The organism is Deinococcus metallilatus (assembly GCF_004758605.1).
Taxonomy (GTDB): Bacteria; Deinococcota; Deinococci; order Deinococcales; family Deinococcaceae; genus Deinococcus; species Deinococcus metallilatus.
The window spans coordinates 485,001-713,959 of record NZ_CP038510.1 but is presented as its reverse complement, the minus strand read 5'-3'; the positions used below and the strand labels follow the sequence as shown (position 1 = coordinate 713,959).

The 228,959-nt window shown below is 68.5% G+C and carries 203 protein-coding genes, 9 pseudogenes and 1 riboswitch (2 of these 213 cut by a window edge); of the genes and pseudogenes, 106 read left to right on the top strand and 106 right to left on the bottom strand.

The annotated features are described in order from the left end of the window. From E5F05_RS03190 to E5F05_RS03165, 6 genes are all read left to right on the top strand, one after another. Positions 1-99: the end of a hypothetical protein gene (locus E5F05_RS03190; RefSeq protein ID WP_138223752.1), read on the top strand. It extends 408 nt beyond the left edge of the window; 99 of the gene's 507 nt are visible here — the last part of the coding sequence; its start codon lies off the left edge, out of view; its stop codon occupies positions 97-99. Positions 100-123: 24 nt separating this feature from the next. Next, the gene (locus E5F05_RS03185; RefSeq protein ID WP_138223751.1) at positions 124-2,118 is read left to right on the top strand and encodes a DUF11 domain-containing protein; all 1,995 of its coding nucleotides are present in this window, start codon (positions 124-126) and stop codon (positions 2,116-2,118) included. A 135-nt stretch (positions 2,119-2,253) separates the two neighbouring features. Further along, the gene (locus tag E5F05_RS03180; protein WP_244944463.1) at positions 2,254-5,016 is read left to right on the top strand and encodes a DUF11 domain-containing protein; all 2,763 of its coding nucleotides are present in this window, start codon (positions 2,254-2,256) and stop codon (positions 5,014-5,016) included. Beyond that, entirely contained in the window at positions 5,013-8,147 is a 3,135-nt protein-coding gene (locus E5F05_RS03175) for a hypothetical protein (RefSeq protein WP_138223749.1), read from the top strand. The genes E5F05_RS03180 and E5F05_RS03175 overlap by 4 nt, the downstream gene beginning before the upstream one ends. Beyond that, the gene (locus tag E5F05_RS03170; protein WP_138223748.1) at positions 8,144-10,558 is read left to right on the top strand and encodes a FlgD immunoglobulin-like domain containing protein; all 2,415 of its coding nucleotides are present in this window, start codon (positions 8,144-8,146) and stop codon (positions 10,556-10,558) included. Before E5F05_RS03175 ends, E5F05_RS03170 begins: the two co-directional genes overlap by 4 nt. Before the next feature lie 432 nt (positions 10,559-10,990). Further along, positions 10,991-11,905 (top strand): alpha/beta fold hydrolase, encoded by a 915-nt coding sequence (locus E5F05_RS03165; RefSeq protein ID WP_138223747.1) that lies wholly within the window; start codon positions 10,991-10,993, stop codon positions 11,903-11,905. Between the two features lie 241 nt (positions 11,906-12,146). Here the strand turns inward: E5F05_RS03165 and E5F05_RS03160 are convergent, their stop codons facing one another. Next, a complete protein-coding gene (locus E5F05_RS03160; protein WP_138223746.1) occupies positions 12,147-13,820 on the bottom strand; it encodes a S8 family peptidase in 1,674 nt (557 codons plus the stop codon). Between the two features lie 308 nt (positions 13,821-14,128). Between E5F05_RS03160 and E5F05_RS21530 the strand changes: the two genes are divergently transcribed. The 3 genes from E5F05_RS21530 (at position 14,129) to E5F05_RS03150 (ending at position 15,077) form a co-directional block, all read left to right on the top strand. Beyond that, on the top strand, positions 14,129-14,518 hold the full coding sequence (locus tag E5F05_RS21530; RefSeq protein ID WP_244944462.1) for a hypothetical protein: 390 nt from the start codon (positions 14,129-14,131) through the stop codon (positions 14,516-14,518). After that, positions 14,515-14,673 carry a tyrosine-type recombinase/integrase gene (locus E5F05_RS21525; RefSeq protein ID WP_244944461.1) on the top strand — a complete coding sequence of 53 codons (159 nt, stop codon included), beginning with the start codon at positions 14,515-14,517 and terminating at the stop codon, positions 14,671-14,673. Before E5F05_RS21530 ends, E5F05_RS21525 begins: the two co-directional genes overlap by 4 nt. Before the next feature lie 131 nt (positions 14,674-14,804). Then, positions 14,805-15,077, top strand: coding sequence for a hypothetical protein (locus E5F05_RS03150; RefSeq protein WP_138223745.1), 273 nt, complete (start codon positions 14,805-14,807; stop codon positions 15,075-15,077). Positions 15,078-15,211: 134 nt separating this feature from the next. On the opposite strand, the gene E5F05_RS03145 is transcribed toward E5F05_RS03150, so the two are convergent. The 7 genes from E5F05_RS03145 to E5F05_RS03115 form a co-directional block, all read right to left on the bottom strand. Further along, positions 15,212-16,729, bottom strand: a complete 1,518-nt coding sequence (locus E5F05_RS03145; protein WP_138223744.1) for an FGGY-family carbohydrate kinase — start codon at positions 16,727-16,729, stop codon at positions 15,212-15,214. Continuing rightward, a complete protein-coding gene (locus tag E5F05_RS03140; protein WP_138223743.1) occupies positions 16,719-17,804 on the bottom strand; it encodes an NAD(P)-dependent alcohol dehydrogenase in 1,086 nt (361 codons plus the stop codon). The genes E5F05_RS03145 and E5F05_RS03140 overlap by 11 nt, the downstream gene beginning before the upstream one ends. Before the next feature lie 72 nt (positions 17,805-17,876). Continuing rightward, on the bottom strand, positions 17,877-18,647 hold the full coding sequence (locus E5F05_RS03135; protein ID WP_138223742.1) for an SDR family NAD(P)-dependent oxidoreductase: 771 nt from the start codon (positions 18,645-18,647) through the stop codon (positions 17,877-17,879). Between the two features lie 103 nt (positions 18,648-18,750). Continuing rightward, entirely contained in the window at positions 18,751-19,806 is a 1,056-nt protein-coding gene (locus tag E5F05_RS03130; protein ID WP_212744540.1) for a zinc-dependent alcohol dehydrogenase family protein, read from the bottom strand. After that, positions 19,803-20,663 (bottom strand): carbohydrate ABC transporter permease, encoded by an 861-nt coding sequence (locus tag E5F05_RS03125; RefSeq protein WP_171029492.1) that lies wholly within the window; start codon positions 20,661-20,663, stop codon positions 19,803-19,805. The genes E5F05_RS03130 and E5F05_RS03125 overlap by 4 nt, the downstream gene beginning before the upstream one ends. Before the next feature lies 1 nt (position 20,664). Continuing rightward, positions 20,665-21,591 carry a carbohydrate ABC transporter permease gene (locus E5F05_RS03120; RefSeq protein WP_138223741.1) on the bottom strand — a complete coding sequence of 309 codons (927 nt, stop codon included), beginning with the start codon at positions 21,589-21,591 and terminating at the stop codon, positions 20,665-20,667. Between the two features lie 95 nt (positions 21,592-21,686). Further along, the gene (locus E5F05_RS03115) at positions 21,687-23,030 is read right to left on the bottom strand and encodes an ABC transporter substrate-binding protein (RefSeq protein WP_138223740.1); all 1,344 of its coding nucleotides are present in this window, start codon (positions 23,028-23,030) and stop codon (positions 21,687-21,689) included. Between the two features lie 252 nt (positions 23,031-23,282). Here E5F05_RS03115 and E5F05_RS03110 point away from each other — a divergent pair, with 252 nt between their 5' ends. Next, entirely contained in the window at positions 23,283-24,332 is a 1,050-nt protein-coding gene (locus tag E5F05_RS03110; RefSeq protein ID WP_138223739.1) for a LacI family DNA-binding transcriptional regulator, read from the top strand. A gap of 486 nt (positions 24,333-24,818) precedes the next feature. Here the strand turns inward: E5F05_RS03110 and E5F05_RS21520 are convergent. The 10 genes and pseudogenes from E5F05_RS21520 to E5F05_RS03060 all read right to left on the bottom strand — a co-directional run. Further along, positions 24,819-24,941, bottom strand: a pseudogene (locus tag E5F05_RS21520) (AAA family ATPase); the annotation flags it as partial. A 128-nt stretch (positions 24,942-25,069) separates the two neighbouring features. After that, positions 25,070-26,284, bottom strand: coding sequence for an ornithine--oxo-acid transaminase (gene rocD / locus E5F05_RS03100; RefSeq protein ID WP_138223737.1), 1,215 nt, complete (start codon positions 26,282-26,284; stop codon positions 25,070-25,072). A gap of 226 nt (positions 26,285-26,510) precedes the next feature. Continuing rightward, entirely contained in the window at positions 26,511-27,254 is a 744-nt protein-coding gene (locus tag E5F05_RS03095) for an amino acid ABC transporter ATP-binding protein (RefSeq protein WP_129119047.1), read from the bottom strand. A gap of 20 nt (positions 27,255-27,274) precedes the next feature. Beyond that, positions 27,275-28,069 carry an amino acid ABC transporter permease gene (locus E5F05_RS03090; protein ID WP_425322067.1) on the bottom strand — a complete coding sequence of 265 codons (795 nt, stop codon included), beginning with the start codon at positions 28,067-28,069 and terminating at the stop codon, positions 27,275-27,277. Beyond that, on the bottom strand, positions 28,069-28,827 hold the full coding sequence (locus E5F05_RS03085) for an ABC transporter substrate-binding protein (protein WP_138223736.1): 759 nt from the start codon (positions 28,825-28,827) through the stop codon (positions 28,069-28,071). The genes E5F05_RS03090 and E5F05_RS03085 overlap by 1 nt, the downstream gene beginning before the upstream one ends. Positions 28,828-28,931: 104 nt before the next feature. Continuing rightward, positions 28,932-30,527 carry a MocR-like pyridoxine biosynthesis transcription factor PdxR gene (gene pdxR, locus E5F05_RS03080; protein ID WP_244944459.1) on the bottom strand — a complete coding sequence of 532 codons (1,596 nt, stop codon included), beginning with the start codon at positions 30,525-30,527 and terminating at the stop codon, positions 28,932-28,934. An 80-nt stretch (positions 30,528-30,607) separates the two neighbouring features. Further along, complete coding sequence (locus E5F05_RS03075) at positions 30,608-31,795, bottom strand: 4-hydroxybenzoate 3-monooxygenase (RefSeq protein ID WP_138223735.1); 1,188 nt, start codon at positions 31,793-31,795, stop codon at positions 30,608-30,610. 313 nt (positions 31,796-32,108) lie between these two features. Continuing rightward, positions 32,109-33,575, bottom strand: coding sequence for a glutamate synthase subunit beta (locus E5F05_RS03070; protein WP_138223734.1), 1,467 nt, complete (start codon positions 33,573-33,575; stop codon positions 32,109-32,111). 44 nt (positions 33,576-33,619) lie between these two features. Then, positions 33,620-38,338 carry a glutamate synthase-related protein gene (locus tag E5F05_RS03065; protein ID WP_138223733.1) on the bottom strand — a complete coding sequence of 1,573 codons (4,719 nt, stop codon included), beginning with the start codon at positions 38,336-38,338 and terminating at the stop codon, positions 33,620-33,622. Between the two features lie 415 nt (positions 38,339-38,753). Next, positions 38,754-39,302, bottom strand: a complete 549-nt coding sequence (locus E5F05_RS03060) for a DinB family protein (RefSeq protein ID WP_138223732.1) — start codon at positions 39,300-39,302, stop codon at positions 38,754-38,756. A 311-nt stretch (positions 39,303-39,613) separates the two neighbouring features. On the opposite strand from E5F05_RS03060, the gene E5F05_RS03055 reads away from it, so the two are divergent. The 12 genes from E5F05_RS03055 to iolB all read left to right on the top strand — a co-directional run bounded on the left by E5F05_RS03055 (position 39,614) and on the right by iolB (position 52,867). Then, positions 39,614-40,675, top strand: a complete 1,062-nt coding sequence (locus tag E5F05_RS03055) for a LacI family DNA-binding transcriptional regulator (protein WP_138223731.1) — start codon at positions 39,614-39,616, stop codon at positions 40,673-40,675. A 106-nt stretch (positions 40,676-40,781) separates the two neighbouring features. Continuing rightward, positions 40,782-41,696 (top strand): sugar ABC transporter substrate-binding protein, encoded by a 915-nt coding sequence (locus tag E5F05_RS03050; protein WP_138223730.1) that lies wholly within the window; start codon positions 40,782-40,784, stop codon positions 41,694-41,696. 46 nt (positions 41,697-41,742) lie between these two features. Further along, positions 41,743-42,756 (top strand): ABC transporter permease, encoded by a 1,014-nt coding sequence (locus tag E5F05_RS03045; protein WP_138223729.1) that lies wholly within the window; start codon positions 41,743-41,745, stop codon positions 42,754-42,756. Positions 42,757-42,764: 8 nt separating this feature from the next. Beyond that, the gene (locus E5F05_RS03040) at positions 42,765-43,649 is read left to right on the top strand and encodes an ATP-binding cassette domain-containing protein (protein WP_138223772.1); all 885 of its coding nucleotides are present in this window, start codon (positions 42,765-42,767) and stop codon (positions 43,647-43,649) included. Next, entirely contained in the window at positions 43,646-44,719 is a 1,074-nt protein-coding gene (locus E5F05_RS03035) for a Gfo/Idh/MocA family protein (protein WP_212744537.1), read from the top strand. The genes E5F05_RS03040 and E5F05_RS03035 overlap by 4 nt, the downstream gene beginning before the upstream one ends. Further along, on the top strand, positions 44,716-46,626 hold the full coding sequence (gene iolD, locus E5F05_RS03030) for a 3D-(3,5/4)-trihydroxycyclohexane-1,2-dione acylhydrolase (decyclizing) (RefSeq protein WP_138223728.1): 1,911 nt from the start codon (positions 44,716-44,718) through the stop codon (positions 46,624-46,626). The genes E5F05_RS03035 and iolD overlap by 4 nt, the downstream gene beginning before the upstream one ends. Beyond that, entirely contained in the window at positions 46,623-47,570 is a 948-nt protein-coding gene (locus E5F05_RS03025) for a TIM barrel protein (RefSeq protein WP_244944458.1), read from the top strand. The genes iolD and E5F05_RS03025 overlap by 4 nt, the downstream gene beginning before the upstream one ends. A 13-nt stretch (positions 47,571-47,583) precedes the next feature. Beyond that, entirely contained in the window at positions 47,584-49,065 is a 1,482-nt protein-coding gene (locus E5F05_RS03020; protein WP_138223727.1) for a CoA-acylating methylmalonate-semialdehyde dehydrogenase, read from the top strand. Positions 49,066-49,138: 73 nt separating this feature from the next. Beyond that, on the top strand, positions 49,139-50,179 hold the full coding sequence (gene iolC / locus E5F05_RS03015) for a 5-dehydro-2-deoxygluconokinase (RefSeq protein ID WP_138223726.1): 1,041 nt from the start codon (positions 49,139-49,141) through the stop codon (positions 50,177-50,179). Then, on the top strand, positions 50,149-50,997 hold the full coding sequence (locus E5F05_RS03010) for a class II fructose-bisphosphate aldolase (protein ID WP_138223725.1): 849 nt from the start codon (positions 50,149-50,151) through the stop codon (positions 50,995-50,997). The genes iolC and E5F05_RS03010 overlap by 31 nt, the downstream gene beginning before the upstream one ends. Then, entirely contained in the window at positions 50,994-52,040 is a 1,047-nt protein-coding gene (gene iolG, locus E5F05_RS03005; RefSeq protein WP_138223724.1) for an inositol 2-dehydrogenase, read from the top strand. The genes E5F05_RS03010 and iolG overlap by 4 nt, the downstream gene beginning before the upstream one ends. Then, positions 52,037-52,867: a 5-deoxy-glucuronate isomerase gene (iolB, locus tag E5F05_RS03000; protein WP_138223723.1), complete on the top strand. Its 831-nt coding sequence runs from the start codon at positions 52,037-52,039 to the stop codon at positions 52,865-52,867. The genes iolG and iolB overlap by 4 nt, the downstream gene beginning before the upstream one ends. 103 nt (positions 52,868-52,970) lie before the next feature. On the opposite strand, the gene E5F05_RS02995 is transcribed toward iolB, so the two are convergent. Further along, complete coding sequence (locus tag E5F05_RS02995) at positions 52,971-53,879, bottom strand: ABC transporter six-transmembrane domain-containing protein (protein ID WP_138223722.1); 909 nt, start codon at positions 53,877-53,879, stop codon at positions 52,971-52,973. A gap of 527 nt (positions 53,880-54,406) precedes the next feature. On the opposite strand from E5F05_RS02995, the gene E5F05_RS02985 reads away from it, so the two are divergent. From E5F05_RS02985 to E5F05_RS02930, 11 genes are all read left to right on the top strand, one after another. Further along, the gene (locus E5F05_RS02985; protein ID WP_171029491.1) at positions 54,407-57,469 is read left to right on the top strand and encodes an ATP-binding protein; all 3,063 of its coding nucleotides are present in this window, start codon (positions 54,407-54,409) and stop codon (positions 57,467-57,469) included. Then, complete coding sequence (locus E5F05_RS02980; protein WP_138223720.1) at positions 57,466-58,437, top strand: hypothetical protein; 972 nt, start codon at positions 57,466-57,468, stop codon at positions 58,435-58,437. The genes E5F05_RS02985 and E5F05_RS02980 overlap by 4 nt, the downstream gene beginning before the upstream one ends. 195 nt (positions 58,438-58,632) lie before the next feature. After that, positions 58,633-58,944: an antibiotic biosynthesis monooxygenase family protein gene (locus tag E5F05_RS02975; RefSeq protein WP_138223719.1), complete on the top strand. Its 312-nt coding sequence runs from the start codon at positions 58,633-58,635 to the stop codon at positions 58,942-58,944. Between the two features lie 175 nt (positions 58,945-59,119). Beyond that, positions 59,120-59,563, top strand: a complete 444-nt coding sequence (locus tag E5F05_RS02970) for an MliC family protein (RefSeq protein ID WP_138223718.1) — start codon at positions 59,120-59,122, stop codon at positions 59,561-59,563. A gap of 17 nt (positions 59,564-59,580) precedes the next feature. Then, positions 59,581-60,177: a hypothetical protein gene (locus tag E5F05_RS02965; RefSeq protein ID WP_138223717.1), complete on the top strand. Its 597-nt coding sequence runs from the start codon at positions 59,581-59,583 to the stop codon at positions 60,175-60,177. Between the two features lie 11 nt (positions 60,178-60,188). After that, complete coding sequence (locus E5F05_RS02960; protein ID WP_138223716.1) at positions 60,189-60,638, top strand: protease inhibitor I42 family protein; 450 nt, start codon at positions 60,189-60,191, stop codon at positions 60,636-60,638. A 147-nt stretch (positions 60,639-60,785) separates the two neighbouring features. Further along, positions 60,786-61,214, top strand: a complete 429-nt coding sequence (locus E5F05_RS02955) for a CHRD domain-containing protein (protein WP_138223715.1) — start codon at positions 60,786-60,788, stop codon at positions 61,212-61,214. A gap of 109 nt (positions 61,215-61,323) precedes the next feature. Continuing rightward, on the top strand, positions 61,324-62,616 hold the full coding sequence (locus E5F05_RS02950; RefSeq protein WP_138223714.1) for an alpha/beta fold hydrolase: 1,293 nt from the start codon (positions 61,324-61,326) through the stop codon (positions 62,614-62,616). A gap of 256 nt (positions 62,617-62,872) precedes the next feature. Beyond that, positions 62,873-63,649, top strand: coding sequence for a bestrophin-like domain (locus E5F05_RS02945; RefSeq protein ID WP_138223713.1), 777 nt, complete (start codon positions 62,873-62,875; stop codon positions 63,647-63,649). A 556-nt stretch (positions 63,650-64,205) separates the two neighbouring features. Beyond that, on the top strand, positions 64,206-64,367 hold the full coding sequence (locus tag E5F05_RS02935) for a UTRA domain-containing protein (protein ID WP_375791560.1): 162 nt from the start codon (positions 64,206-64,208) through the stop codon (positions 64,365-64,367). Between the two features lie 57 nt (positions 64,368-64,424). Next, the gene (locus E5F05_RS02930; RefSeq protein ID WP_138223712.1) at positions 64,425-64,661 is read left to right on the top strand and encodes a hypothetical protein; all 237 of its coding nucleotides are present in this window, start codon (positions 64,425-64,427) and stop codon (positions 64,659-64,661) included. Between the two features lie 11 nt (positions 64,662-64,672). Here the strand turns inward: E5F05_RS02930 and E5F05_RS02925 are convergent, their stop codons facing one another. From E5F05_RS02925 to E5F05_RS02900, 6 genes are all read right to left on the bottom strand, one after another. Beyond that, the gene (locus tag E5F05_RS02925) at positions 64,673-66,085 is read right to left on the bottom strand and encodes a DsbA family protein (protein WP_171029490.1); all 1,413 of its coding nucleotides are present in this window, start codon (positions 66,083-66,085) and stop codon (positions 64,673-64,675) included. 320 nt (positions 66,086-66,405) lie between these two features. Beyond that, positions 66,406-67,236 (bottom strand): CPBP family intramembrane glutamic endopeptidase, encoded by an 831-nt coding sequence (locus E5F05_RS02920; protein WP_138223710.1) that lies wholly within the window; start codon positions 67,234-67,236, stop codon positions 66,406-66,408. A 160-nt stretch (positions 67,237-67,396) separates the two neighbouring features. Next, positions 67,397-68,359 (bottom strand): phosphotransferase enzyme family protein, encoded by a 963-nt coding sequence (locus E5F05_RS02915; protein ID WP_138223709.1) that lies wholly within the window; start codon positions 68,357-68,359, stop codon positions 67,397-67,399. After that, positions 68,356-68,982: a response regulator gene (locus E5F05_RS02910; protein ID WP_138223708.1), complete on the bottom strand. Its 627-nt coding sequence runs from the start codon at positions 68,980-68,982 to the stop codon at positions 68,356-68,358. Before E5F05_RS02910 ends, E5F05_RS02915 begins: the two co-directional genes overlap by 4 nt. Continuing rightward, the gene (locus E5F05_RS02905) at positions 68,979-70,217 is read right to left on the bottom strand and encodes a sensor histidine kinase (protein ID WP_138223707.1); all 1,239 of its coding nucleotides are present in this window, start codon (positions 70,215-70,217) and stop codon (positions 68,979-68,981) included. Before E5F05_RS02905 ends, E5F05_RS02910 begins: the two co-directional genes overlap by 4 nt. 319 nt (positions 70,218-70,536) lie before the next feature. Beyond that, complete coding sequence (locus E5F05_RS02900; RefSeq protein ID WP_138223706.1) at positions 70,537-70,908, bottom strand: hypothetical protein; 372 nt, start codon at positions 70,906-70,908, stop codon at positions 70,537-70,539. Between the two features lie 206 nt (positions 70,909-71,114). Here E5F05_RS02900 and E5F05_RS02895 point away from each other — a divergent pair, with 206 nt between their 5' ends. From E5F05_RS02895 to E5F05_RS21835, 4 genes are all read left to right on the top strand, one after another. Continuing rightward, positions 71,115-71,633, top strand: coding sequence for a hypothetical protein (locus E5F05_RS02895; RefSeq protein ID WP_138223705.1), 519 nt, complete (start codon positions 71,115-71,117; stop codon positions 71,631-71,633). 166 nt (positions 71,634-71,799) lie between these two features. Beyond that, complete coding sequence (locus E5F05_RS02890) at positions 71,800-72,336, top strand: DinB family protein (protein WP_138223704.1); 537 nt, start codon at positions 71,800-71,802, stop codon at positions 72,334-72,336. 131 nt (positions 72,337-72,467) lie between these two features. After that, the gene (locus E5F05_RS02885) at positions 72,468-72,929 is read left to right on the top strand and encodes a phosphotransferase (RefSeq protein ID WP_138223703.1); all 462 of its coding nucleotides are present in this window, start codon (positions 72,468-72,470) and stop codon (positions 72,927-72,929) included. 87 nt (positions 72,930-73,016) lie between these two features. Then, on the top strand, positions 73,017-73,151 hold the full coding sequence (locus E5F05_RS21835; RefSeq protein ID WP_260177298.1) for a hypothetical protein: 135 nt from the start codon (positions 73,017-73,019) through the stop codon (positions 73,149-73,151). A 226-nt stretch (positions 73,152-73,377) separates the two neighbouring features. On the opposite strand, the gene queC is transcribed toward E5F05_RS21835, so the two are convergent. From queC to queF, 4 genes are read right to left on the bottom strand one after another with little or no spacing between them, the layout of a single operon-like run. Next, positions 73,378-74,079, bottom strand: coding sequence for a 7-cyano-7-deazaguanine synthase QueC (queC, locus tag E5F05_RS02875; RefSeq protein ID WP_138223701.1), 702 nt, complete (start codon positions 74,077-74,079; stop codon positions 73,378-73,380). Between the two features lie 2 nt (positions 74,080-74,081). Next, a complete protein-coding gene (locus E5F05_RS02870; RefSeq protein ID WP_244944457.1) occupies positions 74,082-74,792 on the bottom strand; it encodes a 7-carboxy-7-deazaguanine synthase QueE in 711 nt (236 codons plus the stop codon). Continuing rightward, on the bottom strand, positions 74,771-75,181 hold the full coding sequence (locus E5F05_RS02865; RefSeq protein ID WP_138223700.1) for a 6-pyruvoyl trahydropterin synthase family protein: 411 nt from the start codon (positions 75,179-75,181) through the stop codon (positions 74,771-74,773). Before E5F05_RS02865 ends, E5F05_RS02870 begins: the two co-directional genes overlap by 22 nt. A gap of 2 nt (positions 75,182-75,183) precedes the next feature. After that, positions 75,184-75,633: a preQ(1) synthase gene (gene queF / locus E5F05_RS02860; RefSeq protein ID WP_138223699.1), complete on the bottom strand. Its 450-nt coding sequence runs from the start codon at positions 75,631-75,633 to the stop codon at positions 75,184-75,186. Positions 75,634-75,979: 346 nt separating this feature from the next. Here queF and E5F05_RS21135 point away from each other — a divergent pair, with 346 nt between their 5' ends. Further along, a complete protein-coding gene (locus E5F05_RS21135) occupies positions 75,980-76,129 on the top strand; it encodes a hypothetical protein (RefSeq protein ID WP_171029489.1) in 150 nt (49 codons plus the stop codon). Between the two features lie 256 nt (positions 76,130-76,385). Here E5F05_RS21135 and E5F05_RS02855 read toward each other — a convergent pair whose 3' ends face one another. Next, positions 76,386-76,931: a helix-turn-helix transcriptional regulator gene (locus tag E5F05_RS02855; RefSeq protein WP_244944456.1), complete on the bottom strand. Its 546-nt coding sequence runs from the start codon at positions 76,929-76,931 to the stop codon at positions 76,386-76,388. A gap of 214 nt (positions 76,932-77,145) precedes the next feature. Between E5F05_RS02855 and folE the strand changes: the two genes are divergently transcribed. From folE to E5F05_RS02795, 12 genes are all read left to right on the top strand, one after another. Beyond that, on the top strand, positions 77,146-77,763 hold the full coding sequence (gene folE / locus E5F05_RS02850) for a GTP cyclohydrolase I FolE (protein WP_138223697.1): 618 nt from the start codon (positions 77,146-77,148) through the stop codon (positions 77,761-77,763). 76 nt (positions 77,764-77,839) lie between these two features. After that, positions 77,840-78,244 (top strand): DUF4383 domain-containing protein, encoded by a 405-nt coding sequence (locus E5F05_RS02845; RefSeq protein ID WP_138223696.1) that lies wholly within the window; start codon positions 77,840-77,842, stop codon positions 78,242-78,244. 102 nt (positions 78,245-78,346) lie between these two features. Further along, a complete protein-coding gene (locus tag E5F05_RS02840; RefSeq protein WP_138223695.1) occupies positions 78,347-79,096 on the top strand; it encodes a cupredoxin domain-containing protein in 750 nt (249 codons plus the stop codon). 35 nt (positions 79,097-79,131) lie between these two features. Then, complete coding sequence (locus E5F05_RS02835; protein ID WP_244944455.1) at positions 79,132-79,545, top strand: CHRD domain-containing protein; 414 nt, start codon at positions 79,132-79,134, stop codon at positions 79,543-79,545. A 311-nt stretch (positions 79,546-79,856) separates the two neighbouring features. Further along, positions 79,857-80,438: an NAD(P)/FAD-dependent oxidoreductase gene (locus E5F05_RS02830; RefSeq protein ID WP_138223693.1), complete on the top strand. Its 582-nt coding sequence runs from the start codon at positions 79,857-79,859 to the stop codon at positions 80,436-80,438. Between the two features lie 50 nt (positions 80,439-80,488). Continuing rightward, positions 80,489-81,742 (top strand): glycoside hydrolase family 1 protein, encoded by a 1,254-nt coding sequence (locus E5F05_RS02825; RefSeq protein ID WP_138223692.1) that lies wholly within the window; start codon positions 80,489-80,491, stop codon positions 81,740-81,742. A gap of 214 nt (positions 81,743-81,956) precedes the next feature. Beyond that, positions 81,957-82,949 carry a hypothetical protein gene (locus tag E5F05_RS02820; protein WP_138223691.1) on the top strand — a complete coding sequence of 331 codons (993 nt, stop codon included), beginning with the start codon at positions 81,957-81,959 and terminating at the stop codon, positions 82,947-82,949. Positions 82,950-82,951: 2 nt separating this feature from the next. Further along, the gene (locus E5F05_RS02815; protein WP_138223690.1) at positions 82,952-84,151 is read left to right on the top strand and encodes an FTR1 family iron permease; all 1,200 of its coding nucleotides are present in this window, start codon (positions 82,952-82,954) and stop codon (positions 84,149-84,151) included. Positions 84,152-84,175: 24 nt separating this feature from the next. Continuing rightward, positions 84,176-86,257, top strand: coding sequence for a hydantoinase/oxoprolinase family protein (locus E5F05_RS02810; protein WP_138223689.1), 2,082 nt, complete (start codon positions 84,176-84,178; stop codon positions 86,255-86,257). Between the two features lie 71 nt (positions 86,258-86,328). Next, complete coding sequence (locus tag E5F05_RS02805) at positions 86,329-86,766, top strand: hypothetical protein (RefSeq protein WP_138223688.1); 438 nt, start codon at positions 86,329-86,331, stop codon at positions 86,764-86,766. 213 nt (positions 86,767-86,979) lie between these two features. Then, complete coding sequence (locus tag E5F05_RS02800; protein WP_244944454.1) at positions 86,980-87,693, top strand: MFS transporter; 714 nt, start codon at positions 86,980-86,982, stop codon at positions 87,691-87,693. A gap of 394 nt (positions 87,694-88,087) precedes the next feature. Then, a complete protein-coding gene (locus tag E5F05_RS02795) occupies positions 88,088-88,399 on the top strand; it encodes an MliC family protein (protein WP_138223687.1) in 312 nt (103 codons plus the stop codon). Between the two features lie 324 nt (positions 88,400-88,723). Here the strand turns inward: E5F05_RS02795 and E5F05_RS02790 are convergent, their stop codons facing one another. Continuing rightward, positions 88,724-89,413: an ArsR/SmtB family transcription factor gene (locus E5F05_RS02790; RefSeq protein ID WP_244944453.1), complete on the bottom strand. Its 690-nt coding sequence runs from the start codon at positions 89,411-89,413 to the stop codon at positions 88,724-88,726. A 42-nt stretch (positions 89,414-89,455) separates the two neighbouring features. Between E5F05_RS02790 and E5F05_RS02785 the strand changes: the two genes are divergently transcribed. Then, a complete protein-coding gene (locus E5F05_RS02785) occupies positions 89,456-90,712 on the top strand; it encodes an MFS transporter (RefSeq protein WP_138223685.1) in 1,257 nt (418 codons plus the stop codon). Positions 90,713-90,838: 126 nt separating this feature from the next. Here the strand turns inward: E5F05_RS02785 and E5F05_RS02780 are convergent, their stop codons facing one another. The 7 genes from E5F05_RS02780 to E5F05_RS02755 form a co-directional block, all read right to left on the bottom strand. After that, positions 90,839-93,274 carry a glycoside hydrolase family 38 N-terminal domain-containing protein gene (locus tag E5F05_RS02780; RefSeq protein ID WP_171029488.1) on the bottom strand — a complete coding sequence of 812 codons (2,436 nt, stop codon included), beginning with the start codon at positions 93,272-93,274 and terminating at the stop codon, positions 90,839-90,841. Then, the gene (locus E5F05_RS21130) at positions 93,271-94,551 is read right to left on the bottom strand and encodes a CehA/McbA family metallohydrolase (protein WP_171029487.1); all 1,281 of its coding nucleotides are present in this window, start codon (positions 94,549-94,551) and stop codon (positions 93,271-93,273) included. The genes E5F05_RS02780 and E5F05_RS21130 overlap by 4 nt, the downstream gene beginning before the upstream one ends. Next, on the bottom strand, positions 94,548-95,600 hold the full coding sequence (locus tag E5F05_RS02775) for an ABC transporter ATP-binding protein (RefSeq protein WP_138223683.1): 1,053 nt from the start codon (positions 95,598-95,600) through the stop codon (positions 94,548-94,550). The genes E5F05_RS21130 and E5F05_RS02775 overlap by 4 nt, the downstream gene beginning before the upstream one ends. A gap of 4 nt (positions 95,601-95,604) precedes the next feature. Continuing rightward, positions 95,605-96,429 carry a carbohydrate ABC transporter permease gene (locus tag E5F05_RS02770; RefSeq protein ID WP_138223682.1) on the bottom strand — a complete coding sequence of 275 codons (825 nt, stop codon included), beginning with the start codon at positions 96,427-96,429 and terminating at the stop codon, positions 95,605-95,607. After that, positions 96,416-97,357 carry a carbohydrate ABC transporter permease gene (locus tag E5F05_RS02765; RefSeq protein WP_212744536.1) on the bottom strand — a complete coding sequence of 314 codons (942 nt, stop codon included), beginning with the start codon at positions 97,355-97,357 and terminating at the stop codon, positions 96,416-96,418. The genes E5F05_RS02770 and E5F05_RS02765 overlap by 14 nt, the downstream gene beginning before the upstream one ends. A 56-nt stretch (positions 97,358-97,413) precedes the next feature. Beyond that, the gene (locus E5F05_RS02760) at positions 97,414-98,748 is read right to left on the bottom strand and encodes an extracellular solute-binding protein (protein ID WP_138223681.1); all 1,335 of its coding nucleotides are present in this window, start codon (positions 98,746-98,748) and stop codon (positions 97,414-97,416) included. A 72-nt stretch (positions 98,749-98,820) separates the two neighbouring features. Then, a complete protein-coding gene (locus tag E5F05_RS02755) occupies positions 98,821-99,771 on the bottom strand; it encodes a LacI family DNA-binding transcriptional regulator (RefSeq protein WP_138223680.1) in 951 nt (316 codons plus the stop codon). Between the two features lie 59 nt (positions 99,772-99,830). Between E5F05_RS02755 and E5F05_RS02750 the strand changes: the two are divergent. Further along, positions 99,831-100,269: pseudogene (locus E5F05_RS02750) on the top strand (transposase); the annotation flags it as partial. A gap of 39 nt (positions 100,270-100,308) precedes the next feature. Here E5F05_RS02750 and E5F05_RS02745 read toward each other — a convergent pair. The 6 genes from E5F05_RS02745 to E5F05_RS02720 all read right to left on the bottom strand — a co-directional run bounded on the left by E5F05_RS02745 (position 100,309) and on the right by E5F05_RS02720 (position 106,582). Continuing rightward, complete coding sequence (locus tag E5F05_RS02745; protein ID WP_138223679.1) at positions 100,309-101,850, bottom strand: Na/Pi cotransporter family protein; 1,542 nt, start codon at positions 101,848-101,850, stop codon at positions 100,309-100,311. A 102-nt stretch (positions 101,851-101,952) separates the two neighbouring features. Continuing rightward, entirely contained in the window at positions 101,953-102,687 is a 735-nt protein-coding gene (locus tag E5F05_RS02740) for a glycerophosphodiester phosphodiesterase (RefSeq protein ID WP_146719896.1), read from the bottom strand. Then, complete coding sequence (locus E5F05_RS02735; RefSeq protein WP_171029486.1) at positions 102,684-103,733, bottom strand: ABC transporter ATP-binding protein; 1,050 nt, start codon at positions 103,731-103,733, stop codon at positions 102,684-102,686. The genes E5F05_RS02740 and E5F05_RS02735 overlap by 4 nt, the downstream gene beginning before the upstream one ends. A gap of 1 nt (position 103,734) precedes the next feature. After that, the gene (locus E5F05_RS02730; RefSeq protein ID WP_138223677.1) at positions 103,735-104,568 is read right to left on the bottom strand and encodes an ABC transporter permease; all 834 of its coding nucleotides are present in this window, start codon (positions 104,566-104,568) and stop codon (positions 103,735-103,737) included. Then, the gene (locus E5F05_RS02725) at positions 104,565-105,479 is read right to left on the bottom strand and encodes an ABC transporter permease (RefSeq protein WP_138223676.1); all 915 of its coding nucleotides are present in this window, start codon (positions 105,477-105,479) and stop codon (positions 104,565-104,567) included. The genes E5F05_RS02730 and E5F05_RS02725 overlap by 4 nt, the downstream gene beginning before the upstream one ends. After that, entirely contained in the window at positions 105,449-106,582 is a 1,134-nt protein-coding gene (locus E5F05_RS02720; protein WP_138223675.1) for an extracellular solute-binding protein, read from the bottom strand. Before E5F05_RS02720 ends, E5F05_RS02725 begins: the two co-directional genes overlap by 31 nt. 119 nt (positions 106,583-106,701) lie before the next feature. On the opposite strand from E5F05_RS02720, the gene E5F05_RS02715 reads away from it, so the two are divergent. The 4 genes from E5F05_RS02715 (at position 106,702) to E5F05_RS02705 (ending at position 110,390) form a co-directional block, all read left to right on the top strand. Further along, positions 106,702-107,943, top strand: coding sequence for a CehA/McbA family metallohydrolase (locus tag E5F05_RS02715; RefSeq protein ID WP_138223674.1), 1,242 nt, complete (start codon positions 106,702-106,704; stop codon positions 107,941-107,943). Beyond that, on the top strand, positions 107,936-108,082 hold the full coding sequence (locus tag E5F05_RS21125; protein ID WP_171029485.1) for a hypothetical protein: 147 nt from the start codon (positions 107,936-107,938) through the stop codon (positions 108,080-108,082). Before E5F05_RS02715 ends, E5F05_RS21125 begins: the two co-directional genes overlap by 8 nt. Positions 108,083-108,112: 30 nt before the next feature. After that, the gene (locus E5F05_RS02710) at positions 108,113-109,384 is read left to right on the top strand and encodes a Gfo/Idh/MocA family protein (RefSeq protein ID WP_212744535.1); all 1,272 of its coding nucleotides are present in this window, start codon (positions 108,113-108,115) and stop codon (positions 109,382-109,384) included. A gap of 397 nt (positions 109,385-109,781) precedes the next feature. After that, on the top strand, positions 109,782-110,390 hold the full coding sequence (locus tag E5F05_RS02705; protein ID WP_138223673.1) for a GNAT family N-acetyltransferase: 609 nt from the start codon (positions 109,782-109,784) through the stop codon (positions 110,388-110,390). 28 nt (positions 110,391-110,418) lie between these two features. On the opposite strand, the pseudogene E5F05_RS02700 reads toward E5F05_RS02705, so the two are convergent. The 8 genes and pseudogenes from E5F05_RS02700 to E5F05_RS02665 form a co-directional block, all read right to left on the bottom strand. Continuing rightward, positions 110,419-110,957, bottom strand: a pseudogene (locus tag E5F05_RS02700) (transposase); the annotation flags it as partial. 4 nt (positions 110,958-110,961) lie between these two features. Beyond that, positions 110,962-112,500 carry a gamma-glutamyltransferase family protein gene (locus E5F05_RS02695; RefSeq protein WP_138223764.1) on the bottom strand — a complete coding sequence of 513 codons (1,539 nt, stop codon included), beginning with the start codon at positions 112,498-112,500 and terminating at the stop codon, positions 110,962-110,964. A gap of 76 nt (positions 112,501-112,576) precedes the next feature. Further along, positions 112,577-113,455 (bottom strand): nickel transporter permease, encoded by an 879-nt coding sequence (gene nikC / locus E5F05_RS02690; protein WP_138223672.1) that lies wholly within the window; start codon positions 113,453-113,455, stop codon positions 112,577-112,579. Then, positions 113,455-114,399, bottom strand: coding sequence for an ABC transporter permease (locus tag E5F05_RS02685; protein WP_138223671.1), 945 nt, complete (start codon positions 114,397-114,399; stop codon positions 113,455-113,457). The genes nikC and E5F05_RS02685 overlap by 1 nt, the downstream gene beginning before the upstream one ends. Positions 114,400-114,445: 46 nt before the next feature. Beyond that, positions 114,446-115,918, bottom strand: a complete 1,473-nt coding sequence (locus E5F05_RS02680) for an ABC transporter substrate-binding protein (protein WP_138223670.1) — start codon at positions 115,916-115,918, stop codon at positions 114,446-114,448. Positions 115,919-115,936: 18 nt separating this feature from the next. Next, positions 115,937-116,638, bottom strand: coding sequence for a FadR/GntR family transcriptional regulator (locus E5F05_RS02675; protein ID WP_138223669.1), 702 nt, complete (start codon positions 116,636-116,638; stop codon positions 115,937-115,939). A gap of 613 nt (positions 116,639-117,251) precedes the next feature. Further along, positions 117,252-117,743, bottom strand: coding sequence for a hypothetical protein (locus tag E5F05_RS02670; protein WP_138223668.1), 492 nt, complete (start codon positions 117,741-117,743; stop codon positions 117,252-117,254). A gap of 10 nt (positions 117,744-117,753) precedes the next feature. After that, positions 117,754-118,443: an MliC family protein gene (locus tag E5F05_RS02665; protein WP_184117638.1), complete on the bottom strand. Its 690-nt coding sequence runs from the start codon at positions 118,441-118,443 to the stop codon at positions 117,754-117,756. A gap of 429 nt (positions 118,444-118,872) precedes the next feature. Here E5F05_RS02665 and E5F05_RS02660 point away from each other — a divergent pair, with 429 nt between their 5' ends. Further along, positions 118,873-119,592: a hypothetical protein gene (locus tag E5F05_RS02660; RefSeq protein ID WP_138223667.1), complete on the top strand. Its 720-nt coding sequence runs from the start codon at positions 118,873-118,875 to the stop codon at positions 119,590-119,592. Positions 119,593-119,795: 203 nt separating this feature from the next. Here the strand turns inward: E5F05_RS02660 and E5F05_RS02655 are convergent, their stop codons facing one another. Continuing rightward, positions 119,796-120,680 carry an intradiol ring-cleavage dioxygenase gene (locus tag E5F05_RS02655; RefSeq protein ID WP_244944452.1) on the bottom strand — a complete coding sequence of 295 codons (885 nt, stop codon included), beginning with the start codon at positions 120,678-120,680 and terminating at the stop codon, positions 119,796-119,798. Between the two features lie 179 nt (positions 120,681-120,859). Between E5F05_RS02655 and E5F05_RS02650 the strand changes: the two genes are divergently transcribed. Then, positions 120,860-121,546, top strand: coding sequence for an alpha/beta hydrolase (locus E5F05_RS02650; RefSeq protein ID WP_138223666.1), 687 nt, complete (start codon positions 120,860-120,862; stop codon positions 121,544-121,546). Between the two features lie 391 nt (positions 121,547-121,937). Here the strand turns inward: E5F05_RS02650 and E5F05_RS02635 are convergent, their stop codons facing one another. Then, entirely contained in the window at positions 121,938-122,801 is an 864-nt protein-coding gene (locus E5F05_RS02635; protein ID WP_138223665.1) for a DMT family transporter, read from the bottom strand. A 115-nt stretch (positions 122,802-122,916) separates the two neighbouring features. Between E5F05_RS02635 and E5F05_RS02630 the strand changes: the two genes are divergently transcribed. The 10 genes and pseudogenes from E5F05_RS02630 to E5F05_RS02580 form a co-directional block, all read left to right on the top strand. Further along, entirely contained in the window at positions 122,917-124,299 is a 1,383-nt protein-coding gene (locus E5F05_RS02630) for an aminotransferase-like domain-containing protein (protein ID WP_138223664.1), read from the top strand. Positions 124,300-124,541: 242 nt separating this feature from the next. Then, positions 124,542-124,841 (top strand): hypothetical protein, encoded by a 300-nt coding sequence (locus tag E5F05_RS02625; RefSeq protein ID WP_138223663.1) that lies wholly within the window; start codon positions 124,542-124,544, stop codon positions 124,839-124,841. Further along, positions 124,834-124,962 carry a hypothetical protein gene (locus tag E5F05_RS02620; protein WP_212744534.1) on the top strand — a complete coding sequence of 43 codons (129 nt, stop codon included), beginning with the start codon at positions 124,834-124,836 and terminating at the stop codon, positions 124,960-124,962. Before E5F05_RS02625 ends, E5F05_RS02620 begins: the two co-directional genes overlap by 8 nt. 23 nt (positions 124,963-124,985) lie before the next feature. Beyond that, a complete protein-coding gene (locus E5F05_RS02615; protein ID WP_138223661.1) occupies positions 124,986-125,459 on the top strand; it encodes a VOC family protein in 474 nt (157 codons plus the stop codon). Positions 125,460-125,540: 81 nt separating this feature from the next. Further along, positions 125,541-126,245 (top strand): AraC family transcriptional regulator, encoded by a 705-nt coding sequence (locus E5F05_RS02610; protein WP_138223660.1) that lies wholly within the window; start codon positions 125,541-125,543, stop codon positions 126,243-126,245. A gap of 87 nt (positions 126,246-126,332) precedes the next feature. Continuing rightward, positions 126,333-126,893: a dihydrofolate reductase family protein gene (locus tag E5F05_RS02605; protein WP_138223659.1), complete on the top strand. Its 561-nt coding sequence runs from the start codon at positions 126,333-126,335 to the stop codon at positions 126,891-126,893. A 33-nt stretch (positions 126,894-126,926) separates the two neighbouring features. Then, positions 126,927-127,406, top strand: a complete 480-nt coding sequence (locus E5F05_RS02600) for an isocitrate lyase/phosphoenolpyruvate mutase family protein (RefSeq protein ID WP_212744533.1) — start codon at positions 126,927-126,929, stop codon at positions 127,404-127,406. A gap of 119 nt (positions 127,407-127,525) precedes the next feature. Continuing rightward, on the top strand, positions 127,526-128,245 hold the full coding sequence (locus E5F05_RS02595) for a helix-turn-helix domain-containing protein (RefSeq protein ID WP_171029484.1): 720 nt from the start codon (positions 127,526-127,528) through the stop codon (positions 128,243-128,245). Between the two features lie 41 nt (positions 128,246-128,286). Continuing rightward, positions 128,287-128,847, top strand: coding sequence for a dihydrofolate reductase family protein (locus tag E5F05_RS02590; protein ID WP_138223656.1), 561 nt, complete (start codon positions 128,287-128,289; stop codon positions 128,845-128,847). Between the two features lie 357 nt (positions 128,848-129,204). Next, positions 129,205-129,399: pseudogene (locus E5F05_RS02580) on the top strand (IS3 family transposase); the annotation flags it as partial. A 51-nt stretch (positions 129,400-129,450) separates the two neighbouring features. On the opposite strand, the gene E5F05_RS02575 reads toward E5F05_RS02580, so the two are convergent. The 8 genes from E5F05_RS02575 to E5F05_RS02540 all read right to left on the bottom strand — a co-directional run bounded on the left by E5F05_RS02575 (position 129,451) and on the right by E5F05_RS02540 (position 138,440). Further along, positions 129,451-130,656, bottom strand: coding sequence for a M24 family metallopeptidase (locus E5F05_RS02575; protein WP_138223655.1), 1,206 nt, complete (start codon positions 130,654-130,656; stop codon positions 129,451-129,453). A 5-nt stretch (positions 130,657-130,661) separates the two neighbouring features. Then, positions 130,662-131,630 carry a succinylglutamate desuccinylase/aspartoacylase family protein gene (locus tag E5F05_RS02570; RefSeq protein ID WP_138223654.1) on the bottom strand — a complete coding sequence of 323 codons (969 nt, stop codon included), beginning with the start codon at positions 131,628-131,630 and terminating at the stop codon, positions 130,662-130,664. Further along, the gene (locus tag E5F05_RS02565) at positions 131,623-132,795 is read right to left on the bottom strand and encodes an aspartate aminotransferase family protein (RefSeq protein ID WP_244944451.1); all 1,173 of its coding nucleotides are present in this window, start codon (positions 132,793-132,795) and stop codon (positions 131,623-131,625) included. Before E5F05_RS02565 ends, E5F05_RS02570 begins: the two co-directional genes overlap by 8 nt. A 133-nt stretch (positions 132,796-132,928) precedes the next feature. Beyond that, entirely contained in the window at positions 132,929-134,128 is a 1,200-nt protein-coding gene (locus E5F05_RS02560; RefSeq protein WP_138223652.1) for a hypothetical protein, read from the bottom strand. Then, on the bottom strand, positions 134,125-134,988 hold the full coding sequence (locus E5F05_RS02555) for an ABC transporter permease (protein ID WP_138223651.1): 864 nt from the start codon (positions 134,986-134,988) through the stop codon (positions 134,125-134,127). Before E5F05_RS02555 ends, E5F05_RS02560 begins: the two co-directional genes overlap by 4 nt. Beyond that, a complete protein-coding gene (locus tag E5F05_RS02550) occupies positions 134,954-135,934 on the bottom strand; it encodes an ABC transporter permease (RefSeq protein WP_138223650.1) in 981 nt (326 codons plus the stop codon). Before E5F05_RS02550 ends, E5F05_RS02555 begins: the two co-directional genes overlap by 35 nt. A gap of 4 nt (positions 135,935-135,938) precedes the next feature. Continuing rightward, positions 135,939-137,453 (bottom strand): ABC transporter substrate-binding protein, encoded by a 1,515-nt coding sequence (locus E5F05_RS02545; RefSeq protein WP_138223649.1) that lies wholly within the window; start codon positions 137,451-137,453, stop codon positions 135,939-135,941. A gap of 231 nt (positions 137,454-137,684) precedes the next feature. Next, positions 137,685-138,440, bottom strand: a complete 756-nt coding sequence (locus tag E5F05_RS02540) for an IclR family transcriptional regulator (protein ID WP_184117639.1) — start codon at positions 138,438-138,440, stop codon at positions 137,685-137,687. Positions 138,441-138,633: 193 nt separating this feature from the next. On the opposite strand from E5F05_RS02540, the pseudogene E5F05_RS22050 reads away from it, so the two are divergent. Together E5F05_RS22050 and E5F05_RS02530 are read left to right on the top strand one after the other, a co-directional pair. Then, positions 138,634-138,738 (top strand): annotated as a pseudogene (locus tag E5F05_RS22050) (transposase); the annotation flags it as partial. A 412-nt stretch (positions 138,739-139,150) separates the two neighbouring features. Then, positions 139,151-139,567, top strand: coding sequence for a DDE-type integrase/transposase/recombinase (locus E5F05_RS02530; protein WP_244944450.1), 417 nt, complete (start codon positions 139,151-139,153; stop codon positions 139,565-139,567). 153 nt (positions 139,568-139,720) lie between these two features. On the opposite strand, the gene E5F05_RS02525 is transcribed toward E5F05_RS02530, so the two are convergent. The 3 genes from E5F05_RS02525 to E5F05_RS02515 all read right to left on the bottom strand — a co-directional run bounded on the left by E5F05_RS02525 (position 139,721) and on the right by E5F05_RS02515 (position 145,185). Continuing rightward, the gene (locus tag E5F05_RS02525; protein ID WP_146719892.1) at positions 139,721-140,125 is read right to left on the bottom strand and encodes a VOC family protein; all 405 of its coding nucleotides are present in this window, start codon (positions 140,123-140,125) and stop codon (positions 139,721-139,723) included. A gap of 58 nt (positions 140,126-140,183) precedes the next feature. Further along, positions 140,184-142,040, bottom strand: coding sequence for a hypothetical protein (locus tag E5F05_RS02520; protein ID WP_146719891.1), 1,857 nt, complete (start codon positions 142,038-142,040; stop codon positions 140,184-140,186). 175 nt (positions 142,041-142,215) lie between these two features. Beyond that, positions 142,216-145,185, bottom strand: a complete 2,970-nt coding sequence (locus E5F05_RS02515) for an AfsR/SARP family transcriptional regulator (protein ID WP_146719890.1) — start codon at positions 145,183-145,185, stop codon at positions 142,216-142,218. 148 nt (positions 145,186-145,333) lie between these two features. Between E5F05_RS02515 and E5F05_RS02510 the strand changes: the two genes are divergently transcribed. Then, positions 145,334-145,951 (top strand): hypothetical protein, encoded by a 618-nt coding sequence (locus E5F05_RS02510; protein WP_146719889.1) that lies wholly within the window; start codon positions 145,334-145,336, stop codon positions 145,949-145,951. Between the two features lie 116 nt (positions 145,952-146,067). Here the strand turns inward: E5F05_RS02510 and E5F05_RS02505 are convergent, their stop codons facing one another. Beyond that, positions 146,068-146,448, bottom strand: a complete 381-nt coding sequence (locus E5F05_RS02505) for a hypothetical protein (RefSeq protein WP_184117641.1) — start codon at positions 146,446-146,448, stop codon at positions 146,068-146,070. Between the two features lie 280 nt (positions 146,449-146,728). Here E5F05_RS02505 and E5F05_RS02500 point away from each other — a divergent pair, with 280 nt between their 5' ends. From E5F05_RS02500 to E5F05_RS02470, 7 genes are all read left to right on the top strand, one after another. After that, positions 146,729-147,001 carry a hypothetical protein gene (locus tag E5F05_RS02500; RefSeq protein ID WP_146719888.1) on the top strand — a complete coding sequence of 91 codons (273 nt, stop codon included), beginning with the start codon at positions 146,729-146,731 and terminating at the stop codon, positions 146,999-147,001. A 10-nt stretch (positions 147,002-147,011) separates the two neighbouring features. Further along, on the top strand, positions 147,012-147,284 hold the full coding sequence (locus tag E5F05_RS02495) for a hypothetical protein (protein WP_146719887.1): 273 nt from the start codon (positions 147,012-147,014) through the stop codon (positions 147,282-147,284). Between the two features lie 51 nt (positions 147,285-147,335). Next, on the top strand, positions 147,336-147,560 hold the full coding sequence (locus E5F05_RS02490) for a hypothetical protein (RefSeq protein ID WP_146719886.1): 225 nt from the start codon (positions 147,336-147,338) through the stop codon (positions 147,558-147,560). 179 nt (positions 147,561-147,739) lie between these two features. Next, a riboswitch (TPP riboswitch) is annotated at positions 147,740-147,837 on the top strand. Between the two features lie 47 nt (positions 147,838-147,884). After that, positions 147,885-148,550 (top strand): thiaminase II/PqqC family protein, encoded by a 666-nt coding sequence (locus E5F05_RS02485; protein WP_184117642.1) that lies wholly within the window; start codon positions 147,885-147,887, stop codon positions 148,548-148,550. Next, positions 148,547-149,296, top strand: a complete 750-nt coding sequence (locus tag E5F05_RS02480; RefSeq protein WP_221274306.1) for an ABC transporter ATP-binding protein — start codon at positions 148,547-148,549, stop codon at positions 149,294-149,296. Before E5F05_RS02485 ends, E5F05_RS02480 begins: the two co-directional genes overlap by 4 nt. Next, complete coding sequence (locus E5F05_RS02475; RefSeq protein WP_146719884.1) at positions 149,293-150,045, top strand: ABC transporter permease; 753 nt, start codon at positions 149,293-149,295, stop codon at positions 150,043-150,045. Before E5F05_RS02480 ends, E5F05_RS02475 begins: the two co-directional genes overlap by 4 nt. Continuing rightward, positions 150,042-151,022, top strand: a complete 981-nt coding sequence (locus E5F05_RS02470) for an ABC transporter substrate-binding protein (RefSeq protein WP_146719883.1) — start codon at positions 150,042-150,044, stop codon at positions 151,020-151,022. Before E5F05_RS02475 ends, E5F05_RS02470 begins: the two co-directional genes overlap by 4 nt. A 207-nt stretch (positions 151,023-151,229) precedes the next feature. Here E5F05_RS02470 and E5F05_RS02465 read toward each other — a convergent pair. Then, positions 151,230-151,366, bottom strand: a pseudogene (locus tag E5F05_RS02465) (IS3 family transposase); the annotation flags it as partial. Between the two features lie 152 nt (positions 151,367-151,518). On the opposite strand from E5F05_RS02465, the pseudogene E5F05_RS02460 reads away from it, so the two are divergent. After that, positions 151,519-152,516, top strand: a pseudogene (locus E5F05_RS02460) (transposase). Then, entirely contained in the window at positions 152,485-152,727 is a 243-nt protein-coding gene (locus E5F05_RS02455) for an IS1 family transposase (protein WP_244944481.1), read from the top strand. Before E5F05_RS02460 ends, E5F05_RS02455 begins: the two are co-directional and overlap by 32 nt. A 13-nt stretch (positions 152,728-152,740) precedes the next feature. Here the strand turns inward: E5F05_RS02455 and E5F05_RS02450 are convergent, their stop codons facing one another. After that, positions 152,741-153,787 carry an alpha/beta hydrolase gene (locus E5F05_RS02450; RefSeq protein ID WP_221274307.1) on the bottom strand — a complete coding sequence of 349 codons (1,047 nt, stop codon included), beginning with the start codon at positions 153,785-153,787 and terminating at the stop codon, positions 152,741-152,743. A 498-nt stretch (positions 153,788-154,285) separates the two neighbouring features. Between E5F05_RS02450 and E5F05_RS02445 the strand changes: the two genes are divergently transcribed. The 3 genes from E5F05_RS02445 (at position 154,286) to E5F05_RS02435 (ending at position 156,677) form a co-directional block, all read left to right on the top strand. Continuing rightward, a complete protein-coding gene (locus tag E5F05_RS02445; protein ID WP_244944449.1) occupies positions 154,286-155,074 on the top strand; it encodes an AraC family transcriptional regulator in 789 nt (262 codons plus the stop codon). 82 nt (positions 155,075-155,156) lie between these two features. Further along, the gene (locus E5F05_RS02440; protein WP_184117643.1) at positions 155,157-156,299 is read left to right on the top strand and encodes a low temperature requirement protein A; all 1,143 of its coding nucleotides are present in this window, start codon (positions 155,157-155,159) and stop codon (positions 156,297-156,299) included. Positions 156,300-156,416: 117 nt separating this feature from the next. Next, complete coding sequence (locus tag E5F05_RS02435; protein WP_146719880.1) at positions 156,417-156,677, top strand: transposase; 261 nt, start codon at positions 156,417-156,419, stop codon at positions 156,675-156,677. Here E5F05_RS02435 and E5F05_RS02430 read toward each other — a convergent pair. After that, a pseudogene (locus E5F05_RS02430) lies at positions 156,674-156,931 on the bottom strand (integrase core domain-containing protein); the annotation flags it as partial. The gene E5F05_RS02435 and the pseudogene E5F05_RS02430 sit on opposite strands and share 4 nt — an antisense overlap. Before the next feature lie 49 nt (positions 156,932-156,980). Between E5F05_RS02430 and E5F05_RS02425 the strand changes: the two are divergent. Then, positions 156,981-157,343, top strand: a complete 363-nt coding sequence (locus E5F05_RS02425) for an ArsR/SmtB family transcription factor (RefSeq protein WP_146719878.1) — start codon at positions 156,981-156,983, stop codon at positions 157,341-157,343. On the opposite strand, the gene E5F05_RS02420 is transcribed toward E5F05_RS02425, so the two are convergent. The 10 genes from E5F05_RS02420 to E5F05_RS02375 form a co-directional block, all read right to left on the bottom strand. Beyond that, entirely contained in the window at positions 157,344-158,075 is a 732-nt protein-coding gene (locus tag E5F05_RS02420) for an LOG family protein (RefSeq protein WP_146719877.1), read from the bottom strand. Positions 158,076-158,226: 151 nt separating this feature from the next. Next, positions 158,227-158,418 carry a hypothetical protein gene (locus tag E5F05_RS02415; RefSeq protein WP_146719876.1) on the bottom strand — a complete coding sequence of 64 codons (192 nt, stop codon included), beginning with the start codon at positions 158,416-158,418 and terminating at the stop codon, positions 158,227-158,229. Between the two features lie 319 nt (positions 158,419-158,737). Beyond that, the gene (locus E5F05_RS02410) at positions 158,738-161,095 is read right to left on the bottom strand and encodes an acylase (protein WP_146719875.1); all 2,358 of its coding nucleotides are present in this window, start codon (positions 161,093-161,095) and stop codon (positions 158,738-158,740) included. 147 nt (positions 161,096-161,242) lie between these two features. Continuing rightward, positions 161,243-161,656: a RidA family protein gene (locus E5F05_RS02405; protein ID WP_146719874.1), complete on the bottom strand. Its 414-nt coding sequence runs from the start codon at positions 161,654-161,656 to the stop codon at positions 161,243-161,245. After that, positions 161,653-163,263 (bottom strand): AMP-binding protein, encoded by a 1,611-nt coding sequence (locus tag E5F05_RS02400; protein ID WP_146719873.1) that lies wholly within the window; start codon positions 163,261-163,263, stop codon positions 161,653-161,655. The genes E5F05_RS02405 and E5F05_RS02400 overlap by 4 nt, the downstream gene beginning before the upstream one ends. Then, positions 163,260-164,489, bottom strand: a complete 1,230-nt coding sequence (locus tag E5F05_RS02395; protein WP_146719872.1) for an acyl-CoA dehydrogenase family protein — start codon at positions 164,487-164,489, stop codon at positions 163,260-163,262. Before E5F05_RS02395 ends, E5F05_RS02400 begins: the two co-directional genes overlap by 4 nt. Further along, positions 164,443-165,294, bottom strand: a complete 852-nt coding sequence (locus E5F05_RS02390) for an enoyl-CoA hydratase family protein (RefSeq protein WP_146719871.1) — start codon at positions 165,292-165,294, stop codon at positions 164,443-164,445. The genes E5F05_RS02395 and E5F05_RS02390 overlap by 47 nt, the downstream gene beginning before the upstream one ends. After that, the gene (locus E5F05_RS02385; protein ID WP_146719870.1) at positions 165,291-165,773 is read right to left on the bottom strand and encodes a MarR family winged helix-turn-helix transcriptional regulator; all 483 of its coding nucleotides are present in this window, start codon (positions 165,771-165,773) and stop codon (positions 165,291-165,293) included. Before E5F05_RS02385 ends, E5F05_RS02390 begins: the two co-directional genes overlap by 4 nt. Then, entirely contained in the window at positions 165,770-166,528 is a 759-nt protein-coding gene (locus tag E5F05_RS02380; protein ID WP_146719869.1) for an SDR family NAD(P)-dependent oxidoreductase, read from the bottom strand. Before E5F05_RS02380 ends, E5F05_RS02385 begins: the two co-directional genes overlap by 4 nt. Continuing rightward, a complete protein-coding gene (locus E5F05_RS02375; protein ID WP_146719868.1) occupies positions 166,525-168,909 on the bottom strand; it encodes a bifunctional salicylyl-CoA 5-hydroxylase/oxidoreductase in 2,385 nt (794 codons plus the stop codon). Before E5F05_RS02375 ends, E5F05_RS02380 begins: the two co-directional genes overlap by 4 nt. Before the next feature lie 320 nt (positions 168,910-169,229). Here E5F05_RS02375 and E5F05_RS02370 point away from each other — a divergent pair, with 320 nt between their 5' ends. Next, positions 169,230-171,404 carry a HelD family protein gene (locus E5F05_RS02370; RefSeq protein ID WP_146719867.1) on the top strand — a complete coding sequence of 725 codons (2,175 nt, stop codon included), beginning with the start codon at positions 169,230-169,232 and terminating at the stop codon, positions 171,402-171,404. Positions 171,405-171,409: 5 nt separating this feature from the next. Here the strand turns inward: E5F05_RS02370 and E5F05_RS02365 are convergent, their stop codons facing one another. From E5F05_RS02365 to E5F05_RS02345, 5 genes are all read right to left on the bottom strand, one after another. Beyond that, positions 171,410-171,925, bottom strand: a complete 516-nt coding sequence (locus E5F05_RS02365; protein ID WP_146719866.1) for a hypothetical protein — start codon at positions 171,923-171,925, stop codon at positions 171,410-171,412. A 76-nt stretch (positions 171,926-172,001) separates the two neighbouring features. Then, positions 172,002-175,352 (bottom strand): trifunctional glycoside hydrolase family 18/polysaccharide deacetylase/glycosyltransferase family 2 protein, encoded by a 3,351-nt coding sequence (locus E5F05_RS02360; protein ID WP_146719865.1) that lies wholly within the window; start codon positions 175,350-175,352, stop codon positions 172,002-172,004. A gap of 21 nt (positions 175,353-175,373) precedes the next feature. Continuing rightward, the gene (locus E5F05_RS02355) at positions 175,374-176,744 is read right to left on the bottom strand and encodes a sensor histidine kinase (protein WP_244944448.1); all 1,371 of its coding nucleotides are present in this window, start codon (positions 176,742-176,744) and stop codon (positions 175,374-175,376) included. Continuing rightward, the gene (locus E5F05_RS02350) at positions 176,741-177,409 is read right to left on the bottom strand and encodes a response regulator transcription factor (protein WP_146719864.1); all 669 of its coding nucleotides are present in this window, start codon (positions 177,407-177,409) and stop codon (positions 176,741-176,743) included. The genes E5F05_RS02355 and E5F05_RS02350 overlap by 4 nt, the downstream gene beginning before the upstream one ends. A gap of 72 nt (positions 177,410-177,481) precedes the next feature. Further along, positions 177,482-177,964, bottom strand: a complete 483-nt coding sequence (locus E5F05_RS02345; RefSeq protein WP_146719863.1) for a hypothetical protein — start codon at positions 177,962-177,964, stop codon at positions 177,482-177,484. A gap of 93 nt (positions 177,965-178,057) precedes the next feature. On the opposite strand from E5F05_RS02345, the gene E5F05_RS02340 reads away from it, so the two are divergent. Beyond that, entirely contained in the window at positions 178,058-179,113 is a 1,056-nt protein-coding gene (locus E5F05_RS02340; protein WP_146719862.1) for a DUF2156 domain-containing protein, read from the top strand. Between the two features lie 28 nt (positions 179,114-179,141). Here the strand turns inward: E5F05_RS02340 and E5F05_RS02335 are convergent, their stop codons facing one another. The 4 genes from E5F05_RS02335 to E5F05_RS02320 form a co-directional block, all read right to left on the bottom strand. Beyond that, on the bottom strand, positions 179,142-180,341 hold the full coding sequence (locus tag E5F05_RS02335; RefSeq protein ID WP_244944447.1) for an RNA-guided endonuclease InsQ/TnpB family protein: 1,200 nt from the start codon (positions 180,339-180,341) through the stop codon (positions 179,142-179,144). A gap of 215 nt (positions 180,342-180,556) precedes the next feature. Continuing rightward, positions 180,557-180,931, bottom strand: coding sequence for a ComEA family DNA-binding protein (locus E5F05_RS02330; RefSeq protein WP_146719861.1), 375 nt, complete (start codon positions 180,929-180,931; stop codon positions 180,557-180,559). Between the two features lie 117 nt (positions 180,932-181,048). Beyond that, positions 181,049-181,423 (bottom strand): response regulator, encoded by a 375-nt coding sequence (locus tag E5F05_RS02325; RefSeq protein ID WP_244944480.1) that lies wholly within the window; start codon positions 181,421-181,423, stop codon positions 181,049-181,051. 68 nt (positions 181,424-181,491) lie between these two features. Then, on the bottom strand, positions 181,492-184,989 hold the full coding sequence (locus tag E5F05_RS02320) for an ATP-binding protein (protein WP_244944446.1): 3,498 nt from the start codon (positions 184,987-184,989) through the stop codon (positions 181,492-181,494). Positions 184,990-185,252: 263 nt separating this feature from the next. On the opposite strand from E5F05_RS02320, the gene E5F05_RS02315 reads away from it, so the two are divergent. From E5F05_RS02315 to E5F05_RS02290, 6 genes are all read left to right on the top strand, one after another. Next, positions 185,253-185,939, top strand: a complete 687-nt coding sequence (locus E5F05_RS02315) for a response regulator transcription factor (protein WP_184117644.1) — start codon at positions 185,253-185,255, stop codon at positions 185,937-185,939. Then, entirely contained in the window at positions 185,936-187,291 is a 1,356-nt protein-coding gene (locus E5F05_RS02310) for a sensor histidine kinase (protein WP_146719859.1), read from the top strand. The genes E5F05_RS02315 and E5F05_RS02310 overlap by 4 nt, the downstream gene beginning before the upstream one ends. A 67-nt stretch (positions 187,292-187,358) precedes the next feature. Next, positions 187,359-187,967 carry a hypothetical protein gene (locus E5F05_RS02305; RefSeq protein WP_146719858.1) on the top strand — a complete coding sequence of 203 codons (609 nt, stop codon included), beginning with the start codon at positions 187,359-187,361 and terminating at the stop codon, positions 187,965-187,967. A 78-nt stretch (positions 187,968-188,045) separates the two neighbouring features. Then, positions 188,046-188,573 (top strand): hypothetical protein, encoded by a 528-nt coding sequence (locus E5F05_RS02300; RefSeq protein WP_146719857.1) that lies wholly within the window; start codon positions 188,046-188,048, stop codon positions 188,571-188,573. A 143-nt stretch (positions 188,574-188,716) separates the two neighbouring features. Next, positions 188,717-189,841: an acyltransferase gene (locus E5F05_RS02295; protein WP_146719856.1), complete on the top strand. Its 1,125-nt coding sequence runs from the start codon at positions 188,717-188,719 to the stop codon at positions 189,839-189,841. Between the two features lie 60 nt (positions 189,842-189,901). Then, a complete protein-coding gene (locus E5F05_RS02290; protein WP_146719855.1) occupies positions 189,902-190,750 on the top strand; it encodes an alpha/beta fold hydrolase in 849 nt (282 codons plus the stop codon). A gap of 113 nt (positions 190,751-190,863) precedes the next feature. Here E5F05_RS02290 and E5F05_RS02285 read toward each other — a convergent pair whose 3' ends face one another. The 4 genes and pseudogenes from E5F05_RS02285 to E5F05_RS02270 all read right to left on the bottom strand — a co-directional run bounded on the left by E5F05_RS02285 (position 190,864) and on the right by E5F05_RS02270 (position 195,361). Then, complete coding sequence (locus E5F05_RS02285) at positions 190,864-191,817, bottom strand: diacylglycerol/lipid kinase family protein (protein WP_146719854.1); 954 nt, start codon at positions 191,815-191,817, stop codon at positions 190,864-190,866. Positions 191,818-191,896: 79 nt separating this feature from the next. Then, complete coding sequence (locus E5F05_RS21120) at positions 191,897-193,267, bottom strand: HD domain-containing phosphohydrolase (RefSeq protein ID WP_342354402.1); 1,371 nt, start codon at positions 193,265-193,267, stop codon at positions 191,897-191,899. Positions 193,268-193,393: 126 nt separating this feature from the next. Then, positions 193,394-193,945: pseudogene (locus E5F05_RS22045) on the bottom strand (tetratricopeptide repeat protein); the annotation flags it as partial. A 144-nt stretch (positions 193,946-194,089) separates the two neighbouring features. Continuing rightward, positions 194,090-195,361, bottom strand: a complete 1,272-nt coding sequence (locus E5F05_RS02270; protein ID WP_244944445.1) for a S8 family serine peptidase — start codon at positions 195,359-195,361, stop codon at positions 194,090-194,092. An 850-nt stretch (positions 195,362-196,211) separates the two neighbouring features. Here E5F05_RS02270 and E5F05_RS02265 point away from each other — a divergent pair. Then, on the top strand, positions 196,212-197,162 hold the full coding sequence (locus E5F05_RS02265) for a tyrosine-type recombinase/integrase (protein WP_146719853.1): 951 nt from the start codon (positions 196,212-196,214) through the stop codon (positions 197,160-197,162). Positions 197,163-197,498: 336 nt separating this feature from the next. Continuing rightward, a complete protein-coding gene (locus tag E5F05_RS02260; RefSeq protein ID WP_146719852.1) occupies positions 197,499-198,353 on the top strand; it encodes a MurR/RpiR family transcriptional regulator in 855 nt (284 codons plus the stop codon). A gap of 153 nt (positions 198,354-198,506) precedes the next feature. Here the strand turns inward: E5F05_RS02260 and E5F05_RS02255 are convergent, their stop codons facing one another. Next, positions 198,507-199,022 (bottom strand): endonuclease V, encoded by a 516-nt coding sequence (locus E5F05_RS02255; protein ID WP_184117645.1) that lies wholly within the window; start codon positions 199,020-199,022, stop codon positions 198,507-198,509. A gap of 106 nt (positions 199,023-199,128) precedes the next feature. On the opposite strand from E5F05_RS02255, the gene E5F05_RS02250 reads away from it, so the two are divergent. Next, positions 199,129-201,882 carry a chemotaxis protein CheB gene (locus tag E5F05_RS02250; RefSeq protein WP_184117646.1) on the top strand — a complete coding sequence of 918 codons (2,754 nt, stop codon included), beginning with the start codon at positions 199,129-199,131 and terminating at the stop codon, positions 201,880-201,882. A 20-nt stretch (positions 201,883-201,902) separates the two neighbouring features. On the opposite strand, the gene E5F05_RS02245 is transcribed toward E5F05_RS02250, so the two are convergent. From E5F05_RS02245 to E5F05_RS02210, 8 genes are all read right to left on the bottom strand, one after another. Beyond that, positions 201,903-202,928 (bottom strand): sensor histidine kinase, encoded by a 1,026-nt coding sequence (locus tag E5F05_RS02245; protein ID WP_244944478.1) that lies wholly within the window; start codon positions 202,926-202,928, stop codon positions 201,903-201,905. A gap of 432 nt (positions 202,929-203,360) precedes the next feature. After that, a complete protein-coding gene (locus tag E5F05_RS02240; RefSeq protein ID WP_146719849.1) occupies positions 203,361-204,392 on the bottom strand; it encodes an SIS domain-containing protein in 1,032 nt (343 codons plus the stop codon). Beyond that, the gene (gene nagA / locus E5F05_RS02235; protein ID WP_244944477.1) at positions 204,389-205,516 is read right to left on the bottom strand and encodes an N-acetylglucosamine-6-phosphate deacetylase; all 1,128 of its coding nucleotides are present in this window, start codon (positions 205,514-205,516) and stop codon (positions 204,389-204,391) included. Before nagA ends, E5F05_RS02240 begins: the two co-directional genes overlap by 4 nt. A 659-nt stretch (positions 205,517-206,175) precedes the next feature. After that, positions 206,176-206,913, bottom strand: coding sequence for an ABC transporter permease (locus E5F05_RS02230; protein ID WP_184117661.1), 738 nt, complete (start codon positions 206,911-206,913; stop codon positions 206,176-206,178). Between the two features lie 118 nt (positions 206,914-207,031). Continuing rightward, positions 207,032-207,244 carry a TOBE domain-containing protein gene (locus E5F05_RS02225; protein WP_146719846.1) on the bottom strand — a complete coding sequence of 71 codons (213 nt, stop codon included), beginning with the start codon at positions 207,242-207,244 and terminating at the stop codon, positions 207,032-207,034. Positions 207,245-207,298: 54 nt separating this feature from the next. Then, positions 207,299-208,057 (bottom strand): molybdate ABC transporter substrate-binding protein, encoded by a 759-nt coding sequence (modA, locus tag E5F05_RS02220; protein ID WP_146719845.1) that lies wholly within the window; start codon positions 208,055-208,057, stop codon positions 207,299-207,301. 8 nt (positions 208,058-208,065) lie between these two features. Further along, a complete protein-coding gene (locus E5F05_RS02215; RefSeq protein ID WP_146719844.1) occupies positions 208,066-209,199 on the bottom strand; it encodes a substrate-binding domain-containing protein in 1,134 nt (377 codons plus the stop codon). Between the two features lie 185 nt (positions 209,200-209,384). Continuing rightward, positions 209,385-210,668, bottom strand: a complete 1,284-nt coding sequence (locus E5F05_RS02210; RefSeq protein WP_146719843.1) for an amylo-alpha-1,6-glucosidase — start codon at positions 210,666-210,668, stop codon at positions 209,385-209,387. Positions 210,669-211,078: 410 nt separating this feature from the next. Here E5F05_RS02210 and E5F05_RS02205 point away from each other — a divergent pair, with 410 nt between their 5' ends. The 11 genes from E5F05_RS02205 (at position 211,079) to E5F05_RS02155 (ending at position 225,430) form a co-directional block, all read left to right on the top strand. Beyond that, on the top strand, positions 211,079-212,305 hold the full coding sequence (locus E5F05_RS02205) for an ABC transporter substrate-binding protein (protein ID WP_146719842.1): 1,227 nt from the start codon (positions 211,079-211,081) through the stop codon (positions 212,303-212,305). Between the two features lie 406 nt (positions 212,306-212,711). Continuing rightward, positions 212,712-213,587, top strand: a complete 876-nt coding sequence (locus E5F05_RS02200; protein ID WP_146719841.1) for an amidohydrolase family protein — start codon at positions 212,712-212,714, stop codon at positions 213,585-213,587. A 1-nt stretch (position 213,588) separates the two neighbouring features. Continuing rightward, positions 213,589-214,476 (top strand): carbohydrate ABC transporter permease, encoded by an 888-nt coding sequence (locus E5F05_RS02195; protein WP_146719840.1) that lies wholly within the window; start codon positions 213,589-213,591, stop codon positions 214,474-214,476. Next, on the top strand, positions 214,469-215,341 hold the full coding sequence (locus E5F05_RS02190; protein ID WP_146719839.1) for a carbohydrate ABC transporter permease: 873 nt from the start codon (positions 214,469-214,471) through the stop codon (positions 215,339-215,341). Before E5F05_RS02195 ends, E5F05_RS02190 begins: the two co-directional genes overlap by 8 nt. A 186-nt stretch (positions 215,342-215,527) precedes the next feature. Further along, complete coding sequence (locus tag E5F05_RS02185; RefSeq protein WP_146719838.1) at positions 215,528-217,459, top strand: putative bifunctional diguanylate cyclase/phosphodiesterase; 1,932 nt, start codon at positions 215,528-215,530, stop codon at positions 217,457-217,459. A 167-nt stretch (positions 217,460-217,626) separates the two neighbouring features. Then, positions 217,627-218,508 (top strand): hypothetical protein, encoded by an 882-nt coding sequence (locus tag E5F05_RS02180; RefSeq protein WP_146719837.1) that lies wholly within the window; start codon positions 217,627-217,629, stop codon positions 218,506-218,508. Positions 218,509-218,914: 406 nt separating this feature from the next. Next, complete coding sequence (locus E5F05_RS02175; protein ID WP_146719836.1) at positions 218,915-221,077, top strand: glycoside hydrolase; 2,163 nt, start codon at positions 218,915-218,917, stop codon at positions 221,075-221,077. 39 nt (positions 221,078-221,116) lie between these two features. Further along, on the top strand, positions 221,117-221,773 hold the full coding sequence (locus E5F05_RS02170; protein ID WP_146719835.1) for a response regulator transcription factor: 657 nt from the start codon (positions 221,117-221,119) through the stop codon (positions 221,771-221,773). An 8-nt stretch (positions 221,774-221,781) separates the two neighbouring features. Then, positions 221,782-223,068, top strand: coding sequence for a sensor histidine kinase (locus tag E5F05_RS02165; RefSeq protein ID WP_146719834.1), 1,287 nt, complete (start codon positions 221,782-221,784; stop codon positions 223,066-223,068). Between the two features lie 94 nt (positions 223,069-223,162). Continuing rightward, a complete protein-coding gene (locus tag E5F05_RS22040) occupies positions 223,163-223,279 on the top strand; it encodes a Tn3 family transposase (protein WP_146719833.1) in 117 nt (38 codons plus the stop codon). A 1,296-nt stretch (positions 223,280-224,575) separates the two neighbouring features. Beyond that, positions 224,576-225,430: a site-specific integrase gene (locus tag E5F05_RS02155; RefSeq protein ID WP_146719832.1), complete on the top strand. Its 855-nt coding sequence runs from the start codon at positions 224,576-224,578 to the stop codon at positions 225,428-225,430. 328 nt (positions 225,431-225,758) lie between these two features. Here E5F05_RS02155 and E5F05_RS02150 read toward each other — a convergent pair whose 3' ends face one another. The 5 genes from E5F05_RS02150 to E5F05_RS02135 all read right to left on the bottom strand — a co-directional run. After that, on the bottom strand, positions 225,759-226,070 hold the full coding sequence (locus E5F05_RS02150; protein ID WP_146719831.1) for a hypothetical protein: 312 nt from the start codon (positions 226,068-226,070) through the stop codon (positions 225,759-225,761). Positions 226,071-226,104: 34 nt separating this feature from the next. Next, positions 226,105-227,694, bottom strand: coding sequence for an AMP-binding protein (locus E5F05_RS02145; protein ID WP_184117647.1), 1,590 nt, complete (start codon positions 227,692-227,694; stop codon positions 226,105-226,107). After that, the gene (locus E5F05_RS02140; RefSeq protein WP_146719829.1) at positions 227,691-228,551 is read right to left on the bottom strand and encodes an SDR family NAD(P)-dependent oxidoreductase; all 861 of its coding nucleotides are present in this window, start codon (positions 228,549-228,551) and stop codon (positions 227,691-227,693) included. Before E5F05_RS02140 ends, E5F05_RS02145 begins: the two co-directional genes overlap by 4 nt. Positions 228,552-228,606: 55 nt before the next feature. Beyond that, a complete protein-coding gene (locus E5F05_RS21830; protein WP_260177302.1) occupies positions 228,607-228,738 on the bottom strand; it encodes a hypothetical protein in 132 nt (43 codons plus the stop codon). A gap of 135 nt (positions 228,739-228,873) precedes the next feature. Further along, positions 228,874-228,959, bottom strand: partial view of a bacterial transcriptional activator domain-containing protein gene (locus E5F05_RS02135; RefSeq protein WP_146719828.1) — the 3' end only. The gene runs 310 nt beyond the window's last position; the window shows 86 of its 396 coding nt (coding positions 311-396); the start codon falls outside the window, past its right edge; its stop codon occupies positions 228,874-228,876.

Here is a 228,959-nt window from a genome sequence, read left to right as displayed (position 1 = left end):
GTGGTGCAGCCCAGCGAGTACACCAATGTCCGCTGGGTGGTGCCCACCCTGAACCCCTCTGACTCTGTGACGCTCACTGCCCGCTTCAAGGTCCGTTGATCTTTGCCCACCTCCGGAGGTTTCATGAAGACAGTCCGTAAAACCATTGCCCTGCTCGCTGCCCTCTCGCTGGCCTCGGCCTACGCGGCAGGCACCACCGCTGGGGCCGCCATCGGGAACCAGGCCACCGCCTCATTCTCGGACGCGAGCGGTACCAACCCCACCACCGTGTATTCCAACGCGGTGGTGACCACCGTGAGCGCCGTGCCCAGCTTCACCGTGCTGCTGAACAACCAGAACAGCAGCGGCACGCCCGGCACCAACGGCGCGGGTCTGACCCCGGCGGGCACCGCGAGCCTGGTTCCCGGACAGCAGGCCAGCTTCAAGTACACCATCACCAACACCGGCAACGTCACGCAGGACACCTATTCCTTTGTGACTCAGACCACCTACAGTGCCACCAGCGGCGCAGCCCCCACCACGCCCGTCTACTACACCACCGACAGCAGCGGCAACTGCACCGCCACTGCGGCCACGACGTCCGGTCCCCTGGACCCTGGCCAGAGCGCCACCTTCTGCGTGGTGTACACCGTCCCGACCAGCGCCAAGACCGGCGACAAGTTGGGGACCAACGCCATCGTGGCGCTGACCCCCCACACCATCACGTCGCAGTCCTACACCGCGCCAGACGGCACGGTGGTTCCCGGCGCTGCGGTCACCGAGACGGCCCCCGCCAACGACACCGACAACTGGAACCAGGCGCAGATCACCCGTACCGACACTGGGCAGGTCGGCCCCAACCTGGACGCCGACGCCGACGGCAAAGTGGACCCGGGCAACGCCGTGGCCGTCACCTCCTATCAGAGCCCGGACGGCACCCCGGTCACCATCAACTACAGCGGCGACAGCCAGAACGCCCAGGCGATCAGCACCACCACCAGCGTCACCTTCCTGAACACGGTCAAGAACAACGGCAACCGCGCCGACATCTTCAATCTGAGCACGGCGACTGCCGGGTTCCCGACCGGTACGACCGTCACCATCACCGATACCAGCGGCACCACCATCGCCAACACGGGCAGCCTCGCGGCGGGGGCCGAGTACACCTTCCGCGTCAAGGTGACCTTCCCCGCCAACTCGGCCCCCGCCTCCTCGGGCGTGGCCCCCACGGTCACCGTCACCAGCACCAGCCAGAACAGCCTGCCCGCCAACGGCGGCGCGGGTGCCCAGACCGACACCACCACTGACATCGTGAACCTGCCGGGCGTGCTCTTTACCGACAGCGTGAACGGCACACCGACGCCCAGTGCCGTCAGCAAGACCGTCACGACCACGGGTGCCACGACCGGCACCACCCCGGTGACCTTCCCGATGGTCGTCGTGAACAACGGCTCGACCCCGGACACCTTCAACCTGACCGGTACAGTGGCGGTCAGCATCCCGACGGGTAACGCGAACCCGGCGGTGACCTACTACGCCGACGCCAACTGCGACGGCGTCGCGGACAACACGACGGCTCTCACGTCCACCGGTTCGCTGGCGGCGGGGGCCAAGAGCTGCTTCGTGGCCAGCGTGGCGGTGCCGCAGAACACGCTCCCCGGCCCCTACACCGTGACCCAGACGGCGACCTCGCCCACCACCGGGACGACCTCGACCGACGCGGACGACAAGTTCACGGTGGCCACCACCCAGAACCTCTACACGCCGACCAAGACGGTGGACAAGAACACGGCTGCCCCCGGCGCCACCCTGACCTACACCATCACGGGCAGCAACACCAACAACTCGAACATCACCAAATACATCCTCTCGGACACGGTGCCCACAAACACCAGCTTCGTGAGCGTCACGGCGTCGATGCTCGATGCCAACAACTACGGCTTTCCCGCAGGCGCCAAGCTGATGTACCGCTTCAACGGCGGCACCTGGCAGCCCTCGGCCACCCCGACCACCGTCCCTACGGCGGGACAGAAGGTGGAGGTCGCCATCGACGTCAACAACGACAACACCATCGACACCAACGACATCCTGAAGCCCGGCCAGGGCATCAGCGAAACCTTCAAGGTCACGGTCAACTGATCTTTTCGGGCGCGCGTCCTTTGTGCGGCGCGCGCCCGCCTCACCTTTTGGCATCACCCCAACAGCAGAACCCACAAATTCCGCCCGCGTTCCCCCTCCGGGTCGCGCCTTACCAGATGGATGTTCGGAGGTTCCGTGCGTAAACTGTCCACCCTCATCACCGCTGTGGCACCCTGCCTGGCGCTGCTCGGCCTCACCCTTCACGGGACGGCGCTGGCCGGGGGCACCCCAGCGGGCACGGTCATCACCAACCAGGCGAGCGCCGAAGCCCTGGGTCCGAACGGCGAGAGCATCAGCGCGGTGTCGGACCGGGTCACCACCGTGGTCAGCCCGGTCTGCGCCGTCAGTATCACGCCCGACGGCACCCCCGGCGCTCCCGGCCAGACCCGGCACGTCCTGCCCGGCGAACAGGCCCTCTTTTCCTACAGCGTGCTGAACGTGGGCAACCAGACCAACACCTTCGCGCTGTCCAGCTTGCTCGACGCCTCCTCGGCCTTCGCGCCGGGGAGCGTGAACATCTATCTGGACGACGGCAGCGGGCAGATCGCCCCCGGTGCCCAGAGCGTGAACAGCGTGACGCTGGACGCCGACAAGTCCGCCCGGCTGCTGATGACGGTGCAGACCGCTGGCAGCGACCGGGGCGGCGCCTCGGTCAGCCTGAACGCCTCGTGCGGGCAGGACCTGGGCGGGGCCAGCGACACCAACAACTATGCGGCGGTGGTGGTGGACCAGCCGCCCGTGCTGGGCTTCAGCAAGAGCTTCAGCCCGGCACACGTGAAGCCCGGCGACGCCAGCAGCGTGACCCTCACGGTAGTCAACAGCGGCCAGGGTGCCTCGCGTGAGGTGATCGTCACCGATCCCCTGAACACCCTCGACCTGGCGGGCAGCAGCTTCGTGGCGGGCAGCGCGGTGGCGAGTGCGGGCACGGTCGAGTACAGCGCCGACGGCAGCACCTTCACGGCCAGCCAGACCAGCCCGGTGGCGGCCATCCGGCTGCGCCTGCCCAGCCTGGCCCCCGGCGCACGCGCCACCCTGACCTTCAAGCTGCTCACCTCGGCCGCCGCCGAGAACAGGACCCTGCGTAACCTGGCGAACGTGACCTCTGGCGGCGTGTCCGGCCAGCAGGCGGGGGCGGCCCTGGACGTGCGTTACACCCCCGCCGTGGCGCTTGGCCCGGTCGGCAACCCGGCCGCCCCCGAGGGCAGCGCCCAGGACAGCCAGACCGGGAACTTCGCGGTGGTGGGCCAGACGCTGTGCTTTACCCAGACCCTCCAGAACACCGGCGACGTGACCGACGACTTCACGGTGACGCCCGCCCTCCAGAGCGGGGCGGCCGACCTGAGCCTGCTGGGGGTGGACGGCCAGCCGCTCAGTCAGCCGGTCCGGCTCGCCCCCGGCCAGAGCCTGAACTTTCAGGTCTGCCTGAAGCTGACCGGCAGCGACCCCGTCAAGCTGGTGCTGAAGGCCAGTGGCGGGCGCGGCACCAGCAACAGCACCACTGACCTGATCACCCGCGTGGAGTCGCGGTTGCCGGAACTGAACAAGACCGTGGACCCCAGCGGTCAGGTCCAGGTCGGGGAGACGCTCACCTACACCCTCAGCGTGCATAACCCCTACGACCGGGCGCTGGCGAACGTGATGATCCGTGACCCCCTCGCCTCCGGCCTGACCTTCGTGAGCGCCTCCGACGGCGGCCAGCTCCAGGGCGGCGCGGTGGTCTGGACCCTGAGCAGCCTGGCCCCCGGTGAAACCCGCCGCCTGACCCTCCGTGCCCGGGTGGCGGACACGGTCAAGGACGGCGAGACGCTCGCCAACACCTTTGACCTGAGCGGCGACGACTTCACCACGCCGCTGCACTCGCCCACCGTCAAGAGTGCGGTGTGGTCGGCGGCTCTCGCGGTGGGCAAGACCGTGAGTGCGCCGGACGCGACCATCGGGGACCGCCTGAACTACACCGTGCGTCTCCGCAACCTGTCGCAGGTGGGCAGCCTGGGCGGCCTGACCGTGACCGATACGCTGCCCGCCGGGGTGGCCTACCTTCCCGGCAGCGGCCAGATGAACGGCAAACCGCTGGCGGACCCGCAGGTTTCGGGCCGGGTGCTGACCTGGACCCTGGGCGCCCTGGGGCCCCAGACCGAGGCGGTGCTGACCTACGCCGTGCGCGTGCTGCCCGGCGCCACCGGCGAACTGGTGAACCGGGTGAGCGCGACCGGCCAGGCCGTCAACGGCGCGGTGGTGGCCTCCAACGAGGCGCGCGCGGGCCTGAAGCTGCGCCCCGGCTTCTTCACCGCCCTCTCCGACATCGTGGGCGTGGTCTTCGTGGACCGCAACCGCGACGGGGTGTACCAGACCGATCTGGATACGCCCATCGAACGCGCCCGCGTCGTGCTGGCCGACGGCCGCATCTCGCTGACCGACGGCCAGGGCCGCTACCACTTCGCGGCGGTGCCGGAGGGCTTCACCGCCCTGCGGCTGGACCCCGCCAGCGTGCCCTACGCGCCGCTGAGTCTGCCGCAGGACGGCGGACGACCCGGCAGCCGGGGGGTGTTCGCGCGCGGCCTGACCAGCGTGGACTTCCCGCTGGCCGGGCTGATGGGGGAGGTGGGCGCCTTCCGCGAAACCACCCTGCGCGACGGTCCCCTCACGCTGCACAAGCAGGTCAGCCGGGAGGGGGACGGCAGCTACCGCGTGACGCTCACGCTCACCGCTGGCCCGGGGAGCGGCCCGCTGCACCTGGAGGACCCGCTGCCTGCCGGGGCCACCCTGACCCAGGGCCAGAACGTGCTGGACCTGCCGGGCGTGGGCCCTGAAGGCACGACGCTGACCTACCACTTCCGCTTTGACGGTGCGGCCGAACGTGCCGTGACCGATCCCACCGTGACCTGGAGGAACCCGTGAGAGGCGCCCTTGCCCTGCTGATGGCCTCGTTGCTGGTGAGCGCCGCCGCCCAGAGCGCGCCTGCCGTCGTCCCCCCGGTCCAGGGCACCAGCGTGCCCACCCGCGAGTCACGCCTGGAACTGCCGTTCGATGCCCCCCGCGAGGCCACCGGCCTGGTGCTGGCCCAGACCCTGCCGCCGGGGGCGAGCTACCTGCCCGGCTCCAGCCGCCTGAACGGTCAGCCCCTCCCCGACCCACTGGTGGGCCGCAGCGGGCGGCTGTACTGGCCGCTCATGCCCACCGGGCGCGGCGTGCTGACCTACCGGGTGAGCCACACGGCGGCGCTGGGGGAGCTGCCGAGGCCGTCCCTCTTCGTCCGCTACCCCCGCGACCGTCAGGAGACATTGCAAGGCCCCTTCGACCTTCAGGACTACGCCTCGGCCACGCCCGGCGCGTGGGATCAGGGGGCCGAAAACCCCGGCGCCCTCCGGTTGCCGCTGGACGGCAGCGTGATCCGTGACCGCGACCGCATCACCGTGGTCGTGCAGGGTCCGGCGGGCGAGACGCTGGGACCCAGCATCAACGGCGAGGCCCTGCCGGACGCGGCCATCGGGCAGCGCGACGTGGACAGTGAAAACGGCACACAACGGGTGACCTACTTCGGCATCCGGCTCAAGACCGGCGTGAACGTGCTGGGGCTGGGCGGCGAGCAGGTGCGGGTGTACTACGCCGGGCAGGCCGCCCGCGTGGACGTGCAGGCCGTGCAGGCCCTCGCGGACGGCAGCACGCCGCTGCGCTTCAGGTTGCGCGCGCTGGACGCCTCGGGGCTGACCACGGCGCAGCCCACCCTGACCGTGCATTCGTCCATCGAACCCAGCCTGCCCGATGCCGACCCCGTTGAGGGCGGCTATCAGGTGGCCCTCCAGAACGGCGAGGGGGAGCTGGTCCTGCCACCGCAGAGTGCCCCCGGCACCCTCACCCTGGACTTCCCGTTGGACGGCGGCGTGCAGCGCCGGAGCATCGCCATCCGCCCGGACGTGGGCACCCTGGGCATCGGCGCGGCCAGCGCCACGCTGGGCCTCAGCGGCGGGCAGACGGACTTCCGCTGGAGCGCGAAGGGCTACTTCGAGGGCACGCTGGGCAGCGGCAAGCTGTACGCGGCGGCCAACAAGGACGGCCTGCCGGGCACCACGAACCCCAACACCCGCTTTCCTCTCTATGGCGACGCCAGCAGCGAGACGGTGCCCCTTCAGGGCCAGGACCCGGTCGCCTTCCGCTACGACTACCCCGACTTCAGCGTGCAGTACCGCCTGTCCCCCACGCCCATCGACGTGCTGCCGCTGGGCGAGAGCTTCACGGCGCTCGGCGTCTCCACCAAGGGGAAGGTCCAGGTGGGCGGCTTCGCGGCCCTGCTCTCCAGCGACCGGATCTCCGGCGAGCGCATCACGCCGAACGGCACCCGGTTGCTGCGGCTGGCGCACGGCGACATCGTGCCGGACTCCGAGACGCTGGAACTCCTGACCCTCGACCGGGTGACCGGCCAGGAACTCTCGCGCCGCACCCTGACCCGCTACGCCGACTACGTGCTGGATACCAGCACCGGCGTGATCACGCTCTCCAGCGCCCTGCCCCGCACCGACGAGCACCTGAACACGCTGGTGCTCCAGGCCGCCTATCGCCTGAACGACGGCGGCACCCACCGCACGCTGGCCTACGGCGCGCAGGCCAGGTACGCCACCCAGAACGCCAGCGTGGGCGTGGCCGCCGTGAACCTGGACGGCAAGCTGACGGTGGGGGCGCGCGCCACCCTGAACACCCCGGCCCTGAGCGGCAGCGCCCTGGCCATGACCCAGGGCGGGGGCGTGCAGCTCAGCACCGATCTGAGCGGCAGGCTGGGGACCGCCGAGTTCGGCGTGCGGGCCGCCTACCAGGACGCCGCCTATGCCGGGCTGGCCCCCATCGCGGTCGGCCTGAACGCGAGCGGCCTGCTGCGCCAGCCACTGGCCCCGGGCCTGAGTGCCAGCCTGGGCGGCGAGTACGCCAGCAGCGCTGCGGCCCGCCAGGGGAACGTGGCCGCCCGCCTGGACTATCAACTGAACCCCTTCACGGTGGGGGGCGGCCTGCGCTACAGCTTCGGGGACCAGACGGGCCTTTCCGGTCTGCTGGGCCTGGGCTATCACGCCGCGCCCCTCGACGTGGACGTGACGCACAGCCAGCCCCTCGGCGGCGATGTGGACCCCGAGACGGTCCTGACGGTGAAGTATGCCCTCGCCCCCAACGTCAGGCTGAAGTTCACCGACGACCTGAACTGGAAGACCGGCCAGACCGCCAGCTTCGGCATCGATACCACGCTGGGCGGCACCAACCTCTCGGCGGCCTACGACCTGCCGAATGCCTCGGGAAGCGGTAACCGCGCCCGCTTCGGGGTGGACACCAGTCTGCCGCTGGACCAGCACTTCACGCTGGGGGTGCGTGGCGCCTACCTGCGCGACATGACGGCGGGCAGCAGCGACTTCAGCGTGGGCAGCGACCTGCGCTACCTCTCCGGCGGCCTGAGTGCCGCGCTCGGCGTGGACGTCGCCAACAACGCCGGGGAGTGGCGCACCGTGCTGCGGGCCGGGGCCACCGGCAGCCTGAGCGAAACCTTCTCGGTCACCGCCGACGCCACCACCGAGCTGAGCCGCACGCCGGGCAGCCGGTTCGCCGTGGGCTATGCCTGGCGGGACGGTGCCTGGAATTCCCTGGGCTTCCTGCGCTATCAGGTGGGCAGCCTGGCGGGCAACCAGCCGCAGTTGCTGGGCCAGTTCTCCGCCGAGTACCACCGCGCCCGCTATGCCCTGCGCGGCGGCCTGGATGCCCGCGTGTTGCTGGACGATCCGGGCAGCTTCACCTATCAGCCCAGCCTGGGCGGCACCTACTACGTCACCGACCGCCTCGGTCTGGGGCTCAGCGCCCGCGCCCTGATCCAGCCCGCCACCGGCAGCCACACCTTCGGGGTGGGCCTGGAAGGTTCGCTGCGTGCCCTGCCCGGCACCTGGCTCACGCTGGGCTACAACGTGCTGGGCTTCGACGGCATCGGCAACACCTTCACCAAACCCGGCCCGTATGTGCGGCTGGACCTGCTGCTCGACGAGCAGGGAGGGCAGAAGTGAACCTCTGGTATTTTCCTGGTCGCCAGCTCGGCGGCCCGCTGGCCGCCCTGTTGGTCATCACGCTGTTGGGCCTGAGCTCGGTGGCAGGCGCCGAGGGCAGCGGCATACTGTTGGACCCCAACAACAACCGCGCCTATCTGGAAACAGGGAACCCCAACAAGGGAGATTTGGGAGCGGCTGCACCCCTGCGCAAGACCTCGTTTTTCGTCTATGCCAACGCGAACGAAATCATTGAGCTGGGCTCCAGCGCCCTGGACAGCTCCCTTGCCCTTACATCGGCTGCCATCAACGTATACAGCGGTGAGGTAAACCTGACGAGCGGCACACGCCCGGCGGCAGTCAAGACTTGCAAGCCCGGGGCCCTTTCTGTAGTGGGCGTGATCCAAAACCGTGCACAGGAACTTGCCGGTCCGAACACCGTCGCTGGCTCCAGCGGCTATACCCCGTGCTCATATCCAGTCACCACGACCGGTGTGTATACCGTCGAGTTTCTGGCCCCAGTACCGACCAACGACAACGCACCAGCCAACACCATCACCAGCAATGGCTGGGGCGCGCCAACGACCAGCGACCAGACCATTGGTGCTTGGGACATCACGGTTCGCAATGGTTCCACCGCCATTCCTGGCCGGGTCTGGACCACCTATCTCGCCATGAACACGGGCGGGAACGGTCGCCCGACCGTCCTGAACCTGTATGTGCTCACCAAAGACGGCTACCTGTACAAGGTGAAACAGAATCTGGACCCCTACGGCTTCATCTTCTTCGCAAACAACAAGGGGTTGACGAACGCTGCTGGCGATCCAAGCTTTACCAGCAATACGGTTGCGAATGCTACTTACGGCAGTCCGGTCGTGGGCGCGGACAGCGGCTCGTACATAACGCACAAGCTCTTTTTGAACTCCCCGGCCAGTGATCTGCCCTCCAGTGCCAGTGGGGTCTGGATCCGGTCCCCCAGCCCCAGCGTGCCGCCCACGCCAACCGGCCTGACCTTTACAGGGCGTGACGGCACCCCGGGCTTCGCGGGCAGCACCAACGGCTATCTGTCGGGCGGCACCTTCACCTTCACCAACCCTGGCAACTCCAACTACAGCTACCGCCTGACCATTCCACTGGCGAGCAACGGCACCAACGTTGATCGCGTGCTCGTCGGCACGGCCACCCCGGGCAGCAACACGGTGAGTTGGGACGGTCTGGACGGGAACGGTAACGCGGTGCCTGCCGGAACCTCCAGCTATACGGCCAGGGTCGAGTTGTTGGCAGGCGAGGTGCATTTTCCGCTGCTCGATTCGGAGAATGCCACCGGGTTGAACATTGTCAGGCAGAACGTGAGTGGGACAGGGACCGCTGCCCCCGGCATGGTGTTCTGGGATGATCGTCCCCTCACCCGTGACAGCAGTGGACAGTCCCTGAACATTACAGGGGCCCCCAGCCCTGACTTCAGGCTGAATGGTGTGGACAGCTCCTCCACACCTCAGCACAGCTGGAGCAGCACCTTCGGCGACAAGAAGGCCATGGATATGTGGGCCTACTACCCCAGCAGTCCGGCCTCCTCCAGCAACTCGGTGACCGTCCGCACGGCGGATATCAGCATCGTCAAGACGGCGGGCAGTGGCACGGTTCCCGTCGGAGGACAGATCACCTACACGCTCACCATTCAGAACAAGACAGCCAATACGCCCGGCCAGCCGGTGGTGGCAACGGTGGACGATGCGCTTCCGGCCGGGATCACGGCCCGTACGTGGGGCTGTCCCACCGGCTGCGCCACCACCGGTGGAACGGGGGCACTGAGCACCACGGTCAGCTTGAATGGTCAGGCTCCGGTGACCATCACCGTGACTGACACTCTGAGCACCTCGGTGGCGAGCGGCACCACCATCACCAACACGGCCACGGTGACACGTGGCCAGGACTCCACCGACCCGGATATGACCAACAACACCAGCAGCGTCAGCGTGACGGTGACGCCGCCAGCCCCCACCATCACCCTCTCCAAGCAGGTGCGGAACATCGGGACGGTGCTGAATCCCAGTCCCCAGTCCACCGCCGCTTTTGGAACCAGCGGGAAGGGCAAGCCGGGCGAATACCTGGAATACTGCATCGCCTACCAGAACACGGGCGCGGGGAACGCCACCAACCTCGTTATCAACGACACCATTGCCGCCAGTGGCCCGGCTCAGATGGACGGCTACGGGACGGGCCAGGGCATCCTGTACGCCAGCGGGGCCACCCTCGCCAGCGGGGCCACGGCCACACCCACCGGGACGCTGCTGACCTCTGCCGGTGGGGATGACGCGGGCACCCTGACGGCCAGCAGCCTGAGCGTGAGCGTGGGCACGGTCTACGCCGCCCCCGGAGGAGCGGGAACCCCCAGCAAGGGCGTGGTCTGCTTCAAGGCCAGGGTGCCCTGAGCGTCGGGCGAACCCGGGGGCCGGACCGGGCGGCAAGGCGCGCAGGAGATCACGTCCGTACAGTGTTGACCGGTTGTTGAAACGGTGATGACGTGTGGGAAGCAAGGCGGCAGATGGCCCGAAGTTCAGCCATCTGCCGCATGATTTTCCCGCCCAACCTGAAACGCCCGTTGGAGACGGCAGCATCGGCAGAGGTCGGGAAAGGCGCTTCGAGACGAGCGAAGAGGCTCCGGCCTCCTGATGTGGAGGGCGCAAGGGCCCGCCTCCCCCTGCCCCATTTTCTTGAAGGGCACATGAATCAGGCTTGAGAACACGCCAGCAGGTGGCTCTCTAGACTGGACAAGAAAGTTGACCGATGAGGTCAGGCTTTTCTTTCTGCCCCCCGTTTCCCGCCCCTCGCGCTCTCCAGAAAGCCAGAAAGCAGGTCACTGCATGATTCACGCCAAACGCGCTCCGTTGCTGCTGCTCGCCCTGTCCGCCGCCCTCCTCGCTTCCCCGGCCCGGGCCGGAGGGAGCGCCGGAATGCCCGCGATGGCCGGGATGCAGGAGGGCGACCTCGACATCAACGGGGCCCGCATCCACTACGTCTCCCAGGGTAACGGGACGCCGATGCTCCTGCTCCACGGCTATCCCCTCAGCGGTGAGCTCTTCGCCCGCAACCGCGCTGCCCTGGCCGCCGCCGGGTACCGCGTCATCACCATCGATCACCGTGGGTACGGCCGCAGCACGGCCCCCGCCAGCGACCCCGGCTCCATCCCCACCTATGCCCAGGACGCCCTGGCCGTGATGGACCGCCTGAACGTCCCCAAGGCCATCATCGGTGGCATGAGCATGGGCGGCCCCATCGTGTTCGAGATGTACCGCACCGCGCCCGAACGCTTCATGGGGATGATCCTGATCGACACCATCGCCAACCCGGCCAGCGTGGTGGAACAGGCGCTCTGGGGTGGCATGGCCCAGAAGGCGCAGATGTTCGGGCCGCAGTCGCTGGCCCCCGAACTGCTCAAGGACATGCTGACCGGGCAGACGCGCCTGAACCGCCCCGGCGATACCCAGTTCCTGACCAACATCGTCAAGCAGGCTTCAGTGGCGGCGGACGTGGCCGGGGCGAAGGCGCTGGCCAACCGGCCCGATTCGCTGCCGACGCTGGGGACCATCAAGGTGCCCACGCTGATTCTGGAGGGGCTGGAGGACACGGTGTACCCGCCGCTCTTCAGCATGAAGATGCAGCAGAACATCGCCGGGAGCAAGCTGGTCATCATCCCCGGCGCCGCCCACGCCGCCATCTTCGAAAAGGCCGCCGCCGCCAATCAGGCCATCATCAACTGGGCCAGAACCGTCCGCTGACCGGCCCCTTGCCGCTTTCCTCTGTGCGCTCAGGACTCAGCTGGAATTGTACCGCCGCCACGCTTCGCAGGTTTTGGCCCCTGCGGAGCGTGGCGGTCTGGTCGACCCCGGGTTTCACCCGGCACGCGCACGGCCACGCGCGCACATCGCTGACTGAAGCCCGCGCCTGAAGGAAGGTCCAACGGGCGCGGGCTTCACTCTTCAAGGCTGGGTGGGGGAGAGAGCCTACCCCACGCCCCGGTCAGCGCTGCGTCTGGATATCCTGGGTGGCCTCGCCCCCGCTGCCCGAGGGCACCGTGACCTGCGCGCTGCCGCTGAAGGGCTGCGCCTGCCCCTCGACCTGCAAGGTCGCCCGCAACTGGTACGTCCCTGCGGGCAGTCCGCTCAACACGTAGGGGACACTTTTCTGCGACGCGGTGAGGGTGCCCTGGAAGGTCTTGGCCATGACCTGCTGGTCGCCGCTCAGCGCCCGCACGTTCAGGGTGTAGGCCTTCCCGCTGGAGGGCGGACCGACCAGGCTGGCGGCCCGGTTCACGGCCCCGGTGACGTTGAGCATGGCTCCGGCCCCGGTGGTCCGGGCGCCCTGCTTGAGCGCCTGACGGATCTGGTCGGCGGTCAGGCCGGGAAAGGCGGCGCGCAGCAGGGCCGCCGTGCCGCTGACCTGCGGGGCCGCCTCGCTCGTTCCGGCGCGCAGGGTGTAGCTCCCGTTCTGCACGGTGGTCAGCGTGAGGATGTCGTAGGGGCTGGAGATGTAACAGCTCGTCGTGTCGCTGCCCGCCTGCCCGCCCGGTGCCACCAGGTCCAGGGGTTTTTGCCCCGGCAGCGGCCGGGCGCTGTAGCAGGCCAGCGTGTTGTCGTCCTGCGAGAGCGCGCCGACGGCCAGCACGTTGGGGTCGCTGGCGGGGTAGTACAGGCCGTCCCCCCGCGTGTTGCCCGCCGCCGCCACCAGCACGATGTCGGCCGCGGCGGCGTCCCGGATCGCCTGCGACAGCGCCGGGTCGACCTGCCCGCCCGAAAACCCCAGGCTCATGTTGATCACCCGGGCGCCCTGATCGGTGGCGTAGCGCAGGCCCGCCGTCACGCTGGCGCTGGTGGCGCTGGACGTGGTGCCGTTCGTGCCGAACACCTTGACCGGCAGCACGGTGCCGCGCCAGGTCAGGCTGGCCAGGCCGACGCCGTTGTTCGTGTTGGCCGCGATCAGCCCCGCCGAACTCGTGCCGTGCCCGACATCGCCCGCCGTGACCTCGCTGGGATCGTTGTCGGTGCCCTGGCAGGCCTGGCCCACCAGTTTGGAACAGAAGTCGAAGCCGGGCCGCAGCCGTCCGGCCAGTTCGGGGTGGCTGCGGTCCACGCCGGTATCCAGCACCGCCGTCAGCGCCCCGTCCACCGTCTTGCCCAGCGCCTCCAGCCGGTTCCAGCCCCCCAGCGCGTCAATGCGCGTCAGGTAATCCTGGTCGTAGGCCACGCCCCCCACCTTGACCCCGGGGCGGTTGTCGCCCGGAAAGCCCGGATCGTTGGGCACCGCCAGCGCCTGGTACACGAAGTTGGGCTGCGCCCGCACCCCGGCCCCCGCCAGCCGCCGCGCAAAGGCCGCGTCCGTTTCACCGGCGGGCGTGGCGGCCAGTTGCAGATCGGTGCCGGGCACCGCCTGGAGGCGCACCCCCGAGAGCACCGTCAGCGCCTGGGCACCCAGCCCGCCCGTCCCCGTCTCCAGCAGCACCTCGCCGGGGACGTGCGGCAGTTGCCACAAGGCGTCCAGGTCCGCCACGTCCGCGGCTGTCCCGCCCGCAGGACTCGTCCCCAGCGCCACGCCGCTCGGGAGCAGGACGTTCCCGCGGACGGTGTACCCGGGGGCCGAAGGAGAACCGCAACCGACCAGCAACGCGCCCAGCAGCAGACCCACCTGTTTTTTCATGTCCCCAGTCTGCGGGGTGCCGCGCTCCCGAGGGTCACTGCCACGTAAAGCCTCGGTCAAGGTGTGATCAGCCAAACGTCAGAAAGGGAAGCCGCTCCCTGGAAGGCGGGCGTCTCTCCCGGCCACGATACTTGCGTTTAGAACACAAAGCACAAGTGTAATGGAGGTGTGTCCCTGATCCTCGCCTCCCGCTGGTCCAGTCCGGAGAATCGCCGCCGGGAGGCCCTGCGCGCCGCCCACACCTAGGACGCCGAAGTACTGACCGACCTGCTGAGCTATCACCTGCGGCTGAAGTCCGGGCGGGCGGCGTGAGTCCGCAGACCCTGCGCAACTACGGGGTGGCGGTCCGCGATTTTCTGGCGTTCACCGGCCCGCCGGAAGCGCCCCGCCTGAGCGTGCAGAACCTGACGCCCGAAGACCCGGAAGCCTACGTGATCCATACCCGCGAGCGGCTGCGGCATGACGGCAAACAGGCGGGCCTCACGCTGGGCAGCGTCGCCACCTACCTGTATGGGGCTCTACCGCGCGCTGACCTGGGCGGGCGCGCTTCACGAGAACCCGGCCCTGGCGGTGCCCGCGCCGCGGGACCCCACGCCCGCCCATGCCCGCAAACGCGCGCTTCCCCCCGCGCAGTACCGGGCGCTGCCGGGGGCATCTGGGCCGCAGGCTCACGACGGCGGGCCTGCGGAGCATCGTGAACGGGTATTTCCAGGCGGTGGGCCTGCCGCCCGACATGTGGGGGGCGCACACGCTGCGGCGGACGGCGGGCACGCGCCTCTACCGGGCGACCCGCGATCTGCACGTCGTCTCGGACGTGCTGGGCCACGCCAGCGTGACCACCAGCGCTATCTAGACCAAGCTCGATCTGGACGTGCGGCGCGAGGCCCTGGAGGCTGAAACCGGGCCGTGTCCCAGGGGAAGACCGTTCCTGGCGTCCACGCCTGCTGTAAGAATTCAGTGTGTCACGCTGCCTAAGCTGGAGCTATGGCCTGGCCTCTTCCTCTCATCGGTTCCGGCATCCTGCTGCTCCTGGCCTATATCCTGACGCAGGCGAGCCTGAACGCCCGGGCAGAGGCGAGGCAGGCCCTGGTCACTTCCACGCCCTGGGGAATCTCCCCCGATTCTTCCAGCGTCACACCCGACGACCCGGAGGAAGCGGGCCGGTACGAGAAGCTGGCGGCCCGGCTGCGGGTGGGCACCGCCCTGGGCCTGGGCGTCGCGGTTGGCCTGCTGCTGTACTTCGGTACGGTCGCCTGATTCCCTCAGGAATTCGGGGGCGCCGGGCCGGTCTGTTCGCGGTATAGGCCGCTGTCCTGCACCGGCCGCGCTGCCGCAAACGTTCCGGCCCGGCTCCTGCCTGCCCTGCGGTGATGGCGGGTGCGTGTGCTTCCTCAGCCTGCGGAACGGCTCAGGGCGTGAACGGTCGGGCGGGTCTGCACGTACAGGTCACGGTACAGGCCGTACAGACGGTCATAGTCCGCTTTCGGCGCGGCGTTCGGTTGGATGGTGTCCGCGATCTTCACCCAGCGGTTCAGGTCTTCAGGCCCGAGGAACCCCGCCGCCCGCCCGGCCAGGAAGGCGTCGCCGTAACTCGCCCCGACGGTCCGCCCGGGCAGGACCTGCGCCTCGCCGCTGATGTCGCTGACGATCTGGAGCCAGGTGCGGGTCCTCGCGCCGCCCCCGACCGCCACGATGCGGCGCACGTCCGCCCCCAGGTCGCGGAACGCCTCGATGTTCTGCCGGATGCCGTAGCCCACGCCCTCCAGCACCGCCCGGAACAGGTGGGCGCGGGTGTGCGCGAGCGTCAAGCCCGCGATCACCCCCCGCGCCCGGGGGTCGTTGATCGGCGTCCGCTCGCCGCTGAAGTACGGCAGCAGCAGCAGGCCGTCCGCGCCCGGCGCGATGCCCGCCGCCTCCGTGAAGAGGACGTTGTACGCCTCGCCAGTCGGGTGCTCGCGGGCCAGCTCGTCCACGAACCAGCGCGTCAGGCTGCCGGTGGTGCTCATCCCGGCGGCCAGGTTGTGTTGACCGGCAAAGGCCCCGCCGACCGTCCAGACCCGCGGGTCGGGCGTGGGCGCCTCCTGCACCAGCACGAAGAACGTCGTGCTGCCGTACATGATCATCAGGTCGCCGGGATTCACGGCCCCCACGCTGACCGCCTCGCTCAGCGCGTCCACCGTGCCCACCGCGACGGGTGTCCCCTCACGCAGTCCGGTCTGCGCGGCGGCCTCGGCGGTCACGTACCCGGCCAGTTCCTCACTCCAGGCGAGGTCGGGGAGCAACTCCAGGCCCCGGTCGCCCAGGACGGGTGGGGCGAAGCCCGCGCTCCAGGTGCGGGCGCGGGGGTCGTACAGCGGCATGGAATGGGCCGCCGTGTGGTGGTCCATCACGTGCCTGCCGGTCAGGCGGAAGGTGAGGTAGCTGCTCGCGGTCGTGAGGGTTCGGGTCCGCGCCCACACCTCCGGCTCGCGCTCGCGCAGCCAGCGCATCTTGGGCCCGATTGCCTGACTGGTCAGGGCCATGCCGCTGTGGGCGAAGATCGCCTCCTCTCCGATCTCGGCTTGAAGCGCGTCGATCTGCGCCCCCCCGCGGGTATCCACGCCGTAGAGGATGCCGGGGCGCAGGGGCCGCCCCTCCCTGTCCAGCGGCAGCAGCGTCGGGCCGATGGCGCTCAGGGCGATCCCGGCCACGTCGGCCCCCGAATACGGTCCGCTCAGCAGTTCGCGGAGCAGGGCCACCGTATCGGCCCACCACACCTCCTCCGCGTCCTGTTCGACGTGGCCGGGCGCTGGCAGGCTGATGCCGTGGGGGATGACGTGTTGCCGCAGGATCTGGCCGTCCAGGCTGACCAGCACGCCCTTGCTGCTGTACGTCCCCACGTCGATCCCGACGAGCAGTTCAGCCGACATCAATCATGACCTTCATGCTGGTGCGTTTCTCGCGGTCCGCGAACTCGAAGGCTTCCGGCGTCCGGTCGAAGGTGTAGCGGTGGGTGACGAGCGCATCGAGGTTCACCGCGCCGCTCTCCACCAGAGCGATGGCGGCGGGGTAGCAGTTCGCGTAGCGGAAGACGCCCCGGATGCTCACCTCCCGGCTGGCGGCGCTTACGATGTCGAGGCTGACCTCCGGGTCGGGCGGGAGGCCCACCAGGACAGTGGTGCCGCCGGGACGGGGCGCAGCGAGGCTCATGCGCGTGGTGGGCAGGCTCCCCGCCGTCTCGAAGGCCACGTCCACTCCAGCGTGCGAGAGCGGCAGGTCGCCGCGCGTGATCTCGCGGATGCGGGCGATGGGGTCCTCGTTCCGGGCATTGATGGTGTGCGTCGCGCCCACTTCGCGGGCCAGCTCAAGTCGGAAGTCCTCCAGATCGACGGCGATCAGGGTGGTGGCCCCGGCAGCTTTGGCGGCCTGGAGCGTCGTGCAGCCGATGGGTCCAGCGCCGAAAACGGCCACACTCTGCCCCGGCCGCACGTCGCCCTTGCGCGCTGCCCACACCCCCACCGCCAGCGGTTCGAGCAACGCGCCCGCGTCGTCGCTGATCTGATCGGGTAATGGAAACGCGAAGTCGTCGGGCCACAGCACGAATTCCCCCAGGGCTCCGTGGACGGGCGGGGTCGCCATGAAGGTCATATACGGACAGAGGTTGTACTCGCCGCGCTTGCAGTAGGCGCAGCGGCGGCAGGGGACGCCGGGTTCCAGCGCCACCCGGTCGCCGGGCCGGACGCGGGTGACGCCCTCACCCACCGCGTCCACCACGCCCATCACCTCGTGGCCGAGGACCAGCGGGGCCTCCACCACGAAGGGGCCGATCCGGCCGTGGGTGTAGTAATGCACGTCGCTGCCGCACACGCCGACGCGCCGCACCCGCACCCGCACCTCACGCGGGCCGGGTGCGGGCACCTCGCGCGTCTCCCAGCGCAGGTCACGGATGCCGTGCAGGATGCTGGTCCGCGAGGACAGGGCCGAGGGGGAATCCGAAGTCGTCATGGTTCTCTCTTTCTTCCTGAAAAACGGTTGACTTCCTGTTGTTCTGCTGACGCCTGGAAGCTGGCCGCCCCCTCACCACGCCGTATAGCCGCCGTCCACCACGATGGTCTGCCCGGTCACGAAGCTGGCCGCGTCGCTGGCGAGGTACAGCACGGCGGGCGCGATCTCGCGGGGTTCGGCCAGACGGCCCATCGGTGTTTCCTTCAGCCAGGTTTCGCGCCATTCGGGCGTCTCCAGGCCGCGCTTCGTGAGGGGCGTGGCGGTGTAGCCGGGCGCCACCGCGTTGACGCGCACGCCCCGGCTGGCCCACTCGCCCGCCAGCGAACGGGTGAGGTGGATCACGGCGGCCTTGCTGGCGTTGTAGGCGGCCTGCGGTTGCGGGTGGTTGCTGATCAGCCCGCTCATGCTGGCGGTGCTGACGATGCTGCCCCTTCCCCGCGCGAGCATCTGCCGCCCGAACTCCCGGCAGCACCAGAACACGCCGTCCAGGTTCACGCCCAGCACCGCCCGCCAGTCGTCGTCGGGGGTGTCCTCGGCGGGGGTGTTGCGGACAATGCCCGCGTTGTTCACGAGCACGTCCACGTCGGGGAGGCGCTGGGCCAGGGCCGCCACAGCGCCCGCGTCGGTCACGTTCAGCGCCTCAAAGGCGGCGTCCAGCTCGCGGGCCGCGCCCTCGCCCACGTCGGGGTTCAGGTCGGCAATGGTCACCCGCGCCCCGGCCTGGGCCAGGCCCCGCGCGATCTCGAAGCCGATGCCCTGCGCGCCGCCCGTCACCAGGGCGTGCCGTCCGTCCAGGCGGAACAGATCGAGGATGTTGGCCGCCGAGCGGTCGATGGTGGTCATGGGGACTCCTTGGGAAGGGAAAGGTCTGGGGAGGAACCGGGTAGGCACACCGGGAAGCGGCCCGAGCTGCCTCACCCCCGCCCGGCATCTCCCGCTCTTCAGGTCAAAGGGGAGGCGGGGCCGTCTCCTCGCCCGGCGTCATCAGCACCTTCTGCGCGCCCGCCAGGCCGGGATGGGCCTTCATGTTCAGCGCCTCCCCCACGCGCGCGAGCGGCAGGCGGTGGGTGATCAGCGGTTCGACCTTCACCCGCCCGGCGCGCAGCCAGTCGAGGGCCAGCGGCACGGTCTGATTCAGCGCGAAGGAGCCGAGCACGCTCAGGTCACGTTGGAACAGCAGGTAGGGGCTGAGGCTGACCTGGGCCTCCTCGGGCGCGACCCCGAACACCAGCACCTGTCCGCCAACGGCAGTAAGTTCGGGGAGGCCCTGCACGACGGCGGGCACGCCGGTTGCCTCGGCGGTCACGTCGAAGCCGTAGGGGTGGCGGTCGAGCAGTTCGGTCTTGAGGTCGGCGTGCGGCTGGAGCACCTCGGAGGCCCCCAGTTCCCGCGCCAGGTCGAGACGGTCCTGCACCGGGTCCACGACGGTCACGCGGGCGCAGCCGCTGGCGAGGAGGCCCTGCATCAGCAGTTGCCCGATAGCCCCCGCACCGAACAGCAGGGCGCTCGCGCCGGGCGGGGGGCGCAGGCGTTTCATGCCCCAGGCCACGCAGCCGAGCGGCTCGGCAAAGGAGGCCTGATCCGCCGTCAGCCCCTGCGCCGGGTAGACGTTCGTGGCTGGACAGACGGTGTAGCGGGCAAACCCTCCGGGCAATGTCACGCCGAGCGCCTCGTGGTGCTCACAGTGCTGGAAGAGGCCGCGCTGGCAGTAATGGCACTGGCCGCACCACAGGTTGGGGTCGAGGGCCACCAGGTCGCCTTCCTTCACGTTCAGGACGCCGGGGCCGACCTCGTCCACCCAGCCGCTGATCTCGTGGCCGGGGACGAGGGGGAAGCGGGCGCCGAAGTGGCCGTGCAGCAGGTGCAGGTCGGTGCCACAGACCCCGGTTCCGTGAACGCGGATGCGGACCTGACCGGGGCCGGGGTGCGGCTCGGGAAGTTCCTGCACCTCGACCTGACCGGGGGCGGTGATGACGGCAGCGGGCATGGTGGGGCGGGTCATTTCACGGCTCCGAAGCTCAGGCCGCGCACGAGCTGGCGCTGGGCGATCCAGCCGAAGATCAGCACCGGCAGCACGGTCAGGGTGGCGGCGGCGCTCATCTGGGCCCAGAAGAGGCCTTCCGAGGTCTTGAACGAACCGATGAACACGCTGAGTGGCGCAGCGTCCGAACTGGTGAGGTTGATGGCGAAGAACACCTCGTTCCAGGCGAAGATCAGCGCCAGCAGCGCGGTCGCGGAGATGCCGGGCATCGAGAGCGGCAGGGCGATGCGGAAGAACTCCTGCCCCACGCTCGCGCCGTCCACCTTGGCGGCCTCGTAGATGGCAAACGGAATCTCGGACATGTAGGAGTGCATCATCCACACGACCAGGGGCAGGTTCATGGTCGTGTACATCAGGATCAGGCCGGTCAGGGTGTCGAGCAGGTGCAGGTTGCGGAACAGCAGGAAGAGCGGCACGATCACGCCGACGGCGGGCATCATCTTGGTCGAGAGCATCCAGGTGAGCGTGCCCTGCGCCCGCCGCGTCGGGTAGACCGCCAGCGCGAAGGCGGCGGGCAGGCCCAGCACGAAGGCCAGCAGTGTGCTGCCGATGGCGGCGATCAGGCTGTTTTTCAGCGCGGGGAAGTAGGCGGGCAGCGCCTTCTGGAAGTTCTCCAGCGTCGGCGTGAACCAGAACACCGGCGGCGAGGCGAAGGCCTGCGCTTCGGTCTTGAAGGCCGCCAGGATCATCCACACCAGCGGAAACAGGAATGCCAGCGCGATCAGGTACGTGATGACCGTGAGCAGGATATTCCTGGCCCGGAGACGTGAGGCGGCGGAGCGGCGTTCGGCGACAGCCGAGGTGGGCAGTGTGGTCATCTCAGCCTCCCTGGCTGCTGCGGGAGCGGTTGATCATCCGCAGCAGATAGATCGCCAGGATGTTCGTCAGGATCACGGTGATCACGCCCGCCGCGCTCGCCAGGCCGATGTTGTACTCGGCAAAAGCCTTCTGGTAGATGAAGTACGGCAGGTTGGTGGTGGCGATGCCTGGGCCGCCCGACGTGGAGCCGTAGATCTCGCCGTAGACCTGGAGGAGGGCGATGGTTTCCATCAGCACGACTACCTGGATGGCCTGCGTCCAGTGGGGCATGACGATGTGCTGGAATTCCTGAAGGGGGCCTGCCCCGTCCAGGCGCGCCGCCTCCAGTTGATCGTCCGGCAGGCTTTGCAGGCCGGTCAGCAGGATCAGCATGGCGAAGGGCGTCCACTCCCAGGTAATCATCGCGATCACGCTCGCCATCGGGTACTGCGCGAGCCAGTCCACCGGATGCCCACCCAGCCGGGTGACCACCCAGGAGAAGAAGCCGAAGACCGGGTTGAGCAGCATGTTCTTCCAGATCACGGCGGTCACGACCGGCATCACCAGGAAGGAACTGATCAGCAGCGTCCGCAGCAGCGCCCGCCCCGCGAAGGGCCGGTTGAGCAGCAGCGCCAGCGCCCCCCCGATCAGGAGCGTGAGAAGCAGCGTGCCGCCTGCCAGCACCAGCGTGTTCAGCAGGATACGCAGGTTCTGGGGGTCGGTGAGCAGCGTGGCGTAGTTCTCCAGGCCGATAAAGGGGCGGCTGGTCGGGTCCACGAGGTTGTACCGGAAAAACGAGTAGTACACCGTCATGAAAAACGGCACCTGGGTCGTCAGGATCAGGTACAGCAGCGCGGGCCAGATCAGGGCGGCGGGCGTGAGGCGCAGGCCGCGCTTGGGCGCAGGTGGGGCGTGGGTGGCCGTGGCGAGGGACGGGGCTGTGGTCATGGGCTTCACCTTCCGGGGAGGGGGCGCCGAGGGCCGGGGCCGGAGGCGTTCTCCGGTCCCCGGCCCTCCCGTTCACGCCCGGCGCGGCGGGCGCGTTACTTTTGGTAGCCGCCTTCCTTGGCGACCTTCTGGGCGGCGGTCTGCGCCTGTGCCAGCGCCTGATCGACGGTGGACTGGCCGCTCAGCGCCCCGGCGAGGTACTGGCCGACCTGGGTGCCCAGCGCCTGGAACTGCGGGATGCCCACGAACTGGATGCCGGTGTAGGGCACCGGGTCCTTGGTGGGGTGGGTGGGATCGGCGCGCTTGATCGAGTTGAGGACCAGGCGGGCGAAGTCCCCGGCGGCCTTCGTGTAGTTCGGGTTGGCGTAGGTGCTGTTGCGCGTGCCGGGGGGCACCGCCGCCCAGCTCCCCTTCTCCCTGGCCACCAGCGCGATGTAGTCCTTGGAAGTCGCCCAGGTGATGAACTTGAAGGCGGCGTCCTCCTTCTTGGTGCTCTTGGGAATGGCGAGGCTCCACGACCACAGCCAGTTGCTGCCGCGCGGCGTGCCGGGGCCAATCGGGGCGTTGGTGAAGCCGATGGAATTGACGACCTTGCTGGAAGTGGGGTCCTTGAGGAAGCCCGCCGCGACGGTCGCGTCCACCCACATGCCGCACTTGCCCTGGCTCATCAGCGTCAGGTTCTCGGTAAAGCCGTTGCTGGTGGCGCCGGGCGGGCCGTACTTCTTGACCAGGTCCACGTAGAAGGTCATGGCGTTCTTCCAGGCCGGACTGTTGAGCTGGGCATTCCAGTTCTGGTCGTACCAGCGCCCACCGAAGGTGTTCACCATCGTGTCGAAGAGGGCCATGTTCTCGCCCCAGCCCGGCAGACCGCGCAGGCACACGCCGTACACGCCGCCCGAGGGGTTATGGATCTTGGCCGCGAACTGTTCGATCTGTGCCCAGGTGGGCTGCGCGGGCATGGTCAGCCCCGCCTTCTTGAAGAGGTCCTTGTTGTAGTAGGTCATGCTGGACTCGGCGTAGAAGGGCAGGGCGTAGAGCTGGCCGTTATACGACAGCCCCTTGCGGACGGGTTCCAGCACGTCCGTGAGGTCGTAACTCTTGGCCAGGGCCGCGTTCTGGCTGAACATCGGGTTCAGCGGGTCGAGCCAGCCGTTCTTGGCCCAGATTGGCACCTCGTACGTCCCGACGGTGGCCACGTCGAAGCCGCCCGCGTTGCTCGCCACGTCCAGCGTGACTTTCTGCCGCAGCTCGTTTTCGGGCAGCACCACCCACTTCACGTTGATGTCCGGGTACTTCTTGGTGAATTCCGGCGTGAGCTTCTGCATTGTCACCATGTCGGGGTTGTTCACGGTGGCGATGGTGATGGTCGTGGCGGCTCGGGCACCGGCCCCCAGCGAAGCGGCGCAGAGAGCGAGACTGAGCGGGGCGAGTCGTTTCATGGGCAAACCTCCTGAAACCGCAGTGGCGGCAGGACAAGGGAAGGGCGGGCGACCCGGACGCAGGAAACGCACAGCCTGAACCGAAGGTCGTATCTTCGGCTCCTCAATGAATGGCCTCGTGGCCATCATTGAAACACACCGCCTCCCTTTCGTCTAGTCCTTGCGGTTGCACCCGGTCCAGAGAATGGCCCCGTGGCCACCTCGTTCAAAAGCCACCTTCTCTTGCTCGGGGTTAGGTTCTACAATGGACCCGTGGCCAATATTCAAGACGTTGCGCGGCTCGCGGGCGTCTCCCCTACCACCGCCAAGCGTGCCCTGCGCGAACCTGACAAACTCACTCCCGAAACCCTGGCCCGCGTGCAGCAGGCCATCGCCCAGCTCCACTACGAACCCGACCAGCGCGCGGGCAGCCTGCGCGGCGGCCAGAGCCGCACCGTCGGGCTGGTCGTGGGCAGCATCGTCGAGCCGTTTTTCGCACAGTTCGCGCGGACGGCGGGCCGGACGCTGCAAGCTGCCGGGTACACGCTGATCATCAGCGAGAACGAATACAGCGCCCGGCTGGAACTTCAGGAACTCAGCCGCCTGTACGGCCAACGGGTCGCGGCCATCCTGGTACGGCCGGGGTATGGCCCGGACAGCCGCGAGTACCTCCAGCGCCTGCGCGACCGTGGCCTTTTCGTCCTCGAATACGACTACCGGCCGCCCGGTTCTCCTTTTCCCAGCGTCATGCTCGACAACGCCGCCTGTATGCGGGAGGCCGTCGCTTACCTGCACGGCCTGGGCCACACGCGCATCGCCGCGCTGGGCACCTTCGACCCGGAAATTCACCCCGAGGAGCGTTCCCGGACCTTTCCCGAAGCGATGCGCGAGCGCGGCCTGACCGTGCCCGCCGCCTACCAGCGCGTCACGTTGCTGACGGAAGACACCGCCTACACCCTCACGCACGAGCTGCTGGGTTTGCCCGACCCTCCCACGGCGCTGATCGCGCTGACCGGAACTCAGGCCATCGGCGCTTTCCGGGCGATCCGCGAACGCGGCCTGCGCCTGCCGGACGACCTCTCGCTGCTCACCTTCGACAACTACCCCTGGACGGCCCTGGTTGATCCGCCCATCACCGTCATCGAGCAGCCTGTCGAGGCGATGGCCGAGGCGGCCGCGCAGGCGGTCCTCCGCGCCCTGGAAGATGGTGATTTCAGGACTGACCATCAGGTGATGAGGGGACGGCTGATCGTGCGTGGCAGTTGTGCGCCGCTGCGCTCCTCCGAGATGGTCGCGGCGGGGCGCGCGCCGCTGGCTCCGTAGACTGCGCCTCCCCTCCTCGTTGCTCCGCCCCTGGCGCTGAGGCTTCAGGGGGCGTGGAGGAGGCTCAGAGTTGTTGGCTGCTTGTTACGGTCATCAATAACAATAGAAGTAGTCCAGCCGCTCCTCGTCACCATCCTGCTGTAAGCCCATGGCAGATGCAGCAGCAATCCTCCGTCCCGCATCGGCTCAGGCCAAAGCGCAGGAAAAGGCAGAAGCATGGCAGGACGCGGCCTGGGGAAAAGCAAGCAAGCGAGCCAAAGGGGAAGCAAGCTCAAACGTTATCGTTTTTCAGTACACTCCCCCATGCACCCAGCAGACGAACGCGCCCAGAAGCTGGTCCTCGCCCTGCGGAACCACAATCTCGATCAGGTGATCGCCATGCTCCCGGCGCTCGGCCAGCCCAGCCGCGTGATGAGGTCGAGCCTCAAGCCGGTGTTCGATCAGGCCGCGCGTGACGGGATCAACCTTCTCAACCCCGTTCCGGTCGATGCTCCGCACCCCGAGCCAGTCCGTGAGGTTCGCCTGCGGGTCGCCATCAATCAGGAGGACGCGGTGCCCGAGGCAGGCCAGCGTGAAGCCGATGTCGCGTACACTGCTGGACTTGCCCACACCACCGGCATCACCTGACGCGGCGGGGGAGGGGAGGGGAGAGGCAGGTTGGGCAGAGCAGACCGCTGCCGGAGCCTCCGGGGCCATCCCAGGTCGAAGTGAGCAGGCGCGTTCCCCTCGCCTGCGGCTCAGCTCCCCAGGACCCCGGCCAGCCGTTCCAGCGCCCAGTCGAGTTCTTCGCGGGTGATCACCAGCGGCGGCGCGAGGCGCAGGGTGTTGACATGCGTTTCCTTGCAAAGCACACCCAGGGCCTGGAGGCGCTCGCAATACGGGCGGGCCGATTCGTGCAGTTCCACGCCGATCAGGAGGCCCTTCCCACGGATTTCACGCACCAGGGGGCTGTTCAGCGCGCGCAGGCGCTCTTGCAGGTATGTGCCCAGCTCCTCGGCACGCTGCACCAGACCCTCGTCCTCCAGCACTTCCAGGCTGGCCTGTCCGACGGCGGCGGCTAGCGGGTTCCCACCGAAGGTGCTGCCGTGGTCGCCGGGCTGGAAGAGGTCCATCAGTTCGCGGCTCGACAGCACCGCGCTCACCGGGTATACCCCACCGCCCAGCGCCTTGCCCAGAATCACCATGTCGGGGCGGACATCCTCATGGTCGCAGGCCAGCCAGCGGCCGGTGCGGCCCAGGCCCGTCTGGATCTCGTCGGCCACCATCAGGAGGCCGTGGCGGTCGCAGACCTCGCGCACGCCGCGCAGGAAGCCCTCGGGCGGCACGATCACGCCCGCCTCGCCCTGGATCGGCTCGAACAGCACGGCGGCCGTATTGGGCGTGATCGCCGCCTCGATGGCCGCCACGTCGCCGTAGGGCACCCGCCTGAAGCCGGGGGTCAGCGGCGCGAACGGCTCGCGGTACTGCGCCTCGCTGCTGAAGCTGACCAGGGTGGTGGTGCGGCCGTGGAAATTGCCCTCCATCACGATGATCTCGGCCTGGCCGTGGGGAATGCCGCGCACCTCGTAGGCCCACTTGCGCGCCAGCTTGATCGCGGTTTCCACCGCTTCGGCCCCGGTGTTCATCGGGATGACCGCCTCGTACCCCAGCAGGCGGGTCAGCGTCTGGTACAGCCCGGCGAGCTGGTCATTGCGGAAGGCGCGGGAGGTGATGGTCACCCGCTGCGCCTGTTCGGTCAGCGCGCCGACGATGCGCGGATGGCAGTGGCCCTGGTTGACGGAGCTGTACGCCGAGAGGCAGTCGAGGTACTTGCGCCCGCCGGTGTCCCAGACCCAGGGGCCGCGCGCCCGCTCGATCACCACGTCCAGCGGCTTGTAGTTGTGCGCCCCCAGGGCGTCTTCGATCCGAATGAGTTCGTTGGCCTGGGGCGTGCGTTCAGTCAGTTGCGTCATGGGTTCTCCTAAGGAGGGAATAAGGGCATGGAGCCTGATGGATTCAGGATAGAGTGAGATTGGCTGACAGATAAGAGCCAGAACTGACTTAAATTAACCAGCCAGATTCGAAAGTCTCCATCTCCTGTCGGGCCTCCTCACCCGGCCCGGCGTGCAAACTGTGGCAGCCGCCTGAGCACAAGGGCGGGCGGCTGCGTCGTTGAGGGGGGAGGTGTGGAGCGTCCCGTCAGTGGCCGAGGATTTTGCTTAAAAAGGCCTGGGCGCGTTCGTGCTGGGGATGGTTGTAGAAGGCTTCGGGCGTCGTATCCTCCACGATCTGCCCCCGGTCAAAAAACAAAATCCGGTCCGCCACCTCCCGCGCAAACCCCATCTCATGCGTCACCACCAGCATCGTCATCCCCGACCGCGCCAGCTCCTTCATCACATCCAGCACCTCCTTGATCATCTCCGGATCCAGCGCCGAGGTCGGCTCATCAAACAGCATCACCTTCGGGTCCATCGCCAACGCCCGGGCAATCGCCACCCGTTGCTGTTGCCCCCCTGAGAGCTGCGCCGGATACTTGTGCGCCTGTTCCTCAATCCCCACCCGCCTCAGGAGTTCCAGGGCACGCTGTTCGGCTTCAGCGGGGCTGGTTTTGCGGACACGGGTGGGGGCGAGGGTGATGTTTTCGAGGACGGTGAGATGGGGGAAGAGGTTGAAGGACTGGAAGACCATGCCGACCTCGCGGCGGATTTCGTCGAGGTGCCGCTGCCCGTCGAGGGGGATACCGTCGACGGTGATGGAGCCGTGGTCGTGGGGATCGAGGGCATTGAGGGTGCGGATGAAGGTGCTCTTGCCGCTGCCGGAGGGGCCGATGATGACGACGACTTCGCGGGGCTGGACGGTGAGGCTCACTCCCCGCAGGGCCTGGAAGCTCCCGAAATGCTTCTCCACGTCCTTCGCCACGATGATCGGTCCCGCTTGCGTCATGGTTGGATTCCTCTCCATTTTCAGCGCGAGGCGACCTTGAGCCTTCGCTCCAGAACGTCGGTAAAGAGCGTCATCACGGTGGTGAGGGCGAGGTAGACGCAGGCCACGGTGGTCAGGACGGGGACCGGCTGGAAGGTTTCGCTGGAGACGCGCGACCCCGCCAGCGTGAGTTCGAGCAGGGCGATGGAGGAGGCCAGCGAGGAGTCCTTGAGCAGCGCGACCAGGTTGTTCACCAGCGGCGGCGTCACCACCCGCAGGGCCTGCGGCAGCACGATGCTGGTCATGGTCTGCGTGCCGCTGAGGCCCAGCGAGCGCGCGGCCTCGTTTTGCCCCCGGGGTACGGCCAGGATGCCCGCGCGGATCACCTCGGCGTTGTACGCGCCCACATTCAGGGCCAGCGCGAGGACAGCCGAGGAGAACTCGTTCAGTTCGGCCTGGATGCCGAGCTTTTTCAGGATCATCGGCAGGGCGTTGTACACGAACAGAATCTGCACCAGCAGCGGCGTGCCGCGAATCACCCAGATGTAGAACGCGGCGGGGGCGCGCACCAGCCAGAGGGGCGAGGTGCGGGCCAGCCCGACGAGCGTGCCGATCAGCAGGCCCAGCACGCCGGAGATCAGCGTGAGGGTGAGGGTGGTGCGCGCACCTTCCACGAACAGCGCGGCGCGGGAACCGATGGGGTCGGGGGCGCTGGACAGCACCAGGCTGATCCCCAGGAACAGCAGGTAGAACGCGGCCACCGCGAACACGATCCAGCCCGCGACCACCAGCGCCGGGCTGCCGCCCTTCCCCGGCGCTCCCTTTCCGGCCGGGATTACTTGCACCGCACGTCCTGTCCGAAGTAGCTCTGGGAGAGCTTGGCGTACACGCCGTTCTTCATCACGGTCGCCAGGGCGCCGTTCACCGCCTGGAGGAGCGACGTGTTGCCTTTCTTGACCGCCATGCCGATGCGTTCCTGGAACAGCAGGTCACCGGCCTGCAACTGGCCCTTGTTCGCCTTGATCGCCGCCAGGTTGTAGAACTTCTCGTTCACCACGGCGTCCACCCGGCCCGCTTGCAGCGCTTGCAGGGCGGCGGCGTTGCTGGGGTAGGTGCGCACGGCGCGGTCCCCCAGAATCTTGCGGATCTGGTCCACGTAGGTCGTGCCGATCTGGGTGGCGACCGTCTTGCCCTTGAGGTCGGCGCCGGTCTTCGGCCCGCCGATCCTGGAGACGATCAGGCCGCCGCTGCAATAGTGCGGGTGGCTGAAGTCCACCGCCTTCTGCCGCTCCGGCGTGATGCCGTGCGAGGAGATCACCAGGTCGAAGCGGTCCTGGTTCAGGCCGATCAGGAGCGAGTCGAACGGCTGGTTGACCCACTCGGCCTTCACGCCGAGCTGCTTGGCCAGCGCGTTGCCCAGGTCGTACTCGAAGCCTTTCATCGTGTTGCCCTCGTAGTACGTGAAGGGCTTGAATTCGGCGTTGGTGGCGATCTTGATCACGCCGGACGCCTTGATCTCCTGCCAGGGCCGGGCCTGGGCAGAACCGAGGGCGAGGAGGGAAAACAGCAGGGAAGCACGGGCGGTACGGTTCATCGGACACTCCAGAGGGACCGGCGGGCCGGACGGCGGGCCGGGAAGATCGTGGACGCGCAGGCGCGGTGTGAACGGGACGGCGCTGGGAAATGGATTGCGCCCAGTTATAGGGCGGGTGTGGCCGGGTCGCAAAGCCAGTTCTCCTCCAGATTCACCAGCCAGTTGCCCCACCCGTCCGCCTCAGCGGCTCTCCGGGACACCTGGGCGACGGCGCGGGCGAGCAGCCGCGCGCTCTCTTCCAGATCGGGCAACGAGAGGCCGCCGTAGCCCAGCAGCAGGCCGTTGCGGTCGGGCGTCCCCAGGTAGTAGGGGCTGAGACTCGGGACGATCAGGCGGTGCTGGCGGGCGGCGGCGACCACCCGCTCCGCCGGAATCGCGGGATCGAGTTCGAGGTGGGCGTGCAGGCCCGCTTCCAGGCCCATCAGGCGGGCGTGGGGCCGGACGCCGTGCAGAGCGCTGCTCAGGAGCGAGCGTTTGGCCGCGTACACCCGCCGCATTCGGCGGATGTGACGCTCCAGGTGGCCCTGTTCGATCAACAGCGCCAGCGCCCGCTGCACCGGCCAGGACGTGTGGAAATCCAGCCGCCCCTTGATGTGCAGCAGCCGGTCACGCAGCACTGGCGGCGCGACCACGTAGCCGACCCGCACCGCCGGAGACAGCACTTTGGAAAACGTCCCGAGGTACACCACGCGCCCGTTCGTGTCGAGGGACGCCAGGGACGGCAGGGGCGGCGCGCCGTAGCGGAACTCGCTGTCGTAGTCGTCCTCGATGATCAGCGCGTCGTGCTGCTGCGCCCATTCGAGCAGCGCGAGCCGCCGGGGAATCGAGAGCCGCACGCCCAGCGGAAACTGGTGGGACGGGGTGGTGTACACCAGCAACGGCGCGTCCGTCCCGGTGGGGAGCGCGTCCAGCCGGAGGCCGTCCGGGTCCACCGGCAGCGGCAGGATGTGGGCTCCCGCCTCCTGCAAAATCTGACGGGCCAGGCGGTAGCCGGGTTCCTCGAAGCCCACGGTGTCACCGGGTTCCAGCACCGCCTGGGCCACCAGATTCACGCCCTGCACGGCCCCGGCGGTGATGATCACGTCGTCCGCCGTGCAGACCAGCCCGCGCGCCCGTTTCAGGTACCCGGCGACGGCTTCTCGCAGCCGCAGGTCCCCGGCCGGGTCGTCGTAGTCGCTGGGCAGGTCCAGTTCCGCCACGTCGCGCCAGGCCCGCCGCCATTCGGTCTGGGGCAGGGCGCGGGTGTCCGTCTGCCCCACCCGGAACTCCAGCAGGCCGCTGGTGATCGCGTCTTCCACGTGAGGCTCGGGCACCTGCCGCCGCAGCCAGCGGGCCGCCGTGCTGGGGGTCGGCAACGGGCGGGGCTGGCCGGGCACCTCGGCCGCCAGGTCGTGGGCGACGTAGGTGCCCGAGCGGTCCCTGCCCACCAGATAGCCCTCGGCCAGCAGGTCCTCGTAGGCCTCGAAGGTGATGTTGCGGCCCACGCCCAGCGCGTCCGCCAGGGCACGGGTGGACGGCATCCGCTGCCCGGGTTCGAGTTGCCCGCAGCGAATCGCCGTGCGGAGTTGCCCGGAAAGCTGCTTGGAGAGCGCCGTCCGGCTGCTCCGGTCGAGGATCAGCGGCAGGTCCGCCGGAGGGGCCGCCACGCCGGGCCGGTCCCGCCCCACGGCTGGCTGGTCCATCTGAGCCTGATCTGGCACGTTCGTTCCTCCCAGATCATCCTGGCCTCCCGGTCAATCGCCGTCAACCTCTGCCGCTTGCGGCCCGGTCCCCGGGCGCTTCAGTCCAGCGGAAGGCCCACGTAATTCTCGGCGAGGGCGGTGGCGGCGGCCCGCGAATGCACGACGTAGTCGAGGTCCGCGAGGTGGATGCGCTGCTCGAAGGGGTCCTCGGCCGGGTTGGTGTGCAGCATGGTCGTCATGTACCAGGAGAAGCGCTCCGCCTTCCAGATGCGGCGCAGGCAGGTCGCGGTGTACTGTTCGAGCCGGTCCCGGCGCCCACGCCCGTAGAAGTCCTCCAGGCCGCGCGCCAGGTACACGGCGTCGGCCACGGCGAGATTGAGGCCCTTCGCCCCGGTGGGCGGGACGATGTGCGCGGCGTCCCCGGCGATGTAGAGCCGTCCGTGCTGCATCCGGTCACACACGAAGGAGCGCATCCCGATCACGTTCTTCTGGAAGATGCGGCCCTCCGTGAGGGTCCAGCCGTCCACCGTCTCCAGGCGTCTGTGCAGCTCGGACCAGATCAGGTCGTCCGGGAAGTCCGCCGCGTTGTCGGTCGGGCCGCACTGGAGGTACATCCGCTGAATGTCCGGGGAACGGGTGCTGAGCAGGGCGAAGCCGCGCCCGTGCCGCGCGTAGATCAGCTCGTGGTGCGAGGGCGGCGCTTCGACCAGGATACCCAGCCAGCCGAAGGGGTAGAGGTGCTGGTACTCGGTGCGGCCCTCGACGTGCTGCCGTGAGGTGCCCTGGGAACCGTCGCACCCGGCGATGAAATCGCAGTGCAGCTCTTCCGGCTCACCGTCCCCGTTCCGGTAGGTGATGCGGGGGCGGTCGGTGGTGAGGCCGTGGAGCTGCACGTCCTGCACGCCGAAACGGATTTCCCCCCCGTTCGCCAGCCGCGCGGCGATCAGGTCCCGGAGGACCTCGTGCTGGGGGTAGACGGTGACGCGCTTGCCGCCGGTGAGGTCCTCGAAGTCGAGGTGCCAGCTTTCCCCGTTGAAGCGCAGGGTGATGCCGCGGTGGAAGTGCCCCTCGCGCCGCATCCGGTCCCCCAGACCCAGGTCCTGCATCAGGTCCACCGTCCACTGCTCCAGCACCCCGGCACGGATGGTCCCCTCGACCTCCTCCCGCGAGCGGGTTTCCAGAACCACGCTCTCGATGCCCTGGCGGTGCAGCAGGTGGGCGAGAAACAGACCGGCGGGACCGGCACCGACAATGCCGACCGGGGTACGAACGGGGGTCGCGGACATGGTGTCTCCTTCCTGGGGAGGACGGGGAGTGGAGGTGGGGCGCCAGGGGCGCAGGAAGGCCGTGCGGCTGTGGTGTGGCCTCAATCTGCGGGAGGCGGCCGCGCGGCGCAAGCGGGGTTTCCCGGTATTCAGGAAAGGCCCGCCTTCCTCCGCCTGGGACCTGTGAGAAAGCGCGGCGGGTGCTTGCCCGCTCCTCCACCCAAAGGAGTAGGTTGGATGGCCAACGTTCCTGCTCGGGTCGCTGCTCGCAGCAAAGCGGCCGACCAGGAGAAGTCCCCGGTCGGCCGCGAGTACGGTGGCTTGTGCTCCCCCCTCAACGGGGCAGGTCGCTCGCCCCCATCAGGAACTCGTCCACCGCGCGCGCGGCCTGCCGTCCCTCGCGGATCGCCCAGACCACCAGCGACTGGCCCCGGCGCATGTCACCCGCCGCGAACACCTTGGGCACGTTGGTCGCGTAGCCGCCCACCTCGTCCGCCCCGGCCTGCACGTTGCCCCGCGCGTCCTTGTCCACGCCAAAAGCGTCGAGGATGCTGGCGACCGGACCGACAAAGCCCATCGCCAGCAGCACCAGATCGGCCCTCAGTTCCTCCTCGCTGCCGGGAATCTCGGTCATCTTGCCGCCTTCCCACTCCAGCCGCACGGTCCGGATGCCGGTGAGCTGCCCGTCCTCGCCCAGGAATTCCTTGGTGGCGATGGCGAACTCGCGCTCGCAGCCTTCCTCATGGCTGGAGGAGGTGCGGAGTTTGAAGGGCCAGTAGGGCCAGGTCAGGGCCTTGTTCTCGCGCTCGGGCGGCATCGGCAGCAGCTCGAACTGCGTGACGCTCGCCGCGCCGTGGCGGTTGGACGTGCCCACGCAGTCCGCGCCCGTGTCGCCACCGCCGATCACGATCACGTGCTTGCCCCCGGCGTGAAGCTGCTCGGGGAGCGTGTCGCCCGCGTTCACCCGGTTCTGCTGGGGCAGGAACTCCATCGCGAAGTGCACGCCGCGCAGGCTGCGGCCCGGCACCGGCAGGTCACGCGGCTGCTCGGCCCCGCCCGCCAGCAGCACCGCGTCGAACGTCTGGGTCAGTTCCTCCGGCGAGACGGTTTCGCGGGCGAGGTTGCCCACCTTCGACCCCTCGGGCAGGCTGCCGACCAGCACCCCCGTGCGGAAAGTGACGCCCTCGGCCTCCATCTGCACCACGCGGCGGTCGATCAGTTCCTTATCCAGCTTGAAGTCGGGGATGCCGTAACGCAGCAGGCCGCCCACCCGGTCATTCTTCTCGAACACAGTCACGTCATGGCCCGCCCGCGCAAGTTGCTGCGCCGCCGCGAGGCCCGCCGGGCCGGAGCCGATCACCGCGACCCGTTTGCCCGTCCGGAAGGGCGGCGGCTGGGGCGCCACCCAGCCCTCGCTCCAGGCCCGGTCGATGATCGCGCGCTCGATGGACTTGATGCCCACCGGCTCATCGGTGAGGTTGAGGGTGCAGGCGGCCTCACAGGGGGCCGGACAGATACGCCCGGTGAATTCCGGAAAGTTGTTGGTGGCGTGCAGCGCGTCGATGGCCGCGCGCCAGTCGTCCTGGTACACCAGGTCGTTCCAGTCGGGAATCAGGTTGTTGACCGGGCAGCCGTTGTTGCAAAACGGGATGCCGCAGTCCATGCAGCGCGCGCCCTGCACCCGTGCCTGCTCGACATTCAGTTCGAGGACGAATTCGTGGTAATGCTTCAGGCGCGCGTCAATCGGCTCGTATGTCTCCTTCACGCGCCGGTATTCCAGAAAGCCGGTGACTTTTCCCATTGATCTCTCCCCAGTCTTAACAGCGCAGTTCCCGATCAATTCGCTCAGCGGAGCACGGTGGGCGCGGCGCGCGTCTCGTCGGGTTCGGGGTGGCTGGCCCCGGCCCCCAGGTCCCCCAGGGCGCGCTCGTACTCGCGCGGGAAGACCTTGACGAATTTCGGCAGCGCGGCGTCCCAGTGGTCGAGCAGTTCGCGGGCACGCAGCGAGCCGGTCCACATGTGGTGGTCTTCGAGCAGTTGGCGGAGCTGCGCCTCGTCGGTCTGCCCCCGGTGCCAGAAGCGTTGCGGGATGCTGGCTTCCTGCTCGCCCGAGGGCACCACCCGGTCGAGCGTGACCATCGCGGGGTTGCAGCGGCTGGCGAACTGGCCGTCCTCGTCGTACACGTAGGCGATGCCGCCCGACATGCCCGCCGCGAAGTTGCGGCCCGTCTTGCCCAGCACGGCGACCGTGCCGCCGGTCATGTACTCGCAGCCGTGGTCGCCGGTACCCTCGACGACCGCCGTCGCGCCGGAGAGCCGCACCGCGAACCGCTCACCCGCCACGCCGCGCAGGAAAGCCTCGCCCGAGGTCGCCCCGTACAGCACGGTATTCCCCACGATGATGTTCCTGGTCGCGTCGCCCCGGAAGTCGATGCTGGGCCGCACGATGACCCGGCCGCCCGACAGGCCCTTGCCGGTGTAGTCGTTCGCGTCCCCGATCAGGTACAGCGTGATGCCCTTCGCCAGGAACGCGCCGAAGCTCTGGCCGCCGTTGCCCTCCATCTGGATGAAGATGGTGTTGTCGGGGAGGCCGTCCGGGTGGCGGCGGATCAGTTCGCCGGAGAGCATCGCGCCGACCGTGCGGTTCACGTTCCTGGCCGTCTCCAGCACCTTGACCTTCTCGCCGCGCTCCAGGGCCGGGCGGCACTTCTCGATCAGGGTCATGTCCAGCGCCCCGTGCAGGCCGTGGTCCTGCTGGCCGAAATGCCGCCGCGCGAGGCCAGACGGTTCGGCCCGGTAGAAGAGGCGGCTGAAGTCGAGGCCCCGCGCCTTCCAGTGTTCGATGCCCTTTCGGGTATCGAGCAGGTCGCTGCGCCCGATCAGGTCGTCGAAGCGGCGGATGCCGAGCGCCGCCATGATCTCGCGCACTTCCTCGGCCACGAAGAAGAAGAAGTTGATGACGTGTTCGGGCTTGCCCGCGAACCGCTGGCGCAGCACCGGGTCCTGGGTCGCCACACCCACCGGGCAGGTGTTCAGGTGGCACTTGCGCATCATGATGCAGCCCTCGGCCACCAGCGGTGCGGTGGCAAAGCCGAATTCGTCCGCCCCCAGCAGCGCCCCGATCACCACGTCGCGCCCGGTCTTCATCTGGCCGTCGGCCTGCACGCGGATGCGGTCGCGCAGGCGGTTCAGCACCAGCGTCTGCTGCGTCTCGGCCAGGCCCAGTTCCCAGGGCGACCCGGCGTGCTTGATGGAGGACCAGGGCGAAGCCCCTGTGCCGCCGTCATGGCCCGCGATCACCACATGGTCCGCCTTTGCTTTCGCCACGCCCGCCGCGACCGTGCCGACGCCCACTTCCGACACCAGCTTCACCGAAATGTCGGCCTGTGGATTGACGTTCTTGAGGTCGTGGATCAGTTGCGCGAGGTCCTCGATGGAGTAGATGTCGTGGTGCGGGGGAGGAGAGATCAGGCCCACGCCGGGGACCGAGTGGCGCAGATAGGCGATGTAGTCGGTGACCTTGCCGCCCGGAAGCTGCCCGCCCTCGCCGGGCTTGGCGCCCTGGGCCATCTTGATCTGAATCTGGTCGGCGGACACCAGATACTCGGTCGTGACCCCGAAGCGGCCCGACGCGACCTGCTTGATCTTCGAGCGCAGCGAGTCGCCTTCCTGAAGCTCGTAGTCTGCCGGGGCCTCGATGCGCCCCTCGCCCAGCAGGTCACTCAGCCGGGTGCCCGCCCGGGTCTGCTGGCCCTGCATCTCGCCCCGGTAACGCGCCGGGTCCTCGCCGCCCTCGCCGGTGTTCGACTTGCCGCCGATGCGGTTCATCGCGACGGCGAGCGTCGTGTGCGCCTCGGTGCTGATCGACCCCAGGGACATCGCGCCCGTCGCAAAGCGCTTGACGATCTCGGCGGCGGGTTCGACTTCCTCCAGCGGGATGGCCTTCTCGGGGTCCATCTTCAGCTCGAAGAGGCCGCGCAGCGTCATGTGGCGGCGGGACTGGTCGTTGATGAGGCGGGCGTACTCGCGGTACGTCTCGAACCGGCCCGAGCGCGCCGCGTGCTGGAGCTTGGCGACCGCGTCGGGCGTCCACATGTGCTCCTCACCCTGCGCCCGCCAGGCGTACTCGCCGCCCACGTCCAGCCTCTGCGCGAGCTGGGGATCGTCGCTGAAGGCCGCGCGGTGGAGGCGCAGCGCCTCTTCGGCCACCTCGAACACACCGATGCCGCCCACCTGGGTCGAGGTCCCCCGGAAGAACTTCTGCACCAGGTCCTCGCTCAGCCCGATGGCCTCGAAAATCTGGGCACCGCAGTACGACATATAGGTGCTGATGCCCATCTTCGACATGATCTTGGACAGGCCCTTGCCGATGCCCTTGATGTAGTTGGCGCTGGCCTTTTCGGGCTGTTCCGGGTACAGCGCCGCCAGCGTCTCCAGCGCGAGGTAGGGGTGGACCGCCTCCGCCCCGTAGCCCGCCAGCACCGCGAAGTGATGCACTTCCCGTGCCGAACCCGTTTCGACCACCAGGCCCGCCGTCGTCCGCAGCCCTTCACGGACGAGGTGCTGATGGACCGCCGACAGTGCCAGCGGGGCCGGGATGGCGACGTGGTCGCGGTCCACCGCGCGGTCGGTCAGGATCAGGATGTTGTGGCCGCTGCGGATCGCGTCCACCGCATGCGCGCACAGTGAGGCGAGCTGGGCCTCCACGCCCTCGTGGCCCCAGGCCGCCGGGTAGCAGATACCGAGTTCGTAGGGCCGGAACTTGTCCCCCGTCTGCCGCCCGATGCCGCGCAGCCGCGCCATGTCCGCGAAGTCGAGGACCGGCTGCGCCACCTCCAGCCGCATCGGCGGGTTGACCGCGTTGATGTCGAGCAGGTTGGGGCGCGGGCCGATAAAGGACACCAGCGACATCACGACTGCTTCGCGGATCGGGTCGATGGGCGGGTTGGTGACCTGCGCGAAGAGCTGGCGGAAGTAGTTGTAGAGCGGCTTGTTCTTGCCCGACAGCACCGCCAGCGGCGAGTCGTTGCCCATCGAGCCGACGCCTTCCTCGCCCGCAGCGGCGAGGGGACTCAGCAGGAACTTCAGGTCTTCCTGCGTGTAGCCGAAGGCCTGCTGGCGGTCGAGCAGCGACTCGCGGAACGCCGGGACTTCGCCGTCTGCCGCCAGTTCGTCCAGCTTGACCCGCACGTTCTCGATCCACTGCCGGTAGGGCTTGGCCGAGGCGTAGCGGCTCCGCAGTTCCTCGTCGTCGACGATGCGCCCCTCGTCGAGGTCGAGCAGGAACATCCGGCCCGGCTGGAGCCGCCACTTCTTCACGATCTTGTGCTCGGGAATCGGCAGCACGCCCGACTCCGAGGCCAGCACCACCAGATCGTCCTTCGTGACGATGTAGCGGGCGGGACGCAGGCCGTTGCGGTCCAGGGTCGCGCCGATCTGGCGCCCGTCGGTGAACACCATCGCGGCCGGGCCGTCCCAGGGCTCCATCATCGCCGCGTGGTACTCGTAAAAGGCGCGGCGGCGCTCGTCCATCTGGTCGTGCTGCTCCCAGGCTTCCGGAATCAGCATCATCATCGCGTGCGCGAGCGGATAGCCCGCCATCGTCAGCAGTTCGAGCGCGTTGTCGAAGGTGGCGGTGTCCGACTGCCCGCGCAGGCTGATGGGGTAGAGCTTCTGCAGGTCGTCGCCCAGCACCGGGGACTTCATCACGCCCTCGCGCGCCCGCATCCAGTTGAAGTTGCCCTTGACAGTGTTGATCTCGCCGTTGTGCGCCACCATGCGGTAGGGGTGCGCGAGGTACCACTCGGGGAAGGTGTTGGTCGAGAACCGCTGGTGGACCAGGGCGAGGGCCGACACCACCGAGGGGTCTTGCAGGTCGAGGTAATACTCCCCGACCTGACCCGCGAGCAGCAGACCCTTGTAGATCACCGTGCGGCAGGACATGGAGGGCACGTAGTACTCACGCCCATGTGTGAGCTTGAGGCGCAGGATCGCCAGCGACGCCCGCTTGCGGATCACGTACAGCTTGCGTTCCAGCGCGTCGGGCACCAGGATATCCGGCCCGTGGCCGATGAACACCTGACGGATCACCGGCTCCTTGGCGCGCACCGCCGGGGACATCGGCATCTCACGGCTGACCGGCACGTCGCGCCAGCCCAGCAGCACCTGCCCCTCGGCCCGGATCGCGCGCTCCAGTTCCTGCTCGCACGCCAGGCGCGAGGCGTGTTCCTTGGGCAGAAAGATCATCCCGACGCCGTAGTCGCCGGGCGGCGGCAGGGTCACGCCCTGTCTCGCCATCTCGGCGCGGTAGAACTCATCGGGAATCTGAATCAGGATGCCCGCACCGTCACCCATCAGTTCGTCGGCCCCGACCGCCCCACGGTGGTCGAGGTTCTCCAGAATCCCCAGGCCCTGCGTGACGATGTCATGGGTCTTGTGGCCCTTCAGGTGGGCGACGAAGCCGACACCGCAAGCGTCGTGTTCGTGTTCGTGCTGGTACAGGCCCTGCTGGCTGAGCGCCTCGGTTTCCTGGGGGGAAGGCAGGTGCAGTTCGTTGTGATCCATCGGGCACTCCTCTCTCGGCCTGCGCCAGGCGGTGCAGGTTTAGAGAGTACAGAGATTGCATAAATACGCGGCCCAGTTGTCCATGTGTGCCGCGTCTGACCGCAGCGCGGTCCTATCGCCGGGGGCCTTATTCGCACAGACGCATTTTCTTGCCTAGATCAGAGGATGACCGGAGGAACGAGGTGTGATTCAGACAGAGCAAGATCAGCCCGGACGGACAGAGGTCCAGGCAACCAGCCAGAACCAGCAGGGCCGACTCCGCCCGGGATGAAGCAACAGGGCAGCGCCGAGCTGGACGCTGGTTTTTAGGGCCGGTCGGGGGCCGCTCGGCCTCAAGCCAGGCGGCAACGCGGGACGCTGCCAGGCCGTACGTTCCCGCCCCCACCGCTGCCGGGAAGGGCGGCGGGCCGGGCGTTCACATCTCCGCGCGTTCCCCGGCGTTCAGGTGGTCGAGGCCCGCCTGTATGGCCTTGCGGTGGTGCCGGGTGTGCCAGGTGGCCATCCGCAGCCAGTCGAGGGCATCGATCTTCCCCATGAACGGGTGGAAAAAGGTCCGGTCCGGGTTGGGATCGGCGCGGACACCCGCCAGCAGGGCGGAGGCCGCGGCGTGGCGGGTCAGCAGCGTATCGAGCGCCTCCCCCGCGCCGGGTTCCGTCCCGGGCGGGGCGAGACGCTTCCCGTTCTCCGTTTGCCCGGGTTGCTGCGGGGCCTCCCGGAGGGGCCGGTCCGACAGCAGCAGCCGCACGAGTTTGCCGGTCCCCTCGTTGACCAGGATGGCGTGCTCCGCTTCCTGCGCGGGCGTCCAGTCCCGGCCAGGCATCCGCGTGCTCCAGTGGGGTGCCGCCGCGCGGATAGTCTCCTCCAGGGCGGCGAGTTCGCGGTCCAGTTGCAGGGCGACGACTTCCGGTGTGGGGTAGACAGCCTGGAGCGCCGCGAGCTGCTCCTCCGGGGTGCGTGGGGTCATGGGTCAAGTGTACGGGACGGTTCGGATTTTGCCCGGAGCCGATGGCTTGGGAGCCGTGACCACGGGAGTCCCCTTACCGCCTCTTCGGAGAAAGGCGGGCGACACCGTGGGCACCCACGCCGCTTCGGTGCGTCAGCCGGAGCATAGGCTGTCGAGCCTGCCCCTCAAGTCGCGGGCCCCCTTGACAAATGGTGACCAGCATGACCATACTCAGCCATCTACAGTGACAACGATTGCAACTGCGAATAGGCGGTTGAAGCTGCGAGCAATCCACCCTCACCTTTTCTTTCCGAAAGGCTGCGAACGATTGCATGACGACGCTTGAAGAAGTGGCCAGACTGGCTGCGGTTTCTCCGTCCACCGTTTCAAGGGCGCTGGCGCGTCCGGACATGGTGGCTCAGGAAACCCGCGACCGGGTGCTGGACGCCGTGCGGCAGACCGGCTACCGCCCGAACGCGCTGGCCCGCAGCCTGCGCCAGCAGGAAAGTCGCAACCTGGGCCTGGTGATCACCGATCTGAACCCGTTTCACGCCACACTCGCCAAAGGCGTGCAGGACGCCGCGGAACAGTACGACCTGAACGTCATCCTGTTCACGAGTGACGAGTCGGAACGCAAGGAGCGCCGGGCCCTGGAAACGCTCCGCAGCCACATGCCGCAGGGGTTGATCCTGATTCCGACGGCCCACACCCGGGAACATCAGGCTCTGCTCCAGGGCCTCCCGGTGGTGGAACTGGACCGGGTGAGCGGGATCAGCGAAGCCCACAGCGTGCAGGTGGACAACGTGGGCAGCGCCCGCAGCGCCGTCCAGCACCTCACCGAACTCGGTCACCGCCGCATCGGGGGAATCTTCGGCCATCAGACGGTCAGTACCGCGACGGGCCGGTTGCAGGGCTACAAGGACGCGCTGCGCGGCGCCGCGATCCCCTTCGACCCGGCGCTGGTGCAATTTGGCGATTACCGGGAAGCCAGTGGGCATGAGGCCGCGCTGCACCTCCTGAGCCTCCCGGCCAACGTCCGGCCCACGGCCCTCTTCGTGAGCAGTCACGAGATGACGGTCGGCGCGGTTCTGGCCGTGCGGGAACTGGGGGTACGCATTCCCCACGACGTTTCGGTGGTGGGCTTCGACGACTCCAGGCTGATGCAGATTCTGGAGCCGCCCATGACCGTGATTGCCCAGCCGACCTATGACCTGGGACAGGCCGCCTGCCATACCCTCGTCTCCCTGGTCAGGCGCCGGGCCGAAGCCTCCGTTGCCGGTACCGCCACGGAACCCGGGAAAAAGGTCCTGCTTCCCGCGCCCCTGATCGTGCGTCATTCCACCGGGCCTCCCTGTGACGTCACCACCCCGCCTTCCCTCGAACTTTCAACATGAACTGGAGAGATGCGCACCCGTGAAAGGAGGTCGCCTGGAGTGCAAACGATTGCAGCCCTATAAGTCGTCGTTCTTCGCTTGAAAAGCCGGGAGAGGAGATTTCAACATGAAAAAAATTGCTGCCCTGACCCTGATGGCTCTTGCCTCCGCCGCCCTCGCTCAGAATGTCCGGATCGTCGTGGTCACGCACGGGCAGGCCTCCGACCCGTTCTGGTCGGTGGTGAAAAACGGCGTGGATCAGGCGGCCAGGGACATGAACGCCAAGGTCGAGTACCGCTCGCCGCAGACTTTCGACATGGTGCAGATGAGCCAACTGATCAACGCGGCCGTGGCGAGCAAGCCGGACGGCATCGTGGTGTCGATCCCCGACGCGGCGGCCCTCAGCAAGGCCATCACGGCGGCGACCAAAGCCGGAATTCCGGTCGTGAGCATCAACTCGGGGGCGGACGTGTTCAAGAAGCTCGGCGTGCTGATGCACGTCGGCCAGGAAGAATTCGCGGCGGGGCGGGGGGCAGGCGCGCGGATGAAGGCCCTCGGCGTCAAGAACCCCATCTGCCTGAACCACGAGGTCGGGAACGCCGGGCTGGACCAGCGCTGCGCGGGCTTCTCGGAGGGCTTCGGCAAGAAGGTGCCGGTGGTGGCCGTCAAGAACGACTTCACGGAAGTGCGCAACGCCGTGGCGAACTACCTGCAACGCAATCCCACGGTGGACGGCGTGATGGCCCTCGGCCCGGTCGGGGCGGAACCGGCCCTGCAAGCGGTCAATTCCAGCAAGCGCGACGTCAAGCTGGCGACCTTCGACCTGAGTTCGGCGGTGCTGAACGCCCTGCGCGACGGCAAGATGGCCTTCGCGGTGGACCAGCAGCAGTACCTCCAGGGCTACCTGCCGGTCGTGTTCCTGGCGAACTACAAACGCTACGGCCTGCTACCCGCCAACGACGTGATCGCCACCGGCCCCGGCTTCGTGACGTCCCAGAACGCGGCGCAGGTGATCGACCTGACGAAGCGCGGCATCCGCTGATCCCCGGCCTGCCTGGCGGACCGGAGCGCGAGAAGGAAACGCAACCATGTCGATGACACTCCGAGATGAAAGGCTCCGCAAAGTCAGCCTGTGGCGCCGTCTCCTCGTCCGGCCCGAGTTCGGCTCGCTGGCGGGCCTGCTGGTGGTGTTCGGCGTCTTCAGCCTCTTCGCGGGAAGTCAGGGGTTCCTGTCGGTCGCCGGGACCGTGAACTACCTGGAGGTGGCCGCGCAACTGGGGATCATCGCCGTCGCGGCGGCCCTGCTGATGATCGGGGGGGAATTCGACCTCTCCATCGGCAGTATGATCGGGCTGACCGGCATGATCGTCGGCCTCAGCACCGCGCAGTACGGCCTCCCGCTGTGGGCGGGCATCCTGCTGGCCTTCGTGGTCGCCGGGCTGCTCGGCGCGCTGAACGGCTGGGTCGTCCTCAAGACCGGCCTGCCGTCCTTCATCATCACGCTGGCGTCCCTCTTCATCCTGCGCGGTCTGACGGTCGGCGTGACGCTGCTGCTCACCAACAACACGCGCGTGTCCGGGGTGGAAGCCAGCGGCCTCAGCGCGGCCCTCTTTCAGAGCACGCCGCTGGGCCTGCCCGTCAGCGTGTGGTGGTGGCTGGGCCTGGGGCTGGTGATGAGCTTCGTCCTGCTGCGGACGCGCTTCGGCAACTGGATTTTCGCGGCGGGCGGCGATCCCCATGCCGCGCGGAACGTGGGGGTGCCGGTGGGCCGCGTCAAGATCACGCTGTTCGTGCTGACGGCCCTTTCTGCCGCGCTGCTCGCCACCATCCAGGTGCTGAACACCGGCTCGGCGGACGTGCTGCGCGGCACCGGCAAGGAGCTGGAGGCCATCGCCTCGGCCGTGATCGGCGGCTGCCTGCTGACCGGCGGGTACGGCAGCGTGATCGGCGCGATGCTGGGCGCGCTGATGCTGGGCATGGTGCAGCAGGGCCTCTTTTTCACCGGCATCGACACCAACTGGTTCCAAGTGTTCGTGGGCGGCCTGCTGCTGGCCGCCGTGGTCCTGAACAACTTCCTGCGCAAGAAAGCGATTGGCCGCTGATGACCAAGATGTCTGCTGTAGGCCGTCAGGGCATCCCCCTGATCGAACTCGACCACGTGGACAAGACCTTCGGCCCGGTGGTGGCGCTGCGGGACATCTCCCTGGGGGTGTATCCCGGCGAGGTCCACTGCCTGCTGGGGGACAACGGGGCCGGAAAGTCCACCCTGATCAAGACGCTTTCCGGTGTGCACCAGCCGAGCAGGGGAGAGCTGCGGATCGAGGGGAGAAAGGTCGTCTTCGAGAGTCCGCGCGACGCCATCAACGCCGGGGTGGCGACGGTGTATCAGGACCTCGCCATGCTCCCTTTGATGAGCATCGCCCGCAACTTCTTCCTGGGACGCGAGATCACGCGGCAGGTCGGGCCGTTTAAGGTCTTCGACATGGACACGGCCAGCCGCATCACCCGCGAGGAACTGCACAAGATCGGCATCGACCTGCGCGACCCGGACCAGGCCATCGGGACGCTCTCGGGCGGGGAGCGGCAGTCGGTCGCCATCGCCCGCGCGATCTACTTCGGCGCGAAGGTGCTGATCCTCGACGAGCCGACCTCGGCCCTGGGCGTGAAGGAAGCGGCGGTCGTGCTGAAATATGTCCTTCAGGCGCGTGCCCGCCACCTGGGCGTGATCTTCATCACCCACAATGTCCACCACGCCTGGGCGGTCGGGGACACCTTCACGGTGCTGAACCGGGGCCAGAGTTACGGCACCTTTGCCAAGGAGGCCACGAACCGTGAGGCCCTGCTGTCGATGATGGCGGGCGGCGAGGCGCTGGAGGAACTGTCGGTGGAACTGGGCGAGATCGCCCACACCGACCGGACGGCGGCGGCCCGGAGCGAGGCGGCTGCCGCCCGCGCGCTGCATGAAGGCGCTGTCCACCCCGGAGGACACGGATGATGCCCCCACAGCAAGACCTCCCCTGCGCCATGATCGGCGCGGGCCGGATGGGTCAGGCCCATGCGGGGGTCCTCCGCACCCTGTCCGGCGTCCGCGTCACCTGGGTGATGGACGTGAGCGAGGAGAACGCCCGCCGGGTGGCCGGGCAACTGGGCGCGCAGTACAGCACGTCGCTGGACGAGGTCCTGGCCCAGCCGGACGTGTCGGCGGTCATCATCAGCACCCCGGCCCCCACCCACGCGGACGTGATCGAGCGCGCGGCGAAAGCCGGAAAAGCCATCTTCACCGAGAAACCGCTGGCGCAGAATCTCGCGGACGGGGTGCGGGCGGTGCAGGCGGTGGAGGCTGCCGGAGTCCCCGCGCAGGTCGCCTTCCAGCGCCGCTACGACCCGGCGTATGTGCAGGCCAAGCAGATGATCGACGCCGGGGAACTGGGGCGGTTGGAGGGGTTCCGCGCGGTGGGGCGTGACCCCGAACCCCCACCCATGGAGTACCTCGTGACGGCGGGCGGCCTGCTCGTGGACATGGGCGGGCACGACCTCGACCTCGCGCGCTTCCTGGTCGGGGAGGTGGAGGAGGTGCGGGCCATCGGCGGGGCGCTGGTGAACCCCGAACTCGCCCAGTACGGCGAACACGACACGGCGGTCGCCCTGCTGAAGTTCGAGAACGGCGCGCTGGGGACGCTGGAGGTCGGCCTGCGGACCAGCTACGGCTACGACATCCGCACCGAGGTGCTGGGGGAGAAGGGAAGGCTGCATATCGAGCGGGACCGGCGGCCTGACCTCACGGTGTACGACGCTCGCGGGGCGAACCATGACCGGCCCCGGCATTTCACTGAGCGGTTTCCGGAAGCGTATGCGGCGGAGATCACGGCCTTCGCGCAGGGTGTTCTGAGCGGCCTCCCCCTCACGCCCACCCCCCGCGACGCCCTGCTCTCGCTGCGCCTGGGTCTGGCCGCGCAGCACGCGCTGAACACCGGGGAAACCGTGCGGGTGGCGGACTTCGGGCGGGAGGAACTGGCGAAGCTGCCCCCCGCCCCGGCGGAAATCCCGGCAGGAGGTGGACGGTGAACAAGGAACGTGACACCCAGCGCCTGACCGTGGCCCAGGCCACCCTGAAGTTCCTCGCCGCGCAGTATTCAGAACGGGACGGGCAGCGGCAGCGGCTGATTCCCGGCGTCTGGGGCATCTTTGGGCATGGCAACGTCGCCGGGCTGGGCCAGGCGCTCGAAGAGTACGGGGACGAACTGGGCCTGCCCACCTATCGCCCCCAGAACGAGCAGGGCATGGTGCATGTGGCCGCCGCCTACGCCCGCCACAGGAACCGCCTGGCGACCTTCGCCTGCACCGCCAGCGTCGGCCCCGGCAGCACGAACATGATCACCGGGGCGGCCCTGGCGACGGTCAACCGCCTGCCGGTGCTGCTGCTGCCCAGCGACATCTTCGCCAACCGCATTCCCGACCCGGTGTTGCAACAGGTCGAACACTCCATTGAACACGACCTGTCCGCGAATGATTGCTTCCGCCCGGTGAGCCGCTTCTATACCCGGATTTCGCGCCCTGAACAGCTTCTTTCGGCGCTGCCGGAAGCGATGCGCGTGCTGACCGACCCCGCCGAAACCGGCGCGGTGGTCGTCAGCCTGCCGGAAGACGTGCAGGCCGAGGCGTACGACTGGCCCGCGAGCTTCTTCGACAAGCGCGTCTGGCATGTGCGCCGCCCCCCACCCGAACAGGTCTTGATCGAGCAGGCGGCGGAGCTGATCCGCCGGGCCGAGCGACCATTGATCGTGTGCGGCGGGGGCGTGATCTACAGCGGCGCGGAGGAGGCGCTGTCCCGGCTTGCGGACGAGTTGAACCTGCCTGTCTGCGAATCCCAGGCGGGGAAGGGGGCCCTGCCCTGGAACCATCCCCTCAATGTCGGCCCTATCGGCTCTATCGGAGGCCTCGCCGCCAACCGCCTGGCGCGGGAGGCTGACCTGGTGATCGCGGTCGGGACGCGGCTGGGGGACTTCGTGACCGCCAGCAAGACGGCCTTCCAGCAGCCGGACGTGCAGGTGATCGGGATCAACGTCGTTCCGATGGACGCGGCCAAACTCGGTGCCCTCAGCGTCGTCGCGGACGCGCGGGAAGCCCTGCGCGCCCTGCACGGGGCCCTGCGTGGCTGGCGTGCGCCGCAGGCCTACCGGGACGAGGTTTCCGAGCTGAAAACCGAATGGAACGCCGCCGTGGACGCGGCGCGTGCCGACACCGGCAGCACGCCGCCTGCCCAGGGGGCGGTGATCGGCGCGGTGAATGACGTTCTCGGGGGCCACGCCACGGTCGTCTGTGCCGCAGGCAGTATGCCCGGCGACCTCGTGCGGCTGTGGCGAGCCGAGGACCCGGGGGCGTACCACGTCGAGTACGGCTTCTCCTGCATGGGCTACGAGATTCCCGCCGGGCTGGGCATCCAGCTGGCCGAACCGGGCCGCCGCGTGGTGGTGATGATCGGGGACGGCAGCTACCTGATGATGAACAGCGAACTGGTTACGGCCGTCGCGGAGAACGTGAATCTGACGGTGGTGCTGGTGGACAACCGCGCCTTCATGAGCATTCGCGGCCTCCAGATGGAATGCGGTAGCCCCAGCTTCAACAACGAGTTGCGCCACCGCAACCCGGCGACCGGCCGCACCGATGGTCCAGTCGTTCAGCTCGACTTCGTGAAACACGCGCAAGGCCTGGGGGCGTCCGCCATGCGGGCGGAGACGCTGGACGAGCTGCGCGCGGCCCTGAATGATGCCGGGGCACAGGGGGGCGTCCACGTGATCGTCGTCCCGGTCAACCTGCGCGAGCGCGTGCCCGGCTTCGAGAGCTGGTGGGACGTGCCCATCGCGGAAGTGTCGGGGCAGGCCGGGGTCCGGCAGACCCGCGAACACTACGAGGAGAAAGTAGCGGACCAGGTGCGTTACTTCGCGCCGACCACCGTCAAGGAGAACGTGTGACTTCGACCATTCGATTTGGCAACGCGCCCTGCTCCTGGGGCACCATCGAGGGGTTTGGCGAGGGCGTCCCGCAGGCGCGGATGCTCGACGAACTGGTGGAGGCCGGGTACCAGGGCACCGAACTGGGCGACTGGGGCTACCTGCCCACCGACCGGGAAGAACTCCGCGCCGCGCTGCGTGAACGGAACCTCACGATGCTGGGGGCCTACGAGGGCGTGTTCCTGCGGGACGAGGCGGCCCACGCGGACGGCGAGGCCCGCGTCCTGCGGGTGGCCCGGCAACTCGCCGCCGTCTCCGACCTGGGCGACCCGGACTGGCAACCGCTGGTCGTGCTGGCCGATGAGCACAGCCGCGACCCCCGGCGGTTGCAGAACGCGGGCCGCATCCACCCAGAACTGGCGCTGGACGAGCGCGGATGGGAGACGTTCACGGCGGGAGCAGAACGCATCGCGCGGGCGGTGAAGGCCGAGACGGGCCTGCGGACGGTCTTCCACCACCACTGCGGCGGGTATATCGAAACCCCGGACGAGATCGCAACCTTCCTGAAGCGCACGGCCCCGGACCTGGTGGGCCTGGTGTTCGACACCGGTCATTACCTCTACGGCAGCGGCGGCAGCGACCCGCAGACCGTGCTGGAAGGCCTCGCCCGCTTCCGGGACCGCATCTGGTACGTGCACTTCAAGGACATGAGCGCCGAGGTGGCCGCCCGTGCCCGGCAGGCGGGCCTCACCTACCAGCAGGCGGTGGGGGCGGGGGTGTTTTGCGAACTCGGGCGCGGCGTGGTGCCGTTTCCTGCCGTCCTCGACGCGCTGCGCCAGAGCGGCTATCACGGCTGGATCACCGTCGAGCAGGATGTCCTGCCCGGCATGGGTGAACCGTTCGCCAGCGCCCGCGCCAACCGCGAGTACCTCCGTTCGCTGGAACTGACCACCAGCCGCCCTTGAAAGGAAATCTCCTATGACCCAGACGCAGACCCGGCTCCAGAACTTCGTGGGCGGCCACTGGGAACCCTCGCGGGCCGCAGAAGTACAGCCCGTGATCAACCCCGCCACCGCCCAGACCCTCGCGGACGTGCCGCTCACCACCGCGCAGGAGGTGGACCGCGCCGTTCAGGCCGCCGAGGCCGCCTTCCACGAGTGGCGCGAGGTGGCGGTCGGGGACCGCATCCAGCCCCTCTTCAAGCTCAAGGCGCTGATCGAGGAGCACATCGAGGACCTGGCCCGCACCATCACCGACGAGTGCGGCAAGACCCGGGCCGAGAGCATCGGCGAGATCCGGCGCGGCATCGAGAACATCGAGGTCGCCACCGGCATCCCGATGCTGATGCAGGGCTACAACAACGAGAACATCGCCAGCGGCATCGACGAACACATGTTCCGCCAGCCGCTGGGCGTGGTCGCCGCCATCACGCCCTTCAATTTCCCGGCGATGATCCCGCTGTGGTTCCTGCCGTACGCGGTCGCCACCGGGAACGCCTTTCTCCTCAAGCCTTCCGAACGGGTGCCGCTGACCACCGAGAAACTGTTCCGGCTGATCGAGCAGGCGGGCTTCCCGGCGGGCGTGTTGTCTCTGGTGAACGGCGGCAAGGACGTGGTGAACGCGCTGCTGGACCACCCGCAGGTTCGTGCCATCAGCTTTGTCGGCTCCACCCCCGTCGCCCGTTCTATCTATGAGCGCGGCGCGAAGAACGGCAAGCGGGTGCAGGCCCAGGGCGGCGCGAAGAACCCGGCGGTGATCCTCCCCGACGCCGACATGGAGATGGCCGCGACCATCCTGGCCGACAGCGCCTTCGGCTGCGCGGGGCAGCGGTGCCTGGCGACCAGTGTGGCGATCACGGTGGGGGGCGGCCGGAAGGCGTTCACCGACCTGATGGTGGACCTCGCGCAGAGCCGCCGGGTGGGCTACGGCTTCGACGAGGGCGTGCAGATGGGGCCAGTGATCAATGAGCAGAGCAAGGAGCGGGTGGAAGGGCTGATCGAAAAGGGCGTGCAGGAGGGCGCGCGGGCCATCGTGGACGGGCGGCAGGCGAAGGTGCCCGGTTACGAACAGGGGTACTTCGTGGGGCCGACGCTGCTGGAGAACGTGCCGCCGCAGGGGGAAATCGCCCGCACGGAAATCTTCGGCCCGGTGCTGAGCCTGATGCACGCCGCAAACGTGGACGAGGCCATCCGCTTGGTGAACGAGCGGGCCTTCGGCAACCAGGCCAGCCTCTTTACCGGCAGCGGCGCGGCGGCCCGCAAGTTCCGCCACGAGGTCCGCGCGGGGAATATCGGCATCAATATCGGCGTGGCCGCGCCCATCGCCTACTTCCCCTTCTCGGGCTGGGGCGATTCCTTCTTCGGGGACCTGCACGCGCAGGGGCGGCACGGCGTGGAGTTCTACACCGAGACGAAGGTGGTCGTCGAACGCTGGCCGCGCGAGTGGAGCCGCACGTTCTGAGGGATGGGCCAGGAGGGCTGAGGGTTGATTCATCGCAGGCCCCCTCGACCCTCACACATCCGAAAAGGGCATCATGACCGACACTAGACCTTCCCTCATCACCATCGGGCGCAGTTCCATCGATCTCTACTCTCAGGACATCGGCAAGCCGCTGCCGGAGGTGCGGACCATCGGGGCCTATCTGGGCGGCAGTCCCCTCAACATCGCCGTGGGCGCGGCCCGGCTGGGCGTGGACGCCGCCCTCGTGACTGCCGTGGGCGACGATCAGGTGGGCGACTTCATCCTGGCGGGCCTGGAACGCGAGGGCGTCCGCACCGCCTACATCCCCCGCAAGCCGGGCGCGCGCACCAGCGCGGTGATCCTGGCCGTCCAGCCTCCCGACCGCTTCCCCATCACCTTCTACCGCGACAACGCGGCGGACATTCAACTGAGCATCGACGACATCCAGGCCGTGCCCATCGAGGAGGCCCGCGCCCTGGTGGTGAACGGGACCGCGCTCTCCAAAGAGCCGGGGCGCAGCGCCACCCTCTCCGCCTGCGAGCGTGCCCACGCGGCGGGTGTGCCCGTGTACCTCGACCTGGACTTCCGCGCGAACCAGTGGCATGACGTGCGCGCCTTCGGGCTGAACATCCGCGCGCTGCTGCCGAACGTGGACGTGGTGATCGGCACCGAGGAGGAGATCAACGCGGCGATGCTCACCGACCCCGCCGACATCACCATCCGCCATGACCAGATGACGGCCCCCGAGATTCGTGGAGACGTGGCCGCGAACACTGCCGCGCTGCTGGCCCGCGTGTCCACCGTGGTCGTGAAGGAAGGCGAGCGCGGCTGCACTGTCCACCGGGCGGGGGAGGAGCCGCTCAGCGTCCCCGGCTTTCCGGTCGAGGTGCTCAGCGTGCTGGGGGCCGGGGACGCCTTCGCCGCCGGGTTGATCACCGGGCGTCTGCGCGGCTGGGACTGGTTCCGCAGCGCCCGCCTGGGGAACGCCTGCGGGGCCATCGTGGTGACCCGTATCGGCTGCGCCGACTTCACGCCGACCCAGGCCGAGGTGGACACCTTCGTGGAGGAGAAAGGAGGGTGGGCATGCCCTACGTCACCGACGCTCGCCCGCTGATTCAGGCCGCCTACCGGGAAGGTTCCGCCCTGCCCGCCTTCAACGTCTGCTCGCTGGAAATGGCGCGGGGCTGCGTGCTGGCCGCCCAGGAACTGAACCGCCCCATCCTGCTGCAAACCTACCCCGCCGATATCGAGCAGGCCAGCCCCCACGTCTTTGCGCAGATGACCCGCGCCCTGGCGGACGAGGTGAGCGTGCCGGTGGGCCTGCACCTCGACCACGGGCGGGACTTCGCCCAGGTCGTCGCCTGCCTGCGCGCCGGGTACTCCAGCGTGATGTTCGACGGCCAGGGCCTCCCCTTCGGGGAAGTGCTGGTCCAGACCCGCCATCTGGCCGAGATCGCCCACGCCGCCGGGGCCAGCCTGGAAGTCAGCGCCGAGAGCTTCGGCGTGCCGGGGGCCGAGGACAACGTGCTGGAAACCACCGATCCCCGCCACGCGGCCCAGGTGCGGGAGGCGGGCGCGGATATGGTGGCCTGCGCGGTCGGGAGCGAACACGGCCATGAGAGCCGTCTGGACCTGGCGTTGCTGCGCTCGGTGGCAGATGCAGTGAATGGACCGCTCGTGCTCCACGGTGGGAGCGGCATCCAGCCGGACGACCTGCGGGCGGCCCTCACCTGCGGCGTGGTGAAGGTCAACGTGGGGAGCGCCCTCTACCGCGCCGTGCTGGGCGCCTGGCGGGAAGCGGGCGCGGGCACGTCCCACCGCCAGGGCAGCACGCGGGTACGGGGGGCCGTGCGGGAGGTCGCCCGGACATACATCGAACGGCTGTCCCCCCAGCCCGGTCCCCAGACACTCATTCAGGAGCTTCAACCATGACCCAGTCCCCCGAGTTCACCGCTTCACCGATTCGTTTCGCCATCCTCGGCGCGGGCCGCATGGGCCTTGAGCATGGCCGCGCCCTCGTCGGCCTGCCGGAAGCGCAGGTCGTGGCCGTCGCGGACCCCATCGAGGAGGCCGCGCAGCGGGTGGCCCGGCTGACCCGCGCGGGGCGGACGTACAGCGATCCCCTGGACGCCATCCACGATCCCGAGGTGCAGGCGGTCATCATCGTGACGCCGACCCGCACGCACGCCGCCCTGATCGAGGCCGCCGCGAACGCCGGAAAGGCCATCTTCTGCGAGAAGCCGGTCGCCGCCGACCTCGCGGAAACCGAACGGGTGATGCGGATCGTGGAGGAACGGGGCGTCCCCTTCCAGATCGGTTTCCAGCGGCGCTTCGACGCGGGGTTCGCGCAGGCCAGGCAGCGCATCCTGGCGGGCGAACTGGGCACCGTCGAGCAGTTCAGCGCGACCGGGCGTGACCCCGCCCCGCCGTCCCTGGACTACCTGAAGGGCTCGGGCGGCATTTTCCTCGATCAGGCGATTCACGACCTGGACATCGCCCGCTTCCTGGTGGGCGAGGTGGAGGAGGTGACGGCCATCGGGGACGCGAAGGTGGACCCGGCCATCGGTGAGATCGGGGACGCCGACACGACCACCGCGCTGCTGAAGTTCGTGGGCGGGGCGCAGGGCGTCGTCCAGAACTCCCGCCGCGCCGTGTACGGTTACGACGTCCGCACCGAGGTTTTCGGCTCCGGGGGGAAACTGGTGCTGGAGGCGACCCCGAAAACGCCGCTGCTGCGCTACGGGGAAGGCGTCAGCATGGACCACTACCACTTCTTCATGGACCGCTTTCAGGACGCCTACCGCGCCGAGATCGCCGCTTTCGTGGCCTTCCTCCGCGCGGGCGAGGTGCCGCAACCCGGGCCGCGTGACGCCGTGGAGTCCCTGCGCCTGGCCCTGGCCTGCACCCGCAGCCTGCAAGAAGGCCGCCCGGTGCGCGTGGCCGAGGTGCAGGCGGGAGAGGCGGTGCCCTCGTGACCAACCACCTCCGCCCCGACGCGAGCGGGCAGGTGGGTGTCACGCCGGAAAGCGCCGGGTGGGAGTACCTGTCCTTCGGCGTGGTGCGCCTCACGCCGGGTCAGACGCACCAGGCGAACACGGGCGGAAACGAGGTGGCCCTGGTGCCCCAGGAGGGCAGGCTGCGCGTGGAGGCGGGCGGGCAGACTTTCGACCTCACCCGCCGGGACGTGTTCAGCGAGTTGCCGCACGTCCTGTACCTGCCGCCCGGCGTGGCCTACCGCGTGAGTGGTGAGGGCGTCTTCGCCTGGGGAGGCGCTCCGGCCAGTGGAGCATTGCCGCTGCGGCTGTTCCGCCCGGAGGAGATGCGGGTCGAGCTGCGCGGCGGGGCGAACGCGACCCGGCAGGTCAGCCATATCCTCGGCCCGGACCTGCCCGCCGAGCGCCTGCTGCTCTACGAGGTCTACACGCCCAGCGGGAACTGGAGCGGCTGGCCGCCCCACCGCCACGACGGGAGGCTGGGGTCTTTGTACATCGAGGAAACGTACCACTACCGCGTTTCACCGCCCCAGGGCTGGGCCGTCCACCGCAACTACAGCCCCGAAGACGGCGAGGACGAACTGCTGCTCGCCCGCGACGGCGACCTGATCCTCTCGCGCCGGGGCTATCACCCGGTCGCCGCCGCGCCGGGCAGCAACGTGTACTACCTCAACTTCATGGCCGGGGAGGCCCAGGGCGAGCAGCGCCGCCTCCCGCCGGTGGACGAGGCGCAGTGGGCCTGGATGCGGCAGGACTGGGCGGGACGGGCGATGCCGCTCCCTTTCCCCCCGCCGGGTCTGGAGGGGTAGGCCAGGGGAGACGGCGGTATATGCCAGACACCCCGGCTGGCTGTAGATCAGGCGCTCCACCCTGTCCTGACCGGTGGTGAAGACGGCGGTTGCCCGCGTGTTTTCAAGGTCCGGGGGGTTGTCCCGGGAGATGGGGAGGTTCCGCGTCTCGCTGTTCCACGGCACCGTGCAGCCTCTGCCCGATGTCGCGTAGCCGCGCGAGCTGTTGCCCCAGGGCAGGCACGCCCGCGAGGCTGTCCAGGTAGGTCCACAGGTAGGCGATCACCGCGTAGATGGTGCCCGGCTGCGCGCCCGGCAGCCGCACCGCCCGCACGATCACGAACCCCGCCAGGGCGATCAGGAACAGTTCCAGCACGCCCCAGCCCGTCGCCTCCACGTCGGAGAGGCGCACGCGCCAGGTGGCCAGCCGCCGGTAGTGCTCGCGCACCGCCCCGCCGCCCGGTCTGCCCAACACGTCCACCTCGCGTTCGAGTTCATCGTTGAGGCCCCGGTGGAGCGCCAGCGCGCGGCGGGCAAAGCGGCGGCTCACCAGTCCCACCGGCAGCAGCAGGGCCAGGCAGACCAGCCCGGTCAGCCGGTCGTACCCCAGGAGCATCGCGAGCGACCCGGCAAAGCCCACCAGCGCCCCGATCACGGCGGGCACGTCGCGCTCGAAGAAGTCCACGAACTCCCGCGCCAGCGCGCTTCTCGCCACGATCTGCGAGGTGGGGCGCCCCTGGCGGGCCTGGCCCAGCACGACCCGGGCGGCCACCTCCCCGTAAATCCGGGTGAAGGTGCGGGTGTCGAAACGCTGGCGGATCACCCCGGTGACGCTGTGCGCGAGCCAGATGCCCGCGAAGAGCGCGAGGCCCAGGAACGATCCCCGCAGCAACCCGTCGATGGCGCGGCCGGTGGCGAAGGGATACAGCAGGTTGAAGAGGTTTTCCAGCAGGGTCAGGGCGTACGTGAACAGGATGCGTGGCCGGTAGGCGCGGTAAAGCGTCCCCATCGTCCGCGCCAGGGTGGCCGTCATGGCGCGGGCCGGGTGGATGCCCGGCGGAAGGGAACGCCGCCCCCGCCCGGCGCAACAGGACCGATCTCCCTCACGAGGCGCCTCCCTTTCCTGGCACTGCCCTGGCCGCCCCACCGCCGGGGAGGACCCAGGGCCAGCCTTCCCGGGCTGAATCTGCCACCTCCCCCGTGACGTGCCCGTGACGCGCGCCGGGGAGGGACCCACCCCGCGCTTCACGAAAGGCCCCTTGGGGAAGAGGGTCGAGCGGTCAGAAAGGGCTTAGAGCATTTGTCAAAAAGAGTCCTTCTTTTTGACCGAGCGGAGCGAGCGAAATAAAGAGAGCGTTTGGGAGAATGGAGGTGTTGGAGGTGCCTTTCCTCCAGCACCGTAATTCGGACAAATGCTCTAAACTGATCCCAACTCTTCCGTGCGGGTGCCAGCGTGCCCCGGTCGCGTCGTCTGTCGAGGGGTGGTCGCTTGAGAGCTCTCTGGCTGGCCCACAACCTGCCCCGCTCCGGTGGGAAGTTGCCGCGCCGGTGGGGCGCGCCGTGACCACTTCCCTGCGCCTGCTGGGGGCCGTGTGGGCCGAACAGGAGGCCCACGTCATCCCGTTTCTTCCCGACAAGCGCCATCAACTGCTGGCCTACCTCGCCTACTGCGGCGACTGGGTGGACCGCGATCACCCCACCTTTCTGTTCTGGCCGGACAGTCCGCCGCAGGTGGCGGGCGGCAATTTCCGCCAGCTCCTCGTCCGGGTCCGCGCGCTGACGTGTGCGGCTGGCCTGGAAATCGAGCGGCACCGGCTGCGCTGGCCGGTACAGACCGATGTGGCCGCCTTTCTGGAGGCGGTGGGCACTGGGCGCTGGGCCGAGGCGCTCGCCGGATACGGCGGTCCCCTGATGGACCGGCTGGAGGGCGACGAGCCGGGCGAATTCGCGGGCTGGCTGGGGTGCGAACGCGAGCGGCTGCGCGGCCTGTGGCGGACCGCCGTGCTGCGCCGCGCCGGGGAGCTGACCGAAGGAGGCGCGCACCTGGAGGCTACCGAACTGCTGGGCCAGTTGCTGGAAGCGGACGAGTTCGACGAGGCGGCGCTGCAAGCCCAGGTGGGGGCGCTGCTGCGCGCCGGGGGACGCGAGCGGGCCCGGCAGGCGTATGAGGCCTTTGTGGAGCGGCTGCGCGCGGAACTGGGCCTGGAGCCCACCGCCGAACTCGCCCAGTTGGGCCGGACCCTGAGCGCCCCCGCCGCGCTGCCGGAACCCGGGGCCACTCCGCCCCGCCCCGGCCCCTCCAGCGGGCCGCTGCCCCGGCCCACCACCTCGTTTGTGGGCCGGGACCTCGAACTCGCCGAGATTGCCCGGCTGCTCGCCCAGCCGGGGTGCCGGTTGCTGACCCTGACCGGCCCGGGGGGCATCGGCAAGACCCGGCTCGCCCTGGAGGCCGCCCGGGGGCTCGCGCCGCGCTTCCCGGACGGGGTCTTCTTCGTGCCGCTCGCGCCGCTGACCTCGGAGGCGCAGCTGACCGCCCGGGTGGCCGCGGGCCTGGGCCTGACGCCCCAGGGACAGGCCGATCCGCTGGACCAGCTGGTCCGCTGGCTCGGTGACCGGCAGGTGCTGCTGGTGCTCGACAACTTCGAACACCTGCTGGAGGCGGCAGGCGTCCCTCAGGCCCTCATCCGGCGCTGCCCGAACCTGCGCCTCCTGGTGACCTCGCGGGGGCGGCTCGGGGTCGAGGCCGAGTGGCTGCTGCCCCTCGCGGGGCTGGAGTACCCCGAGAGTCTGGGCCTCGGACCGACCCCCAACGCATACTTCGACGCCGTGCGGCTCTTCCTCGAACGGGCCCGGCAGGTGCGCCCGGACTTCGCGCCCGGCGAGGAGGAGTGGCCCCCCCTGCTCGGCATCTGCCAGCTGGTCGCGGGTTCACCCCTGGGGCTCGAACTCGCGGCAGGCTGGGTGCGGTGCCTGGGCCTGGCGGACATCGCCCGGGAGATCGGCGAGAACCTCGATTTCCTGAGCGCCGCCGGGAGCGACGCGGCGGGGCGGCACGCCAGCCTGCGGGCGGTGTTCGATCACTCCTGGCGGCTGCTCACCCCCGCCGAGGGAGCGGCGCTGCGCGCGCTGTCGGTCTTTCAGGGGGGCTTCCGGCTGGAGGCGGCGCGCCGGGTTTCGGGCGCGTCCCTGCCGGTCCTGGCGGCGCTGGTGGACAAGTCGCTGCTGCGCCGCAGCCACTCGGGGCGCTACGACCGCCACGCGCTGCTCCACCAGTACGCCCGAGAGAAGCTGGCCGAGCAGCCCGGAGAACAGCGGGCGGCGCGGGAGCGGCACGGGCGGTACTACCTCGCCCTGCTGGCCGAGCGGTCAGGGGAGATCGGGGGGCCGCAGGGGCAGGCGGCCCTCGCGGCGCTCGACGAGGAGTTCGGGAATATCCGCCTCGCCTGGCACTGGGGCGTGGAGGAAGCCCGGACAGGCCAGGTCTGGCGGGAGTGGCGGCGGGCCGCCGTGGGAGGCCTGCCCTATTTCAGCCTGCGCGCCCGCTACCAGGAGGGAGAAGCCCTCTACGGGGAGGCCGCCGCCGCCCTGGAGGAGGCCGGGCCCGAACACGGCGCCGCGCTGGGCGAGGTGCTGATTCCCCAGGCCTCGTTCACCATGCGCCTGGGGCGCTACGAGGAGGCCCGGTACCTGGGCGAGCGGGGCCTGGCGCTCGTGCTGCCGGACAGTCAGGAGGCCATCACGGGGCTCGGCGTTCTGGGGGCCGTCGAGGAGCGCACCGGGGCCTTTTCCCAGGCCGAGCGGCATTTCGGGGAGGCGCTGGTCCTCGCCGAGCGGCACGGCCGGGTGCCCGACCAGGCCACGCTCCGCTACAACCTGGCGAACGTCGCGCTGGGGCTGGGCGACTACGACCGGGCCGAGCGGCAGGTCGAGCGGTCGGTGGCCCTTTTCGCCGGGATCGGCCAGCGGCTCGGCCTGGTCTTCGGCCTGGACCTCCAGGGCTACGTCGCCCTGGGCCGGGGCCACCTCGATGACGCCGGGCGGGTCCTCACGCGCGGCCTGGCCCTCGCCCGGGAGCTCGGACTCCACCAGCGTGTGCCGGACTTCCTCCAGAACCTGGCCGAAGTGGCCTACGAGCGCGGGAACCTGGCGGAAGCCCGCCGCCTGGCGGAGGAGGGCCTCGCCCTGGCGCAGGCGGAAGGCCACCAGACGATGGAGATCAGCGCCCTCGCCCTCCTCGGGCGGGTGAGCGCGGCCGCAGGCGACGACCGGCAGGCGCGGGGCCACCTGCGGCGGTCCATCCGCCTCGCCTGGGTCAGCGGGGAGACGCCGCGGCTGCTCGTGGGCCTGGTCTACCTCGCGGAGTGGCGGCTCCGGCGGGGCGAGGTCCGCGAGGCGGTCCCCCTGCTCCTCGCGGCGGAGCGTCATCCTGCCGCCGAGCACCGGCTGAGGGCGCTGGCCCGGCGGCTGGGGCAGAACCTCGCGGGCCAGCTCGTGCCGGGCGAACTCGTGGAGGCTCCCGGCGATCCGGCGGGCCTGGAGACCCTCGTGACGCGGGCGCTCGCCGGGCTGGACCTGGCCCTCCCCACCGCGCCGGGGATGAGCCAGGACGGAGCGGCCGGGTGAGGCCGCGCGCCCGAAGCTGCGGGGTCACGCCGGGCCTTCGCCGGGTCCTGCTGCTCGCTGTTCTGGCGCTCTGCACCGGCGCGGCGGGAGCCCAGGCGCGCCCGAACGCGGGGCCGATCCGCGTTTCCGTGGCCGTGTACCTGCTCAGCCTGGGGCGGCTGGACACCGCGAACGGCACCTTCACCGCCGACTTCTACCTGAGTTTCCGCTGCGACCGCCCCTGCGACGCGGGCGACTTCGAGTTCATGAACGGCCGCGCGACAGTGCTGGACAAGCAGCTCGACCTGCCCACCCGCCAGGATTACCGGGTGTACGCCACGTTGCAGGGCAACTTCGACCTGCGCCGCTACCCCTTCGACCGCTACGACCTGAGCGTCGCCCTCGAACACAAGGCCTTGCCGGTCGAGCGCCTGGTCTACCTGCCCGACCGGACGCATTCCGGCATCGCGCAGGACGTGATCGTGACGGGTCTGGAACTGGTGCCCGGCTGGCACGCGCGGGTGGGCGAGCGGTACTACCCGACTTTCGACCAGACCTTCTCGCACTTCGTTTTCAGCGTCACGGTGCGGCGGGCCTTGCTGGCCGCGCTGCGGGGGTCCCTGCTGCCGAGCCTGATCATCACCCTGAGCGGGTTCGTCGCCCTGCTGCTCCACGCGCCGGACAAGGCCCAGGCCCGGACGGCGGCGATGGGGGCCGCCCTCGTCGCCGTCGTCTTGTTTCACCTCAACATGACCTCGTCGATCCCGCCGGTCGGCTACCTCACCTTTGCCGACCGCTTCTCGCTGATCAACTATTTCGCGCTGTTCCTGGGCCTGATCTCCTCGGTGTGGCTGCTGGTCGAGGACAGCCGCAAGGGCCGGGGCCGCGAGTGGATCGCGGCGCGCAGCGGGCGAATCTCCCACTTCTTCCTGGTGTTTATCCCGGTGCTCTGGCTGGCGCTGCACCTGCTCAACCTCGCGCTGTTCTGACCGGCCGCCGGGGGGTTCGTGAAGTGGGGCCCTCTTCCTGGCCGCGCCGCATCACGCGCGCGTCACGCTCCGTTTTGCACCCTTGAAGCCGGGGCGGGGACTCGCCCGGAAGGAGGGACAGAGGGTGCGCGGGGAAGGCGGCTCGTCGGGACGTTCAGGGGGCCGGGCCGGGCCTTCCGGCAGGTGGAGGTTGAGATGCACGCACGGGTCGTGACCGTTCAGATTCGTCCCGGCAAGATGAGCGGCGCTGTTCTCATCTACCGCGACGCGGTCTTGCCCCTGCTGGAGCGGCAGAAGGGCTTCAGCGGCGCGCGGCTGCTGACCGACCTCAGCACCGGCCGGGGCCTGCTGCTGACGCTGTGGGAGAGCGAGGCCGACATGCGGGCGGTCGAGGCCAGCGGGGTGTTTCAGGAAGAGATCGCCCGCTTCCAGCCGGTGCTGGGGGCGCCGCCCAGCCGCGACTACTACGAGGTCAGCGTGTCGAGCCAGGCAGGCCGCTGGGCCTGAAGCTCCCGGGGGAGGAGCCGGGATGAACCGGCCAGGGGCAGCCGTGGGGGCAGGTGTTCTGCCAGACGGGGAACCGCCCCACCTCTCCCTCACCTGGCCAGGAATGAAGGTCGCGTAGTCCTGGCGTCGGCCCTTCGCCTCTCATGCCGAAGCTGTCCGGAAAAGGAGCGCCGCCATGATCCGAGTCACCCGCGAGAAGAGCAGGTTCGGCCTGCCCCTGGCCCTGCTCACCCTGAGCGCCTGCGCGCCGGTCATGCAGCCGGGGGGGCAGGCCGTCATCCCGGTGCCCGACAACAGCTCGGCCGGGATCACGCCGGTGCCCTTTCCTCAGCCCATCCCCTTTCCCAACCCCAATCCGCAGCCTCCCGTCAACACCGTGAATTACGCCTGCGAGGGAGGCCAGAGCGTCACGGTGAGTTATGTCGGCGCGAACGTGGCGCAGGTGACGTGGCAGGGCACCACCTCTACCCTGAACCAGGCCCAGTCCGCCTCGGGCGTCCGCTACAGCAACGGGTTCTACACCTGGGTCACCAAGGGCAACCAGGGCTTCCTCACCCAGCCCGGCCTGACGCAGGACAGCATCATCGTCGCCAACAACTGCGTCGCGCGCCCCTCGTAACGGGAAGGCCACAGCCCATGCGACGTTTCCTCACCGGACTGCTGTTGACCGCTCTCGCCCCGCCCGCCCTCGCCCAGACGGGGACGCCCCAGGCGACCACCCTTCGCCTCTACACGCCCTTTCAGCCGGGCGGAGGCCTGCTGATCGGCGTGGCGGTCACCGGGCGGGCCAGCGGCTCGTGCTTTGCCGCCTCCGTCGCCACCTCCGCCCGGCCCGACGCCTACCGCTGCTCGGCGGGCAACGCCATCCTCGACCCCTGCTTCGCCTCCCTGGGCGACCGGGCGCCGCTGGCCTGCTCGCGTGACCCCTGGAGCGCGAATGCCGTCCTGCTCACCGTGAACAAGGCGCTCCCCTCCAACGCCAAGCTCGCCGCCGATCCCGACTATGCCCGCAGCATGCCCTGGGCGCTGGAACTGGCGAACGGGCAACGCTGCACCCTGCTGACGGGAGCCACGGCGCCGGTGGCCGGGCTGCGGATCAACTACGGCTGCCCGGACGGCGGGGTGGTGGCGGGCGGGATCGACCGGACGCTGCCCCTGTGGCGGGTGTTCTACCAGACCGGGAACCGCAGTCTCTCCTTAACGCAGGTGGGCGTGAACGTCGCCTGGTACTGAAAGGAGTGCGCATGAAGCTTCTTCTGGCCCCCACCGTTCTCGGCCTGCTCCTGCTGCTGGGGGCCTGTGCCCCGGCGGCGACCTCGGGCGGTACGGCCTCTCCGGCCAGTGTCCAGCCCGCGCCCAGCCGCTTCGTGCCCAAGACCATCCGGCTGGACCAGGAGGCCGACGGCAGCATCGTGGATCTGCGGGTGGGCGACACGCTGGAACTGAGCCTGCCCGGCAACCCCAGCACGGGCTATTCCTGGTCGCTGAGCCTGCCGCTGGGGCCGGGGCTGGAGCAGCTCGGTGCTGCGGGCTTCAGGCCGTCCTCGACCGGCCTGGGGGCGGGCGGCGCGGTGGTCTTGCGCTACCGCGCCGCCGCGCCCGGCCAGTTTCCGCTGTCGCTGACCTACAGCCGCCCGTTCGAAGCCCTGCCCCCCAACCCGCAGACCTTCGAGCTGTTCGTGTTCGTGCGGTAAGCAGAGACTTGCCGGGACGGCCGCCCCCGGCAACGCTGCCCCCTCTCCCTACGCGCATAAGGAGGAAGCAACGCGGAACGGAGCTTTTTACCGGAGGCCCGCCCGGTCGCCTTTCCCCTCTCATCTCGACCTCTTCAGGAGAATGGTATGAACAGACTGACCCTCAGCACGCTCGCCGGACTCGCCCTCACGTTCACGGCCTGCGGCCAGCTCCAGATGACGACCAACTACTCCGTGAACCTGACGGGCGGGACCAGCGGTGTCGCCCTCGGGACCGGCCAGGCCAACCTCACCCTCACGGGCCATACCCTCACGGTCCTGGGCACGTTCAACAACCTGACCACTGCGGCCACCGCAGCGCATCTCTATGGGCCGGGCGAGACGGAAAGCGCCGCCAGCGTGAGCCTGGCCCTGACCATCGACCAGGTGACCAACGGGGCCAGAAGTGGCCGGATCAGCGGGACCTTTACCCTCACCGACCAGCAGATCGCGTGGCTGAACAACCGGCAGATGTACGTGGACCTCCACGCGGGGACCACCCGGATCAGCGGCGTGGTCGAGCGGCTGCTGCAATAGCCCCGGTCCGGGGGCTTGACCCGGCAGAGAACCCGGGAGGGGCAGCTCACCCCAGCTCCTTCCGGGGTTCCGTGACGGCGGTCCCCTCCCCGGCGCCCCGGAGGTGCTGATGAAAAGACGCCTCTCTGTGCTGCTCGCCGCCCTGTCCCTGGGCCTGTCGGGGTGCGTCGTGCTGCTGGACAACCCCGGCTCGTGGGCCTACCGGGTCACCAATCCAAAGTTCACGCCCCTCCCCGGTGCCCGCGCCCTTTACGGAACGCGGAGCGGCTACGGCTACCAGATCGAGGTGCCCCGGAACTGGAACGGCCAGCTCGTGATGTATGCCCACGGCTTCGAGGGCTTCGGCCTCAAGTTGGAAGAAGTTCTCCCGCCCATCCGCGCCCACCTCATCGAGCGGGGCTACGCCTGGGCCGCTTCTACCTACAGCGTCAACGGCTGGGCGGTGCGCCAGGGGGCCGACGACCTCAACGATCTGCGCCAGTTCTTCGGGCAGGTGGTGGGAACACCCAAGCGCACCTTCCTCTACGGCCGCTCGATGGGCGGCAACATCGTCACCGACTCGCTCGAAACCCATCCGGAGGCCTACCAGGGCGCGCTGGCCGAGTGCGGGGCGCTGGTGGGGCTGGAAGTGTTCGACTACTTCCTGTCCTACCGCCTGGTGGGCGAGTACATCGCCGGGCAGAACTTCGGCCCGATGCTGCTCCCGGTTCTCGATCCACGCTTCCTGCTCACCACCTACCCGGAGGTCGTGCGGCCCCGGCTGGGGGTGCCGGGGAACTACACCGTGCTGGGGCGCCAGTTCGATTCGGTGCAGAAGTACCTCTCCGGCGGCCCCCGTCCCTTCCGGCAGCAGGGCCTGAACCTCCCGTTCGACCTGGACGCCAACTTCTATGAGGCAGGCTTCAGCACCAAATACACCGGCGTCGCCAATCTGGTGCCGGAAACGCAGGTGACGACCAACGTGGGGACGGTGTACCGCATCGACCCCGGGCTGGGTCTGGACGAGGTGACCCTGAACCGGGGGATTCAGAGAATCGCCGCCACCCCCGGAGCACGCGACCTGCCCAAACCGGCCATCTACGGCATTCCCAGCGGGAACATCACCGTGCCGCTGCTGACCCTGCACACGACCGGGGACCCCTTCGTGCCGATCTTCGTGGAGGCGAACTACCGCCGCAAGGTCGAGGCGGCCGGGAAAGGCGACCTGCTGGTGCAGCGGGCCATCCGGCGTCCCGGGCACTGCCAGTTCAGCCAGATCGAGGAAGAGGCCGCGTTTGACGACCTCACCGCCTGGGTGGCGGGCGGGCCGAAACCCGCCGGGGAGAATCTGACGGGCGACCTGACCGACGTGGGCCGCGCCTTCACCGAGCCGCTCCTGCCCGGTGATCCGGGAGGCCTATGAGCCGCGCCGCCCTGCCTGAATCCAGCTCATACCGGCTTGCTCTGACGCCAGAACATCCGGGCAGGACAGCGGAGGTTCCCCGTTGGCGGGAGGCTCAGGGGCGGCCCCTCTCCTCCAGAGCTTTGCCAGGCGCCTTTCTTATTGCAAACGCCGGAGGCTCACCCGCTCATGATCCACCGCCGCCAGCCGGTCGGTTCTTCTCGTTTCGCCCGGGTTCGTCTGCGACTCACCCGAAGTTCGTCTCAGGGGTGGGCTGATGGTCTGGCTGGGCGAAGGGCTGTTCGTCGCCCTGGCAGTGGCGCTGGCGCTCGGGGGGATGCTGCTGGTGCGCCGCTCGGTGCAACTTTCAGTGCTGGAGGAACACCGGGAGGTGGCGGGCTTCATCTACGCCATCATCGGCGTGGTCTATGCCGTGCTGCTGGCGTTCGTGGTCGCCCTGCTGTGGCAGGAGCAGCAAGAGGCCCGCGTGCGCGTCGAGCAGGAGGCCAACGCGATTGCCAGTCTCTACCGCGGCGCGCAGGCCTTCCCCCCGGCCTTCCAGACCGAGCTGAAGGGAGAACTGCGCGCCTATACCGAAGCCGTGCTGCGCGTGGAGTGGCCGGAGATGAGCGTGGGACAGACCAGCCTCGAAACGTGGGGACGGTACAACCGGCTCTGGCAGACCTATCTGGGCTTCCGACCCCGGAACGCCTACGAGAGCTTCTGGTACACCCAGGCCCTGACCAACCTGTACACCCTGGGGGATGCGCGGCGGCTGCGCCTGCTGAGCGGCCGGATCCACCTGCCCGGCCTGATGTGGGGCGTGTTGTGGGGTGGGGGCGTGATCACCATCGCCTTCGCGTACTTCTTCGGGGTCCGGAACGTGCGGTCGCAGGCCCTGATGGTTGCGGCGCTCTCGGCGACCATCGCGCTGATCCTGTTCCTGGCGATGGCCCTCGACCGGTCCTTTACCGGGGCGATCCAGGTCGGCCCCGAGGCCTTCGAGCAGGTGCTGTTCATTCTGAATAATTCGGCGTCCTCCACCCCGCCGTGAGGTTCTGGTGGGTCAGTTGGTACGAACATAGGATTTCATCGGACCACCTGAAGGGTGGAGGCGCCAGAACCGCCCAAAGGATGTCCTCTTGCACGAGCCCGCTGTCGGCGGGCTCGTCGTTTTCCTCCCCAGATGAAGGGTGTGGGGTGACTGTTCCACCCTCGTGCACTGGCTTCCAACCCCTTGATCACCTGTGCTGCACTGGTGGGACAGTGGCCTGCGAGGGCACGCCGAACCAGGATGCGCTGAATGGACTCGGCCATGTTCAGCCAGCTTCCCGCCACCGGGGTGTACAGCGGCATGGCATCATGCCGCATCAATCAGCACACCAGGTCCGGCGTCTTGTGCCCGGTGAGGTTGTCCAAGACCAGCAACAGGCGGAGTGGGGCAAGACCTCCAGCAACGTGAACTTCACGCTCAACCCCTCTTGCCAGCGTTCCCATGCCATACGATTTTGTGCCGGTGGCAACACTGTTGCCACCGGGAGCGTCGCCAAGACTTCGGTCAGGGTTTGCTGCATCCAGGGGTGGAGTACAGCATTGGTGCAACTCGTGCGGTGAATCTGCTGGCCGAGGAGGCGGGGCTCCTGCGGGGCCCCCCCGGCACGGCGGTCCTGCTGATTCGCCGGACGGCGTTCAGTGGGGAGCGGCGGGTCAGCTACGTGAACTCCTGGGTGAGGAGTGACCGCTTCCGGTTCCAGGCCTCGTTCGTGCCCTGAACTGGGGAACAAAGCGCCTGGGCCTACCCCGGTTGTGCGGGTCACCCTCACAAGCTCTTGGACCACCTGCGGTCCAGCCTTGAACCGCGGATTCAGGGGAAATTGGGCGAGGATATGGAGGTGGAGGTGGTCGCCGCGCGGCAGGTGGACATGCGCCTGAACAACGTCGAGCCCAGGGGCAGTGCCCCAGACTGGAAGGCGTCGCTGGGGGAAGCGATCGAGGACGCGCTGGCCAAAGTTGATCCGGAGGACTTCCTCACGCCATGGGGGAACACGAGGCGGCGACAGGTGTAGCCCCGCGCGCCTCACTGCCTCAGCGCCTCCCGAACCGCCCGCCGGACGTTCTCCAGCGACCCGGCCACCGAACTGTCTTCCGTCCACGGGACCGGCTGACCGTTCACCGTGAAGGACGGTGTGCCCGGCAACCCCAGGGTGTTCCCGGCCTTGACGTTGGCCCGCACCACCTGGCGAGGTTCTGGTGAGGCCAGGCACGCCTCGAAGGCGGGCAGGGGCACCCCCACCTCCTGCGCCAGCCGCACAAAGACGGCGGAAGGGTCGTCCTCTCCGGCCCAGGTGTCCTGCTGCGCAAACAGCTCGTCGTGATAGGCCCAGAACTTCCCCGCCCGCCCCGCGCAACGTGCCGCCACCGCCGCGTCCTCGGCGTTCGGGTGAAAGGGCAGGGGGAAATCGGCGAACACCATCTTCACCTGGCCAGCCCGCAGCTCGTCCCGCAGAAACCTCGCCCGCTCCGAGGTGGCGAAGGCCTGGCAGCCGGGACATTGGAAGTCCCCATACTCGGTGACGGTGACGGGCGCGTCCGCCCGGCCGTAAAAGTACTGCCCCTGCGGCGTGACGCCCTGCTCCAGCCCGAGGGTGGCCGCGTGGGAGGTGCGGTCGAACCACCAGCCCAGGCCGATCAGCGCGAGCACCGCCAGTGCGGCCGTGATCCCCAGCCCGACCCAGAACTTCCGGGCGCGGGAGGGCCGGACCACGGCCACCGGCACCCCGCGCTCGTCCTGAGGGCCGCCGTTTCCCGGAGGGTGATCCGGAGTGGAGACGCGCCGGACGAGACCCTTGAACCAGGTCGCGGTCAGCAGGCCCAGCACTCCGGCGAGACTGGTGAGCCCCTCACCCAGCACGTTCACGAAGGTGACCGGTGTGGAGGGCGTCAGCAGGGTGAAGAGACTCAGGGCCGAGAGGCCCTGGACGACCTGAAGGAAGGTGAGCCAGGCGAGGACCCTCTGGCTCCGCTCCTCGGGCACCCCGCCCTGCTGGCCCGTCAGCGCCTGCGTCGCGTCGGCCAGCCATTCGCGCACGGCCTGGGTGAGGGCGGTGAGGATCAGCCAGGGAATCAGCGCGAGGAGCAGCAGGCCGATCAGCGGCAGGGGTCGCTGTTCGGCCCCGGGGAGGAAGGAGGTGATGGCGAGCACCCCGGCGGTGATCACGGGATTGAAGCGCAACCAGGACCAGGCCCGGTCTGCCTGGCGGGCCCGCTCGGGCAGGACCTGCCCCTGCCCCTTCGCCAGCGCCTGGACCCACTCCCGGAGGGTCCACAGCGCCCAGGCGACCAGGATCCCGTCGGTCAGCCAGGTGAGGGCGGTGCCGAAGTTGCCCTCCCCGCCCTGCCGAAAGGCACCGACCAGGGCACCCAGGAGGGTGACGGACAGCAGCAGGCTGAGGCTCAGCAGGACCCGGGTGAGATGGCGCGACGTGGGCAAGCTCATCCTCTTAACATTTCATAGGGAAGGAGCGGTCGGGAGAAGAAATGAGGCCTTGATGCGGGAGGAGCGCGTCCCCTCGAGGTGAGCGGACAGACCTTCACGGTGGGCAAGGGCCTAGCTGCACTGGGTGTGCCGCTGGGGCGAGCATCGGCGGGACGGGAGCATAGTCTGTTCTGGGAGTGGCGAGGATCGGTTCCGCTGCTCGAGGGGTTTGCTGGCTGCCGCCTGTTCACCCCCTGGATGCCGTTTTTCCGGGCGTCGACTGTGGCCGAAGTCAGGCGGCAGTGAGAAGCCGCGCCCCCACAAGCCACCGCGTCTCACCGAACGGGCCGCTTCAGACGTGGGGTCGTCAGCACTGTCCCGGCGGTGCCCGTTCCGGAAGCAGCCGGGGCTGGTTGTCCTCCACGGCCACTTCCCCTCAGAAGCACCCCCGCGAAGCCGAGGAGCAGGATGTCCTGCGCGACACTTAACGGAATCGGCGGGAAGTTCGAGAACCGCAGGGTGAAGTCGTGCATGGCATGGAGAGCCATCAACACCCACAGGGCGTTCGTCCGGAACCGCAGCGCCCCGTAGGCCAGCCCGAAGCAGCATGCCCCGACGGCCTGGGCGAGGACGATGGGTGGATCGCGGTACAGCACGTTCCCGAGGTGCATTGCCCCGAACAGCAACGCCGACACGAGCACCGCGCGCGTCTCGCCGCAGGGGCGGAGCACGCGCAGCAGCACGCCCCTGGCCCAGAGTTCCTCGTAGAATCCCGTGAGGGCGTATCCCACGGCCAGGTACACGGCCGCCCAGAGGGGGAGCGGCTTCACGCCGTGCAGGAACGGGACGATGAGCACCAGCACGGCCGGGAGGGCGAACAGGTGGAGGTGACGCCACTCCTGAGGACCGCTCAGGCCGAGGTCCCGCCACCAGCGCAGGGTCGTCACGAACACGGTCGCCAGTCCCGTCATCACGCCCAGAGCCACGAAGGACGCATCCATCGGGGGCAGGAAGCGGGTGGCGATCCAGCCGACCAGACCGGACGCGGCCATGCTCGCGGCGGTCAGCAGGGAGGCCGCCAGAACGGGACGAGGGGTCGGAAGGGTGGGCGGGTCGGAATGTGGCGTGGCGAGGCGGATGTTCCGGCGGTGGTGGCGCTGGGTCATGGGGATCTCCTCCCGAGTGGGCGTGAACGGGTCGGCCCGACTCTCGAGGACAGCTTGTGCCCGCCACCTTCCTGCCCGCGCCTTCCGAAAGGGGCCGACCCGCTGACCCCAAAGGGCTATCCGGGTGCTGCCCGCGATTCGGCGGCTCACCGCCAGAGCCTCAGCCCGTGAGCCGCCGCGCCCCGCCGGTCTTCAGCCAGGCCTGCACGGCCGCCAGCTCTCTCAGGCGGGCGAGGGTGGTCGCGTTCGCACCGCCTTCCAGGGCCTGCCCCAGTCCCCAGACCCCCACGGCCGCCTGGCGGAGCAGCAGGGCGGCGGGCAGCGCGGCCCCCTCCGCAGCCGTCAGTCCCCCGTACCCCCGGAGGAACGCCTGGGCCAGCACCCAATCCGGCTCTGCCCGCAGCAGCACCTCGCCCAGCGCGGTCGCCACGTCGAGCACGCGGGGCCCGAGGCACGCGAACTCGAAGTCCAGCACGGCGCTGACCGCCTTCCCGCCGAACAGCACGTTGACGCTGTTGAAGTCGCCGTGGATAACCTGACGCGGCAGGGCGGCGTACCCACCCCCCGTGAGGCGCAGCGTCTCCTGAAACGCGGCCCGCCAGGCCTGCGCCGTCGCCTCGTCGCCCCAGAGGTCTGGACGCTCGCGGGACAGCGCCAGCGGGTCCGGCACCCGGGGATGCAACCGGCCCAGGTCGGCCCAGTCCAGCGGCCAGGGTGCCTCCTCGCGGGGGTACCGGGCCAGCGCGTCGTGGAGGGCGCGGAGGGTCACGCCTAACGCGCGCCATGCGTCCGGGGTTTCGGGGAGGCGCCCGCCGGGCAGGAGCGGCAAGAGGACGTTCAGCCCGTCCTCCTCCCAGCCCCAGGCGCCCCCGAGCGTCCGGAGGGGGGCCGCCACCCGGAAGGGCAGCGGCTGGCCCGCCAGCCATTCCAGCAGGGCGAACTCCCGCTGCTGTGCCGGGCCCAGCCCCGTTCCACCCCGCTTCCACACAAAGGACCCGTCGGGGGAGCGCAAGGCCACCAGGGTGTTGTTGCGGCCCTCGGCGGCCAGCGGGAACCGCTCGAACGGCCCACGCAGACCGTAGTGCTCCCCGAGGGCCTGTTCCGCCGTCGGCGCGAGGCTCACTCCGATACCCACTTGCGGGCGTTGAGGGCGGCCTCGGTGCGGTTGCGGACCTGCATCTTCGCCAGGATGCTCTTGACGTGGTTTTTCACCGTGCTCTCGCTGATGTCCAGCTCCCGGGCGATCAGCTTGTTGCTCAGGCCGCGCGCCAGCCGCCGCAGCACGTCCTCTTCCCGGGGGCTGAGGTGTTCGGTTTCGAGCTGCCGCGTCGTGAGCAGGTGCAGGTACTTGCTCGCCACGCTGGGCTGGATGAAGACTTCCCCCACCGCCACCCGCCGCACCACGTCGAAGAGCTCCCCGGGCCGCACGTCCTTGAGCAGATAGCCGCTCGCGCCCGCCCGGATGCCGTCGAGGACGTACTCCTCGGTGTCGAAGGTGGTGAGGATCAGCACGCGGGAGGGGAGGCCCAGTTCCCGGATGCGGGCGGTGGCCTTCACGCCGTCGAGTTCGGGCATCTGCACGTCCATCAGCACGACGTCGGGCCGCAACTCCTGCACCAGCCGCACGCCGTCGGCACCGTTCCCGGCCTCGCCCACCACCTCGAAGTCGTCATCCGTCTCGAAGAGGGAACGCAGGCCGAAGCGCATCAGGGGCTGGTCGTCGACCAGGGCCAGGGTAATCGTCATGTGGATTGAACCTCCGGAATGGATGGAATACGCAGGGGGAGGGTGGCGGTGACGGTGGTGCCCTCACCCGGCCACGAGCGCACGTCCAGCGTTCCTCCCAGCAGCAGCAGCCGTTCCTGCATGCCGCTCAGCCCGTAGTGGCCGCCCGGCACCCCGGCAGGATCGAAGCCGACGCCGTCGTCCTGCACCCGCAGCTCGACCACTTCGTTCCGGGCTTCCAGCGAGAGGTGCACCTGCCGGGCGTGCGCGTGACGGCGGGCATTGTGCAGGGCCTCGCGCGCCACCCGGGCCAGGGCGTGCTCCTGCTGGGGGGAGAGGCGGACTTCGGCCACATCCACGCGGACGGTCGGCCCGTCAGCCGTGCCCTGGGCTGCCAGGGCGCGCAACTCCTCGGTGAGTGGCGTTCGCTCGCCCTCCCGCAACGCCGCGAGACTGGCGCGCAGCTCCACCGTCGCGCCGCGTGACAGGTCACGGGAGCGCTCCACGAGGGTACGTGCTCTGGCCGGGTTCTTCTCCAGCAGGCGCTCGGCCGCTTCGAGCTGCACCGTGATGGTGGTCAGGGCGTGACCCAGCGTGTCGTGCAGTTCCCGGGCGAGGCGGGCGCGCTCGCGCAGGGTGGCGAGTTCCTCGGCCTGCCGCGCGTGCTGTTCGAGTTGCCGATTCGCCCGCGCGAGGTCCTGCCCGAGCCGGGTGGCGCGGCGCAGGATGAACCCGAACATCGCCATGGCCAGCAGGCCGATCCCGTCGCTGAGGGCCTGGAGCAGCGTGGGCGGCGTGGCGGAAACCACCTGGAGCAGCCAGACGTTGGCGGCCACCAGGGGCAGCGTGACCCGCAGGTGCCACCTCAGCGGCATGCAGGCGCCCAGAAAGAGCATCGTACAGACCGAGACGATGAAGCCCAGGGCGGCGTTGAGCGTGATGAGGGCGGCGGCGCTCGTGAGGAGGCAGGCGAGGGTGAACCAGCGGAACGCCTCGGCCTGGTCGTCCAGGTCGTCGAGGCGCGCCAGGGTGTACACGTAGGCACACGCGACAGCCACGAAGACCACCCCCCAGGGCCACGCCGCCAGGCCCTCGCCGAGGAGCGTCTGACCGACGACCAGGGCCACCAGCAGGGCGGCGACTGCTCCGAACCGTGCCCAGTAGGCCCGGCGCTCCGGGCGCATCCTCCACGGCCTGAGCACCGGCAGCGTGGCGGTCAGCAGGGCCGGGGCCAGCGTCCACAGGGGCAGGGGCATGCCTCAGCGTACCTACCGGCGCCTCACCTGGCATGCCTCCAAAGGGCTAGGCGGGAACCCTGGTCCCCTGCCGCCGGGCTGTCTGCTCCAGCACGCCTGCACAGCCCGCACTGAGCAGGTGGAGCCGGACACCCCCCGCGTCATGCCAGGTGCCGGGGCAACCGCCCGGTGCCCTCAAGCGGCCCTCCCGGCCGAGAGCCGCACCGATGCCTGCCCACCGTACTTCACCCTGCACCATGCCGGAGCGCCGCTCCAATGGCGCCCGTGTGGGCGGAGGCTGCCGTAGGGCGCGGGGGAGCGGATGGCGCATCCGCCGTGCTCATCGCAGATCACGCCGCCTCACCCCGGTGAGGGCCGCCGCGCCGAACAGCATCAGGAACATGGGGCCCACGAGCGGCCAGGCGAGGCCGAGCAGCAGGGTCACGCCGAGCAGCCCGAGGGCCAGGCCGCCGAGGCCGTACCGTGCCGCGACAGGCGTGACCTGCCCAGCGTCACTGGCGACCCGGGCAGCATTCAGCAAGGCCGCCACGGCAGGGACGAACAGCACCGCCGTCCATAACCCGTGTAGGGGATACCCGGAAAGGTTGCTGGCGAAGGCGAGGGCACCCAGGGCGAGCAGCACGAGGCCTGTGGTCGTGGACCGGGGACGGGAAGCGCGGCGGGTGCGAGCAGTGGAACGTTCGTGGTGCATCTGGGCCTCCTGCGACCGGCGCGGGGGGGCCGGTCGATCTGCCCTCAGGGTGCGCCGCGCCCCCCTCGCGGCGCGTGACCCGTCCGGCCCCGTCGCTTTAGCCCTTTCGGGCCACGGTCCCCTGGTCCGGCGGGGGGGCGCGCTCCGCTCCCGGGGGGAGACAGGCTGGGGACACGACCGGGAGCGCCCGGCGAAAGGAGCCCCGCATGAGCACCCTCGACTGGACCCTGAATCTCGCCATCCTTGCCCTGATGATCTCGACCGTGGTCGGCAAGCGCACCGTCACGCTCATGACTTACCTGCGCCCCCTGGTGATCGTCGGTGGAGTCGGCGTGTATTTCCTCCAAGACCTCCCGACGGCCGGGCACGACGTGCCCCTCGAACTGGCCGGGGTCCTGCTCGGCGTGGTCTTCGGCGTGCTCGCTGCGGCCGCCTCCCGGGTCTACCGGCAGGGGGAGCGGGTGGTCGTGCAGTCGGGCGGGGCCTACGCGGCCGTGTGGCTGGCGGCCATCGGCCTGCGGGTGGCCTTTGCCGAACTCGCTACCCGGAACCCCGGGTTCGGGCGGTGGGTGGCCGAGTTCAGCATGCAGCACGCCATCACGGGCGCCGATGCGTGGCGCGCGGCCTTCGTCCTGATGGCCCTGGCGATGGTGGTGACCCGTGTGGCCCTGATTGCCCTGCGCTCGTCGAGTGCCAGGGGGCCCAGTCTGGCGGCCGCCCGCTGAGGCGCGGCACCTGGCCTGACGCCCGACAGAGGCAGGCGGCTGCCCTGCTCCACCCCCAACAAACAGGTCCGCCATCCCAGGACTGACGACCCTCACTCGAATAGGCCAGCCCTCCGACCCGTTCCACGGCCGCGCCCTGTCGCTCACCCGGACAAAAGGAGACTGTATGACCACCCGGCACGTCCAACCCCGGCCCCTTCCCCATCACCTCCCCAAGGACTTCGCCCAACCCCAGTCCCTCCGGGAAGCCCTCGGCGACGCTGCTTCCTCCGTCGCCAGGTACCGGGCATGGCTGGGCAGCCTTCCGGACACCGTCCTTCATGCTCCCGTGGCACCCGGCAAGTGGTCGGTGGCCGAGCACGCCCACCACCTCATCAAAACCAGCGAGGTCTTCGCCGCGTCTATGCACGACCTCGCCGATGGCCGCCCCATGGTCCACGTCGACCTGACGTCGGTGTGGCCCGACGGCCGCCTCGTCGCGCCCGCCCCCATTCACCCCACCCCGGGCCTGCCGCGGGAAACCCTGCTGACAGGTCTACAGAACGCCCACCGCGAGCTTGAGTGTGCCGCGCGCCGCCTGGAGTCGCTGGGCCTTCAGGACGTGCCCTGTGTTCCTACCGGGATCTTCGAGCCGATGACGGCCCTGGAAGCCGTGCAACTGGTCGCCGGACATACCCTGCACCATCTGCGCGCTCCGTCCTGAAGGCCACGCCTGACCCGGGTTTCGCCGCAGCTCATTACGTTCAGGAAGACGCCCCGGACCCCATTCTGGATGCCGCGACCGTCCTGGCCCTGGTACGCACCCATGCACCGGAGGCCCAGGCCCTGACCGGGATGGACGAGCATGGCGGTGAGGCCCGGACGTACGCCATCGACGAGGATCTGATCCTGAAGGTCCAGCGGCCGCCACGTCGGCGTCCCCGGACCAGCCTGAAGAAGGAAGCCTTGTTCCTGCGGCATTTGGAGGGGGTGGAGTGGGTGAACGTGCCACGCGTCCTCGGCCATCGATCAACCGATTCCGGCACCGAGTACACCCTGCTGACCCGAATGCCGGGGGTCGCGGTGCGCGACGCGGACCTGACCGGGGAAGCCCGGCCCCAGGCCCTGTTCGACCTCGGGGTGATGCTGCGCCGGGTTCACGGTATGGAGCAGGCCCCGCTGCTGGCCAGCCGCCTCTTTCCCAGGGACCACACGCCCGCGGATGTCCGCATCCGCTTCGGAGAGCTGTTCGGGGACGCCCTGGCACTGGTGGAAAGCCGCCCCGACTTGTGGAACTTGCCATTCTTGGCGCGTTGACGTGTGGCTGACACGGCAGGTGGAAGGGCGCCTCGGGCCAGGGCTCCTGGACGTGCTGTCCGGCACACCCTGAGCCTGCTGGCCCTGGTGCTGGCGGTCATCGCTGGGTCGTCCCTGTTCCGCTTCAAGCTGGGGACGTTACCGACCCTGGCCCTGACGACGGTGCTTGGGCTGATCTCCGTGTTCATCAATGGTTTGCAGACCATCCCTTCACTGATGTGAAGCCGCGCAAAGACAACTGGCGTCCCTGGGACCAGCGCCAACCCTCCCCGGAAGTCGACGTGGGAAAGCCGCTGGCCGCCCCAGTGGAGATGCAGGTGCTGCTGGCCTCGGGGGGATCGCCGGATTGCGGGCCTCCGAGACCACCGGCCGGACTTGAGGCGACACGGACCTCGAGAACCCACCCGCACAAGACTTCCTCGGATGAGTTGACGCTCCCGCCAGAGACTTACCTGCTCGCGCTGCCCGCTGCCCGCCCGTGCGGCGTCGCCAGTTCGGGCACACCCGCCTCAATCAGGGCCGTGTCGCGGATACGGCAGGCGTCGCACACACCACAGGGCTCGCTGCCGCCCTGGTAACAACTCCAGGTGAGCGCGATGGGCACCCCGAGCCGCAGTGCCGTGCGCACGATGTCCACCTTGGACAGGGTGACCAGCGGCGCGGTCAGCTTCGCTCCCCGGCCCTCCACCCCCGCCTTGGAGGCCAGGTCCGCGAGCGTCTGGAAGGCGGCCAGGTACTCCGGGCGGCAGTCGGGATAGCCGCTGTAGTCCACCGCGTTGATGCCCAGGTAGATCCGCTCCGCCCCGATGGCCTCGGCCAGGCTCAGGCCCACGGCAATAAACACCGTGTTGCGGCCCGGCACATAGGTCGGCGGAATCACCCCCGCCGGGGTGGCGGTCGTGGGCACCTCCAGGTTCGCGTCGGTCAGCGCACTGCCGCCGAAGGCCCCGATGTTGAGGTCCACGACGCGGTGTTCGGCGCCCAGCCTGCGGGCCACCTCCGCCGCGCGTTCGAGTTCGACGGTGTGGCGCTGCCCGTAGCGGAAGGACAGGGCCGTGCAGGCATACCCGTCCTCCCGGGCCAGGGCCAGCACCGTGCTGGAATCCAGGCCGCCGGAAAGGAGCACCACGGCCCGCGGTTGTTCGGTCATGTTCAGTACCCCAGCGCCACGTTGCCACCCAGCGGAACGAGGCGTTTGTCGCTGTGCGCGTCCAGGTCGTCGGCGCGGTAGAGCTTGTGCATCTGGTACCCGGCCCGCAGGCGCGGATTCGCCTTGACGGCCGCGGTGATCGCGTCGAGCACCGCCCGGTCGCCGTCGCGGGCCCGGCTCCACTCGGGGTGCAGCCACACGGTCGCGTCCTCCCGCAACCCCGCCAGGGTGCCCAGCCCGGCGGCGATGTCCCCCGGCTCGTGCACGATGATCTTCACCTCGTCGGCGCGGGCGACCACCTCGGGAAGGGGCCGCTGTCCGGCGGGCTTGGGCGAGAGCGCGACCCAGTCGAGGTCGCCGCGCAGGGGCGCGATGCCGCTCGTCTCGATATGGATACGGCGGCCCAGCCGGTGCAGCTCGTCCGTCAGGGGCCGCAGGTCAAAGAGGATGGGCTCGCCCCCCGTGACGACCACAAGAGCCCCGTCCGGGCTCTCCTCAGCCACGGCCCGCGTGATCTCGGAGGCGTCAAGGAGGCTCACGCTCGCCGGACGGTACGCCGGGTGCCAGGTGCCCGCACTGTCGCACCAGGGGCAGGCCTGTGGGCAGCCGTACAGCCGCACGAAGTAGGCCGCGCGCCCCAGGTGGACCCCCTCGCCCTGCCAGGTGTAGAACCGCTCGTGGACCGGGTACTTCATTCCCAGTACTCGCAGCACGAGTCGGGCGTCTCCCACAGCGACACCTTGAGGCGCAGGTCCTCGCCCCCGTCGCCGGGAGAGAGGCTCTCCCGCACCCGGCGCAGCGTCTCGCGGTGCAGGTAGGCGGCGATCACCTCCGCCGTGGTGTCGTCCCCCAGGTCGGGGTGCTCGTTGAGGTAGGCATGGTCGAGGCCACCCTGCGCCACGTCCTTTTTCGCCCACTTCAGGGTCTTGAAGTCGGCCACCATGATGTCGCGCTGGACGTGCGCGCTCGGGCGCAATCTCTCCGAGGTCAGTTCCAGCCGCACGCGGTAGGTGTGACCGTGCAGCCGCCCGCAGGGGCCGTCGTACCCGGTGATGATGTGCGCGCTGTCGAAGGTGAACTCGGTCTGGAGCTTCCAGGGCACCTTCAGACTCCGCTTCGGTCGGGCGCGACGTAGCGGACCGTGCAGACGGTGTTGATGCCGCCGCGCACCCCGTAGTCACAGCGGATCTCCATACTCAGGGGATCGAGCAGCCGCACCAGGTCGGCCAGGACCCGGCGGGTGGCGTGCTCATGGAAGATGCCCACGAAGCGGTAGCTCGTCAGGTAATACTTCAGGCTCTTGAGTTCCACGCACTTCTCGCGCGGCAGGTAGCGAATCTCGAGCCGCCCGAAGTCCGGCAGCCCGCTCCAGGGGCACACCGGGCTGAACTCGTCCGTGGAGATCAGGATCTCCATCGGCTCCCCGGGGTAGGCGACCGGGTCGTCCTCCCGCACGTGGGGAAAAGTGCCGAGTATGGCAACGTCGATGGCTTCCAGGCCCTGTACGTCGTAACGACGATCAAAGCCCGCCTGAGCGGGTGCTTGCGTGGTCATATGGTCCTCCTGGGTTCCGTGCCCATACACGGAACAGATCAACAGAACAGGTCGATCCGCCCAGGAGTGTAATGGACGTGGGGGGCAGGAGCCAGGGACAGGCCAGGTGGCTTGCCAGGTCCTCGCCAAGGGGCCCGTACTCGGCTCCTCGCGGCTGCGCTTCCTCCTCCGCCTGCGTCTCTAGCCCCTGCCGCCGACGCGCGAACAGCAGGCAGATCACCTCGCCCTGCTCCTCCCGCGTGTTCAAGCTCTCCCTGAGTGGCCGGGCAGTCTGAGCCATCGCGCCAGGGCCGCTGCGTCCGCTGGTCAGGGCTCGGCTGCTGGAGCAAACACCTGCACTTGCGCCTTGGACACCACCATCACCCGCATGCCACGCTCCAGCAGCGTCACCGGGCAGCTCGCCGCAGTTGATCGCCTGCATCGGCACCGCCACCGGACGAAGGTTGCCTGGGCGGCTGCCCACCGGCTCGACGTCCTGGGGGAGCTGTCTTCCTGAAAGACCCTGGCTGTCAGCGGCAGCACTCCCCGTCATGCTTCCGCGCGTGCTTCAGACGGACGGACACGTTCGACATGCTCACCTCCGCCAGCCTTCGAGAACCGGGCGGTTGCCAGGCAAGCCGTCTTCGAGTTCATCGAGGTTTCCTGCAACCGCCAGCATTGAGGAACGGTACGAAGCTGCCAGAACCTCGAACCAAAATGCAAGAGCTACGGAATCAGACCACCAAACCATGACCTTGCCGTTCTGATCGGCTTCAGGTCAGGCCAATGGTCACGGTCAGGTGACAGGCTGGCTTGCCGTCCCGCTGGCAGGCAACCCGTTCTGCGGGCAGGCCGGTAGCGAGCGTGAGGACCCTGGGGGCGATGTCACAGACCGCCTCGAACCGGCAGCCAGCCGCGAGGTAGGGGCAGTTGTAGGCCCGCAACTCCCACCCACCCGGCGTCCGCTCAAGATCGCTGAGGCTTCCCCCCAGGTTGAGGCGCCGCGCAGCGACCAGGATACGCTCCTCCGGGTCTAGGTTCTCGAGTTGTGGCCGAATCTGATCCGCCAGCCGCTTGACCACGCTGCCAACGAGGGGTTCGAGCAAGGCCTGGGCCTCGGCTTCTGCGAGCACGAGTTCGAGGAGTTGGGCGTAGTACTTCGGGAAAAGCGTTTCGGCCACTTCCGTCAGGCCATACAGCCTGGCCGGGCGACCCGCACCCTCGCCGGGTTGATCCTGCACCGGGCGGACGAAGCCCTCGCGTTCAAGCGCCTGGAGGTGGTGCCGAACGGCGTTCTCGCTGAGCGCAAGGGCAGCCATGAGGTCCCGGATACTCGTCGGCCCGGTCCTTTTCAGGTGTTCGCAGAGGCGCTGCCTCGGTTCCATTTCCACAATTTACACCATTGAAACAGGAGAAATAGGAGCCTACCCTCAGGACACCCCAGAGGATGGCCGGGCGCGCGGATCCAAGACGCGCTCCCAACCGAAATCAGGCTCAACACGCCGCCCACGCCGCTCGGACCAAGGAGAACTGATGTTGACATCCGAAAGGCAGCCTTCCATCCTCCCAGGAAACCCTCCCCGACAGCATCAGCACCTGGGCGGGCTGAGTGAACTCACCCAGAGCTGGCTCGAGGCTATCGGTGAAGACCCTGAGCGCGAGGGCCTGCGGAAGACGCCACAACGTGTCGCCAAAGCCTGGGACTTCATCACACGCGGTTATCAACAGGAGCTGGCCACGGTCGCCAACGGTGCGGTCTTCCAGGTGGAAGGCTCCGAGATGGTGATTGTCAAAGACATCGAGTTCTACTCCATGTGCGAACACCACATGCTGCCCTTCTTCGGTCGTGCACACATCGGCTATCTCCCCAACGCAAAAATCCTCGGTCTCTCGAAGTTCGCGCGGATCACGGACATGTTTGCCCGCCGCCTGCAAGTCCAGGAACGCCTCACGGCGCAGATTGCACAGGCGGTCCAGGAACTCCTCGAACCCAGCGGCGTGGGCGTCGTGCTCGAAGGCATCCACCTGTGTATGGCCATGCGGGGTGTGGAAAAGCAACACTCGGCGACCGTCACCACCTCGGTCTTTGGCCTGTTCCGTGAAGACTCGAACACACGAAAGGAGTTCATGCAAGCCATCCACCAACGCTGAAGGAACGACGTATCACGTGCCGCCAGCGCCGACTCACCATGCCAGGCTTCCTCCCCGGGAGAAGAGAGGGCTTCCTATGAAAGAGTCCACCGTTCGAAAGATCAGCCTCGCGTTTGGAGCGGTTTACCTGCTGATCGGCCTCCTGGGATTCATCCCTGGGGTGACCGTTCCTTCGCAGCGGCCGGACGCCGTGCCCGGCGAAGGTCTGCTGTTAGGAATATTTGCCGTGAACGTCATCCACAACCTTGCCCACCTCGCTCTGGGCGCAGTCCTCGTCTGGGCGGGCACTCTCGCGGCCCATCCTCTCGCCGTCAACCGCTTCATGGCCGTCGTCTTTCTCGTGCTGTTCGTGGGGAGCTTTATCGCGCCCATCGTTGAGGGTGTGAACCTTAATCCAGCCGATAGTCTCTTGCATCTCGCGAGCGCCCTCCTGACCGGTTATCTGGGTTTCCAACGTCCTCGAGCGCTCTCTGCCGGTTGAGGCAACGATGCCGGGCCTGGAGTGAAACCTGGGGCTGTCAGCCGTGCGAAAGAATCCAACTTCCGAGATCACGCATATCCGCTGAATAAGGAGGAACCCCTCATGCCTCACCACAACTCCGTTTTGGGTCCTTTCCTGTTGACAGGCGTGTGTTTGGCAAGCGTAGGGGCTGCTGTGGCCCCAACGCAGGTCTACACTTTCAAGCACAATGCCGTCCCCAATGATCCGAAAGCGAGCGGCCGAGCCGTCGTGCGGGCCATTGACGCCAGCACCAGCGAGACGACCCTGACGTTGACGGGACTGACACCCAACAAAGCGTACGCGGCTCACTACCACGCCCTGGGGCCGCAAGCGAACGCAGACCCCTGCATGACCAACGGACCGGTGACCCTGGGCTTCCCTCCATTCACGGCGAGTGCCGCTGGACGAGCCACGGTGAAACTGACAGCACCCACCTCGAAAGTCGCGGGCAACGCGGGGGCCTACATCAATGTTCACGCCGCCGATGACCTTAATGTGATTCCCCTGTGTGCAGCGATTCGCCAAACCAATCCGGGCACACTCACCTCACCCGCCCCCAAAAAGGTTGCCAGTGTCATGATTGCGGACAACCTGTTCCAGCCCGCGACGCTCACGGTGGAGGTGGGAACGACCGTGACCTGGAAGCACCAGGGCGCTGCCGTGCACAACGTGATCTCACTGGCCGACCCATCGCTTCACTCGAGCGACCTGGGAAAGGGTGAAAGCTACAGCTACACGTTCAATAAGGCGGGAACGTACGCGTACTACTGTTCTTATCACGAGGGGATGAACGGCACGATTATCGTGAACGATGAGAAAGGAAGGAAGTAAGGATGATGGGAAGAACTGTTGTTGCGGGGCTGGCTATGACTTCGTTGCTCAGTGCCTGCACCATGATGGGTCAGCCGAAAACCTTCACGTTCAGACACAACCCCATTGCGGCTGATCCCCAGGCCGCTGGCTCAGCGCAAGTGATGACGCAGGCGGGCGGCATGGTGACCACGACGCTCACGCTGACGGGCCTTACGCCCGGAAAGACCTACGCGGCGCACTACCATGCCTTCGGGCCGGACTCCAACACTGACCCCTGCGCCTCGAACGGTCCGGTCACCGTCGGGTTCCCCAGTTTCACCGCCGATGCTGCCGGTCGCGCGTCCACCACGGTCACCAGCGAGATGGCGAAGATTGCGGGGGATCAGGGCGCGTACATCAACGTGCACTACGGTGACGACCTCAAGGTTGTTCCGGTTTGCGCGCCCTTGAAGATGACCAAAGGGTAAGCCAGCCGCGCGGATGCCTGCTGTGTAATCCTCGCCGCGTCGTCTGCTGTCCAGTTCATCCCACAGTCGGGCCGTCGGGCTTCACGGCCTGGACGGCCTGACCCTTTGTCGAAGCGTCATGGAGAAGTCAGCAGCGACGCGCCGGTTGAAACCGAGCAGCAAGCGCGACCCAACGGCTGGAAGAACGGCGGGGAGCGCGTCGTCCCTCAGCACCACCGCTTCCAGCGGCGCGGCCCAGCCCAGGTTGTTCACGGGGTTTACGTTGCCCCTCGTCGTGAAGACCGCGCAGACGTATCGAAAGGACTTCACAAATGGCCCACGCTTCCGCTGGCTTGCCCTCCGGCACGACGACTTCCCACTGGGCGCGGCCCATGCCCACCTTCCCGCCGCTTGGCGGCGACCTCCAAACGGACACTGTGGTCGTGGGTGCCAGCATCGTCGGCCTCACCACGGCATACTTGCTCGCCCGGGAGGGAGGGCATGTGGTGCTGCTCGAACGGGACGAGATTGGGAGCGGTGAGACGGCCCGCACGTCCGCACAACTGACAGCCAGCCTGGATTTCCGGTACTTCGAGCTGGCCAGCATCCACGGCGAGGAAAGGACACGGCTGATCGCGCAGAGCCACTCAGCCGCCATCGACGAAATAGAGCGGATCGCCCGTGAAGAGGACATCGGGTGTGACTTCCTCCGGGTGCCGGGTTTCCTATTCGCGCCACCCGATCAGCGTGAGGACCTCCTGCACGAACACGAACTGGGGGCCATGCAGAACGCCGGTCTGAAGGTGCGACTGGTGAAGCCGCCTGCCGGGACGAGGCATCTGGGACCCTGCGTGCGACTGGAAGACCAGGGCGCTTTTCACCCCGTCCCTGTCGATGTGGCAGACGAGGGTTGATGGACCCCGGGGATGGACTCACCCCGTCTCCTTACAGGAGGGAACACGAGATGAACCGCTTCATGTTCGCGACGGGCATCGAGAACAGCGATCCGACACTTCAGGGCGGGCGCGTGCGAGTGGACCAGATGCGGGACTGCGGGCACGACGAACACTACGAGCTGGACTTCGACCTCGCCCTGGAGATCGGCGTCAACGCCCTGCGCTACGGTGCTCCCCTCCACCGAACATTCGTTGGTCCCGGGCGGTACGACTGGTCCTTCCCGGACGCGACCTTCGGGGCGCTCAGGCGGCGGAACCTCACGGTCATCGCGGACCTGTGCCACTTCGGGGTGCCGGACTGGCTCGGCGATTTCCAGAATCCGGACTTCCCGGAGCTGTTCGCGCAGTACGCGGGGGCGTTCGCGCACCGTTACCCCTGGATTCAGCTGTACACCCCGGTCAATGAGATGTACATCTGCGCCCTCTTCAGCGGAAAGTACGGCTGGTGGAACGAGGAGCTCACCACGGACCGGGGCTTTGTCACGGCCCTGAAGCATCTCGTGCGGGCTAACGTCCTGGCCATGCACGCGATCCTCGGCGTGCGTCCGGACGCCCTGTTCATCCAGAGCGAGTCCACCGAGCAGTTCCACGCCCGCGTGCCGGAGGTGCTGGCCCAGGAAGCTTTCCTCAACGAGACGCGGTTTCTGTCCCTGGACCTGAACTACGGGCGGGACGTGAGCGCGAGGATGCTCGAATACCTGCTGGACAATGACCTCTCCCACCAGGAGTACACGTTTTTCCTGAAGCATCAGCTCAAGCCGCACTGCGTGATGGGGAACGACTATTACGCGACGAACGAGCATTGCGTGTTCCCGGACGGGCATCTGGAAGCCTCCGGGGACGTGTTCGGGTATGCCCTCATCACCCGGGAGTACTTTGAGCGCTACCGGCTGCCGGTCATGCACACCGAGACGAACGCGCCCCAGGGACCTCGCGGAAGAGAGGCCGTCGACTGGCTGACCAAGGTCTGGGCCAATGTCCTGAAGATCCGGAATGACGGCGTGCCGGTGATGGGCTTCACGTGGTACTCGCTGACCGACCAGATGGATTGGGACACTGGGCTGCGGGAGCGAAACCTGCGCCCCTACCCGGTGGGGCTGTACGACCTGGAGCGGCGCGTGCGTCCGGTGGGCACGGCCTACCGTGATCTCATCCGGGCGTGGCAGGGCGTGCTGCCCACCCAGAGTGCCGCCCTCATCCTGCCGCTCGCGCTCTCCGCCACACCGGCGCAGGGGGACCGACGATCCTTCCATCTGGAGTGACCCACAGGTCAGCCTGCTGGGGCTTGTCCGGTGGCTCTTCATATTCGGCTCGTGACTGCGTCGACGTGACAAGTTGTCGTGGCGGGAGACCAAGTGAAGGGTAACCTGGTTCATCTTATTTCTCCCCCTGTCCTGTCCGTCCCTCTGAAGGTAAATCCTACAATTCCGAGTGAATTGGTTGACTTTGGTGAGCCAGCTTCCTAGAGTGCTGGTCATGGTTCGCCCTGTCTCCCTCGCGCTCCTCAGCCTCGGCCTCACCAGTGCAGCGCTCGCCGCCCCGAAAGACCCCGTCAAGTTCGCCGTGACTCTGGAGCAGATGCGCGGCCACTACGACGCCAGCCTGCTGAACTACCGCAATGGCGACCTCGCCATGGCAGCCAAGCACGCCAAGCATCCCGCCAATGAGCTGTACGCGGCGGTTCGCGGTGACCTGACGCCCGCCCTGCAGAAGAGATTCACAGCCGACTACGCCCTGATCAATCAGACCCTCGCGGCGAAGAAGCCCTACGCGGAGTACCAGAAGGTCATGAATACCTTCTCCGCTGACGTGGATGCTGCCCTCGCCACCCTCGGTGCCACACGCAATGACCCGAAGTTCGCCGCGCAGGTGATCGCGCAGATTCTGGAGAACGCCGAACACGAGTACGAGGAAGGCGTGCAGGGTGGGAAGGTCACGAACCTCGCGGAGTACCAAGACGCGATCTACTACGTCGCCCGCGCCCGGATGTGGTTCGACCGCAATGCGCGCGGCTTCCCCCAGCACCAGCGCGAGAAGACGACCCAGGCGTTCAAGGACGCCACCGCTGTCATCGCCAGGAAGGGTGACGTGAAGGCCCTCGAGCAGGCCGTCGACCAGGCGAAGGAAGAACTCGCGGAGATCAGCGGCGTGCAGCAGGCCGCCGCGAGCAGCAACGCCACGTATTTCGCCAACATCGACCGGCTCCTGGGGGCGGCCAAGAGCCACTACGCGGGCGGCATGGGCGACGATGCCGAGGAAGCCCTGATTGACGCGTACCTCGATAACTTCGAGTACCTCGAAGGCCCGCTCGCGAAGAAGGACAAAGCCCTGGAAACGAAGCTCGAGAAAACGCTGCGTGAGGACCTGCGCACCCTGCTGAAGAGCAAGCCCAGCGCCCAGAAGTTCAGCGCGGCCGTCGACGCTGCCCTCGTGGACTTGAAGAAGGCCCGCGCGCTGCTCGGGGAGTAAGCATGAGGCGCTTCCTCGTCCTGCTGGTGGCCCTGCTGGGCGTGGCCCTTGCCGCGCCAGGACAGGTGGACGTGACGGCCGAACTCCGCACGGCGCACGACCTCGTGGCCCAGAGCCTGCGCGAGTACGCCTCAGGCAAGAGCGGGGACGCCTTCAAGACCGCCCGCTCGGCGTACCTCGATCACTTTGAGTATGCCGAGCCGCCCCTGCGCGTCCTGAACCCCGACCTGATTCTCGAGATGGAGTACCGCTTCGCGGACCTGCGCAACGGCATGAAGAGCGGGGCGAGCCTGGGCGAGCTGCGCGCCATTGCGGGCGACATCGACGACAGCCTGCGCAAGGCCGAGAGCATCGTGAACGGAACAGGTGTTCTCGCACCCACCCTGGCCGCCACGGGCGGCTTCACGATCCTGTTCCGGGAAGGCCTGGAGGCGGCGCTGCTGATGGCGGCGATTCTCGCGTATCTCGCCAGCACCCGGAATGATCGCCTGCGGGGCGGCGTGTGGTGGGGGGCGGGCGCGGCCCTCGCCGCCACCGCCGTCACGTGGTTTGCCGCCACCTACCTGCTCTCCATCGCGCCCATCTCGCGCGAGCTGATCAGCGCCATCACGAGCGTCATCGCGGTGGTGGTCCTGTTCTCCCTGTCGTTCTGGATGCTCCAGCAGAGCGACCGCAAGCGTAGCGCGGAGTTCATGCGGGCGCGCGTGTCGCAGGCCGTGCAGAGCGGCAGCCTGGGGGCCGTCGCCCTCGTGACCTTCACGACCATCTACCGCGAGGGCTTCGAGACGGTGCTGTTCTACCAGGCGCTCGCGGTTGCGAGTGGTCCGGTCCTGGGGTACATGTACCTCGGCATCGCCCTCGCGGCTGTCGCGCTCGTGGCCGTGTTCGCGCTGATCTTCCGCCTGGGGCGGCGCCTGCCCACGCAGCGCCTCTTCCCGGTGCTGGTGACGGTCACCGCGCTCTTCGCCGTGGCGTTCGTCGGAAACGGGGTGCGCGCCTTTCAGGAGGCGGGCTGGCTGCCCGTTACCAACCTGTACGGGAAGGTGCCGACGCTCGACCCCAACGTCGCGGCCCTCACTGGCCTGCACCCCACCCTGGAAACGCTGGCGGCGCAACTGCTGCTGGTCCTGGTGTACGTCGTGGGGTTCGTCCTGTTCCGCTTGCGCGGGCAGCGCCGCCCGGAGCGGGAGGCGCACACGTGAGCGCGCCGCCGCAGAGGCACTGTCTTGACGACTGACGCCGCAGCGCCCAGCCTGCCTGTTCGTATCGGTATCGATGTGGGCGGCACCTTCACCAAGGGGGTCGCCCTCGACCCCGGTGGCGGCATCCTGGCGGTGTCCCACGTGCCCACCACCCACCGCCACCGGCTGGGTGTGGCGGCAGGGGTGCTCGAAGCTCTGCGCGCCCTCCTGCGCGACCTGCCGGGGGAAGCGTCACCCGTTCTGGTCGCACACTCGACCACCCAGGCCACGAATGCCCTGCTGGAGGGGGACACGGCCCTCGTCGGCATCCTCGCCCTGGGGGAGGCCCGCGACGAACGCCGCATCCAGAACCTCACCCGTCCCCCAGCAGGCTTGCGCGCCCTCCAGGCGTTTGTAGCGACCGACGCGCCGGAGTTCGACGCCCGGGTGCAGGCGGTGCTTGATGGCTGGCGTGATCAGCAGGTCGGCGCCGTTGCCGCGTCGCAGGCCTTCGGGGTGGACGACGCCGATTTCGAGCGGCGCGCTGGGGAACTCGCTCGGGCTGCGGGCTTTCCGGTGAGTCTGGGAAGTGAGCTGTCCGGTGCCTACGGGCTGGAGATGCGCACCCTGTCCGCCACCGTGAATGCCAGCATCCTCCCCACGATGGTCCGCACGGCGCGGCACGTGCGGGATGCCGTGTGCGAACTCCTGCCGCACGTGCCGCTCCTGATCGTGCGCGGGGACGGGGGTGCGGCCGACCTGCGCGCCTTTGAGGAGACGCCGCTGCATACCGTGGTGAGCGGTCCCGCGGCGAGCCTCGGCGGGGCCATTCTCGCGCACGGCGTGATGGACGGCGTGTTCTTCGAGGTGGGCGGCACCAGCACGAACATCGGCGTGATCAAGGACGGCCAGCCCGCCCTGAAGTACATGACCGTGATGGACGTGCCCACCGGCTTGCGCGCGGCAGACATCCGCATCGCGGGGGTGGCCGGGGGCAGCCTCGTCCGCCTGCGCGGGCGGCGGATCGAGGACGTCGGGCCGAGGAGTGCCCATATCGCGGGCCTCGCGTACGCGAGCTTCACACCGCTGGGTCGGCTCGCGGACGCCCAGATTGAACTGGTCGCCCCCAGCCCTGGCGATCCCGCCGACTACGCGGTGCTCCGGACGCCCGAAGGGACGCGCTTTGCCATCACCCCCACCTGCGCCGCGAACGCCCTGGGCGCGATTCCGGAAGGGGGGTACGCACACGCGCAGCCGGACAGCGCCCGCCTCGCGCTGGGGCTGCTCGGGCAGCACCTCGGGGCGAGCATGGAAGCGGCGGCGCAGGCGGTGCTGGAGGCCAGCGCGGAGAAGCTCACGCACACCGTGCAGGGCCTCGTGCGCGAGTACGGGTTGCGCGGCACGCCCCTGTATGGCGGGGGCGGCGCGGCCAGCGTGCTCGGTCCGGTGGTCGCCCGCCGCCTGAAGGTGCCCTTCGTTCCGATTCCGCATAGTGACGTGATCTCGTCCATCGGGGCGGCCCTCGCCGTCATCCGGGTGGAACGTGAGCGCAGTGTCACCCGCCAGGACCCCACCGTCGCGGACCTGCTCGAACGCGAGGTGGGCGACGAGGCGGTGCGGCTCGGGGCGGACCCCGCCTCGCTGCGGGTCGAAACCGAGTACAGCGCCCGCGAGGGCCGCCTGCGGGCCGTGGCGACCGGCGCCCATCCCCTGAGTGCCCGCACCCGTCCCCTCGACGCGGACGAGTTACAGCAGCAGGCCCGGCAGGTGCTGGGCGATCAGGCACACCTGGTGTTCGGTGGGACCCACCACACGCTGTTCGTCGCCTCCCGTATCCGGCGCGGACTGCTGCGCCGCGTCGAACAGCACGCGGCCCTCGTGCTTGATGGGCGGGGCGTGCGGCTGCTGCGCTTCGAGGACGCGCAGGTCCTCACCGGCCGCCCTCATGAGGCGCTGGAACGGTTGCGGGCCCTGCTCTCCGGGCGAGCGGTCGCGCCGCACGTCGCGGCCCTGACCGCCTCCCGGCTGCGGGACTACGCGCACCTGCACGACCCGGTGTTGCTGCTGCGGCAACTCGCGGAGAACCTCCGCCTGGAGAGCCAGGTGGCCCTCATCGTCGAGCAGTGAGCGTCACGCGGCAGGGAGCGATCAGGACGGCCTGCCTTGGCGCCATGCCCCCAAGAAGGAGAATCAACCGGATGCTGTACCGCCGTCAACGCAAGCTGTCCCCCCTGCTCGTCACCGCCGCGGCCCTCGTGGGGCTGGCACTGGGCTTCGTCGCAGGGCGCGCCACCGCGCCCGAGCCGACCCTCGCCAGCCTGGTGGGGCCAGAGGTGGAGCACGTCCGCCAGGCCTCCGGCGCGCTGGAGATCGTCCCGCTGGAGTACGCCCGCGCGCAGCAGGGCAACACCAGCAGCCTCGCTGCGGCCCGGAGTGCTGCCCGGCAGGCGCAATCGGAACTGGACGCGGCGACGCTACTGCGGCAACTGAACCCGGGCGGGTTCCGTGAGGCGCAGGCGGCCCTGGTGGCCCTCACCAGCGCCATCGACGCCCACCGCAGCGCCGACGTCGTGCAGGCGGACGCGACGCGCGCGCAGGCCGCACTGCGGGAGCTTCAAGCGATCGGCACGCCCTGACCGCGGCAGGTCTACCTGTACGGCTTCGACCTGACAAGCGGGCGCCAGCTTTACCGGACGCCAGTCACCACCCTGCTGAACACGAAAACACTGCTGTCGGCAGAACCCACCCGCTTCTGCCCCGGTTCACAGGGTGGGGCAGAGTGGAACGGCCCGGCGGATGACCCCAGGCAGAATCTGCTGTTCACGGGTGAAGTCGATTGGTGTACCCCCGTGGCTGGCCCCCGAATCGGAGATCTGGCGGGTCTGCTGATGCTCACCCTGCCCAGGCTGCGGGCGCAGCGGAGGGAAGTGGAGCGCAGCACCCTCGCGGACGTGCGGGACGGCACGGCGCGGTTGTGGCGGGATGCGCCGATCCGCTTCGCGCTCTTGATGGAACTGGTAGCCGCCGTCGCGGGCGCGCTGATTCTGGTGGTGACAGTGGTGCGGGTGCAGGGGGGGCTGAACCTGGGGGTGGGGGAGGCGCAGTACGGCTGGGTGATGGCGCTCTACGGCCTGGGGGCCACGGTCGCCTCGCTCGCGGTGGGGGCGGCAGGAAGGCGCGTGCCGAGGACGGCCTTCATCCTGGTGGGGGCGCTGCTCACGTCGCTGGCGATCCTGCCCGCGGACGTGGTGTCGCTGGCGCCGTTGATGGCGCTGTGGCTGGTGGCGGGGGTCGGGCAGAACTGGGTGAACCTGCCGACCGAGACGCTGCTCGCCGAGCGCACCGAGGAGGCCGCACAGGGGCGGGTGTATGGGGCGCACTTCGCGTGGAGTCACCTGTGGTGGGCCTTCTCCTACCCGGTGGCGAGCTTCCTGAGCGCGCGGTTTGCGGATCATGCCTTCCTGTACGGTGGCCTGCTGGCGCTGGTGATCTTGGCCGCCGTGGTTGTGGCCTCCCGTGGCGCGGTGGGTCCTGCGGTCAATCCGACCTCCTCCACAGATTGATGGAGGGGTTACCCCAACGGCACGACCTCAAACTTCCCGACCTGGACGCCGGGCAGCAGCAGCGTATGTGGCAGTCATACCGGAATAGCCGCAAGGGGCTCGACACGACCAGTTGGCTGCCGCTGACGCTGCTCATCCCACGGCGCCTCATCCGAGGGCGTGCGCCAGGTCAAGGAGTAGAATATGTAAGCTAAACACTTTTATTATTTCAGACGTTCACGGCATGGCCACCAACCAGCACCACGGTTAGCATGGAAGTCGCCGCCTTGCCCCCTCTGGCGCCCTTTCAAACACGCTCTGAGTCCGGGTGGGCCCACGCGGTCCCGTCCGCACGGCTCAGTCCGGCCCGTAGCCGCCTTCCGCTGGACAGTCCAGATGTCCCCAGGAGACTCCGATGAACAAGTGCCGCGCCGCCCTGCTGCTCGCCCTCGGTTTCGCTTCCCCCGCGTCGGCGGGTGGAGGGGGTGGCCTCCACGCACGCTACGTCTGCGCCGGGAACATTCGCATTCAGGCCACCTATGCTGGCCCGCACGCCCGGGTGGTGGTCGGCGGGCGGGTGCTGGAGATGAATCAGGCCGCCTCCGGCTCGGGAGCCCGCTACGTGGGAGCGGGGTACACTTGGTGGATCAACGGCCGGACCGCCGAACTTTACCGGGGTGAGTCCCTGGGGGCGATCACGTCCCTGCACCAGTGCCAGGAGGGCTGAAGCCCGGGCGCCCACGTGTCCGGCGCAAGGACTTCAACTTGAAGGCATTGACGCGGCTCCTGACCACACCCCGGGATGGGCTGACGGATGCTGACCAGCAGTTCGTGCAGGGGCGGTGCGAGCACTGCCCCCTTGTGAGTCAGGGCTACACCTTGATGCGCGTTCTAAGCGCATCTGCCCGGAAACGTCCATCAGTGATTCATTCAGGAAGTCCTGGCGAGACGGACTGTTCGAAATGACCTTCTCCCCATTGGCGCGTCTGACTGTGGCCGCTCTTGACCGGATAGACCGCTGGGACGACATTCTGTTCCAGCCCGCACCGCCCTAACCACTCTCGAGGACAGGGGCCAGCGTGAGACGCAGGACGTACACCTCCCCAGTCGCGTCCTCCTGCAAGGCCTGATATTTCACATGCAGGTCATGCAGGTCACGCTGGAGCCGCTTGGCACTCGCTTTGGAGAGGTATAGGGGCGCTGTATTGTCCCACACGGCGGGCACGTCGTCTTGCAGCAGCCACGGCTGCATCCCGCGTGCTGGCGAAGCGGGCCGCACCGGCAGGAGCGCGTGACTCTTGAGGCCCTCCTCATCACCGTACGTGTACAGCCCGAACCACCGGGGGTCCTCGGCCAGGGTGCTCCATGCCCGTGTCAGCAGCGACAGGACCGAGCGGCGCGTGTTGTCCAGGGAGGATTCGTACAGCGCATGAATGGACTCGGCCGAAGTCGAGGCGAACGGCACGAAGTAGCCCGGCGACGAGGACCGGTAATACCGAATGGCCCGTCCGCCCCGCGGCTGAGTGCGGGTCACTTCCAGCAGGCCCAGGCGGAGCAGCTTGTTCACCTGGTACAGCATGGCGTTCTTCGTGACGCCCAGCTCCGCAGCCACGTCGGTCACCCGCCGCTCCCGCCAGATGAACGGCTCGAAGTATCGCCGTGCCTGCGCGTCCGCGAGGATTCGTGCTGCCTCGGGGTCGTCCAGGCGTTGCCATACCCTGGGTGAATCGTCCCGTGTCATTTGTACCAGGGTACCGCGCACCCTGCGTCCCAGGAGGACGCCATGTTCACCGCGCTGACCCTTCCCAACTTCCGCCGGCTCTGGCTCGGCGAGGTGATCTCCCTCATCGGGGACCGTGCTTTGCTGCTCGCCCTGCCGTACTTCCTGTACCAGGAGACGGGCTCCACCCTCGCCACAGCCCTGCTCGCCCTGGCCTACTACCTGCCGGGCCTGCTGTTTAGCTCATTTGCGGGCGTGCTCGCGGACCGCTGGGACCGCCAGCACCTGCTGGTGTACACGCACCTGATCCAGGGGCTTGTGATGATGCTACTGCTGCTCGCTCCGCGGCCCGGCCTGGTGTGGGTCGCGTACGTGGTCACCTTCGTGGAGCTGACCGTCAGTACGCTGTCCACCCCGGTCGCGGGCGCCCTGCTCCCGTCCCTCGTCCCCCCGGAGGACCTGATGAAGGCCAACGCGGCGCTGTCCCTGGGCACGACGGGCGCGCGCTTAGTGGGCCCGCTGATCGGAGGCGTCCTCATCGCCAGCCTTGGCATTCCCGGTGTCGTGCTCTTTGATGCGGCGTCGTTCGTCGTCGCGGCCCTGAGCTTCCTGCGCCTCCAGGGATCGGCGCCCGCTGCGCCGGACCTCCCCATCCAGGCCGCCTCCCTGCTGCACACCTGGCGGGACCTGGGCCGCGAATGGCGCGAGGGGCTGAGCGTCATCCGGCGCAGCCCGGTCATCCTGACCCTGATGGCGGTCCTGAGCGTCACGAGTCTGGGCGGCACGCTGGTCGACCCGTTCTATACGCCGTTCCTGATCTCCGTCCTGCACGCCGACGCTCGGACCATCGGCCTGCTCAGCACCCTGGGTGGCCTCGGCGCGCTCCTGGGAAGCGCCGCGTCCGCCTGGCTGAGTGGGCGGGTTCCCCCACGCGCCCTGATCGCGTTCGGGACGCTCCTCGTCGGCAGCTTGATGCTGCGGATGTACAGCGGGTCGTCCCTGCCCCTCATGTTCGCCCTGGTGCCGCTCCTGGGTGTGCCGATGGTGATCTCGAACGTCGCCCTGGCAACCATGCTTCAGACGGTGACCCCGGACGCCTACCGGGGCCGGGTGTACGGCGCCCTGGGGACGACCAACGCCCTTGTGGGGGTGCTGGCCACGGCGACAGCGGGCCTGATCGGGCCACAGGTGGGGACCGTGCGGATGCTCGTCATCGCCGCGTGCATCACGCTGCTTGGGGGACTGGTGGCGCTCGTGTTCCTACCCGCCCGAACGGAAGAACCCGCCGTGGACGCCGGGCGGAGTCCACCGGCGGGCTGAGGTGGCCTGGGCTGGCATGAGCTGAGGGGTCCATCCCGAAAGCCCCGGCGAGACGGACCGTCTGAGATGGCCTTCTTCAGTTCAGGCAACTCTTCGTGCAGGTCAAAGCCTTTCCACCCGCTCCCTTCAGGGTGGTGGGGGCGGGCTCGGTCTGGCCGGTACCAGCCAGGCGCGCGGGGGGTGGGCATAGGCCAGCGCGGCCGCGTTCAGTTGCTCGGCCGCCGCAAAGGCGGGAAACCAGGCGTACTCGGCCGTCAGGGCACGCAGGCACTGCGCGCCGGGCACCGAGTAGGGGGGACCGGCCTGGCTGGGGCGTTCCGGAAGGTCGTCACGCGACAGCCAGCCGACCGCCCGGACGAGCGTGAGGCTCAGCCCGTCGGCATGCCCGTACTCGCTGAGGCCACGCGCCGCCACCCCCCAGCTTCCCGCCGGGTCCTGCTTGGCCGCCCAGTGCGTGAGCGGATGCGCGTCGGCAGGTTGTTCCGCCCAGTTGACGGTATCGGCGCTGGGCCGCAGGTCGGGGCGGCTCACCGTCACGCCCGCGCTGTCGGCCAGGCTGCCGCGACCCGGTCCCGGAAAGTGGACGCGCAGGCGGTGGTCGCGCGCCGTGTTGGTGAAGCTCGTGCTGAACTCCACATGCCGCGCCGCGGCCCACAGTGCCACGCGGGTGCGGACGAGCAGGCTCACGGTCGCGGGACTGCGCGCGTCGCGTTCGGGCGTGAGGCCCTCGGGCAGCCGGAGTTCGTAGACAAGGTCCAGGCTCTGACGCACCGGGCCGCGCTCGGCCACCTCGGCGCTCAGCAGCCGCGCACGGATCGGCGCTTCAGGGGTGGCACTGAAGGTGTAGGTGTCGCCCCGGTCGCCCACGTCGTGCAGCGCGTGCAGCCCCGGCCAGACGCGGCCCGTTTTGCGCTCGGTGACGCGCAGGGTGCCGTCCTGGTGGTCCACCTCGACCACGAGATGCGCCCCCAGCAGCCTGGCCGTCCCGGCCCCCTCGGCGGGGAGGTCGGAGGCCGCCGCGAGGTCGAGCGCCTGCGCGGGGGCCGTCCCGGCGAGCGCCGTAGTGAGCCGCGCGCGGGTCTGGTAGACCCGCAGCTCCACCGTCCGCACACCGTGCGCGATGGCCTCGGCGAGCAGCGCGTCGGGGGCGGGGCAGTCCGGGGCGCGCGGCCCCTCGTCCACCTCGGCCCGCAGGTGGGTGCCCGCGACGGTCCAGCTCAGCCAGCGCACCGGATGGCGGTCCTCCAGTTGCTCCAGCCACTGGGGCAGCTCGCTGGCGGGACCGGCGAGGGTGCTCACCAGCGCCGAGCGGACCGCCCCGAGCTGGGCGGGCTGCCCCCCCACCCGCGCGGCCCCCCCGGCGACCTCGGCGCGCGCCAGCAGCAGCTCGGTGTCGAGGAAGGCGCCCGCGTGCGGGTTCAGCACCAGCAGGCGGCCCGCGTCAGGGCTCCCGGCCAGCCGCGCGAGGGCGTCGCGCTCCAGCTCCTCGGCGATGCCCTCGGCCTGCTGAAAGCGCACCTCCATCTCGTCGTGAACCTCATCCACGCTGCACCCGCAGATGCTGTCGTGGGGGTGGTTGCGCACCAGCAGCGTCCAGGCGCGGCGCAGGTACGCTTCCGGGGGTGCCCCGCCGGAGGGGGCGGCGCGGGCGAGCAGCGGCTCGGCCGTGAAGCGCAGCCGGTCATCGAGGGCGAAGTTGCGGCGCTTCAGGTACAGCCGCGCCGAGAGCGTGCCGCTCAGCAGCGGGTGACGCGCGCCGCTGCGCAACTCGCCCTGGTAGACGGGCAGCGTCAGGTGCTCCGCGCGCACGGCGGCGAGGTAGGCGTCGTGGTCGGAGAACGTGAAGGGCGCCCCGACCGCCCCGATCAGCTCCGGCACGAAGGGCTGCGGGCGGCTGTGGTCCGAGCCGAGTTGCAACAGCAGCTCGTGGCCGCGCGCCTCGGCCTGGAGTGCGCCCAGCGCCGCCCGGAGTTGCGCCCGCGCCGCCTGCGGGTCTTCCGAGAGGGTCAGGCCGTAGCCGATGGGCTGCCGGTGCGCCACGACCGCCTCGCCGCCCGGCGCGCGCCAGCAGAACAAGTCGCCGAGGGCGGCGACCTGGGGGTCCGGGCCGCGCGTGAAGATGGCCGCGCCGATGCCCCGGCTCCGCAGCACCGCGGGCAGATTGGCGAGGTGCCCGAAGGCGTCGGGCAGGTATCCCGCCATCACCGGCTGGCCACCGAGGCGGCGCACGAGCGCCATGCCGAGGTCGAGGTTGCGCCGCAGCGCCTCGTCGCTCACCAGAAATTCGTCAGGCTGCACGTACCACGGCCCCGCCCGCAGCCGCCCGGAGGCGAGGTGGCGGCGCAACTCCGCCTCACGCTCGGGGCGAATCTCCAGGTAGTCCTCCAGCACGATGGCCTGCCCGTCGAGCGTGAAGCGGTAGTTGGGGTGGGCCTCCAGCAGGGCGAGCACCGCGTCCATGGTCCGCACCAGCCGGAAGCGGAAGCGCTCGGCGCTGAGGTACCACTCGCGGTCCCAGTGGGTGGTACAGACGACGTGAACGTGCAGCGGGGCGGAGGTCACGGCCACACCGCCCCGCTGAGCGCCCGCACCCGCTCGGCCACGTCCTGCGGGCGGACGTGCTGCGGCCAGCGCTCCCGCGCCAGCCGGGCCTGCTCGGGCGGGGCCAGCGCCGTGACCTCCGCCCGGTAGTAGGGGGCCGGGTGCCGGGCGAGCGCGAGCTTTCCGCGCAACGGCCCGCCGAAAGGAACGCGGCAGATCACCTCGCGCCCGGCGTACACGCACAGGGTTCCGCCCGGCTCCCCCGAAACGTCGTAGTGCAGGTGGTCGCCTTGCAGCGCGAGGTCGATCAGCGGCCCCCCGGGCGCCTCCGAGACGCAGGTGCGGCCTGCCAGGATGCCCGCGTAGAGGTCGTTTCGGTGGGTTCCGGCGGCCTTGATCCAGGTGGTCGGCGAGCCCACCTGCACGAGGGGGTCGCCCAGGTCCGGCCAGGCGTCCGGCTGGTGGCGGTCACTCCCGCCCACGGCGGGCAGGCGCACGCCCCGGTCGAGCAGCCCCAGCCACTTTTCGCGCGCGATCCAGTTGAGGGCCAGCCAGGGACCGTTCCAGACTTCCAGGGCGTCGAACTGGTCCTCCAGCCCCCAGGTCCAGTCGCAGCTCGGGCAGGTCGGGACGGGGTGGGCCAGCACGGTCAGCAGCCGGGCACGCGCGGCGGCGTCGAGCGCCGCCCGAATGCCCCGGGCGTCCGTGATCCTGAACTCCAGCTGCGGGCCGGGACCGTGCGCCACGAAGTGCCCGTGGTAGGTCGTGACCTCCTGGGCCGGCAGCAGCAGGGCGTCCCCCAGGTGCGGGTGGTGGCTGACGGTGTTGTGGTCCGCCACCGCCACAAAGGCCAGCCCGCGGTCACGCGCGGCGGCGGCGAGCTGCGCCGGGCTGCCTTTCGCGTCGGAGTGGAAGGTGTGGGCGTGCAGGTCGCCGCGCACCCAGCGGAGATCGCCTTCCGGGTGCAGCTCGACCCTCACCGTGACCTGCGCGCCCCCTGGCGGGACGTGGTAGAGGCCCAGCAGCACCTGATGTTCGCCCGGGCGGAAGACCCCCGGCGTGTAGCCGGGCGTCGCGTCCGAGGTCGTGACGGTGAATTCGCGGCGCGCGCCGCCGCTCCAGCCGCGCACGCCGAACTGGTCGGCGTAGCCCAGGTCCACCGTGGCCGTCCCGGGTGTCACGCTCTGCTGCACCGTGACCCCGCGCGTGCCGGGCGGCACCGTGAAGGGCAGCGCCGGGTAGGGGTCGCGGCGCGCGTCCTCGGGGGAAAAGTGCCGCTCGACGACGAGGGCGCTCACAGGCGCACGCCCCGCTCGTCGAACAGGACCGCCCGGCCCCACTCGGGCTGGAGCGTCACCCTGCCGGAGCCGGGCGGCTCGGCCTCGCCAGGCAAGCGCACCGCCACGGTTTCCCCAGCGGTCTTCAGCATCAGGATGGTTTCGGCGCCGAGTGGCTCGACCGCCAGCACCTCGCCGGAGAGCTCGCCCGCCGGGTCGGGCCGCAGGTGTTCGGGCCGCAGGCCGAGGGTGAGCGAGCGGCCCGCCAGGTCGGGGCGCGGCGTGTGGGGGCGCAGCAGCGAGTCGCCGCAGCGCCAGCGGCCCGCGCTTTCCAGCGTCACGGGCAGCAGGTTCATGGGCGGGTTGCCGATAAAGCTCGCCACGAAGGTCGTCGCGGGCCGCCGGTACACGTCGAGCGGCGCGCCGACCTGCTGCACCACGCCGCCCTGCATCACCGCCAGGCGGTCGGCCAGCGCCAGCGCCTCGACCTGATCGTGGGTGACGTACACGACCGTCATCTTCAGCTCGCGCTGGAGGCGCTTGAGAAAGGCGCGCGCCTCCAGCCGCAGCTTGGCGTCGAGGTTGCTGAGGGGCTCGTCGAAGAGGAACACGTCGGCGTGATGCACCACCGCGCGCGACACCGCCACGCGCTGCTGCTGCCCGCCCGACAGTTGCCCCGGCCGCCGCCCCAGCAGCGGGCCGAGCTGGAGCTGCTCGGCCACGGCCGAAACGCGCTCCGCGTAGGTCGGGCCGCGCACGCCGCGCACCTTGAGGGGGTAGCCGATGTTGTCCTGAACGCTCATGTGCGGGTACAGGGCGTAGTCCTGAAAGACCATCCCCACGTTGCGCTCGGCGGGGGGCAGGCCCGTCACGTCGCGCTCGCCGATCTGAATGCGGCCCGCGCTGGGCGCCTCCAGACCCGCGATCATGCGCATGGTGGTGGTCTTGCCGCAGCCCGAGGGCCCCAGCAGCGCGAAGAATTCGCCGTCCCCGACCTGGAGGTTGAGGTCCTGTACGGCGACGGTGTTTCCAAAGCGTTTCTCGATGCCGCGAAGGGTCAGTGGCGCCATGCGTTCATCCTTTGATGCCCCCGAAAAAGCGAAAGCCGTAGCGCCAGTTCACCCACAGGTACAGCAGCAGCACCGGCAGCACATACAAAAAGGAGTAGGCCGAAACCAGGGTCAGCACCGGCTGGCCGTTGTCGTTGTAGAACTGGTAGGCCTGCACGCTGGCGGGCAGGTTGCTGTTGGAGCGCAGCAGGATGTAGGGCGTGAGAAAGCTGCCCCACACGCCCACAAAGGCCCACACGCCGACCACCATCAGCCCGGGGCGGATCAGCGGAAAGATCACCTGCGGCAGGTACTGCCAGGGCCGGGCGCCACACACCGCAGCGCTCTCCTCGTAGCTCTTGGGCAGCGCGTTCACGAAGTCGAGCAGCAAGAAGATGGCGGTCGGCAGCAGCCCGCCGGTCATCACCAGGATCACGCCGAGCTGGGTGTCGATGAGGCCCAGCTTGAGGATGATGTTGTAGATCGGGACCATCGCGACGGTGCCGCTCACGACCGACGAGAACATCAGTAAGACCGCCGTGAAGGCGCGCGCGCCCGGCACCCGCGCGCGCGACAGCGCGTAGGCGGCCAGGGCCGCGACGGCGACCGTCAGCAGCATGCTGCCGAGCGCCTGAATGCCGCTGTTGAGGAGGCCGACCACGGCGTCGTGGTTGCCCAGCACCGCCCGGAAGTTGGTCAGGCTGGGCGGGCTGGGCAGGACCGTCGCCAGGGTCGCGCGGGCGTTGAAGGGGGCCAGCACCAGCCACAGACAGGGCAGCGCGAAAAAGGTCGCCAGCAGGGTCGTGACGACCCCGAAGGCCAGCCGCGCCGCGACCTCACGCCCCCGCACGCGGCTCCCTTCGGCGGGCCGCCAGCAGGTACACGGCGGTCAGCAGCAGGTTGAGCAGCATCGTGAACATGGCGATGGCCGTGCCCAGGCCCCAGTCCCCGAAGCGGAAGGCGACCCGGTAGGTGTGGATCGCGACGATGTCGGTCTTGTTGAGCGGCCCGCCCGCCGTGATGAGGTACGGCCCGAAGGTGTTGAAGGTCCACAGCGAGATCAGCACCAGCGCCGAGAGCAGTTGCGGGCGGATGCTGGGCAGCGTGATGTCCCAGAAGCGCCGCCAGGGCCCCGCGCCGCTCACTGCCGCCACCTCCAGGTACGACGGCGGAATACTGGCGAGCGCCGCCGAGAACAGCAGCATCGAGAAGGCGGTGCCGCGCCAGATGTTGAACAGGATGATCGCCGCGAGCGGGTGGTCGAGCGTCCAGTCCGGCGAGCCGAGGTGCAGCGCGCGCAGCAGCACGTTGAGCAGCCCAAAGTCGCGGTCGAGAAAGGACAGCCAGCCGAAGGCGACCGGCACCTCCGGCAAGATCCAGCACAGCGTCACGAGGGTAAAGACCACCTCCCGCCAGGGGCCGCGCTGGCCGTGGAACAGCAGCGCGAGCGTCAGGCCCAGCGTGACCTGTCCGGCGAGCGATCCGAGCGAAAAGATGGCCGTCACGATCAGCGAGTAGCCGAAGCCGCCGGGCAGCCAGGTCGCGGCGTCGAACATCCGCGCGTAGTTGCTCAGCCCCACGAACTGCCCCTGGGCGTTGGCGCCCAGCAGGCTCTGGTTGGTAAAGCTGACCGCCACGATCCAGGCGAAGGGGACGAGCAAGAAGAGCGCGATAAAGGCGAGGGCGGGCAACAGGAAGCCCACCCCCGCGCGGGCGCTGAGCAGGGCCGGAGGGCGCGCCGCTGCCGCCCTGCGCGCGCGCGGCAGTGGAACGCTCACCCCCGGCCTCCCCGCGCGCCACGCTTACCGTTCGGGCGCAGCATGATCGCCTCCGCTCACTTCAGCTCGGCCGTCTTGTCCGCGCCCACGATCTGCTTCACGGCGGCGGCGTAGGCGTCCATGGCCTGCTGCGGCGTCATCTGGCCGCTCACGACCCGCTCGGTCATCAGCTGCGCCTGCTCGCTGACCTTGTTGTACGCGGGCAGCATCGGGCGGGTGACGGTGACCGGCAGCAGGGTGGTGGCCATGTTCTGCATCACCTTGTCACCGGGAATCGCCACGTCCTTGCGGATGCGGATGCGCGGTTCGAGCTTCTGGTAGGCGTCGAGCATGTCCTTGCTGCTCATGGTCGAGAGCAGCGTCCAGGCTTCCTGCGGGTGTTTGCTGTTGGGGTTGATCAGGTAGCCGGTGCCCCCCGAGATGGTCACGTAATTCTGCTTCCGGATGCCTTTCCCGGGGGCCTCGGCGGGCATCCGGGTAAAGGCCACCACCTGGTCGCGGTTCTTGAGGCCCGAGGGGTCGAGCGGGTTCAGCACCGAGCGCCACAGGTAGTCCCCCTCGAGGAGGATGCCGAGCTTGCCGTCCGCGAAGGCCTTGAAGCTGAGGTCGCGGCCGTTGGGGATGAGCTGCCAGCGCGCGTCCCCGAGCTTGTCGTCGAGGTACACGGTCTTGTAGAAGTTCAGCGTGTCGAGGATGCCGGGGGACTTCACCACCCACTTTTGCTGGGCGGGGTCGTACATCTGGGTGCCGGTGCCGAGCAGCAGCATGTCGTAGCCCTGCATGGTGGTGGCCTCGCCCATCGCGGTGCCCGCGTTGATCTGTAGCGGCGTCACGTCCGGCAGGGCCTTTTTGAGTGCGCGCGCGGCGCTCAGCACGTCGTTCCAGCTCCTGGGAGTCCAGGGCACCGGCAGCCCGGCCTGTTTGAAGAGGTCGCTGCGGTAGTAGATGCCGCGCACGTCGGTGCCCTGCCCGACGCCGTAGAGCTTGCCCTGATAGCCCAGGATGCCCTGCAACCCGCTGGGAATCTGCTTCCAGCCGTCCCACTGCAAGGCCTCTTTGCCGACCACCACGTCGAGCGGTTTGATCAGCCCCGCCGCCACGAACTCCGGCAGCCAGAAGCCGTCGAAGCTCAGGATGTCCGCGCCGCGCCCCGCCTTGAGGTCGAGCGCGTACTGCTGCTTGGTGGCCTCGGCGCTGCTGGCGGTGTTCTGGTAGGTGACGCTGAGGGTCTTGCCCTGCGGCGCGAGCACCTTGTTGACCGCCGGAATGACGCTCTGGTCGAACCACTGCTTGGCGATGGTGTTGAGGCCGCTGACCGTGAGGTTGACGTTCTCGGCGAGGGCGGTGCTGCACAGCGTGAGGGTCAGGGCGACGATCTTCGCGTACTTCATACGGCCTCCAGGGTGGTGAGCAGGCTCACCGGGCGAGGAACGAAACTGCACGGGGGCGGACGGCGAGCTGTCTCAGCGGCGCGTGCTTTCGCGCGCCACGAGGCGGTGCGGAACGGTCAGCAGGGGAGGGGCATCCACGTTGCCGAGGTGGTCGAGCAGATGTGAAGCGGCGACCTCGCCGAGGCGGGCCGCGCCGAAGTCGATGCTGGTGACCTCCGGGTCGAGGTAGCCCGACACGTCGTTGCCCATGCCGACCACCCCAACGTCCGGCGCGCGGCGCCCGGCACGTTTGAGGGCCTTGAGCAGCGCGGGCAGCAGGGCGTCGTCGGTGACGATCAGGGCGTCGTGACCCGCGCGCAGGGCCGCCTCGGTGAGGGCCATGACCTCCTGGGGCTGGCCGGAGGTGCCGAGCAGCGGCGCGTCGGGGTAGCTGCCGCGCAGGCCGAGCAGGCGGTCACGGGTGAAGGTGCGGCGCCCCGGTCCGAGCAGCGCGGGGCGCGCGTAACCGGCCGCGCGCAGATGTGCGCCGAGGTCACGCCCGACGGCCAGGTTGTCGGTGTCCACCTGCGCGGCCCCCACACAACTGCTGCGGCCGACCACCAGCAGGGGCACGCCGGACTCGCGAAAGACGGTGTACTCCTCGGCCTCGCGCGGGTTGAGCAGCACAAAACCGTCGGCGCTGCCGTTGCGCAGATGGGGCCGCAGGTCGTCCCACTGGTCATCCCGGATCACCGAGAGCGTCACGCGGTACTGACGCGCGCTCGCCGCACGGGCCGCGCCGCCCAGAAAGTCGCTCAGAAAGCGGCCCACACCGCCGTCGTCGGTGACGTGGACGACGTGCAGGGTGAAGCTGCGCCCGACCGAGAGGCTGCGGGCGCTGAAGCTCGGGGTGTAGCCGACGCGGCGACAGTGTTCCAGCACGCGCGCACACGTTTCGGCGCTGACGCGCGCGTCACCCTTGAGCGCGAGTGAAACCGTCGCCGTGGATAGGCGCAAATCCTGGGCCACTGTCCGAATCGACATGCCACCCCCTCTGTTTAAACCGGTTTAAACAGAGCGTAGCACAAGTGGGGGCGTACCTGCTTCCGCTTCCCGTCTGCCGTCTGAGGCGCGGGAAGCGGGGCAAGTTTCCAGGGGCAGGGTGGGGCTGTGGTACCCAGGGTGACGTGCACGGGTACAAGCTCCATGCCTGGGTGACGCCTGCGGGTGAAATCGTCCAGGCCCTGCTCAAACCCGCCAACCTTCACGGCACCACCGGCGGTGACGAGCTGAACCAAAGGTGGCCGGAGTTTGGCGGGCCGAAAATGATCGGGGACAAGGGGTACCGCTCCCTGGGGGAGGTGTTCCTACCCAAGAAAAACACGTGGTACGACACCGGGGGGTGGGTAGATCGCCACCCGAAGCGAAACCGTCTTCTCCCAACTGGTCGAAGCCCAGATTCGCTCCGTTCAAACCCAGACCCTTGCTTCCCTGCGCTTCCGTGTCATCCTGACCATCCCCGCTCACAACCTCGCCCAGCCCTCAACGGCGTTTGGCAGAACTCCCTTTCGAAACAGCCTCTCAGAGCTGGTCGGCGAGCACGTCTATCCGGCGCAATCCGGTGTGAATCTGCTCGAGCACCGTCAGGATGTCAAGGTGCACGCTGCTCGACCGCTGTGCCTCTTCCGACGCCACCAGGCGATACAGGTGCAGCATCCGCTGATGTGCAACCTCCGCCGAGAAGTGCGGGCCCGACTCATTCGGGGCGTTGCGCAAGGTGAGCGCCGTGAACGTGGCGTGCATTCGTTCCTTGAGCTCCAGGGCCAGCACGACCAGCTCCCGACTCCCCTCGGGCGCGAAGCGGCTGCCGTGCGCATGGAGCTTCAGTGGCTGGCGCGCGAGCCGCTTGCACAGGTCCGCGATTGCCTCGAGCTCCGAGGCCGTGCCGAAGAGCGCCACATAGCGCGCGTGAGGCTGTCCTGCACCCAGACGGCCAAGGTACAGCACGACTGCGTTCACGAGGTCATCGACAGTGTTCTCCCTGAGGGAGAGCTCGGCATGCGTGGTTTCGCCCTGGAGGGCCTTTGTCGCCAGCGCATACATGCTCTCGACCTCCTCGCTGATGCGCAGCACTTCGCGAAACGCCAGGCCGTAGGCCAGTTCTGGCCGGTCCAGTGCGTCCGCCGAGAGATAGCGCGGCGTGTCCTCGCTCGGCGGGGTGGGGATGAGGCGTTGCAGCAGGCGGGTGACGCTGCGTCCGAGGGGCAGGACTGCGAGCAGCACGAGCAGGTTGAACAGGGTATGCGCGTTTGCGATCAGCCGTTCGGGGCCCGCGCCAAGCCGGGCGAGGAGGTGCATGAAGCTGTTCAACACCGCGAGCGTGGCGAGCGCGCCAATGGCCTTTACCCCCAGGTGGCCCACGGCGACCCGGCGCCCATCCACGGGGCCGTGCGCGCTGACCAGGACCGCCGAGAAGGTCGTGCCGACGTTCGCGCCGATCACCAGCGCGACGCCCTGTTCGGCGGTGAGCAGCCCCCCACTGACGAAGGCGAGCGCCAACGTGGCCGTGGCGTTGCTGCTGTGCACGAGCGCGGTGAGCACCAGCCCAATGGCGGCCAGCACCAGTGGGCTTTGCGCGAGGGCCGCGAGCACCTGCGCGAACAGCAGGCTGCCTCTCAGCGGTTGCAGTGAGCCGAGCATGGTGTCGAGGCCCAGGAACAGCAGCCCGAGCCCGATGGCAATCCGGCCGAGCCGGCCCTGGAGGAGCCGCGGCCAGGACAGGAGCAAGCCCAGGGCCAGCAGCGGCATGGCGAGGTGCGTGATCTTGAAAGCGAGCAGCTGCACCGTCAGGGTGCCGCCCACGCTGGCGCCAAGCGCCACGGCGAGCGCCTGGCGCAGCCCGAGCACACCCGCATCCACGAGCGTGATCGTCAGCACCGTGACGAGCGTGCCCGATTGCGCCAGGGCGGTGACGAGCGCGCCAGTCAGGGCCGCTCGAGGGCCGGAACGGGTCGCGCTGGCGAGCAGGCGGCGCAGCCTTGGCCCGAGCAGGAGTTGGAGGTTCTCACCGACAAGGCGGACGCCGAACAGAAACAGTGCCAGCCCGCCGAGCAGGAACAGCATGGCGGCGGTTATAACACGCCTGAACGTCCGGATGGGACCCAGGTGCCTTGCCCCCTGTCCGCCCCAATGGATTCATTCCAAGCGGTCGGGGGCATCGCCCGGTCACGTGACGGGGAGCCGCTCGAGCAGGTCAAGGTCATTGCTGGTGATGCCGTCGACGCCCGTATGAATGAGATGCCGCGCGATGTGCTCGTGATCGACGGTCCACGCGAGCAGCGCGACGCCGTGCGCGCGGGCCGCCCGGACGAGGCGTGGCCCGACTGTCCGCCAGTACACGGTGAGCGCGTCAATGTCCGGCAGCCGCTCGAGCTCCTCCTCGGGCCGGGCGTAGAACGCGGCCCCCGGCGTGAGTGACGTGGCGACGTGAGGAAGCGCAGCCTTGAGCCGCGTGAGCGTGTCCAGATACCCGCCGCATACCAGGACGTTCCGGAGGTCCGCCTCACTTAGGGCGTGGGCGATGGCGTCGTGGAGGTCTGGGGCTTTCAGGTCGATCATGAGGCCCGTGTGGGGCCGCGCGACCTCGATGGCTTCCGGGAGTGTCATGATCGTCCCGTCCGGAATGCCGAGCGCGCGCAGGTCGCGCAGGTCATGCCGAGCGATTGGATAGGCGCCGTCCGGCGTGATGAAGTGCTCGTCGTGCCAGAGCAGCAGGTGCCCGTCACGCGTCAGGTGGACGTCGACCTCGACGAAATCGACGGCGGGGGCCGCGGCGGCACTCAAGCTTTCAAGGGTGTTGTCCGGCGCGCGGCGTGGGGCGCCCCGGTGCGCGGTCCGCAGGACACGCTGTTGCAGGCGTTCGCGCAGGTAGGGCGCGTCCGTACGGTACGGGCCCCTCATACAGGTTCGGCGGCGCACGCCTCGCTCACGAACTGCCCGCCCGCGTACATCAGGACGCGCGCGACCCGGACGTGATTCCCCCGCACGGGCTGTCCCTTGCTGACGAACGCCGTGACCGTGACGCCCCCACAGTCGAGGATCAGCTGGCGGTAGTGCCCCAGGTCGATCTCGGACATGACGCGGCCAGGCACCCCCTCGGTTCCGAGCTGCACGTCCTCTGGCCGGAAGGCGACACGGAGGTCCTTGCCAGCGGACGCCGAGGCCGGGAGATCCGTGAGGAACTCGAACCGGCCCGTGCGGACGGTGCTGCCCGTCTGCGTGCCCGGAAGGACGTTCATCTCCCCCATAAAGCGGGCGACGAATTCGGTCGCGGGGCGGGCGTACAATTCGCCGGGCGCCTCGACCTGCTGCAACACGCCGTCGTGCATCACGGCGATGCGGTCCGCGACGGACATCGCCTCTTCCTGGTCGTGCGTGACGAACACCGTCGTGATGCCGAGTTCCTTCTGGATGGCGCGAATCTCCTGACGCAGCTGCACGCGGAGTTTCGCGTCCAGGCTGGAGAGGGGCTCGTCGAGCAGCAGCACCTGCGGTTCGATCACGAGAGCCCGCGCGAGCGCGACACGCTGCTGCTGGCCGCCCGACAACTGCGCGGGAAAGCGCTTCTCCAGGCCTTGCAGGCCGACGAGGTCCAGCGCGCCCGCCACCTTGCGGCGAATCTCGTCGGCGGGCACGCGGCGCAGCTTCAGGCCGAACGCGACATTGTGGAAGATGTTCATGTGCGGCCACAGGGTGTACCGCTGGAACACCAGCGCGGTCGGCCGGGCTTCGGGGCCGAGGTTCAGCACGCTGCGCTCGTTGATGCCGATGTCGCCCGCGTCGGGGGTGATGAAGCCTGCCAGCATCCGCAGCGTGGTGGTCTTGCCGCACCCGCTGGGGCCGAGCAGGCAGATGAGTTCGCCGCTGCCCACGCGCAGATTCAAATTCGCGACGGCTGGACGCTGCCCGTAGAGTTTGGTGACGTTCGTGAATTCGACGGTGGACACGTCATCCTCCTTTGAAGCCAGCAGCGAGGTACCCCCCCAGGAGGTACTTGCGGGCGAGGAGCAGCAGCACGACCGACGGCAACGCCAGCAGCACGCTGAACACGGCCCCGACCGGCTCCGGGTAGCTGGACACCAGGGTGTACATGAGGATGGGCAGGGTCGTGATTTCCGGCGCGCCGACCACGAGCGTCGCCTGGGATTCGTCCAGCGAGCCGAGGAACGTCAGGATGACCGCCACGATGATGCCGGGCATCGCGAACGGCAGCGTCACCGTGAAGAAGACCTTGAGTGGGCTGGCGCCCAGGTCACGCGCGGCCTCCTCCAGCTCGCGGGGCACGGCGGCGAAGCTCGCCGCGGGAATCCACGTCATGTACACGAGCGTGTTGATGAGTTGCACGAGGACGACGCCCCAGAAGGTCCCGATGAGATTCAGCTGGAAGAAGAACGCCGCGATGACGATGTACAACCCGATCTTCGGGAAGGCGTTCGACGCGAGCAGCGAGACGTACAGGACGCGCTTGAGGGGGAAATCGAAGCGCGCGAACGCGTACGCGGCGGGCAGGCACACGGCGGCCGAGACGAGCGTGACGGTCGGCGCCGTGAGGGCGCTCCAGCGGGCGGCCTTGCCGATGTCGGCGTTCGTGAAGATCCAGCTCCACCAACGCAGGCCGAACTGCTGCGGGATGAGCCCGGGGTAATTCCAGCGTTCCGCCACGGCCCACAGCAGCAGGCTCACGAGCGGCAACAGCAGGAAGGCGCCGAACACGGCCAGCATGATGATCGTCAGGGCCTTCCGGAGGGGGGGGTAGTGCCAGAACCAGCTGGTCGGCTTCATGCCGCTCCTTGCTGCCGCCGGGTGGTGGCGTACACGTAGAGGTAACCGGCCACGGCACACACGAGGAAGCTGAACACGGCGAGCGCCACGGCGATCTGCTGCTGGCGGAACGCGCTGAAGTTGAGCTGCATGCTCACCCCCAGCATCTGCGGCGCGTTGCCGCCCAGCAGGTACGGGATGGTGAAGCTGCCGAACACGCCGATGAAGGTGAAGGTCAGCACGATGAGCAGCGGAATGAAGTTCAGCGGCAGCAGGATCCGCCACAGGATCACCCAGAAGCTGGCCCCCGCGTCCCGCGCCACCTCGACCTGCTCCTCTGCCACGCCGTCAAGGCCGCTGGACAGCATGAGCACCGCGAAGGGAATACTGACCCACAGCTGCCCCAGCACGATGCCCCAGCCCGCCCCGATGGGCGAGTGGTACGGCAGGCCCATCCGGTTGAGGGCCGCCTGAAACACCCCGTGATCCCCGTAGAAGATGGTCAGGGCGTATCCGGCGATGATGGCGGGCACGAACATGGGAATCAGGTACAGGGTGCGCACCAGCCCGGACAGGCGTCCCCGGTTGAAGCGGGCGTACAGCGCGAGGGCGTAACTGACCAGCGTGAGGAGCGTCATCGTCGCGAAGGTGACGAAGAACGTGAGGCCCAGGTTCTGGGTGAACGACCGCGTGGCAAACAGCCGCCTGAAAACGGCCAGGGTGGGCGTGTCGCTGCGGATCAGGTTGAGGCTGCTGTTGTACGCGACGTTATCCGCCGGGACGATCCCGAGCGAGAACGTGACGGCCTGCCAGGCGGGGATAACCACCAGGAACAGCAGGACCAGCGTGGGTGGCGCGACGAGAAGGAGGCCGACGAGGGCCTCCTTGCTGCGCGCCCGGCTTACTGCCGACCAGCGATGCGCTCGTACCATAGCCGGTTCATGTCGCTGTTGAACTTGCTGCTGAAGTTGAAGCTGAAGTCCTTCGCGATGGAGCCGTACTTCGTCTGGACTTCTTTCGGCATGTACTGGAGGCGCACGCCGGGATAACCGTTCATCTGGTCAGCCACGATGGCCTGCACATCCGAACTGAGCAGCCAGTTCAGGAAGTCGTACGCCGCCTGCTTGTTCTGGCTGTCCTTCGACACACCGACGTATGACGAGCCGCCGTAGAACGCCGGGCGGATCTGCACCAGCTTGATGTTGGGCGGCAACAGGCCCTGCTTCATGTAGCTGAGCGCCTGGTCCGACCAGACGGGACCCATGGCGATGGCCCCCTTCCCCAGGAGTTGCAGTGTCTCGACGTTGTTCTTGCTGTACTGGCCGCCGTTGTACAGGTTCGGGGCAAGCTGCTTGAGCAGCGCGAAGCCCTTGTCCCACTGTTTTTCCTTGCTGGCGTCGTAATCCGTTTCGAAGAATGAGGACGAGGCCGGATCGATTCCGAGGCGCAGGATGCGCGTCACGAAAGCGTTGCCGCTCCCACCCGAGTCGGGTGCGTTGTACGTGAATTGCCCGGGGTTCTTGTTGATCCAGGCGATCAGGGCGTCGAGCGTTTGGGGCGGGTTCTTGACGCGGTTACTGTCATACGCCAGCACGACGCTGCTGCCACGGTAGGGCACCCCGTAGGATTGTGCGCGCGCCAGCGTGTTGGGTTCCACGCGGCTCAGGAGGGGAACCTTCCGGGTGTCGAGTTTTTCCAGCAGGCCAGCCTCGCCAGCGTCGGGCACGTTGCCTTCCAGCAGGTCCACGCCTGAGGGCTTGTTCGCCTTCTGCGCACCTGCCATACGGTCCAGGGTCGACTGCGAGGACGTGCCGTGCGCGGAGAACACCAGGTTGATCTTGATGTTCGGGTGCGCCTTCTGATACATGGGAATCAGCGTCTTCTGCCACAGATCCTGCACGTTGACGTCACCCTCCGAATAGAAGTTGAGGGTGATGGGTTCGTTCTGAGCGGCGACTTGCGGGCCGACACTCGCGAGGAGGAGAGCCGTGACGAGCCACGGTGCTTTTGACCGTCCCCATGCTGATTTTTTCATAATGTGTCTTTTATGCTAGCACAATGAAACGCCTTCTGCTACAAGCGATCAAACTGGGCGTCCACGATGGTAAACGCCACCTTCATTATTCGTTTGCGTGCCCCTCCGGCGCTCAGTTCATGCGTATCGAATTTGTCTTCGGGCCGCTCCATGCCGGAAACCTCCGGAACATGGTCAACCTCACCGTGCGCGACCCGCTGGGGTTCCGGGGCACGGGGCACCGGCAGGGCAACCGGCACATCGTCGAACTTGGCCCCGCGCACGCCACCCCGGGGTACCTCGCAGGCCCCCTGCAAGCCGGTCGCTGGGAAGTGATCCTCCACACGCACCTCCTCCTGAGTGACGTCCGGGGTGAACTCCGCGTCGACATCGATGACCATGAGCGTCCGCCGTTCGAGTCTGGCGCTCCGAACCTGCCCGCCGTCCGGCCTCCCGAACCGGGCAGCTGGATGATGGGCGACTTGCACTGCCACACGAACCACTCCGACGCACGCTGGACCCCGGCTGAGCTTGCCCTCGCGGCCACCGAACGCGGCCTCCAGTTCCTCGCGGTGACGGACCACAACACGACGAGCGCCCGCGAGCCCCTCCGCGCGCTCGCGCCAGGGCTGCTGCAACTCCCAGGCATCGAACTCACGACCTATTACGGCCACGCCGTGATACTCGGCCTCCCCGATCTGCACGACTGGACGAGGCTGACCATCCACCGCGGCATGCGTGAGCTGGCCTCGCACGTTGCGCACGAACGCGGGATCGCCGTCATCGCCCACCCGCTGCGCGCCGGTGACCCCATCTGCACCGGATGCACGTGGACGTACTTCGACTGGCGGCCAGCCGATACGACGCACCTGGAAGTGTGGAACGGGCCGTGGGACGGCGCCCACAACACCTCCGCCCTCGAGCTGTGGTACTCGCTCCTCGCCTCCGGCCACCGCGTCATCGCCACCGCGGGCACCGACGCCCACGGACCCGCCTACCACCCGCAGCACGGCTTCACGTGCACCCCCGCCACGAACGACGCGGCCACACTTCTCGAACAGCTCCGGCGCGGCGAGACGTACCTGAGCCGCCAGAGCAACCTCACGTTCGCCGTGCACACGCCCGCCGGGCCCGCCGGACTGGGCAGCTGCGCCCCGGCGGGGCGGTGGACGGCCACGGTAAGCTGGCGGGACCTGCTGCCCGGCTCCACCCTGCACGCCGTGAGCGACGGACGACGCGAGGTCATCCCCGTGGAACACACCGGAAGCCACACACTCCACCCCACGGTCCACCGCTGGTTGAACTTCGAGGTGCGCCTGTCAGACGGGAGCCTGCACGCCCTCAGCAATCCCGTCTTCGCGCAGCAGGCGCCGCTTGCTTGACGAGCGCACCCTGCCCGCGAGGTACGCGCCTGCGGGGAGGGCCGCGCGCGTGCTCGTCATCGTGCCTGCCGCGATGCTGTTCCGCTTCGTGCAGGGCCTGGTCGTCAAGGGCATCACCGCGGGAGCCGTAAACGGCTGACCTGGCATGATGGAGAGGGAGACGAACCCCATGACGTTACGAATTGGCTTGATCGGCGCGGGCAACCGCGGAATTGACGTGTATGGCACGCATCTGCTTGACCAGCGCGAACGCGCACGCATCGTCGCGATTTCCGATCCGCGCCGTGAACGCCTGCTGCACGGTGGGCAACTGCACAGCGTCCCGGCCGCGCAACTGTACGGGGACGCGGCGGCATTCTGGGCGGCGGCGCCGAACCTGCGGCTTGACGCGGTGATCATCGCGTCGCCGGATGACACGCACCACGCCCACACCCTGCACGCGGTCGCGCTGAACCTGCCGATCCTGCTGGAAAAACCCATCGCGAACAACCCCGCGCACATTCAGGACCTGCAAGACCGCCTGCGGAACTACCGCCCGCCCGTCATCATCGCGCACGTGCTGCGGTACACCCCGTTCTTTCAGGTCATCAAGACGCTGCTGGACGAGAAACGCATCGGGCAGCTGATCCACATCAACCATACCGAGAACATCGGCTACTGGCACTTCGCGCACAGCTACGTGCGTGGCAACTGGCGTCGCCACGACACCGCCAGCCCGATGGTGCTCGCCAAGTCCTCCCATGACCTCGACATTCTCCGCTGGTTCGCGGGCGCGCCCGTGCGCGACCTCAGCGCGTACGGCGCGCTCCACCACTTCAAGGCCAGCGAAGCGCCTGCGGGCAGCACCGCCTACTGCCTTGACGGCTGCGCTGTGGAAGCGGCCTGCCCGTACTCTGCACGGAAGATCTATCTCGAGCGGTTCGGAGCGGAGCGCGACTGGGCGGCCTGGCCGAACAACGTCGTCACACTCGACTCGACGCCGCAGGGCGTTCGAGCGGCCCTTGAGGACGGCCCGTACGGCCGTTGCGTCTACCGCTGCGACAACGACGTCTTCGACACGTACAGCATCAACCTGCAATTCGAAAACCAGGTCACCGCGACCTTCACCCTCACCGCGTTCACGGAAGCCAATACCCGCACCGTGCATCTGGTCGGAACGCACGGCGAGATTCACGGGCATATGGCGAAAGGCGAAGTGGTCGTCGCGGATTTCCGTCACCGGACGCAGGAGGTGATCACCTTGAGTGACGTGACCAGTGACGGGCACGGTGGAGGGGACCGCGCGCTGCTCCTGAACTTCATTGACCTGCTCGAGCGGTACCGGCGCGGTGAACTGGTCACCAGCCTGACGGCGTTTCACGAGGCGCTCGACTCGCACAGCATGGCGTTCCGCGCACACCAGGCAGCTTCTCGAAACGCTCGCCTCGGCCCTGTGAACTGATCGCTTCACCAGCGGGATCGGGGAGAACTGCGCCTGGCTGTCGCAGGCCCCCCGAGGCCCTACGGTGCAGCCTGACAACCACAAACCGCCGCCCACACCTCTCGCCGTGGGCGCCTCGCCGTTTCTGTCGAGGAACCAGCCCCGCCGCTCACTTCTTCGCTCACCCGTATTCCCGGTGATCCGTTTGTGGCGAGGCCAGACGCTGGCGCACGGCAGAAAAACCAGCCTGGCGGCTCTCATACAGCCCCGGCCAGCGTTCTCTCCCCCCCGGGAACACTCTTCGACGGCTCAAGGTCGGGGTGCGTCATAATGGTGCCGTCCTGTAGAGCCGATCTGCCGACTTCACGTCCACCGTTTTGCTCTCGTCCGACTCCATTCCCGCAAAGGCTGGTGGACCATGTTCGAAATCCGTCTCGCCTCACCTGCCGACCGGGCGGCTCTCTACCGCATCTGCCTGGAAACCGCCGACAGCGGAGCGGACGGCACGCACCTGTACCAGGACCCGCTGCTGGTCGGTCACCTCTACGCCGGACCCTACCTGGAATTCGCGCCCGAGTACGTCTTCGTGCTGGAAGACGACGCCGGGGTGTGCGGCTACGTGCTCGGCGTGCTCGACACCTCCACCTTCGAGACGCGCCTGGAACATGATTGGCGTCCCGCCCTGCGGGCGCAGTACCTGGACCCGGTGAATGTGCGGCCCCAGGAGCGCACCCCGGACGAGGGTCTGATGCACCTTATCCATCATCCCCCTGTCCCTGATCCCGGGGTGCTGAGCGAATACCCCTCGCACCTGCACATCGACCTGCTGCCCCGTGGGCAAGGGAAGGGTCAGGGACGCCAGCTCTTGGAGCGCCTCTTCTCAGCGCTCCGTGAGGCGGGTTCACCGGGCGTCCACCTGGGCGTGGGGGGCCGGAACACACGTGCCCAGAGCTTTTACCGCCACCTGGGCTTCAGCGAGTTGCGGGGCTTCTCTGATGGCGGGCTCATCCTGGGCTTGAAGCTGTAGCTGCGCCCGCCCAAGGAGTAGGCCTGGCCCGGTCGCTGGGGTGCAGGAGGCCCGGTGGCGGCCATCCGAAAAGCCGTCAGGGGCAGGTTGGCGGCCAGGTAGAGCCAGCCTTCTCGGGTGGGTAGGTACGTTAGGCCGGACGCCCAGACCGGGAAGGTGTGGGTGCTGTCGGTGGTTCGCACCCAGCGGCGCTTTCCCTTGGAGATCGTCTTCTTCGCCAACTGTGGTACCCACTCACCGACACTTCGAGCGCCCGGCACATGATGTCCAGGCGGTATTGCTCTCAGTGAGTGTGGATGAATCGGTACCTCAGTGTGTGGTTTCTTTGGCAAAGCAGGCCGCCACTTTTTTCGGGGTTTCTCGCTCCTGCTACAAAATCTCGTTCTCTTTGCGAAGTCTTTGAATCTCTTGCTGCCTTGGGGTCAGGACCTGTTGCCCCTGACCAGGGAAGGCTGACTCCCCCTTCTCCCGCTCGGCGTTCATCCACTTCCGGAGCAGGGAAACGTTGATGCCCGGGTCTCGGGTAGTGCCCGAGAGGTTGCTGCTGGTTCGGGCAAGCTGTACAGCAGCATCAAAAGCCTGCCACCTGCCCGTCGGTCCGGCTCTCGGTGCCGCCCTCCAGCACTCCCGTCTCAGGGTTGCGCCAGATAATCTGTCCCCGGCCGAAGGAACCGGGCTCCAGTTGTACCCGGACGTCGTGTCCACGTGCCGCCAGTGCCCGCGCCAGGTCAGCCCCCAGGGCGTATTCGACCTCCACCGCCTTGCCCTGGAGCCACTGCCAACGGGGAGCATCGAGGGCCTGTTGCGGATTCATCCCGTAGCGGACGGTGTTCAGGACCACCTGGACGTGGCCCTGCGGTTGCATGAAGCCGCCCATCACACCGAAGGGACCGACGGGGGTGCCGTCCGCCCGGGACAGGAACCCGGGGATGATGGTGTGGTAGGGCCGCTTGCCGGGCGCCAGGGCATTGGGGTGCGTGGGGTCGAGGTGGAAGTTGTGCCCCCGGTTGTGCAGGGCGATGCCGGTGCCGGGGACGACCACCCCGCTCCCAAACCCCATGTAGTTGCTCTGGATGAAGCTCACCATGTTCCCTTCCCCATCGGCGGTGCAGAGGTACACCGTCCCGTGCGCGTTCGGGTCGCCCGCCTGGGGCAGCAGGGCCTCAGGGCCGATCTGGGCACGGCGGCGCGCGTGGTAGGCCGGGTCGAGCAGCTCCTTCACCGGGACGCGCACGTGCTGCGGATCGGCGACGAAGGCATGGGCGTCCGCAAACGCCAGTTTCATCGCCTCGATCTGGAGGTGCAGGCCCTCGGCACTGTCCCGCTGATCCGGCAGGGGCAGACCGTCGAGGATACCCAGGGCGATCAGGGCGGCGATGCCCTGGCCATTGGGGGGAATCTCATGGACGAGGTGGCCCTGGTAGCACGTCTGGATCGGCTTTACCCACTCGGAGCGGTGGGCGGCCAGGTCCTCCCCGCGTAGCAGTCCTCCGGAGGCGCGAGCATGGGCGTCGATGCTCTCGGCGAGGTCGCCCTCATAGAAGGCCGCGCCCCCCGTCTGCGCGATGGCCTCCAGTGTGCGGGCGTGCCCCTCGCTCCGCCATACGGCACCGGGCACGGGCGTGAAGCCGTCCGGCGCGAAGGTGTCAAACCAGGCCTGGAACTCGCGGGTGCCGCGGGCCTGAAAGGCGCGGATGGCCCGCCGCCAGTTGCGGGCCAGCACCGGAGAAAGCGGGTAACCGTTCCGGGCATACCCGATGGCGGGCGCGAACAGACGTTCGAAGGGGAGTCGTCCGAAGCGGCTGTGGAGGTCCGCCCAGGCACGCGGCGCGCCGGGCACCGTGACCGGCAGCCAGCCATGCGTGGGCAGTCCGCCGTCGGGGAGGACGTCGTGGCTGAGCTTGCGCGGGGCGCGGCCCGAGCCGTTGAGGCCGGAGAGCTTCCCTCCGCTCCAGACCAGGGCAAAGGCGTCCCCGCCGATGCCGTTGCTGGTCGGCTCCACGACGGTGAGGGCGGCGGCGGTCGCAATCGCGGCGTCGATGGCGTTGCCGCCTTCACGCAGGACGAAGAGTCCGGCCTGGGTGGCGAGCGGCTGGGACGTGGCGACCATCCCGCTGCGGGCATAGACGGGTTCTCGGTGGGAAGAGTAGCGGGGTACAGTCACGGGTTCCTTCGTTGCAAACGGCTCAGCGGCTGCGGGGGTCGATGGCTTCACGCAGCCCGTCACCGACGAGGTTGAAGGCGAGCACCGTCAGGAAGATCGCCAGGCCGGGGAAGACGCTCATCCAGGGCGCGTCGGCGAGGAACCCACGCGCGGCATTCAGCATCGACCCCCAGGAGGGCGCCGGGGGCTGCACGCCCAGGCCCAGGAAGGACAGGCTGGACTCGGCCAGGACGGCCCCCGCGATCGCCAGCGACGTCTGCACGATCAGGGCGCCGCTGATGTTGGGCAGCAGGTGACGGAACACCAGGCGCGGGTCACTGGCCCCGAGCGCCTGCGCGGCCTGCACGTACTCGCGTTCGCGTTGCGCGAGCACCTCGCCGCGCGTGATGCGGGCGAAGGCGGGCGTCGTGACGATGGCGATGGCGATCATGGTGTTCTGGAGGCTGGGGCCGAGCATCGCCGCGAGCGCGATGGCCAGCACCAGGAACGGCAGGGCCAGCATGGCGTCCACGACGCGCATGATGACTTCATCCACCCAGCCACGCAGGTACCCGGCCATCAACCCCAGCACGGTCCCGGCGACCAGGGCACCCACCACACTCACCAGGGCGGCGCTGAGGGAGACGCGGGCGCCGTACAGCACGCGGCTGAGGATGTCGCGGCCAAGTTCGTCGGTGCCGAACAGATGCTGGGCACTGGGCGGGGAGCGCAGATCGGTGAAGAAGACCTGGGCGGGATCGTAGGGGCTGACCCACGGGGCGAACAGGGCGAGCAGGCCGAACACCAGCAGCAGGACGGCGCCGATCACCGCGAGCCGGTTCTGGAGGAAGCGCCGGACGGGTTTGCCCAGGCGCGGGCGGCGCACGCGGGGCGCGGTGGAAACCAGGGGGGCCTGTTGCATCAGTGGTACCTGATCCGCGGATCGACCGCGGCGTACGTGAGGTCGACCAGGAAGCTCACGAGGAACACGGCCACCGCCGAGACCAGCACGACCCCCTGAATGACGGGGAGGTCGCGCGTGAACACGGCGTCGACCAGCAGGCGCCCGAAGCCGGGCACGCTGAAGATCTGCTCGGTGATGACGGCCCCGCCCAGCAGCCCGCCGAGTTGCAGGCCGAACGCGGTGATGACCGGGACCAGGGCATTGCGCAGGCCGTGCTTGAGGACGACCCGCTGCCGGGTGATGCCCTTGGCGTGGGCGGTGCGGACGTAGTCCTGCGACAGCGTTTCGAGCATGCTGGAACGCAGGTAGCGGGCGAGCACCGCCGCCGAATGCACGCCGAGCGTCACGGCGGGCAGCAGCAGCAGCAGCAGGTTCTTGGCGGGGTCCTGCGTGAACGGCACGTACCCGCTGGCGGGAATCCAGGCGAGGCGGATGCTGAAGATATAGATCAGCAGAATCCCCAGGAAGAAGTTCGGGAGGCTGATGCCCGACAGGGCGAAGAGCGTGAAGGCCCGGTCGGTCCAGGAGTCACGGTGCAGGGCGCTGATCATCCCGGCGGGCAGCGCGATCAAGGCGGCGATCAGCATCGCGAACAGCGCGAGTTCGATGGTGGTGGGCAGCTTGTCGGCGATCAGGCCCAGCACGCTGCTGTTGTCCTTGACGCTGGTGCCGAAGTCGAGCTGGCCGATATTCACCAGCCAGCGGGCGTACTGTTCGGGCACGGGCCGGTCGAGGCCCAGCGAGTGGCGGAGTTCCGTCACGGCCTGGGGCGTGGCTTCCTCCCCCAGGAGCAGGCGGGCCGGGTCCCCCGGGAGGAGCTGCACCATGCCGAACACCAGGACCGTCACGACCAGCAGGGTCGGCAGGGCAGCGAAGAGTCGTCGGATGGCGAACTGAATCACGGGGGCGCTCCTTCGCCATATCCCCGGGCGGACCCCGGGGAAGGCGTTACTTGAGGTCGGCGTCCTTGAAGCGGATGATCCCGTCCGGGATGGGTTTGATGCCGCTCAGGCCCTTGACCATGCCCACCAGGTTGTTCGGGTGGTACACCCACACGTAGGGCACGTCATTCAGAATCTGGCCCAGGGCCACGTTGTAGGTCGCCACGCGGGCGGGCATCGCGGTCTGGGCGCGCGCCTTGTTCAGCAGTTGGTCGACGGTCTTGTTGCTGTACCCGGCCTGGTTGTTCGAGCCGCCCGTCACGAAGAAGTCGTAGATGTTGCCGTCGGGGTCGGGACGCCCGCTCCAGCCCAGGATCAGGGCGTCGAAGTCATGCTTGTCGGCGCGGTCGAGCAGGGTGCCGAATTCCACCTGCTGGATCTTGGCGTTGATGCCCGCCTGCGCGAACATCGCCTGGTACAGTTGCGCGAGCTGCGTGGTGACCGTGCCGGGCGTGGTGAGGATGGTGAAGGTGAGGGGCTTCCCGCCGAGTTTCTGCTTGGCCAGGGCCAGGTTGGCCTGGGGAACCTTGATGTTGGCGCTGTAGGCGGGCGTGCCGGGCGGGAAGGGGCCAGCGGCGGGCTTCACGGTGTTGTAGAACACCACTTTCGCCACGGCGTCGCGGTCGATGGTCGCGGCCACAGCCTGCCGGTTGGCCTTGTTGTTGAAGGGCGGGCGGGTGACGTTGAACCAGATGCCCTGGAAGCCCAGGCCCGGGTAATTCAGCACGTCGAACTTCGGGTTCTGGTCGAGTTTGCTGATGTCCTTGGGGTCGATGGGCGTGATGACCTGGACGGCGCCCGACAGCAGGTTGGCGAGGCGCACGTCCCCTTCCGGGAAGGGGCGGTACACCAGCTTGTCAATCTTCGGCGCGCCGTCCCAGTACGCCTTGTTGGCCTGGAGGGTGATGTTGTCCTGGCGCTTGCGGCTGACGAACTCGAAGGGGCCGCTGCCCACCGGGTTGTTCTGGAAGTCCTGCCCTTCCTTCTGTGCGGCTTTGGGCGAGATGATCATGCCGGAGCGGTCGGCCAGCACGGCCAGCAGCGGTCCGTAAGGCTGCTTGAGGTTGATCTGCACCGTGAGGGGGTCGATGACCTTGACGTCCTTCACGCTGGACAGTTCGTTCTTGCGCGCGCTGCCTTCCAGCGTCAGGTCGCGCTCCAGGCTGTACTTGACGGCGTTGGCGTCCAGGGGCGTGCCGTCGTGGAACTTCACACCGGGGCGGAGGGTGAAGGTGTACGTCAGACCCCCATTGCTGATCTTCCACGATTTCGCCAGCGCGGGGATGACCTTGAGATTCTGGTCGAGGTCGACGAGCTTGTCGAAAATCTGGTTGAGCACCTGACGGTCGACGAACGCGGACGACAGGGCCGGGTCGAGGCGGGGTGGATCGGCATCGAGGCCGACGGTGACGGTTTCGGCTCCGGCAACGCCGAGGGCGAGCAGGGTAAGCAGAGCGAGGGTGCGGGCAGGCTGACGCATAGGGCCTCCTGGCTGGCTTCAGTCCAGCGCGTGGGGTGACTTGAGGTCGGACGACTCGACGACGGCGTTGAGATGCTCGAGCATGGCGCTGCGAGCGGCGGCGGGGTCATTGGTGAGGATGGCCTGGGCGATCCGTTCGTGCTGGGCGAGGGTGATGGCGGGGAAGTGGCCAGACAGGGCGCTGGTCCGCAGGTCGCTGAGGAGGGCGCGCAGCGTGCCCAGAACCTGCAGGGTGACGGTATTGCCCGCGGTCTGGGCCACCAGCTGGTGAAAGGTCAGGTCTTCCCGCGAGAGCCGTTCGCCACGCGCGGCCGCTTCCCGCTGACGTTCGAGCGCGCGCTGAAAGGCCTCAGCATGCTCGGGCCTGGCCCGCTGGGCGGCGAGTGCCGCCACTTCGGGTTCGAGCATGCGGCGGAATTCGAGCAGGTCCAGTGCGGCCTGCTGACTGCCCGCCAGCAGACCCTGGAAGGGGCGGCTGAGGGTGTCACTGTCCGGGGCACGGACATAGGTGCCGTCCCCCTGGCGGATCTCGACGTAACCGAGCAGTTCAAGCTGGCGAAAGGCGTCGCGCAGGCTGGTGCGCGAGATGTTGAAGCGGCTGCTGAGTTCGCGTTCGGCGGGAAGTCGGCTCCCCCTGGCATAGGTGCCGTTGCGGATGAGGGTGAGGAGTTCGCTTGCCACCGTGTCCGAGAGCTTGACCTTGCGGACGGGATTCGACACAGAGCCTCCTTGAAGGCGCTCAGAGGTAGAATGGTCCAACCAATTTTCTTTGGGGCCAGGATACGCATGGCCAACGCCCTTCTTGCAAAGGCGCCTAGACAGGCCAGATCGCGTCCCCTGGCCTGAGAGCGTCGCTCTTGATACGCAGGAAGTGGAGCGAAATCAGGTCGAGTGGCGGTCCTCCAGGAGGTCATCCCATGAAGCGCGGCTAGCTGTACCTCAGAGTGGTGCCGCGATAGGTTGCCGAACCTTTCTGAGCTGACCGGAGTGAGCAACCGTGCTGAGGGCGGCGCGCAGTGGAGTGGCGGCCCAGGACACGCGGCAACGGCTGGAGTGCGCTGCCCTCAGGTGCACAACAGGCTGCTTGACCACGGCCTGCAAAGACAGTGTTGCGAAGCAGAGAATGGAGGTGCTGGAGGTGCTTTTCCTCCAACACTGGAATTCGGACAAACGCCCTGGGGCAAATCACAGAAAGGCCGCCAAAAGGCGGCAACCTTTCTATACGTACTTGTAAAGCTGGGCAGCAGAGCGGGTCGCGCAAAGAGGGCGCCCATGCCGCTTCGTTACTGCTCCGGTGTATTGCCCAGTGCCCTACGCTACGGGTCCCACACGCTCAGGAGCAGTTGCTCACCACCGGCACGGCGTTGCTGGTCAGCACGCGGGTCACCCCGCTGCCGCTGAAGGCCTGCATCTCCAGCTCCGAGTAGCCGATCACGTTTGGCGACACGACGATGCTCTGCTGGCGCAGCGAGCCCGTCCCCACGCTCAGAGGCGCGGTCCCGGCGGCCAGGTTGAAGGTCACCTTCCCGCGTCCGCCCGAGAAGTCGTTCCCCGTGTAGTTGATGCCCTGCCGCGTCCCCGAGTTGACCCCCACCAGGGACACCTTGATGCTTTGCAGGTTGCCGCTGTACAGGAAGTCGAACTCCATCGGCGTGGTCAGGTTGTTGCAGATCAGCGGCCGGTTGAGCTGGTCCACGTATCCGCTGACCAACACGGGATTCGTGACGTACAGGTCGTCCGACGGGGTCGTTCCTCCGCAGGCGGCGAGTGTGCCCAGCAGCAAGGGGGCCAGGAGCGGGCGGGCGGACTGGAGAGAAAGGGGCATGTTATTCCTCCTACTGGGAAAAGGCGACGCAGTTGTTCGCCACGATGATGTAGGGCTGGTTGAGCCCCTGCTGCTGGAGGAAGCCCTGGTTGCCTTTGGTGACCCAGGTGTAGAAGCCGTTGGTATAGCGCACGCCCGAGCCGGACGCGGTCTGGTAGAGGGTGTCGGTGCCGCCCTGCCAGAAAAGCTGCGCGGCATTGGCGCCGAGGTAAGCCACCGCGACCCGCCGTCCGCCGTCGCAGGTGTAGTTCACGGTGTTGACGGTGGGGGGGGCGGGGATCACCGGGCCGAAGCCTGGCCCCGGGATGATGGTGGACGTGCCGCCCCCCGGATTCACCGGGATGATGGTCGAGGAACCGTCGCCACCCGCGAAGCAGCCGGAGAGCACGGTCTGGCCGTTCTGGTTGAGGAAGCCTCCCCCGCCGCCGATGTTCCAACTGGTGACCTGATCGGCGTACTGCACCGTGCCGCCGGGCGGCATCTGGCCGTAGGTCCGGCGCGGGAGGGTATAGATGGCTCCCCCGAAATTGACCCGGGCCACGTCGCGGCTGGGATAGAAGACGTTGAGGGTGACGCCGCCGTTACAGGTGTAGGTGACGCTCGTGCCGGGCGCGGGCACGTTCTGGGCGTGGCCGGGTGATCCCAGCACGGCCATGAGGGTGAGGCTGGTCAGGCCAGTCGTGAGGCGGATAGCGTTCATGGCGTCCTCTCTTCTGGATTGGGGCGGGAGTGGACGGCCCTTCGTCCCTGGTCGGCTGGCCGAACAGCCTGGCGGGAGAGGTGACCGTTGCTGCCGTCTTGCTCCTTTCCGGCGGGTCCTGCGGGGCCGCCCCCCCCAAGTCACGCTTGAGGTCACTGTGCGAAACCGAACGTGACGCGCCCGTGATGCGGCGGAGCCAAAAAGGGGCGGCCACGTCACGCGGCGGCAACCTCCTGGCCGGGGGAACAGCCGCCTTTTCTTCCGGTTCTGGCAACTTCAAGGACTGTGGCAAAAGCGCAATCGGGCCCTCGCCAGCGCCCAGGCCAGGCGCAGTTCACAGGTTCTGAAGAGCTGCTACCCGGCATCTGAACACGCCCGGCGGAGACTGCCTGCCAGGTGAGCGATTCCGCCCACCGAAGGAGTCCAGACATGCGAACGAACCACAACATCCTGACCCCCCTGCTGGCCGCGACCTTCCTGGCCGGAAGTGCCTTCGCCGCCGGGCCCACCACCGCTCAGCGTGCCCTGTCCAGCCCGCCGCCACAGGCCCAGCGCGCGCCGCAGGCGGTGCAGGTGGCCTATTACCGGGGTGACCCGCTGAAGGGCGGCCAGCTTCTGACCACAGCCTCCGTCACGCCTCGGACGGGCGGGCAACTCTTCCAGAATGCGCCCGGCGGCGCGACGTACGCGGTGGTGACCACGCCCTTTGGCCGCCGCGTCGTCAACCTCCAGGCGACTCAGGCCCGGGGTAGGCCTGACGGCGGGGGTCCCGGTGATGCCGGAGGCTCGCGTGGGGGCGGGGTGGCTCAGCCAGGCAGCTCGCCCACGGGGGAGCCCGGGCACAGCCGCGGCCCGGCTGAGCCCGGCGGCGCACAAGGCCCGCGTGACCGCCTGGGCGTCCTCGGCGGCGTGCTCCGGGGGGCCAGCAGCGTGACCTTTTACACCGCCGACCCCTTGCAGGGTGGCCGGGCTGTCCAGACCCTCCAGTTGAGCGTGGGGGCCGGGGACCAGGACGCCGCGCTCACGCAGGCCGCGCGGCAGGCCAGGTTCGCTGTGGTGGAGCGTGGGGGCGAAACCCTCATCGTGGACCTGAACGCGGCGCCCCTTCAGCCGGGTCAACCCGCTTCCCAGGACCCGCAGCGGCGATAAGCCCCGGCCGGAGCAGTGGACGCCTTGATCCGCTGCTCCCGTTCCTCTGGAGGTGCCTTTCCTCCAACACCTCCATTCTCTGCTTCGCAGCTTTGCTGGCAGGACGGTCTGCCCGCTCCAGGCCCACACCGTTGTCGGTGGCCGAGCCGACCCGGCCCGCCGTCGCGGTGCCGTGCCCTGTCACGGTGGGGCGAGGCAGGGGTTCAGCGGGCCAGGCCGACGGTCAGGGTGGCGGTGTAGCCTGCGGACGTGTTGCCCGTCACGCTGGGCATCTGGGTGCTGTATCCGTCACTGAAGATGTTGTCCCGGGCCAGCGAGATGCTGTTCAGGTTGCTGAGGCTGGAGGCGTAGCCGCCGGTGGCGTAGACCTCCCGGCAGGTGGCTTCCGGCAACGCCAGCTGCGAGGTCTGGATCTTGTTGCTGGCCGAGGTGGCCGACGCCAGGGCCGGATAGACCTCGAAGTGGATGTGGGGCCAGCGGCCCGCGTAGCAGCCGGGGACGATGGTCGTGAAGGTGACGGTGCCGTCTGCCCCCGACGCCTGCACGCCGCGCAGGTAATCCTCACCGATGGTGCTGGCACTGTACATCGAGTAATTGCCGTCCCGGGTGCAGTGCCACAGGTACACGGCGTAGCCTGACAGGGGCGCACAACTCGCGCTGACGTTCACCAGTTTCAGGATGAGGGTGAGGGGGATGCCCGGGGCCGTGTTGCCCGTGCCGAGACTGGTCCGCAGGTCGGAACGGACGATGCCCGAGCGGGTCAGGACGTTGAGGGATTGCCCGGAGGCCGCCGACCCGTCTGCGGGGTACGGCCCCGCGGTTTCCGTGGGAATGGCCGCCGGGCATTCGGCCGTTCCGGTCTCCGTTCCGCTGCCGCTGCCCGTGCCTGTCCCCGCGCCGGGAATGGCCGCGGTCCCGCAGCCGACCAGGACACCGATGCCCAGCAGGCCGAGCGCCAGGACACGGCGGCGGTCCACCACCGGGCGCGTCATCATGTTGACGTCGGCGGTGAGGCCGAGGTTGTTGAGGTCGTCGTGGTGGTCGTGGTCGTCGGCAGGGTAGGGCGTGACGGTGCGCGGGTTGCTCATAAAGGCTCCTCCTGAGCCGCGGCGGAGGGGTTCCTGTCGTCTCGACCGCGTCCTGCCCGGGAGAGTAAAAGGACGATGTTCAGAACCTGTTTACGGCCCCGCACCCCGGCTCCAGTCCGCTCCGTGCCTGCGTCGTCGGGCAGGTAAGGCGTCTCACATTCGCTGCCAGGAGAGTGGACATGGACACCCCTACGATCGTTTTGGTGCACGGCTTCTGGGGTGGAGCCGCGCACTGGAGCAAAGTCATCGTTGAGCTGTCTCGGCTCGGCTACGACAAGCTTCATGCGGTTGAGCTCCCACTGACGTCTCTCGCCGACGATGCAGAGCGAACGCGGAAGATGGTGGCCCAGGAAGAGGGTCCGGTTCTGCTGGTCGGTCATTCCTACGGCGGAGCGGTGATCACGGAAGCTGGCAATGAGCCGAACGTCGTCGGTCTGGTCTATGTCGCCGCATTCGCGCCGGATAGCGGGGAGAGCCCGGGGGCGATCACAAAGGAGAATCCGCCTGCTGCGGCCGCCAACCTCGCGCCGGACAGTGATGGCTATCTGTGGATCAAGCCGGACAAGTTCCACGAAAGTTTCTGCCAGGACCTTTCGGAGGACGAGGGGTTGGTCATGGCCGTCACGCAAAAGGCCCCACTCGCATCCACCTTCGAGGACACCGTCAGTACGCCAGCATGGAAGACGAAACCGAGCTGGTACCGGGTTTCGACCGAGGACCGGATGATTCATCCGGATAACGAGCGGCGAATGGCTGAGAGGCTCAATCCCCGGAAAATGGTGACGCTCGATGCGAGTCATGCGTCGCTGGCCTCCCAACCGGTGGCCATTGCCGAATTGATCGATGAGGCGGCCCGAACGGCCTGAAGTTGCCAGGGTTTGGTGGAGGGACAGCTCAGGGTGGGGGGCTTGCTCCTCGAAGGCCACCGGGAAGCGGTAGCCCAACGACGAGTGCCGACGTTGCCGGTTGTAAAAGCCCTCCATCCACTCGAACACCTCACTGCGGGTCTGGGGACGTGTGCCGGGCGCCTGCTGCTCGTCGCGGGTGAGGTGGGTGTAACTGCTGGTCGAGCCCAGAGCGCCGCTGGCATCGACCCCGGCCCAGGTGAGCCGCTCGATCAGCTGCGCGAAGGTGACTTCGTCAAGACCGATTTCATTCATGGGGATCAGGGGAAACGCACTCAGACCAGAAAACATACTTCCTCAAAGGTGATCGGTTCCGGCCTGGGGCGGCGGCCCCTGCTGGCTGGGGTGGGGGTTATTGGGCGTACTTCTTCGCGCCAGCCACGCAGAGCACGCCGCCCAGCGTGGTCACCAGCATCATCCACTGCACCTGCTCATGCAGCAGCAGCGCGGCCAGGCCGAGTCCGATGAACGGCTGCATCAACTGAAGTTGCCCCACTGCCGCGATGCCGCCCTGGGCCAGGCCGCGGTACCAGAACACGAACCCGATCAGCATGCTGAACAGCGACACGTAGGCCAGGCCGAGCCAGGCGGGCCCGCTGACCTGCGCCACCGAGGCGGGCAGACTCAGCAGGGTGCCCAGGAGCATGACGGGCAGGGCGAGCGCCAGGGCCCAGCAGATGACCTGCCAGCCGCCCAGCCTGCGGGACAGGCGCGCGCCTTCGGCATACCCCAGACCGCACAGCACGGTGGCGGCCAGCATCAGCAGGTCCCCCTGAAGTGACGCGGTGATGCCGCCCATGGCGGCGTAACCGGCGACGAAGGTGCTGCCGAGCGCGGAGAACACCCAGAACGCCGGGCGGGGCCGTTCGCCGCCGCGAAGCACCGCGAAGATGGCCGTGCAGAGCGGCAGCAGCCCGAGGAACACAATGGAGTGGGCGGACGTGACGTGCTGAAGTGCGAGGGCGGTCAGGAGCGGAAACCCCACCACGACCCCCAGGGCGGTGACGGCGAGGGCTGGCACGTCCGTGGGGGTCGGCCGGGGCTGCCGGAGCAGCCGCAGCAGGGCCAGGCCTAGCAGCGCGGCGATGGTCGCCCGCGCGCAGGTCAGAAAGAGGGGGTTGAAGTCGGCGACCGCAACGCGTGTGGCGGGCAGCGATCCCGCAAAGATCAAGACGCCGAAACCTCCGTTGAGCCAACCTCTCTTTGTTTTTTCCATCGCGAACTCCTTGCGCGCTTCAGGAAAGCACCGCTGTGGTCGGGTTCACCAGACACGACCCAGTACAATTGGAAAGAACTGTTATGCCCATCAGTCCAGGACAGTGTGACGCGCGATGAAGCGAACCGGCACCCGCATTGGGACCGTCATGGCGGGCGTCCAGGCGAAGATCGCCGCCCGGACCTACCTGCCGGGCACCCGACTGCCCTCCGTCCGCGCGCAGGCGCGGGCAATGGGCTTTTCCGTGTCGACCGTGCTGGAGGCGTATGAGCGGCTGGCGGCCGAGGGGGTCCTCACCGCCCGCCGAGGCTCAGGGTTCTACGTGACCGGGCCGGTCGCGCCTCTGGCGCTGACCGAGATCGCCCCGCAACTGGACCGGGCCATTGATCCCCTCTGGGTGTCCCGGCAGTCCCTGGAAACGGATGCCAGCGTGCTCAAACCTGGGTGCGGGTGGTTGCCGGCCGACTGGCTGTACGAGGCTGGCATGCGCCGCGCCCTGCGGTCCCTGGCGCGCGCCGGGACGCTGGAGCTGACCGAGTACGCCACCCCGCTGGGCCACCCGGAACTGCGGCAGGTGCTGGCCCGGCGGATGGCCGGGGCTGGCATCGACGCGGCCCCAGAACAGGTCCTGCTCACCGAGTCAGGAACGCACGCCATCGACCTGATCTGCCGCTTCCTGCTGGAGCCGGGCGATACCGTGCTGGTGGATGATCCCTGCTACTTCAATTTCCACGCGCTGCTCAAAGCCCACCGCGTGCAGGTCGTAGGCGTGCCGTACACCCCGAACGGACCGGACGTGGACCGCTTCGGGGCGGCGGTGCAGGCCCACACGCCCAGGCTCTACATCACAAATTCAGGTGTGCACAACCCCACCGGCGCGGTGCTGTCGCCGGTCGTGGCGCACCGCCTCCTGGCCCTGGCCGACCGGTCGGACCTCGTGATTGTGGAAGACGACATTTTCGCCGACTTCGAGCTCACCCCGGCGCCCCGGCTGGCGGCCTTCGACGGCCTGTCCCGGGTGATTCAGATCGGCAGTTTCTCCAAGACGGTTTCGGCGTCGCTACGCTGCGGGTACATCGCCGCACGGACCGACTGGATCGAGAGCCTCACTGACCTGAAAATCGCCACCACCTTCGGGGGGGGGCGCCTGGCGGCCGAGCTGGTGCTGCGGGCCTTAACCGACAGCGGGTATCGCCGACACATGGAGAGGTTGCGGCTGCGGCTGTCCGGGGAAATGCACAAGGCCCTGCCCCGCCTTGAAGCACTGGGCATCACCCCGTGGCTGGTGCCTCAGGCTGGCATGTTCCTGTGGTGCCGCCTGCCGGAAGGAACCGATGCCGCCACCGTAGCGCGTACATGCTTGAAAGACGGCGTCGTGATGGCACCAGGTAACGCATTCAGCCAGTCACTGAGCGCGAGTAACTTCCTGCGCTTCAACGTCGCTCAGTCTACGGATGCCCGCGTGTTCGATGTTCTGGCGCGTGCCCTCTCCGCATAGCAAAGAGCAGGAGTGGGTGGCTGGTTTGAGGTTGTCTTCAGTGGTTGCAAAATGAGCACCGTTCCAACCCCACGCGCTTGGTCGTCACGTCCAGTTGGGCTACAGGAGGGGGGAGGGCATGCGACGATTCGGCCAGCGCCGATTACCCTGAACCGCGCCAACGAACTTCGACCGTTGCGCCCATAGGCCAATGTACCGACCGTTCGCAGTCACCCGGAGCCACCGAAAGGACGGCCAAGATCATGCGGAAACTGATCGTTCTGGAACGCATCACCCTGGACGGCATGTTCGATGCCGCCGAGATGGAACAGTGGGATCACCCCTATCGCAGCGACGGGCGGGGCGAGGTGATCGCCAGAGGAGACCAGGACAGCGATGCGTCCCTGCTCAGGCGAAAGACCTGCGAGATGCTCGCGCCGGTCTGGTCCGCCCTCAAGAACAACGAGTTCGGCATCGCGGACAAGCTGAACAGCATGAAAAAATACGTGATCTCCTCAAGCCTCGCTGGTGCGGAGCCTGCTGGCGGCGGATCTGGTGGATGAACCTCAGTTGCTGGTCCATCCGGTGGTCTGGGGGCGTGGAAAGAAAGTCTTCGATGACCAGAACCACGCCGCGTTGGAAAAGGGCGTGGCGCTGCTCCGCTACCAGCCCAAAAAGGGCTGACAGAAGCGGAGAAGGAGGCGTTGATGATCAACCCTAGTACGCAGGCCCAGAAGGTCCTGGGCATCGTTCACACCGCCATTGCCGTGAGCAACTTGCAGCATCAAGTCGAGTTCTGGCAGCAGGTGCTGGGGTTCACGCTGGATGGAACAGCAGAAATCGGCGGCCCGCTGCCAGAGGACGAGACGGGCGTCCCCGGCATCCGCAGCAAGATCGCCATGCTGACCAAAGGTGGCGTGAGCATCGAGTTGTATCAGCCTGTCGCACCTCAGGGCCGCCAGACGTATCGGCCAAGCCCGGCGGATATCGGTTCCTGGCATCTCGCGCTCAAAGTCACCGATCTGGACGAGCTGGTCCGGGTCAGCAGCGAGTGGGGGTGGCAGGTGCGTGGCAAGGTTGCGGTGGTTGAGGAGGGGCCTGGCCCGGTTGGTGCCCGCCTGGTCTACCTGCACAACGCCGACGGCACCATCATCGAACTCGTTCAGATGCCCGAAAGCTGAACAGGCTCGCTGCCAAAACCCGTCTGGGGCGGATGGACGACAGATCGGGCGTAGCATGAACGGGCGCGGGGGAGGGCAGACATGATCGTCGAGCTGTGGGGTCGCGGTTCCGGGTCGCCGCTGGTGGAATCGGTGTGGTCCGCGCGCAGCGAGGGCGGCGGCCACATGACCTCGCTCGCCGTGTGCAGCACGGAACTGGTCTTCACCCGCCAGGGGGGCGAGCTGAGCGTCATGCTGCGCGGCCCGGAAACCTGGGCGACCACCGCCCCCGTGCCCCACGACGCGCAGTTTTTCGGGGTCACGCTGGGGCTGGGGGTGCACCTGCCCGGCCTGCCCCCGACCCGGCTGCGCGACCGGCACGCGCCACTTGCCGCCTCGGGCAGGCACCTCTGGCTGGGCGACCGCGCCCTGCCGCTGCCCGGCCCCGACGACGCCGAGGCTTTCGTGGAACGCCTGGAGCGGCTGGGCCTGCTGCGCCGCGAGCCGCAGGTGCAGGTGCTGCTGCAGGGCGAGCGCCCCGCCGACCCGGCCAGCCTGCGCCGGGCCCAGCGGCGTTTTCTGGAGGCGACCGGCCTGTCGCTGCGCGCCACGCGCACCATCGAGCGCGCGCGGCTGGCGCTGGAACGCCTGCAGGCCGGGCACGCCGTTGCCGACGTGGTCCACGAACTCGGCTACACCGACCAGGCGCACCTGACCCGGCTGCTGCGGCGCCTGATGGGCCGCACGCCCGCCCGCACCCGCGACGTCGACTGGCACCACGCCCCGCTGGGCGGCGTCGCGCGCTGAGGCCCTGTCGTTTCGGTACAAGATCGCCGCCGCCGCTGCCACCTATGCTCCCCCTGTGCCTGCACCCCAGGACGAGGAGTGTGCCCTATGCGAAAACTGACCGCCGGACTGTTCCTGACCCTCGACGGCATCGCCGGATCTCCCAACCTGTGGCAGGAAACCTTCGACGAGGACATGGGCGCCGAACTGACGCGCGCGCTGTCGCGCACCGACACCCTGCTGCTGGGCCGCACGACCTACCAGGAGTGGGCGGCCTACTGGCCCACCGCCACCACCGACCAGGACTACGCCCGCTTCATCAACACCACGCCCAAGTACGTCGCCTCGACCACGCTGGAGCAGGTGGCCTGGGGGCCGTACGACAGCGTGCAGCTCATCCGGGGCGATTTGTCGCAGGCCGTCACGGACCTCAAGCGCCAGCCCGGCCAGGACATCGCGGTGCAGGGCAGCCCGACCCTGGTGAACGCACTGCTGCAACTCGGCCTGCTCGACGAGCTGACGCTGTACGTCCACAACGTGGTCGCCTACCAGGGCCAGCGGCTGTTCGCCGAGGGCAGCCTGCGGCGGCTGGAACTGCTGGACTGCCGGGCCAGCCGCAGCGGGGTCATTATGGCGACCTACCGCCCGCGGCCTGCGCCTGGCGCCTGACGTGAGGCGCGCACCGGCTGTGCCGACCTGCACGTGCCGGGCCAGCCCCTGGTGCTCTTCAACATCTGGGACGTGGGGAGTGCAGCAGCGGTGACCGCCAGTGGCGCGCAGGCCCTGGCCTCTGGGAGCTGGTCGGTGGCACACGCCCTGGGCTTCTCGGATGGCGAGCGGACTCCACTCGACCTCGCCATCGAGAACCTGAAACGCATCGTGGCCGCCACCGACCTGCCCGTGTCGGTGGACCTGGAAAGCGGCTACCAGGACATCGCGCAGACCGTGCAGCGGGCGCTGGAGGACCAGGTCGAGCGTCTGCGCCGGGCGCGCGGGGCAGCGGGTGACCCGGTCTTCATCAACGCCCGGACGGACGTGTTCTTCCAGAAGCCGACGGAGGAGCACGACGCGGCCATGCTGCATGAAACCCTCGAACGGGCACGCGCCTACGCTGACGCGGGGGCGAACGGCCTGTTCGCTCCCGGCCTCAGCCACCTGAGCCTGATCGCCCGGCTGGCCTGACGCTCGCCCTCCCCGTGAACATCATGGTGGCGGACACGACCCCGCCCCTACCTCCTGGCGATGCGGGCGCTGGAAGAGGCCGCATGGGCCGCCCTCCGCTAACTAAGCTTGAGAGCGACGTGAGCCTGATCTACGAAGCGCGCTCCAGCAGCTCGCTGCTGGTGGCCGGGGTCGCGCGCGGCCTGACCACGCAAGGGGGCCGCCTGGTCCGCCCCGCCGAGAACTGCTGGCATATGGTCGTCGTGCGGCAGGGGGGCGAGGCCAGCATGCGTCTGGTCGGGCCGTGGACGGGTGCCGGGGTCGCCAGCTACGGGGAAGGGGCCGAGATTCTCTGGATTCGTTTCCGGCTCGGCACCTTCATGCCCGGCCAGCCCGTCACGGGCCTGCGGGATCAGGAAACCTTGCTGCCCGCTGCCACGGGTCACTCGGTCTGGCTGAACGACGCCGCCTGGCCGCTGCCCGGCATCGACGACGTGGACGCCTTCGTGGAACGGCTGAGGCGCGCTGGCGTGCTGACCCACGATCCCCTGGTTCAGGATCTGCTGCACGAGCCGGGCTCCGGCCTGGCCCCGCGCACCGAGCGCCACCGCCTGCTGCGGGCCACCGGCCTGCCGCTGCGCCACATCCGGCAGGTGGAGCGGGCCCAGCAGGCCGCCGCGCTGCTGGGCCAGGGCGTGCCGATTCCTGAGACGATGTTTCGGCTGGGCTACTTCGACCAGCCGCACCTGACCCGCGCGCTGAGGCGGTGGGTGGGACACACCCCGGGGCAACTGCTCCGGGCAGGCGAGGAGCACTTGCCACTTCGTACAAGACCGCTGGACGCGCCTTCCCTACACTGACCTTCAGTTCGGGCCAGACGGCCCGCACAGGGAGGAACACCATGAGCAGAATCGTGGCGCAGATGGAACTGACCCTGGACGGCTACATGACCGGCCCCAACGGCGAGATGGATTGGTTCAGTCTCGACCCCGACGTCTGGCAGCTGCGGGTTTCGAAGTACGAGAGCATCGGCACGGTGCTGCTGGGGCGCAGGAACTACGAGGGCTTCGCCGGGTTCTGGCCCCTGATGGCCACGAACCCCGCCGCCTCGCCCACCGACGTGACGTTCTCGCGCTGGCTGGACGCGGTACCCAAGGTGGTCTTCTCGCACACGCTGCAAGGGGCCCCCTGGCAGAACTCGCGGCTGGCAGAGGGCGACCTGGCCGGAGAGCTCGCCAAGCTCAAGCAGCAGAACGGAAAAGACGTGCTGATCATGAGCAGCGCCAGCCTGATCCAGCAGGGCCAGCACCTCGGCCTGCTCGACGAGCTGTGGCTGAACGTCCATCCCGTCACGCTCGGCGAAGGGCGACGATTGTTCACGGAACGCATGAACCTGGAGCTGCTGGAGAGCCGAGTCTTCGACTCCGGGCAGGTGTTTCTGCACTACGCGGTGCGTCGCTGAAAGCCTGGAACGTCGGGGACGGCAGGTCGGCCACCCCCACAACCCCCAGTGGGCACGCGCACACGGCGGGCGACCGACAGGCGCTGGCGAAGACCTGCGCGGCGGCCCACGCACTCCTGATCGTGGACGAGGCGTCCGCGCCCTTCACCGCCGCGCCTTCGCTGCCCCGGCACCCGAACGTGGTCCTGGCCTGAAGACGGAGGTGGCAGGTGCATGGCTGTCAAATGAGGCCCCCAAGGCATCCTGGTATCTGGCGATCCTCCGCGTCCACCTCGTGGTGGATGAGGCGTGCAGTTCCCAACCAGGCCACGCGGGCAGACAACGCGAGGGCAACGCCTCACCCAACCTCTTTATACAGATAATGCCGTCGTGGAAAGCTTTTTCGGCTCCCTCAAAAGGGAGCTGTTCGAGGACGCCTGCTTTGAGAGCCGTGCCGCTGCATAGCAGGCCGTCTTCGAATTCATCGAGGTCTTCTACAATCGCCAGCGTCGCCACTCCACTCTCGGGTACTTGACGCCCCTGGAGTTCGAACGCCAAGCTACTGCCGCTTAACTTCAACTACGCACAATCGGGGCAGGCCCAGGTTGCAAGAACCCGCATCCACTAGACTTGAATTGTGAGCGCCTCGATGTCCCTCGGGTAATAACTCAGGCGCTGGCATCCGTCTGCGGTGATCAATACCGTGTCGCTGTGGCGGAAGCCGCCGCAGTCCGGATGATAGAGGCCGGGTTCGACCGACAGCACCATGCCTTCTTCCAGGGATGCCGGATTCCCCCTGTCCAGGAAGGGCCACTCGTGATTTCTTGATCCGAGGCCATGTCCCGTGTGGTGGCGCCAGTAGGGGAGAAGGCCTTCCTTTTCATAGTACGCATGCACCGTCCGGTCGACCTCTGCGGCCGTAATTCCCGGTTTCAACTGCTCGAACGCGATCTCCTGCAGGTTGATCATGTGCTCGAACAACCTCACCTGCTCGGGCTGAGGCTCACCGATGAACATGGTGCGTTCCAGCTCGGAATAGTATCCCCAGACCGGCACAGTGGCACCGGTGACGAGCGTGTCGCCGTCTTCAAAACGCGCGTCGATCGTCGTGGCGTGGGGGAGACTCGAGCGGCGACCGACCTGTCCCCGGTAAGTGGCGAGGACGCCGTCTCCGAAGAAGCCGAGCGCGTTGGCCCGGTGATTGCTGCCGAGCGCGGCGCGCATGGCCCAGGTCGCCTCGTGGCCAGCCCGCTGGCTCACCTCCAGTTCACTGGCCCCAACGCGGGTATACCGCTGCAGCAGCGTATGGCCCAGGTTTGCCCAGCGCATGCTCTCGCGGATTAGGGACACCTCGTAGGCGCTCTTGATGCTCATCAGGTGATCAACCTCAGCAGCGATGCGGCACACCTCCTGGCCCGTGGCCTCGCTCAGCGTTGGCCCCTGATACCCATAGACCAGCGGATAACCGTCCAGGTCGGCGGCCAACCTTCCGCGCAGGCCGCACTCCGCGAGGAAGGCGACCAGGACGAGCATCGGATGCCGGTCTCCCGGATACTCAGCGTAGCTCCTGAACCCGTGCGCCGCGCTCGTGCTGGCCGCGTGCTCACGTTCGAGTTCCGGCACGAACAGCAACACCTCGCCCTCTTGGGTCACAATCGCCGCGATCGGGCGCTCGGTCGGGTAGAACGCGAAGCCGCTGTAATACATCACGCGGTGAGGGTCAAAGAGCACGGCTGCCGAGGCCTGCTGTTCCCGCAGCAGGGCCATGAGAGCCTCAGCGCGTCCCCTGAATTCACTGGGTTCGGGAGCCAGGGTGTCGACCTTGACCATGCGATCTACCCGTCCTGTCGGGCGAGTTGCTGAGATTCAAGCTGCTCGGCCGTCGAAAGATCGCCCAGCATGTAGGCGTAGTCCCCGGCATGCGTGCGGCTGGGCGTCGGTCTGACGAGCACCAGCTGGGTCTTGTCGAACGGCGCCCGGAATTCTTCGAGTTCCTCGAAGGTCTGCGGATCCACCATGGTGCCGAGAAGGGTTCCCCGGTCGACCGCCTGTCCGAGCTGGGTCGCGTCGACTCTGGGCATCAGGATGCCGCCGAAGGCCGGACGGACGATCTTCATGTCATGAAGGAGGGTCTGTGCGGGCGCTGGCTGGGGATCACCCGGGATCGAGCCGATGACTTTCAGGGCATTCATGACCCCAGCGGTGCCGCGCCGGATGTACTGCGCGTCAAGTTGGCCGCCACCACCGATCTCCGCGACCACGACTTTGGTACCGTTTTGCTTGATCAGCTCGGTCCCGAGCGTTCCCTGATAGGATTTGCCCTTGTAGAGGGTCGGGAAGAGGAAGGCGCGCGAAACTTCCGGGGCGTTGAGCACATACACGTAGTCCACCGTGGGGATCGAGCCCCCGGCATGAAGATCGAGCAGGACGTCGGTGCGCGGCGCGATGTACTCGTGGAGTTTCTTGGCCAGTTGGTCACTCAGCCAGGTGTCCAGGTCTCCAGGGAAGACCCGGTTGAGGTTTTGCATGTCCGTCGGCGTATTCCGGGTGAAACTTTCGAATCCGGGCGGGTTGCACAGCGGAATGACGGTGACTTGACCGCGCACGGGCAGCGAGTCGAGTTGCTCGGTGACCTGACGTGCGATGACGATCGGGGGCAGCTCGTCTCCGTGGATCCCGGCGGTGATCGTGACGCGCGGGCCGTCCTCCACTCCCCGGAAGACATGGGCGGCCACACGCAGGGGTTGTCCGCCAGCGGTGCGGGTGATGTCGAGCCACTCCAGCGAATGCTTGGGGTCAGGCATGGAGTTCTCCTTGCAGGGCGAAAGCCTGGCGGGTGAGCTCGAGGAAACGTTCAAAATCCTGGTCGCCGTGGGCGGCCGAGAAGGCACTGTGCAGCAGTGGCCCGGAGGCGACGATGAGGTGGTTGGCCCCGAGATGGTCGGCCCAGGCCCGGTACTGTTTGACGTCCGTGGTGGCCGCACTGCGGTAGTCCCGGACAGTCACGTCCGTGAAATACGGCTGCACGTGTCCGCCTCCACCATGGAGCTGCGCCGCAATCCCCGCAGCCTGTGCCAGAGCGTTGAATTCACGTTTCAGCTCCTCGGTGCGCCGGTGCAGATTCGCGGCGACCGTGCCGTCCTTCTGCAGTTCTAGCGCTGTCAGGCAGGCCGCCAGGGCTGGCCGGAAACCGTTGAAGGTGCCCACGAAGGGCGCATTCCCGGCTCCTGGGGCCGACCGTTCCATGATTTCCCGCCTGCCCGCCAGCGCCGCCACCGGGAAGCCGTTGGCGAGCCCCTTGCTCCACAGGCTCAGATCCGGGGTCACGCCGTATTTCCCCTGCGCGCCGCCAGGGCCCAGGCGGAAACCGGTGAGCAGCTCATCGAACACGAGCAGGATGCCCAGCTCCGAAGTGAGTTTCCGCAGCCCTTCAAGGTAACCGGGCTCCGGCTCGATAAACCCGATATCGATCAGCACCGGCTCGATGAACAGGGCCGCGATCTCCTCTTTCTTCGCGGTGAGGATCTCCCGGGCCGCCTCCAGGTTGTTGAACGGCAGAATGGTGATGTCCGGTGAGGGTCGCAGCCCCGGGCCGCCCGGCAGGGCGACCGGTCGCTCGGCCGGGCCAGCTTTGGTCAGGTCGGACCACGTGCTGACGTTCACGTCGTCCCACCAGCCGTGATACGCCCCCTCCATCTTGGCCAGACCCTGCCGTCCAGTGACGACACGCGCGAGGTGCAGGGCGTGGATGGCCGCTTCCGTTCCGGTGTTCGTGAAGCGCACCTGTTCGGCGGTGGGCACGCAGCTGAGAAACGCCTCGGCGGCCTGAATACTGAGTTCGCTCTCGACCCCGGCCCCAAGTCCCAGGCGCATGGCCTGATTGACCGCCTCGATGATGTTCGGATGACCGTGCCCGAGCACGACCGCCGCGTTGCCCATCACGAAATCCAGCCATTCCTGCCCCTCCACGTCCCAGAGTCGCGATCCCTGGGCACGCGAGAAGTAGCGCAGGGGCACCGCCGTGGCGCGGGAATTGGAGTGCGTGCCAGCAGGAATACTCCTGAGCGCACGGTCGTAGAGTTCCTGCGAACTTGATCCGAGATTATTCATCTTCTCCTCCCAGGGCCCAGTGGGCGAACAGCGTGCCGGGCGAATGCATGCAGTCGTACAGGTGGGCCACGGCGGCGTCCTGCGCGCTGGCTGGCACTGCTGCCCAGAAGCGGTGGGCCAGTTCGTTGCCCCACCAGTAGGTGTAGATGAAGGGCGCGCGGAGCCGGTGGGTAAAGAAGCGCAGACGCGCCTCGATCCACTCGTCCGACTGGCCGAGCTGGGCCCTCAGCAGCGCGGCGGCCTCGCGGTGTGTCGCCCGGCCGGTATTGAGCGAATGGGCCGCCTCGATCGAACACAGGTACTGCAGGCGATTGTAATGGCGCTCGATTTCATCGAAGGGGGACGTCCGCCAGCGGATGAGTTCGAGGCCGAGTTCCGCAATGCCTTCGAACAGCACACTCGAGGCGCTGTTGGTGAGCACAATGGCCCCGTCGATTGGCATCCGGCCCGCCCGCGTCAGCCGTTCACGCTGCGCCATATGGACGTCATGGCCAGGGTAGGCTTCATGGGCAACCAGGCGTTTGAGCGCGCTACGCGTATACTGGAAATCCCCGTTGATCCACACCTTCCGCCCGGGATAATCGCAGTAGGCGCTGAAAGGCGCGTCGCTGACCACCTGCGCCTGAATGGGAACGTCGTGCAGCGCCAGCTGGGGCAGGTACTGCGCGACTCGCCCGCGCGCCTCATCGAGGAGGGCCTGCAGACTCGCCTGGAGCTCCGCGCCGCGAACCTGATCCGCCTCCCGGTAGGCCTCGAGGCCGTCCATGCCCGGCTTGAACCCGGCCTGCACCAGTGCCAGGTCAAGCTTCTGCTGGTGGGCTCGGAGGCGACCTGCGGCCGGGGGCGCTGGCGGGATGCGCAGGCACTGCGCCACCACCTGCTCGAAGTCGCTGACTTCCCCCATGACCCAGCCGAGCAGGTGTCGGGTCGCGAACGCCTGTTCGGTCAGCCAGTCGCGCAGATGTCCGTCCTGCAACCGACTGGCCCGGTCGGCAATCTCCAGCAGCGCTCGGCGCGCGCTTTCCAGGTCGATCGCCTCCACCTCCAGGCCGGTCCAGTGCACCGGAACGAGTCCCTCCGCCTCGAGCCGCCGGTCACCGGCAACAGGTCGTTCGCGGTAGGCGCGGTCCGCACCGAGGAGCACGGCCGCGTACTGCCGTGAGAGATCAAAGGCCTGTGCCAGGTCGGTCATGCGGACACCTTCCGTGGGTCGAGGAGATCACGCAGGGCGTCCCCCAGGAGATTGAAGCCGAGAACGGTGAGCATGATCGCCAGTCCCGCGAAGACGGACAGCAGTGGGCCCTGCCGCAGGAATTGCAGGCCGGTGTTGAGGATCGATCCCCAGGACGGGGTGGGGGGTTGCACGCCCAGCCCCAGGAAGGAAAGCGAGGCTTCTGCGGTGATGGCATTCCCCATGCCCACCGTGGCGATCACGATGACCGGCCCAAGGGCATTCGGCAGCACATGCCGGAAGAGGGTGCGCAGTGGCGAGGCACCAAGGGCGCGGCTGGCGTCGACATAATCTTCCTCGCGAATTGCGAGGATGCTCGAGCGGATGACCCGGGCGTAGGTGGTCCAGTACACCATTCCCAGTGCCACCATCACGCTCTGGGCACTCGGCCCCAGGGCGGCGACCAACGCCAGGGCGAGCAGAATGGGCGGGAACGCCAAGAAGACGTCCACCGTCCGCATCACCAGCGTATCGACCAGCCCGCCAAAGAATCCGGCGAACGCGCCAGCAAGGACGCCGATCACGGCCGAGAGCCCGACCGCGATCACCGCCACCTGAACCGAAACGCGTGAGCCGTAGACGATCCGCGAGAGCGTGTCCCGCCCGAAATTGTCGGTTCCCAACAGGTGGGCCGCCGAGGGCCCGGCGAAGCGCGCTCTGAAGTCCCGGCTGTCCACGCCGTACGGGGCGATGGCGGGGGCGAAGACGGCGGCGAACAGGACTGCGGTGATGATGAGCAGCCCGATCAGGCCCAGCTTGTTGCGCCTCAGAAAAAGCCAGCGCCGGTCAGGAGTAACGGATTTTCGGGTTGATGTAACCATAGGAGATGTCCACCAGGAGGTTGATCAGGCTCACAAAGATGGCGACGAACACGACGCTGCCCTGTACGACCGGATAGTCGCGCTGGTTGATCGCGGTCACGATGAGTCGCCCGATGCCGGGCCAAGCGAAGATCGTTTCGGTGATGATGGCTCCGCCCAGCAAGGCGCCCAGTTGCAGGCCGATGATGGTCACGATGGGCAGCAGGGCGTTGCGGAAGGCATGCTTGAGGATGACGGTCCGGTCCGCAGCGCCTTTCGCGCGAGCGGTGCGGACGTAATCGAGCTGCAGCACTTCCAGCATGCTCGACCGCGTCAGGCGCACCACGATCGCGATCGAGCCGAAGGCCAGCGTCACTGCGGGCAGGATGGCGTACCTGAGCCCCTGGGCGAGAGGGGCGACCTGGCCCCGGAAGACCGCCTGCAGGCCGCTGGCGAGACTGGGTCCCTGCCCGAAGGGCGGCAGCCATCCCAGTTGCTGCGAGAAAAGCAGGATGAGCAGGATGCCGACCCAGACCAGCGGCATGCTGACGCCCAGCAGGGTGATCACCGTGATGGTGACGTCCACCCACGACTTGGCGCGGATGGCGGCCCAGATCCCGAGGGGAATCGCCACGATGACGACAATCGCGAGGGCCAGGAGGGCCAGTTCGATGGTGGCTGGCAGGGCCTCCAGGATGAGCTTGGACACGTCGACTCCCTGAAAGATGCTGCGGCCGAGGTCGCCGCTCAGGGTTCGTTCGACGTAGCGGACGAACTGGACGTAAAGCGGTTGATCCAGCCCGAGCACGACCTCCAGGCGCTGGCGCTCGGCGGCACTTCCCTCGGTACCGAGCAGCACCGCTGCGGGATCACCGGGAATGAGCCGCAGCACCAGGAAAACCACCAGGAGAACACCGAGGAGTACCGGGATGAACTGCAGCATCCGGCGTGCAACGAAGGTGATCATGGATCTACTTGAGGCTGACGTCTTCGAAGGAGTACCAGGAGCCGGACGGATACAGTTGATATCCCGTCACCCGTTTGTTGAAGATGGCGACATAGCCCTGATTCAGGACGAAGATATACGGGACGTCCTCCGTGACGATTTTTGCCGCCTGGCTGTACAGCACCTTGCGCTGCGTGACGTTGGTCGCCGATCTCGCCTTCTCCAGCAGGGCATCGACCTTTGGATTGCTGTACTTGCCGTAGTTGCTGCTGCCGTTGGTCGTGAACTGGTTGTAACTGGCCCGGTCCGGATCGGTCAGGTTCAGCCAGCCGACCAGCGAGATCTGGAACTTCCCATTGGTCAGGTCATTGAGCATCGACGCGAAGTCGTAGGCGCGAACCTTGACATCGATCCCCGCTTTGCGCCACTCGCCCTGCAGGAAGTCCAGCACCTGCTGGCGATTCGGATCGACGTTCGTGACGATCTCGAGTTGCAGCGGTTTGCCGTTCTTGGTGCGGATCCCTCCGGCTTTGGCCACCCAGCCAGCCTGGGTGAGCAACTTGTCGGCGGCCTGGGGGTCGTAGGGATACTTCTTCACCGCGGGCGAATACCATGACGTGCCCGGGAGCAGGAAGGAATCGCCGGGGGTGTCCATGCCGTAGTAGAGGTCCTGGCTGATGGTCTGCCGATCCGTGAGGTAGGCCAGCGCCTGACGAACGCGGCGGTCACTTAGAACCGGATCCTTCGTGTTGAGGTTCAGGTAGGTGATGCCCAGTCCCGTGGTTTTTTGCACCGTGAGCTTGGGATTCTTAGCCAGCCGGTCCAACTCCTGGGGTGGAATGGGCGAGTGGATGTAGTCGAGTTCACCCGACTCCAGCGCCACCAGACGAACATTGTTGTCGGGAATGGCGCGGATCACGATCCGGTCGACTTTCGGCTTCCCTCCCCAGTACTTGTCGTTGGCGACCAGCTCGATCCTGTTTCCGCGTTGCCAGCTGGCGAACTTGAAAGGGCCGGTGCCGACGGGGGCGTTGCCGTAGTCCGCTCCCATTTTGGTTGCGGCGGCCTTAGAGACGATGCCCATGTCCAGGTACGGAATGAGAGGGGCAAACGGCTTGTCGAGCGTGAAGCGAACCTTATAGGGGTTGATGGCCTCGATTTTCGTGATGGGGGTGTAGAAACTGCGCCGGGGACTGTTGAACTTGGTGTCCAGCACGGTGTTGAAGGTATACACGACGTCGTCGGCGGTGAAGGGTGAGCCGTCGTGAAAGAGGACATTCTTGCGCAGGTTGACCTCGAGACTGGTCGGGGTCGTGTACCGCCAGGAGGTCGCCAGGGCGGGAACCGGCTTGAGGTTCGGGTCGAGGCGGATCAGGCCGTTGAAGATGAGTTCCTGCATCCTGGTCGCGCTGGTGTCGCGCATCAAGCGCGGATCCATCGTTCCTGGCTCCACATCGAGGCCGACATTGAAGGTCGTTTGTGCCTGGGCCGCACAGGTGAGGAGCAAACCGGTCGCGAGGGCAATACCAGACTTATGCATGGAGCCTCCTGGTCGAGGGGTCGTACTGGCGATGGGCGGGGCGGATGGACCTCAGCGCGAACGATCAACCAGACCGGGGTGGCGAAGTACAAGGGAGAAAGACCCCACAGCGGAATCCTACTTTCACCTAGTGAAAGTGAATATTGTCTGGTACAAATATCATATAACTGGGCCAGCGTGACCGCAAGAACGTTCGTTCACTAATTTTCGTGTCAGGCGGGGTGCGGGCTTTCAGAGCCGCTGGCTCACACGCGCGGCTGCAGCCGTCACCAGCGCCACATACCGCTTTTCACGCTGGTCGTCGAAACGTGCCAGAGGTCCTGAAATGCTGATGGCTCCGACCAGATCTCCGGCGCGCGACTGGATGGGCGCGCCCACCGCGAAAGCATGGTCGGCATAGTCCCGGATCGCGACATGGTACTTGCGTTCGCGTATCTGCTGAAGGCGCGCACGGATCGAGTTCGGATCCGTGTCGGTGAACTCGGTCGCGCGTCCGAGCGGCGGGGCCAGGGCCCGGTCGACCACGTCTGGAGCGCTGAAGGCCAGAATACATTGACCGGTGGCGCCAAAGTGCAGCGGCCGATGTTCACCGATGGGCGCCGATACTCTGATCGCATGGGGCGAGTCCCGCAAGTCCACCGTGACCCGGCTCAGGCCCTCGCGCACAACGAGGGAGATGCTTTCCTGGGTTTCGCGCGCCAGAAAGTCCATCTCGTCTGCGGCGAGCTGAATGAGCGGAATGGCGTGTGTTGCGGCGTCACCCAATTTCAGGCACTTGAGCCCGAGGTGGTAGCGCTTGTTCTCATCCACCGTGAGATAGCCGCTCTGCTGCAATGTCGCGGCGACACGGTAGGCCTGGGACAGGGTCATGCCGCAGGCTTCGGCCAGGGGCGTCAGCGTTCTGCCGGGTTGCATGGCCACCGCCTCGAGCAGACGCAGGCCATTATCGAGCGCCTCGATTTTGTAATGGCTCAGGTCTCGTGTCATGTGGAAGCTGCCAGTCCGGATTCGTTGTGGATATTCGGTAGAAGCATAGCGTACCCGGTGGGCATCCTGGAGCACACTGACGTTCAAGTACGAGTGCGTCTTCCGCGAGGACTTCGCCAGCATACATCAGGTGACGTGCCTCCCAGTTCTCGGTCCACTCGGGTTGCAACGAGAGTGGCAACAAGGAGGGGGCATGAAGGGGAAACGGTACACCGAGCAGCAGATTCTGGACATCATCGGCCAGGTCGAGGCAGGTCAACCTGTGGTTGAGGTCGCGCGGAGTCAGGGGGTCGCGGTAACGACAAGCCACCGCTGGAAGGCACGGTATGGGGGCATGACCAAGGACGAAACCAAACGGCCCTCGTCTGAGGGAAGAGGAAAATCGCCGCCTGAAAAAGCTGGTCGCCGACCTGTCGCTGGACAACCTGATGCTGAAGGAGGTGATGGGAAAAAAGTGGTGAATCCCGAGGCAACCCCACAAGCCCAGACGCCGCTCGAACGGCGGCTGGTGGGCCACGTGCGGGAACGCTTGGGGATCAGCGAGCGGCGGGCTTGTCACGTGCTGGGCTTCTGGCACTCCACCCACAGGCACGACAGCCCCAAAAGGGAGCAGGCCGAGGCCCTGGTCGTGCGGCTGCCTGACCTCGCCCAACAGCGTCCCTGTTTCGGGTATCGGCGACTCCAGATCCTGCTGGAACGAAGGGCAGACGGTGAATCACAAGCAGGTCTACCGCCTGTACCGCGCCGAGGGCCTGCCGGTGCGGCGCCAGGTTCGCAAGAAATTAAGTGCTGGCGAGCGGGTGCAGAAACCGGCGATTTCTGGCCCCAATCAGCGTTGGAGCATGGACTTCATGTCCGACCAGTTGGCCTCAGGACAGCGATTCCGCGTACTGAACGTCGCGGATGACTTCACCCGTGAAAACCTCGTCATGTACGTCGGGACTTCCCTTACTGGGGCGGACGTGGTTCGTCAGTTCGCCGAGGTCGTCACCCGCAGAGGACAGCCCGCCGCTCTCCTCACCGACAACGGGCCAGAGTTTATCAGCAAGGCCCTGGACCACTCGGTCCACCGACAGGGCATCAGGCACCTGTTCATTCCACCCGGCAAACCCGTGGAGAACGCCTAGGCGAATTCCCCCGCCCATGACGAGAGCGGACATCTCCTCCCGCCTGTGGCTCGACACCCTGATCGCGCCCGCCCGGGTCGGTGGCCCAGGCGGGCGTCTCGTCTTTGCCACCGCGGCCCGGAGGAGGCGGAAGGCGGGGTGACGCCGCCGCTCTCAGCCGCCCTCCCGCCGCTCCAGCAGGCACAGGTTGTTGCCGTCCGGGTCCTTGAGCAGCGCCACCCGCGCCCCCCATGACTCGTTGATGGGCGGGCGGCTGAAGGCCACGCCCAGCGCGGAGAGGTCCGCGTGCACCCGGTCCACGTCCCGCACCAGCAGGTTGAGGTGGTCCAGGCCTGGCGCGTTGAGCACCAGAGCGAAACCGCGCGTCTGGGCCCGGGGTTGCCCATGCCGGGTCTCGAAGAGGAGGAGCCGGGCGTTCCCCGCCCGCAGGGTGCAACCCCGGCCGTCCCGGCGGAGTTCCTCGAACCCGAGCTGCCGGTAGAAGGCGACCGAGCGGGCGAGGTCGGTGACGCATATGCCGACGCTGTCGATCCCCTGAATGCCCGCCACGCCCGCCATCTGTGCTCCTTCCTGCCTGCTTCGGCGCCTGGCCCGCCACCTGACGGCGGCCGGGAGGTCAGTTGGTCACCGTGAGCTGGGCCTGGTAGTTCTGGGCGTAGAAGGCCTGGATGGTGGCGACGGTGCTGCCGCCGGGGGCGAGGCCGTTCGTGTTGGTGAGCACCTGGAAGGTGGCCGAGGTCTGGCCCTGCTTCACCGTCACCGAGGGGAGCACGGTGGCGTTCTGACTGTTGGACGACAGGCCGATGGGGGTGTCGATCTTGGCGGGCCTGCTCAGGGTCACGGTGCCGGTGACGGTGGTGCCCCCCTTGGCCGGGTTGGGGCTGAAGGTGATCGACTGGATGGGGATGGGCACGACCACCCCGAGGTCGAAGTTCAGCCCCTGGGTGTACTGGGGCTGATATTGCTGGTAGGTCCACGAGGGGGAATAGCACGTGATCCCGCCGTTGTTGGAGCAGCCCACGTCCAGCATCTCGTAGAAGGTCCAGTACGAGAAACCCACGGGATTGTCGATCACCGAGGGCGTCTTCCACACCGACTGGGTGTAGAGCTTGAGGGCGCTCTGGGCGATGGCGTTCGGCAACTGGCCGAGGAAGCACCCGGCGCCAAAGATGGCCTGGGAGCAGTTCGCCACATAGCGTGCGTCCACCGGGTACCTGCTCCCGTACATCCACTGGGTCTGGGTGGTCGTGGCGAGGTTGTCCACCGCCCAGTCCGTAATGTTGCGCGACTGGGAGTTGGTGTACGTGAAGGAGGCCGACCCGCCCGGGCCCTGGGCAGAGTTGGCGCTGAGGCCCACCTGGAAGCTCACGCCGGTGGTGACGCTCGTGCTGCCGTTCACGGTGTCAGGGGAGGTGGACACGATGCTCCAGTCGGTGGGATTGGCCCACAGGCTGAGCTGCATCCGGTTCTGGAACCAGCCCGCCTCGTCGTAGGTGCCCGCGATCCAGTCGGTGCCGTTTTTGGTCCCCATCGCGATGAAGTTCTCGTCCGAGGTCTTGGGGTTGGCCGCCGCGTCCTGCTCCAGCAACACGTACTGGAAGTCGCCCTGGGGGTTGTTCTTGTTGTTGAGGAAGACCGTGAAGGTGCGGTTCACGCTGTAGTTGGGGTGCTGGGTGCCGCCGTGCCCCTGGAGTGAGCCGCTCAGCGGCTGGCTGAAGGTTTCCGTGAAGTAGTAGGTCGCGTAGATGAGGTTGCTCGGGATGCCCGCTGGCAAGTCCTGGGGGGTCAGTCGGGTCGGCTTGGCGAGGTCCCCCAGGAGGGTCTTGGCGAAGGCCGAGGCCGCCCCTGGGTCCGCTCTCAGACTCTGGGCGGCAGCGTCCGCCCCGCCCCCGCACGACTGCCGACTCGGCTCGGTGGGCGGGTCAGTGGGCTGGACCCCCGTGCCCTTGCCGGTCGAGCTTCCCGAGCGCTTCGCCTGGGCCACCGAGCGCGAGGGCTCGACCACCTGGGCCTGGAACCGCCCGTTCGCGTCGTACCCGGCGTGAACCGCGTAGGCCGCGCTGGAGCCGCAGGTGGAGGCGTGCAGGATGGGCCCGAGGGCCTCCTTCTTGTGCGCCTCGGAGAGGTCCACCCCCAGGACCCACTTGCCCGAGCGCAGGGCCTGGGTGATGACCGGATGCGCCACCACGGCGGTCGGCGTGTTGGCGTCGCCGTCGAAGATCACCATCTGGTAGTCGTCGAGCTTCTCGTTGCCGGTGTACGGAACCAGGTTCAGGTTGGGCCCCAGCGCATCGAGGTAGGCGCTCTGCACCGGGCCGACCACCAGGGCGCTGGTGCGGTTGGGGGTCGGAGAGGGGGCCCCCGAGACGGGGGGCTGGGAGGCGTTCTGGTTGCAGCCCAGCAGGGCCAGGGTCACGAGCGGCGCGAGGGGCAGCAGGGGCCGCCCCGGGCGGGCGAGGGGCTGGGTTCTCATGGTTGATCCTCCATGCACGCGGCGAAACTCGGGGGGCTGGCCTCACACCTGGCCTGCGGACATCGTCCTGTCGTCACCCTCTCCTCCTCGTCCCCAAGCGGGGGGCACGCGGTCAGGGTGACAGGGGGGGCGTCCCGCGAGCGTCCCGCGGGCCAGGGCAGTGTGGGACGCCCGTTCAGGACTGGAAGCCGAGGAGCGCCGCCACGGTTTCCGGGAGGGCTGCGGCGGGGCTGTGGGGGGAGGCCAGCTCCGCCCGCATCCGCCGCGCCGGGTCCCGGTCCACGCTCTTGGTGGCGGGGTGCCGCGCGACCAGGTCGAGGAGGGCGGCACCCCGTCCGCGTTCGCCGCGCGCCAGGTGCCACTCGGCCCAGCGCGCCAGCGCGCGCAGGACCTGGGGGAGTTCGCCCAGGTCCCACAGCACGGCCAGCCCCTCGCGGAGTTCCTGCCGGGCGCGGTCCAGGTCCCCCGAGGCCGTTGCCGTGCGGCCCAGATCGACGAGGAGGATGCCCTCCAGCCGCCGGTCGCCGCTGGCGCGCGCGAGCGCCAGGGCCTCAGTCGCCGTCGCCTCGGCCCCGGCCAGGTCGCCCTGCTCGTGGGCGGTTTCGGCGAGGCTCGACAGGAGCTGGGCCAGCAGGCGCGGCAGGCCGATGTCGCGCGCCAGGGCCACGCCCTCGCCCAGGAGGGACACCGACACCCCGAGCTGCCCCAGGTAAGCGGCCAGGCACCCCAGGTTGTTCAGCAGTCGCACGACCTCGCTGAGGTTGTCCAGCTCGCGGTGCAGGTCGAGGGCCGCCTCGTAGCGCCGCCGTGCCGCCACGAGGTCGCCGCTGTCCAGGGCGACGTTGCCCAGCAGGTTCAGGCTGTCGGCGAGCGCCGCCCGGTCCCCCCGCGCCGTGCCCAGGCGCAGGGCCTCCTCCAGCAGCGCGGCGGCCTGAGCGCGGTCGCCCCGCCGCCAGGCCAAGTCGCCCAGCAGGGTGAGACCGGACAGGGCCGCGCCCGGCTCGCCCAGGGCGCGGGCCAGGGCGAGGCCGCTCGCCGCCCAGCGTTCCGCCTCGGCGTGGCGCCCCAGCCGGTAGAGGAGAGGCGCGCCCTCCACGTGCAGCCGACACAGCGCGGGGTGGTGTGCGGGGGCTTCCTCCCGCAGGGCGGCCTCGGCCTGAGCCAGCAGTTCGGCCCCCTCACGGTAGCGCCCGCGGGCCATGTGGTAGGTCGCCAGCGGGGCGGCGGAGCGCCCCAGTTCGTCCGCCCGCCCCTCCGCCACCGCCCAGCCCCAGGCGGCGCGCACGTTCTCCAGGTCCTCGTCGAGCCGCGTGAGCGCCTCCTTCTGCCCGGCACCCCGCAGCGCCCCCGACAGGTCCTGAAGAAGGCGGTGGAAGTGCAGGCCGTGCCGTTCCCGCGCTCCGGCCTCCTCCCCCGGATGCGCCGCCAGCTTCTCGCGGGTGTAGCCATACAGCAGCGGGTGGCGGTGGAAACGCCCGGAGGGCGAGGCGCGCAGCAGCGACTTGTCCACCAGGCCCGCCAGCAGCGGCAGGCTGGCCCCCGCGACCTCGCGCGCCGCCCCCGGCCGGAAGCCCCCCTCGCAGACCGCGAGCTGGCGCAGGGCCACCTGCTCGGCCGGTTTCAGCTGCCGCCAGGAATGCTCGAAGGTCGCGCGCAGGCTGACGTGCCGGGCGTCTCCGTCCCGCGCGTCCGAGGTGAGGAAGTCGAGGTTCAGAGCGATCTCCCCCGCGATCTCGCGCGGGGGGACGGCCCGCACCCACGCGGCGGCGAGTTCGAGCCCCAGGGGCAACCCGCCCACCAGGCGGCAGAGGGCGAGCACAAAGGGCAGGTCCTCCTCACCCAGAACGTAGCCGGGGCGCACGCGGGTCACGCGCTCCACGAACAGCCTGACCGCGTCGTACGTCAGGGCCTGGTCCAGCCCGGTGCCGGGTGGGGGCACCGGCAGACCGTCCACGGGCAGCAGCCACTCTCCCGCCAGGCGCAGCCGCTCGCGCGAGGTGACGAGCACCCGCAGTTCCGGGCACGCCCGCAGCAGCTCCGCCACGAACCCCACGCCCTCCAGCAGGTGCTCGTAGTTGTCCAGCACCAGCAGCCGGGGTGGCCCCTGCAAGTGACGGATGATCTGCCGAGTGGGTGGCCGGGTGCTCCCGAGGGTCAGGCCCACGGCCTCCGCCACAGCGGCGGGCACCCGTTCCGGGTCGGCAAGCGCGGCGAGCGGCGCGAAGGACACCCCGTCCGGGTACCCCGGGGCGAGGACACGGGCGGCCTCCAGCGCGATTCTCGTCTTGCCCACCCCCCCGGGCCCGGTCAGGGTGAGCAGGCGGCATTCCGGCCGCCCGAGGGCCTGGGCGATCTCGGCGAGTTCCAGCTCGCGCCCCACCAGCGGGGTGGAGGCGGCGGGCAAGGCGGGCGCCGGGCTCACGGGCGCGGGTGCATCCGCCAACTCCTCCCCCCGGAGGCGGCGGGCGAGGTGCTCGGTGGGCGGGGCGGGAGACAGGCCGAACGCGCGGCGCAAGCTCCCGGCGAACGCCGCATAGGCCTTCAGCGCCTGGGCTGCCTGCCCAGCCGCCGCTGCGGCGCGCATGTACAGGGCCAGCGCCTCCTCGTCGAACTCGTCCCCCCCCAGCAGGGGGGTGAGGAGGGCGGCGGCCCCCCCGGGATCCCCCCCGCTTTCCAGTTCCTCGGCCCGCCGCCGCAGCGCCAGGCGCCACAGGCCGCGCAGCCGCTCGCGCTCGGCGGCCAGCCAGGTCCCGAATTCCCCGTCCCCGCCGAGCCCCTCCAGCAGGGGGCCGCCGTAGGCCGCGAGCGCCCGGGTCCAGCGTTCCCCCCGCACGGCGGCCTCGAACGTGGTCACGTCGGTGGGTGGGGCCCAGCACAGGCACTGGGGCTGGACGGCGAGGTCCGCAAGCCAGCCCAGCCTGCGCACCCGGTGCAGCAGGCGGCGCAGGTTGTGCCGGGCGGTCCCCTGCGGCTCGTCCGGCCAGAACAGGAAAGCGAGCCGCTCGCGGTCCACCCAGCCCCCTCGCCAGGCGAGGTAGGCGAGCAGGTGGTGACGTTTGTCGGGAAGGAACGGCTGCACCTGGGGGCCGAGCCGGACCTGCGGACTCCCCAGCAGTTGCACGAAGGTGGTGGCCGCGTCGTCCACAAACCTCCCCGGCGCTGGACCTGCTCGACCAAACCGTGGCCCCGGCCTGGGGCACGAGCACCGGTCCGCCGCGCCCTTCCCCGGACCTTGGCACTTGATCCTGGTCCCCATTCTGGCGCCCTGATCCCGCCGGAACAAGGAGGATGACATGGAACCGGCCAGTGAAGCTCGTGAGTTCAGCGCCGAGGGAAGGTCTGGTGGGCAGGCGCTGTGGCCCGGGCAGGAGGGACGACCCGATCACGTGCTGCGAGACGTGAACAGGCCCCTGAACAAAGGCTTCGAACGGCTCAGCCAGATGCCCGCCAGGGTCCGCTGGGCGGTGTCAGCGGCGCTGTACAGGACCCTGGACAACAGGTGCGCCGTGGTGTCTGTGATGATGTGGGGTGTCGCGGCGGACCTGATCAAGCCGCTGTGGTGGAAAGCCTTCGAGGAACTGTGGCGTCCCCTGCTCATCCGTTGGGAGAGACAGGAGCAGAGGCCTGTCCCGTGGGTCCGAAGCAGCAGCGGCACTGGCCTGGCCAATGTCGCGCAGTTCAGCGGCGAATCCCTCCCCGCCCTGCTGAGTGACTGGTGGTGGACGCTCGCCCTCGCGGGACGGGCCCGGTGGCAGGCGAGGTGCTCCGCCCGTTGGGAAAAAGTGTGCTGCTGCAAGGCATTCCCGCAGTGGACGCCTGGCCGAACGCGGGGATTCGCGTACCACCGCGTGCAGGGTCCCCTGACCTTCACGGTGCCGCGTGACCTCACCCTGCAGGTGCTGCGGCAGTAAGTTCCGCGCTCCGCCCTTCGGCGAAGTTCCGGGCGGTATGGTGGAGGGCACGGGTGCAGACAAAAAAGCAGCAGGGCCTGTCGCCAGCCCTGCTGCGCCCATCTGGCCTGGAGCGCTTACTCGGCCTGCTGGTGGTGGTATTCGCGGATGCGGTCGTACACGTGCTCCGGGAACTCCAGGTCGCGGTAGACGTTGCCCTCGTTGGGATCATTGTCGGGCAGGATGGGGAAGTCCTGCTTCTCCATGTACTCCACGATGGTGTCGCGGCGCGGCGGATTGTAGTCGGCCTCCTGCACCTGCCGCACGAGATCACGGGCAGCGTCCTCGCTGAAGTCCCGGTCCTTGGCGAGCTGCGCTGCGAGCTCGTCGTCACTCAGGAAGTGCCGCGCGATGATGGCGTACACCAGGCGGCCATAGTGGCCGATGTCCTTCCCATTTTCGAGAGCGTCGGTGAGATGGGCCATCATGTGGTTCTTCTTCAGGTCTTCCATTGCCATAACTGTCCCTCAGGAATAAGTTTAAGGCGTAACGGAGAGGACCGTATGACGCGGGGTCTAAAGAATCTTCATGTTGAACGCGCGGGGGCCGAGCGTCACTCGCAGGCTGCTCCATCACCCTCCATCTCGGGGCGATATCCCGGTTGCCCCGGCGAAGTGGGGCTGCTCGAACACCTACGGTTGAGCCTGGAAACGCGGATCCGGCGGGATCTGGGGGAGGACGTGGAGGTGCAGGTGGTGACGGCACGGCAGTCCTAAGGAGCGCACAATAAGGCCAGCGATGTCCTCCCTCTTCGTCTTCACGATCATCGCGCCGGAAGGTGCCCTGCATGCTCACTTTCAGTTGGAGCCGGGCTGCTGCTCTAGCCCAGGCGACGTGCAGGTGGAATGGGGGGAAGGCCGGGTGCCCCACGCGCATACCCTGACCGTGGCCGCTACCCGTCTGCCCTCCCAGATGGAATTTTGCGAGTTGGCGGCTTATGCCGCGACCAAAAACGCGAATGTCTCCCCCAACCCGCTCTCGCAACTGCTCAATCTGCTCATCCCCTTCTGAGGAGGCGTAAGTGCCGGACCTGTTCGTCGGGCTGAGATACACGCGGGAGGCATGGCGGGGTACGGTGGCACCGATAGGCGAGAACTTCTCCGAGGACACCTCCCCGGAAAAGAGTGTCACCCAGCTGGCTGAGCGCATCAGCGCCCTCCGGCCAGCCGCCGTGCTGGTCCAGGCCATCCACCGTGGGGAATTGCCGGTCGTGGTGGTGCTGCTGGAGCGGGGCACGCGGGTGATGGTCGTGACGAAGGAACGGCTGCGCGCCTTGGGGGCAGCCAGGCCGTAGCCACCAGACGAGGCGAGCCTGGCTGAGAGTGCTCAATCACTCGGGGAGAGCGTGAACACGCGGGGGGCGTACGCCAAGGTGGAGGTGGTCCGCCTGTTGCTCGCGCGGCGACGGCAGGTGCTGGCGATGCAGGCGGAGGAGGAGAACCGCCTGCGGGTGGCCGAGTCCACACCTATCCGCGAGGACCTGGAGCGCCACCTGACCTTCCCCGACCGGCAGTTGGGGCGCCTGCGTGAGCTGTTGCTCGGCATGGTGCAGCCTGTCCCGGCTCGCTGACTGTCGGCGGTCACCTGCTCTTCCGGGTGGTGTGGCTCCCGACCCTGCCCCGGGGCGAACGGCGGGTCCTGAGTGCGCGAGTCCGGCGGCGAGGCGCGAGTCCGGCGGCGAGGAAGGTGGCTTCAGCCGGGCGCGTCGACTGCGCCTTGTGTTCGCTTCCTGGAAGGGAGTAGGCTGTCACCCGTCACCGGGGGTGTCTCGCGTCAGCGAGGCTGAGATCAGACCCCAGGACCTGATGCGGTTCATACCGCCGTGGGGAGCGTGACGGCCAGCCCGCCCGGGCCGCCCGAAGCCATGCTCTCCCCCGCGAAGGGGGAATTTTCTTTGACCTACAACTTCATCCCGGACGTCCTCACCCAGGACCTCTCCCAAGTCCAGGCCGAACTGCTGGACCATCCCCTCTGGCGGGACGTGGTGGAAGGTACGGCCACGACGGCGCAACTGCGCGCCTTTGCCCTGCAAGACCACTGGCTGGTGCGGCACTCGCTGCAACTGGAAACGCTGCTGATCGCCCATGCGCCGAACGAGCACGCCCGCACGGTCCTCGCCCGCAAGCTCGAACCCAAGGCCGTCTTTGCGGGTGAGGGGAGCCTGGTGCATTTCGGCGCGGCCGTCGGCCTCAGCCCGGAGGACTTTGAGGCGGTGGAGCCCCTGCCAGGCTGCGCGGCCCTCACGGCCCACTTTTACTACGCCCTGGCCCGCGACGGCTTCCTGGGCATGTTGGCGAGCATCGCTGCCAGCGAGAGCGTCTTCATCGCCATCTGCGACCTTGCCGGACCCGCGCTGCGGGAGAGGTACGGCTTCACGGACGAACAGGTTGCCTTTTTCCCGCTCCACGACGGGCTCAAGGAAGGCGTAAACGTCGGCGAGACGGACCTGCTCCGCGAGTTGGCGAGCACATCCGAGGCGCGTGAGCTGGTCACGCGAACGGTGAGGCGGACGTACGGCCTCGAGCGGCTCTTCTACGACACGGTGTACGCCGCACGGTGACCGCGCCGGACCTGGAACTGCATGGGGTGGCCCTGGCGTACGGGGGCCAGCCCGTCCTCGCAGGCGTGAACCTGCGGGTGGAGGCCGGACAGGTGCTCGGTGTGCTGGGCCGGAGCGGCAGCGGCAAGAGCACCCTGCTGCACGTGCTCGCCGGTCTGCTGGAGCCGGATACCGGGGAGGTGTGCCTGTCCGGGCGCGCGACCACGACCCGGGAGCGGCGAGGCCAGAGCGGCTTCGTGCCGCAGCGGCCCAGCCTGCTGCCCTGGCGCACGGTGCTCGGCAATCTCACCCTGGCGCTGGAACTGCGCGGCGAGCGGGGACCGGGTGCCCGGCGGCGCGCCCTCGACCTGCTGGCCCAGTTCAACCTGGCGGAGGCGGCGAACCTCTGGCCATACCAGCTCTCCGGCGGGATGGGGCAGCGGGTGGCGGTGCTGCGCGCGGCGCTCTTCGCGCGGGACCTCCTGCTGCTCGACGAACCCTTCAGCGCCCTCGACGCCCTCACCCGCCTGGAGTTCCAGCGCTGGCTGGCAGGGCTCCACGCCGAGTGGCGACCCACCGTCGTCCTCGTCACCCACGACGTGCGCGAGGCGCTCGCCCTCTGTGACCGCGTCGTGGTGCTGGGAGGGAAACCGGCCCGCGTCGTGCTCGAACGGGGCAACCTGCCGACGCTGCGCTCGCCGGGTGCCGACCCCCGGCCCCTCGAAGGGGAACTGCTGACGGCCCTCCTCGGGCAGGAGCGCCCGTGAGACGCTGGGGCAGCGCCCTCGTCCTGGGCCTGGCGGTACTCACCGCCCTGGAGGGGCTGTCGCACCTGGGACTCGTCCCCTCCTCCCTCCTGCCCGCCCCCAGCGCGGTCGCCGCCGCGCTCTGGAACAACGCGCCCGAGCTGACGGCCCACTCGGCCCAGACCCTGGCGGAAACCCTGCTGGGCTTCGGCGCGGCCGTCGTGCTGGGGTTGCTGGCCGCCCTCGCGCTGCACCGTTTCGCCCCCGCGCGGCGGGCAGTGCTGCCCTGGCTGGTGGTGTCGCAGACCATTCCCCTGATCGCCCTCGCGCCGCTCCTGCTCGTGTGGCTGGGCTTCGGGCTGCTGCCCAAGGTCGTGATCGTCACGCTGGCCTGTTTCTTCCCGGTCACGGTGGCGACCCTCGACGGCCTCACGCGCGCCGACCCGGACCTCGTGCGGGTCTTGCGGGCGATGAACGCTTCGGAAGGGCAGGTGGACTGGCTCGTGCGCTTTCCGGGAGCGCTCCCGGCCTTCTTCTCGGGGCTCAAGCTCGCCGCGACGTACGCGGTGACGAGCGCGATCTTCGGGGAGTACGTGGGCGGGTACGTGGGGTTGGGCATCTTCATCCAGACGAGCGCGAACGCCCGCGCGACCGATCTGGTCTTCGCCGCCATCTTCCTCAGCGCGCTGTACAGCGTGCTGTTCGTCGCCCTGATTGGCTTGGTGCAGCGGCGCGTCCTGCGCTGGCTGCCCCGGGAGGATTCCCCATGAAACGACTGTTCATCCTGACGGCCCTCAGCCTCGGTTCTGTCCGTGCCGCCCCCCAGCCCGTCACGCTGGCCCTCGACTGGGTGCCGAACGTCAATCACGTGGGCGTGTACGTCGCCCTGGCAAAGGGCTGGTACGAACAGGCGGGTGTGAACTTGCGGGTGCTGCCCTACGGCTCCACCTCTCCGGACATCCTCGTCGCGGCGGGGCGCGCGGACGTGGGGGTTTCCAGCGCCGAGGGGGTGACGTCTGCCGCCGCGAGCGGGCAGCCGGTCGTGAGCATCGCGGCGATCTACACGACCAACACCGCCGCCTTCGCGGTGCTGACGAAGTCCGGCATCCGGCGCCCCCGCGACCTGGATGGAAAGGTGTACGCGGCGTTCGGGGCGCCCTACGAGACGCCGATCATCAAGCGGCTGATCACGGCGGACGGCGGGCGGGGTAACTTCAGGAGCCCGGTGCTGAACACCTTTGGGCTCGACGCATTGCTGGCGGGCAAGGCGGACTTCATGTGGATCTTCGAGGGCGTGGAGGGGGTGGAGGCGCGGCGCAAGGGCCTCGCGCTGCGCAGCTTCCCGCTGACGAAGTACGGCGTGCCCGATTCCTACACGCCGGTCTTCACCGCGAACCGCAACCGGCTGGGGCCGGACCGCGTGAAGCTCCAGGGCTTCCTGCGGGCGACGGCCCGTGGGTACGAGTTCGCCCGACGGCATCCGGCAGAGGCGGCCGACCTCATGCTCCGGGCGGCGCCGAAGAACACCTTCCCCGATCCGGGAGTGTTGCGCGAGGGGGTGCGGTATTTCGTGGACCGGGGGGCGTACGCCCGGCCGGGCCACCCCTGGGGCGAGCAGACCCTGAAGATGTGGACGGACTACCCGAGGTTCCTGGTGCAGTCGGGGGCCGTCAGACAGCCGAGTGGGCAGCCGGTGAGGGGCTTGAACTACGCTGCGCTCTTCACCAACACCCTGCTGCCCAGGTGAGCGGCTGGGCGCTTCCGGTGACGAAGCGAGGGGCTTTCTTCCACACTCGGGTCGTGCGCTCTCGCCTGAACATGTCCGAACGGGCCGCCCCTGGCCTGACTCCTTCGTCCGCGATGGTAACCTGATCTGAAGGGTGCGATCAGGACGGGCCGCCGCTGGGTCGGAGCGCCTGCCCCGCTTGTGTGTAGTTGAAGGTAAGCGGTTGTAGAACTCCAGGGGCGTCAAATACCCGAGAGTGGAGTGGCGTCGCTGGCGGTTGTAGAAGACCTCAATGAAACTGCCTGTTGTGCAGCGGCACGGTTCTCAAAGATGCTGTCTTCGAACAGCTCCCTTTTGAGGGCTGAGTGATGCGGGTATCTCTCTCATAAAAGAAGTAACCCAGATAAACACAGCGCTTTTCGCTCCTCCCCCCTTGCGGGGGAGGTTGGGAGGGGGAACTCGTCTCTTGCACCTGAAGAGGTAGCGAAAGAGCACTCCCAGACGCGAGAAGGAGGGTGTGTGGAACCTCAAGCTTCGCGGGGAGCGCGCCTCCATTCTGGCAGACGCGCTTCTGTCAGTCCCCAGCAGCCTGTAGCAGCAGCGCCAGTGCCCTGAGTCGCCGCCTGAACGTGGACGAGTGGGACACGGCGGCCTGCTGGGCGACCCTGGGCCAGGCCCAATGGGACGCCCTGCTCCTCGCGGCACGGCGCAAACAGCATCCTCGCTTGCGGCTGTGCGTGGACCTCACCAGCGTCCCGAAAACGGGACGCGAGCTGCCCTTCGTTCGCGTCTACAACGAGGTCTACGGGATTCATCTGGTGGTGCTGTACGCGGTATACGGCGACCTGAAGTTCCCCGTGGGCTATCGAGTGTACCGGGGGAAGGGAACCCCTGCCCCCGTCCGGCTCGCCCTGGACCTGCTGGCGACCGTGCCCGCCGAGCTGAGCCGCCGCTTCGACGTGTGGGGCCTAGCGGACAGCGGCTTCGAGTCGTCGGCCTTCCTTCAGGGCGTGCGAGACCTGGGCTTCGAGTGCGTGGTTGGTGTTCGTTCGACCCGACGCACGGACCATCCCGGGCACGTCACTGTCGCGGACTGTGAACACGGGGGCTGGATTCATCTGGCCAACTGGCCCTGGGAACCCCTCACCCTCGCTCGGGTCGAGCGAGGCGAGCGAACCTTCTGTTCCGTCGCCTCCCAACTGCTCCCGGGCGACAGTGTCGCCCGGGAGGGGGGTCGGCGTTGGGCCATCGAATCTTTTTTCAAGGAAGCCAAGCACAGCTTTGGGCTGAATCGGTGCGCGCTGCGGACCGCCCAGGGGCTGGACCGCTGGGTGCTGCTGGTCTTCGCCGCTCTGCTGTGCCGACACACTGTCCCTGGCACAAGCGGCGGAGGTCGCTGCCCGGGTGGCCCTCCCCCTGCTGGTTGTGCAGCGACTCGCTGCACAACTTTGGCAGGAGGAAGAATTCCTGCGCCAGCACGGCTATTCACTCACCCTACCCAGGTGCAAGACTTGAGTCCTACCTCTGGCGTGCCGACGACGAACCGTTGTTGGGCGTCAAACGCCTGACCCGCCGAGGGGAAACCCACCATGTCGAGCGGCTGAACTGCACCCTTCGACAACGCCTGGGTCGGCTGGTCCGCAAATCCCTCTCGTTCTCCAAATCCGACGAGATGCTCGAAGCCTCGCTGACCCTCGCCTTCCACCGCTACAACTCGTCACGTTAGTTCAGTCACTACCCTAAACCGGTTCAGCCAGCGACTCCTTCGAGCGGTGCAACTGCGCCGCGCCCCCCATATGTTGGTTGAACCAACCCACTAGGCGCTCGGGATGCTGTCCGAAATAGTTGTAAGCGTAGAACCGCTGGTTGGATTCCTCAATCCACAGCAGCTCCTTCTCCTGCGCGCCCAGGGCATCGAAAATAGCCTGGCCGTCTTTCTCGCCCTCGATGAGGAAGTCCCGACGAAGCTGCGCCATCAGCGTCGGAACCTTGACTTGCGGCGCATACGGCAACGGGGTCTCCTCATCGAGACGGAAGCCCGTCAGCTCGCGGAGGCGCTCGTCCAGCTTGTGGGCTTCCTTCTCGGGATCGAGGTGCAGGTTCTGCGCGCCACGCACGATAAAGGTTTTGCCGGACACGACATTGAGCAGGACCAGGGCCTGAATGTGGGTGAACTCCTCGGGCCACTTCGCCAGAGCGATCACGGTGGAGTTGCCGCCCATGCACCGGCTATAGAGTCCCGTCGTCATCGACGCCAGGTCCTGGCGGCTCCTCGCGTACCGGACCGAGCCGACGACATCACGGCACTCCAGCAGCCCGAGACCGCTGATCCCGCCGTTCGCCTGGCCGCTCTGCCCGTGGTTCCGCAGGTCGTAGGTCAGAATGTTGTACCCGGCGTCGTGCAGATGTTTGAGTTCCGGCAGGAAGTTCACCTCGAAGCCGCCGAACATCGTGTTCCAGGGGGGCAGGTGGCCCGGGAAGCCGTAGCGGTTGCAAGTCATCGGGTGGTTGACAATCAGCAGCCGGTCGGAATCGGCGGGAATGAGCCACGCTTCGAGGGGAATGCCGTCAAGAGACGGGAAGAAGACCTCTTCATACTCCAGTCCGATGTCGCTGGGGCGCCTCAAGACAGGCGTGCGCGCGCCGTGCGCGAACATCTGCGCGTAGGCCTCGATCATGGGATGAAGCTTGTGCGAAACCGAGTCCACCACCGTTTCACCGATGTTCTTCAAAACGTCGGTGATGAGAACGTCGTTTTCGCCCAGGTCGTGTTTAGCGGCGGTCATGGATGGCCTCCGCTGGAGCAGCAGGGAGAATCGTCGTGAACCTTCAAATGATCTGGATGCGGGGCACCCGATGGGTCAGGGGTGTCCTTTGGCCTGCCCGAGCGTCAGCACAACAGGAGTCACATCCTCATCGTCACGCTCCTCCCTGCTCCTCATCACTCCCCGCCTGCAAAAGTTCTCGCTACAGACAACATGGGGAAGGATTCAGGAAGATTGTTGCAGAGCGCGGCCCCGATGGGGTAATACGATTGGCGCTCAAACTTGCCCAATCTTCTCAACGGAACATGACTCGACTCATTGATAGCCCCAAAGAGGGGTACATTCAAAGCAGCCGTGATGTTTCCATCCTCACCCTCCCAGGGCGGCAGCCCTCCACCCGAACAGCCTCTCGGCGGGTTGATCGAAGCGGTCGACTCTTGGGCCACCAGCAGGAACAGGCCGGTTCCCTGGCCTGCCCTGAGCTTTCACCGCCGGGAAAACCCGACGTCCCTGGAGGACGTGTTGCTGGAACCCGTGTTTGGACTGGTGGTGCAGGGGGCCAAACAGATGGTGCAGGGTGAACTGGCCTGCGTTCTGGATTCAGCGCGTTACCTGGTCACGTCCCTCGACCTGCCCGCCAGAACACAGGTCACCGAGGCCAGCCCTGGGCAGCCCTACCTCGGGGTGGCGCTCAAACTCGACTTGCACCTCCTGACGGAGGTCATGCTCAAGTTGCCGCCACGCCCGCCTGTGCAGTCGGCCCCGCAAGGCTTGATGGCAGGCGACGTGACACCGCCGCTCGTGGAGGCGGTCGCCCGACTGGTGGCCCTGCTGGACGATCCACCCTCCCTTCCAATCCTCGCGCCGCTGGTCGAGCAGGAACTCTACTACCGGCTGCTGGTGGGCCGTGAGGGGGAGCAGCTCCGCCAACTGGTGTCGGTGGGCACACGAGGCCACCGGATGGCGACGGCAGTCAAGTACCTCACCACCCACTACCGCAGTCCGTTTCAGTTGGAGGCCCTGCTGGAACTGGTCAGCCTGAGTCCAGCCACCTTCTACCGTCATTTTCGTCAGTTCACGGGGATGAGTCCTTTGCAATTCCAGAAGTGGTTGCGCCTCAACGCGGCCAGACGATTGATGCTCACGGAGGGCGTGAGCGCGGCCACGGCAGCCTTCCGGGTGGGGTATGAAAGTTCGTCGCAGTTCAGCCGGGAATACCGCCGGGCTTTCGGCACCTCGCCAGCGCAGGACGTGGCCGCTGTGAAAAGGCAATCCTCCCGAGCGCTGTACGTTCAGGACCCGTTCTGACTCGCTGGCAAGGTTGTGCGAGCCGTGGAATCAGGCCATGCCCACCCCCGGACGCCCTTCGCATCTGCCCCTGAGGTTCCCCGTGTCCGAATCCAGCCTGACCGCACGGCCGCCGCTTCCTGAAGAGCAGAAACATGAGGTCACGCCGCTTGAACTGTTCTTCGACCTGGTGTTCGTGTACGGCGTCTCGCAACTTTCCCACCACCTGCTCGAACACCTGACCTGGCGTGGCGCTGCCGAAACGCTGGTGCTGCTGCTGGCCATCTTCACCGTCTGGTCGTACACCAGTTGGGAAACCACCATCACCTCCGTCACCCGCGCTGTGTCCCGCGCCAAGATGCTGGCGGTCATGCTGCCGGGCCTCTTCATGAATGCCTTCATTCCCGAAGCGTTTGGGGCATCTGCCTGGGCGTTCGTCCTGCCGTACCTCGCCATTCAGCTCGGGCGCAGTGTCTGGACGCTGCTGTCTACGCACAGTCCCCTGTTCCGGAAGCACTTCACGAATTACCTCATCTGGATCTTGGCGACCGCGCCGCTTTGGGTTGTGGGGGCCAGCGCGGATGAGCAGACGCGCCTGTCCTGGTGGGCTGCCGCCACTGCCATTGACTTCCTGGGCGCCGCGCTGGCCCACCCGCTTCCGGGGCGGTCCATTTCAACCGAGAACGTCGGGTTCGACGGGGATCACATGGTGGAACGCGCCCGGCTGTTCCTGATCATCGCCCTGGGTGAGACGGTGCTGGTGACGGGAACGGCGATCAGTGAGGCACCGCCCACGTGGATGACCGTGCTGACGGGCAGCGCCGGGCTGCTGATGAGTGTCAGCCTGTGGAGTCTGGCCTTTGGCCGCCCGAACGCTGTGGCCGTGCGTGACCTGGAAGAGACGCGGAATCCCATCCGGGCTGCCATGTACGCCGTAAACTCCATGACCGGCATCGTGGCGGGCCTGATCCTGCTGGCGGTCGGCATCGAGAAGGTCATCGTTCATTCCAACGGACACAGTTCCCTGGCCCTCAATCTGCTGGTGTTCGGGGGTCCGGCGCTCGTGCTGCTGATGCAGACCTGGTACGTGTGGGTGCTGACCCGCACCGTCTCCCACCCACGCCTGCTGGGAGCAGCGGCCTTACTCGTGGCCTGTCCCCTCACCTTGAGCGCCCCGCCCTTTGTCTCTCTGGTCCTGGCCCTGGCTCTGCTCGGTGCCGTCGCGCTGGGGGAACTGGAGGGCTGAACCTTTCAACTGGTCTGCCCCCTAAAAACTGGGCAAAACTGACTGGAGGCCATCGGCTCGCTCCCCGGCGGGGATAGGGGACTTCCCCTGACCCCCGCGAGAAAGCGAGGATGACCCATGAAACAGCGGAAGTTCAGTGAGGAACAGATCATCAAGCTGCTCCAAGAAGCCAAAAAGGGCGAACAGTCGGTGGAGGAGTTGTGCCGGGAGGCCGCGTGCAACACGGCCTCCTTTTACACCTGGAAGGCCAAATCCGGCGACGCCACGGTGGACGAGGCCCGGCGGCTCCGTCAGCTCGAACGCGAGAACGAGCGGCTGTTGAAGCTGGTGGGCCAGCAGCGGTTTGGAGTTGACCCGCTGCGGTGGACAGGGAGTTAAGCGGCCCGCGACGACTGCTCGAACTCGGCGGGGCTGAGGTAGCCCAACGACGAATGCCTGCGTTCCCTGTTGTAGAACACCTCCAGATAGCTGAACAAGGCCGACCGGGCCTCCTGCCGCGTCGCATAGACCGTCTCGGCGACCTCCTCCCGCTTGAGAGTGGCGAAAAAGCTCTCCACGACGGCGTTATCCCAATACTCCCCCTTTCGGCTCATGCTCTGAATCGCCTCCAGGCGCGCCAGGGCCTGCCAGTAGACCTCGCTGGTTTGGCTGACAGCAGGCCGCTTACGCTATGGTCAAGATATGAGAACCGCTTCTCAAGACGAGGCGTGTGAGGTACCGTGCGTCCACCCTGAGGCGGTCACCCGTGTCCGGGCCGCTCTGCCGGACGCGCCGTGTGTGGAGGAAGCCAGCGCGCTCCTCAAGGTGGTCGCGGACCCCACCCGCCTGCGGCTGCTGAGCGCCCTGAACACCGAGGAACTGTGCGTCTGCGACCTGGCCGCCGTGGTCGGGATCAGCGAGAGCGCCGTCAGCCACCAGCTCCGCCTGCTGCGCGCCCACCGCCTCGTGACCTTTCGCAAGCAGGGCCGCGTCGTCTACTACCGCCTGCTCGACCAGCATGTCACCAGCCTGATCGGCAGCGCCATCGACCACGCGCGGGAGTGATCACGCCACCTCGCCCCGCGCGCGTGCCCGGTCTTCCGGGGTGGGGCGCTTGAAGCCGTCGTTCACGGCCGGATCGTGGTAGCGGTGCACGTCCCCCGGGATCGCCGTGACGTCGTCCACCACCTTGAACAGCTTCAGGTCGTCGGGGGCAATCGCGCCCTCGGTCACCAGCGTCCGCGCGAACCAGTCCACCAGCCCCCGCCAGTACTCTTCACCGACGAGGTAGATCGGCAGCGGGTGCATCTTGCGCGTCTGGACCAGCGTGAGGACTTCCGCGAATTCGTCGAGGGTGCCGAAGCCCCCCGGGAAGACCACGAAGGCCGAGGCGTACTTGGCAAGCATCACCTTGCGCGCGTGAAAGTACTCGAAGTTGAGTGACAGCGTCTGGTACGGATTGGGGCGCTGCTCCTGCGGCAGGATGATGTTGAGGCCCACGCTGACGCCCCCCGCCTCGTAGGCCCCCTTGTTGGCGGCCTGCATGATGCCGGGTCCGCCCCCGGTCATCACCGCGAAGCCCGCCTGGGCGAGTTCGCGTCCGAGCTCTTCGGCCAGGCCGTAGTAGCGGTCCGTGATCGCCGTGCGGGCACTGCCGAAGACCGTCACGGCGGGGACGCGCAGGTGGGCGAGGCGGTCGAAACCGATGGCGAATTCCCCGAGGATGCGGAACATCCGCCAGGAGTCCTCCGCCATGCGGTCGAGTTCGTAGTGGTGTTCGGGGGGGTCCAGGGTCATGGGTTACTCCTCGGGAAGCAGATGGTTCCCGCAGGGTAACGCACGGGGGTGAGCGGTTTTGCCCGGCTCGGCCGCGCGCTGCTGGGACCCAAAAGGGAAGCGCCCCGGACCGCCGCAGGGAGAGCGGGGGACGGGGCGGCAGCAGGCCGGTTCAGGCGAGCAAGGCGACCTGTTGCGGATCGGCCTTCAGGATGGCGCGGCCCTTGAGGTACAGGTCGTTGAGGGCCTGCGGCCCGAAAATGCGCGCCAGGCGGGTGTCCTTCAGTTCGAGTGTCCGGCCTGGCAGGGACAGCCGAACAACGTCCAGGGTGCCGGGCACCCAGGTGCAGAGCAGTTCGTGCATCGGGATTCTCCAGACGGTGAGGGGAGAGACGAAGAAGGTACAACCGGGGAAGGTCCCACCGGGTCCTTGAGGACATCCGAAGCGTACCCGCTTGAGAAATAAGGAACAAGGTCGTTTGCCCCGGCGATGTCCATCCCCTTCTTTGTCCCAGTCCTGTCCTGCCGCGAGGGCGACAGCGTCCACCGGGGAAGCGCAAGTTTGCGGCGGACGATGGCGCTGCCTCACCAGTGACGGCAAAGCCGGAAGGTCGGCCAGCAGATTTTTCAGGCTGACCGCCCTCCCGGGCAGCGTTCCGACAGGTGTTATGAACGGCCGGGGTTCACTCCGAAAGCTCCAGGGTCCGGAGGGCCGGGTCGGCCTGGATTGCGGCGGGCGTGAAGGGCAGCGTCACCCACGTTTTCTGGGAGAACAGCACGGTCTGGTCGGCGTAGTGCGGTGAGGCGGGATCAGCGGACTGCGAATAGGTCAAGATCGCCTGCGCCACCGGCCCCGCCTCGTCGAAGGTGACAGTCTGGATGTAGCTGGAGCTGGTGCCGACCACGCCGACGTAGCCCTGCTCGTTCAGCAGGGGCGGCTCGATCTTGTTCAGCACGCCCTCGAATTCGGGGGCCCCGTGCAGGGGGATGCGGACGCCGTTGCGGATCACGCCCTGCACCTCGCCCAGAGGGCGGTCCGGGGCGATGTGGTTGGCCTTCAGCAGGGCCACGGCGTCCCCGAAGGCTTGCAGGAGTTTGCTCCGAACGCTGGCGTCGGCGGTGTTCAGGCCGCGCGGGGTGTTCACGGGGTCGGCCGGGTCGAACGGCACGGCGTAGACGCCCGGAATACTGCTCGCGCGCCGCCAGAACTCGCGCCACACGTAAGCCCCCACACTGGGCAGGTCGCTGCGCCGGTCCCAGCGGGCGAGGGTGTCGCAGGCGGGTTGCAGGTCCACCGCTTCACCGGAGGCCAGCGTCACTTTCGGCTCGGCCTGGCAGAGCTTTACCGCATCGTCCGCGAGGAGGAGGCCCGTGAAATTGCGGTCGCTGAGGAGAATCTCCTGAAGGTTGCCGAGATTGAACCGGTTGCCGGGGAGGCCGTCTTCGCCGTTCAGGCGGCGCGTGATCTCGGTCAGGCCCATGCGGGTGCGGGGCCGCTGCGGCACGTTCACGTCCCCCACGATGGGGTCCAGGTTCTCGATGCGGGCGTTCAGATTGGTCAGCCAGGCGCTGTCGTTGCTGTTGGCGAAGTAGTCCTGCCGGATCAGGGCGGGCATGTGCTCCGGGGCACGCAGCCCCCGCACCTTGGAGGCGGGGTCGATGGCCCAGTCGCAGGCCGAGCGGCTGCCGTCCAGCACTGCCAGACCCGCCGCCTTGAAGAGCGGCGCGAGGGCCGGGGGCGTGCAGCGGGCCTGCTGGGCCGCCGAGACGTTGGGCGAGGAGGAAATATCCGCGTAGAGCGCCTGGCCGCTGCGGTCCGCCGCGAGCGTGTTCACCCAGGGAATGCCCTGCTGGTCCAGGGCCCGGCGGACGCCCTGCACGCTGCTCGCCCGCCCGATGTCCAGCCAGGTCGCGATCATGCGGGTGTTGTTGTGGTTGGCGTCCCGCAGCGCGAAGGCGGTGGTGGCCGTCCAGTTCAGGCCCGCCTGGGGCAGGCTGATCAGGGGACCGTCGGGGGTCGAGTACAATGTGCGGCTCTGCACCCTGATCCGGTCGCCGTCCTTCACTTCCACGATCACGGTCCGGCGGCGCAGAGGGCGGGTCACGCCGTCCTTGACGTACCGGGTGGGGTCGCCCGGCGCGAGGTGCAGCGCGTACAGCGTGAACCGCTTGTCGGTGGAGACGGTGTGCGTCCACGCCACATCCCTGTTGAAGCCGATGTTGACGATGGGCATGCCGCCCAGACTGGCGCCCATCACGTCGAGCTGGCCGGGGATGGTCAGGTGCAGCTCATAGAAGCGGTTGGTGGTCTGCCAGGGGAAGTGGGGGTTGCCCAGCAGCAGGCCGCGCCCGTTCTCGGTCGCCTGCGCGCCGAAGGCCCAGCCGTTGCTGCCCATCGGCAGGTCGTTCAGACGGTACTGGGCATTGAAGGCGGCCAGGTCTGGTGCGGGCAGGGCCGCCCCCGCACCCGGCGGCACCGTGCGGGCGATGGCCGTGACGAGCGAACCGGCGCTGGCCTGAATGGCCTTTTCCTCCAGCAGACGCATCACGTCGTCCTCGCTGATGGGCCTCACCCAGTCGGCGTTCCGGCACGCCTCGGGGCGCTGCCCGGGGGGCGTGTCCCGCAGATACCGGTTGTATCCCGCCGCGTAGCCCTGCATCAGGTGCAGGTGTTCGGGTGGCCCGGATTGGTAGGCCCGCCGCAGGGCCGGGAGGTCGATGAGAGCCCTGAAGAAGAAGTCGCTGTCCAGGTTGTTCACCTGCTGGAAGCCGACGATGGTGCTGTCCGCCGTGCCCAGGTATCTGGATCGCTCCCCCCGCACCGTGAGGACCTGATCGGCCAGCAGACACAGGTTGTCCTGGGCGTAGGCGTAGCCCAGGCCGTACCCGAGGCTGCCCAGGTCGGCCGCCCGGACGTGCGGGATACCGTAAGAGGTCCGCTGAATCTGAACCTGGTAGGTGCTGGCCAGGCTGCTCCCCAGCAGCAGCGGGGCGAGAACACCGAGAACGCGGCCGGAGCGCAGACGTGCAGTGTGCATCATCGGGTCCTTTCAGGAGAGAGGTCTGCTCAATGGTACGGCGCCCGCTCTCTGCCCCGCAGTGGCGTCGCGGGAACCTGGCCGTGCTTCGCTTGCTTCAGGTGAGGTCAGCGAGTGTGCCCTGGACCGGGCCCGTGAGGCGATATGGCCTCACGGCTGCCCGTCTGGCGCGGGAATCACCGCCGTCCCCTCGATTTCCACCAGGGCGCGGCTTTCCATCAGGGCGGTCACGGCGATCACGCTCATGGCCGGATAGTGGCGGCCCAGCACCTCGCGGTAGGCGGCCCCCAGCCGCTGCTGGTTCGCCAGGTAGGCGTCCCGGTCGGTGATGAACCAGGTCAGGCGGACGAGGTGGCGCGCCTCGCCCCCCGCCGCCTGCACCACGGCCAGCACGTTGCACAGCGCCTGCCGCACCTGCTCCACGAAGTCGTCGGTTTCGAACTCCTGCCGGGCGTTCCAGCCGATCATCCCGGCGGTGAAGACCAGCGTGCCGCGCGCGGCCATGCCGTTGGCAAAGCCCCGGGGCTGTGCCCAGCCCGGCGGCTGGAGGGGCTGCGGCGTCATGTGGGCTCCTGCCGGAGCAGGAAGCGTTGCAGTTTGCCGGTCGCGGTCTTGGGCAGCGCGTCCCGGTACTCGATCCGGCGCGGGTACTTGTACGGTGCGATGACGGCCTTCACGAAGGTTTGCAGTTCGCAGGTGAGCGCCTGGCCGGGCTGGTAAGACTCGTTCAGCACCACGTACGCCTTCACCACCTGCCCGCGCAGCTCGTCCGGAACCCCCACCACCGCGCACTCGGCCACTGCCGGATGGCTCAGCAGCGCCCCCTCCACCTCCGGCGCCGCGATGTTGTACCCGCTGGAGATGATCATGTCGTCGCTGCGGGCCTGGTACACGAAGTACCCGTCCTCGTCCATCAGGTAGGTGTCCCCGGTGATGTTCCACCCGTCCTGCACGTAGTTCTTTTGCCGCTCGTCGTCCAGGTATAGGCAGCCGGTGGGACCTTTCACGGCCAGGCGTCCGGGCTGCCCTGGCGGGAGAGGCCGCCCCTCCTCGTCCAGCACGCAGGCCTGGAAGCCAGGCACCGCCTGGCCGGTACAGCCGGGGCGGGCGTGTTCCTCGTCGGCGCTGATGAAGATGTGCAGCAGCTCGGTCGAGCCGATCCCGTCGATCAATTCGATCCCGGTCACCTGCCGCCACAGCTCGCGGGTCGCGGCGGGCAGGGCCTCCCCGGCCGAGACGCATTTGCGGAGCGTCCGCAGCACGCCGGGGTCGGGCAGGGCCGCCAGCATCCGGTAACTCGTCGGGGCGGTGAAGCAGACCGTCGCCCCGAAGGTCCGGATGCCCTCGGCCAGCTTCGGCGGTGCGCCGTTTTCCAGCAGCGCGGCACTCGCGCCGATCCGCAGTGGAAAGAGCAGCAGGCCGCCCAGGCCGAAGGTGAAGGCGAAGGGTGGGCTGCCGATAAACACATCGTCGGCGGAGGCCCGCAGGACATGCCGCGCGAAGGTGTCGCAAATCGCCAGCAAATTCCGGTGAAAGTGCAGGCAGCCTTTCGGTTGCCCGGTCGTGCCGGAGGTGAAGGCGATCAGGGCCACGTCGTCACTGGCGGTTTCGACGGGCGTGAAGTCGGCCGGTTTGGTTTCCGCCAGCGCCAGTAACTCCCCACCGTCCGCCCTGAAGCTCCGCAGGGTGGTCAGGCTGGGAGCATCCCGCTGGGCCTGCAAGAGCGTGTCCAGGCACGAGGCATCGCTCAGCGCGTGGCTGACCCGCGCCTTGCCGATGATCTTCACCAGTTCCGGCGCGCGCAGCAGCGGCATGGTGCTGACCACGATGCCCCCCGCCTTGAGGATGGCGAACCAGCAGGCGGCCAGCATCGGCGTGTTGGGGCCGTGCAGCAGGACGCGATTACCGGGAACCAGGCCCAGGTCTTCCCGCAGCACGTGCGCGATCTGGTTGGATCTTGCCTGGAGTTCGCCGTACGTCCAGCGCTGGCCCTCGGCCAGCAGGGCGACGCGCTCCGGGTGCTGCTGCGCCTGACGGTCCAGCAGCTCTACCGCCGCGTTCAGCCTGGCCGGATACTGCAATTCGGGGAGGTCGAAGATCAGCTCCGGCCATTGCTCGCGGGGCGGGAGGTGGTCGCGGGCGAAGGTGTCGGTATAGGCGGACGGATTCATGCCGGGGCCTCCTGCGTCTGCGCCTCCTGGGCCGCCTTCAGCACCTCGCGCCCGATGATGAGGCGCTGCACCTCGGTCGCGCCTTCGTAGATGCGGAGGGGGCGAATCTCGCGGTAGAGGCGTTCGATGATGCCGCCGCTCTGGACGCCAGCGGCCCCATGCAGTTGCACGGCCATATCGATGACCTGCTGGGCGTCCTCGGTGGCGGTGAGTTTCGCCATCGCGGCCTCGCGGGTGACCCGTTCGCCCTGGTCGCGTTGCCAGGCTGCGCGGTACGTCAGCAGGGCGCTGCGGTCCACCCGCGTCGCCATGTCCGCCAGGGTCGCCTGCGCGAGCGGCTGGTCGGCCAGCGTGCTGCCGAACATGGGCCGGTTCAGAGTGCGGGTCACGCCTTCGCGCAGCGCCCGGCGTGCAAAGCCCAGGGCCGCCGCCGCCACCGATGTGCGGAAGATGTCCAGCGTCCGCATCGCCAGCTTGAAGCCCTGGCCGGAGGCACCCAGCAGCGCCCCGGCGGGCAGGCGGCAGTCCCGGAACGTGAGCGTGGCGAGGGGGTGCGGGGCCGTGACCTCCAGGCGCTCACTGTCGTCCATCCCAGGCGTCCCGGCATCCACGACAAAGGCGCTGATGCCCCGTGCGCCGGGGGCCTCGCCGGTGCGGGCGAACACCACGTAGAAGTCCGCGATCCCGCCATTGCTGATCCAGGTTTTCTGTCCGTTCAGCACGAAGCCCTCCCCGTCCCGCTCGGCCCGCAGGGTCAGGGCGGCAACGTCCGATCCGGCCTCCGGCTCGGTCAGGGCGAAGGCGGCGATCTTTTCCCCGGCAGCCACCGCCGGGAGATACGCCGCTTTCTGCTCCGGCGTGCCGTCCAGCGTGATCGCCCCGCTGCCGAGGCCCTGCATGGCAAAGGCGAAGTCGGCCAGGCCGTCGAACTCCGCCAGCGTCTCGCGCAGCAGGCAGATCGCGCGGGTGTCGATCTGTTCGTTTATACCCCCGTGTGCGGTCCCACCCACTGCGTAGCGCAGCCAGCCGCCGTCCCCCAGCGCACGCACCAGCGTGCGGCAGGCCGCGTCTGGGTCATGGTGGTCCGCATGCATGAGTTCCCGCCCGGCCCAGCGGCGCACCTGCCGCGCCAGGTCCCGGTGAGACGGCTCGAAGAAGGGCCAGTCCAGGTAGTCCACTTCAGTCCCCCTCGAACTGCGGCTTGAGCTTGTGGGCGAACGCTTCATACGCGCGGGTGTAATCGCGGGTCAGCATGCAGATGGCCTGCGCCTGCGCTTCCGCCTCGATGGCCTCGTCCACGCCCATCGCCCATTCCTGATGCAGCATCTTTTTGGTCATCGCGTGCGCGAAGGTGGGGCCGGAAGCGAGTTCGGCGGCGAGGTTCAGCGCCTGCGCGTGGACCTCCTCCGGTGCGTGCAGCGCGTTGAAAAAGCCCCAGGCCAGACCCTCCTCGGCGCTCATGGTGCGGCCCGTGAACAGCAGCTCGGACGCGCGGCCCTGCCCGATGAGGCGCGGCAGGATCGCGCAGGCTCCCATGTCGCACCCCGCCAGCCCCACGCGGGTAAAGAGGAAGGCCGTCCGCGTCCCCGGCGTGCCCAGCCGCAGGTCGGACGCCATCGCCAGGATCGCCCCCGCCCCCACGCAGATGCCGTCCACCGCGCTCACGATAGGCTGCGGGCAGCCGCGCATCGCCTTCACCAGATCGCCCGTCATGCGCGTGAAGCGCAGCAGGCTGGGCATGTCCGCGCCCACCAGCGGCCCGATGATCTCGAACACGTCCCCGCCGGAACAGAAGTTCCCGCCCTCGCCACGCAGGACGACCACCCGCACGTCCTCCGCATACGTCAGGTCGCGGAAGAGGTCGCGCAGTTCCGCGTAACTCTCGAAGGTGAGGGGGTTCTTGCGCTCCGGGCGGTTCAGCGTGACCGTGCCCACCCCGTCCGAGAGGCTCCACTGGAAGTGCTGCGGCTGGTAGTCGGCAAAGGAACGCCCGTGACCGGGCAGGGCCAGCGGTTCGAGGGGGCGGGTCATGCGGTTCCTCCGGTTTGCAGGTGGCCTTTTAACCGCCCCAGCAGCGCGTGGAGCTGTTCCTGCTCTGCCGGGGTGAGGGCGCTCAGCAGTTCGATTACCCAGTCCTCGTGGACGCTCGCCATCGCGGCGAAGGCTTCCCGGCCCCTCTCGGTGAGGCGCAGCACCACACTGCGGCGGTCCGGGCCGTTGACGCGCTCCACCAGCCCCTCGCGCTCCAGTTGGTCGGCCAGGCCGGTCACGTTCCCCTTGGTGACCATCAGGCGCTGGCTGAGTTCGCCCATCCGCAGCCCTGCCGGGGCGCGTTCCAGTTGCGCCAGCAGGTCGAAGCGCGGCAGGCTGATGCCGCAGCGCTCCTGCAACCGCGCGCGAATCTCGCCCTCGATCAGGGTGGTGGTGGTCAGCAGCCTCAACCACACCTTGATCGCCTGATGGTCCCCGTGCGCGAGGCGCGATTCAAAATCCAGAACTGTCTCGGTCATCCGGTCATCACTTCCCCCCCGGCCACCGCGATGGCCTGCCCGGTGATCGCCGAAGCGCCCGGACTGCACAGCCAGGCGACGGCATCCGCCACCTGCCCCGGCTGCACCAGTTGCCCCTGCGGATTGCTGCGGGCCAGCGCCGCGCGGGCCTGCTCCTCGCTGCGGCCTGTCTTGTCCTGAATGGTCTGCACCGCCCCCACGATCAGGTCAGTGTCGGTGTAGCCGGGGCACACCGCGTTCACGGTGACGCCCCGCGCCGCGAACTCCAGCGCCAGCGCACGGGTCAGGCCGACGACACCGTGCTTGGCTGCCACGTAAGCCGCGACGTACGGATAGCCGACCAGCCCGGCGGTGCTGGCGACGTTCACGATCCGCCCGCCCTCCGCCAGCAGGTCAGGCAGCGCCGCCCGCGTGCAGAGCCAGGTTCCGGTGAGGTTCACGTCCAGCATGTGTTGCCACAGCCCCAGGTCGGTTTTCAGGGCCGGGGCACTCTCCGCCTGCCCGGCGTTGTTCACCAGGATGCGGACGGGGCCATGTGCGGCGCGTGCGTTCTCGAACGCCGCGTTTACGCCCGCCTCGTCGGTCACGTCCACGCAAACGATATGCGCCCCGCCAAGCTGCTCAGCCTGCTGCCGCAACCGCTCCTCGTTCCGGCCCATCAGCGTGAGGGTGACGCCCTCCGCCGCCAGCCGCGCCGCGATGGCCGCGCCGATGCCGCGCCCGCCGCCCGTCACTACGGCATGCAGGCCCTTCACGCGCTGCCTTCCAGTTCGGCGCGCAAGCGGGCCAGACTCGCTTCCTGCCCGACCTGCGCGGCCTGCATCTGCCGTTCGCGTTCCAGGTTGCGTTCCAGTTGGACTTTGCCCTGATAGTACGGTTTGGGCCAGGGCAGCCCGCTATACCCCAGTTTGGCCGTCTCGTGCAGCGTCCAGAACGGGTCGGCCAGGTGCGGGCGGGCGATGGCGCACAGGTCGGCGCGGCCCGAGGCGATGATGCTGTTCACGTGGTCGGCCTCGAAAATGTTGCCGACGGCGATGGTGGGAATCCCGGCCTCGTTGCGCACCCGGTCCGCGAAGGGCGTCTGGTACATCCGCCCGTAGACGGGTTGTTCCTTCTTGGTGACCTGCCCGCTGCTGCAATCGATCATGTCCGCGCCCGCCGCCTTGAAGACCCGCGCGATCTGCACCGCGTCGTCCGGCGTGATCCCGCCTTCCACCCAGTCGTGCGCGCTGATCCGGACGCTGATGGGCTTGTCTTGCGGCCACACTTCCCGGATGGCGCGGAAGACCTCCAGCGGGAAGCGCAGGCGGTTCTCCAGACTGCCGCCGTACTCGTCGGTGCGGTGGTTGGTGAGTGGCGAGATGAAGCTGGACAGCAGGTAACCGTGCGCGCAGTGCAGTTCCAGCCAGTCGAAGCCCGCCTCGTCCGCCCGATGGGCAGCCCGCACGAAGTCGGCCTTGACCCGGTCCATGTCCTCGCGGGTGGCGGCGCGGGCCACCTGGCTGACGCCCTCCAGATATTGCTGCTCGCTGGCGGCCAGCAGGGGCCAGTTCGGCTCGGCGGGGTCGCTCAGCGGCAGGTCGGTGCCGTCCCAGGCGCGGCGGGTGCTGCCCTTCGGCCCGGCGTGGCCGAGCTGCATGCCGATTTTCGCGTCACTTTGCGTATGGACGAAGTTCACGATCCGCGCCCAGGCATCCCGCTGCGCCTCGTTGTACAGGCCGCAGCAGCCGGGCGTGATGCGGCCATCGGCGCTCACGCAGGTCATCTCGGTGAAGATCAGCCCCGCCCCGCCCAGCGCCCGCGCGCCGAGGTGGACGAGGTGAAAGTCGTTCGGCACGCCGTCCACCGCTGAGTAGACGGCCATTGGACTCATCACGATGCGGTTTTTCAGGGTGACGCTACGGGCCGTATAAGGCGTCAGCATCGGCGGGATTGGCTGCGGCGGCAGGCCGGAATGGCCAGCGATCCACGCCTCGACGTTCTCCAGGTACGGCGTGTCGCGCACGCGCAGGTTCTCGTGCGAGATGCGCTGCGAGCGGGTCAGCAGGCTGTAGGCGAACTGCTGCGGCTCCAGGCGGGCGTAGCGGTCCACGTGTTCGAACCACTCGGTCGAGTTCCGCGCGGCGTTCTGAATCTTCAGCACCTCCACGCTGCGCTCGGCATGGTAGGCGCGCAGGGCCGGGGCCAGGTCATAGCCTTGTGCCTCCAGATGGTTCACCAGCGAGATGGCGTCCTCCAGCGCGAGCTTGGTGCCGCTCCCGATGGAGAAATGTGCCGTGTGTGCCGCGTCGCCCATCAGGACGATAGGCACCTGCCTGCCGTCAATGTCGGCCCAATGCACCCACTCGCGGGTGATGACGCGGGGAAAGCGAATCCAGATCGCGCTGCCGCGTAGGTGGGCGGCGTTGGAGATCAGCTTTTCCCCTTGCAGCACGTCCGCGAACAGCGCCTCGCAGTAGCCGATGCCTTCCTCCTGCGACATGTCCTCCAGCCCGGCAGCTCGCCACACCTCCTCCGGCGTTTCCACGATGAAGGTGCTGGTGTCCGCGTCGAACTGGTAGGCGTGCGCCTGGAACCAGCCGTGGGGCGTTTCCCTGAACGCGAAGGTGAAGGCGTCGAATTTGCGGTGCGTCCCCAGCCACACGAAGCGGTTGCGCCGCAGGTCGATGTCGGGCTGATAGGTTTCGGCGTAGCGCTGGCGGGTGCGGCTGTTCAGGCCGTCGGCGGCAATGACGAGATCGGCCTGATACTCCCGCGCGGCCTGCTCGGCGTCCCGCACCTCCGTCTCGAAGACGAGGTTCACGCCCAGTTCGCGGCAGCGGTCTTGCAGGATATTCAGCAGTCGCCTCCGCCCGATACCGATAAAGCCGTGCCCGCCCGAGCGCAGCACCTCGCCCCCGAAATGAATCTCGATATCGTCCCAGTGGTTGAAGGCCGCGTGGATGGTCCGTGCGCTCTCGGGATCGGCGTCCATCAGGTTGCCGAGCGTCTGGTCGCTGAACACCACGCCCCAACCGAAGGTATCGCCGGGCCGGTTGCGTTCCAGCACCGTGACCTCGAACTCTGGCCGGTGTTTTTTCAGCAGCAGGGCGAAGTACAGCCCGGCGGGGCCGCCCCCCAGCGTCAGGACATGCACGTCAGCACCTCTCAGGAATGTGGGTGGGGTCAGGGGGAGAAAGACGGGAAAGCTGCGTCATGAGTCTCCTCGGAACCTCAGCGGGGGAGAGGGATGGGGTCAGGCGACAAGGAGGTTTACATCTAAACTGTTGAGTTGTGAACTCAAGGTACACCGGGGCCTCTGGTCTGGCAAGGGGCGCGGCGAGGAGCGGGTCTTGGTGACGAGCAAGTCGGCCGAGTCCAGATGCTGTCCACTGTTGGCCCCGGCTCGGCGCTCCGGCCGGGGCCTCCCGCACATCTGCGGCTCCCGGTCCCCGCCCGCACGTACTCTGAACGGCAATGACCGCGACCCTGCCTGACGCCCCGCCCACCCACCCCGACTTTCCCGCCGAGGAGCAGCACCTGGCCGGAACGGTGGCCGCCTTCATCCGCCAGATCGAAACCTGGGAGGACCGGGAGCGCAACGTGGGGGCCGACCTCGAAACGAGCCTGACCCTGGCGGACACCGCCCAGGAACACGCCGCGCTGCTCTCGGTGCATGTTCCCGCGCCCTACTTCGGCAGCCTGCGGGTCCGTATCGGGGGCCGCGAGCAGATGCTCTACGTCGGCAAGCACGCTTTCCGGGACCTGAAAGGCCCCCACAGCGTCGTCTCCTGGGAATCGGACGTGGGCAGCCTGTTCTATTCCGAGGCCCTGTCCTGGCAGGGCAAGAAGGGCCTGAAGGGCAGCATCCGCCGCCGCCGCCAGCTCGACGTGGGCGGGAAGAAACTGCACCGCATCACCGACCTGTACGACGACGAGGCGGGAGGGGACACGGGGGGCCGCGAGCAGGTGCTCCTCCAGCGCCTTTCCGAAGCGTCCACCGCCGCCATGCGCGACGTCGTGGAAACCCTCCAGCCCGAGCAGAACGAGGCGATGCGCGCGCCTGCCGGGGTCAGCACGCTGATCCAGGGCGCGGCGGGCTCCGGCAAGACGACCATCGGCTTCCACCGGCTCGCCTGGCTGATGCACTCCGACCGGGGAGAGCACCGCGCGGCCCCCGAGTCCACCCTGGTCCTGATGCCGAACCGGGTCCTGGCCGCGTATGCCGCCCGCGTGCTGCCGGGCCTGAACCTGGAAGGCGTGACGGTCACCACCCCGGAAGCCTGGGCGACCAGCTTTCTGGGTCTGGAAAAGATGGAGGTCACCGACCGCACGCTGCACCTGCTCCTGACCGACCGCGACAACGAGCGGCGCAAGGCCGCGTGGCGCCGGGCCAAGGCGCTGGGGGACCTGCGGATGCTCCGGGTCGTGCAGAACCACCTGGCGGGCAGGCTGCGGCACAACCTGGGCACGCTGACCTTCCAGACGAAAATCCAGGTGCGGGGGGAAGACCGCACGCTGACCCTGGACAACCCGGCGCTGCACGGCCTGCTGGACGACGTGCTGGGCCGCGCGCCCCTCGAAGGGTACCGGGCGGCCTTCCGCACCGCGCTGGAGGAGGAACTGCTGGCCCGGGTGAATCTGCCCGACCCGGACGAGGAGACACAACTGCTGCGGACGCTGGCCGCCGACCTCACCCGCCTCTCGGGCCGGGTCTTCGCGGGCCTGCTTCCGGTCAGCGAGGGGCGGCGGATCGCCAGCGACGAGGCGAGCCTCCGGGCCGCCGCCGAGGGCGTCCTCGACGAACGGACCGTCCGGGTGCTGCTGGGCGATCCCCTCGCCGCCGTCCCCAAACCCCGCCGTTCGTTCGCGGACGTGACCGAGCTGCCCCTGATGCTCGCGGTGGCTGCCCTGCTCGACGGCGTGGGTCGCCGGGTGGGCCGGACGCTGGAACCGTACAGCCATGTCGTGCTCGATGAGGCGCAGGACTACTCGCCGCTGTTGTATGCCCTGCTGGCCCGCGCGGCGCGGCCCGGGCACCTCACGGCGCTGGGCGATCTCAACCAGGGCCTGCACGGGTACAAGGGGCCGGGGTCCTGGGCGGACGTGCAGGCGGCGCTGGGCGGGGAGGGCAGGACCCGGCTGATGACCCTGGGGCGCACCTACCGCTCCACCCGGCAGATCACCGAACTGGGCGCGCGGGTCGCGGCGACGTACAACCGCGCGGGCCAGGTGGTGGGGGTGGACCGCGACGGGGGAGAGGTGATGCGCCTGACCGGGGGCGACCTGGCCGCCCTCACCGCGCGGGCCGTCCACGCGATGCAGGCCCAGGGGCACCACAACATCGCCATCGTGACCCGCCGGGTGACGGACGCCGAGCGGCTGGTGCCGCAGCTCCAGCGGCATGACGTGGACGCCCACCCGATCCTGAACGAGCAGGCGCGGTACACGGGCGGGGTGGTGATTCTCCCGGTGAATCTCGCCAAGGGCCTGGAGTTCGACGGCTGTATCGTGGCCGGGGCGGACGCGCAGAACTACGACCCCGGGACGCCGTTCGAGTCGCGGCTCCTCTACGTCAGCGCCTCGCGCGGCCTGCACCTGCTGGCACTGGTCGCCCAGGAGCAGCTCCACCCGCTGCTCGCGGAGGCGTGAAGGCGTCAGGAAACCGGCTTGATCTCCGAGAGGGAGGTGGAGGTGGACTCGATCCGTTGCTGCCTCAGCCTGCCGAGTTCCTGGCCGTCCAGGGCGCTGTCGGCCATCACGATGGTCTGGCAGAGCAGCAGCAGGGACGCGCTCAGGCTGCCGGTGAGCCGCCGCGTCCCGGCCGGGCTGAGCAGGGCGCCCTGGTCGCCGTCCGTCAGGATCAGGACCGTGGGGCCGACCAGCAGCCCGGCGCTGTCCGGTGAGGCCCAGGCCCGGGCGCGGCAGGCCAGCAGTTCCGCGCGCCAGTCGTCCGTAGTTCTCTCGCCCGCTCCAGCAGGTTGCCCCGCCGGGACGTGCTGGAGCAGGGCCTGAATCAACTCCCGGACGAGCGCGCCCTGCTCGCTGCCCAGGAGGATCAACGGCCCGACTGAAGCTTCCCGGGGAAGTTCTCCCCGTTGCCAGGCCTGGATGGCCCCCAGCAGTTCGGCGCTCTGGGGGAGGTGCGGAGGGACGTCGGATGGCTGGCTCATGGCATACCTCTGGCGAAGGACCTGGGTGTCGGCCTCCAGGGTAGCCCACCGCCGCTCCCGCGAGGGCGGGCAGGCTTCAGTCCCCGGCGGGCAGCGGCGCGAGGGGGGCGACGGTGGCCTTGCGTTCCAGCTTGCCCCAGCCGCGTTCCCGGCCCTGGAGGGCGTTCAGGACGGCGCGGATCGCCACGTAGGACATCAGTTGCCGGTAGACGGCGCGTTGCGGGAGCAGCAGCGGGAGCAGCCGCCAGTCCTCGCCGGGTTCGAGGGCAAAGGCGATCCCGGCGGCCAGCAGGTCCACCAGCAGGAACAGCGCGGTGAACAGCAGCACCGGGCCGGTGGGGGAAAAGCCCCCGTCGGGGTGGTTGCGCCATTGCAGCAGCGCCCAGGCCAGCGACGTGAGGAAGCTCAGGTCGAGGAGCGCCCCGACCAGCGGGAAGAGCACCTGGAACAGCAGCACGTTGGGCAGCGTGAAGAGGCCCAGGCCGCGCGAGCGGCTGCGGAAAGCGCCGCGCTGCTTCCAGGTGGCCTGGAGGGTGCCGAACATCCAGCGGTCCCGCTGCTTCAGAAAGGCGCGCAGGGTGTCGGGCGCCTCCGTGCGGGCCACCGCGCCGAGTTCGTAGGTGACCCGGTGCCCGGCCCGCAGCGCGCGCAGGGTGAGGTCGGCGTCCTCGGCCAGCGTGTCGTGGGCGAAGCCGCCCAGCCCCAGCAGCACCTCGCGCCGCCAGGCCCCGATGGCGCCGGGGACGACGCCGATGGCGTTGAGCTGCGCCAGCGCGCGGCGCTCGACGTTCTGCGCGGTGATGTACTCCAGCGCCTGCCAGCGCGTCAGCAGGTTGATGCGGTTCCCGACCTTCGCGTTCCCGGCGACCGCCGCCACCTGCGGGTCGAGGAAGTGCCGCACCAGGCGGCGGGCCGCTTCCGGGTTCACCTGCGTGTCGGCGTCCAGCAGGATCACCACCTCGCTGCCCGTCACCGTCAGGGCGTGGTTGAGGGCGTTCGCCTTGCCGCCGTTGGGGATGCGTTCCACCGTCACCTGCGGGCAGTGCCCGTAGGCGGCGCGGACCACCTCCGCCGTCCCGTCGGTCGAGCCGTCGTCCACCACATGCACCCGCAGGCCGGGCAGGTCCGAGGCGAGCAGGGACGCCACCGTCGCGCGGATCACCCGGGCCTCGTTGAAGGCGGGGACGATCACCGTCGCGCCCGGCAGCGGCCCGCCGCTCTCGCCGGGTTCCCGGCGGCGCAGGCGCTCGCGCAGGGCGAGGCCGACGATCAGCAGCAGCCGCGCCACGCTGAGGGTCACGCCCACCTTGAAGAGCCAGGCCAGGGCCGTTCCCAGCAGGCCCAGCGCCGTGAAGTTCACGCCCAGCAGCCGCGCCAGCCACCGCTGCCCCGGCGAGACGGGCGGGTTTGCCTGCTGGCGCGGGATGCCCGCCAGTTCGGACACCGTGGTAAAGGTGTAGCCCTCGGCGCGCAGCCGCGCGATCAGTTCCGGCAGGGCCGCGACGGTCTGGGCGCGGTCGCCGCCCCCGTCGTGCAGCAGGATCACGTGGCCGTCGCCCGCCTTCACCTGCACCAGCACACGGCTCACGATCTGCCCCGCGCCGGGCCTGCGCCAGTCGTTGGGGTCCACGCCCATGCCGGAGATGGAGTAGCCCAGGCGGCTGGCATGTTCCACGATGCCCGCCTGGTCGGGCGTTTCCGGTTCCACGTCCTCCGCAAAGGGCGGGCGGAAGAGCAGCGTGCGGTGCCCCGTCTCGCCTTCCAGCAACCGCTGCGTGGCGTTCAGCTCCAGGTCGAACTGCCGCCGACTCACCAGGCCCAGGTCGGGGTGCGTGAAGGTGTGGCTGCCGATCTCGTGCCCCTCGGCCAGCATGCGGCGCAGCAGCTCCGGGTGTTCCTCGCCGTGCAGGCCGACGATGAAGAACGTGGCGGGGACCTGCTCGCGCTTCAGGATGTCCAGAAGCTGCGGCGTGTACGTGGGGTCCGGGCCGTCGTCGAAGGTGAGGGCCAGCGCCCGGGGTTGCTTCGCGCCCCAGCGTTCGATCACATAGGGCGTGGCGAAGCGCCGGAGATGCTCGGCGGTCAGCAGGCCGCTCGCGGCGTTCCGGGTGACGGTCCGGCTGCCCGCCTGCGGATGGCCGCTCACCCGCAGCAGTTCCCCCTCGCCCTGGTAGTCGATGTCGTACCCGGCCTGGAGCGTGGTGAGGGCGCGCGTCGCGTCCGCGCCGGTCTTTTTCAGGGCAGGCCACACGCCGGGGTCCTCGCTGCCCAGGCGCCACAGCGCCACGTTCCGCACGCCCAGCGCCCGGACCGCCTGCGCCTGGTCGAAGACGCTCACCGCGTCGAGGTACCACACGGTATGCGCCCGGCCCGCGTCGTCGGTGTAGCCGAAGGTGGGGTTGAGTGTGCGGGCATCCAGGGTGGGGGCCACGTTCGCGTCCCGCGCGAGGCTCAGGGCGTCCTGAAAGGTCAGCTCGCTCGCGGGGCCGCCGCGCGTCCAGTCGTAGCCGTAACTGCCCAGCGCCACAGTGAGGTGCGCGGCGGGAATCGCCTTCAGGCGGGCCTGCACGCTGCGCTGCACCCAGCCCTGCGCGGCGACCGGCCCCGCGCCCGACTGTTCCTCGTGTTCGTCGTAGGCCATCAGGATCACGTGGTCGGCGGCGCGTCCCAGCGCGGCGTACTGGAAGGCGGGGTCGTCGAGCGGCGCGTCCAGCGTGAGCCGCCTGCCCGCCGCGTGCAGTTGCCCGCCCAGTTCGCGGATGAAGGTGACGTAGTCGCCCTGCGCGCTGTCCGGCAGGTTCTCGAAGTCCACGTTCAGGCCCGCGAAGCCGTTTTGCTCCACGCCCGCCACGAGTGACCGCACCAGCCGCGCCCGCGCCGCGGGGTCGTGCAGCACGGCTCCCACCCGCGCCGACGCCCAGGTCTGCGCGTCGGGGTCGTAGTTGTTCACCAGCGGCATCACCGGCAACCCCGGGCGCTGCGCGGCGACGTACCGCCGCAGGTTCGCGTTCTTGCCCGGCGACTCCGGCAGCAGCGTGCCGCCCGGTCCCAGGTGCCACCACTCCGGCACCAGCACGTCCAGCGCGCCCAGGTTGCGCTTCAGGGACGAGAAGCTGTTGTCGTCCCAGGCGACGAAGAACCCCGTCACGTTCAGCGGTGCCCCGGCGGGGGCGCGGGCACCGGTCCAGCCGCCGTCCAGCGCCGTGTCCCGCAGGTGGGGTCCCTGCCCCACGCCGGTCAGGGGCCGCAGGCCGGGTGGGCGCGCGGCCAGGGGCAGGGGCGGCAGCACGTCCGGCCGCCACAGCGCCACGACCATCCCGGCCCCCGAGAGCAGCAGGACGCCCGCCAGCAGGGCCGCAAAGCGGTTCAGGTAACGGCGGCGGTGACCCTGGGGATCGGAGAAGACCGGCGGCGTGCGCTCACTCATACGGCATCCTGTGAGGGTTCGTTAAAGCTGGTCTGAAACCCCCCCTTCTCCCAGGAACACTTTCCTGGGGAACACCGCCCCCGGCAGGGTGACCTCCACCCGCGCGCCGCCCCCCGCCGCCCGGCCTAGGTGCAGCGTGCCGCCGTGGACCTCCACCACCTGCCGCACCACCGCCAGCCCCAGGCCGAAGCCCTCCACGTCCGTCTGCCCGCGCACGAAGGCGGCCGTGAGCGTCCCCGGCGGAAAGCCCGGGCCGGAGTCCTCCACCGTCAGCGCCGCGCCGCCCCCCGCCAGCGGACCGACATGCACCAGCACCTGCCCCCCGGGCGGCGTGAACTTCACCGCGTTGCCGATCAAGTTCTCCAGCACGCTGCTCAGCAGGGCGCTGTCCCCAGGCAGCGGGGCGGGGTCGCCGTCCAGCCACAGGTCGAGGTCGCGTTTGAGCGCCAGCGGTTGCAGCAGGTCCACCGCCTCGCCCGCCAGCGGCAGCAGGTCGAGGACCGGCCAGTCGGGCGGCCCCAGCGCCGGCAGCCGCTGCGCCCGCGTGAGCGCCATCAGGTTGCCGGTGAGCTGGCGCAGCCGCGCGGCAGTGCGCTCGGTGCGTTCCAGCGCGGCGTGCCATTCCTCGGGGGGCCGCTCGCGGGCCAGGGTGTGTTGCAGGTCCGCCAGCAGGGCCGTGACGGGCGTGCGCAGCTCGTGCGAGGCGCTCGCCAGGAAAAGCGTCTCGCGTTCCCGCTCGGCCCGCAGCGCCTCCAGGCTGTTCTGGAGGGCGCGGGCGAGGGCGCCCACCTCGTCGCGTTCGCCCAGGGCGGGGAGCGGTTCGGGCGTGTCGAGGTGCTGCACGCGGCGGGCCAGCGTCTCCAGGGGCCGCAGGGTGCGCCGGACCTCGCGCGCCACCAGCCACCCGCCCAGGCTGCTCAGCAGCAGCAGCGTCAGCGCGGCGATGGACACGTAGCGGCCCATCAGGTGCCGCAGCGGCAGCAGGTTGTGGCCCACCTGTACCGCTGCGTCCCCCTCGCGGCGCGACGTGACCAGGTAGCCGTCCACTGTGCGGGTCTGCGCGGCCCCGCGCCCCGCCAGAAAGGCCGGGTCCAGCGTGTCCGGCCCCGACGCGCCGCCCGCCCAGCGCGGCCTGCCCGCCACGTACACCCGTCCCGCGGCGGTGACGCCGTTCTCCTCCAGAATGTCGTCCGCCAGGTCCGGCAGGCGGCCGGGCGTGGCCTGCACCACCGCCAGCAGGGCGTCCGCCTGCGCCGCCCCCTGCCGGGTGATGCTGCGCAGTTCCACCTGCCACAGCACCGCGCCCGCCACGCCCGCAAAGGCCAGCAGCGTGCAGAGCAGGACGCCGAACGTGAGCAGGGTCAGCCGGGTCCGCAGGGTCAGGCGGCTCACTCCCCCTCGGGGAAGCTGTAGCCCAGCCCCCGCAGGGTCCGCACCACGTCGTCCCCCAGCTTGCGGCGCAGGTTCCGCACGTAGGTGTCCACCACGTTCGACTCGGCGTCGAAGCGCCCGTCCCAGACCCGGTCGATCAGTTCCTCACGGGTGTACACCCGCCCCGGGTGCGAGGCCAGCACCTCCAGCAGTGCGAACTCCTTGGCCGTGAGCGCCACCCGCTGCCCCGCCCGGAAGACGGCGCGGGCGGTCCAGTCGAGGTTCAGGTCGCGCCACACCCGGGTGCTCTGCACCTCCACCCGGCCCCGCCGCACCAGCGCCCGCAGCCGCGCCTGCACCTCGCCCAGATGAAAGGGCTTGACCAGGTAATCGTCCCCGCCGGAGTCCAGCCCGGCGATGCGGTCTTCCACCGCGTCCCGCGCCGTCAGGAACAGCACCGGGAACTGCCGCCCCTGCGCGCGCAGCTCCTGCACCAGCTCGAAGCCCGACAGCGGCCCCTCCGGCAACCCCACGTCCACCATCAGCGCGTCGAAGGGAAAACTCACCGCCAGTTCGCGCGCCTCCCCGGCGCTGCCCGCCTCGTCCACGGCGTACCCCGCCTCCCGCAGGCTCGCCACCAGCGGCCGCCGGATCTCGGGTTCGTCCTCCACCACCAGAAAACGCATACCCCGAGGGTACTCGCCTCACCTCAAGCCAGGATGGAAGATGGAAAGGGACAGCCGGAAGGGGGACTGATGCTAGAGGCCGGGGATGGGGGCCGCGACGTCGTGGATGGGTTGCCCGCCCGCCGCCGCCGTCTGTCCCACGCGGTCCACGGCGCCGCCGAGGTTCTGGAGGGCCGCCGGGTTGAGCTGCCCCGCCCTGAGCTGGCTGCCGAGGTCGGTGAACGAGGACTTAAGGCTGACCAGCGCCCCGTCCAGCCGTTGCAGGAGGGGGTCTTTGCTGCTGTGCGCGATCTTCTCCGCCACGTTCACCTCATGCGCGGCGAAGAGCAGGGCCAGGCCGCCCTTCACCAGCCTGCCGGTGCGCCCCGCCGCGCCGCTGGCGAACTGCCCCGCGCGGTACGGCGTGAGGACCCAGTGGTGAAAGGCGTAGTACGCCACGCCCAGGTGCGCGGCAAAGCGCGTCTTGTCGAGCAGCGCGTACGACGTGCTGAGCGGCCCGGCGGCCAGCAGGAGCGAGGCGAGCAGCAGCGTCTGACGGGAGAGGGTTCTGGGCATGCGGATACCCTGCGGCGGGTCCCTCAGGCCCACATGAAATGCCCCTTCTGCCGTTTCATCCGCCCGTGAGGTGACGCGGCTACGGTCCCCGCGATGACCTCGACGCTCGTCCGGCCCGTTCCGGTAGTCTCCACGCGCCCGGCAGCCCACGTCCGCCTGGCTCCCCGGGCCTGGCTGGCCCTGCACGGCAGGTACGGCCACGCGCCCGCCACCTTCGCCACCCTGACGGAAGGGGTGCGGGCCCTCACCCTTCCGGGCGTGCCGGGGGCGCTGCCCTATACGCCGGTGGGGCGGGTGTGGCTGGCGGCGGGGGACCCGCTCGCGCCGCCCGCCTGCTGGGGCGAGTTCGCCCGCGCCTTTCTGTCCGCCGCGCGGGCCGCGCACGTGACGCCCGCGCTGGCCGGTGGCTCGGCGGCCTTCGCGCAGGCGGCGGTGCGGGAGGGCTGGCGGGCCGTGCGCTTCGGCGCCACACCGTATCTGGACGCGCGCACCTGGTCCCCGCGCGGCCATGCGGGGCGCACCCTCCGCAACAACCTGAACCGGGCGCGGCGCGCGGGGGTGGAGGTGAGCGCCGTGCCCTGCCCCGACGCGCCCACCTGGGCGGAAATCGACGCCCTGAGCGCCGCCTGGCTGTCCGCCCGTTCCGGTGGACGCGCCCTGGGCTGGGTGCTGGCCCTGACGCCCCGGCAGCATGCCAGCCACAGACGCTTTTTCGTCGCGCGGCGCTCAGATGGCCCGTTGCTGGCCTTCCTGGCGTGCAGTCCGCTCCCCGCCCGGGAGGGCTGGTACCTGGAGGACGTGGTGCGCGCGCCGGACGCTCCTGGCGGCACGGCGGCCCTGCTCGTCCACGACGCGATCCTGGCCTTGCGTGAGGCCGGTGCCCGCACCGTCACGCTGGGATGCGCCCCGCTGGCGGACGTGGCCCTGCCGGACGAGACGTTTGCCCGCGCCCTCCATCTGGAGCGGGCCGCGCGGCAGCTGGGACCGCTCCTGGCCCACGCCTACAACTGCGGGGGCCTGCGGCGCTTCAAGGCGCAGTTCGCAGGTGCCCGCTGGGAAGGCGAGTACGTGCTGCTCGCGCCGGGACTGCTGTCCACCGCCGCCACGCTGCCCGCCCTGGCGCGGGCGCTGTGGGGGAGACGCCTTTGACGCTCCCACGGTTTCAACCGTGGGATTCTCAGCGAACGCTTGCGCTCTGCGCTACGTTGACCGCTGAAGGGCATGCCCTGCCCAGGATGTTCCGCGCTGCGTTCAGATCGGCGTTCTCCCGATGACCGCACGCGACACACCGAAACTCCGCTTGACTGACCCGGTTCTCCCGGCAGATATGGCCGCACTTGTGGCACGTCTGTGAGGTGTACTGGGGGTCTACGCGGATGACTGTCCTTCCGGCACTTGCAGCCTTGAGGGACAGGAGAGAGAAGAACTGGCCCCACCCAACATCGTGGATCGACCGGGCGAGGTTGCCATGGCCCATCCCCGATACGTTGAGGTCTTCGTGCGCCACCAAGTCGTTCTCTCGGATGAGCTTGGTGGCCGTCTTGTGGTGGAAGTCCAGCCGTTGCCGCGCCACCTTCCGGTGCAACTTGGCTACAGCCTGCTTCGCCTTCTTTCGCCGCTGAGAGCCGCGTTTCTTGCGGCTGAGCGAGCGTTGCTTGACCCGCAACTTCTTCATGGCGGTCTGGAAATGCCGGGGATTCTCCACGAACTCGCCATCGGAGGTAATGCAGAACCATGTTGTGCCCACGTCCAGGCCCACCGCCGAACCCGTCGCCGGAAGCGGTTGAGTTTCCACCTCGCAGACATAGGACACGTACCATTCCCCGCATTCCCGGCGAATAGTCGCGGTTTTGAGCTTGCCTTCCAGCGGGCGACTTAAGCGCAGCCGAATGTTTCCAATCTTGCTGAAGTAGGCCACGTCCCCGGAGAGGCTGAAGCCGGATTGGGGGTAGCAGATGGAGTCGTACCAGCCCGCCCCTTTGAACCTGGGGTAGCCGGGGGTCTGCCCCGCCTTCACGCGCCGGAAGAAGCCCTGAAACGCCTTGTCCAGCCGCTTGAGAACGTCCTGAAGTACCTGGGAGTAGACCCCCTTGTACTCCGGCAGCGCGGCCTTGATTTCGGTCAGGTACTTCATCTGGTCGTACCCGGTGACGGTCTTCCCGGCCTTGCGGTAGGCGTCCCGGCGTTCTTGCAATGCACCATTATATAGGTTGCGGCAGAGGCGCAACTGTTCGTTCAGCGCGGCCTCCTGCCTCAACTTGGGGCGCAGCCGGTAGCGAAACGTCTTGAGATGGGTGGTAGTCTGAATGTGCGGCACCTCCTCTAAAGGTGTCTGCCACGCTCCCGGCTGTATCAGCAGCGCGGGGGCATTGCTCATTCAGGCTACCGCGGCACAGCAGCGCTTTCGCTTCAACTTTCAGCGTCGGCACCGCCGCCTGTCGGCGGCCTGGGTTCTGCATCCCACGGCTGAAGCCGTGGGCTTTCCACCCAGACCCTTTTCTGTAAGCGGCGTGCCCGCCGGGGATGAATTGGCGGGCACACCTGTGCGGGAACCGGCGTCCCTCCCCGGGACTTCCGGGAGCGGAATCCGTATCAGGCGCTGAAAATCAGGTACTTCTCGAATTGCTTCACGTTCTTGGCGCCGATCCCCTTCACGCGCTTCACGAAGTCCTGTTCATTCTTGAAGGGGCCGCTGGCGCGGGCGGCGATCACGGCCTGGGCGAGCTTGGGCGTCATGCCGGGGATGCGCTCCAGTTGCGCGAGCGTGGCGGTGTTCACGTTCACCGCCCGCATGGTCGCCGCGCTCCCCATGTGGCCCTTCATGTTCATGGCGCTGCTCGTCCCCGTGCTCTTCGCGGCGGCCGATGTGGTGGGCGCCGTGCTCTTGGTGGGGCTGGACGTGCCCTGCGCGAAGGCGGGCGTGAGGACCAGGGCGGCGGTCAGGGCCAGGCAAAGGCGTTTTTGCATGATGGGTTCCTCCGAGCGCAGGATGGGACCCGCCCCTAACGCGCACATGAAATGCCCGGCGCGATGTAGCCCATTACCGGCGGCAAGCTGGTTTCGCAGGCGTCCGCCCGCCCGGCCTCAGCGGTCCGGCAGGCGGACGGCCGAGAGCCAGAACTGCTCGATCAGGCGCACCCGCTCGAAAAAGCCCGCCAGGTCGCGGGGCTTGAGCATGTAGGCATTGACGCCCAGCTCGTAGGCCCGCTTCACGTCGTGCCGGGCGTCCGAGGTGGACAGGACCATCACCGGCAGGGCGCACAGGCCAGCGTCCCCACGCACCTCGGCCAGCACCTCAAGGCCGCTCTTGCGGGGCAGGTTGAGGTCCAGCAGCACCAGGTCCGGTCGCGGCGCGTCCGCGAACTCGCCCTGACGGCGCAGGAACGCCAGGGCCTCCACGCCGTCACTGGCCAGATGCAGCCGCACCTGCGGCGAAACCTCCTCGAAGGCTTCCTGCATCAGGAACACGTCCGCGCCGCTGTCCTCGACCAGCAGAATCTCGAACAGCGCGGCCCCTGTCCGGCCGGTCAAGCCGGGCCTCCCCCCGGCAGGGCGGGCAGCGTGAACGAGAAGGTGGTGCCCCCGCCCTCGCGGGAGGTCAGCGTGATCTGGCCGCCATGCCGCTCGACGATCTTCTTGGCGATGGCCAGGCCGATGCCGTTGCCCTCGTACTGGTCGCGGGTATGCAGGCGCTGGAAGATCACGAAGATCCGCTCGAAGAACTCCGGGGCGATGCCCACCCCGTTGTCACGCACGTCAAAGCGCCAGCACTCGCCCTCGCGCACGGCCCCGACCTGCACCTCGGGCACGCGGTCCGGCGCGCGGAACTTGATGGCGTTGCCGATCAGGTTCTGGAAGAGCTGGCGCAGTTGGGTGCTGTCCCCCACCACGGTGGGCAGCTCGCCCAGCGTCACCTGCGTGCCGGTTTCCCGGATCTGGGACCGCAGGTCCTGAAGCACCTGTTCCACCACCTGCGCGGTCGGGGTGGGCTGGAAGGCTTCCTGGTGGGTCGCCACGCGCGAGAACGCCAGCAGGTCCTGAATCAGCCGGGCCATGCGCTCGGTGCCCTCGCTGATATAGCGCACGTACTGCTGCGCCCGGGGGTCCTGCTCGCTGGCGTAGCGGCTCACCAGCAGTTGCGAGAAGCTGGTGACGCTCCGCAGCGGTTCTTGCAGGTCGTGCGAGGCCACGTAGGCGAACTGTTCCAGCTCGGCGTTGCTGCGCTCCAGGGCCTGCGTGCGCGCCGCCAGCGCCTCGTTCTGGGCGGCCACCCGCGCCGTCTGCTCGGTCCGCTCGAAGGCCAGGTCGAGGCTGCGGCCCACCGCGCGGATGATGTCCTGCTCGCGCCCGGTCCAGCGCCGGGCCTGCACCGTCCCGAGCGTCAGCAGGCTGTGGGGCTTGCCGCGCGTGAAGAAGGGGTAGAACGCGCCGGCCCCGTAGCCCTCGGTGGCCTCCAGGCCCTCCACGGCCGCCTCCCAGCCGTTGACGAACACCGCCTGCCGCTCCTGCATGGGCCGGGCGAAGCTGGGGGTGTCCTGGGGGATGCCCGCGCGCACCAGGGTCACCACGTCTTCGCGCAGGTTGCCCGACCAGACCCGGCCCTTCCACATGGCCCCGTCCAGCTCGAAGTAGGTACCGTGCAGGCCGGGCAGCATGACGCGCAGCACGTTCAGGGCGTGCCGGGCCAGTTCTGCCGGGTCGGTGGTGTCCCCCGCCGTCTCGGTAAAGCGGGCGAAGGCGTCCAGGGCGGCGGTCCGCTGTTCCAGCTCGGCCGTGCGCGCCGCCACCTCGCGCCCCAGCTCCTCGCCGCGTTCGCGGGCCTGGCGGGCGGCCTCCAGGCGCAGGCCCGACAGTTCGAGGTGCGTGCGGACGCGCGTGCGCAACTCCCGCGCCGAGAAGGGCTTGGCGAGGTAATCGTCCGCCCCGGCCTCCAGCCCGCCCAGCCGCGCCTCCTCGCCCGCGCGGGCCGAGAGCAGGATCACCGGGATGTCGCGGGTGGCCGGGTCCTCCCGCAGCGCGCGCAGCAGGCCGAAGCCGTCGAGATGGGGCATCATCACGTCGCTGAGGACCAGGTCGGGCGCCTGCGCGCGGGCCGCCTCCAGGGCCTGCTGCCCGTCCGTCACGGCCCGCACGTCGTACTGGTCCCCCAGCAGCCGCGTCACGTACTCGCGCAGGTCGGCGTTGTCGTCGGCCAGCAGCACGCGCGGACGCGGGGCGCCGGAGGCGGGCGGCGTGGGGGCCGCGCCCGCTTCCACCTCGGGCGCCGGGGCCGGGACCAGCCACTGCGCGGCCTCCTCCAGAAACGGGACGGGCACGCGCTGGCTGCCCGCCCCGGCGCGGTGGACGACGCGCTCGGCGGGCAGGTGGGCGTGGCCCAGCGGCAGCGTGACCGTGAAGGTCGTGCCCTGCCCCAGCGTGCTCTCGGCCGTGATCTCGCCGCCGTGCAGGCTGACCAGTTCCCGGACCAGCGCCAGGCCGATGCCGGTACCCTCGAAGCTGCGGCCCCGCGCGCCCTCGATGCGGTGAAAACGCTCGAACATCCGGGGCAGCTCGTGGGCGGGAATGCCGGTGCCGGTGTCGCGCACGCTGAGGCGGACCTGGCCCGCCTCCTCCCGCAGCCGCACCTCGATCTCCCCCTCGAAGGTGAACTTGAAGGCGTTCGAGAGCAGGTTCAGCACCACCTTTTCCCACAGGCCGCCGTCCACGTAGACCGGCTCGGGGAGCGGCGGGCAGTCCACCGTCAGGCGCAGCCCGGCGCCTTCGGCCAGCGAGCGGAACCCGCTGGCGAGGTCCGCCGTGAGGGCCGCCAGATCGGTTGGCGTGTAGGTCGCCTCGGCCCGCCCGGCCTCGATCCGGGTGAAGTCCAGCATGGTGTTGACCAGCTTCAGCAGGCGCAGGGCGTTGCGGTGGGTCACCTCCAGTTCGCCCCGCTGCCGCTCGGAGAGGTCCTGCGGGTGCGCCAGCAGTTCTTCGAGCGGCCCCAGCATCAGGGTCAGCGGCGTGCGGAACTCGTGGCTGACGTTCGAGAAGAAGGTGGTCTTGGCGCGGTCGAGTTCGGCCAGCGCCTCGGCCCGTTCGCGCGCTTCCTCGTAGGCGTTCGCGCTCGCCAGGCTCGCCGCGATCTGCCCCACGAAGAGGTCGAGAAACCCCCGGTAGCTGTCGTCGAGGGGCCGGTAGGGGTTGAGGCCCGCGATCAGCACCCCGGCCGCCCGCGCCTGACCCTGCTGCGCGATAGGCAGGACCAGCGCCTGCGACGGCGGCCGGTCCCACGGCCCGCTCGGCAGCTCCCCGAGCGGCGAGAGGTCGTCCAGCAGCACGGGTGCCGTCGTCCTGAGCAGCTCCGCCAGCGTGCCCCGGTCGCCGGGCAGCGCCGCGTCCAGCTTCACCCCGGGCCGCACGTCCCCGAACCCCGCCGCCGAGGCCAGGTGCGCGGACTGTTCCGCCTCCCCCAGCAGGTACGTGAGGGCGAAGGGCAGGTCGTGGGCGTCGGCGGCCAGGCAGGCCTCGACGCCGCCGAACACGCCCTCTGTGCTGCGCACGTCGCTGGTCCGCGCCGCCAGGTCACGCAGCACCCGCAGGCGGCGCTCCCCGATCACGCGCTCGCTCTCCTCGGCCACGACGCACAGCATCCCGATGACGCGGCCGTCGTCGTCCGCCAGGGGGCTGTAGGAGAAGGTGTGGTAAGTCTCCTCGGTGTAGCCGCTGCGCTCCAGAAAGAGCTGCATTCCCTCGTTCCAGGTGGCCTGGCCGGTGGTCAGCACGTGCTCGATCAGCGGCCAGATGTCCTTCCAGATCTCGGCCCAGACCTGATTGGAGGATTTGCCCAGTGCCCAGTCACCCTTGATCCCGAGGGTGGGCAGGTAGGCATCGTTGCAGAAGAAGGTGAAGTCGTCGCCCCACAGCATCCACATTGCGAAGCGTGAGGTGAGCATGGTCCGCACGGTCGTCTTGAGGCTCTGCGGCCAGGTTTCCGGCGGTCCCAGTGGCGTTCTGGACCAGTCGTGCGCCCGCATGCGCCTGGCCATCTCACCGCCACCAGCAAAAATATCGTGAGAGGTTGATTCAAGAGGGGAAGTCATTCTTAGCCCCAGCCTACTGCCAGACAGCCCGTGAGGGGACAGGAGCACGTGCCGAGCCGGGCCTCGAACTGGAGTGGAACGCTACTGCCCCCGCTGGCTTAAGGCGAGCTTAAGGCCACCTGCCCGGTCACAGGGGTCTATTTCGCGGCAGGCTACCCCAAAGGCACCTTCTTCAGCGTGCCTTCAGGTTCATCCCGGTAGAGTGGCCTATGGTCGCTGCCAGACCCACCGTGCTGGTCGTCGAGGACGATCCGGGCATCGGTGAATTGCTGGACCTCGGCTTTCACTACGAGGGCTACGCGGTGGTGCGGGCGGGGAGCGGCGCGCAGGCGCTGGAGCGTTTCGCCGCGTGCCGACCGGACGTGGTGATCCTCGACCTCGGCCTGCCCGGCCTGGACGGGAGTGCGGTGCTGCGGGCCATCCGGGCGCGGGACACCACGCCGGTCCTGATCCTCACGGCCCGCGACGGGGTGGAGGAGCGCATCGCCCACCTGCAAGCGGGGGCGGACGATTACGTCGTCAAACCCTTCGTGTTCGGTGAACTGGTCGCGCGGGTCCAGGCGGTGCTGCGCCGCGCCCAGCCGCACCTGCACCGGGAGTGGCGCTACGCCGACCTGCGCCTCGACACCGAGCTGCGCGAGGCCAGCCGCGCCGGGCGGGTGCTGGACCTCAGTCCGCGCGCCCTCGATCTGCTCGCCACCTTTCTGCGCTATCCCGAACGGGTGCTCTCCAAGGCGCTGCTGCTGGACAGCGTGTGGGGCGCGGACTTTCTGGGGGACGACAACATCGTGGAGGTCTACGTGCGGCAACTGCGGCGGGCGCTGGGCAGCCCCGACCTGATCCACACGGTGCGCGGGGCGGGCTATGCGCTGCGCCGCAAGGACGGAACGGGGTGAGCCTTCGCGGGCGGCTGCTGCTGACACTGCTGGCGCTGCTGACCGCCACCCTCGTGCCGCTGGGCGTCTACCTGGGGTTGCGGGTCGAGGACTTTGCCCGCCAGCAGGCGTCCCGCGCGCTGGCGGGGCAACTGGCCGTCGTGGCCCGCAGCGGTGAGGGCGATACCAGCGCGGCCGACCGCCTCACCCTGCTGCGCTACGAGCTGTTCAGTCTGGCCCTCTCCCGGGGCACCTGGGGCCTGATCGTCACGCCAGGCGGCGTCCTGTACTCGGACAGCGGCGAGCATCCGCGTCCCCCGGCGGACGTGATCGCGGGCGTGCAGGCGGTCGGGGCCGGGCAGTGGCGCGGAATTCAGCTCGCACGGGCCTCGGATAACGTTATCGGACTCGCGGTGCGGGACGACGAGGTGCGGGCGCTCACGCGGGGCGTGCTGCTCGCCTACGGCCTGGGGGCCCTGCTGGCCTGCGGGCTGGCCGGGCTGCTGGGGGCGGCGCTGCTGCGCCTGGGGCTCGCGCCGCTGCGGAGCATGGCCCGGCGGGCCGAACACCTCTCCGCCGCGTCCCTCTCGGAACGCCTGCCGGTGCCCGCCGCCCACGACGAGGTGCATTCCCTGGCCGCGAGCCTCAACCGCATGCTGGCCCGCCTGGAGGACGCCTTCGCGCGCCTGGAGGCCGCCGAGCAGCGCACCCGGCACTTCGCCGCCGACGCCAGCCACGAGCTGCGGACGCCCATCGCCGCGCTCGCGGGGGGGCTCGACGTGCTGGAGCGCGTGAAGGACGACCCGGCGGCGCGCGACCGCCTGCTGGAGAGCCTGCGGCGTGAGGCGCGGCGGGCCAGCCGCCTGGTGTACGACCTGTTCACCCTCAACCGGCTCGATGCGGGCGAGCCGCTCCAGCGGGAATGGCTGGACGTGGGGGCGCTCCTCGGCGGCGTCGCGCGGACGGCAGCCGACCTCGCGCCCCACCTGCACCTGCGCGCAGAGGGCCACGCGCCGCCCGTGTGGGCCGACCGCGCGCGGCTGGAGGACGCGCTGTGGAACCTCGTGCGCAACGCCGTCGCCGCCACGCCGGAGGGTGGAACGGTCACCCTGCTGGCCCGCGCCGACGCCAGCGGTGTCACCCTGGGCGTCGTGAATCCGGGCGCCCTGCCGCCGCACCTCCTGGGGCGGATGTTTGACCGTTTTGTGCGGGGCGGCCAGGGTGGGGACGGCAGCGGCCTGGGCCTCGCCATCGTGCGGGCCACCGCCCGCGCCCACGGCGGGGAGGCCTACGCCCGCAACACGCCTGCCGGGCTGGAGGTGGGCCTGACCCTGCCGGACGGCGTTCAGCCGACGTTCAGCGAGTCACCCTGACGCCTTCAGCCTCCGCACCTACCTTGCTCCTCGCGGGGGAGAGCACCTCGCCCGGAAGGAGCACCACATGAAACAGCGAATCATCACGACGTTGCTGCTCGGCCTGGGGGCCACCGCCTTTGCTGCCGGAGGGCAGACCCAGTCGCCCACGCCCGCGCCCCTGGTCGGCCAGGCCGCGCCGCTCACTGCCCCCGCGCCGGGGATGCCGCTGCCCCAGGCCGCCCCCAGACCCGGGCAACCGTTGCCCGGCCCGCGCGGCAGTCAGCCCGGGCTGTCCCCCCGGATGGCCGCGCCCGGGGCCAGCTGCGGCCCGCAGGCCAGGGCTGCCCGCGCCACCCCTCCCGGCCCCAGCGGGAGCCAGCCGGGGGCGCGACCGCTGCCGCCCGGTCCGGCTGCCCCTGCCGTGCGGCCCGGCCTGACGCCTCCGGCCCCCGGCAAGGCCCATTCCCACAAAAAGCCGCATGCCCTGGGCGAATGCCGCCCGCAGGCCGGGATGACCCGCCTGGCGTACATCAATGAGTTGGCAGCCCGCACCGCTGACCCCCGGGTGCGCGGGTACCTCAACGACGCACGCGCCTACCTTCAGAGCGCCGACCGCGCGCGGCAGGAGGCAGGCCGCGCCCTGCTGCGCGCCGCCGAGGCCCTGCTGGGCGCCCAGCACGCCCGGCCCCGCTGATCAGCGCGGCGTCACCCGCCCGCAGTACAGTCGGGGCAGCGTCGGGGGAGGCCCGGCGCTCCCCCGATGGAGCCTGCCGTGCGTACCGCCTTGCTGATCCTCGCGCTGCTGTCCCCCACCGCCCTGGCCGCGCCCCCGGCAAAGCCGCCGCCCCCGCCCCGGGCCGAACTGCTCGGCTTCGAGGAGGCGCAGACGTACCTGGGCCGCGCCCGGCTGGTGGCGGGGGCCCTGGTGCCGGGCCTGCCGGTCTTGCAGGACACGCCTGCGGGGCCGCGCCTGAGCGTGCCGCTGCTGTTTTCCGGTCGGCCGGTGGCGCGGGCCTTTGTCACGGCCGACGGTGCCCTGGTGCCGCGCGGCGAGGAACGGACCCTCCCGGACGCCCCCGGCGCGGTCCTCTCTCCCCAGGCCCAGCGCAGGCTGCTGGCCCAGGTCGCGGCCCTCACCGTGTCGAGCTTTGCGCGGGTCATGGGGCCGCAGGTGCATTGTTACCTGCTCAGCGATGCCCAGGTCGTGGCCGAGCTGCGCTTCGACCGCAAGAGTGGACAGTTGCTGGAGGACCGGGGACCGCCGGGAGAACGTAGGCCGCCCCCACGCCCCAAGCCGTGAGCAGGGCACCCGCTGCCGCCGGATGATCAAAGCGCCGGGGCGGGTGACTGCCGGGGACAGTGGCCCGGATGTCGAATTCTTCACGTTTCTTGAGCCGCCCCGCACCCGGGCCGGAAAGGGCGTCCCTACACTGAACACTGCTGATGGCCAGGCCCTCCGCCCGGGGCGGTTCTTCCGCACCCGCCGCGCCACTTCCCGTGCTGGCACCGGAGCGGCGGGGTACGGCGGCGCGGCTGCCCGCCGTGGACATCTTCCGCGGACTCGCGATCATCGCGGTGGTGGCGCATCACCTCACGGGCTTTGCGCTGAGGCAGGCGGCTGACGGGTCGGCGCTGGGGGAGGGGCTGGCCCTCCTCAACCGGACGCTGCACTTCGTGGTGCCCGCCTTCGTGTTCATGACGGCGGTGGTGCTGACCCGCTCGGCGCTGCGGCACTTCGAACCGCGGACGTATTACTGGGCGCGCGTCCGCACGGCGCTGCTGCCGTACCTGCTCTGGACGGTGCTGTACGTGTTGTTCCGCGTGGCCACCGGGCAGGACCGCGCGGCGGCGTTGGGCGACCCGGGGCGCTGGCAGGTGTGGTTGCAGTACGGCAAGGGGTACTTCCACCTGTACTTCCTGCTGATCGTCTTGCAGTTCTACCTCGTGCTGCCGCTGCTGCTGCCCCTGTGGCGGCGGGCGTGGCCCTTTCTGGCAGTGCTCCTGGGGGCGTTCGCGTTGCAGTTCGCCGTGTATTTCCTCAACCGCGCGGGCCTGGTGCATTTCCGCTTTCCCGGGACGATGGCCTGGTGGTACATCCCCGCGATCACCCTGGGAATGTACTTCGGCGCGAATGACGGCGCGTTCGAGGCGTTCTGGCGGCGGGGCTGGGCATGGGCCCTGGCGGCGGCCCTGCTGGCGCTGGTCTGGTACGTGCCGGTTTCGGTGGCGGCCCTGCGCGGCGCCCAAGTGAACACCCTGACCTACAGCGCGGCCAACTGGGCGTACACGACCGCAGCGGCGCTCGGGCTGTTCGGCGCGGCGCACGTCCTCGCGCACACCCGGACGTGGGGGCGCACGGCCCTGATCTCGCTCGGGACGGTGAGCTTGCAGGTGTACTTGCTGCACCCGGCGGTGATGTGGCCGCTGGAGCACTGGGGCCTGCCGGGGAAACCGCTGTGGTTCGTCGTGGTGCTCGCGGGCTATGCCGTCCTCGCTCTGGGCGTGCCCGTGCTGCTGGCCTGGGCGCTGGCAGGCACGCCGGTTTCACGCTGGCTGTTCGGCCGCTGAAGGTTGCGCCGCGTTCCATCCGGTCCACAGGGACCTGAGCTTCTGCTACCTTCTGCGGCAATGCAGCGCGTGGTGCTCTCGCTCTTCCTGTCGTCCGCCGCCCTCGCAGCCTCGCCCCCTCCTCCGGTGACGGACGCGGCGCTGCCGCCCGTCCTGCGCTTCACGCATCCCCTGGGAGACGCCTTCCTGTTGCGGCCTGCCTCATGTGCCCCCGCGTGTCCCCTGGTGGTGGTGTCGCACTCGCGCGGCATGAGTGCCGAACTGAGCCTGACGCGCCCGCACCTGCGGTCCCTGTTCGCCCGGCTGACGGAGGCCGGATACGCCGTCCTGATCAGCAACGACGCCGGACCGACCACCTGGGGTGCGCCGCAGGCCCTCACGTACCTCGCGGACATGCACGCCCGCGCGGTGAGGACCTTCCCCTTCAACGGGCACACCTACAATTTCGGGTACTCGATGGGCGGTCTGCCCGCCCTGCTCACCGCGTACAAGGGGGTCTATCCCGTATCGGGCGTGATCCTGCTCGACGCGCAGGTCAACCTCCTCGACGTGTGGCGGGGGAGCAATGCGACCTTCAGCGCCGAGGTCACCGCCTCGCACGGCCTGAACGGGCAGGCGGCGCTTCCCCCCGGTCGCGACCCCTACCACGACTTCGCGGGCCAGGACGCGGCGCAGCTTCCGCTCCTGGTGGCAGGCAGCGCGGAGGATCAGGTGGTGGCCTTCACCCGCAACGGGGAAGCCCTCTACGCGCGCAGCGCCTCGCCCGAAAGCCGTCTGCTGCGCCTGACCGGGCCGCACCTGGGCGCCTCGCACTTCGGGGACGCCCTGGTAAGCGGGATGCTGGCCTTTCTGAACCGTCTGGAACACGCCGGGCCGCTGGTTCACCAGCAAGCGGGAACGGGGCGGTAAAGGCGTTCCCGGCCGTCCCCTTTTCATACAGGCCTACACCGGAGAGGGCCGGGACCTGGGACGGCTCGCGGAGTGGGGGAGTGTCCTCCGTGCCGTCCGGATCATGGACCGCCTCAACCCTGTTCCGACGGTTTTTCAGCAGCCTGTGGGGGAATCAGCACCTGCAACGCTCCCGGCTCGACCCTGATCCGGACGCAGCCCAGGACGCCGGGGAGGGCAGACCGCACCTCGCCGTCGAGGTGGAAGACCTGCCCGAAGTAGGGGATCTCGACCCGGCTCACCTCATCCGCCTGGACGCTCGGGAGGGCCTCGAAGTCGTCGCGGGCCAGGGCGGCCAGGTAGGCCAGCAGCCCGTCGCGGTTCCCGGCGTCCACCTGAACCACGTTCAACCGGCCGTCGCTGGGGTCGGCCGTCGTCGCCAGCCGCAGCCCATTCCCGGTGGCCTTGATGTTCATCACCTCCAGCACCGCCGTCAGCACCTCGGGCTGGGGCCGGTCGTCGGTGGTCAGGGTCAGCGGGAGCGGCTCGAAGGATGTCAGCGTCTTCAGCAGGGCGGTCACGGCCCGCAGCGGGCTTTTCGGCTCCTCGGGGTCGTAGGCCGCCAGCACCTCGGCGAAGGCCCCGCAGCCGCAGGCCTCCAGAAACAGATCCTCGCCCCAGGGCGCGCTGACCCGGCCCACGTCCAGCGGCCTCACCCGGGCGCCCTGGAAGGCCCGGGCAACGTCCAGCGGCCTGCCCATGATCTCCAGGGTCGTGGCGATATTGTTGGAGGTACCCATCGGGATCAGGCCGAGTTGCACGCCCTGACGGCCGATCAACCGCAGCGCCACCCCCCGGACCGTCCCGTCGCCGCCCGCCACGAACACCGTTCCGTGGGTATCTGCCAGCACGCGGTCCAGGTCATCCTCGGAAGCCGTCTCCCGGTACTCGGCCTCGAAGCCCGCCTCACGCAGGGCGGCGACCAGCTCTTCCGGCGAGGCCCCCTGTCGGCCCCCCGCCGCAGCGTTGTAGATCAGGACGGCGTCCTGCAAGCTTGAACCTGTGGCCGGGCCAGTCGGAGAGGTCATACCTGAACTGTAGCCGACCGGCCGGAAAAGGTCCCCCTGGCTGCCCCAGGCTCGCGGCCCCTTCTTCAGGGCACCGGCTTCAGGGCGCCGGGGAAATGACGGGCGGCCAGGCCTCGGTGGCGAGAACGGCGCGCAGGGTGGGTGGGGGAGGGGTTCCCTCGGGGCGCATCAGGGCCGCGAAGTCCCGCCGAGTGAACACCCGCAGCCCCGCCTCGACCACCTCGGGGTCGAACTGGCTGCCTGCGCCGCGCCGCAATTCCTCCAGGGCTTCCTGGTGCGCCCAGGCCTTTTTGTAGGGCCGCTCGCTGGTCAGGGCGTCGAACACGTCCGCGACCGCCACGATGCGCCCGGTGATGGGGATGGACCGGCCGCGCTTGCCCAGGGGATACCCGGTGCCGTCCCACCGCTCATGGTGCGAGAGCGCGATTTCCTCGGCCATCCGCAGCAGCCTTGACTGCCCCCCCGACAGGATATGCGCGCCGATGAAGGGGTGTGCCTTCATGCGCTCAAACTCCTCGGGGGTGAATCTGCCGGGCTTGAGCAGGATGGCGTCGGGAATGCCGATCTTGCCCACATCGTGGAGCCGCGCCGCAATACGCAGCAGGGACACGTCCTCCTCGGGCAGGCCAAGTTCCCGCGCGATCAGCGCGCTGACGTGGCCCACCCGCCAGGTATGCTCGCCCGTCAGGTCATCCCGGTACTCGGCCGCCACCGCGAGGCGCGTGACGATTTCCACCTGCGCCTGCTCCAGCTCGCGCGTGCGTTCGCTGACCAGGGCCTCGGCCTGCCCCCGCGCCGTCTCCGCGGCCTCACGCTGCACCCGCTCGACTTCCGCCTCGTGCCGGGCACGTTCCACATCGAAACGCGCGCTCAGTTCGCGCGTTTTCTTGTCGCTTTCCTCGTTGAACAGCGCCCGTTCGGCGTCGTGGTACAGCTCGTGGTGGTGCAGGGCGCGCTCGAAGTCGCCCGCCTGCCGGTACACCTGTGACAGCGCGCGGTGCGTGTCGCTCACGGTCTTTTTGTGCTCGGCCTCCCCGGCGAGCGTGAGTGCCCGCTGGAGCGTCGTGAGCGCGGCAGGCAGCTCGCCCAGGTCGGCCTGCACCTGACCGAGATGGAGCAGCGCGTCGAGTTCGACCTCGAGGTCCTCGATCTCCTGGGCGATACGGACCGCTTCGGCGTGCGCCTCCGCTGCCGCCCGCCCGTCGCCGCGCCTCGCCAGCAGGCCGCCCAGCCCGTTGAGGGCATTGGCTTCTCCCTGCCTGGACTGCACTTCTTTGAAGAGGGTCAGAGCTTCCCGAAAGGCGATTTCCGCCTCACGCTCCTGCTGGGTCTGTGCCCGGGCAGTCCCGATATTACAGGTGACAATGGCTTCCCTAAGTCGGTCCTGTTGTGTCCTGACAATCTGCAAAGCCTCTTCCAGATAAGGAAGAGCACTTTGCGGCTTGCTCATATTCAAATACAGGTGCCCGAGGTTGATGAGTACGTTGCCCTTTGTGCGCTCATCATGCCCCCCGTTTTGCAAAAGTGCATATGCTTTTGTAAGGTGATCGAGGGCTTCTGGGTATTGACCCAAGCTAATGTAGAGAACGCCAATGTTGGCAGAAAGGCTGGCCTCGCCCACCCTGTTGCCTGTTTCGTGATGGAGCCTGAGAGCCTCGTGCAAACAATCAAGTGACCGCATGTAAGCGCCGTTACGATGATATACGCCGCCCAACAAATTCAACACCGTTGCTTCAGTAGCCTGGTCTTTACAGTCACGGGACAGCGCAAGAGCAGCCTCAAGGTGCTCCTCAGCGGTAGGCATTTCCCCAATCTGGAGGTAAAGACGCCCCAGCGATTCGAGAGCGTTGCATTGGCCGCCCGGGTCCCCCAGTTCCCTGAAGGTTTCTAAGGCGGCCTGCAAGCAGGGCAGGGCATGATCGCTGTCTCCCTGGCCCACGTAGGCGTGCCCTTCGATGAGCTTTGCACGGGCCAGACCCGGGGCATACCCGTGCTCCCGCGAAAGCCGGGCTGCCGTCCCCGCGAGTTCGAGCACCTGCCGGTCGTCGGTTTTGAGGAGCGAGGAGGCCGCCTCGTTCAAGGAGTCCACTCGCGCCCGCAGTTGTTCGGCGCTGTCTCCGCCTGTCATCGCGTCACGAGCTTCCAGCATGCCCTGATCGTGCCGCCTGCGCTCTTCCCGCGTTCTTACAACCGCTGCGTTTTTCTATAAAAAAGAAGGACGGATGGGGCTGGCCTATCCGTCCGACGCTGTCCGCTTCACGCGGCTGAAGGGTTACGGGATGACCGTCGCCTTGGCCGCCTTCAGGAACTTGCTGATGTCCAGCCGTCCCTTGCCCAGCATCCCGGCATAGTTCGTGTTCAGGTTGGACGAGTAAATGGCGTTGTTCGCATTGTCCCTGAGCTTCCTTGCCAGGTCGGGTGGTAGGGTGGCCAGTTGTCCGGCCGCCAGCGCCAGGCTGCCCGTGACCATAGGGGCGGACATCGAGGTCCCGCTCCAGGCCCCGAGCATGCCGTCGGGAGCCGCCGCATAGATGGACACGCCGGGAGCCACCGTCTCCAACTGCGTGGCGTAGTTTGAGAAAGAGGCTTTGCGGTCAGTGCTGTCCACACTGCCGACGCTCACGCTGTGGTCGCCCACAGCACCCTTGCCGTCCGCGTCCATAGCCGGGTAGGTCAGCCTGTTCAGGTTGTTGTTGCCCGCCGAGGACACAACCATAACGTTGCGGCCAGCGGCGTAGGCAATCGCTTGCTGCACGGCGTCCACCCTCTCGTCGCTACCCAGGCTGAGGTTGATGACCTTGGCGCCCCTGTCGGCGGCGTAGCGAATGGCGAGCGCCACGTTGGCCGCGTCGCCCGAACCGTCCGGGCCGAGAACGCGAATGGGCAGGATGGTGGCGGCAGGGGCGACCTGCAAGACGATGCTGGCGACTGCCGTGCCGTGCCCGTAGCCGCCGACGCCGAGCGTGCCTTCCTCCTGCGGGATGTTGTCGCCGTCCACGTAATCCTTGGCGTTGGCGAGATCGAGTGCGCCCACAAAGGCGGGGTGCGTGAGATCGACACCGGTATCGATCACGGCGACCTTGACCCCCTTGCCGAGATTGGGCGCCAGGAGCTGAGCGTACTGAAGGTTAATCTGAGTGAAGGCGGCGGTATTGCCGGGGACGGGGGTGTATTGACCGCCTGACCACACGCTCATGGAGCCGCCGGACCAGACACTCATCGAGCCGCCTGACCACACGCTCATGGAGCCGCCCGACCACACACTCATCGAACCGCCTGCGCCGAACACGTTCAGATTCGGCTCCGCGTCGGCTTCGAGGGCGAGAGCCCCCACATGGCTGTGGTTGAGCTGCTTGGCAGAAGCGGCGTCCATCCCGATCAGGGCGTACCCGGCCTCCGGATCGAAGGCCATCACGCGGCCGTGATAGGTGGCCTCCAGACTGGCGGCGGTTGCACCCGCCTGGGGATGAACGCTGAGGACGTAGGCAGGTCGGTAGACCTGTGCCTGGGGGGGCGCGCTCGCCTGCTGCCCGCAGCCGACCATCAGGGCTACGGTGCAGAGACCAACGGCTGCCTGGAAAATTGCTCCTTGTTTCACTGAACTCCTTTCAAGGCAGACGCTCCACGCTTCACGTGAGCAGGTGCCCGAGCACATTCTATACATGACGTTATAACAACTTTCTAACATGCGAGGTAGAAGCTGTCCACCCCTGGCAGAGCACGCCAGCAAACTCTCGCTACGCAGGGGTATTTGTCCGCCGCAGGCAACATGTTTGGGTTTCTCGGGCTTCTGAGAAGAATCCCATTCGCATGAAGGCGACTGGGTCCGTCAGCTCACCGGCAACAGCTTGGAGGGGGGGCGCTGGACAGGTGAATTGATTCTGGGAGAAGGCTGTGCGGTACAAAGCCGCCTACTGAAGCCCTTCTGTTATGTAAGCGCCGTATTCTACGTCTGCTTTCGCAAATGAACAGAAATTGTGTTCTGCTGGACGCCGTCCCAGACGGCATTAAAAATACCTTCCTCACAGGAGGGCCAGGAAGGGGCCTCGGAAATGTTCTGAGGGGTCCAGGTTGGGTCGGCGGTCTACGCTGAGTATGGTTTCAGGCGGGAGAACCTTCAGCAGTTGTGGTCCGGTGAGGTGGACGTGTTCCGGGTCGGCCGGGGCAGCACAGTCCCACAGGGGTTGTCGGGCTGGGCGCCGGGGAGAGCCCTGACGGCCGTTCCCGCTGGAGGGTCAGTCCAGGGGGCGAGTTGGGGAGCCAACTATTCACACTAATCGCTCTTAGTTTCAAAAGTGAGAGAAACCGGCTACACTGCCCGGCATGGTGACCCCCGATGTCCGCCTCCCGCCGTCCTCGCGGTTGCAGGTTCGTCCGCTGCCCCCGGAGGCCGCGTGACTCTCGTCCGTTCGGAGGACCGGCTGGCGCTGGCAAATCTCACCGACCAGGCGCTGCGGGTCCGGGCGGTGGAGGCGGCCAGCACCTACGACACCGAGACGCTGGTGCAGGTCACCTGGGCGTACATGACCACCGCCAGCCGCCAGGGTGCCCGGACGAGTCGGAAAACGCTGGACGCCTACGCGCTGGCCGTGCGGGATTTCGTGCCGTGGGCGCACGAACACGGCGTTCAGCTCCTGCGCCCGGGGCGGCGCGACGGCGGACGGTACGTGGCGCAGCTCCAGACCCGGCCTTCACAGGGGCGCGGACGGCAAGGCCAGCTCTCGGCCGCGACGGTCGCGCAGTATGTGGCGGGGGCGCGGGCGCTTTACCGGGCGCTGCGCTGGGCGGGCGCGACGGAAGCGCAGCCCTTCGAGGACGCGCACGTGCCGCCCGATCCCACGCCGGGCATCGTCAAGAACCCGCCCTATCTGCGCGAGATCGACGCGGTGCTCGAACATTGTGAACCCCGGCTCGCGGCGCTGCTGCTGCTCTGCGCCCACGCGGGCCTGCGGGTCAGCGAGGCGCTGGCCGTGAAGGGGACGGACCTCCAGGGCGCGCGCCTCACGGTGTCCGGCAAGGGGGGAAAGGTCCGGCGCGTCCCCCTGGGCAAGCGGGTCCGGGCGGCGCTGGCCGGGCTCTCCCCCGCCCGCGCGGACGGCTCCCTCTTCGACTGGACGTACGCGCAGGCGACGTACCGGATGCACAAGGCGTTCCGGATGGCGGGGCACGGCGGCGCCTGGCGCGGCTTTCACGCGGCCAGAAAACACTCGGGCACGCGGCTCTACAGCGCGACCCGGGATTTCACGCGCGTCGGGCTGTTTCTGGGACATGCCTCGGTGGACACCACCCGCCGGTATGTCGCCGTGGCGGACGACGACGTGCAGAACGAGGTCGAGGACTTCTGATCCCGGGGCCGCCCGCCGGGGCGGAGGCATCGTCTGCCCCTTCAGAGGAATGCCCTGCCCGTCCGTCCCGGGCGCCAGTCACCCATCGTGGCGAGGTCCGGGCTGATGACACGGAGCCTGCGGGCGTGAGGGAGGCCGGTGCTGCCCCCAGCATCCCGCACTCTGGATGGGCATGAACAAGGTGCTTGAACCCTGCCTGCTGCCCAGCAGATCGTTTCGTGCTGGCCGCTCCAGCGAGAAAACAGAAAACGATTCTCTTCTCCAGGCATACTTGACCAAAATAATTTTTAGAGAGTACGCTCTGCCCATCACCTGTTGTTCCGCTCAGGAGTGCCCGTGACGCGAACTGTCCTTCCTCCCGCCAACCCGGGCGGCGCTCTTGGCCGTCTCCGTCAGCAGGCTGCGCCGCTCTCGCCCACGCTGCAAAGGGTCGCCGAGCATGTGATTCGCCACGCCGAAACTGTCGTCCATCAGACCATCACGGAGCTGGCGACGAGCGCGGGCGTCAGCGAGGCCACCATCACCCGGCTGTGCCGCAAACTGGGCTTTGCCGGATTCCACGCCTTCAAGATCGCGCTGGCCTCCGACGTGGCGAGCCGGGAGGCTCTCCCCGCCGATGACGGTAACCTGGACCCCACCGCCCGCCTGGTGCGCCACACCTGCCGCACGCTGGAGGACACCGCCCAACTGGCCCACCCGGCCGTGCTGGAGAGCGTGGCGCAGGCCATCGCCCGCGCGCCCCGGGTGAACCTGACCGGCCAGGGCAACAGCGGCCTGGTCGCGCAGTACTTCGCCCACCGCCTGATGCGGATCGGGATCACGGCCATCGCCTACACCGATCCGCACATCGCGGCCGTCAGCGTCAGCACGCTTCCCCGGGGCGGCGTCGTGATCGGCGTCTCCAGCAGCGGCAGTACCATCGACACCGTGCAGCACCTGCGCCTGGCCCAGACGCACGGGCATTACACCGTCGCCCTCACGCACCGCGCGAGCAGCCCCATCACCCGCTACGCCAGCGCCGTCCTCTTCAGCGCCGCGCAGGAAGACCCCCTGACCGACGCCGTGCTGTCCACCCTCAGCAGCCAGACCCTGATGCTCGAACTGCTATACGCGGCGGTCCTGGCCCGCCGCCCCGAGGCGCACGCCATGCTGCGCGTCACCGCCGAGTCCGTCGTGGAAAAGAAGTACTGACCCGCCCCTGCAAACGAGAGAGTGATGAACAAGCTGCGGCTGGTCGCCTTCACCACCGGCCCCCTCGCTGGCACCGCCGCAGCGGACGGCTGGGCTTGGCGTTTGTTTCCGCGTCGCTGCTGACGTAAACCCTTCAATACGTCGTCGATTCACTCAGGCCGTGCGGGAAAGCTGGTCGACCTGGCGCAGCAGCGTCGGCAGGCGGTACGCCCCGTGCATCTCGCCGATGTGTTGGGCCGCCGTTTCAGGCCTGATGCCCACCGCCGTCACGTACAGGGGTCGTCCGCTCTGACCCCGCCGCACGGCGACCGCCGGTGCTCCCCGAAAGGCCGTCTTCGCCACGCCAATCACGGCGACCTGCCCTCCCAGCGCCCCGTACAGGTGGGCACCCAGACCGGGCTGTCCCCCGGCATCCAGCCAGACATAGCCGTCCACAATCACCACGTCCACGAGGTGGACGACCTGACGCAAGGGCGCGAGCAGGCCCGGCAATTCCCGGCGGTAGAACTGGCCGGGCACATAGGGGGCCACGGGGGCGACGCGCTCAATGAGGGCTCGCGTGGGTTGGGCGCTGGTCCACTGCTCGAACAGCAGACAGGCGGAGACGGCTTCCTGCGCCCGGTAATCGACATCCACACACGCTTTCAAGGAGAGGTGCTCCGCCGTCATGTCCTGATTCTCGTTGCTGGCGGCGGCAACGCTAAAGACCCGTGGGTGCTCCTGAACCCAAATGCACACAGCCGCAGCATGTGCGTCTCTAAAATGCACCCCAGCTATGTCTGCACGTCCCGACTCGAGCGCAGCACCCTTCGACGTGCTGGCCCTCCTCCCCCCGGCTGACGGGACGGGGGCGCTGCCCGCGGTGCTGGCCGACCTGCCCACCGATCTGCCCGCCTCGGTGCTCATCGGGCCGTCCCTGGGTCGGGAGGTCCCCCTGGTGGAGTTCCTGCGCCGCCACACCCCGCTCCCTGTGGACTGGGCCGCGAACGGCGCGGTGCTTCAGCCGGGCCACGTCTACGTCAGCCCGCCGCGGATGCTCTTGGAAGTGCGGCCCAGTGGACGCTGCGCCGTCACGCCGCCGGAGGGTGAACTGCGTTCGGAACGCCCGCTCGACCGGCTGCTCGCGTCGCTGGCCGTGAGCTTCGGCCCGCGCGTGCTGGTGGTGATCCTGGCGGGGCCGGGGCAAGGCGGCGTGATGGGCGCGCGCGCCCTACGTGGCGTGGGCGGGACGGTGCTGGTGGGGGACCCGGCCACGGCTGACCCCGCCGAACTGTTGCGCGCGGTGGCCGAGGCTGGGGTGGTGGACCGGGTGTTGCCGCTGGGCGACCTGGGCCGCGCCATCGCCGACCTGCTGGCGGGCCGGGGCCTTCTGCCACCCGGCGAGGCCGCGAAGGTTTCGAGCGAAAGCGAAGGGCAAGCATTCCTGCTGGCGCTCAGCGACGCCCTGCGCCCCCTGGTCGACCCGGTCGCCGTGCAGGGCGAGGCGTGCCGTCTGCTGGCCGAGCAACTGGACGTGGACCGCGCGTACTACGTCGAGGTGGACGAGGCGGCGGGCGTCGCGCGGGTGGCGCGGGACTGGGTGCGGGGCGGCGCGCCCTCGCTGGCGGGTGAACACCGCATTTCGGACTTCGGCTGGTCGGTGGCGATCCTGCGCCGTGGGGAGGGCCACGTCATTGCCGACACGCAGACCTCGGACCTCGTGCCCCCACAGGACCGCCCCGCCTCCGCCGGGCTGGGGATCATCGCCTGCATGGGCACGCCCCTGATCAAGAAGGGGCGGCTGGTGGGGGCGCTGTGCGTCACGGCCTCGCGCCCGCGCGTGTGGCAGGAGAGCGAGGTGAAGCTCCTGCGCGAGGTGGGCGAGCGCATCTGGGCGGCGGTGGAGCGGGCGCGTGCCGAGGACGCGCTCCGCGAATCGGAAGCAAAATATCGCACGTTGTTCGACTCAATTGACGAAGGCTTCCACATCGCCGAACTGATCCATAACGAGGTGGGCAAAGCGGTTGATTACCACATTCTGGAAGTCAATCCCGCCTTCGAGCGGGTGACGGGTTTCGAAAACGCGGCGGGCAAGTTGGGCAGCGAGATTTCGCCGAACGCCGAATCGTATTGGCTCGAAACGTTTGACCGGGTGGCGCGGACGGGCGAGCCGCAGCGTATCGAAGCCTACAATGACGACACGCAGCGTTGGTATCTGGCTTACATCTCGCGTGTCGGCGAGGCAGGCAGCCGTCAAGTCGCCAGCGTCTTTGACGACATCACGGAACGCAAACGCCGCGAACTGAACACCGCCCTGCTCGACGAAATCGGCAAGAAGTTATCCATCCTGTCCACGCCGGACGAGATTATACAGACGGTCGGCGCGCGCCTCGGCGAATTCCTGCAAGTTTCGGGCTGCATTCTTGCGGACGTTGACGAAGCCAAAGGCGAAACCGCCATTCATTACGGCTGGAACACCGCAGACGTTCCCAGCCTCAGGCAAACCTTTCGGCTGGCGGATTATTTTACCGAAGAATTCACCCGCGCCAGTCGCGCTGGCGAAACGGTCATCGTCCGCAACACCGCCCGCGACGAACGCACGAACGCGGAGGCTTGCGCCCGGCTGCAACTCGGTGGCTTCGTCACTGTTCCATTTCACCGGCACGGACGCTGGACGGCAAACATTACCGTAACGAGCAGAGAGGCGCGCGATTGGCGAGCGGACGAAATCCAGCTTTTGCAGGAGATTGCGAGCCGCGTTTTCCCGCGCATCGAACGCGCCCGCGCCGAGGAAGCGCTGCGCGTGCTGAATGCCACCCTCGAAGAGCGGGTGGAGGAACGCACCCGCCGCCTCGCCGACCTCAACGCCGAACTGGGCACCCTGATCACCCGCACCGCCCGGAACCTCGAAGTCCCGGTGGGCTACCTCAGCCGGTTTCTGGACCCTGGGCGCCCGGTGGACCTCCTCGTGGAGCTGCCGCCCCACGCGCCCTCCGCCCTTCAGGACGAGCTGGCGCGGCTCAGGGGCGTCTCGCAGGACCTGCGGCAGCTCGCCCGGCTGGAGGACCAGCACCTGAACCGCGACCTGCTGCCGCTGGGCGAGCTGTTTGCGGAGGTGCGGGCCGCTGCGGCGGGGAGCCGGGCCGAGTGGTTGATTCAGCCTCTCCCCATCGTGCGGGGGGACCGGGCGCTGCTGCGGCAGGCCCTGGAGGTGCTGCTGACCTTCACGCTGAGTGAGACGCGGGGCGCGCGGTACGTGGATGTCAGCAGCCAGGAGGTCGAGGGCGAGGTGTGGGTGACGGTGCAGGATGACGGGATCGGGCTGACCGGGGAGGAGGCGGCCACCCTCTTTGACCTGGTGGTGCGGACCGAACAGGCGGTGCCGCTGCTCCCGGGCAGCGGGCTGGTGCAGGTGCGGCGCATCCTGGCGCGGCATGGCGGCTGGGCCTGGGCCGAGGCCCGGATCAATGGGGGCCGGGTCGTCCTCGCCTTTCCCCGTGACGAGTCTGTGCGCGAACTGGAGGCCCTCTTCCGGCAGGATGAACGCTGAGGCTGCCCAGCGGGGCCGGGTTACGTTTCCGCCGCACTCCTGGGGAGGGCCAGCCAGAAGGTGGCCCCCTGGCCGGGCCGTCCCTCGGCCCACACCCGGCCACCGTGCCGCAGGGCGAGCCGCCGGACCAGCGCCAGCCCCAGGCCAGGCCCCCCGAAGTCCTCCTCCCGGTGCAGGTGGCCGAAGGGGGTGAAGAGCCGTTCCCGGTAGCGCATGTTGAAGCCGATCCCGTTGTCCTCGACGAAGAGCGCCAGCTCGCGTTCCAGTTCCCTGACCCCCACGTGAATCCGGGCGGACGCCGCCCCCCGGGTCGCCTTCAGCGCGTTGGTCAGGAGCTGGGTGAAGACTGTCTGCAAGGCGCCCACATCCCCGCGCACCACGGGCAGGGGGTCGTGGGTCAGGTGCACGTCCCGGCCTGCCCATTCCGGGGACAGCTTCCTGACCACCGCCGCCAGCACCCGGTTCAGATCCACGGACACGAACTTCAGCCGTTGTCGGCTCGCGCTGGAGAAGAAGGACAGGGCGCGCATGTGGGCCTCGAGCCGGTCTACGGCATCCAGAATCCGGCCCGTGGCCAGGGCCTGCTCCCCGGCGGGCACCTCCGGTTGGCGGTGCGGCGGCTCCGCGCAGGCCCGGATGCGCCTCAGCGGGCCGTCCATCTCCTGCATCACGGCGGTCACGAAGGACTCCAGCTCCTGAGTGACTTCCTGCACCTGGGCGGCGTGCCGCTCCACCTGGCTTTCCAGGGCGTGCTGGACGCGGAGCAGTTCCTCCCGCGCGGCCCGCCCCGCGCTGATATCCATGAACGTCAGGCGGCACACGTCCCCTTCCGCCTCCGCCTCGATCTGGGCGTGAAAGGGGGAGCCTCCCTGCCGCAGGAGGGGAAGTTCGACCCGCACGGGTCCCGGCTGGCCGAACACCTGCCGCAGGAACAGCGTGAGGGTGCTGGCATGGGCTGAGGGCGTCAAGGAGGAAAAGCGGCGGCCCTGAAGGCGGGCGCGTGGCAGGCCCAGGTCCGACCCCGCCCGCAGATTGGCGTCCCGGATGGTCCCCGCCTGATCCAGCAGGAGGTAGGCGACCGGCGCGCGCTCGAAGAGAACCCGATCTCGCCCCTCGGCGGGCGGAAGCTGGGCGTGGGGGATGGCGGGCAGGTCGTCGGAGATGGTTTCACCCCCAGGGCTGGAATCGCGGAGTCACCGCCAGGCGGCAACGGTGCGGGAAAGGCGAGGTGGATGGACTGGCCGGGTGTCGCCAGTCTAACAGAAGGATTCATCTTGCGGTCAGCTTGTGCTGGTTCGTGACAGGGCCACCGCAAGCGCCGCCACGCCCGACCCACGCCGCAGCGGCCGCACAGGCCCTGATCAGCGGCGAGGCGCCCGGTCACCTGCCGCTGGCTGCGGCTGGGGTCGTGTAGCCGAACGAGACAGATCAGAAGCCCACCGCCCTGGGCTGAGGGCTCGGGGTGCCTGCTGTCCCCGTCAGCGCGTCTTGGTGACCTTGCTGAGCAGCGGTGGCGCGTCGGGGTCGAGGCCACGGTGCAGGGCCAGGTGGGCGGCGAACAGGTAAAAGGCCAGCGCACTGGGCACCGGGTCGGTCAGGGCGTGCCCGGTCTGGGGCGTGGTGAGGGTGCTGTCCACTGCCGGGCCGATAGTCCGCAGGTCCGCGCCGCCGCTCGACAGGTCGGCATAAGCGCGGGCGGTCGCGGCGGCGGCGGCGTCAGCGGACGTGAAGCCCAGCAGCGGCACCCCCTCGGCCAGCAGCCGCTTTGGGCCGTGGCTGAATTCGGCGGCGGAATAGGCCTCGGCGTGGATGCCGCAGGTTTCCTTCAGCTTCAGCGCCGCTTCCTGCGCCACGCCGAAGTGCAGGCCCCGTGCCAGCACCAGCAGATTGTCCGCGAAGCGGTAACGTTCCGCCAGGTCGCGGGCCTGGTCTTCCAGGGACAGCGTGCGCTCCAGTGCTTCGGGTAGTTTCTCCAACGCCTGCTTGAGCGTGGCGTCCCCCGTCAATTCCGCGACCACCGGCAGCAGGGCCGTCAGGCTGGCGAGGTAGCTCTTTGTGGCGGCCACCGCCCGCTCCTCGCCGCAGCGCAGCGGCAGCACGAACTCGGCCTCGCGGGCCAGGTCGCTGTCCTCGACATTCACCAGAGCGACGGTGGTCGCGCCGCCCTCCCGCGCCATGCGGACATTCTCCACGACATCGGGACTCGCGCCGGACTGCGAGACGGCGATCACCAGCGCGCCGCGCAGGTCCAGTTGCGCCCCGTAGAGGGTATGCACGCTCGGCCCCAGGCTGGCGACCGGCAGGGCGAGCTGGGTTTCCAGCGCGTACTTCAGGACGGTGCAGGCGTGGTCACTGCTGCCGCGCGCGACCGTCACGGCGTAGGGCGGGCGGCGTTCGCGGATGGCAGCGGCGAGGGCGTGCACGGCCCCCGCGTTCTCGCGCGACTGGCGGCGGACGACCCGGGGGGCCTCGCGCGCCTCCTGCAACATCAGGGGGTCGGACAGCGTCATGGGGTGTTCTCCAGCAGGGGAAGTCCGGCCACGTACACCTGAACGACGTTCAGGTCGCGGTCGAGGACCGTGAGATCGGCCCGCAGGCCGGGTTCCAGGCACCCCCGGTCGGTCAGGCCCACAGAAGCGGCGGGCGCCGCACTCAGCATCCGGCTGACCTCGGGAAGGGGAATGCCCGCCCGCACGGCATTTTTCAGCGCCACGTCCAGCGTGAGGACGCTGCCCGCCAGCGAGCCACTCTCCAGGGTGGCGCGTCCATCCCGCACCGTTACAGGCTGCCCACCCAGCTCGCTCTCGCCGTCGCCCAGTCCGGCCGCGCGCATGGCATCGGTCACGAGCACCACCCGGCCCCGCGCGGCGGCGTGGGCGAGCCGGAAACTGGTGGGATGGACGTGGATGCCGTCCAGAATCACCTCCAGAAAGGCGTGTGGGTCGGCCAGCAGGGCGCCGGGGGGACCGGGCTGGCGGCCCTCGATGCCGCCCATCGCGTTGAAGAGGTGCGTGGCGCAGGTTCGTCCACCCGCCGAATGAACCGCGTCCAGCAGGGCGGACACCATCTCCGCGTCGGCCCGCGTATGACCGATGCCCACGCGGACGCCTGCCTGGGCGAAGGTGAGGGCCGCCTCCCACGCGCCTGGCAATTCCGGCGCGAGGGTGACCGCGCGGACCACGCCGCTGTCCAGCACTTCCGCCACGCGGTCAGGGGTAGGCAGCGTGGTGTGTGCTGGCTGCGCGCCCAGCCGCTGAGGGCTGATGAAGGGGCCTTCCAGGTGGGCACCGATCACGTCTGCACCGCCTACCACGCCTCCAGCCTCCATCACCTCCCGCACGGCCTGGAGGGCAGCCAGCACCTTTTCCCAGGGGTTGGTGATGGTGGTGGGGAGCAGGGTGGTGGTGCCGTGCCGCGCGTGCAGGCGGGCGAGGGTGCGGATGCCTCCGGGGCCGTCCATCGTGTCGCCCCCTCCTCCGCCGTGGACGTGGGTGTCCACGAACCCCGGCAGGATGAACACGTCCTGTGGAGCCTCCGCCTGGGGCATGACCGCCTCCAGCGTCCGGCCAAAGTGGAGTTCACCCGGCACGACGCCTCCGGGCAGCACCAGTTGCCCGCGCAGCGTGCGGCTCACGCGCCAGGCTCCAGCCTGGGCAACAGCTCGCGGCGGGGCAGCGTGGGGACGCTCCTGCTGGCCCCGGTGATCCACCGGGAAGTTCCGGTCGCCCGCGCCGCAGGGAGGGGCGAGGACACCGGGCCTCTCCAGGCGGGGGCCAGACATTCGGGCAGCATTCGGACCAAGCGAATCCTCCAGGTCGCCGCAGCGACAGGATGAGATGCCTCAACAATAAGGTGAAAATTATTTTTGTCAAGGTGGGGAGCGTTGAAATTAATTGCTGGTCAGAGGGCAGCGAGCGGTGAAGGGGCAACCGAGAGGCTCAGGAAGAGGGGGTCCGGGTTGAGCAGCAGTCAACACCTTCTTCGCGCGGCTTCCGAAGGCAGAACCGACAAGCTGTGGAGCGGCCTTTCGGGAACTCCCTCTGCTCTAGGACGCTTGATGTGCAATAGCAAACTCATCGTCCCGGACAGGTTCTTTTGCTCCCTCTCCCGTAAAGGGAGAGGGTTGGGGAGAGGGGTGGCAAGCGCAGCTTGCCCTGGTGCCAGACGAGAAAAACAGTTCTGCGCGCCCTGTTCGCCTGACCTGTAATGCACATCAAGCGTTCTATGGGAGCGGGGCGACCCTGGCGGACGTGTCGCCTCCGGCAAGGGAACCCGGGCGCCCGCCTCGCCCAGTCAGCCCCCGCGCCGCGCCGCCAGGCCCCGCACGAACAGCAGCACCGCGAACGCCAGGAGGACCATCACGGCCGAGAGCACCAGGGCCGGGGCGAGGTCCGATTCCAGCGCCGAGTAGATGGCGAGGGTGATGGTGCGGGTGCGGCCCGGCAAGGACCCCGCAAACAGGATGGTCGCCCCGAACTCCCCCAGCGCCCGCGCCCAGGTCAGCACCAGTCCCTCCAGCAGGAAGGGAAAGGCCAGCGGCCAGGTGATGAACCGGAAGACCCGCAGGCGGTCCGCCCCGTCCGTGAGCGCGGCCTGCTCCACCTCCCGGTCCACCGCCATGAAGCCCGCCCTGGCCGTCCGCAGGTAAAAGGGGGCCGAGGTGAAGAGCTGCGCCAGCACCACCGCCGCCGGGGAAAAGGCCAGGCTGATCCCCGCCAGTTCGAGGGGCGGTCCCAGCAGGCCACTGCGGCCAAAGGTCAGCAGCAACCCCACCCCGGCCACCACCGGGGGCAGGACGATGGGCAGGTCGAGCAGGGTGTCGAGGACCGCCTTGCCGGGAAACTCGAAGCGGGCCAGCAGGTAGGCGACCGGGGTGACGAGCAGCACTGTCAGCCCCAGCGTGGTGGCGGTCGTCCACAGGCTGACCCGCAGGGCGTCCAGCACCACCGGGCTGAGCAGGGTGGGCAGGAAGCCCGCGCCCAGCCCGCGCCCCAGGACCACCAGCGTCGGCAGGAGCAGGAACAGCGTCATCAGGCTGCCCAGCAGCAGCGGCGCCACCGGCAGGCGGGGACGGCGCACTGCGGACCGGGTCGGTTCGGGGGAGGCCTGACGCCTCCTGGTCAGACTCCAGCTCATCGGGCCGGTGGGCCTAGTCGTCCACCGCGATCATCACGTCGCTGGCCTTGATGACGGCGTGGGCCACCTGGCCCTCCGCCAGACCCAACCGTTCGGCGGAGGCGCGGGTGATGGTGGCGGTGATCTCGGCGCCGCCCTCGACCTGGAGGGTGACTTCGGCCTCCACGTCCCCGAGCTTGAGGGACGTGACCTGACCTTGCAGGGTGTTGCGGGCGCTGATCTGCATGGGACGCCTTCTTTCGTGGAGGAGGGTGGGGAACGGCGGAACTGTTGCCCGACTTCAACGGGGGGCCTGAAAGCCCCACTTCTTCAGAATCTGCTGGCCCTCGGGCGACAGGACGTACTGCACGAACGCCTGCGCGGCTTGCGGATTGGCGCTCCCCTTCAGCACGCCGATGGGATAGGTGGCGCTCTGGTTGAAGCGGGTGGGCAGCGCGATCACCCGCACCGAGGGCCTCAGGGCCGGGGTCACGTCCGTCACGTACACCACGGCGGCGTCGGCCTCCCCGAGCTGCACCTTGAGGGCCACCTGCCGGACGTTGGGTTCCTCGCTCACGACGTTCTTCAGGACATGGGCGGAGAAGTCCTTGCCGTAGGTGCCGGACCGGTCGATGGCCGCCAGCATCCGCCGGGTGTAGTCCCCGACCGGAACGTTCCTGTCCGCGATGACGAGTTTGACCCCCGGTGCGGCGAGATCGGGCAGCCGGGCCACCCTGGGGTTGTTCCTGGGGGCGATGACGGTGAGCTTGTTGCTGACAAACGCCTGTCCGGGTGTGACCAACCCCTTGTCCACCAAAGGCGTGTACTGGGCTGCGTTCGCGCTGGCGTACACGTCGGCCTTCGCGCCGTTCTCCAGTTGGGTCCGCAGCGCCTGCGACCCGGCAAACTGGAAGATGGTCTTGTTCCCGGTTTTCGCGTCAAATGCCTGGCCGAGTTCGGTAAAGGCGTCGGTCAGGGAGGCGGCGGCGAACACGGTGAGGTTGGCGGCGGACGCCTGCCCCAGGGTGAGCAGGGCGAGAATGAAAGCGACTTGGCGCATGAAGCCTCCTAGGTGGTGTGCCAGCGTTCTCCGGCATGGGCGGGGTCGTAGCCGCCCAGCAGGGCCAGGTCGGCGCGGAAGGCCGCGGTCCGGGTGACCTCGATCAGCGCGGTGATGCCGGGGTGGAGCAGGTGCTCGTCGGGCACCACCAGATCGAAGCGTTCGACCTGCACCGGCACGAAGTCCAGGCCCAACGCCTGCGCGGCAGACCGTGGGCCGGGCGCAACGTCTGCCCGCCCGGCGGCCACCCGGCCCGCTGCCTCCAGGTGGCTGTGCACCTCGTCACCATAGCCGGGGAGGGCGCGGCGCCCGGCGAGCGTGACGCCCTCCCGGCCCAGCCAGGCGTCGAGCAGCAGGCGGCTCCCCGCGCCCGCTTCCCGGTTGACCAGGCGCACGCCTGGCTGGAGGAGATCGGCGGGTCCCGTGACGCCCCGGGGGTTGCCGGGCGGCACGATCAACCCCTGTTCCCAGGACCAGAGGGTGAGCAGGTGCATGACCTGCCCCGGGAACAGGCGTTCGACGAAGGGCAGGTTGGACTGGCCGGTTTCGGCGTCCCAGAGGTGGATGCCAGCGGCGTGCGCCTCGCCCCGGGTCAGGGCCTCCAGGGCCGCCAGGCTGGAGGCGGCGCGCCACAGCACCCTCACCTCCGGCGCGTGCTCCGCCGCGTGGGAGGTGAGCAGTTCCAGCGACGGGTCGCACCCGACGAGCACGGCGGTGCGCGGCAGCCGGTCGGGTGAACCCAGCAGCTCGACGTGCACTTCACCCGGTTCGGCCTGTTCGCCCACCGCCGGGCGGACGACACCATCGGCCGTCTGCCGGAAGCCCGGGGTGCCGCTCAGCGGAAAGGCCAGCAGGCGCTCCCCCACCTGGGCCAACTGAACGCGGGTGTCTCCCGTCACAGTCGCGCAGAGGGTCGCGGTGACCCCGGGAGGGACGAGGGTGAACAGCTCATCCACGCGGCAATGCAGCGCCTGGGCAAGCTGGAAGGCGATCAGCGTGCTGGGGGGATAGGCCTCGGTTTCGATCTTGTGCAGCGCCTGCCGCGAAATCCCGACCCGCCGGGCCAGTTCGCTGGGCCGTAGATGCGCCCGTTCCCGCAAAGCCCGAACGTGCGAGTGGAGGGTGACGGGTGGGATGGTCACCCCCCGAGCGTAAAGTAAAAGCGGCAACTCGTCAAGCAGAAGCTACGATAGGGATGGGGCCTGGGGGTTCATGTTTCCTGGGGGTTCAGGCAGCGGCGAACCTGCCTTCCTGGGATCGCCGGGTCAGGCAAAGTGAAGTTGCCAGAACCGCCGCAGGCCAGTTCGACGCCCCGCCGGACGACGCCTTACCCGCTGGCCCCCGCCCAGGGGTCACCGCTCCTGGGGGGGCAGGGGGGCAAGAGAGGCGCCTCGCCCCGCCGCAGCGCATGGTAGGCGCAGAGATACATGCCCGCTGACCAGGCCTGGAGGGGGTGGCCCATCGGTCGCCCGGAGCGGCCGTGCAGCCACTCGTTGAATTCCCAGGGGCGGGTCCGGCCCCGCTCGTTCGCGTCGGCCAGGGCGCGCAGAGCCTCGTGCGCCCGCTCGCCACGTCCCGCGTGGTGCAGGGCGAGCACGTAGAAGCCGCCCAGAAACGGCCAGATGCCGCCGTTGTGGTACTGGTCGGGGAGGTTGAGGTTGCGGCTGCGGTAGTACTCGCGCCAGTCGCGGTCGCCCGGGTAGATGGGCGGAAAGAAGGCCTTGAGCGGCGCCGGGGCGTCGGTGCCAGCCGCGTGCGCGTAATCGAGGATGCTCGCCGCCTGGGCCTCGTCGGCAATCCCGAACAGGATGGCGAGCATATTGCCGAAGCCGTCGAAGGTGTCCCCGAACTCCCGGAAGCCCGCCCACGGGAGGAAGTACGGTTTCTCGGTGAGGGTCCCGGTGTGCTGATACAGCAGGAACCATTCCAGCCGCAGGGCCTTGAGGGTTTCGAGCTGGGCGCCGAAACGGTGCCCGTCCCACGGGCGGTCAAGCCACAGCAGCAGGTTCACCTTGCGGCGCACGTCGTCGGCGCGGGCGAGGTGGGGGGCCGGGTCCTCCCCCAGCGCCGCCGCGAGCCGGGAGGCCGCCTCCAGCGTCCCCACGTACAGCGCGTTGGCGTACAGGGTGTTGTAGCGGGTGGCGTACAGGTCGGCCCAGTCCGCCGCCTCGGGCGCCTCCAGCAGCCCGCAGCCGTTCATGTCCTGGTAGCGCAGCCAGGTCAGCGCGGCCCCGATGCGCCCCCACTGCGAGCGCAGGTAGGCGTCGTCACCCGTGTGGCGGTGAAGGGCGTAGTGCCCCAGCACGAACCACAGGTTGGCGTCGATGGCGCCCGCGTTCTCCGTGGTGACCTGTCCGCTGCGGGTGTCCACGTTCAGCGGGATCATGCCCAGTTCACTCTGGTGCGCGCCGAGCGTCGTCAGGCTGGCCCGGCTGGCTTCCAGCAACGCCGCGTCGCCCGTCAGCAACGCTCCCAGCGAAGTGATCGGCGCGTCACGTGCCCAAACGTGCGGGTAACCTCCCGCGAGCGCGCTCGCCTTGAGGCCCAGCGGGGAGGCGCAGGCCCGCAGCACCTCCACGGCAGCTTCGTAGGCTTGGTCGATCTTGTCCATCTGGACCTCCGCTGCACGTTCGGCTGACGCGCGGCCTGACGTGGGAGTCGTTCCGCAAAGCGGGCGCGTCCTCGCGTCCGGGAGGAACAAGGGCTTGACGTGATCTTGTGAGGAGAATAACATTTATTTCCCTTCCTTAACCAGAGGCTCGTGGGTCCGTCATCGCGCGCAGGCGTACAGGAGTCGGCCGTGAACACCGCGCAACAGGTTCTAGCTCCTTCCCGGGCTCACGCGCCGAGCTGGCCCGGGGCTCCCCGCGCCGTACCCCGGATAGGCCGCTGGAGGGTCGGCTGTCCAGATCGGCCTCGCCCTGCGGATGGCCGCCGCGCGGGAACTGTGCGGCACGCCGGGCACACCCGTGAGCGCCTGATCCCCGCCTTCCACCGTCCCTTCCGGACAGGAGGTTTGCCATGTGCAAGTTCTGGTTCGCGGCCCTGACCGCCTCGCTCGCCCTCGCCTCGCCCGCGCTCGCCAAGACGACGCTGGTGTTCTCGTACTGGGGGGACCCGGCGGAGCTGCCGCCCTTTCAGGAGATCACCCGCAACTTCATGGCCGCCCACCCCGACATCGAGATTCAGGTGCAGCACGCGCCCTGGTCGGGGTACTGGACCAAGCTCGACGCGCAGCTCGCCGCCAAGGCCGGACCCGACGTGATGTTCATCACCAACGTGCCGACCTACGCCAGCCGGGGCCAGCTCGAACCGCTCGACGCCTACATCGCGCGCGACAAGTTCCCGATTGGTCAGTACAACCCCGAGTTTCTCAAGATTCACCAGTACAAGGGCAAGCTCTACTCCATCCCCCGCGACAACGACACGATGGTGCTGTACTACAACAAGGACGCCTTCGACCAGGCGAAGCTGGCCTATCCGACCGCGAACTGGCGCTGGAACGACCTGCGGAATGCCGCCATGAAACTCACCCAGCGCAGCGGCAACCGGGTTACGCGCTACGGGCTGGTGCTGGAGAACAACAAGTGGCCCACCTTCGTCTACCAGAACGGCGGGAAGGTCTTCGACGATCCCCTGAACCCCACCCAATACCTGCTCGACCAACCCAAGGGGGCGCAAGCCATCCAGTTCCTCGCCGACCTGATCAACAAGGACAAGGTGGCGCCCGCCTTCCAGGAGATGGCGCAGATCGGGGACAGCACCCAGCTTTTCTCCAGCGGGCAGGCCGCGATGGTGATGACGAACGCCGCGCGCCTAACCACCTTCAAGACCGCACCCTTCAAGTGGGCGGTCGCGCCCCTGCCCGCCGGGCCGACCGGCCTGCGCGCGAACACCGTGGGCGGCGCGGGCTTCGGGATGAACGCCAACAGCAGGCACAAGGCCGAGGCGTGGACCTTCCTGAAGTACCTCGCGGGGCCCGAGGGGCAGGCCATCTTCGCCAAGGCCGGGGGCGCCGTCCCCGCCATGAACCGCAACCCGCAGGTCCGCGCGGCCTTCAACGTGCCCTTCAAGGACGTGTTTCTGGCCGAGAGCGAACGCGGCGGCGTCTACCCCAGCTTCGCGTCCTATGTGCAGATCACCAACACCCTGCTCAACCCCGCGCTGGACACCGTCTGGAACGGGGAAAGCACCGCCAGCGCCGCCCTCGCCAAGATCGCGCCGGACGTGAACAAGCTGCTGAAGTGAGTGTCCTGGCAGACGATCACGGCAGGTTGTGCGTCTATTTTTCGGGGCCGCTCTGGCCGTTTACCCCCACCCGGCCTCCCCCCTCAAGACGCTTGATGTCCAGTAGAAACTTGCTGTCTGGGAGGGGCTTTTTGCTCCCTCTCCCCTTGCGGGTGACTCGCAGAGCCGCGAAGCGGAGGGTTGGGGAGAGGGGTGGCGGGCGAAGCTCGCCCTCGTGCCAGATGAGGAAAATGGTTCTGCGCGACCTGCCCGCCCGTCCTGCATTGCACATCAGGCGTTCAAGGGGGAGGGGCAAAAGACACAGCTCCACGTATTCGTGTCGTCGTTCACCAGTCGGGAACTCGGGTGCTATGTCGGACGTGCGGTGCCCGGTTCCCCCGCTCCTGTCCCAAGACCGGGAGGCCCCTTGAAGATCATCGACGCGCATGTGCATTACGGCCACTGGGACCGCCTCTTCACGCGGAACGCCGAGGCGGGGTTCCTCGACGAACTCGCGGACGTCTGCGCCGAGGTCGGCATCGTGAAGGTGGGGCTGCTCGCCAACCCGGGGCGCGGGAACGATGCGCTGGCCCGCGCGCTGGAAAGCCGCCCGGACCTCGTGCTGGCGATGGGGCGGCTCGACCTCGACCGCGACCCGGTGAGTCTGGTGGAGGACTTCTACCAGCGCGGCTTTCACGGCATCAAGATCATTGGCGTGAGCCGCAACTACGACGACGCGGCCTACTTCCCCTATTACGAACTGGCGCAGGCGCGCGGGCTGCGTATTCTCTTTCACACCGGCATCCTGGGCGGCCCGGTAGACTACCTCGTGGGCGACCAGGAGGACGCCTGGAAGGCCCCCCCCGAGGGCGCCGAGGAGGAGGCGCTGGTGCAGCGGCTGGGGCGGGAAATCCGCGCCCGGCCCTACGGCTTTTCCAGCGCGCGGATGCAGCCCATCTACCTCGACACCATCGCCTTTTACTTCCCGGAAATGTTCATCATCGGCGCGCACCTGGGCTGGCCGGACTACCGCACCGCCTGCGCCATCGCCCGCTGGCGGCCCCGGCTGTACTTCGACGTGAGCGGCGGCGACGTGGTGCACCACCACATCGTGGAGGGCGGATACATCGGGCGGGAGATCGCGCCGCGCAAGCTGGTGTACGGGAGCGACAGCGACCTGCGCCGCATCGCGGGCGACGTGGCCCGCTGGCGCGCCGCCTTCACCGACATGGGGCTGAGCGAGGCCGAGCAGGAGCGCATCTTCTACCGCAACGCCGCCCACATCTTCGGCCTGGAGGCCTGAGATGTCCCGCCGGATGGCCGCCGCCGAGGCCCGCAGCGCCTGGCTGTTCCTGGCACCCAGCCTGCTGCTCTTCCTGGTGTTCGTCCTGCTGCCGGTCCTGGCCGCCTTCGGCATCTCGTTCACGCGCTGGGACCTCTTCACCGCCCCGCACTTCGCCGGATTCCAGAACTACGCCGACCTGATCCTGCGTGATTCTCTCTTTCATAAGGTCCTGGGCAACACCGTTCTGTACGTGCTCGGCACCGTGCCCGCGCAGATGGTGCTCGCCTTTCTCATCGCCCTGCTGCTCAACCGGCGGGTCTGGGGGCAGACGGCCCTGCGGGTGATCTACTTCCTGCCGGTGGTGTCCTCGACGGTGGCGGTGGCCTTGATCTGGTCGTGGATCTTCAACAGCAACTTCGGGGTGCTGAACGCCTTTCTGGGGATGATTGGCGTGCAGAATCCGCCCGCGTGGCTGAATTCCTCGCGCTGGGCGCTGCCCGCCCTGATCATCGTGGCGATCTGGCAGGGCCTGGGCTACTCGATGGTGCTGTTCCTGGCGGGCCTCCAGGGCATCCCGCACGAGGTCTACGAGGCGGGCGAGATCGACGGCGCGGTGGGGTGGCGCAAGCACCGCTACCTCACGCTGCCGCTGCTGTCGCCCACCACCTTCTTCGTGACCATCGTGAGCCTGATCGGGTCGTTCCAGGTCTTCGACCTCGCCTTCGTGATGACCCAGGGCGGCCCCGCGAACGCGACGAACACCATCGTCTACTACGTCTACCAGAACGCCTTCCAGTTCTACCGGATGGGCTACGCGAGCGCCGCCGCGATGATCCTCTTTGCCATCATCCTGATCCTGACCCTGATCCAGTACCGCTTGCAAGACCGCTGGGTGCACTATGACTGACGTGCTGGAACGCCCGGCGGCCGTCGTCCCGCCCCGCGCCGTCACCTCCGGCGTCCTGAACTGGCTGGTGTTCCTGCTCCTGCTCGCCGGTGCCCTGGCGATGTGCGCACCCTTCGTGTGGATGCTCTCGACGAGCGTCAAGCCGCCCGCCGAAATCTTCCGCTACCCGCCCACCCTGCTCACGTCCGACCCCCAGTTCGGCAACTACGCGCGCATCTTCGGGGTGATTCCCTTCGGGCGGCTGATGCTCAACAGCCTGATCGTGTCGGGGGCCGTCACGCTGCTGCAACTGCTGGTGTGCAGCATGGCCGCCTACGCCTTCGCCCGGCTGCGCTTCTGGGGCCGCGACGCCCTCTTTTTGCTGTACCTCAGCGCGCTGATGATCCCCTCGCAGGTCACGCTGATCCCCAACTTCATCCTGATCCGCGACCTGGGGTGGATCGACAGCTACGCCGCGCTGATCCTGCCCTTCGCCTTCAGCAGCTTCGGGACCTTTCTGCTGCGCCAGGCGTTCCTGACGGTGCCGCGCGAACTGGAGGAGGCCGCGCGCATCGATGGGGCGACGTACGCCCAGGTGTTCTGGCGGGTCATGCTGCCGCTGGTGCGGCCCGCCCTCGGCGCGCTGGGCATCTTCACCTTCATCGCCCAGTGGAACAACTTCCTGTGGCCGCTCATCACGACGACCCGGCCCGAGATGGCCACCCTGACGGTCGGCCTGAGCACCCTGCGGGGCCAGTACAACACCGACTGGGCGCTGCTGATGACCGGGAGCGTGCTCGCCATCCTGCCCATCTTCGCCGTGTTCATCGCCGGAAACCGTGCGTTCATCCGGGGCATCACGTCCGGGGGTTTCGGCGGGCGTTGAAGGGGGAAGGATTGCCGGGTGGGGGGAGAGCCGCGGCGTCTGAACCGGCCACGCCCAGCCTGAGCCGCAAGGGCGGCGGACCGGCGTCTTGACCTGGCGGACCTACCCCCGTTGCGCGGGTGCGGGTTCGTGAAGAATTTTCTTGTGTTTCCCGCGCTTTCCTGCTCAACTGAACGGCACGGCGGCATGACGAGATTCCGGTGGCGGGAACAACTTGAGCGCGCGGCGACGGCCCACCCGGTTTCGGGTGAGGATGGCTGGCGCAGGAGCCTCCTCGTCGCGCTGCCGTTCGCCATCCTCGCCTTCGTGCTGGGAGCGATCCTCGATCCCCTGAGCGGGCAGCGGACCCGCCTGGACGAGGTTGCTTATCCGCTGCTCGCGTTGGGCCTGACCGCGTTCGAGCTGACCTTGCTCCTGCGGCGTGACCGCACGAGCCTGGTCGTGTTCGGCATCATCACGGCGTCCAGCACGTACTTTCTGACCAAGTTCGTGTACGTTCTGTTCCTGGTCCCTCCGGGGACATCGATGCAGGCCGAGATGACCGAAACGTTTTTTTGGGTGCCTGCCCTGTACGTGCTGTCGTTCTTTGTGCCGGACGTGCGCTCCGGGCGCACGGTGGCCTACGTGTTCTTCGGCACGACCCTGCTCCTCAGCGCGGCGTACGTGGTCACCTCCTGGGGGCCGCACCTGAATTACGGCGTGGTCTTCGCGTTGTCGCAGTACAACCTCGCCAATCTGACCCTGCTGGCCCTGACCGGCGCCTTTATCGGCTTCAAGGAGCGGGTGGTCCGCGCCGAGGCCCGGGCGGAGACGATGCAGCACCTCGCCTTTACCGACCTGTTGACCGAGTTGCCCAACCGCTTGCAGTTCAATCAGTCGCTGGAGCGTGCCCTGGAGGAGGCGGCGCACTCGAACCGGCGGCTGGCCGTGCTGTTCGTGGATGTCGACGGGTTCAAGCTGATCAATGACACGTTGGGGCACGAGGCCGGGGACGAGTTGCTGGGAGTCCTGGCCGAGCGGTTCCGGACGTTTGGCACCGGGGGAGCCATGACCGCGCGCATCAGCGGCGACGAATTTGTGGTGGTGCTGTCCGACCTGGGGCGGGAAGAGGCGGTGCGCGCGGCCCGGATGCTGCTCAGACAGCTCTGCGCGCCGCTGGTCCTGCGCGGCGCGGTGATGAATATCACGGCGAGCGTGGGCATCAGTGTCTTTCCCGAGGATGGGCAGGATGCCGGGACGCTGCTGCGGCACGCCGATGTGGCGATGTACCAGGTCAAGAGCACCGGCAAGAACGGGGTGCGGCCGTACACCCCGGACGTCGACGCGGAGGTGGAGCGCCGCAAGCTGCTCGAGCGCGACTTGCAAAACGCGCTCGGGTACGGTGAGTTTCACCTGGAGTACCAGGGTGTGTACGACCTGTGTGACGGCAGGCTCGTCAAGGTCGAGGCGCTGCTCCGCTGGCGGCACCCGCAGCTCGGTCTGGTGTCCCCGGCGCAGTTCATTCCCCTTGCCGAAAGCAGCGGCGCCATCGTGCCCATCGGCACCTGGGTTCTCCGCGAGGCGTGCGCCCAGTTGCGGCGCTGGCACCAGCGCACAGGCCAGGTGTTCAGGCTGGCCGTGAACGTCGCGCCGCTCCAGGTCGCGCAGCCGGACTTCGTGAACATGGTCGAGGCCGCGCTCGCCGATGCGGGTGTGCCAGCGGACCAGCTCGAACTCGAGTTGACCGAGGGCGCCGTGCTGGGCAACTTCGGGGCGGTGCAGCAGACGTTGTGCGCCTTGCAGCGACTGGGCGTGACCCTGGCCATCGATGACTTCGGCACCGGGTACTCGTCCCTGTCGTACCTGCGCGACCTGCCCATCAGCACCATCAAGATCGACCGCTCGTTCGTGCGTGACCTGGGGTCACCCCGGCGCACTCCGCAGTACGCGCTCGCGTTGATCGAGGCCATCCTGACCATCGCGCAGACGCTCGACCTCGAGGTTGTGGCGGAGGGCATCGAGACGCACGCCCAACTGGCCATGGTCCGTGCCCTGGGGTGCCAGTTGGGCCAGGGATTTTACTTTGCGCGGCCCATGCCACCCCATGAACTGGAAGCGCACATCCAGCCGGTCCGGTAGCCAGGCGGGAGTGGGGCCAGGCTTGAGGGAAAGTCGTCCGGTTGGATTAAGGAAACATTAAAATCCGGAATGCGCCCGGCAGCATATAAAGATGCTCTGCTCAACTTCGTTAAATAACGCACAACCTCGCCACAGAGTCGGCGTGCCCCGCCGTTCGGGAGGCCAACATGCTGCATGTACCCTTGACTGCCCCCAGCCCTGCCACCTCGACGCCGGTGGACGAAGCAGCCCTGCTCAGCCGTATTTGCGTGCGCCCGCCGTATTTCGCACTGGGCGACCTGTCCTCCAGCGGCGAGACGTTCAGTGCCAAGATCAGCGCCGGGCTGCCGCAGGGGGCCGAAGTCGGCCCGATGCAGGGCGCGGAACTCAGCCGACATACCGCCATCGCCGGACTATGTAGCGCGGCGCTGGCGCAGGGTGACGGTAAGCGCCGCTACTATCTGGCCCAGCAGGCCTGGTACGAGGGCTTCCCGAGTGACGCGCCTTACGGGGCGCCCGTCACCCTGCAGGCCCACCTGGATGCCCTGACCAAGCGTGCCGCTCGCGCGACCATTCGGGCGAGTGTGTCCGGGGCACCGCTCGCGCGGCTGGAGGTCGAATACACCATTCTGACCGAGGCGGCCTTTGACCGGCTTTTTCAGTCGCGTCGTCAGCCCACCTCGGGAGCCGCCGCGCTGGGCGCGTTGCCGACAGGACGGCTGGAACGGCGTGGCTCCACGCTCATCCGCAGCGTGGAGCGCGTGCCGACCGAGGCCTGCGCCGGGCATTTCGAGCACTATCCGGCGCTGCCCGTGGCCATCTTGATGGGCCAACTCGCCGACCTGGCGGGTTTTGAACTCGGGAACGGCCAGGTGCCGTACCGGGTGGTGCGGGCCAGCGTGGAGGCGCAGGACTTTTGCTGGGCGGGTGAGGCCGCCCGTTTTGAAGTCACCCCTACGGAGAGCCAGGGTGATCTGCACATGTTTGCCTGCCGGGCGTATGCCAATGACCGCTTGACCGGCAACATGCAGCTGACCCTGGCACAGGACCGACATCAGCAGCAGGGGTGACGCCTCCGGGCTTGTGCTTGAGCGCCGTGACCATCGCCACTTCCCTTCCAGGGGCATTGGTTACGGCCTCGCGGTAGCAATGGAACGGTGAACCGGCATATTCCCCTTTTTATTCGTGCAGCACGTCGTCCGGGCCACGCAAAGGGCGCGACTCGCCCTGCTTGACCAGCTCTCCCAGGATGCAGCGACCCGGAAACGTTGTCATCAGTCCACCGCTTTCCACATCTGGCTGGAGGTGTTGTGGCAGGCGGTCTGACACTCAGCTCGCCTGCCGGAGAAATCCACCCCGTTCAGGTTCAGTTGCCAGAACCCCATAGAGGCACCCTCCGAGTCAACTGCAACATCCGTTCGACTGAGGAAACAGGCAGTTCACCCTCAGTTCACTGCTGCTCGCCACACTCGCGCCATGCATAACGCCTTGCTGCTGATCGCCGCCTTGGGCCTGACCCAGGCGGCCGCCCGCCCCATCACCCTGCAAACCCCCAGGGGGACGATGGCGCTTGATCCATCCACGCTCCGGGTCGAACTTCGGCAAGGGGCGCGGCAGGTTCTCCTGGCCCAGGGCACGGCCCCGAACACGGTCGAGGTGCTCCAAGTGTCGGCCACCTCCTCGACCTGGCGCTGGCCCGAACGCCACCTCGTGATCAAGGCCAGCGTCCAGAACGGCGTCTTGCAGGTTCGCGTCCGCGCCGATCAGCCCACCACCCTCCTCTGGCCCGTCCTGCCTTTTCAGGACCAGCAGGCCCTGATCCTGCCCCAGGGCAGCGGTCGCCTCATTCCCCTGAACCGGAAAGACCTCCTCGCGGACATCGATGGCTTGAACACCACCGAGGACCTCAACATGCCTTTCGTGGCGCTCAAGGGCGCGCAGGGCATCCAGACCTGGCGCCTCGAGACGCCCTTCCACAACACCCTGAAGCTCCAACCCGCCCGGCTCGCCCTGCAACACGAGTTCCTGAACCGCCAGGGGCCGGAAGAGCAGACGTATGAACTCACGCTGACCCCCGGCAAGACGCCCATTGAACCCGCCCTGGTCTTTCGCGCCTCCCTGCAACGCAGCGGTCATTTCCGCAGCTTCGCGGACAAGATTGGCGCGCTCCCCGACGCGGAAAAGCTCAAGGGCGCGCTGTTCGCCTATCTCTGGGGCAGCGGCGTGATCGGGACACAGGACATTCGACCTGACGGCTGGAAAAGATTGCTGAGCGGCCTGACGACCTCCACGCCGGGCCAGTCCCTCCTGAAGCTGATGGATGCCGATACCAGAAAGCAACTCCAGCAGGCAGCCTCCAGCAACGAGATGAATGCGTACGTCCGGCGGACCCTGGTGGAAGGGATCAACCAGGCCACCACCCGCGGGCCTTACGCGAACCAATCCGCCGCCGCGAGCCTCATCACCGCCCTGCAACGCCTGTTTCCCGGCGTGTTCGTCCCAGGAACAAGCGGGGGGCAGGGGGTTTCCCTGGCCCTGCTCAACGACCTGAAAGCCGCTGGCATCGACCGGGCACGGCTGGCGGTTCAGGACGCCAGCGATACCGCCAGGCATCGCGACGTGGTTCAGCGTGCCCGCGCCCTGGGGTACCTGATGGGACCCTACGACTCCTACGAGAGCGTTCACCCCAGGGCTTGGGCCGGGTCGGACCGCACCTGGCCCACCGCGCAGTTGCCCGCGCCCGCCTATGAGGAAGGCGGCGTCATGAACAAGCAGGGCCAGTACGTGACCGGCTTTCAGGGGGTGGGGCGCACCCTCAATGCGGCTTACGCCTTCCCATTCTTTCAGAAGAGGGTGCAGCAGAACTTCACGGCGGCGCCCTACAACTATTACTTTCTGGATGTGGACGCCACCGCCAATGTGCAGGAGGACTACAACCCCCGGCACCCCAGCCGCATGGCCGAGCAGGTCGAAGCCCGCCGCAAGCGCCTGAAGTGGCTCGCGGACCGCCACCTGGTGGTCGGCTCCGAGGGCGGCTCGTACCTCTTCGCGGACCTCATTCACGTGGGGGAAGGCTACCTGACCCCGGCCCTGGGCCGCTGGGTGGACCCGGATCTGGCCGACAAGAATTCCCCCTATTTCCTGGGCCGTTATTATCCCGCCGCGCAACCCGACGTGTTCTTCAAGTCGGTGCCCCTCAAGCCCTCCCTGCTGGACCGCTACGGCAATGCGGCGTTCCAGCTCCCCCTGTACGAGGCCGCCCTGCACGACAGCGTGATCAACACCAACCACTGGCTCACGTCCGCCAACAAGTTCTCCAACCTGAAAGCGGCCCTGCGTGCCCGCAGTTTCCTCTTTCTGGAACCCCTGCAATTCCATATCTCGCGGGATTCCTTCCCACAGGACCGCGCCGAGATCGTCGCCTACTACCGCCGCTTCAGCCCCCTCCACCGCACCTACGGCACGGCCCCGCTGACCGACTTCCAGTGGCTGACCGACGACCGTCAGGTTCAGCGCAGCGTCTTTCAGGCGGGCCACAAACGCCTCACCGTCGTGGCAAACTTCCGCAGCGCGCCGTTTGTTTACCAGGGTCACACCATCGCCCCCCAGGACGTGCTGACCATCGAGGATGTCGAATAGACGTGCCAGCGTACTGCGAACCGGACGAGGAGGAAGAGCATGAAAGTCCTGCTGGTGGAGGATCATGAGGGGGTCGGGAGCCTGGTCCGCGATCTCCTCCAGGATGAAGGGTTTCAGGTGGAGTGGGCACGGGACGGAGAAGAAGCCCTCCATCTGGAGCGCACCTACTCGTTCGACGTGGCCGTGCTGGACCTGATGTTGCCCCGCCACTCCGGCTTCGACGTCCTCCAGGCGTGGCGGGGGCAGGGGCGGCGGCTGCCCGTCCTGATCCTGACCGCCCGTTCCGCCCTGCCGGACCGGGTGCAGGGCTTGAACAGCGGGGCGGACGATTACCTCACCAAACCGTTTGCGGGCGAGGAACTGGTGGCGCGCCTGCGTGCCCTGTGGCGCCGCGTCCACGACCAGCCCAGCAACACCCTCACGGTGGGGCGCCTCACCCTGGATCTGGCGGGCGGCCCACCGCTCTGGGAAGGGCAGCCGGTGAACCTGCACCGCCGCGAACGCGACGTTCTGGAGTTCCTGGCGCTGAACGCCGGAGGATATTTCACGCGCGAGAGCATCTTCGCCCGGGTCTGGCCCAACGACTCTCTCTCGGACGCCCGCACCGTGGACACCCATGTCCGCCTGCTGCGGCAGAAGCTGACCGGGGACGCCATCGGGACGCGCCGGGGGCAGGGCTATTGTTTCGTCGGCTGACCTTGGGCGTGCGCCTCGTACTGGTCTGGGCGCTGGTGGTGGGGACGTGCCTGCTGGTGATGGGAACTTGGGTAGCCCAGGCCGTCGAACGAACGCAGACGCTGAATGCGGACCGTCAGCTCCGGGGGGTCGCGGGCCGGATCACGAACCTGCTGGGGGCCGGGCGAACGCCCGCTGAGATTCAGGCCCTCCTGGAACTGGGCACCCCACAGCTCGAAGTCTGGATCACGACCCCGGCAGGCCATGCCCACTGGGGCGTGCAGCCCCTGCCCCTGCCGCTCCTGAACGACCGGACCGGCTTTCAGACGCTGGCCGGGCCGTGCGCCACATGTGTCTGGCGGCTCTATACCGTGAACATTTCTGGAGGTGCCCGTGCTCGTGTCGCCGTGTGGCTGGGGCAGGACCGGCAACTTCTCCAGCGTCTCAGCCGCAACCTCTGGACCTTCGGCCCCCTCGTCCTGCTCCTGTGCAGTCTGAGCGGGCTGTGGCTCACGCGCGCGGCCCTGGCCCCCGCCCGCCGCCTGGCCCGCGCCACGGTGACCATCGCCCGACAGGGGCACTGGTCTGCCCGGCTGGACGTGCCCACCGCCCGCGACGAGACAGCGCAGACGGCGCGGGCCATCAACACCCTGCTCACCCGCCTGGAAGACGCCTTGCAGACGGAGCGCCGGTTCGCGGCCTATGCCGCACACGAACTCAACACCCCCCTCACCGTGATCCGCGGTCGGCTGGAACGGGCCGTGAAACGGCAGGACCTCGGGCAGGTTGGCCTCGCGCTCAGCGCGGTGGACGAGCTGACGGCCCTGACGCGCACGCTGCTGGATCACCTGCGGGCCGAGACGCTGGCGGCTGAGTGGGCGCCGCTCCAGCTCCTGCCGCTCACCGCACAACTGCTGGAGGAACTCTGTGAACTCCGGCCCCACCTCCAGGTGACGCTCACCGCCCCCGGCGAACTCCAGAGCCTGCACGCGAACGCGGACGTGCTGCGCTTGGTCCTGCGGGGTCTGCTCGAGAATGCGGGGAAGTACGCGGAGACGACCGTGCAGGTCAGCCTGATTCAGCACCCGGGACAGACGGTCTGGACCATCCAGAACGATGGGCGGCCCTTCCCAGCCGACCTCCTGGCACGGGTTGGGGAGCCTTACCTGCGTGGTGCGGAGGTAGACCGCCCGGGGTACGGCCTAGGCCTGAGCTTGACGCGTACACTGGTGACGCAACTTCAGGGGACGCTCGAGTTCAGTCATCGGGCAGGGCACACCGTCGCCACCTTGAATCTGCCAACTCTGGCAACGTAACCGGGTTTCCCGCAGTTCGTTTGGTCAGGCGAGCAGGCCGAACTCTGTCCATGACGAGACCTACCGTGGCACATCTGCGGCAATTCAATCGTGGATGGTCTTCCACCGGCACCAGGGGGAACTTCGCCAGCGGTATCGGGCGGGACAGGAAGATCAACTGGGCGTGCTCGGGTTGGTGCTGAATGCCATGACCCTGTGGAACAGCCGGTAGCTGGTCCCGGCCGCCGAGCATCTGCGTGCTCAGGGCTTGGCGTGGAGGTGCGCGACAGGACGTGGCGCGCCTGTCCCCCTTGCGGTTCAAGGATCTCCACCTAGAGGGACGGTGGGCCTTCACTCTGGCGGAGGCGGTCAAGCGGGACGGCTTGCGCCCCTTATGTGACCCAAAGGACGTGCTGCACGAATAAAACGGGGAATATGCTGGTTCGTCGTTCCGTTACTACCGTGAGGCCGTTACGCCGCGTGGTCGCAAGGCGGATCTCTTGCCCGGTGGTGGAGGTGCCGTGACGGAATGGTCGGGCGCGTTCATTATGGCGAAACTCTGCTGGCGCACGACCTACGGCCTGTGGGGCTCTGCCACTACCCCGCCAGATGAGCCCCTGACCCGCCTGGCCACGCTGCTCGTCCCCGGCTGCTGGGCGCTGCGAAGCCTGCGGGTGATTCGGGCCTGGACGAGGTGGGATTTCGATATTGATATACAACAGATGACAGGTGCAGCGGATTTCCCAAAGCTCCTGCCTACCTATCCAGTTTCACGTTGTTTGCAAAACGCTCTTCCCTTGCTATGCATGTCCTACTGCCTCAGCGTGAGGTGAGCTTCTGCACTGGCACCAGCCCCAGGTGGACAAGCCCAGGCTTGGGCACCCCGCCAGGTGGGCTTCAGTTTGTGGACCTCGTGCGGGTGAACGTCTCTGATGCCCTGCTATATGCCTGTCCTGGCCCCTGTGATTATCAAAGGGTAACGTCATCTGTGCGTGCTCCTGACGGAGGAGAGACAGGACATGCTCAGCTCAAGGCGGGTTTCCAGATCGCTATATAGCTGTATATAGGCTGCCCACCTAGTGCGGAGGCTTTAGGCGTGAGCCTCTGCAGCAGCTCGCAAGACCTGTAGGGCTAACTCCAGAGGCAAATTGAGTGGTTGGCCCAAACTTTGTACTTTCATCCATCCGCGTCGAGGAGCCGTAGCCGAGGAAGGGGGTCAGCACCTGGCTGTTGCAGGAAAGCATGACAGTGGTGTGTTCGACCCTGCTGACCGTGATGTGGCTTGCTGGCTGCGTGAGCGTCTGGGGGCGGAATTGCTGGAGGACGCAGGGAAGGTTGAGTTGCCGTGGGTCGTCTGGCCGTAAGGCGCACGCTGAGGCGCCAGCAGTACGGGGATGCTGTCCTGGGGTTTGTGTGGAACGTGGTGGAACGTGCAAAAACCTCTTACCACCAGCGCGAAATTTGACGGGTGCGGGACAGGAGAGACGCCCTCTCTTCTCCTAATGTATATCAATGGTTAAACTGAACCATGCACCCCGCTGACGAACGCGCCCAGAAGCTGGTCCTGGCCCTGCACCGGTACGACCTCGACCAGGTGATCGCCCTGCTCCCTGATCTCCATACCCGCAGCCCCAGCAGCCGCAAGATCACCCACTCCAACCTCAAACCGGTGTTCGAGCAGGCAAAGAAAGATCACCTTGATCTCCTCCACCCGCCCGCCGACTTCCAGGCCTGGCTCTACGCGCCCTTGCGCCGCACCATCCATGGCGAACACACCGCCAGCCCCCGCACGGTCCACACCCGCGCCTCCCTCCTCGCCCGCCTCTACCGCCTGCTCGAACGGGAAGGGCTCTTCCACGGCGAACCCCTGCGCCATCTCCCCCGCCCCAGCGCCAAACGCAAGGCCCAGGCCCTGCAGGAACGTGCCGACATCACCCGGCTTCACCTCCAGACCCAGGACGATGCGCCGCTCCACGCCGCCCTGCTCCTGATCGACCACGCCGCCTTCACCCCCGGCGAACTGCTGGCCCTCACCTGGGAGGATGTCAACTTCCCCCGCGGCCAGGTCCTGCGCCGCCGCACCGCCAGCACCGTCCATCCCGCGGCGCTACAGGCCCTCGACCGCCTCGCCCGGCAAGCCGGTGGTCCCCTGCACGCCCAGGGCCACGTCTTCGAGTACCCCGATGACCAGGCGCTCCGGCGCGCCCTCTGGAAGGCCTGCCAGGACGCCAACGTGCCCTATCTGCCCCCCGCCCTGCTCCGTCAGGCCGGGCTGCGCGACCATGCCCAGCAGCTTACCCCCGCCGACGCCGGGTTCAGCAGCGAGGCGGCCTACCAGCTCGCGGTGGACGTGGCCCAACGTCTGGTGCCGCAAGACGACTAACGGCCTCAGAACAGCAGCTCCGGCAAGCCTGCCCTGTCCATGAACCAGCAGTGCGTCCAGCCCGACAACCCTCCAGATTGAGGCTCAGGAACCGGGCCTGGCCTCACGCTAACAACGGAACGACGAACCGGCACATTATCCTGCTGCCGTACTCCCCGTCCCGCTCGCACAGATCGCGGCGGAGCTGGTAGGGCGAACCCGAGTTCAGGCAGGCCAGCGCGGCGAGGGGTTGGGTGGTGTACAGCCTCATGGCTCTCCCGCTACCGCCACACGGCCAACTTCCCGGGACCCGTCTTCCAGCCCCCACGGGCGCGCAGGGCCCTTCCCCTCAACTGACCGTGCAGTGGTACTCGGCATCGTCAAGGCGAAAGCTCATCCCCAGGACCCGCCACAGGCCCAGCAGGGCGTTCATCCCGAACTCGGTGAAAGACTCCCCGCCCAGCACGTACCGCTCGTAGGCGCGGCGGGTGATGGGAAAGGTCTGGCCCTGGTCGAGCACCGCCCTGGCCCCCTCGTTGTACGTCACGCGCCCGATCCGGTACTGCCCCCCCTGTTGGATCAGGGAAACGTCGGCCAACGTGTCCGGGTGACCGCTCGCTTGACACCGCACATGCTTGACCAGCACCGGCAGGCCGGTCATGTCATGCACCTCCTGCACGTACAGTCCCTGCGCATCAGCCGTTCCCAGCAGGGCCGCGAGGGCCAGCGGCAGCCCCCAGACCTTCCTCCGTGCCGCCCTCCACCTTGAGCCGCCTGCGCACCAGTTTCCCCAGAGCATTCCTCGGCAATTCTTCCACGAAGGTGATGGACGCGGGCCGCAACATCCGGGGCAGAAGGGGCCGGAGGTCGAGTTCAACCCTTTCCCGCGTCACGTGGCGGTGCCCGTCGTGCAGGACGATCAGGGCGGCGAGGGCCTGCCCGTATTCCTCGCTGGGGAGGCCGACCACCGCGCACTCCCGCACGTAGCCCAACTCCGCGATGCGGGCCTCCACCGCCTCCGGGGCGACGTTCTCCCCGCCGATGATCAGCAGGTCGTCGCGCCGCCCGGCCAGACTCAGCCACCCGGAGGGAGTGAGCCGCCCCAGGTCGCCCGTGCCCAGCGCCGAGCCTGGCTCCCCCTGCACCATGGCACCCCGCACGACCACTTCGCCGATCTCACCGAAGGGGGCGGGGGTACCGTCCGGGCGGCGGATGGCGACCTGCACGCCAGGCAGGACAGATCCGACGCTGTCCGGCGCGGCCAGGAGGTGCCCGGGGGTCGCCAGAGACACCAGGCCGAACTCGCTGCCGCCGTAGAGGTTGTAGAGCACCGGCCCGAAGCGCGAGAGGGCGCGGGTGGCGAGGTCGCCGCTCAGCGGGGCCGAACCGCAGACGATGGTTCGCAGATGCTCGGCCCGACCGGGATGGGGCGTCTCCAGCAGGCGGTACAGGACGGTGGGCACGAGGACGAGGACCTCAATGCCTTCCCCGGCGAGCGTCCGCCAGTACGCTTCTGGTGTGCCCCGTGCAAAGAGGTGGAGGGGTGCGCCCATCGCCAGGCTCAGCCCGAGGGTCATCAGCCCGTGCCCGTGAAAGAGGGGGATGGTCAGCAGGGTCGGGGACCGGGCACGCAGCCCGAGCTGGTCCAGCAGGGACGTGAGGGTCCGCAACAACTCGGCGGGGTTGACGCTCCTCCTCACGGCCTTGGGCGCCCCGGTGCTCCCCGAACTCAGGATGACGATGCTGCCCCGGCCCCGCCGCACGGGCCTCCCCGCCACCTCCTCACGCCGGAGCGCCCCCACCCGCGAGGTGGGCCAGAGGGGCAGGTCCGTCCCACGCTCGCGCAGGCCAGGTAACCACTCGTCATCCACCACCAGCAGCTCCAGGCCCTGGGTCCGGCACACCTCCAGCGTCTGCTGAGCAGAGAAGGTCGTGTTCAGGAGGACCACCCGCAGCCCCAGCCGCCCGCAGGCGAGCAGGGTGGCGACGAAGGTGGCGTGGTTGCGCGCGAGCAGGCCGACCGCCGCCCCGGGACCCACCCACCCGGCCAGCGCGTCCGCGATCAGGTCCGCCTGCCCCACCAGTTCCCCGAAGGTCGTGCTCCCCTCCGGCTCGACGAGGGCCGGGGCGTCCGGGAAGCGCGCGGCGGACCAGGCGGCCACGCTGTACAGGGAGACGCCGTGCCGGGCGGTGAGCGTGGCCCATTGCCGGAGAGCCCCCGGGGGATCAGGGTGCAGCAACCCGGTGCGTCCCACCGCCCGCAGGGCGTCGAGCAGCAGGCTCACGGCCGCGCCCCTTCCCCGCGCCGCCGCTCGCGGTCCTCCAGCCTGCTCAGCACGCCATCGAGGACGCCGGGCAGGAGCAGGGCGGCGAGTTCCTGGGCGCCCAGCCACCACGGCGCGACCCGGTCCCGGGGCCGCACCACCGTGCCCGCGATGATCTCGGCGGCCTCCCGGGGCGTGAGGGCGGGGGCGCGGCGGTAGAGCCCGCTGGCCGCGCTCATGCGGGTGCGCACCAGGGGCATGTACACGCTGCTCACCCGGACGCCCCGCCCCCGCACCTCCGGGGCCAGGCCCCGCAGCCACAGGTCGAACCCCGCCTTGCTCCCCTGGTAGGAGGCCCAGCGCGGCGCGGCGGGCGGCTTGGCGGATACCGTGGAGACGCTGATGATCTGGCCCCCGCCCTGCCCGATCATGCGCGGCAGCAGCGCGAGGATCAGCGCCGCCGGGCCGGTGAAGTTGACGGCCAGCGAGCGCTCCAGGTCACGCCGCTCCAGGGACTCCAGCGCCGGACGCCGGATCGACTTCCCGGCGTTGCTGATCACGAGGTCGATGCGGGGGTGGAGACGCTGCACCTCCTCCATCCGCGGCGCGATGTCCCCCGTGCGGGACAGGTCCAGCGGGTAGGCGTGCGCCCGGCCTCCCGATCCCCGAATGGAATCAGCGACCGCACGCAGTTTTTCCTCCGTGCGGGCCACCAGCAGCACTTCTGCCCCCGCCTGACCGAACAGCCGCGCGGTCGCCTCCCCGATGCCGAAGGACGCCCCGGTAATGAGCACCGTCTTCCCTCCCACCGCCCGGCGCAGCACCTCCACGTCACGGCAACTCGGGGGCGAGAGCAGCAGGCGGGCCAGACCGGGCATCCTTCCCTGTCTACCACAACCCGTCGGTGCGGCCCAGCTCATCCTCGTCCGCACCTCACTCGGCCCGGAGTGCCTCGGAAACCCGCAGACGGCTCACGGCCCAGGCCACGGGCAGGGCCGCGAGCAGGCCGATCAGGCCGCTGACGGTCAGCACCGCTGCCAGCAGGGCCTGGATCAGTGGGCCCACGGGCGGGGCATCGGGCAGGTCTTCATCCGCCCGGGGAAACCCGTGGAGAACGCCTAGGGGTTCCACTAGAGTTGGAACAGAATTTCCCGCTAAGTGTTCATCTGGCCTCCGCTCTGGGCACTCGCTGAGTACGCGTCAGTTGAACGGGCGTTTCCGAAGGTCTTCGCCCAGCGCTTTCAAGCGTGGCGGCACTTCGTCCACTTCACGGCGGAAGGCCTCAG

Bases quoted from the DNA above. Each gene is read 5' to 3' on its own strand.
- E5F05_RS03185 (WP_138223751.1), top strand. From the start codon at position 124: ATGAAGACAGTCCGTAAAACCATTGCCCTGCTCGCTGCCCTCTCGCTG.
- E5F05_RS03165 (WP_138223747.1), top strand. From the start codon at position 10,991: ATGATTCACGCCAAACGCGCTCCGTTGCTGCTGCTCGCCCTGTCCGCC.
- E5F05_RS03160 (WP_138223746.1), bottom strand. From the start codon at position 13,820: ATGAAAAAACAGGTGGGTCTGCTGCTGGGCGCGTTGCTGGTCGGTTGC.
- E5F05_RS03150 (WP_138223745.1), top strand. From the start codon at position 14,805: ATGGCCTGGCCTCTTCCTCTCATCGGTTCCGGCATCCTGCTGCTCCTG.
- E5F05_RS03145 (WP_138223744.1), bottom strand. From the start codon at position 16,729: ATGTCGGCTGAACTGCTCGTCGGGATCGACGTGGGGACGTACAGCAGC.
- E5F05_RS03140 (WP_138223743.1), bottom strand. From the start codon at position 17,804: ATGACGACTTCGGATTCCCCCTCGGCCCTGTCCTCGCGGACCAGCATC.
- E5F05_RS03135 (WP_138223742.1), bottom strand. From the start codon at position 18,647: ATGACCACCATCGACCGCTCGGCGGCCAACATCCTCGATCTGTTCCGC.
- E5F05_RS03130 (WP_212744540.1), bottom strand. From the start codon at position 19,806: ATGACCCGCCCCACCATGCCCGCTGCCGTCATCACCGCCCCCGGTCAG.
- E5F05_RS03125 (WP_171029492.1), bottom strand. From the start codon at position 20,663: ATGACCACACTGCCCACCTCGGCTGTCGCCGAACGCCGCTCCGCCGCC.
- E5F05_RS03120 (WP_138223741.1), bottom strand. From the start codon at position 21,591: ATGACCACAGCCCCGTCCCTCGCCACGGCCACCCACGCCCCACCTGCG.
- E5F05_RS03115 (WP_138223740.1), bottom strand. From the start codon at position 23,030: ATGAAACGACTCGCCCCGCTCAGTCTCGCTCTCTGCGCCGCTTCGCTG.
- rocD (WP_138223737.1), bottom strand. From the start codon at position 26,284: ATGACGCAACTGACTGAACGCACGCCCCAGGCCAACGAACTCATTCGG.
- E5F05_RS03095 (WP_129119047.1), bottom strand. From the start codon at position 27,254: ATGACGCAAGCGGGACCGATCATCGTGGCGAAGGACGTGGAGAAGCAT.
- E5F05_RS03085 (WP_138223736.1), bottom strand. From the start codon at position 28,827: ATGAACCGTACCGCCCGTGCTTCCCTGCTGTTTTCCCTCCTCGCCCTC.
- E5F05_RS03075 (WP_138223735.1), bottom strand. From the start codon at position 31,795: ATGTCCGCGACCCCCGTTCGTACCCCGGTCGGCATTGTCGGTGCCGGT.
- E5F05_RS03070 (WP_138223734.1), bottom strand. From the start codon at position 33,575: ATGGGAAAAGTCACCGGCTTTCTGGAATACCGGCGCGTGAAGGAGACA.
- E5F05_RS03065 (WP_138223733.1), bottom strand. From the start codon at position 38,338: ATGGATCACAACGAACTGCACCTGCCTTCCCCCCAGGAAACCGAGGCG.
- E5F05_RS03060 (WP_138223732.1), bottom strand. From the start codon at position 39,302: ATGACCCCACGCACCCCGGAGGAGCAGCTCGCGGCGCTCCAGGCTGTC.
- E5F05_RS03055 (WP_138223731.1), top strand. From the start codon at position 39,614: ATGACGACGCTTGAAGAAGTGGCCAGACTGGCTGCGGTTTCTCCGTCC.
- E5F05_RS03050 (WP_138223730.1), top strand. From the start codon at position 40,782: ATGAAAAAAATTGCTGCCCTGACCCTGATGGCTCTTGCCTCCGCCGCC.
- E5F05_RS03045 (WP_138223729.1), top strand. From the start codon at position 41,743: ATGTCGATGACACTCCGAGATGAAAGGCTCCGCAAAGTCAGCCTGTGG.
- E5F05_RS03040 (WP_138223772.1), top strand. From the start codon at position 42,765: ATGTCTGCTGTAGGCCGTCAGGGCATCCCCCTGATCGAACTCGACCAC.
- E5F05_RS03035 (WP_212744537.1), top strand. From the start codon at position 43,646: ATGATGCCCCCACAGCAAGACCTCCCCTGCGCCATGATCGGCGCGGGC.
- E5F05_RS03020 (WP_138223727.1), top strand. From the start codon at position 47,584: ATGACCCAGACGCAGACCCGGCTCCAGAACTTCGTGGGCGGCCACTGG.
- iolC (WP_138223726.1), top strand. From the start codon at position 49,139: ATGACCGACACTAGACCTTCCCTCATCACCATCGGGCGCAGTTCCATC.
- E5F05_RS03010 (WP_138223725.1), top strand. From the start codon at position 50,149: ATGCCCTACGTCACCGACGCTCGCCCGCTGATTCAGGCCGCCTACCGG.
- iolG (WP_138223724.1), top strand. From the start codon at position 50,994: ATGACCCAGTCCCCCGAGTTCACCGCTTCACCGATTCGTTTCGCCATC.
- E5F05_RS02995 (WP_138223722.1), bottom strand. From the start codon at position 53,879: ATGACGGCCACCCTGGCGCGGACGATGGGGACGCTTTACCGCGCCTAC.
- E5F05_RS02975 (WP_138223719.1), top strand. From the start codon at position 58,633: ATGCACGCACGGGTCGTGACCGTTCAGATTCGTCCCGGCAAGATGAGC.
- E5F05_RS02970 (WP_138223718.1), top strand. From the start codon at position 59,120: ATGATCCGAGTCACCCGCGAGAAGAGCAGGTTCGGCCTGCCCCTGGCC.
- E5F05_RS02965 (WP_138223717.1), top strand. From the start codon at position 59,581: ATGCGACGTTTCCTCACCGGACTGCTGTTGACCGCTCTCGCCCCGCCC.
- E5F05_RS02960 (WP_138223716.1), top strand. From the start codon at position 60,189: ATGAAGCTTCTTCTGGCCCCCACCGTTCTCGGCCTGCTCCTGCTGCTG.
- E5F05_RS02955 (WP_138223715.1), top strand. From the start codon at position 60,786: ATGAACAGACTGACCCTCAGCACGCTCGCCGGACTCGCCCTCACGTTC.
- E5F05_RS02950 (WP_138223714.1), top strand. From the start codon at position 61,324: ATGAAAAGACGCCTCTCTGTGCTGCTCGCCGCCCTGTCCCTGGGCCTG.
- E5F05_RS02945 (WP_138223713.1), top strand. From the start codon at position 62,873: ATGGTCTGGCTGGGCGAAGGGCTGTTCGTCGCCCTGGCAGTGGCGCTG.
- E5F05_RS02920 (WP_138223710.1), bottom strand. From the start codon at position 67,236: ATGACCCAGCGCCACCACCGCCGGAACATCCGCCTCGCCACGCCACAT.
- E5F05_RS02910 (WP_138223708.1), bottom strand. From the start codon at position 68,982: ATGACGATTACCCTGGCCCTGGTCGACGACCAGCCCCTGATGCGCTTC.
- E5F05_RS02905 (WP_138223707.1), bottom strand. From the start codon at position 70,217: ATGCCCCTGCCCCTGTGGACGCTGGCCCCGGCCCTGCTGACCGCCACG.
- E5F05_RS02900 (WP_138223706.1), bottom strand. From the start codon at position 70,908: ATGCACCACGAACGTTCCACTGCTCGCACCCGCCGCGCTTCCCGTCCC.
- E5F05_RS02895 (WP_138223705.1), top strand. From the start codon at position 71,115: ATGAGCACCCTCGACTGGACCCTGAATCTCGCCATCCTTGCCCTGATG.
- E5F05_RS02890 (WP_138223704.1), top strand. From the start codon at position 71,800: ATGACCACCCGGCACGTCCAACCCCGGCCCCTTCCCCATCACCTCCCC.
- E5F05_RS02885 (WP_138223703.1), top strand. From the start codon at position 72,468: ATGGACGAGCATGGCGGTGAGGCCCGGACGTACGCCATCGACGAGGAT.
- queC (WP_138223701.1), bottom strand. From the start codon at position 74,079: ATGACCGAACAACCGCGGGCCGTGGTGCTCCTTTCCGGCGGCCTGGAT.
- queF (WP_138223699.1), bottom strand. From the start codon at position 75,633: ATGACCACGCAAGCACCCGCTCAGGCGGGCTTTGATCGTCGTTACGAC.
- E5F05_RS02855 (WP_244944456.1), bottom strand. From the start codon at position 76,931: ATGGCTGCCCTTGCGCTCAGCGAGAACGCCGTTCGGCACCACCTCCAG.
- folE (WP_138223697.1), top strand. From the start codon at position 77,146: ATGTTGACATCCGAAAGGCAGCCTTCCATCCTCCCAGGAAACCCTCCC.
- E5F05_RS02845 (WP_138223696.1), top strand. From the start codon at position 77,840: ATGAAAGAGTCCACCGTTCGAAAGATCAGCCTCGCGTTTGGAGCGGTT.
- E5F05_RS02840 (WP_138223695.1), top strand. From the start codon at position 78,347: ATGCCTCACCACAACTCCGTTTTGGGTCCTTTCCTGTTGACAGGCGTG.
- E5F05_RS02835 (WP_244944455.1), top strand. From the start codon at position 79,132: ATGACTTCGTTGCTCAGTGCCTGCACCATGATGGGTCAGCCGAAAACC.
- E5F05_RS02830 (WP_138223693.1), top strand. From the start codon at position 79,857: ATGGCCCACGCTTCCGCTGGCTTGCCCTCCGGCACGACGACTTCCCAC.
- E5F05_RS02825 (WP_138223692.1), top strand. From the start codon at position 80,489: ATGAACCGCTTCATGTTCGCGACGGGCATCGAGAACAGCGATCCGACA.
- E5F05_RS02820 (WP_138223691.1), top strand. From the start codon at position 81,957: ATGGTTCGCCCTGTCTCCCTCGCGCTCCTCAGCCTCGGCCTCACCAGT.
- E5F05_RS02815 (WP_138223690.1), top strand. From the start codon at position 82,952: ATGAGGCGCTTCCTCGTCCTGCTGGTGGCCCTGCTGGGCGTGGCCCTT.
- E5F05_RS02805 (WP_138223688.1), top strand. From the start codon at position 86,329: ATGCTGTACCGCCGTCAACGCAAGCTGTCCCCCCTGCTCGTCACCGCC.
- E5F05_RS02795 (WP_138223687.1), top strand. From the start codon at position 88,088: ATGAACAAGTGCCGCGCCGCCCTGCTGCTCGCCCTCGGTTTCGCTTCC.
- E5F05_RS02790 (WP_244944453.1), bottom strand. From the start codon at position 89,413: ATGACACGGGACGATTCACCCAGGGTATGGCAACGCCTGGACGACCCC.
- E5F05_RS02785 (WP_138223685.1), top strand. From the start codon at position 89,456: ATGTTCACCGCGCTGACCCTTCCCAACTTCCGCCGGCTCTGGCTCGGC.
- E5F05_RS02775 (WP_138223683.1), bottom strand. From the start codon at position 95,600: ATGGCGCCACTGACCCTTCGCGGCATCGAGAAACGCTTTGGAAACACC.
- E5F05_RS02760 (WP_138223681.1), bottom strand. From the start codon at position 98,748: ATGAAGTACGCGAAGATCGTCGCCCTGACCCTCACGCTGTGCAGCACC.
- E5F05_RS02755 (WP_138223680.1), bottom strand. From the start codon at position 99,771: ATGTCGATTCGGACAGTGGCCCAGGATTTGCGCCTATCCACGGCGACG.
- E5F05_RS02745 (WP_138223679.1), bottom strand. From the start codon at position 101,850: ATGCTGTTCCTGCTCGGCGGGCTGGCACTGTTTCTGTTCGGCGTCCGC.
- E5F05_RS02740 (WP_146719896.1), bottom strand. From the start codon at position 102,687: ATGAGGGGCCCGTACCGTACGGACGCGCCCTACCTGCGCGAACGCCTG.
- E5F05_RS02730 (WP_138223677.1), bottom strand. From the start codon at position 104,568: ATGAAGCCGACCAGCTGGTTCTGGCACTACCCCCCCCTCCGGAAGGCC.
- E5F05_RS02725 (WP_138223676.1), bottom strand. From the start codon at position 105,479: ATGGTACGAGCGCATCGCTGGTCGGCAGTAAGCCGGGCGCGCAGCAAG.
- E5F05_RS02720 (WP_138223675.1), bottom strand. From the start codon at position 106,582: ATGAAAAAATCAGCATGGGGACGGTCAAAAGCACCGTGGCTCGTCACG.
- E5F05_RS02715 (WP_138223674.1), top strand. From the start codon at position 106,702: ATGCGTATCGAATTTGTCTTCGGGCCGCTCCATGCCGGAAACCTCCGG.
- E5F05_RS02710 (WP_212744535.1), top strand. From the start codon at position 108,113: ATGACGTTACGAATTGGCTTGATCGGCGCGGGCAACCGCGGAATTGAC.
- E5F05_RS02705 (WP_138223673.1), top strand. From the start codon at position 109,782: ATGTTCGAAATCCGTCTCGCCTCACCTGCCGACCGGGCGGCTCTCTAC.
- E5F05_RS02695 (WP_138223764.1), bottom strand. From the start codon at position 112,500: ATGGTCGCCACGTCCCAGCCGCTCGCCACCCAGGCCGGACTCTTCGTC.
- nikC (WP_138223672.1), bottom strand. From the start codon at position 113,455: ATGCAACAGGCCCCCCTGGTTTCCACCGCGCCCCGCGTGCGCCGCCCG.
- E5F05_RS02680 (WP_138223670.1), bottom strand. From the start codon at position 115,918: ATGCGTCAGCCTGCCCGCACCCTCGCTCTGCTTACCCTGCTCGCCCTC.
- E5F05_RS02670 (WP_138223668.1), bottom strand. From the start codon at position 117,743: ATGCCCCTTTCTCTCCAGTCCGCCCGCCCGCTCCTGGCCCCCTTGCTG.
- E5F05_RS02665 (WP_184117638.1), bottom strand. From the start codon at position 118,443: ATGAACGCTATCCGCCTCACGACTGGCCTGACCAGCCTCACCCTCATG.
- E5F05_RS02660 (WP_138223667.1), top strand. From the start codon at position 118,873: ATGCGAACGAACCACAACATCCTGACCCCCCTGCTGGCCGCGACCTTC.
- E5F05_RS02655 (WP_244944452.1), bottom strand. From the start codon at position 120,680: ATGAGCAACCCGCGCACCGTCACGCCCTACCCTGCCGACGACCACGAC.
- E5F05_RS02650 (WP_138223666.1), top strand. From the start codon at position 120,860: ATGGACACCCCTACGATCGTTTTGGTGCACGGCTTCTGGGGTGGAGCC.
- E5F05_RS02635 (WP_138223665.1), bottom strand. From the start codon at position 122,801: ATGGAAAAAACAAAGAGAGGTTGGCTCAACGGAGGTTTCGGCGTCTTG.
- E5F05_RS02630 (WP_138223664.1), top strand. From the start codon at position 122,917: ATGAAGCGAACCGGCACCCGCATTGGGACCGTCATGGCGGGCGTCCAG.
- E5F05_RS02625 (WP_138223663.1), top strand. From the start codon at position 124,542: ATGCGGAAACTGATCGTTCTGGAACGCATCACCCTGGACGGCATGTTC.
- E5F05_RS02615 (WP_138223661.1), top strand. From the start codon at position 124,986: ATGATCAACCCTAGTACGCAGGCCCAGAAGGTCCTGGGCATCGTTCAC.
- E5F05_RS02610 (WP_138223660.1), top strand. From the start codon at position 125,541: ATGATCGTCGAGCTGTGGGGTCGCGGTTCCGGGTCGCCGCTGGTGGAA.
- E5F05_RS02605 (WP_138223659.1), top strand. From the start codon at position 126,333: ATGCGAAAACTGACCGCCGGACTGTTCCTGACCCTCGACGGCATCGCC.
- E5F05_RS02590 (WP_138223656.1), top strand. From the start codon at position 128,287: ATGAGCAGAATCGTGGCGCAGATGGAACTGACCCTGGACGGCTACATG.
- E5F05_RS02575 (WP_138223655.1), bottom strand. From the start codon at position 130,656: ATGGTCAAGGTCGACACCCTGGCTCCCGAACCCAGTGAATTCAGGGGA.
- E5F05_RS02570 (WP_138223654.1), bottom strand. From the start codon at position 131,630: ATGCCTGACCCCAAGCATTCGCTGGAGTGGCTCGACATCACCCGCACC.
- E5F05_RS02560 (WP_138223652.1), bottom strand. From the start codon at position 134,128: ATGACCGACCTGGCACAGGCCTTTGATCTCTCACGGCAGTACGCGGCC.
- E5F05_RS02555 (WP_138223651.1), bottom strand. From the start codon at position 134,988: ATGGTTACATCAACCCGAAAATCCGTTACTCCTGACCGGCGCTGGCTT.
- E5F05_RS02550 (WP_138223650.1), bottom strand. From the start codon at position 135,934: ATGATCACCTTCGTTGCACGCCGGATGCTGCAGTTCATCCCGGTACTC.
- E5F05_RS02545 (WP_138223649.1), bottom strand. From the start codon at position 137,453: ATGCATAAGTCTGGTATTGCCCTCGCGACCGGTTTGCTCCTCACCTGT.
- E5F05_RS02540 (WP_184117639.1), bottom strand. From the start codon at position 138,440: ATGACACGAGACCTGAGCCATTACAAAATCGAGGCGCTCGATAATGGC.
- E5F05_RS02525 (WP_146719892.1), bottom strand. From the start codon at position 140,125: ATGGCGGGCGTGGCGGGCATTCAGGGGATCGACAGCGTCGGCATATGC.
- E5F05_RS02520 (WP_146719891.1), bottom strand. From the start codon at position 142,040: ATGAGAACCCAGCCCCTCGCCCGCCCGGGGCGGCCCCTGCTGCCCCTC.
- E5F05_RS02510 (WP_146719889.1), top strand. From the start codon at position 145,334: ATGGAACCGGCCAGTGAAGCTCGTGAGTTCAGCGCCGAGGGAAGGTCT.
- E5F05_RS02505 (WP_184117641.1), bottom strand. From the start codon at position 146,448: ATGGCAATGGAAGACCTGAAGAAGAACCACATGATGGCCCATCTCACC.
- E5F05_RS02500 (WP_146719888.1), top strand. From the start codon at position 146,729: ATGTCCTCCCTCTTCGTCTTCACGATCATCGCGCCGGAAGGTGCCCTG.
- E5F05_RS02470 (WP_146719883.1), top strand. From the start codon at position 150,042: ATGAAACGACTGTTCATCCTGACGGCCCTCAGCCTCGGTTCTGTCCGT.
- E5F05_RS02450 (WP_221274307.1), bottom strand. From the start codon at position 153,787: ATGACCGCCGCTAAACACGACCTGGGCGAAAACGACGTTCTCATCACC.
- E5F05_RS02435 (WP_146719880.1), top strand. From the start codon at position 156,417: ATGAAACAGCGGAAGTTCAGTGAGGAACAGATCATCAAGCTGCTCCAA.
- E5F05_RS02425 (WP_146719878.1), top strand. From the start codon at position 156,981: ATGAGAACCGCTTCTCAAGACGAGGCGTGTGAGGTACCGTGCGTCCAC.
- E5F05_RS02420 (WP_146719877.1), bottom strand. From the start codon at position 158,075: ATGACCCTGGACCCCCCCGAACACCACTACGAACTCGACCGCATGGCG.
- E5F05_RS02415 (WP_146719876.1), bottom strand. From the start codon at position 158,418: ATGCACGAACTGCTCTGCACCTGGGTGCCCGGCACCCTGGACGTTGTT.
- E5F05_RS02410 (WP_146719875.1), bottom strand. From the start codon at position 161,095: ATGATGCACACTGCACGTCTGCGCTCCGGCCGCGTTCTCGGTGTTCTC.
- E5F05_RS02405 (WP_146719874.1), bottom strand. From the start codon at position 161,656: ATGACGCCGCAGCCCCTCCAGCCGCCGGGCTGGGCACAGCCCCGGGGC.
- E5F05_RS02400 (WP_146719873.1), bottom strand. From the start codon at position 163,263: ATGAATCCGTCCGCCTATACCGACACCTTCGCCCGCGACCACCTCCCG.
- E5F05_RS02395 (WP_146719872.1), bottom strand. From the start codon at position 164,489: ATGAAGCGTTCGCCCACAAGCTCAAGCCGCAGTTCGAGGGGGACTGAA.
- E5F05_RS02390 (WP_146719871.1), bottom strand. From the start codon at position 165,294: ATGACCCGCCCCCTCGAACCGCTGGCCCTGCCCGGTCACGGGCGTTCC.
- E5F05_RS02385 (WP_146719870.1), bottom strand. From the start codon at position 165,773: ATGACCGAGACAGTTCTGGATTTTGAATCGCGCCTCGCGCACGGGGAC.
- E5F05_RS02370 (WP_146719867.1), top strand. From the start codon at position 169,230: ATGACCGCGACCCTGCCTGACGCCCCGCCCACCCACCCCGACTTTCCC.
- E5F05_RS02365 (WP_146719866.1), bottom strand. From the start codon at position 171,925: ATGAGCCAGCCATCCGACGTCCCTCCGCACCTCCCCCAGAGCGCCGAA.
- E5F05_RS02360 (WP_146719865.1), bottom strand. From the start codon at position 175,352: ATGAGTGAGCGCACGCCGCCGGTCTTCTCCGATCCCCAGGGTCACCGC.
- E5F05_RS02350 (WP_146719864.1), bottom strand. From the start codon at position 177,409: ATGCGTTTTCTGGTGGTGGAGGACGAACCCGAGATCCGGCGGCCGCTG.
- E5F05_RS02345 (WP_146719863.1), bottom strand. From the start codon at position 177,964: ATGCCCAGAACCCTCTCCCGTCAGACGCTGCTGCTCGCCTCGCTCCTG.
- E5F05_RS02340 (WP_146719862.1), top strand. From the start codon at position 178,058: ATGACCTCGACGCTCGTCCGGCCCGTTCCGGTAGTCTCCACGCGCCCG.
- E5F05_RS02335 (WP_244944447.1), bottom strand. From the start codon at position 180,341: ATGAGCAATGCCCCCGCGCTGCTGATACAGCCGGGAGCGTGGCAGACA.
- E5F05_RS02330 (WP_146719861.1), bottom strand. From the start codon at position 180,931: ATGCAAAAACGCCTTTGCCTGGCCCTGACCGCCGCCCTGGTCCTCACG.
- E5F05_RS02325 (WP_244944480.1), bottom strand. From the start codon at position 181,423: ATGCAGGAAGCCTTCGAGGAGGTTTCGCCGCAGGTGCGGCTGCATCTG.
- E5F05_RS02320 (WP_244944446.1), bottom strand. From the start codon at position 184,989: ATGGCCAGGCGCATGCGGGCGCACGACTGGTCCAGAACGCCACTGGGA.
- E5F05_RS02315 (WP_184117644.1), top strand. From the start codon at position 185,253: ATGGTCGCTGCCAGACCCACCGTGCTGGTCGTCGAGGACGATCCGGGC.
- E5F05_RS02305 (WP_146719858.1), top strand. From the start codon at position 187,359: ATGAAACAGCGAATCATCACGACGTTGCTGCTCGGCCTGGGGGCCACC.
- E5F05_RS02295 (WP_146719856.1), top strand. From the start codon at position 188,717: ATGGCCAGGCCCTCCGCCCGGGGCGGTTCTTCCGCACCCGCCGCGCCA.
- E5F05_RS02290 (WP_146719855.1), top strand. From the start codon at position 189,902: ATGCAGCGCGTGGTGCTCTCGCTCTTCCTGTCGTCCGCCGCCCTCGCA.
- E5F05_RS02285 (WP_146719854.1), bottom strand. From the start codon at position 191,817: ATGACCTCTCCGACTGGCCCGGCCACAGGTTCAAGCTTGCAGGACGCC.
- E5F05_RS21120 (WP_342354402.1), bottom strand. From the start codon at position 193,267: ATGAGCAAGCCGCAAAGTGCTCTTCCTTATCTGGAAGAGGCTTTGCAG.
- E5F05_RS02270 (WP_244944445.1), bottom strand. From the start codon at position 195,361: ATGGTCGGCTGCGGGCAGCAGGCGAGCGCGCCCCCCCAGGCACAGGTC.
- E5F05_RS02255 (WP_184117645.1), bottom strand. From the start codon at position 199,022: ATGACGGCGGAGCACCTCTCCTTGAAAGCGTGTGTGGATGTCGATTAC.
- E5F05_RS02250 (WP_184117646.1), top strand. From the start codon at position 199,129: ATGTCTGCACGTCCCGACTCGAGCGCAGCACCCTTCGACGTGCTGGCC.
- E5F05_RS02240 (WP_146719849.1), bottom strand. From the start codon at position 204,392: ATGACGCTGTCCGACCCCCTGATGTTGCAGGAGGCGCGCGAGGCCCCC.
- E5F05_RS02230 (WP_184117661.1), bottom strand. From the start codon at position 206,913: ATGACGCTGTTCCTGCTCCTGCCGACGCTGGTGGTCCTGGGGCGCGGG.
- E5F05_RS02225 (WP_146719846.1), bottom strand. From the start codon at position 207,244: ATGCAGATCAGCGCCCGCAACACCCTGCAAGGTCAGGTCACGTCCCTC.
- modA (WP_146719845.1), bottom strand. From the start codon at position 208,057: ATGCGCCAAGTCGCTTTCATTCTCGCCCTGCTCACCCTGGGGCAGGCG.
- E5F05_RS02210 (WP_146719843.1), bottom strand. From the start codon at position 210,668: ATGGACAAGATCGACCAAGCCTACGAAGCTGCCGTGGAGGTGCTGCGG.
- E5F05_RS02205 (WP_146719842.1), top strand. From the start codon at position 211,079: ATGTGCAAGTTCTGGTTCGCGGCCCTGACCGCCTCGCTCGCCCTCGCC.
- E5F05_RS02195 (WP_146719840.1), top strand. From the start codon at position 213,589: ATGTCCCGCCGGATGGCCGCCGCCGAGGCCCGCAGCGCCTGGCTGTTC.
- E5F05_RS02190 (WP_146719839.1), top strand. From the start codon at position 214,469: ATGACTGACGTGCTGGAACGCCCGGCGGCCGTCGTCCCGCCCCGCGCC.
- E5F05_RS02185 (WP_146719838.1), top strand. From the start codon at position 215,528: ATGACGAGATTCCGGTGGCGGGAACAACTTGAGCGCGCGGCGACGGCC.
- E5F05_RS02180 (WP_146719837.1), top strand. From the start codon at position 217,627: ATGCTGCATGTACCCTTGACTGCCCCCAGCCCTGCCACCTCGACGCCG.
- E5F05_RS02175 (WP_146719836.1), top strand. From the start codon at position 218,915: ATGCATAACGCCTTGCTGCTGATCGCCGCCTTGGGCCTGACCCAGGCG.
- E5F05_RS02170 (WP_146719835.1), top strand. From the start codon at position 221,117: ATGAAAGTCCTGCTGGTGGAGGATCATGAGGGGGTCGGGAGCCTGGTC.
- E5F05_RS22040 (WP_146719833.1), top strand. From the start codon at position 223,163: ATGGTCTTCCACCGGCACCAGGGGGAACTTCGCCAGCGGTATCGGGCG.
- E5F05_RS02155 (WP_146719832.1), top strand. From the start codon at position 224,576: ATGCACCCCGCTGACGAACGCGCCCAGAAGCTGGTCCTGGCCCTGCAC.
- E5F05_RS02150 (WP_146719831.1), bottom strand. From the start codon at position 226,070: ATGACCGGCCTGCCGGTGCTGGTCAAGCATGTGCGGTGTCAAGCGAGC.
- E5F05_RS02140 (WP_146719829.1), bottom strand. From the start codon at position 228,551: ATGCCCGGTCTGGCCCGCCTGCTGCTCTCGCCCCCGAGTTGCCGTGAC.